Source organism: Pseudomonas sp. VEM90 (assembly GCF_054611535.1).
Window position 1 is genome coordinate 228733 of sequence record NZ_JBTRAR010000001.1, and the last position, 216407, is coordinate 445139.

Genomic DNA, 216407 nt, shown 5'->3' on the forward strand with positions numbered 1-216407 from the left:
CGACAATTTAGAACCAAGTTCAGCTTTTCAGAAGAACAGGTGCAACAGACTGTGCGGTAATCGACCGGAATATCCCCTCAGGCAAACAGCTCGCTGGCGGGACTGGCCGCCGACAGCTCTTCTGCCGCCGCCAGCAATAGCGGTGCCAGCGCTGTAAGGCGGCTCTGTGCCAGCCGCGCGCTGGGCCCGGCGATGCTCAGCACGCCGATCACCTCGTCACTTTGCGGCCGGCGCACCACTGCGGCCAGGGCTGAGGTGCCGATGGCGGAGGTTTCCTCGACCCAGGCATAACCACGCTCGCGGGCGCGGTGCAGGTAGGCGAGCAGCTCGTCGGTGGAGCGTGGCGCGTTGGGGCCGAACTGGTCGGGGTCGGCAATACCCTGGCGCAACACCATCTGCAGCGCCTGCTCATCGTCCAGGCTGGCTAGCCAGGCATGCCCGGAGGCGGTATAGAACAGCGGCGCGTCGCGCCCCATATCCGGGTCATAGCGCAGCCCGGAGCGGGCCCCCTGGGACTTGGCGATCCAGGTTTGCCGGGCACCGTCGATCACCCCAAGGCGAACGAGTTCGCCGCTGTCCTGGGCCAGGCGGTCAAGAATCGGCTGGATGATGTCGGCACCGCTGCTGGCGAGGTAGCGAAAGCCCAGCGCTACCAGCTTGGCCGACAGCTGATAGCGGCTGCTTTCCCGGTTCTGGCGCACGTAGCCCAGCCGCACCAGCTCAGTGAGCATGCGGTGGGCAGCGCTTTTGGGAATGTCCAGGCGCTCGGCCAGGGTTTGTAACGGCAGCCCTTGGGGTTCACCGGTAAGGCTTTCTACAAGACTGAAGGCGCGTTCGATCTGACTACCAGCCATGTCACAGGTCCCTGATTTTTTGCGGATTCTAGAAGATGATTCCACATCGTCGCCAGCCAGCGCAGCTCGGGCCACCTCGAATGTCCGATGATCGCCCAGTTCTTGCCTGACATGCCCGACCTGACCTTGCAGGACCACCCGCTGCCGATAAGAATGTGGAACATTGTTCCAATAAAAACACAGGAAACCCGCAATGTCTTCCGCTCCTCTCGAAACCGCATGCGATGTACTGGTCATAGGTTCTGGCGCCGCCGGGCTGGCGGCGGCCGTCACGGCTGCCTGGCATGGGCAGAAGGTGATCGTGGCGGAGAAAGAACCGGTGTTTGGCGGTGCCACCGCCTGGTCCGGCGGCTGGGCCTGGGTGCCACGCAACCCGCTGGCGCGCAGGGCCGGCATCGAGGAAGACATCGAGCAACCGCGGACTTATCTGCGCCATGAGCTGGGGGCAAATTACAATGCCGAGCGCGTCGATGCCTTCCTCGAGGCGTGCCCGCACATGGTAGCGTTCTTCGAGAAGTACACGGCGTTGCAGTTTGCCGACGGCAACGGCATCCCGGACATGCATGGCGATACGCCGGGGGCAGCCCTTGGCGGCCATCAGGTGATCGCTGCGCCCTACGATGCCCGCGAGGTTGGCGCCCTGCTGCCACGCTTGCGCAAGACCATGCGCGAAACCTCGTTCATGGGCATGCCGATCATGGCCGGTGCCGACCTTGCCGCCTTCCTCAACATGACCCGCTCGCCCAAGGCCCTGCTACACGTGTGCAAGCGCTTTGGCCGCCACCTGTACCACCTGGCCCGCCATGGTCGGGCCATGCACCTGGTCAACGGTGTGGCGCTGGTGGCGCGCCTGGCTAAATCCGCACAGGACCTGGGTGTACACCTGCAGGCGTCGGCGCCGGCCAAACGCCTGCTTATCGAGGGTGGCCAGGTGCGCGGGGCGTGGGTCGCTACGCCACAGGGCGAGCAACTGATCCGCGCCAAGGCCGTGGTGCTGGCGGCAGGTGGTTTCCCCAATGACAACGCCCGGCGCCAGCAACTGTTCCCGCGCGATGCCAGCGGCCACGACAACCTGGCGCTGCCGCCCAAGGGGTGTTCTGGCGATGGCCTGCGGCTGGGTGAGTCCGCCGGCGGCGTGGTTGCCACCGACCTGAAGTCGCCAGTGGCCTGGGCACCGGTTTCACAAGTGCCGTATCGCGACGGCAGCGTCGGCCACTTCCCGCACATTATCGAGCGCGGCAAACCGGGCGTTATCGGCGTGCTGGCCAACGGCAAGCGTTTCGTCAACGAAGCGCATGGCTATTACGACTATGTGTCGGCCATGATCGCTGCAGTGCCGCAGGGTCAGGAGGTGTGCTCGTGGCTGGTTTGCGATCATCGCTTCTTGCGCCGCTATGGCCTGGGGCATGCCCGCCCGGCACCGCTGCCGGTAGGCCCGCATGTGCGCAACGGCTACCTGAAACGCGGCGCCACGCTCGAGCAGCTCGCCCAGGCCTGCGGCATTGACCCGTCCGGGCTGCGCGCCACGGTCACTGACTTCAATACCCATGCCCGTAACGGCCAGGACCCGGCGTTTGGCCGCGGTTCCACGCCGTTCAACCGCAAGCAGGGTGACCCACAGCACAAGGGCCCCAACCCTTGCGTGGCGCCCATCGAGCACGGGCCGTTTTATGCGGTGAAAGTAAAGCCCGGCTGTTTTGGCACCTTTGCCGGGTTGCGCACCGACGGCAATGCCCGTGTACTGAATGAGGCCGCACAACCGATTGCAGGCCTGTACGCAGCAGGTACCGACATGGCCAGCGTGTTGGGTGGCTGGTATCCGTCGGGTGGCATCAACCTGGGGCCGGCGCTGACCTTTGGCTATGTCGCCGGGCGGCATATTGCAGGGGTGCAGGAGTATGAGTGAGCTGATCCACGCTACCTGGGTGGTTGGCGGTCTCCAGGAGGACACTGCGAAAGGCCGTGGCGCTTGAATCGAGCGCCACGCGGCCTGATTTTTCAGCGTTGTCGTCCCTCAGCTCACAGGTCTGGCTGCGCAACGCTCCTGAATCTGCGCCAGCCAGTAGGCCACATCCACCTCGTCGATCTGCTCGGTACGCAGGAAGCGCTCGGCATATTGGCGGTATACCCCGCTGCTGAGGAACAGCTGTAGCAGTTGCCCGTCGACGTGCCCCTCACGGGCCATGGCTACCAGGATCTTCACCGATTCGGACAGCGTTTTCGGGGGTTTGTACGGCCGGTCTGCTGCCGTCAGTGCTTCGAAGATGTCGGCAATCGCCATCACTCGCTCGGCAATGCCCAGGTCCTGCCCGTCCAGACGGCGCGGATAGCCGCTGCCGTTCATCTTTTCGTGGTGGTTGCCGGCGATGTCGGGTACCCGCTTGAGCTGGCGCGGCAGCGGCAGTGCACTGAGCATGATGATGGTCTGCACGATGTGTTCGTTGATCTTGAAGCGTTCTTCGTCAGTCAGCGTGCCACGGCGGATCGACAGGTTGTACAACTCGCCGTAGTTGCTGGCGTGGCCTGGCAGGTGCATATCGAACCCCCAGATATTACGCGGGTCGCCCTTCACCACCGGCGGCGTGCGAGTACCCCAGGGCACGCAGTGCTCGGGGCGGTCGGCCAGCAATGGCTCCTCTGTCGGTAGTTCAGGCTGCGGCACGCCGACAAGGCGTTCCGCCTCGTCTCGGGAGATGCCCAGGCGGTTATCGAAATGGCGCAGCCAGCGTCGCTTGCCGATCACCTGCAAGCGCTGGATATCGGTGTCCTGCATGAACTCGCCGCCGATGTTGGCCTGGGCGACGAAAGCGAAGTCGTCCTGCAGCTCGGCCTGGCTTCGGCTCAGTGCGGCTTTCAGCACCTGCTGGTCGGCGCCGCTGGCCAGGCCTTGCCAGTAAGCCAGCTCCGCATCGCGCCACAGCACTTCGAAACGCATGCGTACTTCGTGGATGCGGTTGTAAAGGGTCTCCAGCTTGGTCGCCTTGTCCACCACGTACTCGGGGCTGGTGACCTTGCCACAATCGTGCAGCCAGGCTGCCACACGGAACTCGTATCGCTCTGCCTCGGTCATGCTGAAGCTGGCGAACGGGCCGCTGTCGGCTGCCACTGCCTGATCCAGCAGCATCTGCGCCAGCTGAGGCACCCGCTCGCAGTGGCCACCGGTATAGGGGCTCTTGGCGTCGATGGCGTCTGCCAGCAGCTTGATCATGGCGTCCAGCAGGCGTTGCTGGGCTTCGACCAACTGGCGGGTCTCGATGGCCACTGCAGCCACACCGGACAACTCCTCGACAAAGCGCCGGAATGCCTCGCCTACCCGCTCATGCGCCTGCTCTTCGTCCATTTGCAGGACCAGTATGCCCAACAGTGCCTGGCTACGGTCATTCAGCACCACGGCCAGGCTGCGCTCGTGCAGGCCGAGGGCCTGGGCCACTGTTGCAGCCAATTGCTGCCGGGCGCCTTCGTCCACTGCCAGCTCGCTTGGGTAATGTTCACCGCGGCACGAGGCGGCCAGGCGCAGCAAAGCCTGTTCAGCGTCGTACAGGTAAACCCCGCCGGCGTCGCCCCCGGCAGCTTCTACCAGATGGCTCAGCACGCCATCGAGCATGCGCTCAAGGTCTCGCTCGCGACTGAGCGCAAGGGTAATCGCCTGGAAGTGGCGAATAGTACCGGACATGCGGCTCAGCACACGGCTCAGCTCACGCACCTCGGAAACCCGCGAGTGCACGCCCACTTCACGACTGAAATCAAAACTGGCCAAACCTTGAACCTGCTCGCGCAACAGCCGCAGCGGGCGACCAATGCGCCGGCCAAGCACACCGCCGAGCACCAGCAACACGGCCATCAGTGCCACGGTCCAGAGCAACTGCTCGAACAAGACTTTGCGTGCCCCCACCAGCAGCTCGTGGCCTGGTACGGCAATCAGCACGTGCAAGTCGTGCCCGGCCAGGGTGGTCAGCTGCACACGAATGCCATACCAGGTCTGGCCGTCCACCTGATAAGGCTGAGGCTGGTTGCCCTTCGGCAGGTCAGCGTATAGCTGCGCCAGGCTGGGAGCGCCCAACTCGGCGACCCGCGACAGGCGCACGCCTTGCCCTTCGTGCACGATTGCCCGCTGCGGGTCCGGATAGGCCACAACGTTGCCCTGGTCATCGACCACAACAATCTCGGTACCAGGGGTCATGCGCAGGTCCTGAGTCTCGCTGGCCAGGTCGTTGACCGAAACGTCCAGGCCGATCACGGCCCCACCGTCGACGCTACGTTGGGCCATGGTCAAGCCAACCTCACGGGTGGTGAAGAACACATAGGGACGAGTCAGTACAGTAGCTGGTTGTACCGTGGCTTGAGCGAACCAGGGACGCAGGCGTGGATCGTAGCGATAGTCAGGTTTGGCCTGGGCCTGCAACAAGTTCAGCGCCCGATCATAAAAGCGCCACTCGCCCTGCACCTTGGCGCCGTCGCCATGGCTGACGCTCTGCACCAGAAAAGCCGTGCCCGGTGGAGCGGCGAAACGCTGCATCAGCTGTGGGTCACGCAGGCGACGCACCAACAGGAACTCGCCGCTGGGGTAACCCAGATAGGCGGCGCTGAGCATGCGGTTGGCGTCCAGCATTTCCACCAGCTGTGGCAGCCGATCCATGCGCTGTGCCTGGGTGTGAAGCGTCGTGTTGTGGGCAAGCAGGCGAATGCTGCTTTGCGCCGGCTCGATCAGGCGCCTGGCGCGCTCGTCGATCGTCTTGGCAACCTGCTGGGCGGCATCGCCAGCGGCGGCCACGAGGGTTTGGCGAATTCCGCGGTAACCCTGCCAGCCCAGGGCGGCGCCGAGCAGCAGCATGCCCAGCACGATAGCCAGCGCCACCAGCCACTGCAGTGAAATACCACGTCCTGTATTGCCAACAAAACGCCCCGTCGACACGCAGCCCATCCCAGGTACTCCATGTGCGGCACATTGCCTTGGCTGATGTCTGCAGCAGTGTAGAGTGCGGGTGAGCGTTCTGCCGGGCCGGAAACAGGTTTATAGACGAGCGTGCAAGACCTTGTACCACGACGCAGGCGCCGCGGACCATGAACAGGACATCAGCCGCGCAACTGGTACCAGGTGGTCTTCAGCTGCGAATATTTGTCGAACGAGTGCAGTGACAGATCGCGGCCAAACCCCGACTGCTTGCCCCCACCGAACGGCACCGTCACATCCAGCGCATCGACCGTGTTCACCGACACAGTACCGGCTTTCAACGCTCGCGCGACCCGGTGCACCTGGTTGAAGTCGTCGCTCCACACCGAGGCTGCCAGGCCATAGATGCTGTCGTTGGCCAGGCGCACGGCTTCTTCTTCCGTGTCGAAGGCGCTGACCGCCAGCACCGGGCCGAACACCTCCTCGCGCGCTAGGCTCATGTGGCCCTCAACACCGGCAAAAATGGTCGGTTCGATGTAGTTGTCCGAACCTTCGATGGTAAGGCGTCGGCCGCCACACACCAATCGCGCGCCCTCTTGCCCGGCACGCACGATGGCGGCCTCGATGCGGCCGGTCTGCTCGGCATCGACGATGGCCCCGGCGCGGCTCGCCGGATCCAGCGGGTTACCGGGCAGCCACTGGCGAGCCTTGGCCTGCAGGCGCTCGATGAACTCATCGTGAATGGCACGCTGCACGTACAGCCGCGAGTTGGCCGAACACACTTCGCCCTGGTTGAAGAAAATGCCGAAGGCGGCTTTTTCCGCCGCCAAGTCCAGGTCCTGGCAGTTGTCGAACACCAGGTTCGGGCTCTTGCCGCCGCACTCCAGCCACACCTGTTTGAGGTTGGACTGCGCCGAGTATTGCATGAAGTACTTGCCCACCTGGGTGGAGCCTGTGAACACCAGGCAGTCCACATCCGGGTGCAGGCCCAGCGCCTGCCCGGCCTGCTCGCCCAGGCCCGGCACCACGTTCAGTACGCCTTCCGGCAACCCCGCTTCCAGCGCCAGTTGGGCCAGGCGCAGGGCGGAGAACGGTGATTGCTCGGCAGGCTTGAGTACCACGCTGTTACCGGCAGCCAGTGCCGGAGCCAGCTTCCAGGCGGCCATGTCGAGGGGGAAGTTCCACGGCACCACGGCCGCGACCACACCGAGTGCTTCGCGGGTGATGGTGGCCAGCGCATTGGCAGCAGTGGGTGCCACCTGGTCATACAGCTTATCCAGCGCCTCGCCGTACCAGGCGAACACATGGGCAGAGCCCGGCACGTCGATGTTGAAGGCATCCATCACCGGCTTGCCCATGTTCAGCGAGTCCAGCAATGCCAGTTCTTCATGATGGGCCATGATCAGCTCGGCCAGGCGCAGCAGCACTTTCTTGCGCTCGCCCGGCGCCATGCGCGGCCAGGGGCCTTGCTCGAAGGCTCGACGGGCGCTGGCGACAGCCAGGTCGACCTCGGCATGGCCGCAGGCGGTAACCTGTGCCATTACGTTGTTGGTGGCGGGGTTGATGGCTGCGAAGGTGGCGCCATCCTGTGCGTTGACGGGTTTGCCGTCGATCAGTGCATGGGCCGGAAGGTAGAGGTCCGAGGCGCGTTGTTGCCAGAATTCGAGCGTGTACATTTGTACTCCAGACGACCGTCGTGGCGGTCCTTCTTGCGCAAGTAACAGGTACCACACAGTCCGCAAGCACGCCGCACTCCCTCTGTGGGAGCGGGCATGCCCGCGAATCAGGCGACACGGTGGATGGCACCGGCTTCGCCGGTGTTCGCGGGCGTGCCCGCTCCCACAGGGAAGCGCGTTACCCTTGTCAGCGGCTTAGAGCTTGCCGACCAGCCGCGCCGTGCGGTCTACGGCTATCCGGGTCTTCTCCACCAGCTCATCCAGCTCGCTGTGGTTGGCGATCAAGGCCGGGGCCATGATCATCCGGCCCAGGGTCGAGCGAATGATCACCCCTTCCTCGAAACCAAAGGTGCGGCACTGCCAGGCCAGGTCGTTCTCGTTGGCAAAGCGTTTGCGCGTCGGCTTGTGCTCGGCGAACTGCAACGCTGCCACCAACCCGGCGCCCTGCACCTGGCCGATCAACGGGTGGTCGGCGAACACCTCGCGCAGAATGCGCTGCAGGTACGGCCCGGTGTCATCCTTCACCTGGGTGACGATGCCTTCGTCACGCAACGCCTTCAGGTTGGCGATGGCCACTGCCGCCGCCACCGGGTGGCCGGAATAGGTCAGACCGTGGGCAAACACCCCGCCACGTTCCACCAACGCCTCGGCAATGCGCTTGCTCAGCACCAGGCCACCCATGGGCACATAGCCGCTGGTCAGGCCCTTGGCGATCGACAGGGTGTCGGGCTCGAAGCCGAAGTATTCATGGGCGAACCACTCGCCGGTGCGGCCAAAGCCACCGATCACCTCATCGGCGCACAGCAGCACGTCGTACTGGCGGCAGATACGCTGGATTTCCGGCCAGTAGCTTTCCGGCGGGAAGATCATGCCGCCGGCCCCCTGGAAGGGTTCGGCAATGAAGCCAGCAACGTTTTCGGCACCCAGCTCGAGGATCTTTTCCTCCAGTTGCAGGGCGCAGCGGCGGCCGAACTCGGCCGGGGTCAGTTCACCGCCCTCGGCGTACCAGTAGGGTTCGTCGATGTGTGCCACATCCGGAATCAACCCGCCCATGTCGTGCATGAACTTCATGCCGCCCAGCGCCGTGGCCGCCAGGGTCGAGCCGTGGTAGCCGTTCCAGCGGCCGATCATGATTTTCTTGGATGGCTGGCCAACCACCTGCCAGTAGCGGCGTACGGTGCGGATCAGTACCTCGTTGGCCTCGGAGCCGGAGTTGGTGTAGATCGCGTGGCTGTAGTGCCCCGGCAGCAGGCTGAACAGCAGTTCGGACAGTTCGATCACCGCCGGGTGGGTGGTGTGGAAGAACATGTTGTAGTAAGCCAGCTGATCCATCTGCGTGGCCGCGGCGGCGGTCAGGTCACGGCGGCCATAACCGAGCTGGGTGCACCACAGGCCGGACATGCCATCCAGGTAGCGCTTGCCCTCGCTGTCCCACAGGTGCAGGCGTTCGCCACCGACGATCACCCGCGGCCCTTCGGCGTTCAGCGCCTTCTGGTCGAGGAAGGCATGAATGTGGTGCGCGGCATCGGCTGCCTGGTAGTCACGGGTCTGGCGTTGCGGGGCGAAAGGCGCGTTCATTGTTGGTTTTCCTTTGCGGTGGGGTTGCAGGGCGGCTGGCGCTCAGCGCAGCTTGCCCATGTAGCTTTCCAGCGGGTCCTTGCCCAGCACGCCCTGGGCATTGGCCAGCGCGTCGATGAACAGGGAAAACAGCTCGGACTGGGTGCCGATGTCGAGCTTGGCGTAGACGTTCTTGCGGTGCGACTTGATGGTGTCTTCCGACACGCCCAGCCGCTCGGCCAGCGACTTGGTCGAGTGGCCACGCAGGATCAACTGGGCGATACGGCACTCACGCTCGGTCAGCAGCGAGCTGCCGAAGTTGTTCAGCGCCGCGTGGATGCGTTGTTCGAGGATGTTCTCGAAGCGCCCGGCGCGGCTGTCCAGCCCGGCGAAGTGCTTGCCCAGCACCGCCAGCGCCCAAGGCGTGATACGCCCGTACAGCTCGCGGGTGTGCGCATCCAGCTTGTCGGTGAATGCCAGCGACACCGCCAGGCTCTGCCCCGGCGCAACCTGCAGGATGTAGTTGAGCTCATCCTCCAGGTGCGAGTGCCGGTAGAACGACTGGTAGTATTCGCTGACCTCGAAATGGTCGGGCGCCACTTCGAACAACCCATAGCAACCCGATTCGACCTGCTCCACACACGCCCCGTAGAACGGGTCGAGCAGGTAGAAGCCCGACAGGTAGCGGCTGACATTGCCCTCGGGCTGCCAAGGCGCCTTGTCATCCTGCTCGAACAGCGCACAGGGCATGCCGTCGTGCGGGTACAGGTACACCGTGGTCGCCTGGATCGGCCGGATCACACCCAGTGCCGCAAACAGGCTGGCGGCAAAGCCCGGCCGGCCGATCGCCTCGGTGACCTTGGCCTGATGCTCGAACCATTGTTCTGAAAGCAGTTGATTAGTCACTGTGGGCCTGCCGTTTCTTTTCAGTGGCACCGCCGCCAGTGCGGTGCGTCGTTGAGCAGATACTCCCACGGCGCTGCTGGCACCGGAATCACCCTTTGGGGTGAGCCGGGCAAGGGCAGTGACCGCTCACCCCAAAGGGTGATTCCGAGTGCCTGCAGGGTGTGGGAGCATCGACCTGCCCCAGCGCTGCGAGCTTTCCGCTCGACCTCCTTGCACAACACCCAACGGTTGCGAGCCCGCTCGCCTGCCGCGGTGTCCTGCATCCCTTTTCAGGAGTTAGCAATGCATACAACAACAAGTACAGCCCATAGCCCCGCCCCGCATGCACCCTCGCAACCCGGCACCAGCACCGGCCGCTTCCGCAAGTCCATGGGCATGACCGCCCTGGTGCTATTTGGCCTGGCCTACATGGTGCCCCTGGCCGTATTCACCACCTACGGGCTGGTCACCCAGATGACCAAAGGGCACCTGCCCACCGCCTACCTGCTCACGCTCGCCGCCATGCTGCTGACCGCCTACAGTTACGGCCGCATGGTCCAGGCCCACCCCTACTCCGGCTCGGTCTACACCTACACGCGCAAGGCCTTTGGCAGCCATATCGGCTTCATCACCGGTTGGACACTGCTGCTCGACTACATCTTCCTGCCGCTGCTCAGCTACCTGCTGATCGGCATCTACATGTCGGAATACTTCCCGGCCATCCATGCCTGGGTGTGGGTCGCGGGCTCCATTGCCCTGGTCACCTTCCTCAACCTGATCGGCATCGAGTCGATCACCCGGGTCAACTGGATACTGGTGGTGGTGCAACTGGTGTTCATCATCGTCTTCGTCGCCCTGTCCATTCTCAAGCTCAGCGGACAGGCGGAGCCGGTGTCGCTGCTGGCCCCCTTCCACCACGAAGGCTTCAGCGTGCCGTTGATCATGACCGGTGCCGCCGTACTGTGCCTGTCGTTCCTCGGTTTCGATGCGGTGTCGACCATGGCTGAGGAAACCAGCAACCCGACCTACCGCATTCCCGTGGCGATTCTTGCGGTGTCGTTGATCGGCGGGCTGCTGTTTCTGGTGGTGTCTTACTGCGCACAGATGGTGTTCCCCGACTGGGGCAGCTTCGCCGACCCGGATTCGGCCTCGGTGGACGTGATGCGCCGGGTGGGCGGCGAGCTGCTGGTAACCGCCTTCACCGCTACCTACGTGGCCGGCTGCTTCGCCTCGGCCATGGTGTCCCAGGCCAGCGTGTCGCGCGTACTGTTCGCCATGGGCCGCGACGGCGCATTGCCGCGGGCATTCGGCCAGCTGGTGACGAAAAAGCGCGTGCCGGCCACTGCCATCCTGGTGGTCAGCCTGCTGTCCCTGATCGCCCTGGTGATCACCCTGGATACCGTGGCCAACATGATCAGCTTTGGTGCACTGTTCGCCTTCTCGGCGGTGAACCTGGCGGTGGTCAAGCACTACCTGGTCGACCAGAAACTGCGCGGTTGCCGCAACGCCCTGCTGTACGGCGTCATTCCCGGGCTGGGCTTTCTCAGCACGCTGTGGCTATGGAGCAGCCTGACCAGCCTGTCGTTTACCATCGGTCTGTGCTGGATGGGCCTGGGCCTGTTGGTGCTAATGGGGCTGACCCGTGCATTCCGCATGAAGCTGCCAGAGCTGCAGATGGCCGAGTGACGCCTGACGACTTGCGCGCCTTTGCCTCGCGGGTACCGGTGCTGGAACGCAAGGCCGGGCGCTGAGGCGGTGCAAGCATTCATGGATATGACCTGTGCGGGCCGCTTCGCGGTCTTACCTGCTGAGGGGCCGGCACTGGCGCTTCGAGCTGTATACAATCACTAAAAAGCTTGCTTACAATACCGAGCGCCTATGACATCGGTAATCGCCGATGCGTATTGCGCAGGCTTGCACCATGTCATCTACAAACCCTGCAAAAACGCTCCTCGTCAAAAACGCCGCACTGCTGGTCACCATGGACGGCGAACGCCGCGAAATCAAGAACGGCGGCCTGTTCATCGAAGACAACCTGATCAGGCAAGTCGGCCCCAGCGAAACCCTCCCTCAGCACGCCGACATGATTCTGGACATGGCCGGCAAGGTGGTCATCCCAGGCCTGGTCAACACCCACCATCACATGTACCAGAGCCTCACCCGCGTGGTACCGGCCGCTCAGGACGGCGAGCTGTTCAACTGGTTGACCAACCTGTACCCGATCTGGGCGCGCCTGACTCCCGAGATGATCGCGGTGTCGACCCAGACCGCCATGGCCGAGCTGATCCTGTCCGGCTGCACCACCTCCAGCGATCACCTGTATATCTACCCCAACGGCTGCAAGCTCGACGACAGCATCCACGCGGCGGCCGAGATCGGCATGCGCTTCCACGCCGCGCGCGGCAGCATGAGCGTGGGCCAGAGCCAAGGCGGCCTGCCACCTGACTCGGTGGTGGAAAAGGAAGCCGACATCCTCAAGGAATCGCAACGCCTGATCGAGGACTACCACGATGCCAGCCACGGCTCGATGCGCCGCATCGTGGTCGCGCCATGCTCGCCGTTCTCGGTCAGCCGCGACCTGATGCGCGAAGCTGCCGTGCTGGCGCGCCAGTATGGGGTGTCGCTGCACACCCACCTGGCCGAGAACGTCAACGACATCGCCTACAGCCGCGAGAAGTTCGGCATGACCCCTGCCGAGTACGCCGAAGACCTTGGCTGGGTCGGCCACGATGTATGGCATGCCCACTGCGTGCAGCTCGACCAGCACGGCATCGAGCTGTTCGCCCGCACCGGCACCGGCGTGGCCCACTGCCCATGCTCGAACATGCGGCTGGCCTCGGGCATCGCCCCGGTGCGCAAGATGCGCGACCACGGCGTACCGGTGGGCCTGGGGGTCGACGGCTCTGCCTCCAACGACGGCGCCAGCATGATCGGTGAAGTGCGCCAAGCGCTGCTGCTGCAACGGGTGGGCTTTGGCCCTGACGCGATGACCGCACGCGAAGCACTGGAGATTGCCACCCTGGGTGGCGCGAAAGTGCTCAACCGCAATGATATCGGTGCACTGGCCCCGGGCATGGTCGCCGATTTCGTCGCCTTCGACCTGGGCCATGTGGCGTATGCCGGCGGCCACCATGACCCATTGGCGGCACTGGTGTTCTGCACCCCGACCCAGGTGCATACCAGCGTGATCAACGGCCGCGTCGTGGTGAAAGACGGCCAGCTGACCACTGTCGACCTGCCGCGCGTACTGGAGCGCCACAACCAGCTGGCACATCAGTTGGTCAGTGGCACTTGATGCCAGGCATCAGCTCGGCATCGCCGGGTTGAATGAAGGTCATGCGCAGCCCTTTGGGCTGCGCTGCCATGTAGAGAAGCTGCGGGTAGCGCACACTACGATGTCATATCCACTCAAAGGGCCATGACCATCTCATGCCAGGCCATGCCGCCGTGGTCCGACGGCGACGGTTTCACGTATCGGTAGCCCAGCTTCTGGTACAGGGCCACATGCTGCTCCTTGCACATCAGGTGAATGGTCTGCTTGCCCGCCGCACGCATGCGTTCGATGAATTCGTTCATCAACACTTTGGCGTAGCCTTTGCCTTGGTGGGCCGGGTCTACAACCACCGACATGATCACCACGTTCGCTGCCGCCGGGTCATGGCCGACCAGCTCTTTGAAGGCCTCGTCGGCCATCACGACCTCGTGGGCGCAACCACTGTTGATGAAACCAACGATCTCGCCGTCACCTTCCAGCACCAGGAAGCCTTGTGGGTACTGCGTGATACGCGTGCGGATTTTCTCCAGCGTGGCTGCCTCATCCCCTTCATAGGCGCCAATTTCGATGGCGTAGCAACGCTCGGCATCTGCGGGGACGGGGGTGCGAAACTGGAGGGCGCTCATGGCAAGTATCCTAGGCAATGGTAAAGGCAGCCGCCATGATAAATGAGCATCGTCCTTGCGCTCCATCATTGCGAACTCGCTCAGGTTGGGCGTGTGATGCTTGCTGCTTGCCAAGGACGGCAAGCATCATGGGAGCCTTGCTCTATTGCCACGGATACGCCGATGAACGCTGTAACTTCCCCCTCCACCGAACAAAGCCGCTGCAAACGCCTGAAAGCGGCCAGCAGCAGGGATCATGACAGCGTTGATCAACTGGTGATGGCAGCGCGGCCTTTCGAGAACCGCGCGCGCTATGGACGCTTCCTGCAGGTGCAGCACCGCTTTCATGGCAGCCTGCTGGCGTTGTATCAGGATGAACAGCTCAACCAGCAACTGCCTGGGCTGGCGGCGCTGTCGCGTTTCGCGGCGGTAGAGGCCGACCTGATCGACCTGGGCCTGCCACTGCCAACGTCCCCCCAACCGGTCTGCGTCAGCTCGGCCCAGGCCCTGGGATGGCTGTATTGCAGTGAAGGTTCGAACCTGGGGGCGGCGTTTTTGTTCAGGCACACACAACGTCTTGGGCTGGATGGCGACAAGGGCGCCCGCCACCTGGCCCCCCATCCGGATGGCCGAGCGCTGCATTGGCGCGAGTTTGTTGCCAGGCTGGACAGCCTGGTGCTGGAGGAACAGGAAGAAGCAGAGGTGGTGGCAGGGGCGATTGCTGCGTTCGACAGTTATCGGGGGCATCTGCGTGAGGTATTTGCAGGCAGTTGACTGAGCGCAATGGCACCTGTTGCGGGTACTGCCCAGCACCAACCACCCCGGCAATGTTCTTCAAGTTGTTGCTGCAGCGAACTTTTTCTTTATTCCCTGTCTATGTGTGAGGCGCAGAAAGGTAGCGGAACGCGAGACAAGGTTCGCCCCACACCTGCTGGCCAGATGGCTCAATTGTTATCAGAGGTTGGCTACGCTCATGAAAATACGTGTCGCAAGGTTGGTGCTGCTCGGCCTGTTCTCGTTCGCGGCGGTGGGCACTGCATCGGCAACACAAATGAAAGCCGTCGAGGCCGTTGCACCGGTCGTTCAATCACCGTTGCAGCCAGCCGGCAACCCTTGGTCAAGGGTGGCCAGTGCGGCCGTTGAGCAGCCGGCCACGCTGCTGGCGCACGATGACAATCGCTGGCACCACCACCGAAGCGACTGGCGCCGCGAACAGTGGCGGCGTGAACAAGCCCGCCGGGACTGGGAGCGGCGGCGCGACTGGGAACGGCGCCGTGATTGGGAGCGCCGCCATGAGCGCGCCATGCGCCAGCGTCATCATGACGCGCATCATTATTACCGCCGTTGAAGCCCATGCGATCGGTTTTAGGGGCAGTGTCAGTCGGCCAGCTGGGGAGCCTCGCCCGCCGCCTCTGCCTCCATCTTCAAGCGGTCCGCCTTGCAGATGTACTTGGGCTTGCGTGGCGCCAGTTTGGCACTGGCCTTTTTGGCATGCGCCTGCAATAGCTGTTTGATCTTTTTACGACGGTTCATGGTCCACGGGGCCTGTCAGTACGGTTTCGCTAACGCCATCATACCCCGGCGGCCGGGAAATGCGGTGAATCATGCCAAGGTTCATGCAGGGCAGCGACCCTGCCGGGCACTCCCCCGCACCGCCTCGGCCAATGTGCGCAGGTTGGCCTGGTGCGCATTCACCAGGCTGGTGATGCTGTTGTCCGCGGCAGTCTGCACGGACGTACGGCAGGTCAGTTCGGCCTGCCCTTCCTGCTTGAGGCGCCACACGGCCTCCAACGAGGCGTAGCGCCCTGGCACCGTGTCGAAGCGTTGCACATCCACCCGCAGCGACGCCTTGCCGCCGCCCGCCGGGCCGCCCAACCGGTCCTGCAAGGCGCTGCGGAATTCATCCACCAGGTTGGCGCCCCACCACTCCGTTTCCAGAATGGCCAGGCCGCTCTGCCCTTGCCGCACGACCAACTGCGGGCGGTCGACCTGGGGCGGCATGGCCACCCTGACCACCTGGATGCGCTGGCCGCTGTCACGCACCGGTTCGCTCGGTACCAGCGTGTGGTAGTTGTTCGGCGTACTGCTGCAGCCCCCGAGCCACACCAGCAGGCTGGCCACACATACATTGCGCAGTCGTTGCATAGGTTGTCTCCTCAGGGTTCAAGGTCTGCGGCCCCGGCCGCTTTTGGCCGGCCACGAATCAGCGACTCGGGGTGGCGGCCAAGATAATCGGCAAGGTCGCGTAGCGAACGCGACATCCGCTCCAGCTCGTCCAGTGCTTCGCCCATTCGCTGGCGCTGCGGCGAGTCTTCGGAAATGGCCGAGTTGGCCGTACGCAGGGTCTTGTGCACCTCGTCCAGCGCCACGTTCACGTCCGGCAGTGTCTGGCCATTGAACTGCCTGAGGCTGGCGCGCAGCTCACGCAGGCTGCCGTCCAGGTTACCAGCGATGCTTTCCAGCGGCAGCTTGGCAATGCGCTCCACTACCCGCTGCAACTGTTCCTGCAACTGCTCAAGGCTGCCGGGCAACGTCGGGATCATGATGGGGTTGGCAGCCATGTCGAAGGTCACCTTGGGGGCATCCGGGTAAAAGTCCAGCGAAATGAACATCTGCCCGGTGATCAGGTTGCCGCTACGTGCCTGGGCCCGCAGCCCATGCTCGACAAAGGAGCCAATCAGTTTCCGCGCACCTTCCATATCGCCCTCGGTGTGCTTGAACACCGCCAGCATCTTGCGGTGCACCGGCCCTAGCCGCTGCGGGTAGATCACCGCATCGACCACGACCGGGAAGCTCTGCCGTGTAGCATCGTAATCGAGCTGGATCGAGGTGACCCGGCCAAACTCCACCCCCTTGAACTCCACTGGCGCGCCCACCGACAGGCCGCGCATGGCTTGGTCGAAGCGCAACTGCAGGTACTGCGCCTGGCCATGCGGAGGCGACAGCGCCCTATCGCGGTCGGCGAATAGCTGGAAGCGGGCCTGGTCGGCAGCAGGCTCGGCTTGCGCGGCGAAATCGGGCGAGCCAAAGGCCAGCCCGCCCACCAGAATCGACGACAGCGATTCGGTATCGACCTTCAGGCCATTGGCACCGATCTGCATGTCGATGCCACTGGCATTCCAGAAACGCGTGTCAGCAGTGACGAACGTGTCGTAGGGCGCCTGCACGAACACGCCAATCTCTACCCCCTTGCCATCGTCCTGGAGGGCAAAGGACACCACCTCGCCCACCGGGATCTTGCGGTAGTAGATCGAAGAGCCGATATCCAGCGAGCCCAGGTCGCTGGCAACCAGAACAAAACGCTTACCCTTTTCGTCATAGGTGATCGGCGGTGGCAGTTCCAATCCGACAAAGGACTTTTCCGGCACGTTCGATTCACCGGAGTCGGCCCCGATGAAACTGCCCGATAGCAGCGTGTCCACCCCGGAAACCCCACCCACGCCGATACGCGGTCGCACCACCCAGAAGCGCGCGCCCCGGGTGGCAAACGATCGGGCATCGTTGGAGAGCTGCACCTTGGCCACCACGCTCTTCTTGTCGTCGGCCAAGTCCACCGTGGTCACTTCGCCAATCACCACGCTGCGGTATTTCACCTGGGTCTTGTGCGCCACCAACCCCTCCCCGCTGTGGAAAGAAATGGTAATCACCGGTCCTTGCTGCATCCAGTTGCGCACCACCAGCGAAGCGCCGATCAGGATTGCCAGGATCGGCACGATCCATACCAGCGACACACTCCAACGCCGGGTGCGCACTTCAACCTGCCCCGCGCCCTCGCGCTTGTCAGTCTGCTGCCCCATCAATGCGGCCTTCCCTCGTTGGCATGGTTATCCCAGATCAGGCGTGGATCAAAACTCATCGCAGAGAACATGGTCAGCACTACCACCATGCCAAAAAACAGAATGCCCACGCGAGGCTCGATGGTGCCCAGCCCGTGCAGTTGCACCAGTGCAGCCACCAGCGCCACTACCATCACATCGAGCATGGACCAATAACCGATCAGCTCGACGAAGCGGTACAACTGCGAACGCTGCCGGCAGGCCCAGGAAGAACCACGCTGGGCAGTGAACAGCAGCAGGCCAAGGGACAAGAACTTGATGGCGGGCACACCCACGCTGGCAATGAAGATGATCAGCGCAATGTCCCAGGCCCCGGCTTCCCAGAACTCCAGCACGCCACCGCCGATGGTGCTGTCTGTACCGCTGCCGAGCATTTCGGTGTGCATCACCGGCAGCAGGTTGGCGGGGATGTAGAAAATCAGTGCTGCCAGCAGAAAAGCCCAGCCACGGCTGATGGCATTGGCCTTGCGCCGGTGAATGACAGCGCCGCAACGGTTGCAGGTGTGCGCGCCACTGCTTGTGTCGCATGCCTGGCCACAGCCATGGCACAGACACAAGCCAAGGTCGTGCGCATTGGCCGGAGTAGTCATACCTGTTCCCACAAGTCGCGGATGTCCTTGCCGGCAATGTGGATGATCAACATGCTCAGTGCGGCCAAGGCCAGCAGGCCGATACCGGGGATCACATCGAGCAGCCCCGCCAGCTTGATCACCGCCACCATCGCTCCCAGCAGACACACCTCCAGCATGCTCCAGGGCCTCAGGCTTTCCAGGCCACGCATGCACAGGGCAAAGCCGGGCGCACGCTGGCCGGCAAGAGCAAAACTCAACACCCAGCACAACAGGGCAATTTGCAGCAGCGGCGCAAAAATGATCGACAGCGCCATCACCAAGGCGATGAAGGTGATACTGCCGTGACTGAGGATCTGCACGGCGTCCCACAATGTGGCCGAGTGGGTCAGCCCCTGCATGCCGATGGTCATCACCGGGTAATAGTTGGCGAACACCAGCAGGACACCGCCCGTCACACTCAATGCCAGCCGCTGCTCGATGGTCAGTGACCTGTGCCGGTACAGCACACCGCCACAGCGCTGGCAAAGGGCACGTTGATGTTTGAGCAGCGGTGCACGGTGGTACACCGTGTCGCAATACTCGCAGATGATCAGATCTTGCGTCTGGCTCATGGTTTGCCCACAGGTAGCCTTGGATCAGGCCAAGAGGCTAATCGGAACGGCGTCTGATATCCGGTGTAGACCATCTGGGCAAAACTTCCATCACAGCGTCAAAGGCGAACTATCCTGTGAGGCGGGCTTTCCGCCCGGTGGAGGTGTGCCATGCGTACGTTCACGTGGAGTTACCTGGTGGTGTTACTGTGCGCAGCATCGACCGCCCAGGCACAGTCGGTGGTGCCGCTCAAGGGCCAGAGCAGCCAGCAGATGCAACTGGATATCAACGATTGCAATACCGTCGCCACCAATGCCGCAAATGGCGTGGCGACGTCCAGCGACCCACATGTCGGTGGCCGCGTTCGCGGTGCGGCTGTGGGTGCCGCCGCCGGTTCTGCAGGCGCGCAAGTGCGCGGCAACCAGCATGACGAGGTGTATGACCGGGTGGGTGACGATGCCAAGCAGCAATACCGGCAGAACCGTGCCGGCGAAGTGGCCGCCGCCGGGGCCGCGGTCGGTGGCATGCGCCAACGTCAGGAGCGGCGCCAGGACCGGAGGGGCCAGGACGAGGCAAAAACCCAGGCCCATGCCAGTGCCTACAGCGGTTGCCTGCAGGGGCGCGGCTATCAGGTCAACCCCTGAGCAATCGCCACGCCATGCCGCTCCTGCCGGGGTGGCATGGCGTGCTCAGTTCAGGAACTTGGCCAGCTCTTCCCGGCAAAACTCCACGAACAACTGCGCCGGCTTGGTCAGCTGGACTCGCTTCAACCGCGCCGCAGCCAGACCCGACAGCGCCACCGGCTCGGCAATGTCGAGCATCGCCAGACGCTGGCCGTCATAGGTGTATTCCGAGTGCGGGCGGGTAACCAGCAACGAAAAGCCAAAACCCTGACCGACCATACCGCGCACCATCTCGATCGACGGCGAACTGAAGACGATGTTCGGTGCCAGGCCCATCTCGTTGAACAAGCTGACGAAGTAGGTGCGGCTAGGGGCCACGTCCAGCAGGATCATCGGCTCCGGGCACAGGTCCCGCAGCGAGACCTGGGCCTGGCCGGCAAAGCGGTGGTTCTCTGGTAACAGCACATAGGGCTTCTGCGGCGGCATCAGCGGTTCGGCCTCGATGGTGCCGTCCAGGTCGTGGTCATAGAGAAACGCCAGGTCGAAGGTACCGGCGGTCAGGCCCTGGATCAGGTCCTGCTGTTCACCGTCGCGCAGGCGAATGTCCACACCCGGGTAGCGCTGGCGAAAGCCGGCGATCAGGCGCGGCAGGTAAAGTGGCGCCACGGTCTCGAAACAGCCAATGTCGATTTGCCCGGCGACGGTATCGTTGTCGGCCAGGGCGTTCTGTTCGAACTCATGGGCCATCTGCAGCAGCGACTTGGTCTTGGCATAGAAGCGTTTGCCGCTGGGCGTCAATGACACGCCTTGGGCGTGGTGGCGGATGAACAACTGCACACCGAAACTTTCCTCCAGGCTTTTGATGGCCGTAGAGATGGAGGGCTGGGCGATGTACAGCTGGCGTGACGCTTCGGCCACACTACCCGCTTCCACGGTGGTGACGAAGTACTTCAGTTGTCGCAAGGTATAGGCAGCCACAGGGTACCTCTCTGACGCTGGTCTGGGCAGGCTGGGTCATGCCTCACACTTTACCCTTGGCTATCGCTGAGCGGGCGCTGAGAGCCAAAGGATTTACCTATGCCTTGAACAGGTTTTTCTTAGGGGCTGCTGGTATCCGGTTAACGGGCCTCAGTGACAATGCAGCCACTGGTCAAAAATGCCCGAACGTCTTTACTGATAGTCATCGGCCTCAGGTAAACGGTGTGCGCTTACAAGATCGTGGTCACCAGTATCCTCGTCGACGATCAAGCCAAGGCTCTGGTGCTCTACCCTTGCGTACCTGATCCAGATTACCCAGAAGCTCTAGCCGGTTGCCCTTACCCCAATGCGCACCCACAAGGAAAACAGATGCGCCACGAATTCAGCGAAGTGCTCAACGACCTGGTCGACTACTTTCTGCTCGGCGATATCCAGTTGCTTGAGCGTTTCAAGCAAGACCATCAACTGCCCGACGACCTGGCGCACGCGTTCACTCACGGTGACAGCGGCGACCAAGCGGTGCGCGAAGGTATTGTGCTGCCGCTGGCCGGTGTCGACAACCTGCCCTACCGCATCCTGTTCACCCTCGACAACCACACACCGGCCCTGCGCGAGGCCGGCAGCCGCCTGAAGCACCGGCGCAATGGCTATGTGCTGCGGATCGAGCACGGTGCACTGATGCTGTACACCTGGCGCATCCTGCAGCACTTCACGCCCAAGACCCTGGGTGACCTGATGGGGCGTTACCAAGTGCCAGGACGGCCGATCATCGAGTTGGACAATGGCTGGTATGACGTGGAGGTGTTGGCGGGGGCACTGGTGCGCGATGGGTTGTACGAGCCGGCGTTCGAGTTCGTGTTGAAGAAGCGCTGGAGCCGGGGTGAGGCGACAGCTGTGGATACCGGGTATGCATTCGGGCTACGTGGCTACTTCGACTGATTGATCGCCTGTGCTGGCCTCTTCGCGGTTGCTTCACAGGCTTCGAAAGCTGTGTAGAAGCGGGTTCACCCGCGAAGAGGCCAGCACAGCCGAACTCGACCTTCAGGTGTGATTGATATCCCCGGTCGCTGCCACCATGGCAAACGCCACTTCACCCGCCAGGCACTACTGGCCCCTTCAACTCGACCTGATTACCATCCGGGTCGTAGCAGTACAGCGAAAGCCCCTCGCCTTCGGCACCATACCGCTTCTCTGCAGGCTCCACCTTTACCCCGGCGGCTTCCAGATAGGCCGTCAACGCGGCCTCGTCGAACGGCTCGATGCGCAGGCAGAAATGGTGCAGGTTGCGCCCTTCCACCCCCGGTGCAGCTCCGCCTGGCTGCCCCAGCGGGCCATCCAGGGTCACCAGGTCGATCATTGCCGTGCCCGTGGCCAGGTGCACCATGCCCAGATCCTCGCGCACGCGGCTGACCGTGCAGCCGAGCAGCTCGGTGTAAAAGGCAACACTGCGCGACAGGTCGCGGACCCGCAACACAAGGTGGTCGATGTGCTTGATGGTGAAAGGTCGCATGCCGGGACTCCTTGTGGCGTGTTTGCGAAAACGTTCGCCACCATAGCGCAGGTTCCCGCGGCGTGACCAGAATCAGCTACTCGTTCACCAAGCGTTGCAGTACGCCCCCTTCATGGCGCGTCAGGATTCGCAGCAGTTGGTCGACCAGCGCCCGGTCCGGCGCATCCAGATGGAAGTGGTGCCCGCCTGGATGCCAGGAGACTTTCGCCTGGCTGGGCAAGGCGGCCTGACGCCGGGTGAAAGCCTCGCCGGTGAATGCTCCCTGGCGGCCGAACAGCAGGTACAACGGGCAGCGGATCTGGCTGAGCAGGTCGCAGGCTTCGCGCTCGGTCAGTGGCATGGGCTCGGGCAACACCAGCCGCGGGTCGTGGCGCCAGCAATAGCCATCGCCCAGTTGAAGCAGGTCGCGCAGCGCCAGCAGCCGAGCGGCATCTTCCGACAGTTCGGTGTCCAGCCGCTCGCGGCGTTGCGCCAGGGCGGTGTCCAGGTCATCGAAGCGACCGACATCCGGCTCGGTAAAACCCGGCAACTGGCTGCGCTGTACCATACGCTTGAGCCGGTAGGCCCGCGCCAGGTGCTGCACGCGGTCATCCTCGGCAACCGTGAACGGTGCACCCATGCCGTCGAGGAAGGTCATGCTGGCAATGCCACTGGTCATGGCCGCCAGCAGCGACGCTATACCGGTACCCATGCCATGGGCCAGCACATGAAATTGCGCCAGGCCCAGGCTGTCGGTCACCGCCAGCATGTCTTCGGCATGCTCCCACAGGTAATAGCCACTGTCGTGGCGACGATGGCCAGAACGGCCATGGCCGATCAGGTCGGGGGCTACCACGAAGCAGCCGTCCAGCATCGGCGCCAGCCGCTCGAACGAGGCCGCGTTATCCAGCCAGCCATGCAAGGCCAATATGGGAATACCGTCTTCTTCCCCCCAGGTACGGACCGCTATTTCAATACCATCGAGGTCTAGCAGGTGGTCTTTCGGGCTGCACAGCGAACGCATTGCAATTCTCCTTGGCTGAGGCCTGCACCATGACCTGCCCCACCCTCTCGCAGATCCTCCCTCGCTGCCAGCCCCTCACCGACCCGCACATGCGCAGGACCGACCGCTGCCAAACAACTATCTACCGCACACCGACGCCTTGATCAGCGTGGACTGTCTCCCCCACAAAAGAGATGGTTACCATGACAACCCCGACACCCTTACATCAAAGCCAGATAACACGATCATTACCGAACTGGAGCAAGGCGCTCCATCCCAGGCATACGCGCAAAGTGGTGCAGGGCCTGCACAAGGAATTTCTGGATGACGATGGCACGCCTTACTCGTGGTATGCCACTGCAGATGAGCCAACGCGTGAGCAATTGCACAACGCGTTGCAAGCGCGCAACAAACGGCTGGCGCAAGTCAAACAGGCGCTGGGCGAGTTCAAGGACATCATTGCGTTCTGCAGCCCTCTGCTGACCGAGCGGTTGAAGGTGAATGTGCCTGTAGACAGGGCGCAGTATGTGTTCCAGCCCTTTGAGTCAGATGCCAACATCTGGGTCGGCGTTCCCGATGTGGAAACACCTTTGGTCCCTAACGTGGAAGCGGATGTGCTGGCTACTCGCCCGGCAGGCCAGCCGCAAACACGCAGCTTGCTGGAAGCTGCCCTGCACAACTTCGAGGGGCTGGACGAAGTCGGCCCCTACAGCAGGCTCACCAACGCCGCAGGCAGCGACACCCCCCTGGCAGGCCTGACGGTGGCGGACTTCGTCAGGCACTGTCGGGCGCTGGACCTTGGCAAACGCTATCAAGACCACCTGCTTGCAACCCATGAAGGCGCCAACCGCGCTGAAATCCAGCGCCTGTCGATTGCTGCAAACCGTGAGGCCTTGAGGGTCCAGGCATTGATCGCCCAGCTCCAAGGCCTGCTGAGCAAGGCCGGGCTCGATGCGCTTGCGCAACTGTGCGACGGCAAGCCTCAGCCCACCTATGAAAACGAGGCGTTGCAGTGCTGGAACTTCAACCTGTTCGATATCCCCGTCCACGAAGTACTGTTCATCGGGCCAGACAACCCTTATCGCAAGAACCCCTGCATCGTGTATATCCCTGGCGACAGCGAGCACCCGGTAAGGGAGTTCGCTTCTCGTCAGGAAGCGGGCAAGCACCTGCGCAGTCGACTATTGCAAAGCGAGTTTCGTCGAGCCTTGGTGCATTTCGCCTACAAGGACAGGCAAAGAGAACTCGCCGGAAAGCTGGAAATCGCGCTGTTCGAAGAGGATGAAGCGGGCATACGCAAACCCCGAATCATGCCAGTGATCCCTTTCACGCTCTCGCCAATCAGAACCGACCCTTGGACGACCTTGTACAACGCACACCTTGCGCGCATGAAGGCCGACGCAAAAACCATTGCTGTGCCTACCGCCGAAGTCGACGCCAACGCCCGCCACGAGCGTCTGAAGTACTGGTTCGACCTGGGGATGAACGTGCTGAATGTCGCCGCGTTCTTCGTGCCGGGGCTGAACACTGTCATGCTAGGCGTTTTTGCTTACGACCTGATGAGCTCTGTTTTCACCGGGTTCGAGGCCTGGGAAGAAGGTGATACCCGGCAGGCACTGGCACAGCTGGAATCGTTGGCCATCAACGCGGGGGTAATTGCCGGCTTTGCAGCAGGCGCCAGGGTTGTCCAGGCCTCTGGCTTTGTAGATGCTTTGAAGAGTGTGTGGCATGAAGACAAGGAAGTGCTCTGGCACCCCGACATGAAACCCTATGCGAGCACGGTGGCTATTCCTGAGGGGGCTCAACCCGATTTGCTCGGCCATATGCACGTCGACGGGAAGACCTACCTGAAGCTGGATGGAACCCTGTACGAGGTGTTTCAGGACGCTGATCAGCAGTGGCGCGTGCGCCACCCCGAGGATGCGCAGGCCTATGCCCCGCGCTTGCTGCATCACGGTGATGCCCGCTGGCAACTGGCCCATGAACAGCCTCTGGAATGGGACCGCGTACAGCTCGCGCGCCGCCTCGGCAGCCATGGCGCAGGCCTGGACGACAGCGAACTGGACCATGCCATGCGCAGTACCGGTACCGATCCAGACGTACTGCGCCGCGCCCAGGCAGCGGGCCTGCGTCCACCCGCCTTGTTGCTCGAAACGCTGCAGCGGTTGCAACTGGACAATCAGACACAACAGATCATCAACTGTGTACGCCATGGGTTGCCGCTGGCTGCGTACAAGAACTTTGCGTTGCCTGAGTTGCTGCGCCTACCGGGGTGGCCCGAGGGGAAGGTGCTGAAGGTTTACCAAGGGCCAGAGCCCTGGGGCGAATCGGTGCGCTACGGCCCTCCTGACACGCTGGGCCAGGTGGAAATCGAAGTTACCCGTACCGATCTGGACAATGGTCAGTTGAGCCAGACCGTGCTGGATCAAATGGATGAAGAAGCCATTGAGCAATTGCTCGGTGACACACCGACCGAGCGCCGAGCGTCCGCACTGAACAACAAGCTCGCGCAACATCTGGAACAGCATCGCGAGGCGCTGTTCGAGAGCCTGCACCAAAGACGCCGTCCCACACGCCCGCCAATCGCACAAACCCTCGCCCGGCAGTTTCCCGGGTTGCCGGACAGCGCGCTTGAAGAATTGCTTGCCAACATCAGCAACGGCGAACGGGAACGCCTGACAAACGGGCGGGTACCGCTTCGCATTGCCGAGGAAGCACGCCTTCTGCAAGCTCGAGCACGGCTTGACCGCGCCCTCCTCGGCCTGTTCAGGCCCAGCCTGGCCAACGACGACAGTCTACGCATCAAACAGGCGCTGCAAGCCGCGCACCCGCAGGCTGACCCGGCCCGGTTGCTGCAACTCGCCCTTGGAGATCGCCAGCACTGTGCCTCACTGCTTGGCCAACAGCCCATCAACCCCAGGTTCCGCTCCCCTTTGCGATTGGCCAACGGCCAGCTGGGCTATCCCCTTAGCGGCCGTGACTTGCAAGGACGAGCCTTGCCAGCTGCACGTCGACTGCGGGCGCTCTACCCCGAACTCAGCAGCGAGCAAATCAGCGGGCTACAAGCCGAACTGACTCAAGGAGGCGACTTGGGTAGCGCCATCAACCAGCTCGAAGTCGAGCAGCGTACCCTCAACCGAGATCTCAACCGCTGGGTAAGCACCGCCCGCACCCTTGAAGAGCGCTTTGACCGCCAGCAATGCACCGAGCGACTGATGAGTGCTTCGCGCCGTGAAGGCGGCGTGCAAGCCGAAACACTGGTACTGGACCGTATGCAACTCGAAGCGCTACCCGCTTTCACTGCACGCATGCCGCATATCCGTAATCTCAGGCTCGAGGGGCTGCAGATGCGGCACCTGGAGGGCAGCTTCCTGACAAACTTCCCTAACCTGGAAACCCTGGAAATCGTCGGCAACCCGGACATCGATGCCGAAACATTGTTCGAGGCGCTCAGGTCTGCACCGCGGCTACGCGAACTGGGCCTGACAGACAATGGCTTGACCACCCTTTCACCCACCGCCCAACAGGCCATCGGGGCAATGCCCGGCCTGCGGCTACTGTGGCTCAGCCGTAACCGGCTGCAACTCGATACCACCAGTTTGGGCTTCTTGACGCGCTTGCCCCTGGATGCCCTCGGCCTGGGCCACAATCAAATCACCCTCGACGAAAGCCTTGCCGCCCAGTTTCAGGACATGATCCACCCCACAGTACTGCACCTGTCAGGTAACCCACTGCAACGGGCGCCCGACCTGCGCTTCATGGCCCGTCTTGTCCACCTGGAGCTTGAGCGTTGCGAACTGCAGCAGTGGCCCGACAGCCTGACAGTCCTGATGAGCCAGCCCCAGTACCAACTGCGCTATCTGAACCTTTCGTCCAACCGCATTCGTACCCTGCCAGACCTGCCTGGCGTGCTGCGTACCCCGTTTGCCCGCGATGTCGCCGCGCACTTGCCGGAGCGCCGCTGGCTGTTCAACTACAACACCCTGGAAGCCCAGACACGTGCACGCTTGGGCAGTAGCGGCGTCAACGTATTCGAGCACGCAGAAGACGTGCCACTGTGGCAAGGCATTTTCCGTGGCGAGGCGAGCAGTGCCGAGGAGCAACTGTGGAGCGACCTGTTCGACCAAGGTGAAAACGCAGCGCTGCTGGGCGTACTCGAACGTCTTGCCCAGTCAGCAGAAGCGCAGCGTGATGGCGAGGCCCTGAGGGCACGCGTCTGGAAGCTGCTGGATGACGCGGCCCACGACACCGCGCTGCGTGAGCGCCTCGCCATCGTGGCCGGCGAATTCCCGCCAACCTGTGGCGACGCAGGTGCCGACGCGTTCAGTGCCTTGGAGTTAGAAGCGCTTGCCCATGAAGCGGCAGCCGTCGCCGGTAGTCGACCGGCTGATCTACTGAGCCTGTATGGCAAGCTGTATCGACGCAGTCAGGTCAATCAACTGGCCGACCGCATCAGTTGGAGAAGGTCCTTGCGCAAACAGGCGCTGCTCGATGGGGTCTTCGATGAAAACCTCCCCCCCTATGATGAGCTCGACGACCCCTCAGCCTTTCCAGACAGCGAACTTCAAACGGGGCTGGTGGACGATGTCGAGGTACGCTTGGCCCTGCGCCAGTCCTTGGCCAGCGCGCTGGACTACCCTGAGCCGAGCCGAGGCATGCTGTACCGCCATACGGCCAGAATCAACGATACAGTCATCGAAAGGGTGCAAGCTGCGGTCCTTTCCCTGGACAGGGATGCCACCGCCCGGGAGCAATGGCTGAACCAGCAGCCGGGCTGGGTCGAGTACTTGAAACGAGAGCATGCGGCACAGTTCAGCCTGATCACCGACTTTTGGCGGCCAGGCCTTGATTATCTCTATTACTGCCTGGATGAAACCGCCGACCCGGTAACGTCCCTGGACAGCTCGGTGCTCCGAGCCTTGGCCAGGGTGATGCCTGAAAGCCCCGTGGATGCTCAAGGCGTTCTGCGTCGCGTCGTAATCAACGAGCAGCAGTATCGCCAGGGCGTGGACGCGCTGACTGCCGAGCAGCAGCAGGTTGAAACCGGTCTGCTGACCAGTCTCACCCGTCAGACGCAAACAATCGGCCGCTAAACCCCACTCACTGCCCGCGCAGGTCTTCGAAGAAGGCCTGCTTGCCATCGACCTGGCTGGACGCCCGTGGAGCCGCTGCGGCGTCACCGCTGGCGGCCTCCACATGCCAGTAGCAGTGCCGCACTGCACGGGTCACCGCCACGTACGCCAAGCGCTGCACTTCTTCCTTCTGTGCCGAATCGAACGGTTGGGCATCACCTGCCTTGCCCAGCCCGGCCTGGCGGTATACCTGGTTCTTGTAGGGTGAGCTGGTCAGGTACTGGCAGTCACCCAGCATGAACACCGCATCGGCCTGCAAACCCTTGGCGCTGTGATAGGTCAGCTGACGCAGCCGGCGCTGCTCGGCCGGTAGCGCCGCGTCGGCGTGCAACACGCTTTGCAGGTGCTCGTTCATCAAGGCCCGGTCACTGCCCTTGCGGTACAGCATCATGACCGTCTCACCCCGCTGGTAGTGCTCGACAAGCGTTTCGCCCAACGCAGCCTCGTCACGGTCGAACACCTTGACCGGCGAGCCGGGCAACTCGGCCGCCGGGCCACTGGCTCGGGCTTTCTTGCCGGCAATCGCCGGGGTGCCTTTGACCAGGTGTTCGGCTGCATCGATCACCTGTTGCTGGCAGCGGTAGTTGTCGACCAGCATCACCCGCGTGTTGGCCGGCGACGGGAACGCCTTGGTGAACTCCATGAAATACTTGGGCGAACTGCCACGCCAGCCGTAGATCGATTGCCAGTCGTCCCCCACGCACAGCAACGACGAATGCTGGGCATGGCGGCCGGTGTGCATGGCCGGGCCGCGGCGTCGTATTTCAGCAAGGCTGGCACGCAACCAGCTGACGATCTGCGGCGACACGTCCTGAAATTCGTCGATCAGCAGGTGCGCCAGCGGCCGCAGCAACGGATCGGGCAGCAGGTGCAGGTTTTCCGGGTTGTTCTCGCCAAACAGGGCGAACATGCGGTTGTAGCTCATCACCGGCGGCGACTGGTCCAGCAGGTGCGCTTCCAGGGCCTTCCAGTACAGCGCCAGGGCCTCGAAGAACAGTGCATCGCTATCGCCAGACGGGAAGCTCATCGCCGCCACCGCATTGTTCACCTCCAACCCAAGGTTTTCGATGAAATTGGCCGCACTGACGAACGCATCCAGCAGCGGCGCCGGGGCCAGTTCGCCCTTGACCTTGTACTCGAAGCCGGGGCCGGCCACGGCATCGCCTGCCAACGATGCCGCCAGGCGCCGGGCCATGGCGTAGTTGTCGAGCCAGATCAGCGGCCTGTCGCAGAACGCCTGCAACAGTGTGCGCTTGACCGCCCACTCGGCACGCACGGTCAGCTTGGCGCCGGGGCGCTGGTACTGCGCGCTTTGTGCGGGGTCGAAGCCCAGCACCACCAAAGGCCCCTGGCCTTCCAGGCGGCCATGCACATAAAAGCGGCTGCCACGGATGTCGACCGTTTCGCGGCAGGGCTCGATACCCTTGATCGGCCAGACGCCAGCGGCGAACCACAGGTCCTCGATCACGTCGCACAGTTCTTCGTCGCGCTGGGCCGCCAATTGGGTCACCTGTGCGCGCTTCTGCACATCGGGGTTGTTCGGGTCCAGCGGCTTCAGTTGCAAGGCTTCGCTGCGCAACTGCCCGACCAGCTCGGCAAAACGCGGGCTTTCACCCAGCAAGCTGCTGTAGCACTGGTTCAACTGCTGGCGCTGGGCATCGTTCAGGCGCAGGTCGAACGGGTTGCTGTCGGCCTCGGCCTCACGCCCGGCAGGCATCTCATGGCCCAGTGTTTCAAATGCACGCACCTGGCCGAAGCCCGGCAGGCTGCGCACCAGCGGCAGGATGCGCGAATGGAACGTGCGCACCAGCTCGCGGGCCTGCGCAGGCTGCAGGTTGATCTGCCACAGGGCGAACACCTGCAGCAGGCGCTTGATGAAGTCCTTGCGCGACTCGCGGGTGAAGGTGACCACGGTCATCGCATCCAGCTCGTAACCCAGGTAATGACGCAGCAAAAGAATGCGCAGCACCAGCGACGTGGACTTGCCTGCGCCGGCGCCTGCCACCACGCAGGTAGACGGGGTGTCACTGAAGATCAGCTTCCATTGCGCGGCGCTGGGCTGGGCTTCGGCGGGCAGGCGCTGGGCGACGTCGGCCTTGAAGCGCTTTTTCAACTCGGCCGTCAACGGCAGGCGCCAGTCGTCGAACAAGTTGTCATCCTGGCCTGGTACGGCGGCGCTGTCTGGGCGCGTATCGCGGATCACCAGCACCTGGCGCCCCGCTTCATAGCCCTCCACCCGACCACGCTCGAACCCTTCACGCACACCATCGGCATGGCCAGTGCGCTGGCCTGTGACGTGGCCGAGGAACCACGAGTCGCGGTGCTGGGCTTGCAGGCGGGTCAGGCCACGCCCCAGCAAGCGGGCGGCCAGGCGACGAAACCAGGGCAACTGGGCAGGAGGGGTAAGGTCGGCGGGGGCCAGGGGTTGCTCGTGGGCCACGGTCACTCCGTTGAAAATCAAAACAGCAGGCATGTTCGCCGCATCGACGAAAAATCGCCAGCGAATGCTTGCAGATCAGTGGATTAGGCGATGAAGCGAATAAAGTGCAGCAGAAAACACATCTACCAAACAGATTGTTTTAAGCCGATATTTACGCTTATTTTCGATGTTTCTTTGGCGCATCATGGCCCCATTCCACTGATTTGAGGAGCACGACCATGCTGCAACTACGACCTTTCGAAAGCCTCGGCCACGCCAACCATGGCTGGCTTGACGCCCACCACCATTTCTCGTTTGCCGAGTACTACGACCCGGCACGCATGCACTGGGGTAACCTGCGGGTTTGGAACGACGACCTGATCGCGGCCGGCAGCGGCTTCCCGCCGCACCCGCACCGCGACATGGAAATCATCACTTATGTGCGTGAAGGCGCTATTACCCACCAGGATAGCCTGGGCAACAAGGGCCGCACCGAGGCCGGTGATGTTCAGGTGATGAGCGCCGGTACCGGCATCGTGCACAGCGAGTACAACCTCGAAGACATCGACACACGTATTTTCCAGATCTGGATCGTGCCGGAGCGCACCGGTGAAGCCCCCCAGTGGGGTAGCCGGCCGTTCCCCAAAGGCGAACGCGGCGAAGGCTTCGTGACCCTGGCCAGCGGCCGCGCGGGTGACGAGGACAGCCTGCAGATCCGTACCGATGCCCGCCTGGTGGCTGCCACCCTGCGGGCGGGTGATACCGCCGAGTACCGCTTCGATGCCGCACGCCGGGGTTACCTGGTGCCGGCCAAGGGGCTGGTAGATGTCAACGGGCTGCGGGCCAAGGCGCGCGATGGCGTGGCGATCGAGCAGGAAGAGGTGCTGCGGGTGACCGCCATCGAGGACAGCGAGATCGTACTTGTGGATGTGGCCTGATAACCCAGCCTGCGACAATCCATGTAGCAGCGAAGGGCTGCCCCCATAGAACAACCCGGTTCAGCAGGGTCTTGTGGGGGCTGGCTTGCGGCCTTGGGCCTCCCCGGCTACCGCAAGGCAGCCATCAAACATTGGCGCCATCAGCCAGCCTGCACTAGCGTTGTGCTACCAGCCAGCCCAACGGTCATGCGGAGCACTCGATCATCATGCCGGACCTGCGCCCGAACCCGACGCTGTGCCTGGAATACCGTGCCGAACAGCCCATTCAGCACGCTTTTATCGAACAGGCCAGCCGTTGCCCGGAGGCCATTGCCATCATTGGCCAGCATATAACCTGCAGCTACTCCCAACTGGAGCAGATCAGCGCGGGCATTGCCGCGTTTCTGGTAAAAAACGCCGCCAGCGGCACCGATCGTGTGGTCATCGTCACCCATCGCAGCCCCGCCCTGGTATACGCCATGCTCGGCTGCCTGCGTGCCGGTCTGGCCTTCACCGTGGCTGACGCCGCTTACCCTGCCGTGCGTATCAAGCAAATCGTCAGCACCCTGAAGCCTGCGGTGATACTGCGCTGCGCCGAGGCAACCGTCGACGTCGGCCAGCCCATGGTCGTCACGGTGCCTGAAGCCCCCGCTGAGGCGCTGCTGGCCTTCCCTGGCCAACCTGTCGCGCTGCCCGCTGTCAGCCCTGAGCAACCGGCCTACATCACCTTCACCTCGGGCAGCACCGGCGAGCCCAAGGGCATCGTCACCCACCACGCACCGCTGGTGCACTTCGTCGACTGGCATGTGCGCCAGCATGGTTTGAGCCGGGCCGACACCTTTTCGCTGCTTTCCGGCCTGGGCCACGACCCGGTATACCGCGACGTGTTCACGCCACTGTCGCTTGGCGCGACCATTGCCTGCCCGGCCCAGTCGACCCTGACCGACCCCTCACGGCTGGCCAGCTGGCTTCACCAGCATGGCGTGAGCGTGATCCACCTCACCCCGCCGCTGGGCAAACTGATCGAAACAGGCGCTCACATGAACCGCCAGGTTCTCGACCAGCTGCGCTACCTGTTCTGGGGTGGCGATGCACTCAGCCCCACGCAGTACCAGCAGGTCCGCGCCATCGCACCGAATGCCGCCAATGTGAACTTCTACGGCACCACCGAAACCCCACAGGCCATGGCTTTCCACACCCTCGACCCGGAAATGGACAATGCCCGGGTGCCCCTGGGCAAAGGCATTGCCGATGCACAATTGCTGGTGATAAACCCGGCCAACCAGCTGGTCAGCGAGGGCGAGACAGGCGAAATCCTGATCCGCAGCCCCTACCTGTCGCGTGGTTACTGGGGCGACCCAGGGCTGACCGAAGCCAGATTCATCGCCAACCCGTTCACCGCCGACGCGGCCGACCGCTGTTACCGCACTGGCGACCTGGGCACCTACCTGGCCAATGGCAGCGCCAGTTTTCTGGGGCGCGCTGACAGCCAGGTGAAAATCCGTGGGCATCGCATCGAGCTGGTGGAGATCGAGAACGCCATCAGCCGTCTCCCGCACATAGGGCAATGCGTGGTCCAAGCCAACCACGACGCTGCATCAACCCGGCTGGTGGCCTATTGCGTCGCGCAGCAGGCCACCCGAACTGACGAACTGCGCCAGGCGCTCGCCGGCCAGTTGCCTGACTACATGGTACCGGCGCTGTTCGTGTTCCTTGATGCCCTGCCGCTCACCCCCAACGGCAAGGTCGACAAACGCGCGCTGCCTGCTGCATTTGACGACAGTATCAACCCACCCTTGTCACCCCTGGCCGAAAAGCTGAGTACAGCCTGGGCCCGCATCCTTCAGGTGCCGCGTCTGGACGCCAGGTTGAGCTTTGTCGAGCTGGGCGGCGACTCGCTGTCGTTCGTGCAGGCCTCGCGCGTGCTGGAGGCGCTCATCGGCCATCTGCCTGAACGTTGGGAAACCCTGCCGGTGTGCCAGTTGGCCGAGCTGAGTGCGCCGCGCAAAGGCGCGTGGCGGGTAATGGAAATGCCGGTGTTCATACGCATGCTCGCCATCATCCTGATTGTGGTCGGCCACCTGGTTGATTTCGACCACTGGCCGATCGTCGGCGAAACCTCGGTGCTGTTCCTGGTCTCCGGTATCGCCTTGGCGCGCTTTCAGCTCAAGGCCATCGAGGCGCGCGGCGATGCACGCACGCTGCTCAGGTCACTGGCAGCCATCGTGATGCCAACATTGCTGTACAGCGCATTGATCCAACTGGTATTCGCCCGGTTGCACTGGCAATCGCTGCTACTGGTTTCCAACTGGTTCCCCGCCAGTCAGGTCAGCCTGTTCAACTACTGGTACATCGAAGTGTTGGTGCAGATGATCGTGATCATCGGCCTGGTGCTGTCGATCAGGCGCGTGCGCCAGGTGCTGCGTGACGACCCGTTTCGCTGGCTGATCATCGCTGCCTGTGCGCTGGTAGCGCTGGATGTACTTCTCAACCAGTTCGTATTCGACGCCAGTGTCCTGCTCAACCGGGTACCCCAGCACTTTCTGGCGGTGATGGTGCTGGGCATGGCCGTCCACCATGCCGACACGCCCTCACGCAAATGGGTGGCCAGTGCGGTGGCCGTGCTGGTGGTTGCCGAGCTGGACCTGATGGCGGTTGCCGGTGTTGGCTGGCAAGCGTTCACACGCTATGTCGACATCGCCCTGCCAGCGATACTGGCACTTGTCTGGTTCCGCTCGGTGCCAGTACCCGCCCTGGTTGCACGGGCAGGTGCGGTGATCGCTTCGTCTACCTTGTATATCTACCTGACGCATTTCCAATTCGAGTCGGTGGCGGAACATGTTTTCAGGCACCCGCTGTTCGAGGTGTCCCTGGCACTCGCTGGAGGGGTACTGGTGAGCTATTGCTGGAATACCCTGTTACGTCTGCTGTTTACCCGCAGGCGCAAGCAGCAGAACCAGGCGCGTGGAGCCGATCCAGCTGAACGCGCCACCTCTGCCTGAACGAAGATGACCCGCCACCGCATGCACTATTCTCGTCCGGCCAGTTCAGCCAGCACCTCGGCCGAGGTGGTGACCTGGCGGAAGTGGTGCTTCCACAGGTCGGTCCCCAGCTTGCCCGAGCGGTCCAGCGATGACCCTATTGTCATGTCTGTCACCAGCGTGGGCATCAGCCCTGCATCGAACAGGGCAAAGCCGGCGGCCAGCACGCAGGTTTCGGTCTGCAACCCGCACACCAGCACCCGCTCTACACCCAGTTGCCGGATGTAGTCGATAGCTTCGGCACTTTGCCCATAGCCATGCTTGACGAACACCTGGTCGGCCTCGACCAGGCTCTCGTCCTCCGCCGCCGGGTGCCAGCCGAGCTGGCGCTCGAACGGCGTAACCTGTTCATCGTGCAATTCGACCGAGGCTATGGTGGGAATGTTCGCTGACAACCGCCGCAAGCCATCGACCAGCCACTCGGGCGGGCTGAAGGTGGACTGAACATCGACGATGAGCAAAACCTGGCGCATAGCGTACTCCGGCCATCATGCAAAATGGCGCGGAGTATACCGCGTGGCGCCGGGGCTTGATGACCAATCGTTGCTCCCCCCACCGACTGCTGGCGCACGCGGCGCCGAATACCTTGACACGCCTGACCATGAAGGCTGCCGTAGCTGCGACGTATTCCTTCAGGCTATGATCGGTCACCCTGCCGCGGACACCCTGAGCCATGCCCGTAGACCTGCAAGCGTTGTACCCCAGGCTGATCCACCTGATGCTGGACACGGTATTCGTGGTCGACAGGGACAACCAGATCGTGTTCGTCAGTGATGCCTGCAAGACGCTGCTGGGCTACGAAGCCTGCGAACTGATCGGCACGCCGATCACCCGCTACATGCACCCTGACGACCTCCCGGCCACGCGCGCCTCGATCATGCGGGTAATGAACGGCCAGCCGCACTACGACTTTTGCAACCGTTACCTTCGCAAGGATGGCAGCGTGGTGCACATACTGTGGGCGGCCTGCTGGTCCGATGAGGCCCAGGCGCGTATCGGCGTGGCGCGGGACGTTACCGCCCAGCGCGAGGCCGAAGACGAACTGCGCTTCCTCGCCCATCATGACCCACTGACCCGGCTGGCCAACCGCGCCATGTTCAATGAACGGCTGGACACCGCCCTGGCAGCGGCCCGGCGTCACAACCGCAGGCTGGCCTTGCTGTTCCTCGATATCAATGACTTCAAGCAGATCAACGACAACCATGGTCACAGCGTGGGCGACCGGGTACTGTGCACACTGGCCCGGCGCCTGGAAAGCTGCGTGGGGGTAGCTGGCACGGTAGCGCGGATGGGCGGTGACGAATTCACCGTGCTGTTGCCCGATTGCCCGTCGCCGGAGGCCATTGCCACGCACGTACAGCACATTCTCGCGGTCATGGCCGAACCGCTCGACGCCGAGTTTGCCGGCATCGATGCACCATCCTGCAGTATTGGCGTGGCCTGCTTTCCCGAAGACGGCAACGATGCCGACATGCTACTGCGCCATGCTGACGGGCACATGTACCAAATCAAGCGCCAACGCGCTGCGACTGGTTGAAGGCAAAGGCACACCGCATGGATGAACACCTGCAAGGTACTGTCGGGCAAGCACCCGCCTCTGTCGGCTTGGCCCAGGCATTGCTGTTCTGGCTGAAGCTGGGGTTCATCAGTTTCGGCGGCCCGGCCGGGCAGATTGCGATCATGCACCAGGAACTGGTGGAGCGGCGCGGCTGGATCAGTGAGCGGCGTTTCCTGCATGCCCTCAACTACTGCATGTTGCTGCCCGGGCCCGAGGCCCAGCAACTGGCCACCTACATCGGCTGGCTGATGCACCGCACCTGGGGCGGGGTGATTGCCGGTGCTCTGTTCGTGCTCCCTTCGCTGTTCATCCTGATCGGCCTGTCGTGGGTGTACCTGACCTGGAGCGAAGTACCGGTGGTCGCCGGGATTTTCGCAGGGATCAAGCCGGCCGTGACCGCCATCGTCGTGCATGCCGCCCACCGCATTGGCACGCGGGCGCTGAAGAACGGCTGGTTATGGGCCATTGCCGCGGCCTCGTTCGTGGCCATTTTCGCGCTTGACGCCCCCTTCCCGCTGATCGTGCTGACGGCCGCACTGCTGGGTTACGTCGGCGGCCGGCTGCTACCGGCACAGTTCACGCCCGGTGGGGGCCACAGCACCGCCAGCACCCGCCAGCGCCCGGCGCTGATCGACGACGATACCCCGATCCCCGCGCACGCCCGCTTCAGTTGGGGCCGCCTGGTGACCTTGCTGCTGGCGGTTGCGGCGCTTTGTCTTCTGCCCATGGGTCTGCTGATGGCGGCCTTTGGCTGGCACGGCACACTCACGCAAATGGGCTGGTTCTTCACCAAGGCAGCGCTGCTGACCTTCGGCGGTGCCTATGCGGTGCTGCCCTATGTCTATCAAGGGGCTGTCGGTCACTATGGCTGGCTGTCGCCCACGCAGATGATCGATGGCCTGGCACTGGGCGAGACCACGCCCGGGCCGCTGATCATGGTGGTGGCCTTCGTCGGTTTCGTCGGTGGCTACCTGCAACCGATGTTCGGCGCCCACCAGGCGTTCCTCGCGGGCGCAGTGGCAGCGGGGCTGGTGACCTGGTTCACCTTCCTGCCCTCGTTCCTGTTCATCCTCGCCGGAGGCCCGCTGGTGGAATCGACCCACAATGAACTGAAGTTCACCGCCCCGTTGACCGGGATAACTGCGGCTGTGGTGGGCGTAATACTCAACCTTGCGCTGTTCTTCGGCTACCACGTGCTGTGGCCGGACGGGTTCGATGGCGCGTTCCACTGGTCCTCGGCTGTGATAGCGCTCGCGGCGGCGGTGGCGCTGTTCCGCTACAAGCGCGGGGTGATACACGTGTTGATCGGCTGCGCCGTTGCCGGGCTCGCCCTTCACCTTTTCCGCTGATGGAGCCGATCATGCGCAACCCTGAAGACGCCTTGCTAGACAGTTGGCACCATAACGCCCAGGCCTGGATCGACGCCGTACGCAACGGCGCCATCGAGAGCCGTCGCCAGGTCACTGACCAGGCCATCCTGCTGGCCATCCTTGGCCGCCAGCCCGAACGGGTGCTCGACCTGGGCTGCGGTGAGGGCTGGCTGCTGCGCGCGCTGGCCGACCGGGGTATCGAGGCGGTGGGTGTCGACGGCGACAGAACGCTGGTGGATGCAGCGCGAGCTGCGGGCGCGTGTGAGGTGCACCTGGCCAGCTATGCGCAGCTGGCTGAGGCGAAGGTGCATGTGGGCAAGGACTATGACCTGATCTGCGCCAACTTCGCGCTGTTGCACCAGGACATCATTGAACTGTTGTCGGCAATGCGGACGTTGCTGGTGCCAGGCGGTGCGCTGGTGATCCAGACCCTGCACCCGTGGAGCATGGCCGGCGGGGATTATCAGGATGGCTGGCGAGAGGAGTCTTTTGCCGGGTTCGCCGGGGAATGGCAACCGATGCCTTGGTATTTCCGCACCCTGGCCAGCTGGCTGAATGCGCTGGACATGGCAGGGTTGCGACTGGTCGGTTTGCAGGAGCCGCAGCACCCGCAAAGCGCGGTGCCGCAGTCATTGTTGATGGTGGCTGAGCGTCACTGAATCGGGCCGTAACAATCCTGTGGGAGCAGGGCTCACCCCGCTCCCACAAGGCAGGCCGGGGCAGGCTACAGCACCGGCTTGCGCGCTGCTCCGCTGCGGGCCTTGGCCATGGCTGCCAGGCGCACCGCTACGTTGGCAGCGCCGTAACCGGCGTATCCCGCCTTGCGCTGGATGATCTCGAAGAAGAAACGCTCCTCGAACGGCTCGGTGTAGACGTGGAACAGCTCGCCACCTTGGGCGTCGCGGTCGTACAGCACGTTGTAGTACGCCAGCTCGCTGAGGAACTCGTCATCGAAATCGAAACGCGCCGCCAGGTCGTCGTAGTAGTTCAGCGGGATTTCCAGCAGCGGCACCCCTGCCAGCTTGGCCCTTGCCACTTCGCGGAAGATGTCATCACAATCGAAGGCGATGTGATGTACGCCGGAACCACGGTAGCTTGAAAGCGCATGGGCGATTGCGGTGTTGCGGTTTTCCGAGATGTTCAGCGGCAGGCGCAAGGTGCCGCACTGGCTGCGCAGGGCGCGACTCTTGACCAGGCCATACGGGTCGGGCAGCACCACTTCGTCGTCGGCGGCGAAGTCGAACAAACTCTTGTAGAACAGCACCCAGCTGTCCAACGACTCGGCCGGCAGGGCCAGGGCCATGTGGTCGATGCGGCGCAGCCCGCCGGTCGCGGCTGCATTGTTGTCCAGGCTGAAGTCGGTGTCGTACAGGGTGTGGCCGGCAGTGCCCTGCTCCACCAGGTACAGCAGGCTGCCATCGGGCGCACGCACCGCCGGCACTTCGCATTCGTTGGGGCCGACCAGACCGCGGAATGGCTGGCCACGGAAAGCGGTGGCCCGCTTCAGGGCCGCTTGCTGGTCCTTGACCCGCAACGCAGTGGCGCACAGCGACGGGCCATGGGCCTCGAAGAAGTTGTGGCCGAAGGAATACGGTTCAGCGTTCAGCACAATGTTGATATCACCCTGGCGCAGCAGTTGCACTTCTTTGCTTCGGTGCTTGCCGGCTTCGGCAAAGCCCAGGCGCTTCAACCAGTTGCCCAGGCGCGCGCCGACGGCTTCGTCGACCGCGAACTCCAGGAACTCCACGCCGTCATAAGCGCTGGCCGGCGGCGGAGCGAACAGTACGCCAGGCTCGATCGGCGTGTTCTCCTGCTCCAGGCGCAAGCGGGTCTGCTCTTCGAGGTACAGCAACGAACGCAAGCCGTCCGCAGCATTCTGCCGGGTCGGTGCGGCGCGGAAACCGTCATTGAAGATTTCCAGCGACAGCGGGCCACGGTAGCCCGTGGCGAGGATCGGTGCCAGGAAACCGGCCATGTCCATTTCGCCCTGCCCCGGGAAGCAGCGAAAGTGCCGGCTCCACTCCAGCACATCCATGGCCAGGATTGGCGCATCGGCCATTTGCACGAAGAAGATCTTGTCGCCGGGGATGTCGCGGATCGCGCTTGGATCACCTTTGAGCGACAAGGTGTGGAAGCTGTCGAGGATCACCCCGAGTGCCGGGTGGTCGGCCTGGCGCACCAGGTTCCACACTTGCTGGTAAGTGTTGACGTGGCGGCCCCAGGCCAGCGCTTCGTAACCAATGCGCAGGCCGCGCTTGCCGGCATGTTCGCCCAGCAGGCGCAGGTCGTCGACCAACAGTTGCTCGTCACCCAGGGCATCGGCCTGGACGTTGCTGCACACCAGCACCAGGTCGGTACCCAGTTCCTGCATCAGGTCGAACTTGCGTTCGGCGCGGTCGAGGTTTTTCTGCAGGCGGTCACGGCGGCAGCCTTCAAAGTCGCGAAAAGGCTGGAACAAGGTGATGGCAATGCCCAGGTCGGCGCACATCTGGCGCACCTGGCGCGGGCTGCCAGCGTAATAGAGCAGGTCGTTTTCGAAGATCTCGACGCCGTCAAAACCGGCGGCGGCGATGGCTTCGAGCTTTTCCGGCAGAGTGCCGCTCAAGGACACGGTAGCGATCGAACGCTGCATGGCGGGAGTTCCTTGTTGTTGGAGGAATACGGTGCCATTCGGGCAAATAACCCCTGTCACAGTCTATGGCACGATCGATTATTCGCAGGTAAAGTCGACGCTTCAATCTCTTTGTACGGAATGGTTAGTTTTGCGTTCGATTATCGCACAAAACCCGTTTTAGCGAATTGCTAGACCGCGGCCCCGTGGTCAACATGGACCACAGACGCAGGCACACCGACCGTTGCCTCCTGCCTTGGCATAACCTCTGGCGGAACCTGCGCAAACAACAATAACAACGGAGACAACGATGGCTCACTCCAGCTCGCAAGCAAAGAAAGCGACCGCCAGTGGATGGATAGGCTCGGCACTCGAGTACTACGACTTCTTCATCTACGCCCAGGCCGCGGCGCTGATTTTCCCGCAGATTTTCTTCCCCAACACCGACCCGAAGATGGCGATCATTGCCTCGTTGGCCACCTATGGCGTGGGCTACCTGGCACGCCCGGTCGGCGCCTTCGTTCTGGGCCACTGGGGTGACACCCGCGGTCGCAAGAACGTCCTGCTGCTGTGCATGTTCCTGATGGGCCTGTCGACCATGGCTGTCGGCCTGCTACCCACCTACCACGACATCGGCTACCTCGCACCGGCCTTGCTGGTTGTGCTGCGACTGATCCAGGGCTTTGCCGTGGCCGGGGAAATTTCCGGTGCCAGTTCCATGATCATGGAGCACGCGCCGTTTGGCCGAAGAGGCTACTACGCCAGTTTCACCCTGCAAGGTGTGCAAGCGGGCCAGGTCCTGGCGGCAGCGGTGTTCCTGCCACTGGCTTACTTCATGCCCAGCGAAGCCTTTACCGAATGGGGCTGGCGCATTCCGTTCCTGATGAGCGCCGTCGTGCTGATTGCCGGCTTCATCATCCGTAAGGAAGTGCACGAGACCCCAGCGTTCGTTCAAGAAGAGAAACAGGACAAGGTTGTCAAATCGCCCATCAGCGAAGCCTTCCGCCACAGCTGGAAGCACATGGTGCTGGTGATGTTCATGGCCCTGATGAACGTGATCCCGGTCGTGGCCACCATCTTCGGTGCGGCCTACGCGGTGCAGCCGGCGTATGGCATCGGCTTCGACAAGAGTGTGTACCTGTGGATTCCGGTGGTCGGTAACATCGTCGCGGTGCTGGTGATCCCGTTCGTGGGCAACCTGTCGGACAAGATCGGCCGTCGCCCGACCATGATCGCTGGCTGTCTGGGCTCAGGCCTGCTGGCCTTCGTCTACCTGTATGCGATCAGCATCCAGAACGTGCCAATGGCGTTCGCCGCCTCGATCGTCATGTGGGGCATGGTTTACCAGGGTTACAACGCGGTATTCCCAAGCTTCTACCCTGAGCTGTTCCACACCCGCTACCGCGTGACGGCCATGGCCATCGCGCAGAACATCGGCACCATGCTCACCGCCATGCTGCCCGCGCTGTTCGCAATGGTCGCCCCACCCGGCTCGGACAACATTCCGCTGGTAGTCGGTGGGCTGGCCTTCTTCATCACCGGCGTGTGCGCCCTGGCGGCCTACATTGCCCCGGAAACCCACCGCCTGGCGATGGAAGACCTGGGCAACCCAGAGGCCAAGCCGATGGAAAAGGCAGCCTATGAAGCCAGCCGTAAAGGTAGCTTTCAGGCGGTGAGTCACTGATAGATTGCAGGGGCTGCTTTGCAGCCCCTTCGCGGTCAAGCCCGCTCACACACGTACCGTACAGGCTTCAGCCTTTGATCACGTCCTGCAGGCGTGCCCACAGCCGCTGCACATCCCCCCGCTCGGTCGGCAGCGCACCAATCGAAACCCGCACCATCCATCGCCCGTCCAGTGTAGCCGGCGTCACATAGGCATCCCCGGACGCATTCAACCGCTCGGCCCAGCCCTTGGTATGCGCATCCAGCGCATCCCCTTCAAGCCCGGCCGGTCGATGGCGAATGCACAAGGTCTGCAGCTGTACTGGCGCCAGCACTTCCCACTCCGCCGCCGCCTCGACCTGCCCCGCCAGCCACTGGGCATTGTCCAGGTCACGCCGCAGCCGCGCCTGCAATGCGTCTACACCCTCGCTGCGCAACATGAACCACAGCTTCAAGGCGCGGAACCGACGACCCAGCGGAATGCCCCAGTCGCGCAGGTTCTTCACCTCGCCATCCACCGCCGACTGCAGGTAGCTGGGATTGGTGCTCATCACCCGGATCAGGTGCTGCGGATCGCGCACGTAGTAGATCGAGCAATCGAAGGCCACACCCAGCCATTTGTGCGCGTTGACCACCACCGAATCGGCCAGCTCGATGCCATCCCACATCCAGCGGCACTCGGGCAGGATCATCGCCGAACCGGCCATGGCCGAGTCAACGTGCAACCACAGCCCATTGGCCTGGGCGATTTCGCCCACCGGGCGCAGCGGGTCGAGGGCAGTGGTCGTCGTGGTGCCGGTGGTGGCAACCACGGCGCAGGGCTGGTTGCCGGCAGCCAGGTCCTGCTCGATCGCCGCCTGCAGTGCCTCTGGGCGTAGGGCGTAGCGTTCGTCGGTGGGGATCAGGCGGATATTGTCGCGACCAAAACCTGCCAGCAGTGCAGCCTTGTCCACCGAGCTGTGGGCATGGGCGCTGACATACACGATCAACGGCTTGGCTTCGGCCTGCAGGCCGCCGCGTACCAAGGCGTAGTCGGTGGCGCGCTCACGGGCACTGATCAGCGCCACCAGGGTGCTGGTCGAGGCGGTGTCCTGGATCACACCACTCCATTGAGCAGAAAGGCCGAGCAACTGGCGCAGCCAGTCAAGGGTGGTTTCTTCCAGTTCGCTCAGGGCCGGGCTGGATTGCCATGACAGGCCCAGCACGCCCAGACCGGTACTGAGGAAGTCCCCCAGCACCGAGGACAGGGTGCCATTGGAAGGGAAATAGCCATAGAAGTCCGGGTGCTGCCAATGGGACAGGCCGGGCATGACCCACTGGTTGACATCATCGAGGATAGCCTCGAAGGGTTCGCCTTGGCGGGGCGCGGTTTGCGGCAAGGCAGCCTTGAGGTAGCCAGGTTCGACCTGAGCCATGACCGGGCGTTCGCCCACGGTCTGGCGGTAGTCGGCAATCAGGTCGATCAGTTGGTGGCCGTACTGGCGAAATTGTTCGGGGGTCACGCTAGCTCTCCTGGGGGTTATCCATTGCCTGTGCTGGCCCTTTCGCGGGTAAACCCGCTCCTACAGCCGCGAAGAAGCCGCACAATCAACACAATGCCCCCAGTCTAGGCACCTATCCCCGGCCGAATAACCCCGCTTCCCGCATAGCTGCTATGGCGAACCTGCATGCCCGCCCTGTACACCAAACTGCGACTGGCGCCACAACTCGAATACCCGGTTACGCAACCAGCGGTGCTCGGCCGAGGCCTGCAGGCGCTGGTGCCACACAACCCAGTACCGCTGGCTGTGGTCGATGAAGCCCAGTGGTCGCCAGGTCAGGTCATGCAAACGGCTCAGCTGCCGGGCGATGTGCTCGGGGACCGTGGCCACGGCCTGACTGTTGGCAATCACTTGTACCGTGGCGCAGAAGAACGGCACTTCGAGGCTGACCCGCCGCTGCAGGCCTTGTGCACGCAAGTGCCGATCGATGAAGCTGTCCTTGTCGCCACCACCCGAAATGCGCACATGCTTGTACGCCAGGTAGTCGGCCTGGCTGAGCGCGGCCTGCGCGGCCAGCGGGTGATCCTGGCGCATCAGGCATACCGCGCGGTCCTCACCCAACAGACGTCCGTGCAGGTTGGGCGGCGACTCGTCGAACAAGGTGGTCGCCAGGTCGATTTCTCCGCTGGCCAGCAAGGCGTACTGGCCGGCCTGCCAGGTGCGGTACTCCAGCGACACACCTGGCGCTTCGCGCTCCAGCGCCGCCACCAGCAGCGGCAGCATGTGCTCGGCCACATAATCCGAAGCAGCCAGGCAGAACCGCCGCTCGCAACGCGCCGGGTCGAAGATGGCGGGCTGGCGCAGCGCGTGCAGTTCTTCGAGCACCTGGCGCAAAGGCTCGACCAGCGCTTCGGCGTGTTCGCTAAGCACGTAACCACGCCCTTGGCGCACCAGCAACGGATCATCGAAGGCTTCGCGCAGGTGGGCCAACTGGCGGCTCAGGGCCGATTGGCTGACACCCAGGCGCTCGGCCGCGTGGCTGAGGTTTTTAAGCTGCAACAGGTGGTCGAGGGTGCGCAGGTGGGCGAGGCTGAGGGAGGCGAAGGTGGGGTTCATGCAGGCTCCCTGCGGTGGAATTCAAGGGCCTTCTCGCGGGCAAGCCCGCTCTCACAGGGTTCTCACATCGTTCGGCATCGTGAAAAACCTGCGGGAGCGGGCTTGCCCGCGAACAGGCCGCAACGCGGCCCCGACGATTACTCGGTCAGGCCAACATAGACGTTCTGCACGTCATCGTGCTCGTCGATCGCCTCGAGAAACGCTTCGACCTCGGCCAACGCCTCAGCACTCAGGCTGGCCGCGCTTACCGGGTTTTTAGGGGTGTAGCCGATTTTCGCCGCGGTCACGGTGAAACCATGCTCCGGCAGGGCCTTCTGTACCGCGTCCAGGTCGGTGGTGTCGGTGATGAACAGGGTCGAGCCCTCTTCTTCACCTTCCTCGAAGTCCTGGGCACCGGCTTCGATCGCGGCCATTTCCGGATCAGCGTCAGCGCTCGCAGGCGTGGCTTCGATCAGGCCTACATGGTTGAAGTCCCACGCTACCGAACCGCTGGCACCCAGCTGGCCCTTGCGGAACAGCACGCGGATTTGCGCGACGGTGCGGTTGATGTTGTCGGTCAGGCACTCGACGATCAGCGGCACCTGGTGCGGGGCGAAACCTTCATAACTCACCGCATGGTACTGCACGGCATCACCGTCCAGGCCTGCGCCCTTGCGGATTGCCCGATCCAGGGTCTCGCGGGTCATCGAAGCCTTCTTGGCTTGCACGATGGCCAGGCGCAGGCGTGGGTTCATGTCGGGATCGGCACCCGACTTGGCCGCGATCTGGATTTCCTTGGACAGCTTGCCCATGATCTTGCCTTTGGCATTGGCCGCTGTTTCTCTATGTTTGGCTTTCCACTGTGCGCCCATGTCGACTCTCTTGTTTCAGCGGCCGGTTCAGGAAGCGACCGGCCAAAAGTGGGTGCATTTTATACGCCCTCGAGCATGGGATCGACAAGAAATCTCATCAGCCTTTATCGGCTTTGCCCGCCGCCGCGGCAAACCGCGCCAACCGCACATCCAGCCTTCGTGGGCGCACACCACGATCTTCGGCCTGCTCCTTGCGGCGGATGGCATTGCGCACCATCAGCGAGCCCAGGTAGCGGATCGGCTCGGGCGGGAACAGCCCCAGCGGCCCTTTGACCAGCGGCGACCGGGTCCACGGGTTGTCCAGCCCCAGCGCCAGCGACGAAAGAATCTGCCCGCCCATGTGGCACGGGCCAACACCGCTGCCGGAATAACCGAAGCCGTAGAACACGTTGCCCTGCCCGTCCAGCCGGCCGAAGAATGGCAGGCCGGTCACCGAGCGATCCGACGGCCCGTTCCAGCTGGCCGCCAGTGGCACCTCGGCCAAGGCCGGGAAAAAGCCGCCAAGGCTTTCGCGCAGCAACCGCCGATACGGCGACGGCTGGTCGAAGACCGGCAACATGCGCCCGCCATAGGCAAACGTGTTGCCGCCCTTGCCGAGCATCAGCCGGCCATCGGAGGTGTTGTGGTAGTAGTGCACGAAAATACGCGAGTCGAGCACGCTGATCCCGCTGTCCAGGCCGATCTGGCGCAGCAGCTCGGGGCACGGTTCGGTAATGACCATGTCGCTGGAAACGATCGCCACACTGCGCTCGAACTGCGGGAAGACGCGCGCCATCCAGGCATTGAGGCCCAGCACTACACGGTCGGCGCGCAGCGTGCCGTGGGCCGTGCGTACCTGCACCGGGGCACCGTGCTCCAGGCCGGTCATGGCGGTGCCTTCGTAGAGGCGCACGCCGCGCTGCAAGGCCACCCGGCGCAGGCCGCGCACCAGTTTGCCCGGCTGCACAGTGGCGGCGGCCGGCGAGAACCAGCCTTCCAGATGCCGTGCCGAACCGGCCAGGCGCTGCACCTGCTCCAGCGGCAAGCGGCGGAACGAGTTGATACCCTTGTGCTCCAGCGCGGCGATCACCGCGTCGGTGGCACCGACCTGGGCTGCGTTGGTGGCCGTGTACAGCGTGCCGTCCAGACGGAAGTCGCAGTCGATGCCATTGGCCGTGCAGAACACACCGATGTCTGCGATGCTGCGCTCCGACTCGCGCACCAGCCGCACCGCCTCCTCCCCCCCGAACAGGCGTTCGAGGGTGAAGTACTTGGCCGACCAGGACAACGCACACCCGCCATTGCGGCCGCTGGCACCGGCACCGCAGATGTCGGCCTCGATCAGCACCACATCCAGGGCCGGTACCGCCTCCTTGAGCATCAGCGCCGTCCACAGGCCGGTGTAGCCGCCGCCGACAATGCACACATCGCAACGGGTATCGCCTTGCAGCGGCGGGCATACCGCCTCCTGCGCCGAATCCAGGGCCTGTTGCAGCCAGAAGGGTCTCATTCGCTCGCTTTCCTTTAAGTACGCATTGGCTTGATTGCCATGCTGGTGTTCGGTACCACGTCGGTGCCTTGCGGGCTGATGGCCGGCCGGCTGTTCCAGTGCGGCAGCAACACCAGCGCCGAGAACAGCGCGCAGCCAGCGAACACGATGAACACCGTGACGCCGTCGAAATAACCCGGCAGCAACCCGCCCAGTACCGCGCCCACCGACCCACAACCGTTGACGAAACCTGCTGCGGTGGCGCCGGCCTTGGCGGTGCCGAAGTCGATGGCTGCAGCGCCGCTGATCATCGAGTCCGGCCCGTACAGGGTCAGGCCCATGACGAACAGCAGGGCCACCACCAGCAGCACGCTGCCGGTGTTCATGGCCGCCATGAACAACGCCAGTGTCACGGTCAGCAGCACCAGGCTGATCACGCAGGCCGGCATGCGCCGGGCGCCAAACAGTTTGTCCGAGGCCAGGCCAATCATGATCGGGCCAAGCAGCCCGGCCAGTTCGAAAGCAGTCGGGATGATTGCCGCGCCCACTTTGCCCACCGAGGGCATCTGCTCGAAGACGATCACAGGGCCCCACAGCAAGATGGCGTAGCGCGCCGGCTTCAGCAGGAAGTACGCCAGGCCCAGGGTCAACACCGTGCGGTTGCGCAGGATTTCCCGCAGTGGCGCCCAAACGCTGCACAGGTTGTCGGCCGGGGCCATGCTTTGCGGCTCGGGCTCAACCGCCGGCAAGCCGACGTCCTCGGGTTTGTTGCGCTGCAGGAAGAAGAACAGCACCGCCACCAGCGCCACCACGACCGCGCTGGAGAAGAACGCCGCATGCCAGGTACCCACCAGGGTGTAGGCCCACCAGCCCGCGAACGGCGAGGCCACCAGGCCGCCGAAGGCATAGCAGGAACTCCACAGGCCCAGCACCCGTCCGCGCTGCGAAGCCGGGAAGAAGCTGCCGATGTTCTTGCACAAGCCGGCCCAGCCGGTGGATTGCGCCAGGCCCTGTACCAGCATGCAGGTAGCGAAGATCGGGAAAGTTGCGTAACTGCCCATCACGACTGCCGCCGCCGCAGAAATCAGCAACCCGCCCAACACGACCACGCGCGGGCCAAAGCGGTCGGCAAGCATGCCCCAGGTGAATTGGCCCACGGCATAGGCGGCCAGGTAGATGGCGTCCAGGTTGGCCATGGCGGCCTTGTCGAGCATGAAGCCTGGGTCTTCGGCGATGCCCAGCTTGGCCACCGAGAAGGCTTTGCGGGTGAAGTAGAAGGCGGCGTAGGCCAGCCAGGTGATGGCGAAAATCTGGATACGCCAGCGTTTGAACGCGGCTAGGGAATGATTCATGTAAGTCTGACCTCTTGCTCAAGTGTGCCGGCAGAATGTGAAGAAACGCCTGTCTTGTTCTTGTGTTACGCACAGCGATGACGAGGCTGTCATCGGGTCAGGTGGCGCCGAGTAGGCACCATCGCCCTGGCGGCATTCGTGGTGCCAGCGTCGGGCTGAAATCCATGGAAACAGTTGCTGTAAGATAAATAAAATCGATTTATCGTATTACACAAATAAGCCCAGCTTGTTACTGAGGTTGTCATGTCGGTTTCCCACGCCCAACTCAAGGCTTTCCACGCGGTGGCCGTCCACGGCAGCTTTACCCGCGCTGCGGAAAAGCTGTTTCTTACCCAGCCTGCGGTGTCCGACCAGGTGCGCAAACTGGAGGAGCGCTTCGGCGTCTTGCTGTTCCACCGCAACAAACGCTCGGTGCAGCTCACCGACCTTGGCGAGCGGCTGCTGGGCATCAGCCAGCGCCTGTTCGCCTGCGAGGCCGAAGCCCAGGAACTGCTGCACGACTCGCGTGCGCTGCAGACCGGCAGCCTGGTGCTGGCAGTGGATGCGCCGGTGCACGTACTGCCGCAGATCGCCCGCTTCTGCCAGCGCTATCCGGGGATCCAGGTGAAGATCGAAACGGGCAATACCGACGAATCGCTGGCGCGGCTGTTCAGCTATCAGGCCGACCTGGCCCTGCTGGGCCGGGATGTCGACGATGAGCGCCTGCATTGCCTGCCGCTGCGTCGTGACCCGATGGTGGCGTTCGTTTCCCACCACCACCCATGGGCTAGCCGCGGCTCGATCAGCCTGGCCGACCTCGATGACACGCCACTGGTGCTGCGCGAGCCCGGCTCGGTGACGCGGCAGACGCTGGAGGAAGAAATGCAACGCGCCGGGTTGCGGATACGCGCAGCGATCCAGGTGGAGGGCCGGGAAGCGGCGCGAGAGGCGGTGGTGGTAGGCATTGGTGTGGGCGTGGTATCGGCGGCAGAGTTTGGTGCCGATGCACGAGTGTGTGCGTTGCCGATAGTGGATTGCCAGCGGCATTTGACCGAGACCCTGGTGTGCCTGAGCGAGCAGCGTACGCGCCGGGTGGTGGCGACTTTCCTGCAGATGGTCGAGGAAGGGGTGTAGCACTGTGCTGGCCTTTTCGCGGGCTCGCCCGCTCCCACAGGTCCTGCACAGCATCCGGAACCTGTGTCGTTTTAGGAGCGGGCGAGCCCGCGAAGGGGCCAGATCAGGCAACCCAACTATGCTGGGATAACCCCAATCCAGGCACCCAACCCATGCTCTACCGCCTTGCCGCCGACACCCTGGTGCTGCTGCACCTGGCCTTCATCCTGCTGGTGCTGTTCGGCGGGCTGCTGGTGCTGCGCTGGCGCCCTGCCCTGTTGCTGCACCTGCCGGTCCTGGCCTGGGGCCTGGCGGTGGAGTGCCTGCACCTGGGCTGCCCGCTGACCACTTGGGAAAACCACATGCGCAATGCCGCCGGTGACGCAGGTTACCAGGGCAGCTTCGTCGAGCACTACGTCTGGCCACTGATCTACCCCGCCGGCCTGACCCCGCAGATCCAGCTGTTGCTGGGCACCCTCGTACTGGCGCTGAACCTCGGCATCTACAGCTACGTGGCCTGGCGCTGGCGCCGCCCTAGCGGGTAGCGATCACGAACAACCGCGGGAAGGGCAACAGGACCTTGCCATCAGAGGCCGGCGGATAATCGCGCTGCATGGCCTGCAGGTACATCTGCAGGAAGTCGGCCTGCTCCTGCTCATCCAGCCTGGCCAGATAAGGCCGCAGCGCCGACCCTTTGAACCATTCCACTACCGCTTCGGCGCCCCCCATCAACGGGTGATGATAGGTGGTACGCCATACGTCCACCCGTGCGCACAGCGGGCTGAGCAAGTCATAGTAGAACGCCGCGTTGTGCCGGGGCGGCAGCTGCAAGTCGGCGAACTTCGCCGCCCAGGGGCCTTGGCTTGCGATCTCGCGCAACTGCCGGTGGGCTGGTTCGTCGAGGTTGTCCGGGGTCTGCACGGCCAGGCTGGCGCCTTCGCTGAGCTGGCGCACCAGGTGCGGATACAGCAAGGCGTGGTCAGGTACCCATTGCAACGAGGCGTTGGCCAGGATCAGGTCCTGCGGCTCGGGGGCAGTCCAGCCAGCAATGTCGGCAATGACCGTGCGCACACGCGGGATGCACAGCCGCTTGCGCTCACGGGCCTTGTCGATCATGTCAGGGTCGCTGTCCAGTGCCGTCACCTGGGCGTCGGGGTAACGTTGCAGCAGCACCTCGGTCGAGTTGCCGGGGCCGCACCCCAAGTCAGTGGCGTGGCGCACCGGCCGTGGCGGGATGGCGGCAATCAGGTCGCGTACGGCGCGCGTGCGTTCGTCTTCGAACAGGGAATACTGGGTGGCAGACCAGGCCATGTGCGGCTCCTTTGGGCAGGCTATGTGCCTAGCATATGCCATCTGTCGCCCAGCGGGACGGTTGCGAAGGGATAACAGCGGAACTGATCACCTATGCTTGAAGTCAGTCCTTCCATGCGCACGCCCATGAAGACCTACATCGCCCTCGCCATCCTGGCCCTGATCGCCGCCGCCGCCCTGCTCGGCTCACCGTGGATGAACCAGCGCTTCCACATGCCCGCAGAAAAAGCCCAGGCCCAACAACGCGAAACGGCCGGGTCCCCAAGGGAGCCGGCCGTTTCCAGACGCGAGTGACGCTTAGTGCTGCTTGCTACCAGAGCGGATCTGGTGCACCACACCCATCGCCACCACGACCGCCGCAGCGATACCGGTGGAAATGACCAGGATCTGGTAGTCAGGCATGAAGGCCATGGTGACCAGGGCAGCCACGATGAACGCGATCACCAGGTAGGTCAGCCATGGGAACAGCCACATCTTCAGGCGTACTTCCTTGCCCTCGGCAATCAGCTTGCGGCGCATGCGCAGTTGCGAGAAGGCGATGACCAGGTACACCAGCAGGGCGATCATGCCGGTGGTGTTCATCAGGGTGTCCAGCACGTCTTTCGGGCGAAGGGTCTCGCTGAAGTTGATCAACGCACACACCACGGCCACGGCGCACGAACCCATGATCGCGTACACCGGTACACCGGTACCGGCGCGGGTGATCTTGAAGAACGACGGCGCGTCACCACGCTGGGCCAGGGAGAACAGCATGCGCGATGCGGTGTAATGGCCAGAGATCAGGCAGCTGCTCACCGAAGTCAGCACCACGAAGTTCATCAGCAGCTCGGCATACGGCACGCCCAGCAGCTCCAGGGTACGGCGGTAAGCACCATAGCCAGAAACACCCAGGTGCGGGTCGTTCCACGGTACCAGGCAGACGATCAGGAAGATCGAGCCGACGTAGAACAGGCACACACGCCAGACCACCGAGTTGGTCGCCTTGACGATCTGCGCGGCCGGGTCCTTGGCTTCGGAAGCGGCGATGGTCACGATTTCGGCGCCGAGGAAGGCGAACATCACCCCGAGCAAGGCACCGATCACGGTGGTGATGCCATTAGGCATGAAGCCTTCGGCAGTGAGGTGGCTGATGCCACGCACTTCACCGAACTGCCAGATGTTCATCACGGCAGCCGTACACACGATCAGGAAGCAGACGATCGCAATCACCTTGATCAAGGCGAACCAGAACTCGAACTCACCGTAGTGCTTGACGTTGAAGAAGTTGACGGTGATCAGCAACAGGGTCGTGGCCAGCACGAACACGTTGACGCTAACGTCGGGGAAGAAGCCATGCAGGATCTTGCCCGCCACATAGGCTTCCCAGGCCATGAGGATGACCCAGTACCACCAGTACAGCCAGCCGATGGTAAAACCGGCCCAACGGCCAATGGCACGGTCGGCGTAGGTCGAGAACGAGCCGGTGTCAGGCGAGGAAGTCGCCATTTCACCCAGCATGCGCATGATCAGCACCACCAGGATGCCGCCTGCCAGGTAGGCCAGGACAGCGGCTGGGCCGGCACTGTGGATCACGCTGCCGGAACCGACAAACAAGGCGCCGCCAATAACCCCGGCGATAGACATCATCGTCAGGTGGCGCGACTTCAGCGAGGCACTGAGCTTGCTCTCATGCCCGCTTTTCGCGGTGGTGGTTGTGGATGTTGCGTCCATCAGTTGTGTACCCCGTGCTTCTTTTTATCCAAGGAAAACTGTGAAACCCCGATGGCTGGCGATTTCACCTGTACATCAGTGCTAATGCGGGCAGGATGGTGTGAACGAACACACGCAGACCTTCCATGGCGGCCTGCTGACGCGCCCCAGGACGACTGCCTGAGGCGAACTGAACATGCTTTATGTGGCGATATCCGACACCTAATGTAAAAATGTCCGACGCAGAGAGCCATGCACAGTGGCATGAATCTCGCACTGCACTGTATAGGTCGCCCATGCAGTACACCCTGCAAACGCCAGGCGATACGCACCCTGAAGGCCCCGAATGTTCGAATTACATCCAGACTCCTCAACCCCGCTGGTCAACCAGATCATCGATGGGCTGCGCGAGCTGATCGACAACCAAACCCTCAAGCCAGGCGCCAAGGTCCCGTCGATCCGCGCATTTGCCGCAAGCTATTCGGTGAGTACCTTCACCGTGGTCGAAGCCTACGACCGCCTTGTTGCCCAAGGGCTGCTGGTGAGCCGTGGCAATGCGGGGTTCTTCGTCAACCGTGCGGCGGGCGACCTGTTGGAGCAGCACAACGCCGAGGCCGACACCAGTCGACCAATGTTCAACTCCGAGTGGTACCTGCAGCAGATCTTCGAAATCCGCCAGTTGCCTTACAAGCCGGGGTGCGGCTGGCTGCCCAACGACTGGATGTACGAAGACGGCCTGCGCCGCGGCCTGCGCCAAGTGGCAGGCAGCCCGCTGGAGTTGTCGGGGTACGGCGACCCCATGGGCCTGATGGAGTTGCGTGCGCTGACCGCCCAGAACCTGCAGCAAGAGCTGTCGATCGTCGCCAACCCGGCACAGCTGATGCTCACCCACGGCGCCAGCCAGGCCCTGGACCTGGCCGCACGCACACTGGTGCGCCCAGGCGATGTGGTGCTGGTGGACGACCCCGGCTACCCGAACCTCATGAGCATCCTGCGGACCCAAGGCGCAACCCTGGTAGGCGTGCCACGTACACCGGCCGGCTACGACCTGAACCAGCTGGAGCAATTGCTCACCCACCACCGCCCGACGGCGTTCTTCACCCAGCCGCACCTGCACAGCCCGACATGCTCGCGCACCCCGCTACCGCAGTTGCACCGCCTGCTGCAGCTTGCCAGCCAGCATGGCTTCCGCCTGGTGGAGAACAACCTGTACGCCGACATGGTCGCCGAGCCGCAGCCATGCCTGGCCAGCCTCGACCATCTGCAGCAGGTGGTGTACGTGGGCAGCTACTCCAAGAGCATTTCGCCCAACGTGCGGGTCGGCTACATGCTGGCCAACCCCGAGCTGATGCAAAAACTGCTGCACCTGAAGATGCGCTCAGGCCTGACCACCTCGCAGGTGATGGAGCGCGTGGTGTATGCGGCGATCATCGACGGGCGCTGGCGCAAGCACCTCAAGCGCCTGCGCCAGCGCCTGGCCGAGGCGCATCAGGAAGTTGGCCGGCACCTGCATCGACTGGGCTTTGAACTGTTCACCGAATCGGATGAAGGCATGTACATCTGGACCCGCCATCCGGCGATTCCCGACAGTGCAGCGTTGCTGGACGATGCGCTGGAGAAAGGCATCATGCTTGGGCCTGGGCAGTTGTTCATGGTCGACGCCAAGGCGACCGGGTGGATGCGGTTCAACGTGGCGTTCAGTACGGACCCGGCGATGTGGGAGTTGTTGGAGAAGGTGCTGGTGAAGCATGTGCGCCGGAGTGGGATGTAAGGCCGCTCCGCATCCGTTTCGGGCCACACCTTCCTGTGGGGGCGCCGCTGTCACGGGGCAGGCCCAACCTGGCTTTTTTACCAGTAGCGCATGACGCTTGAATCAGATAAAGGACTCCATTACTACCGGACAACAAAGGAATGGACCCCTGAAATGTTATATCTATATAGCAATGATGAGATCACCACCACCCTGCAAGACAACGGTGCATCTTCGATTCTGCGAGCTAACGTTCATGCTCTATTCTCTGTACATAAACAATCGGGCAACGAACGTACAGAATTGCTAGCGTGTGACGTGAAAGGCTCGACCTTGATGCTATTGACCATCAACAGCACGGCACCGGTAGCTTTCAATCCATGGGGATATTCTCATGCCGCTGGGGGCATGCTTGCGGGATTCAAGGGAGAGTACTGCGACCCTGTTACCTCATATTACTTATTAGGTAACGGCTATCGCGGCTACAACCCAATGCTGATGAGATTCACAGGCCCTGATTCTGTGAGCCCATTCGGAGCTGGTGGTATCAACTGCTACGCCTACCTGGCGGGGGACCCTGTAAATGCCTCTGATCCGACGGGGCATATGCGAGGCAAGGTTCTGCTGAGGGAGAACAACTTGGCGGTATTTACGTCCAGAAAACGATTCTGGCAAAAGAAAGCGCTCAATATCTATGCGCACGGAAAAAACTCCAAGGTCGCCGGAATGGATGCAGATGCACTCTACGAACACCTGTCCACCCAAAAAATCAGCTTTGAGCGCTACGAAAAAATACACATAATCGCTTGTCACTCTGGAGAACCTGGACCAGACGGGCAACTGTCGTTCGGTCAACGTTTTTCAGACATAACCCGAACAATCGTAAAGCGTATAGGGGAACCGTCAGCACGATACCCAAGCCACAACAAGACAAACAATACACAAGAATCAAAATCTTGCGATAAAACATCTATAAAACCAAAGACTTCAATTACACCCCTGTCAGGTTTCAACCTATGGTTGAACAGGCCTCAGGCATTCGGAGTCGCACGTAATACACCTGCAAGGCGGCCCTTTCTGTCAGGGTAGGTGTGCCCCCCCATGAGGACATCAAAGAAGCGAAGAACTGGACACAATGATGGCCAATTAGTAGCATCCGATCCAACTGAACATTACGGACAATCTCAGTCATGGATCGAACTACCGGGGTCATTCGACGCCCTATTCATCAGCCCATCCGACCCTTGATCACCTGGGAAGAAGCATGGAAAGGGCCCGACGAGGGCTTGATCCGGTGCTGGGAGATTGGCCGGGAGCGGGCCCTGACTCAGCCAGAACTTGCTCGCCACTGTGTCGACGGCGCACTCCCGGTGCTAGGTTGGAAAGGTGGACATGATCGCGCCTTGAAAAAACCGATGAAGTACGGTTCGCTCAAGTATCTGGCGCAATGGCAGGGCCTTCGCGGCGAAGATCTGTTCATCGATACACGAACAGAGCTCACCTTGACCTGCAATCACACCGGCATGCTGACCACCTTCACAGCGGACCAGGAAAAATACGCCAACGCTTTAATCCTGACGGAATAGAAACGAGGGACAGGGAATGGTCGATCTTCACCAGGAATTTCAGAACAGCCGCTTTTTTCACGAAGCGCGGATCACGCAGCGCTCGGTTGATGGGTTGATTGGAATCGCTGCGGGCCTGACCGCCGACAATCAGGTCAATCAACAAGAAGCCGAGTTCCTCAAAGGATGGATGGAGCAGCAACTCGTTCATCTTGAGGATCCGGTCATCAATTTGTTGTACCGGCGCCTGAGCGACATGCTCAAGGACAATATGCTGGATGCTGCTGAGTCGGCTGAGCTGCTTGAGCTATTGCAGCGGCTCACCGGCAAGCCGCGCTGCAGCGACAACCCATTCTCTTCACCCACGTCACTGCCACTCAATAGCCCCGAACCCAAACTGGAGTGGGCAGGCCGCATGTTCCTGTTTACCGGCACAATGGCTTACGGGCCTCGCAAAGCATGCGAAGCACTGGTAGTCGAACGTGGGGGTTCAATCGCCGCGGGGGTGAGCAAGAAGATCCACTATCTGGTCATTGGCAGTATTGGCAACGAGCAGTGGCTGCACAGCAGTTATGGCACGAAGATCAAGAAAGCAGTGGAAATCAGGGAAGCGGGTGCGAACATTGCGATCGTAAGCGAGGCGCATTGGCAGCGCGCGGCGTTTGGTTGATGACCATGATGGCGTTCACCGCTTCTGAGCAGATCGATAGACCTCGCTAAGCTCGCACTTGCCAACCGATACCACCACTACAACGATACGCTCGTCTTCGACGCGATAGACGAGGCCTTTGTGGGACATCGCCCAGCCCCTTTGACTGCGCAGTCGCGCAGAAAACTCAGCGCGCAAGCGGTCCGCGTGCCATGTGGGAGCGGGCCCTTGTGGGATTGGTAGTTGTGGCAAGAGAGTGACACGCCTCGAGCCAAGAGCACGCCCGAGAACTTGGATCCCATTCCGGGAAAAGGTATGCTGGCAATAGCTAAACGCCACTATCCAAGCAGGCTTCGTGCCTGCTCTCAAGGACGAGCCCTTTGCCCAGCCACCCGACCCGCCATACTATCGCCCGCCAGTGGCAACTGCTCAAGTTACTGCCCGGCCGCCACCCGGGAATGAGCTCCACCCAGTTGCAGGCTGCCCTGACAACCGTGGGCCATACCACCAGCAAACGCACCGTCGAGCGCGACCTGGTCGAGCTCGCCGCACTGTTCCCGCTACAGTGCAACAGTAAAGGCATGCCTTATGGCTGGTACTGGCAACCGGGCTTGAGCCTGGGCGAAGCGCAGCAGCTGCAACCCGACGCACTTGCGCCCCCGACACACGTTGTACTGTGTGCCTGGGTCGATGACACGCTGGCTCGCCGCCTGGAACAGTCACCCCTGTCCGACGATATGCAACTGACGCCGCAGGCTAGCGGCGGCGCCGCGCTGGTGGCCACCGTCAACGACAACCGCGCGCTGATGGGCTGGCTGCTGTCCCAGGCGGGGTCGATCCGCATCCAGGCCCCGCAGGCGCTGCGCGGGGCCATGATAGAACAATTGCGCCAGAGCCTGGCGCTGCATGATGGAGAGAGCTGTAAGGAATAGCGCAAACGGCGTCAGTAGGTTCCGGGAAACGCCACGGCATCGCCAAAACGCGACGCCGGAATGGCTCAGGTCGTTTTACCGCGGGTCACGACGTGCCAGGCAGGCATAGGCCAAGCCCAGTACGCTGGCTGCCAGAATGCCAAGCAGTATCATCAGCTCACGGCTGTAACGGGCTACCATGGCCGGGAAACCGATGACCTCGCGGTACACCTGCACATGGGCTTCACCGTCGGCGTGGCTGATACTGACCCCGCCATGGCGGATCTGCGAGTAGTCGGCATCGAAATACACCCACACCTTGCAGGTGCCACCTGGCTCGATGGCCGGGATATCAACCTGGGCGATGGCGGTTTCCAGCAGCGTGTCGTTGCCGGCAGCATCGCGCACCTGCACCAGGCCCTTGGCTGGCAGGCGGATTTTCACCTGCCGGACCTGTGCATCACCACTGTTGTGCAGTTCGATCAGCAGGCCGGTACGGTGGTCGACCAGCCCGGCCTCGAAAGGCTTGGCGAACAAATGAGCATAAGGTGCCTGCGCCATTTCGATGAGCCGCTCGACCTGATCATGGCTCAGCTGGCCTTGAGCGATACCGTTGATTTGCCCCTGCAACTGCTCGTACTTCAGCTGCTCGCTGGCCTTGCTGATTCGCTCGCTGAACTGGCTGGGGTAAGTGAGGTAGGCATAGGTCAGTGACGCCTCAAGGCGTGGATTGCCCCTGAGCAACGCGTAGGCGGCCAACAGGACCATCAGGCCGATCAGCACGGCGACGAGAAGCTTCCCCACCTTGTCCCAGCTCAATGCATGCTTCCTTCTGTCGTGTTGCAGACGATAAAAACCGCCCAAGGGTGCCAAGTTCGCGCCCCCCAAGCAAGCCTGGCTAGGCTTCGCCCTCGCCTTCGCGGGCCTGACGCATCTGCAGCAACTGGCCGTCGATCAGTGACTTGGCCATCCCTGCCAGGTAGTACGTGGCCTTCATCATCACCTGGCGGTCGTCTGGCCTGTCGATGGCCTTGCGGGTGATTTCGGTGATACAGCCCATGATGCCCGATGCCTCCATCAGTGCGGTGCGTATTGGCAGCTGCGGTTTCATTTGCACCAGTTCGGCATCGCTATTGCCAAAGCGGCTCGCTGCACGCACGACAGTGGGCTTGCTGCTGTTTTTCAGCGTTTCGCTGTCCATGTCCATTCCTCAAGGTTAGGCGCGTGCCGAGGCTAGGCCGCTGCCAGCTCCATTTCAACGACAAAGGCGTGGAAAGGGTCACTTTAGGAAATGGACTACAAGAACCCTGCCCTGGGAGCGCCGTGCCGCTGCTCAGCCCCCTTGACCAGCCCCCCGGCAGTGGCGGACGATCAACCTCCCCCACACAAGGACGAACACCATGCTGCGGATACTGGGAAGAGCCTCTTCCATCAATGTGCGAAAAGTCATGTGGGCCTGCGCCGAATTCGAGATCGCGTTCGAGCGCGAAGACTGGGGCTCCGGTTTCAAGGCCACTGACAGCGCCGAGTTTCTCGCGTTGAACCCCAACGCCATGATCCCGGTGATCCAGGACGGTGACTTCACCTTGTGGGAATCCAACAGCATCATCCGCTACCTGGCCAACCGCTACGGCGCCACCGCGTTCTATCCCGGCGAGGCCCAGGCGCGGGCCAGGATCGACCAGTGGATCGACTGGCAGGCCTCGGACCTGAACCGCTCATGGAGCTACGCTTTCATGTCGCTGGTCAGGCATTCGCCCGCTCACCAGGACCCGCAGGCCCTTGCTGCCGGTTGTGCCGAGTGGTCGCGTTACATGCACATCCTCGACCGCCTACTGGCCAGCACCGGTGCCTATGTGGCCGGCAGCCAGTTCACCCTGGCCGACATCCCTATCGGCCTGTCGGTCAACCGCTGGTTCGAAACGCCGTTCGAGCACCCGCACCTGCCGGCGGTGCGCGACTACTACGAGCGCCTGAGCGAGCGCCCTGCCTATCACTTGCATGGCCGAAACGGTACCCCGTAATACCCGCAAGGAGTATCGAGGGGCGCAAAGCGCCCCAAGGTCCCGGCCTGTTACAGCGCAACCTGCTCCCCGGCGACCACCGCTCGCCCACGCCAGGCAAACAGCAGCACCAGCACCAGCCCCAGCGCCGCCATCGCAGCCCCCGCCAGGGAAATCGCCGGGTAGCCCAGCCCCGCGTTGATCACCGCGCCGCCCAGCGCCGCACCGATCGCATTGCCCAGGTTGAACGCGCCAATGTTCACCGCCGAGGCCAGGTTGGGCGCATCCTTGGCCGCTTCCATTACCCGCATTTGCAGCGGCGGCACCAGGGCAAAGCTGGCCGCCCCCCAGACCAGGATCGCCAGAGCGGTCGGCAGCGGCCAGTCCAGTACCAGCGGGAACACCAGCAGCACGGCAATCAGCCCAGCCTGCGACAGGATCAGGGTGCGATCGATCGAGCGGTCCGCCGCCTTGCCGCCCCACATGTTGCCCAAGGTCAGGCCGACACCGAACAGCACCAGCATGGTCGTCACGAAGGGGGTGGACGCCGCCGCTTCATGCTGCAGGATCGGCGCAATGTAGGTGAACACCGTGAACATGGCACTGGAGCCCACCACGGTCAGCAGCAACGCCGCCAACACCGGCCTGCGGGCCAGCACACGGATCTCGGCCATGGCCCCCTCGCCCTTGGGCGACGCTACATTGGGCAGTGCGTACCAGAGTGTGGTCATCGCCACCAGGCCAAGCCCGGCAATACCCCAGAACGCCGTGCGCCAACCCAGCATTTCACCCAACCAGGTCGCCAACGGCACCCCGCCGATGGTGGCCAGGGTCAAACCCATGAACATTGCAGCCACGGCCCCGGCGCGCTTCGCCGGCGGCACCACACTGGCCGCGACGATCGAGCCGATGCCGAAGAAGGCGCCGTGGTTGAGTGAAGTGACCACGCGGGCCACCAGCAGGCTGGCGTAGTCGCTGGCCAGGGCCGACATCAGGTTGCCCAAAGTGAAAATGGCCATCAGCCCGATCAACAGGTAACGGCGCGGGATCTTCACCGTGGCCAGGGTCATCAGCGGCGCGCCGATCAGCACGCCGATGGCATAGGCGCTGACCAGCAGCCCGGCAGCAGGAATGGAAACGCCAAGGTCGGTAGCGATACTGGGCAACATCCCCATGGGGGCGAACTCTGTAACGCCGATGCCGAAGGCACCGATGGCGAGTGCGACAAGCGGTGGATTGATACGCATGGCAAGCTCCTTATCTATGCCGAAAATGCTACGATCCGTTTCAAACGCGCACTAGAGTGCATTTTTGCGAACCACCTTTGCTTGAGAGGCACAAATGGACTTCAGTGGCAGATCCGGAGAGATGGAGATTTTTGCCAAGGTGGCGCAAGAGGGCAGCCTGTCTGCTGCCGCCCGGGCGCTGGGCCTGACTCCCTCGGCGGTCAGCCGCATTCTCGCCCGCACCGAACAGCGCCTGGGTACCCGCCTGCTACTGCGCACGACCCGGGCGCTCACCCTCACCCCCGAGGGAGAGGCCTACCTGCGCGGCGCACGGCGGGTGCTGGCGGACATGCTCGAAGTGGAAGAAGCCATCACTGACCAAGGCGTACCACGCGGGCGCTTGCGGGTCAGCGCTGCGCTGGGCCATGCCCGGTTGACCGTAGTGCCGCTGCTGGCGGCCTTCAGCGCACGCTACCCGCAAGTGCTGGTTGACCTGACCCTCAGTGACGAGGTGGCCGACATTCTCGGCGGCCAGGCCGACGTGGCGCTGCGCTTCGGTCACCTGCCGGACAGCTCGTTGAGCGCCCGCGCCATTGGCGAGACCGGCCAGGTAGTGGTGGCCTCACCCGAATACCTGCAACGCCACGGTACCCCGCTTGAACCTGAAGACCTGGCCCGGCACAACTGCCTGCGCTTCAACTTCCGCCGCGCGATGCCCGACTGGCCGTTTCACCGCGACGGGCATACGTTCTCACTGAAGGTTAAAGGGAATATCGAATGCAGCAGTGGCGAGGCGCTGGCGCAGCTGGCCAGGCTGGGCGCCGGCGTGACGCGTATCGGCACCTTTACCGTGGCCGATGACCTGGCCAACGGGCAACTGGTGCCGTTGCTGGAAGCTTACAACCCTGATGATCGGGAACCGATTCATGCGGTGTTCGTCGGCGGCCCGGCGATGCCGGCGCGGGTGCGGGTGTTTGTGGATTTTCTGGTGGAGCAGCTATCTGGCGGCCTGTAGGGCCGGCCTCATGTCGCGACAGGGCCGCCAATGCGGCCCCAGGTCAATCTCATCACGCTTGCATGCCGGCCAGGATAAAGCCCATGAACCGCCGCACATCCGCCCGGTGTGCCGCCATGTCCAGCGGCTCGCGGCTGCAAAGGCGCAGCAACTGAAGGTGCCCGTAGTCGTTGATCAGGAACGCCGCATAGCCCACGTCCAGCCCAGCCGCCAGCCTGCCGCTGTCGCACAAGTCCTGTAGCAGGCACTTCAACTCATTGACCAACGCGTCGTTGACCCGCCTGTAGGCATCCGGCACGCCCTGCTGCTCAGCCCCCAGCAGCGGCAGCAACGGCGGCAAGATCTCGCGCCAGAGCGGTGCAGGCAGCACCTCGAATGCGTAATCGGTCAAGTGCGCTTCGTAACAGCACAGGGCCTCCAGCGCATCGTCGAATTCCGGCAGGCGCCGCCGGGCTTCGGTCACCGCCCGGTGGTCGGCCTCGCGGAGCTTCTCCAGCAAAATCTCCTGCTTGCTGCCGAAGTAGGCAAACACCGTGGGCACCGACACTGCGGCCAGGCGCGCGATCTGCTCCATGGTGGTGGTCTGGTAACCCTGCGTTTCAAAAAGGCCTAGCGCCGTTCGGCTGATGGTTTCACGACGCATCGCCTTCTGCTGCTCGCGCAATCCGCTCACGTTCACACCTTTTTCGATCCGTACACGTCGGCGTCCAGCATAACGCAAAGCTGAGCCGTAAAAATATTTTATTGACTAAAGGTTTTAATCAACTCAAAACTAATACTCTATTCTGACCCCGGGAGTTGCCATGTCCACCGCCGCAGACCTCATTATCCACAATGCCCGCATCTACACGGTCGACCCGCACAGGCCCTGGGCTGAGGCGGTGGCCATCTGCGGCGAACGCATCGTTTGCGTGGGCGACCGCGGCAGCGTCATGGCGTACGCCGGCCCTGCCACGCGGCTGCTGGATGCCGGCGGCAAACTGGTGCTGCCGGGCTTCGTCGAGTCTCACTGGCACTTTTCCTCTACCGCCTTTGCTTTTCAGGCGCTGGTCAACCATACAGACCCGCAACAGGTGCTGGCCCTGCTCAAGGCCTACGTCGAGGCCAACCCCTCTGAAAAAGCCATTACCGGCATGGGCTGGATCCAGCCGCTGATGCCTGGGCACATGTTGCGCCGCGAAGTACTGGATGCCATCTGTCCGGACAAGCCCGTGTGCCTGCTGTCCACCGACTATCACACCATGTGGGTCAACAGCTTCGCCCTGAACGCTGCCGGCATCGACCGCAACACCCCGGCGGTAGAAGAAGGCGCCAGCTGGTTCGAAAAGGACCCGATCACCGGCGAGCCCACAGGCGTGATCATTGACTGCGCCGCCTATTCGCTACTGATGCAACGCCTGAGCGAAGCCGGCTACCTGCCGACAGGCATCGACCTGTACCTGCGCTCGATCCCCTTCTGGCAAGAGAAACTGGTGGCGGCCGGGATTACCACAGTATTCGATGCCGGTTTCCTCGACCCCGCCGGCGACCAGTCGCTGCTGTATGAAACCCTGCAGCAACTGGAGCGTGAAGAGCGCCTTAAACTGCGGGTGGTCGGCAGCTACATCAACATGGGCACCGAAGACGACCCGGTCACTCGGCTACAAGCCCTGCGCGAACGCTACGACTCGCCTCTGGTCAAGGCGCAGACCCTCAAGCTGATGCTGGACGGGACCGAGCTGAACCACACCGCATTCCTGCTCGAGCCCTATTGCGACAAGCCACATAGCTGCGGTTCGACGACGATGCCCGAGGAAGTGTTCGAGGGCCATGTGCGCAAGGCCGACGCCCTCGGTATCGACGTGATGGTGCATGCAGTGGGCGATGCCGCCGTGCGCATGGCGCTGGACGTGTTCGAGCGCACGTTCTCCAGCAACCCGCCCCGCGACCGTCGCCACGTCATCACTCACGCCTTCCTCACCCACCCCGACGACATCCCGCGCTTTCGCCGCATCGGCGTCATGGCCAACACCCAGTTGCAGTGGGGCGTGGTCGACGCCTACGCCGAGGCCATCCAGCAGGCCTATGGCTACCCACGCTGGGCGTCGATGTACAAATTCCGCAGCTTCATCGACCAGGGTGTGACCGTGTCCATCGGCATGGACGGCCTGGTCTGCCAATGCCGATGCCAGCACAAGCCGGTGGAACACATCGAATCGGGCCACACCCGCCAGCTCAGTGGCGAACCCGACGCCCCTGTAATGCCCGATGCCGACGAGCGCCTGAGTATCCCGCAACTGATCGCCGCCTATACGCTCAACGGTGCCTACCAACTGGGCCTGGAACGGGAAATCGGCTCGATCACCGTTGGCAAGCGTGCCGACATCATCGTGCTGGAGCAGGACCTGTTCGAACTGGACCGCTACCAGATCGGCAATACCGAAGTAGCGCTGACCGTGATGAACGGCCGTATCACCCACGATGCAGGTACCCTGCCCCGCGCCTGACCCCGGACCCGACCATGCACAACAATAACAACACCCTGCTTCTGCGTGCTGCGCTGATCTACATCGCCGCCACGGCACTGATCATCATTGGCGTACAACCCATCTTCATCGGCCTGCTGGCCGAGCGGCTGCATCTGGACCTGAGCCAACAGGGCTGGGTACTTTCCAGTGAAATGAGCGGAACACTGCTCGGTTGCCTGCTGCTGTCGATACCCAGGCGTCACCCGGGTGGCCGTGGGCTGTACCTGGCGGCAGCCTTTGCAGCGCTGATGTTGAACGTCCTCAGCGCTGCGCTGGACACTTTGACGACGTTGATTCTGTGCCGTTTTGCCTGTGGTATCGCTGCGGGTCTGCTGTATGCCGGGTCGATCAGCGGGCTCGGCCGGCTGCCGGGCCAGGATCGCTCGTACGGCCTGTCGCTGCTGATTCAAACCGCTGTCTTTGCCCTGTACGCGACATGCATGCCACAACTGGCAGAGCAGTTCGGTCACCGCACGGCGATTGCATCACTGGGTTTCTGGTTCGTGCTGATCGCTGTGGCTGCGTTGTTCATTCCGGTACGGCTGCAGCATGCAACACCCGTGCGCCTGGCGCAGCCAGGCGGCGGCTCGGCGATTATCGGGCACTACGCCCTGCTGGGGATGCTGTGCCTGCAACTGGCCATCTATTCGTTGTGGGGGTTTGTCGAACAGTTGGCGCGCGAACGTGGTATCGACGCAGTGGATGTGGGCTGGGCGTTCGGGCTGGGAATACTGGGTGGCTTGCCTGGCGGCGCCCTGCCCAGCCTGCTGGGCGCACGGGTGAGCCGTGGCCCGATGATCGGCCTGGGCTCGCTGGTAGTACTGGTGTCAATCACCCTGCTGGCGCGCTATACGCATGATGCCGATCAGCTGTGCATGGCTCTGTTTCTGATGAACTTCGGCTGGGTGCTGGCGCTAACCTACTACATGGGGGCAATTGCCACCAATGACCCACGCGGCACGTTGACGCCCTGGGTCAGTGCGCTGCAACTGGGGGCCGCGGCGGCAGCGCCGGCGTTAGTGGCCTTGCAGCAACAGAGTGCCGGGCGGGAAATGATCTTTGCCAGTGCAGGGGCGGCGGTGGTGTTGGGGTATGTGCTGAAGTGCGTGGCCGGCGTGGTTCATCGGCGGGCAGTTCGCGAACATGGTCGAAGGAGCGCATGAGCCGGTAGTTGTGCGCAACGACTACATCTTGACCTTTAGCTATTCATGCCGGCTCGGCGTCACCTTCAGGTCGCACTATCGCAGCAGGTGCAGCCCCAGCGTAAAGACCGCCACGGCCAAGGCGACCAACGACACGGCATGACGTTCCAGATACGCTGGCCAACCGGGCGCTGACTGCGACGCGCATCCACATTGGTGCTTGGCCAGGCCGGTCAACCGTGCCTCCACACTGTCCATGCGGTCTGCCTGGGCGCTGGTTGCCAGTACGAGCTTCTTCAGCGCCGTGGTCACCGTGATGGACAGCCCCTCCCGAGCCTGGTTGCTGGCGGCCAGTTGCTGCTGGTACTGCTCAAGGCTCTTGTGGATCGCCCCTTCCTTCTGCACACGGGCCAGGGTGCTTGCCACCAGCTTTTTGTTCAGCGCCTCGATACTGGCCTGCAGTGCTTCGTGTTCGGTGGCCCGCAGGGTCGAAGCGTCCGCCTCAAGGTGGGGCTCGTGCATCCTGTTCCCATTCGCCTCGGCAGGCGGAGTCAGGGTGCCGTGTTCATGTAGCTGGTTCATCAATCACTATCCGGATACTGCGGTAAGGGGCGAGAAGCTATCAAAATGACATCATCGAATCCACTGATGAGTCGTGCAATTGACGGCTTTCGTCAGAGCGTGCGCGTACACTTGCCTTCAAGCCACTCGCAGGAGCCGCTTCATGCCCTACCCCATTGAAGAAAAACTGGTCATCGGCGTTGCCTCGAGTGCGCTGTTCGACCTCTCCGTCTCCGATGACATCTACCAGACACAAGGTGTCGAGGCGTACCGCCAACACCAGGAACAGAACCTGGACGAGCCGTTTCCCAGGGGGGTGGCGCTGCCGTTCATTCGCCGCTTCCTGAGCATCAACAAGGCGTTCCCCGACCAGTTGCCGGTGGAAGTGGTGCTGCTTTCGCGCAACTCGCCGGAAACCGGCCTGCGGGTATTCCGCTCCATCAGCCACTATCAGTTGGACATCACCCGTGCGGCATTCATGTCAGGCCGCTCGCCCTACGAGTACATCCCCGCGTTCAATGCTTCGCTGTTCCTCAGTGCCAACGAGGAAGATGTGCAAAAGGCCATCGACGCCAACTACCCTGCCGGGCGTGTGCTGCCTACGCGCATCTACGATGATGAAATCGACACCGAGCTGCGGGTGGCCTTCGACTTCGATGGCGTGATTGCCGACGACGAGGCAGAGAGTGTGTACAAGCGCAATGACAACCTGGACGACTTTCAGGAACACGAGCGCGTGCACAAGGGCACCCCGCATTCGCCCGGGCCACTGGCAGACCTTTACCGCAAGCTTTCGCGGATACGCATGCTGGAGGACCGCAAGCTGGCCGAGGACCCGACGTACCAGCGGATTCTGCGCATTGCGATCGTCACGGCGCGCAACGCGCCTTCGCATGAGCGCGTAGTGACGACCTTGAAGGACTGGGGCGTATCGCCGGATGAGTGCTTTTTTCTAGGCGGTATGGATAAACCCAGGGTGTTGTCGATCTTGAAGCCGCACGTATTTTTCGACGACCAGCGCACGCACTTGCAATCGCCAGCGGGAAACCTGCCGATGGTGCATGTACCGTTCGGGGTGGCGAACAGGGTGCGCTCGCCTCAAGCACCAGACCTGCAGCAGGATCAACTGTCAATTTGCGAATTGTCACGCGAGCCATAAACCGCCAGAGCGACGCCCTTGACCCACGCACGCTCGCCGCCGCATGCTCGAGCGCTTCCACCCACGCTCAAGGAACGATTGCATGAAGCTGGAAACGCTTGCCATCCATGCGGGCTTCAGCCCCGACCCGACCACCAAGGCGGTGGCAGTACCGATCTACCAGACCACCTCCTTCGCCTTCGATGACACCCAGCACGGCGCCGACCTGTTTGACCTGAAGGTTGCCGGCAACATCTACTCGCGCATCATGAACCCCACCAACGACGTGCTCGAGCAGCGCATGGCCGCCCTGGAAGGCGGGGTTGGCGCGCTGGCCGTAGCCTCGGGCATGGCGGCTATCACCTACGCCATCCAGACCGTCGCCGAAGCCGGCGACAATATCGTCTCGGTGGCCAAGCTGTACGGTGGCACCTACAACCTGCTGGCGCACACCCTGCCACGCATGGGTATCCACACCCGCTTCGCGGCCCATGACGATATCGCCGCCCTCGAAGCGCTGATCGACGCGCGTACCAAAGCGGTATTCTGCGAGTCCATCGGCAATCCCGCCGGCAATATCGTTGATATCGCTGCGCTGGCCGAGGCCGCCCACCGCCACGGGGTGCCGCTGATCGTCGACAACACCGTGGCCACCCCGGTGCTGTGCCGGCCGTTCGAGCACGGCGCCGACATCGTCGTGCACTCGCTGACCAAGTACATCGGCGGTCACGGCACCAGCATCGGCGGTATCGTCATCGACTCCGGCAAATTCCCTTGGGCCGAAAACAAGGAACGCTTCGCCCTGCTCAACACCCCCGACCCGTCCTACCACGGCGTCACCTACACCGAAGCCTTCGGCCCTGCCGCCTTCATCGGCCGCTGCCGTGTGGTGCCCTTGCGCAACACCGGCGCCGCGCTGTCGCCGTTCAACGCCTTCCTGATCCTGCAAGGCCTGGAAACCCTGGCCCTGCGCATGGAGCGCCATACCGAGAACGCGCTAAAGGTTGCCCATTACCTGCAAGCCCACGAGCAGGTGGCCTGGGTGAAGTTCGCCGGGCTGCCCGACCACCCCGAACATGCACTGGCCCAGCGCTACACCGGCGGCAAGCCGGCGTCGATCCTGTCGTTCGGTATCAAGGGTGGCCAGGCGGCTGGCGCGCGCTTCATCGACGCGTTGCAGTTGGTGGTACGCCTGGTGAATATCGGCGACGCCAAGTCACTGGCCTGCCACCCCGCTTCCACTACCCATCGTCAGCTCAACGACGAGGAACTGGAGAAGGCCGGCGTGCCACGGGACATGGTGCGCCTGTCAATCGGCATCGAACACAGTGACGACATCATCGCCGACCTGGCCCAGGCCTTGGAGGCCAGCCGCGGCTGATTCACCCGCGCCCGACCCAATGTCGAAGGCGGGCGCACCTTCATCAAGCCTGGATGCACCCGCAATGACCCTGTTTTACCTGAAACTCACCATCACCCCCCTGCTGATGTGGGCCATCTCCCTCGCCTCCCGGCGCTGGGGCGGCCTGCTAGGCGGATTGCTGTCCGGCCTGCCGATCACCTCGGCGCTGGTGATGACCTTCCTGTGCCTGGAACAGGGCACGGCCTTCGCCCTGGGCGCATTGCCCGGCGCACTGGGCGGCCTGGCGGCGGTGCAGGCCACCTACACCATCTACCTGCTGACCACGCGCACACTCGGCATCGCCGTGGCCGTACTGCTGGCGTTGCTGTTCTATGGCCTGGCCGCCTATGCCTTTACCCACTGGGGCAGCCTGTATCTGTCGATTGCAGTGGCATTGGTGCTGATCGGCGTGCTGATCCGCGCCAGCGGCCGCGAGCCCAAGCCTGATACCTTGGCCCGCCCCCGGCACCGGCACTGGGAAATCCCGTTGCGCATGGTATCTGCCACTTCCCTGCTGATGATCACAACGAGCCTGGCCAGCTGGCTGGGCCCGGCCACCAGCGGGATGCTGGCGCCGATTCCGGTGATTGCCTGGCCACTGGTGGTGTTCGCCCATGTGCAGGGCGGGCGAGCCGGAATGGCGGCGATGGTGCGGGGCAATGCGATCGGCGCGGTGGGGGTGATTGCGTTCTATCTGGTCTTGGCGGGGCTGCTGGAAACGTGGGGCGTTGGCGTGACCATCGGGCTGGCCATGCTGTGCGCTGTGGTGCTGACCATTGGACTGGCCGCCGTGTTGCGACGGCGTTGATAGACCATTGGGCTGCTGCGCAGCCCATCGCAGGCACGCCAGCGCCTGCAGGGACCGGGCGGACTGCTCGCACCCGCGGCCTTAGTCGAACGCCCCGTTCAACACCTCATAGATGATCCCGGTCGCCACGGCGACCAGTATCAGGTCTGCGCCTGCCTGCATCCATTCATACCCGTCATAGTGAGGCAACTGCCCCAACAGACGGCCATCCAGCTTCTTGGCGATACCGGGCGGCAGAGGCTTGCCGCGGGCCAGGTTCTTCTGAATGCCGGGAGGCAATGCCGGGCCCGGACTCCAGTAGTTGCGGTGGCCACCGAGGATGCCCAGTACATCGCCACGGTCGATGGACGGGCCGCCGTGCCAGTTATTGCCGCCGGCGCTCTGCTTATGGCCGCCCGGATTGCCCTGGCCCTGGGCATGCTGAGCCTGGCCCTTGCCGTGCCCCTGACCTTGGCCCTGGCCTTTGCCGTTACCCGGGTCGGCGAGCGCCGGGCCAGAGGCCAAGACCACCGCCAATGAGGTGACAATGGCAGTCATGATTGGTGATCTGGCCATGTGAGCATCCTTTGCGCGAGAGGTTGCCCCACACTATAGACGGTGCGCACGCCTGCTTCACTGGCAACAGCCTCAGCAGAGAGGCTGACAAGGCAGGCACGCTTCGGCCACAATCGGTCGCCTGGTCCACGCTGGGAAGCACTGCATGCTCACTACCCTCGCCATCGGCAACTACCGCTCGATCAACCACCTGGTGCTGCCGCTGGGCCAACTCAACCTGGTGACCGGCGCCAATGGCAGCGGCAAATCCAACCTGTACAAGGCACTGCGCCTGCTGGCCGAAACCGCACAGGGCGGTGTGGTCGAAGCCCTCGCCCGTGAAGGCGGGCTGGATTCGACCTGGTGGGCCGGCCCGGAAACCAGCGCACGAATGCGGCGCGGCGAAGTGCCCATCCAAGGCCAGCATCCGAGCGAAGCCAGGCGCCTGCGCTTGGGCTTTGCCACCGAGGACTTCGGGTTTGCCATCACCCTCGGCCTGCCAATTCCCCTGCCGTATCCGACCGCGTTCATGCTCGACCCCGAAATAAAGTGTGAAGCCATCTGGGGCGCTGGCGCCTATCGGCCCTCGTCCTTGCTGGTCGAGCGCAAGAACGCCCTGGTGCGGGCCCGCGAGGGCAACCGCTGGGCGGTGCTCGATCAGCATGCTGACAGCGGCGAGAGCTTCTTCAACATCGTCGGCCGGCCCCGCCAGGCACCGGAAATCGGTGACCTGCGCGCATTCATCAATAGCTGGCGGTTTTATGATCACTTCCGGATTGACCGTGACGCGCCTTGCCGTCAACCCCAACTGGGCACTCGCTCGCCGGTGCTGCATCACGACGGGCGCAACCTTGCCTCGGCGTTGCAGACCATTATCGAAATTGGCGACGTGGAGGATCTGGTGGAAGCGCTGGATGACGCGTTTCCCGGCAGCCGTCTGGAGATCAATGCGCCACCTGGCGGGCTGTTCAGTGTAAGGCTGCACCAGCACGGGCTTTTGCGCCCGCTCGAGGGTGCTGAATTGTCGGACGGCACCCTGCGCTATCTTCTGCTGATGGCCGCCCTGCTCACACCACGGCCGCCATCGCTGATGGTCTTGAACGAACCGGAAACCAGTCTGCACGCGGACCTGCTCCCGGCCTTGGCGCGGCTGATCATTCGTGCATCACGCCGTAGCCAGGTTTGGGTGGTATCGCACAGTGCGCCATTAATCAACGCGCTGGCAGCCTGTGACGGGTGCAATGTGCTAGAGCTGGAAAAAATACAAGGGCAAACCCAGCTGCGGGGGGTTGGGTTGCTGGATGAGCCGCTGTGGCGCTGGGCTGACTGAATTCAAGTGACGGTACGAACCCGGCATGACTAACCTGCCCCGGTAATCTCGTCCATGAACTGAGTAAGAAAGGTTTCAAGCCGGGTATGACGCTCGGCAGCGAGGCGAGCCCCTTCTTGGGTTTTAAAGCCCGAGGCAAGCTTGAGCAGTTTGGTCTGGAAGTGCTCGATGGCATACGCCCCGTCCTGGTACGCCCTCTGCTGCGCGGCAGGATTCTCGAAGTCATAAAGCGCCGACCCCATTCGCCCGGAGACGTAAAAACACCGGGCAATACCCACCGCGCCTATGGCGTCAAGCCGGTCACTGTCCTGAAGGATGCAGGCCTCACGTGTCAGCGGTTCGAACCCCGCCGAGTAACTGTGGGTTTTGATCGCATGCACTACCTGCTCAACACGCCCACTCGGCCAGCCCATCTCTGCAAGGGCTGATGCAGCCTTGTTCGCCGACAACGTCGAGGCCTGCCCACGTAACGGCGAATGCTTTTCCACTGCCACACAGTCGTGCAGCACCGTCGCCGCAAGCAAGATTTCAAGGTCGCCACCCTCTACCTGCTGGATCCGCTGCGCATTGACCCACACGCGATGAATATGGGCCAAGTCGTGGGAGCCATCACTCTGGTCGGACGGCAGATACTTCAGCAAGTCAGTGGCAAGAGACTGATAAGGGGCAAACGCTTCGCGGGTCATCTTCGGTAGGTTCCATTTCCGGTGAATGCACGGGTTCACGGGCGCCGTCCGGACGCTGCCCTGGGCAAGTACCGAGAGCATGCATGTCAATTTCAAAGCCTGTACAGCACTGGCAGGAGCAGCCTTGTGCTGCGATGAGGATGTTACTGCCAAAGTAGATCCTCAGCCCTATCAGCACCTTGCTACTAAGTATTTCCGTCAACAACACGTTTGTTACTGGGAGCACTTGTATTCGATCAGCAAGGAGTCAATGGATGTCCGCTCGCTTTTCCTCCCCCGCCACCCGTATTCGCCAAACCGCACTAGCGGTCAGCTTCGCGGGCTCGCTGCTGGGCACTGCACATGCCTGGGCCGAGCCTGTGGGTTACAGTATCCCGGCAGGGTCATTGGCTCACGCACTCGACCAGTTTGCCGACGCCAGCGGGGCAGTCATCAGTTTCAGCCATGAAGAAGTCGCAGGCTTGCACAGCAAAGGGCTGCACGGCAATTACGCGCTGCATCAGGCGTTGGCAGAACTGCTGCAAGGCAGTGGCTTGCAGGTGCAGGCAGCGGGCGAAAAACGCTTCATGCTGATTAGCGCTGAACAGGATGGCGCCATGGAGCTTGCGGCAACCACCGTCTCCAGCATGGCCCTGGGTGCCACCACCGAAGGCACCGGCAGCTACACCACCGGCTCGGTCAATACCGCAACCGGGCTGCGGCTGTCGGCACGCGAGACACCCCAATCGGTCAGCGTGGTCACCCGCCAGCAGATTGAAGACCAGAACCTGAACGATGTCGCCCAGGTGCTTGAACAGACACCGGGCGTGGTCGTTGACAGCATGGGGCCCGCCGGCAGCGACGCCAACCATATCTACGTGCGCGGCTTCGAGGTCGGCAGCATCCAGGTGGACGGCATCAACCGCCCCGATACCTTTGGCTTCAGGGATGACCTCTCCGACATGGTGTCCTACGACCGGGTAGAGGTAGTGCGCGGTGCCACGGGCCTGATGTCAGGCACTGGCGACCCGGGCGCCACCGTCAACCTGATCCGCAAGAAGCCGACCCTGGAAACACAACGCAAGCTGACCTTGAAAGCGGGCTCGTGGGACAACTACCGCACCGAACTGGACGTTTCTGGCAAGTTGACGCAAAGCGGCAATGTCCGCGGGCGCTTTGTCGCCTCCAATACCGACAGCCAGAGCTACGTCGACCGCCAATCGCTGGAACGGCAGGTGGCCTATGGGGTACTGGAGTGGGACATCACCGACAGCACGATGCTGACAGCAGGTGCGGAATATCAGGAGATGGACAACGACGGGGCAGGCAACCACGGCTTCCCGATGTTCAATTCAGATGGCAGTCACTTCAGCCCCTCCCGCACGTTCAATTCAGCTTCGGACTGGAGCTATCACAAGCGTCGCACCAAGACGGTATTCACTACGCTGGAGCATCAACTGGACAACGGCTGGCAGTTGAAACTGAATGCCGAACACAGCCGTCGCAGCTATGACGACACCTTTGCCACCGCTGCCAGCGGCACCGTCAAGCCCGATGGCAGTGGCATCAGCACCTGGACGGGGCGTTGGGCCGGCGAGCCCCGGCAGACCTCGTTCGACCTGTCGGCGTCGGGCCCGTTCGAGCTGTTTTCACGCGAGCACCAGGCTTACCTCGGGGCCAGTCACTACCGCGCCTACTACCGCAACGACGGTTACCCACTGTGGACGATCCAGACCATCGACAACATTTACACCTGGGACGGTTCGCTGGCGATACCGGACGCCATCCATGCCAAATCCTCGGAAGACGCACTGGATGAAACCCAGGACGGCCTGGTAGCTTCGGTACGCTGGAGCCTGGCGGATGACCTGTCGCTGATTACCGGGGCGCGGCTGATCGACTGGAAACGCGACGAAACCTCTACCACCCTGTCGTCCGGCGCTACAAGCCGCACTTCGCGTAGCGAAACCGGGGTCGTCACGCCCTACCTTGGCCTGGTGTATGACCTCAACGAGAACTGGTCGGCCTATGCCAGTTACACCACCATTTTCAAACCGCAGAGCAACAAGGATATCAACGGGACCTACCTGGACCCGTTGGAAGGCGTTAACTACGAGCTCGGTCTGAAGAGTGAGTTCTGGGACCAGCGCCTGACCACGGCTTTCAGCGTATTCGAGGTACACCAGGACAACCTGGCGGTAGCCGACGGAAGCAACCTGGCGCCAGACGGCAACCAGGCCTACCGTGCCGAATCGGGTACCAAGACACGTGGTTTCGAGATGGAAATGGCGGGCGAGATTTTGCCTGATTGGCAGGTCTCGGCCAGCTACACCTATGCGGTAAGCAAGGATTCGGATGGCGACCGCCTGAACACTGAAATACCGCGAGACACCTTGAAACTGTTCACCAGCTACCGCCTGGCGACCCTGCCACAGTTGAAGGTGGGGGGTGGTGTGCGCTGGCAGGGTACCGAATATTACAAGAGCGCCGGGCCCAACAACGAAACGTTCACCCAGGACCCCTACAGCGTGGTCGACCTGATGGCTCAATATGCCTTCACGCCGCAGACCAGCGTTTCACTGAACCTCAACAACGTGTTTGACAAAACCTACTACACGGCGATTGGCGCGCGCGGCTGGTATGGCAGCCCACGCAGCGCCACGGCCACGTTGGTGTACGCGTTCTGACCCGCCAAGGCGACGCCTGATGGCCCCTGAGTTCGCAGATCAGAACACCGACCATCCGATCCGCGAACTGAGCAGCTCAAGCGCCGCCATCCCGGCCAGGGAGTTGCCCGCCGCATTCAGCTCTGGCGACCACACGCATACGGTAAATTGACCCGGCACGATCGCCACGATCCCGCCACCCACACCACTCTTGCCAGGCAAACCCACCCTGAAGGCGAAATTCCCCGCCTCGTCATATAGCCCGCTGGTGGCCATGATCGAGTTCACTTGTTGGGTCTGGCGCCGTGTCAGGATCTGCTCACCGCTGTGCTTGCAGAACCCATCATTGGCCAGGAAGCAGAATGCCCGCGCCAGGTCCAGGCAGTTCATTTGCAGTGCGCAGTAACTGAAGTAACTGCGCAGCACCGTCTCGACCTCGTTATGGAAGTTGCCAAATGACTGCATCAGGTACGCCATGGCAGCGTTGCGCGCGCGAAACTGATATTCCGAATCAGCGACCCGGGTATTGATCGAGATGTGAGGGTTGCCTGAAAGCCGTCGGACAAAATCGCGCATCGACAACGTGGGGGCCGCGAAGCGCGACTGATTGATATCGCAGATCACCAATGCCCCGGCATTGATGAACGGGTTACGCGGCCGCCCGCGCTCGAACTCCAGCTGCACCAACGAGTTGAACGGCTGCCCCGAAGGCTCATGCCCCAGCCGCTCCCAAATGGCTTCCCCCGAATGGCCAATGGCCTGAACCAGGCTGAACACCTTGGAAATGCTCTGCACCGAGAATGGCACCTGCGCATCACCTGCGCAGTGGTAACTGCCATCGTTGCCATAGACAGCGATACCCAGTTGGTTCGCCGGCACGTCCGCCAGCGCGGGAATGTAGTCAGCGACTTTGCCCTTGCCGATCAAGGGACGTACTTCTTCGAGAATCTCGTTCAACAGCGTTTGCATGGAAGGCCCTGTATCAATCCCCATACGACGGCGAGGGGCACTCTCCTTGACGAAGACCGAGCGGGAGAGATCACACATTCAGAAACAAATCACCGTAAGCGTCGTCATCGCCAGGAAGATCGCCGCGCGTTACGGCCGTGAAGGCAGCTGTAAAAAGCTGCGAGGGCCGGCCACGCGCCGCACCGATGTTGTGGGAATTTCCCCAACGATCCGGCCATCACGCGGCTGGCTGGGTCGATGCTGTTGGAACAGAACGACGAGTGATGCCTGCTCAGACGCTACATGTAGTTGGAGGCTTACGAGGCGGTCAGCGATAATCCACAAGCCTCACATGCCTGTGGAAAGTGAAGAAAAAAACGGCATAATCGCGAATTCTGAAGATTTTGTGAGCCAACTTAAAAAAAGCACAGCGCTCACGCCCAAACTGAAGGAAAGATACATGCGGGCAGCGGGATATTCGCTACTACTCGATAGGCTGCAGATCTCTGCGGTTGCACTCAAGCGCCCTGCAATCGTACAACCGGTCACCCGGATTGAGAAAATCGGGAACACGCTCGCGGTGCCCCATCGAATGGCCCCCTCAGCGGACGATCTGCTTGGAAATGTGCTGTTTGCGCTCAAGCATGAAGGTATCAACCTTTCGATTCTCGCCCAAGCTCTGCCACAAATACCTGCTGAACGTTTTTCACAAGCGCTGGAAGCATTGCCCAATGGCGCCTATATCCGTAAGGCCTGCTATCTCCGGGAAGCCTTCACCGGTGAAGACATTGGGCAGCCTTCACCTGTACGCGGCGCCTTCGTGCAGCTATTCGACCCAGAACAGTACATTACTCGACCAGGTGAGCGGAATTCGAAGTGGCGGGTGGAATTCAACGGACTCGGAGATCTGACTTACTGCGCGACCGTAGAGCGCACTGCGCAAGTTACAGAGCTTCTTGAGCATGACATTCTCGGCAAGGCGAAGAACTTCATCGCTTCACTTCCACCGCTGATGATGGACCGGGCTATCAATTGGGCGTATCTGCACGAGACCCAGGACTCGTTTGCAATAGAGAAAGAAGCCCCCACCGAAGATAAATCCCGCCGCTTCATCAAACTCCTGCGCCAGGCCCATGAGCGCCACCCACTGACTGAGGATTATCTGGTTACTTTACAGAATGCCACTGTGGCAAACCCTCTGGATCTTGCGGCGGCATTTCGACACGAGCAGAACCACCTTAGCAATGGCATGCATGGAGCAGCCGGGGTGACCTATGTCCCCCCTCCCCCAGGCCTGTGCCGCGAGTTGATGGAAAGCCTGATGCGCTTCGCCAATGAAGGCCCTACCCAAATCGATCCGCTTGTGGCGGCAAGCATCATTTCATTCGGGTTCGTGTTCCTCCACCCGTTCATGGATGGGAACGGGCGCTTGTCGCGCTTTTTGATCCACCAAGCTCTTTGCCAGTCCGGGGCGCTTGAAAACGGCCTGTTGCTTCCTGTTTCGGTTGCCATGAAACGCGAAGAACGCCTGTATCTGGAGACACTTCAGGGATATTCCGGGCCCGTGCGAGAATACTGGCAAGTGCAATGGATCGATCACGAGCAGTTTACATTTGAGTTCATCGGAGCTGACGCGATCTACCGATTCTGGGATGCCACGCAGTGCGTTGTATTCACCTGCCTGATGGCAAAGCGGGCGCTGGAGGTCGAGCTGCGCGATGAGACGGCCTTTCTGGAAAACTATGACGCCGTCTACAGGGCCGTTGATGAGCGATTCGATGTTCGCGGCAGCGACCTCGCAAACCTGGTCATGATGTGCCTGAGCAATGGCGGGAGCGTGTCAAACAATCGGCGTAAGCAGTACCTGTACAGGGTCCCTGAGGCGGTGTTCGACTATATCGAGCTGACAGCGCAACAAGTGCTTGCCGCCCAGCGCTCAGCCGCTCAAGCGCATCAGGGAGCAGAGACACAGACGGATGCATAGTGTTGAGTGGGAGAGCGTCTATTCATGGAACGAAAAGCAAGCCGCGCAGCCCCGCGACTGGGTTATCCGTAGCGCTCACCCTGGCAGGGTAGAACGGATCGAAGCGTGGATTGGGGTTTCAAAAATCAATGAATACGGCGAGCGCACTGAGCAGCAAACAGAGGCTCGCGACAGCTGTGAGATGCACGCGCATCGGCAGATACCACCCAGGCATCGCTTGCGCCAGTTTGCGATCCTGCCAAAGATGGCCGACAAAACCAAAGGTCAACACCAGACACCCCAATGGCACAGGCAGCAACGTGCCAACCCAACCGGTCAGGGCCGGTATAACGCTCCACACCAGTCGCTCTTGACGCTGCTTCGCGGGCAAACCCTGCAACGTCATGGCAAACCCCCAGTGCAGGGCACCGACGAAGCTCAATATCACCGCGCCATAGCCAACCAGCATCATCGAGAAAAACGCTCGATATTCAGCCCAAAAAAGGATGAGCAGCGTCACACCAATAAACGGCAGCAGACCGCCGTAACCCAGGACAGCGAAGCGGCTTGGAGATAACGCAGTAGCATCGGTATTCATCTGGGCGCCCCTTCGCGACGGTTCAGGACCGGACGTCAACTGTGTCGTCCAATGAGGTTCAGGAATTCGTGCCGCGTCGAGGGGGCGTCGCGAAATGCACCTAACATCACGGATGAAATCATCACCGAGTTTTGCTTCTCCACACCGCGCATCATCATGCACATATGCTGGGCTTCGATCACGACCGCCACCCCTGCGGCATCCGTGACTTCCTGCACGGCATACGCAATTTGCCGCGTGAGGTTTTCCTGTATCTGTAAACGACGGGCGAACATATCCACCACGCGTGCAACCTTGGAAAGGCCTAACACACGCCCTGTTGGCAGGTACGCGACATGAGCCTTGCCAATGAACGGCAGCATATGGTGTTCGCACAATGAGTAGAGCTCAATGTCACGCACCACTATCATTTCATCGTTTTCGCTCTCGAACAGAGCACCGTTTACGACCTCGTGAAGATCCTGGGCATACCCATTGCACAAGTACTGCATCGCTTTTGCCGCACGCTGGGGTGTGTCCAGGAGCCCTTCGCGCTGCGGGTTTTCACCAATGCCGACGAGGATTTCATGAAAGTGCTCGGCTAACGAATGTGACATTTGGACTCCTCACCGCTACAACGGTGCCCGCCATCGGGATGTGGTAGCCAGGCCAAGTGTGGCCTCAATCGACAGAACAGCCTGTAAAGAACCGAAAACAGGGGACGTAGCGGACGCCAGGCCAGTGGCGCGACCCACAGGCCCACATCCGCAGCACGCCAACTCCACAAGGTGGCGTCCAAGCCTGTAACCCAGTGCCCGCTCGTGAACCTTCCATGCAGGCACGACCTCAGTTGCTCGACTGCCAAGCCCAACGCCCCTGCATCGAAATCATCAGCACTGATGTCAACCAGGATGAGCTTTCCCCCGGTCGATTGCCTGCGCAGGAAGGCGATCTCCCGAGCGCACAAGGGGCAGGCGCCGTCAAAGTACAGCGTAAAGGGCCACTGGCAATACATGTACAAAGCCTCATTCTTGTACAGGTTTTTTGTACAAGTTAGCTGAAACACGGAAATTCGCAATGGGCGTGACAGCTTTCGGCGACGGCAGCCAGGCGGACCGGCATTTTGATACAAACAATGCCTGCCGCGAGTACTGCTCGCCCGGGGGCTGCACATGCAGGCCTTACCACAAAGCCGGAATCGGATTTGCTAAGATCGCGGCATTCCGCTGGGTGAACTGCGTATTCACTCGAGCCCTTTGCAGCCTGCTGGAAGACCTGATGAACAAACTGATTCTGCCTTTCGCTATCTTCGTTAGCGTCATCATCACTGGGAAGATCGCCGAGCATTACGGCCTGGAGGGCAGCTGGAAAGTCGGCCTGCTGTGCCTCGTGGCAGCTATCGTCCAGATCGCGGTTACCCGCTTTCAGCGCCACCAGCGGCAGAAAGCCCAGCTTTAAAGGGCGCGAGGCATTGCTAACGTCAGTGGGTGATCACGTTATGGGGACTTTTCTTTCACCCAATTTTCACAGTGGCTTGGGCAGGATGAAGCTATCCCTACGTGATAGTACTTTGCCCGCCTCGGCGGGCTTTCTTTTGCCCGCCTGTTTCCTGTTTAGGTTTTTGAGGAACGGGAGCGGGTCGAAAAATCAGAAATAACCCCTTCCTTGTAGGCCATTTCCCAAAGATACTCCTCGCGCCTGATTTTCGTTGCACATGGAAATAGTCAGCCCTAGTCTCGGCCTGTCGCTACCCATTGGCGGCACGGTTTTGACAGACCGTGGTTCACTGAGAGCATGTGCAATGCCAGTTATGGCAGCTGTGCGTGGGGCACCTTCGTGTGCGCCGGGATTCTCAGTGCCCCCGGTCTGTCAACCCACAAACAGCTGCCACCCTTCCGTTTGACAGCGGTACTGCGGCAGCCCTGTAAGGCACTGAGAGGGTTTATGCTGAAAATAGTACCTGATCCACCGCACAACGTTCTTTCCCTGGAAGACACCCTGATTCAGGCTACGGACTACGCGTTATGCGCGGCGACCGTCGTGCATCAGGCAATGCTGCTGCAGCCCAAGTCACCCGCGTCGATTCTGATGATGACCTCGATGCATGAACTGGAGACCTTGAGAGCTTTGCTCGAGTCCGCAATAGCCCAAGTGCAGATGCCCAGTGAGCCTCGGACTATGCATTGACGTGTCGCTGATGTACTGCCTGGGCCGGCCTCTCTGCGGATACCCCCTCCCAGGCACTCCCTCAGCCTTGAAGACTGCCGTGCTCCTGTAGGAGCGGTTCACCCGCGAATAGGCCCGTACAGGCTGAAGCAATCTTGGGGAAACTGAACAATGTCCACAGAAGAAACCAAATTCACCGTCGGCAAAACCACCTTCTACCAAGGTGAAAACCAGACCCATCCGCTGTTCCGCATAGAAGCCGGCATCCCTTGTCAGAGTGCGCGGGAACAGGCATCAGAGCTGATGGGTTACGCTCGGGATATGACGTTGGACGGCCTGATGGAAGACAAGCCCCAGCTGATCTGGGCTTCGCACTATCTCTGCGCCTTGGCCAAGGCGCTGATGGATGATGCCGAGTTGGGCATGATGAAAGACTCGGACAACTCACGGTAAAAATTCGCACAATGTGGAAGCCGCCTTGCGTTGCGAAAGGGCCGCGAAGCGGCCCCGTAACCTATTGGGCAAGAGACTGGCCAATTATCAAATTGATTGTTGCATCGAATATTCCAGCGGATAACTAGCACTCCAATGAAAAAATACTTGAGCACCGCACCCCGCAGTTTTGGTCACCAAGTTGCATTCCTTGCCTCACCTCGTCGACAACTCAACAGCTCAGCTCGATAGAGAGTCATGCCGTGTTACGCATAGCCGACACCAGTAATCACAAATCTCGACAGCTATCCAATTCCGCATTATCTATGCTATTGTTTCTCAGTGCCACATCAAGGATTTCAATCTGGTAACGGTAACGGGCTGCAAGATACCCAAGCAATATCGAGCCTATTGAGATACCAAACAGAAATGCTCCAACCCAAAGTAACAGGGTATTGGCAAGGTTATCTAGCTTGAAACCTGCTGAGAGTGTCTGGGCGACCCAATCCAAACCACCAAATTCGCCGACAAACGAGTATGAGGTTGCTAGCAATCCAACAACAGCCGTTTTCTCACCAAAAAATCGCCCTGAACTGGCACTTATTCGATTTACCCTCCGTTCCAACCAAAACCGTGCATCCTTTAACTCGAACATTCCGTAAGCTTCCAATTTACTAGCCAATTTCTGCTCATGCCGGACGTCTTCACACAAACTATCGAGAGCAAGAATCTTCCACTTCACCAGTAGCATTAACGAGGCTATCATTGGAATTAGTAGAGCAGCCAAAGCTAGTACCGTAGTGAATATAAAAAGCACTGTAACTAATATAGTAGCGACTACAGTCGGGGGCTTAACATCATATAAAAGCACGAACAACACGTTTATCGAAAAGCAAAAAAACGAGCAGACCAGGGACCAATTTGCGATTGCTTGAGCCTTAGCCTCCAAATCGGTACGACCAACTTTTCGCGGCTCACAGCCATTTAACAATTCTAAAATTTTTATCGTATGCTCAATCGACACTGCCATTTTCCCTACATGACTTTCGAGATTGGCCTAGGCCAATGCCAATTCACCTGTCGATATCAAATCAGACACACAAGCCCTTCTGACTAGGTAATAAACTTGGCAAGCCCTAGCGAAAGTGCTCGCGAAAGCTCGCCCTGAAATCCAGTGGTTTTAAGTACAACTGGCTCGACAAGTCACCTCGCAAAATAAAAAGCTTTGGCTCGGTACTAAGCTGGAAAACCCTGTAGAGATAAAACTGCCCCCCTGCTTCTCCAGAGAACTCTAGCTCATTGTGACTTACAACAAACGAGGACGCGATCCCTCCATTGGTAGCCTTTACTTCGATATAGCGATGCAGAACATCACTTTCAAACGAAAGAATGTCGTAGCCAGCGCCATCACCCTGAGTGTCCGAGATCCATTCCAGCTTCTGGAAAAGCTCAGGATGACCTATCTCCGTCAGCCGATGCTGCTCATAACCAATCACCCAATCCTCCCCCAATCGCCCAAGTTTACGATTCGCTTCGTCCCGAGCGGCGTAGTCAAGCTTGCGCGGTAGGCGCTCTCGAGAACGAGAAGGTACACCGAGCTTTTGCCGCTCCTCCATAATCGGTGACTCAACTAGCACAGCCGAGTAGGATTTCTGTGTCGGTGTCTTTACCTCCTCCAGCACATCTATGATGTTGCTTACATCTGCGGAATATCGAAGCACATAATCTTGGACAGCCTTGCGCAATAACAGTTGGCTGTTGCCGCGCGGTTTGTAGCCCTGAATGAAAGGCAGGCCCATGCCCGCGAGAACGCCGCTGATGTTCTGATGTTTGAGCTCTACGGAGGCTTTGCTTCGCCCTCTCAACTGCTTTCGCAAGATTTCGTTGTGCCGGGACTTGTTGAAGGCCACGCTATCAGCTTCCAAGCGTAGCATTTCAAAATAGTCCAAGACGGTGGCGTGGACCTCATCTTCCGTCCAATCCTCCCCGATCCGTATAACCTCAAAACCCAAGCTCCGAAGCAACGGAACCACGGTGGTTTCACCGCCAGAGAAATCGCCCGCGCCAAGCACGCCTAGGTTAGGAAACTGCTTACCAAAGGCAACAGCCACGATCGCCTTGGAATCGCATGGTTCGCCAGTTCGAGGGTTGCGGACCATGTAATCTCTGGACTTACCGAAGCCGTATCGCTTGAGAAACGCCGCTCGTCCCAAATGCGAAAATTCGTCCATTGCAGCCTGTACAGCGGCGGGGCTTTTCAGAAGGGAAAGCTGAGTCACTAACTATGCGTCCTTGCGGCAATCTTCTCTGCAACTCTCAGCTTTTTCCTACGCGAAATCAAGCCAGCAAGGCATCGGAGCCCGCACGCCATGATGCGTCCCGACGCCAAAGTCGAAAAAGTCTATCTCTACCCCAAGCCCGTCGACTTCCGAAAATCCTTTGATGGCTTGGCGGCGCTGGTCGAGTTGGACATCAAGGTGGCGGTGTTCGACCCCGTGCTCTTCGTATTTCTCAACAGATCCCGCAACCGTGTGAAGATCTTGTACTGGGAGCGCAACGGCTTCTGTCTTTGGCTCAAGCGCCTGGAATCCGAGCGATTCAAAACATCACCTGACGCCACCGACGAAGCGATTGTCCTCACCGTCCAGGAACTGAACTGGTTACTCGACGGTTTTGACCTCTGGCGCAATCGCCCGCATCAGGTTTTGACGCCGCGATTCGTCGCCTGATTCGGTATAATCCGGGGCATGATTTCCATGCCCGAAGACCTTCCCGATGACCCCGTACTGCTCAAGCAGATGCTTGCGCAGTTATTGATGGAGCGCACGGTCGATAAGGGCCAGATCGTCGATCTCAAAGAGCAGGTCAAGCTACTGCGCGACCGTCTGTTCAGTCGCAAGTCCGAGCAGACCGTTGAAACCAACACGCCGCAACTCGCGTTGTTCAACGAGCCGGAAAGCCTGTCGATACCTCCGGTCGATGACGACGAAGAAGTGGTCGCGCCAACACTGCGTCGTGGCAAGCGCAAACCGCTGTCCGCTACCTGCCGCGCATTGAAGTCATCCACGAACTGCCCGAACACGAGCAGGCCTGTGCCTGTGGTTGCTGCAAACACGTGATCGGTGAAGAAACCAGCGAACAGCTGGATATCGTGCCGATGCAGATCCGGGTGCTCAAACACATCCGTAAAATTTACGGTTGCCGTGGTTGTGAAGCCGCTCCGGTCACCGCTGACAAACCCGCACAGTTGATCGAGAAGAGCATGGCCAGCCCGAGCGTGCTGGCCATGCTGTTGGCCACCAAGTATGTCGATGGCTTGCCGCTGCACCGTTTTGAAACGGTGCTGAGCCGACACGGTATCGAGATTCCGCGTCAGACTTTGGCGCGCTGGGTGATTCAGTGCGGTGAGCACCTGCAACCACTGCTGAATCTGATGCGCGACCGGTTGCTGGAAAGCCCGGTCATCCATTGCGATGAAACCCGCGTCCAAGTTCTTAAAGAACCGGATCGAGACCCGACCAGCCAATCCTGGATGTGGGTGCAAGCCAGTGGGCCACCGGATCGGAAAGTCGTGCTGTTCGACTACACCTCCAGCCGTGCGCAGGAGGTGCCGTTGCGCTTGCTGGAAAGTTATCGCGGCTATGTGATGACGGACGATTACGCCGGCTACAACGCCCTGGCGTTGCAGCCGGGTGTCGAACGATTGGCGTGCATGGCGCATGCGCGTCGCAAGTTTGTTGAAGCTCAGAAAGTGCAGCCCAAGGGCAAAGCCGGACGCGCGGATATGGCGCTGTCATTGATCAATAAGCTATATGGCATCGAGCGTGAACTGAAGGACGCCAGTGATGAGCAGCGATTGACTGGCCGGCAGGAGAAGAGTCTGCCGATCCTGGGGCAGTTGAAAAGTTGGCTGGACAAAACGCAGCCACATGTGACGTCGCAAAGTGTGCTCGGCAAGGCGGTGAATTACCTGGCGAGCAATTGGAGTCGGCTGGAGCGTTATGTGGAGGCTGGGTCTTTGCCGATCGACAATAACCCGGCAGAGCGTGCAATAAAGCCATTTGTGATTGGCCGCAAAGCCTGGCTGTTCAGCGACACGCCCAAGGGTGCCGCCGCCAGTGCTCAGCTCTACAGTTTAGTCGAGACCGCCAAGATCAACGGCCAAGAGCCCTATACGTGGCTGCGCCACGTACTGGAGCGGCTGCCCCATGCGCAGTCGGTGGCAGATTATGAAGCGCTGTTGCCGTGGAACTGTTCACCGGAGATGCCACGGTAAACGATGGCCTCACCTTGCGGTAGGTGGGGTTCATGGATCGCTTACGATTATTTGAGAATATGGCGGGGGCTGTCTCAGCCTGACTTAGAGGGTAATGTTGGGGTGGGAAATGATGGCAAACGTGCGCCGGGCGTTGACTTCATTGACGATTTTGCTGTAGGGCACCACTGGGAATCTCGATCGTGCACGCGGGTATACACGCAGCTGGAAGCCTTTGGCCGATTTCAAAGGCCAACACAGAGAGCCGCGCATTCCACCAAAAAACGCTCATGAACGCCCAAGGCAAAATACCTTTCCGGCGGCCGGCAGGCCAAGGCCTTTCCCGCGCAAGCGCCTCCAGTGCCCGCGCTCAGCTGAACTCCTCCATGAGAAAACCGATGAATGCTTTCAACTTGAACGGCATGTGGGAGTTCTTGCGGTACACCAAGTGCATGGGCCGTGACGGGATCTGGTAGCCCGGCAGCAACGCCACCAACTGGCCCGTCGCCAGGTAACCGCTCACCACCACTTCCGGCAGCAGGGCGATGCCTTGCCCGCTCAACACTATGATGCAGACGCCTTGGGCATCGTTGACCTGCATCTTGGCAGGAACAGACACCTTGATGAACTCGGCATCGTCGCTCAAAAACTCCCAGGTGTTTTGCAAGGTATTCCACGCGGTCTTGTGCTCGTCGAAATAGGTCGCGATACAGTCGTGCAGGATCAACTCCTGCGGCGTCGACGGTGCGCCACGCCTGTCCACATAGCCCGGCGCGGCACACAGGATCAACTTGTAGGGCCGCAGCGGCCGCGCCACCAGTGACGAGTCCGAAAGCGCGCCCAGGCGCACTGCGGCATCGAAGCGATTTTCGGAAAAATCCACCAGGGCGTCGCTGATCGAAACGTCGACCCGAATCTTCGGATGCGCCTGATAAAACTTGTCGAGCGCCGGCAGAAAACCAAAAATGCCGAATGAACGTGGCAGCGATACATTGAGAACACCTTCAGGGTTCTCAATGAAATGGGAAGCAACATCCTCACTTTCGCGCATCAGGTCGAATATATTCCGGCAGGTCTTGTAGTAGTACGCGCCATAATCCGTGATGGATATCTTTCGGGTCGTTCTCAGTAATAATACCGCGCCCAACTCGCCTTCAAGGAACTTCAAATAATTACTGACCATCGCCACTGAAATATTAAGTTTCTGCGCGGCTTTGGTGAGGCTGGCACTGTCAACGACCTGAACAAATGCCTGCATGGCCTTTAATTTATCCATAGCAACCAACTATCCATTTTTTAACCAGGCTAAAAAGTGTTTTAAATTGTAAATGCTTTACGAAATTTTGCAAAGGGCAGACTATCGGCCGGCGTTATGGGAACAGCCCCCGGAGAACACCGATGAAAGTCATTTACGAAAACTGGCAAGGCCTGGAACGGGAAAGAAACATACAAGTGGAGTACCTCCACTTCGGCAGCACTGAGTACCACACCACGGCGCAGTGGCTGCTGCGCTGCACCGACCTCGACAGCAACGAAGTGCATGACTTTGCCTTGATCAAGATCAAGCAGATGGCTGCTCAACAACTCACCTTCAGGAAGAACATATGAAACAGGTAAAACTCGGTTCACAAGGTTTGACGGTGTCGCGTCTGGGCCTGGGCTGCATGGGCATGAGCCAATGGTACGGCGAGCCCGATGATGTCGAGTCCGGCGAAACCCTGCGCAGGGCCCTGGACATCGGTGTGAACTTCTTCGACAGCGCAGAAGCCTACGGGCCCTTCACCAACGAAGTGCTGATCGGCAAGGCACTCAAAGGCGTTCGTGAAAAGGCCGTGATCGCGACCAAGTTCGGCTTCGACCTGCAGGGCTGAGGGTTGCACAATGAATACCTTGCTAAGAAGAAAGCTGAGCCTGGCGTCCGCCTGCCTGGCCTTCGTCATCGTCATTCTCGACGTGAGCGTCGTCAACGTCGCCTTGCAACAGATCTACACGCAGTTCGAGGGCAGCCTCGCGCACCTGGAATGGGTAGTCAACGGCTACACCCTGACCTTCGCCTCCTTCCTGCTGACCACCGGCTCCCTGGGTGACCGCTTCGGCCCCAAGCGCGTGTTCCTGGTCGGGTTCGCCCTGTTCGCCCTGGCCTCCTGGCTGTGCGGCACCGCGGACAGCCTGACCCTGCTGATCGCGTTCCGCCTGCTGCAAGGCATCGGCGCGGCGCTGGTGGTGCCGGCGTCGCTGGCGATCGTCAACCAGACTTTTCCGGACGCCAACGAGCGCAGCCGCGCCATCGGCCTGTGGGCCGCGGCCGGTGGCATGGCCCTGGCGCTGGGACCGGTGTTCGGCGGCGTGCTGATCTCGATGTTCGGCTGGCGCTCGATCTTCTACGTCAACATTCCGATCGCGGCCCTGGGCATCACCATCGCCTACGTGTTCGTGCAGGAGAAAACCACGCTGGTCGAACGCAATATCGACATCGCCGGGCAGGTGCTCGCGGTCGCGGCGCTGGGCTGCCTGACCTATGCGTTGATCCAGGTGAACAGCTATGGCCTGCAGTCCCAGGAGGTTCTGCTCAGCGCCGCGGGCTTCATCGGCGCCAGCGCCCTGTTCATCGTGGTCGAACGCCGCGTCGCGGCGCCGATGCTGCCGTTGTACCTGTTCGCCAACAAGCAGTTCGCCACCTCCGCCGTGATCGGCATTCTGGTCAATTTCGCCTTCTACGGCCTGGTGTTCCTGTTCAGCCTGTACTTCCAGTACAGCTGGCACTACTCGCCGCTGCAGACCGGCCTGGCGCTGCTGCCGATGACCGGCGCTATCATGCTCGCCAACCTCTACTCTGCCAAACTGATGGTGCGCAGCGGCTTTCGCAAGACCCTGCTGATCGGCACCGGCCTGGCGGCGTTGGGATACGCCTGCATCGTGCCGCTGCTGGGCGGTCATGGGTATGGGGCTATGGTCGTGCAGATCGTCGTGGCGGGCTTCGGCATCGGCCTGGCCGTGCCTTCGGTGACCAACGCCATGGTGTCCAGTGCCGACAGCCAGCATATCGGTGTCGCCTCCGGCGTGCTCAACGCCTCGCGGCAGATCGGTGGGCTGATCGGGGTGGCGTTCATGGGCCTGGTACTCGGCGACTTCGCAGCGGAGTCGTTCGACCAGGGTATGGGCCCGGCCTTGATCATCGCTTCGCTGGCGCTGCTGCTGTGTGTCGGCCTGGTGCTAACTGGCTTCAGCAAACCCCAAGTCCTCGTTTCCAAAGCCACCTCCTAAGCAAGGAATCTCAGCATGCCTCACCTGACCCTCGAGTACTCCACCAACGCCGGCCCCGCCCCCGACAGCCAACGGCTGTTCAACGCCCTGCATGTGCAACTGGCCCAGGCCGGTGAGTTTCGCACCCAGGACTTCAAGTCCCGGATCTTCCCGGTCGACACCTTCCATATCGGCCTGGGCGACGGCGACGCCTCGTTCGTGCGGTTGAACATCGAGACGTTCTTCGGCAAGAGCGCACAGCAGAAGAAGGCCATGTCACAGGTCGCCCTGCGGGTGTTGTCCGAGCACTTCCACCAGGCGCTGACCCTTGGTAACTGCGACATAGCCGTGCAGATCACCGAGCTGGAACGGGAAAGCTATGCCCGTGTGCGCTCCAGCGACCTGGTGGAGAACGCCTGATGTTCGACTTCAAAGTAACATCGGTGCTGGTGATCGGCGGTTCGTCCGGCGTCGGCCTTGCCACGGCGAAACTGCTCGACCGCCTGGGCGCCCAGGTGACCATCGCCTCGCGCAACCTGGAAAAACTCCAGGCAGCCCGGCAACAGCTCGGCGCTGGCGCCAGGCACCTGCAACTCGACATCACCGATACCGCGCAGCTCCAGGCCCTGGCTGACGGCCCGCGCTGGGACCATGTGGTGATCAGCGCCGCCGACACGCCCATGGGCAGCATCGCGGCACTGCCCGACGCCGCCGCGCGCCAGGCCATGGACAGCAAGTTCTGAGGCGCCTACAGCGCGGCGAAGTACATCCCGCTGCGCGCCCAGGGCTCGCTCACCTTCGTCGCCGGCTACCTGTCGGTGCGCCCTGGCAAGGCCAGCGCCTTGCAGTCGGCGATCAACGCGGCCCTCGAGGCATTGGGCCGGGCCCTGGCGCTGGAGCTGGCGCCTGTGCGCGTCAATACCGTATCGCCCGGCTTGTTGGCGACCGAGCTGTGGGACGGCCTAGCGCAGGACAAGCGCGCCTCGCTGTTCGACAGCGTGGCCAACCGCCTGCCGGTCGGCCGCATCGGGCTGGCGGAGGATGTCGCCAAGGCTGTCTGCTTCCTCATCGACAACGGCTACACCACCGGTTCGACCCTCTATGTCGATGGCGGCGGCCGCATCGCGTGAAACCCGGGCCGCCTGCGGCCCTTCGCGGGCAACTCTGCACAGGGCCGTAGGGCAGGTTTTTCAACGCCTTCAACGCAGTAAATCGCTATTTTTTTGCGCCGAATTCCGCTAGTGCCAGTGATTAACACTGGCCAAAAGCCGCATCAGATGGGAATCTTTGCCTCCATGGAGACGTCACCCCCTTGCAACCCGCTTTGGTTCAGGGCTGGTTACACCTGCATCTCGGACCTGGCGGGGTTCAGCTCATGGCCTGATTGGCGCCTTTGGCGCGCATCGGGCAGCTACTCGCGTTCACACTGCCCGCCGCCAGGAATGGACAGCCACACGGGAGTGCGAGCGCCGACGGCAAGAAGGAGTCCGCCTGTGGCTGCACGCTACGGAAAAGGGCTGTTGGGATGGGCCGCCGTGCTCGTCATCCTGGGCCTGCTGGTCCACTGGATCGGCATCGATACGATCGCCCGCTACCGCGACGATCTGGCTTTCTACCTGCAAGCGCACCTGGTCCTGGTGCTGGCTTCGATGGCGGCGGCGTTGGCCGTGAGCACCCCCGCCGGCATTGCCCTGAGTCGACAGCCAGTAAACTTGAGGGCTGATGGCAGCTTTGGCGTCAGAAGCGCTCATCACCGATAGCCGGCAAGATCAGCTCCCGTACGAACGAAGCCCCGGACAAGCGCAACAGCGCGTCGACCATGGTGACCACATCATGCACCGGTACCTGGCGCCGCTCGCCACGTGCTGCGGCTTGCGCCAATGGCGTGTTCAGGGAGTCGTCGGTATTGAGATAACCCAGTTGGAGCACGGTCACCGCCAGGTTGTCATCCCTAAAACCTTCGCGCAGCGCATCAGCCATGCCGTTGAGAGCGAACTTTGAGGCGCCGAACGCTACCTCCGGGCGCCCACTCTGGCGAAGAGCTGAGGTCGAACCGGTGAGGATCAACTGCGGTCGGGGCGCGCCAAGCAACTTGGGCACCAGGCGCTTGAGCAGAAGCAGCGTGGCCGTGATATTCACCTCGACCAGCCTGGTGATCGATTCGTCGCTGTCGTCAAGGAATGCATAGTGCTCGCTGAAGGCGTGTTCTTCCCAGATGCCAACGTTGTAGATCAGGACATCCAGATCGGCAGGTGCCCGATCCGCGATCTGTGCCACAGCCGCCGTTGGCTTGGCAAGGTCGGCATCGACCCACTGCAGATCGATGCCCGGGGCAAGGACCAGGTCTGACGGCTGTTTGCGTGATACGCCGATCAGCGTGTCCCCTGGCTTGCCGAGCCCTTCGAGCAAAGCCCGGCCCAACCCTCTGCCAGCGCCTACGATCATCATCTTCATCTGTTGCTCCTTTTAACTGAAATGCTCCAAGCTTTCCTGGGCCGTTCAACTCCAGCGGACATTCAGTACGACGAAGTGCAGCAGGATCCAGACCATCAACAGCAGATGGGTCAGTTGCAACCCTTCCTGGCGGATCCAGTAGCCGAACCATATCCCGCCCAGCAGCATCGCGAACAGGAACCCGAGCGCTGCGCTCAAGGCCAGGTTCAACCAGGGCCTCGCCACCTCCAAGCCGCCGCCAAACAGCAGTTCATAGCAGCCTACCCAAGCCGCGAGAACGGCGGCTGCCTGTGTCAGCACTATGATCGACAAGGCCAAGCGATGGATGGCGTGAGAGGTCATCGCTCGCACCAGCAGAGGGAGGCTGATTCCGGGAGGTTGGGCCAGCGGCGCCATCGACATGGTCTCCCCGATCGCCCCGGCTGAGCTGGCAAAGGCCTGCAGGTTGTTGATCAGGCTGATACTCAGCCACAGGCTCAAGCCAATACAGCAGGTGATCTGGAAAATCAGCAGTGAAGTCGGAGTGTCCATTCCTGGTCCTTTGTGAATTCGTTTCCGAAAGCAGCGAGAGCGTCCGGACGCCACTCTAAAACCTTGACTTAACTCGAGGTCAATACCGGTTTTCCAATAAGGCTGCCTGGGGCGACAACCTCAACCGTTCGTTCAAGCCGTCTGTAGGTCTGAGAAGTTTGTCGAGGTCTTGGGCGACCGACCGAGCCGCGCCGATCATCGCCGCAGGTATACCCACTGGAGGATCCGGGATAGAGCCAACCGGTTTGCTATGCTCTCTATTCCGGCTGACCTGGCCTGAAGGCGCCGAGCGTGTGCGGCATTGGTCAAGATGCTTGAGAGTTTTCTATCCGCGTTTGTGGAAAAAATCGAACCAAGGAGTGGAGTAACAGACATGCCAGCTTGTCCCCTACCCTCTGATGAAGCACTTCGTCAGCGCACACTTGATGACATGGACTTGGTCGATACGCCGGCCGAGCATTATCTTGATACCTTGGTACGACTCACCCAAGAACTAGCCCAGGTGGAGACCGTTCTGATCAGCCTAATCGATCAGGATCGGCAGTGGTTCAAGGCTCGAATCGGTATCGAGGTAAGCGAGACGAAGCGTAATGTGTCTTTTTGCGGCTACGCGATTCTCGGTGAAGATACCTTGATGGTTTCCGACGCCAGGTGCGATACACGCTTCGAGGACAATCCCCTCGTGCTGAACCCACCCTATATCCGGTTCTATGCGGGCCACCCGTTACGTGCCTCAAATGGCAAAGCCATTGGCACCCTGTGCATGTTCGATCCTCGGCCGCGGAAGCTCAGCGAAGCGCAACAGGCTAACTTTCGGGACTTAGCCACGCTCACCGAGGGTTATTTGCAACTGCGGAGCCTAGCTCAGGTCAATCGCGCTCTGCGTGTTGAAATGGATCGCGGGCAGCGCAGGGCTTTGCTTGATCCTTTGACACAACTATGGAACCGCGGGGCCTTGGCAGCATTTCAGAACCGAGAACTTCGTTTGGCTGAGGAGCGAGGTTTACAGCTAGGTGCCGTATACGCAGACCTCGACCGTTTCAAATCCGTCAATGACGAGCATGGCCACGATGCCGGCGATAAAGTGCTCTGCGAGTGCGCCCGCCGACTGCGGGCTACGCTGCGACCAGATGACCTGCTGGTACGCCAGGGCGGAGAGGAGTTCGTGGCCCTGCTACGGGTTAAAGACAGCCAAGAATTAACGCAGATTGCGGAGCGCTTGCGTCAGTCAATCGGCAGCGCGCCATTTTTGTTGCCCGGCGGCCCTCGGAAGATGACCATTAGCATCGGATGCGCCCTGCTCACTAATGGTGAGCAGGTTGATGATGCAATAAAACGCGCTGACGGCGGTCTCTATGCGGCCAAACACGGGGGACGTGACCAGGTTGTCTATGTGCCAGCGTTATCCTGAGGACTTTAAGACTCGGTAACATGGAGCGAGATTCCCCTATACGAGAGCGTCTCATCTGAACCGGCGTTCGCTAAGGGAACTCCGAACAAGTTGCCTTGAACGCGTAATGAGCGGCGTTTTGACGCCGCCCGACCATTTTCAGCCCTCAATCAGCTCAAAGCCAGGGCTTTGCCCTGGCTCTTGCGCGCTACAGGCGTACCTCTCCTGCAGTGGTCAATAATTGCCTGCTGCGGGAGAGGTGGGCCCGTGAGGGCAGAAAACCAAGACCGTGCCTTGGTTATCCAGTAATCAGCGGCTGAAAATCAGGCTTTTCGGCATCCACAATCCGTCCATTTCCGGCTGATGGACAACTTGTTCGGAGTTTCCCTAAATGGGTGTCCGGTTTTATTAGACCACTACATAGCGATAGATTTGTACGCTGCAACCAATGCTCCCTCTATCACTTTCTCCCCGCCTCTCGAACTATATGTTTCAGATAGTTCAAGGCGCCTGAGTTGGCATCAATATCATGTAGACTAACCATCAGCAGTTCACTCGTTGGCGCATCGCTTGGCAATGAGCGAGAAACAACATCCTTGGGCATGAAGTTTTCGGCATAGGCCGGCAGCAACGTATAGCCCAGCCCGGAAGCCACCAGGTTAATGCTCATCAGTGGATTGGACGACGGGTAGACATGCCCCGATGTGACGTCATGGCGAGCTAGGTACTGCGCCAGTGCATCGTGGATCGAACGCCCGTAGCCCGGATCGATGTTGATCGCCGGCAAGTTGTCCAACTGACTGGGCGTGATGCTGGGAGCCGCCACCAGCGGGTGATCGTGTGGCAGGTAGACGCGAAACTGCTCCACCAATACCACTTCGCTGTGCAGGTTGGCGGCGCGTACCGGGCCGCGCATGAAGCCCAGCTCGATTTCACCACGCGCCAGCGCCACCTCCTGCTCTTCGGAAGTCAGGCTGCGCAGGACGATATCCACCTCGGGAAACGACACCCGGAATATCGGCAAAACGCTGGGGAAAATGCGCACTTCGGCGGCCGGCACGAAGCCGATGGTGATGCGCTCGCGCTGGGAAGCGGCCTTGGCGGCACGCGCCACGGCCATCTCGACGTGCCCGAGGATCTGCCGGGCCTCATCCAAGAATACTACCCCGGCCGGCGTCAGCTCGACCTTGCGCCGGGTACGGGTGAGCAAGGCAAAGCCGATCTCCAGCTCCAGGTTGCGAATCTGCTCGCTCAACGACGGCTGCGAGGTAAACAGGCGAGTGGCGGCGCGAGTGAAGCTGAGTTCTTCGGCGACGGCGACGAAGAAGCGCAAGTGGCGCAGTTCCATTTGGTTTTCCTTGGAATCGTTCAGACAGGGCGCAGGGCCGGTCAACCAGTTATAGGTCTAACCGATAAATAGATCCAAAGAAAGTATTTCTGCATTCGCCCTCACTCCCCTAGATTTACCGAATCTGTTGGCGCCAACAGCTCATTCGACAATAAAAACACACCCTTCTTGTAAGCGGTGAGGAGAATAAGAGTGGCTATCACCCCAGAACAATTCGAGGCTTTGGTCGACGCCCGTAACGGACGTATCACCCCTGCTATCTATACCGACCCGCAGATCTATGAGCTCGAGCTCGAACGCATCTTTGGTCGCACCTGGCTGTTCCTCTGCCATGTCAGTCAGATCCCCAAGCCCGGTGACTTTTTCAATACCTACATGGGCGAAGACCCGATCGTGGTCGTGCGTCAGAAAGACCGCTCGATCAATGCCTTCCTCAACCAGTGTCGGCATCGTTCGATGCGCGTGTCCTACGCCGACTCGGGCAACACCAAGGCGTTCACCTGCCCCTACCACGGCTGGAGCTACGGCACCGACGGCGAACTGATCGACGTGCCGCAGGAGCCGCGTGCCTACCCGCAGGGGCTGTGCAAGAAGCAATGGGGCCTGCAGGCGGTGACCCGCGTGCGCGAATACAAGGGCCTGGTATTCGGCAACTGGGACGCCGAGGCACCTGAACTCGAAGACTACATGGGCGACATCGCCTGGTACCTGGACGGCGTGCTCGACCGCCGCGAAGGCGGAACCGAAATCATCGGCGGCGTGCAGAAGTGGACCATCGACTGCAATTGGAAACTGCCCGCCGAACAGTTCGCCTCCGACCAGTACCACGCCCTCTACTCACACGCCTCGGCGGTGCAGGTGCTGGGGCAGGCGCCCGGCAACACGGAAAAGGCCCTGGGCTCTGACCAGACGGCGCGCCCGGTCTGGGAAACCGCCAAGGACGCCGTCCAGTACGGCCAACGCGGTCATGGCAGCGGGTTCTTCTTCACCGAAAAGCCCGACGCCAACGTGTGGGTAGACGGCGAGGTATCGCGCTATTTCCGTGACACCTTCGACGAGGCCAAGGCGCGCCTGGGCGAAATCCGCGCACTGCGCCTGGCCGGCCACAACAACATGTTCCCGACCCTGAGCTGGCTCAACGGCACCGCGACGATCCGCGTGTGGCACCCGCGTGGGCCGAACCAGGTGGAGGTGTGGAACTTCTGCATCGCCGACGCTGCGGCACCGGACGACGTCAAGGCTGCCTTCGAACGCAGCGAAACCCGCGCCTTCGGGCCGGCCGGGTTCCTCGAGCAGGACGATTCGGAGAACTGGACCGAAATCCAGAAGGTCTTGCGTGGTAAACGTGCCCGCAACGCCACCCTGTGCATGGAAATGGGCCTGGGCAACGAGAAGCTGCGCGAAGACATGCCTGGCATCACCAACTACATCTTCAGCGAAACCGCGGCACGCGGCCTCTACCAGTATTGGGTGGACCTGCTGTTGTCGCCGTCCTGGGACGAAGTGAAGCGTCGCACCGAAGCCTATGAACAGGAGCTGGTGAAATGAACGACGCCGCGATCCGCGACCCGCTCGCGCCCAACACGCAACCGATCGTCGATGCCCAGACTCACCATGAAATCGCCGACTTCATCTTCCAGGAGGCCGAGTTGCTGGATGACTGGCGCTTTCGCGACTGGCTGATCGTCGTTGCCCAGGACATCAGCTACACCATGCGCACCGGTGCCAACGCACAAACCCGCGACCGCCGGCGCAAGGTCGGTCCGCCCACCACATGGATCTTCAACGACAACTGGCACCAGCTCGAGCGCCGTGTCGCACGCCTGGAAACCGGCATGGCCTGGGCCGAAGAGCCCCCTAGCCGCACCCGCCACTTCGTCAGCAACCTGCGCATCCGCGCAACCGAAGACGGCAAGGGTTTCGAGGTGCGCAGCAACTACCTCCTGCACCGTTCGCAGAAGGAAAAGGACAATGTCAGCTATCACGGCATGCGCATCGACCGCCTGCGCCGCGCCGACAACAGCTTCGGCTTCGAGATCTACCACCGCGACATCGCCCTCGACCAGGTGGTGATCACCTCGCACAACCTCAGCGTGCTGTTCTGAAACGCGGGGCTCCTGCCCCGCATCCAGACTCTCCCGAATACCGGTACCCCTACCATGACCACTTTCAGCGTCTGTGAAACCCACGCGCTCGCCGATGGCGAAGCCGTGACCGTGCAAGCTGCCGACCGGCTGATCGCCGTGTTCAACGTCGGCGGCGAATTCTATGCCCTGGACGATCGTTGCAGCCACGGCAACGCCTCCATGTCCGAGGGCTACATCGAAGACGATGCTACCGTCGAATGCCCGCTGCATGCTGCGCGGTTCTGCCTCAAGAGCGGTGCGGCCCTGTGCCAGCCCGCCACCGAGCCACTGCGCACCTACCCGGTCAGCATCGTCGACGACATCATCCACGTGGTGCTGGAGGACGCGGCATGAGCGGCTGGTTGCAGGATGAAGTGGTGCTGATCACCGGTGGCGGCTCGGGCCTGGGCCTGGCGCTGGTGGAACGCTTCCTGGCCGAAGGGGCGAAACTCGCGGTGCTGGAGCGTTCCCCAGAAAAATGCGCGATTTTGCAGGCACACTTCGCCGGTGATGTGGTCGTCACCCAGGGCGACGTGTGCAGTAGCGCCGACAACCAGCGTGCGGTGGATGCCGCCGTGGCGCGCTTCGGCAAACTCGATTGCTTCGTCGGCAACGCCGGCGTGTGGGATCACGGCGTGCGCCTGCTCGACACCAATGCGGAGAAACTCGCCCAGGGCTTCGACGAGCTGTTCGCAATCAACGTCAAGGGCTACCTGCTGGGCGCCAAGGCCGCTGCCGCCGAACTGGTCAAGTCGTGCGGCAGCATGATCTTCACCCTCAGCAACTCGGCGTTCTACCCCGAAGGCGGCGGGCCGCTGTACACCGCCAGCAAGCACGCGGCGGTCGGCCTGATCCGCGAGCTGGCCTTCGAGCTGGCGCCCAAGGTACGGGTCAACGGCGTAGGGCCGTGCGGCATGAACACCGACCTGCGTGGCCCCACCGCGCTGGGCCAGCAGGACACCCGCATCATGGATTCGCGCTCGCCGGATACGATCAAAGCGATCCTGCCGCTGCAGTTCTTCCCCGATGCCAGCGAATTCACCGGGCCGTTCGTACTACTGGCCTCGCGGCAGAACAACCAGACCTTGAGCGGCGTGATGATCAACGCCGACGCAGGCCTGGGCATTCGCGGCATCCGTAATGTCGCCGGAGGGCTGGCACTATGAACACGCGCATCGTGATCATCGGTGCCGGCCAGGCCGGCGCCAACGCAGCCATGGCCTTGCGGCGCCAGGGCCATGCCGGGCCCGTGGTGCTGGTCGGCGAGGAAGTGCACCTGCCCTACGAGCGCCCGCCGCTGTCCAAGGACGCCTTGCTGCAGCCGCAGCAAGGCAAACTGGCCCTGTACACGCACGAGCAATTCGCCGAGCAGGACATCACCTTGAAACTCGGCCTGCGCGCCACCGCCATCGACAGCCAGACCGGCACCGTCAGCCTGGCCAACGGCGAGACGCTGGCCTACGACAAGCTGCTGCTGACCATCGGCGCTCAACCCCGGCGTCTGCCGGCACTGGACGCCCTGGGCGAGTGCACCCATGTGCTGCGTACCTTGGAGGATGCCCAGCAGATACGGGCCCAGGCACAGGCCGGCAAGCGAGCCCTGCTGGTCGGCGCTGGGGTGATCGGGCTGGAGCTTGCCTCCAGCCTGAGCGAACTTGGGCTGCAGGTAGCCGTGGTCGACCCGGCGCGGCGTGCCATGCTGCGCAATTCGCCGGAACCGATAGGGGCTTTCCTGCAAGCGACCCATGAGGCTCGCGGCGTGCGCTTTCACTTCGCAACCGGTGTCCGGGCTGCCGAGCGACGCGGCGATGCCATCCATCTCATCCTGGACAATGGCACGCAACTGCAAGGCGACCTATTGGTCTACGGCATCGGCGTGAGCGTGGACACCACCCTGGCCGACAGCGCCGGCCTGCGCTGCGAACAAGGGGCAATCGTGGTCGACGAGCGCTGCCGTACCTCGCAAACCGGTATCTACGCCGCCGGCGATGCCGTGATGCAGATTGACGCCGACGGCCAGCGCTCTCGCATCGAAAGCTGGGAGAATGCCAACCTGCAAGCCGCCGCCGCAGTGTCCGACATGCTCGACCAGGACCTTGCCCCACCCACGGTGCCGTGGTTCTGGACCGACCAGTGCGGCTACAACGTGCAGTTCGCCGGCGATATGGCGGCGCCGCACTGGTTGCTGCGCGGTACCCCGGGCCAGGGGCCCTTCGTGGCGCTCGGCCTGGCCGATGGCGCCATCGTCGGCGCGGTCACGGTCAACGCCGGCAAGGACATGCGCCCGGCGAAGGAACTGATCGCCAGGCGCGCGCAGGTGGATGAGGCGCTGTTGCGCGACCCAACCGTCGCCCTTCGCCAGCTGGCAAAGGCGTCCTGACCCCGGACGTCCGACCGGCACCTACCAGAGCTTGACCGTGTAATCCACATTGACCCGCAACTCGTTGTCGTCCCGGTGCGTGGCGCCGGGCAGGAAGTCGTTGCGGTACCAGGCGTGGCGCAAACGCAGCGCCACGCCCTTGAACGTGCCCTGCTGCACGACATACGACAGCTCGACGTCTTTCTCGCTCTCGCTCAGGCCGCCGCCACCGAAGCGCGCCAGCTCAATGTTGTCGCCACGCACATAGCGCAGCATGCCCTTGAGCCCAGGCACGCCAAATGGGGCGAAGTCCTGGTCGAACTTGACCTGCCAGCTGCGCTCCTTGGGGTTGATGAACTCGGAGCTGAGCGTACCTTCGGTGATCACCAGCGGCTCGGTACCGTACAGGTAGGGCATCGCAGTGTCGCCCTCGAGCTGCATGTAGCCAACGCCCAGGCTGTGGCTGGCCCAGGCGTAGGTGAGCATCAGCGCGGTGTTGCGGTTGTCGACCGGGCCGGCCTTGGCGGTGCCGTCCTCGCCGGTGACGAACAGGCGCAAATCACTCTTCAGGCGGCCCGCGCCGAGCGGGCGATCGTCGACGAACCCGAAGTAGTCCTTGCGGTACAGCTGGTCGAGCTCGGCGTGGTAGTAGCGCAGGGTCAAGGTGTCGGACCAGGCGTAGTCGCCACCGAGGAAGGTGAAGCGATCGGAGGTGGCTGCGCCGTTGAAACGGCCGTTGGGCGCGGCGACGCTCATCTTCTGGTAGTCGGTGGAGTCGCGCAGATTGATGCGGTCGAGCCAACCGGCATGCAGGCTCAGGCGGTCGATGTCGCTGGAGCGCAGGTAGGCGCCGCGGAAGGTCTGCGGCAGCAGCCGGGTCGGGCTGGCGAAGGCGATCGGCAGGAAGGTGCTGATGGTGCCGCCTTGCAGCTCGGTACGCGAGATGCGCATCTTGCCAGTCAGGCCGAGTTCGGAATAGTCGTCGGCAGGCTCTCGGGTGACCGGGTCGTAGGGCAGCAGGCCGGTACCGACGCGATCGGGCGAGGAGTCGAGCTTGACCCCGAGCATGCCCTTGGCGTCCAGGCCGAAGCCCACCGGGCCCTCGGTGAAACCGGAGCTCGCGTTGAGGATCAAGCCCTGGGCCCATTCGCGAGCAGCCGCTTGCGGGGTCTGGCCCACGTAGTTGCGATCGAAGTAGTAGTTACGCAGCACCAGCTCGGCATGGCTGTCATCGACGAAGCCAGCGGCGTGGGAGGGGTTGGCGCAGAGCAGGCCGATGGCCAGGGCCAGGCAGGTTTTTGGGGCCTTGTACATGGTCACTTCACTTTCTTGTAGTTGTAGGGTGCCCTGCCGCGTGAGCAGCAGGGGAGCAAGCAAGGTTGGACGGCGGGCGGGGTCAGGCCGGGCGACGGCCGATCAGGCGGAACAGCGCCAGGCCGGCGATCACCACCCCCGGTGCCGAAGCCATCAGCACCCCGGCCGAACCGGCGCCGAGGGCGAGCATCTGCCCGGCTACCAGCGGGCCGCTCATGGCCCCCAGGCGCCCGACCGCCACCGCTGCACCAACGCCGGTGGCGCGCACGCGGACCGGGTAGAAGTGCGGCGCCAGGGCATACAGCACGCCCTGCCCGCCAGTGGCGAAGAAGCCGGCGAAGAAACCGGCGACCAGCATAGTCGCCAGCACGCTGGCCAACCCCAGGCCCGCCAGGGCGGCGAGCAGGCCGACGTATACCAGGGCGGCGGTTACCCCGGCCGACAGGCGCTCGAGTACCTGGCCGAGGATCAACGTGCCGATGGCCGCGCCGATCTGCAGGGCGAACATCACCCAGCTGGCGTCATGGCTGCTGAAGCCCTGCCCGACCAGCAGGCTCGGCAGCCAGTTGATCAGGATATACACCACCATCAGGGTGAAGAAGTAGCTCAGCCACAGCAGCCAGGTGGCGCGTTGACCGAACAGCTCGCGACGCAGGCTCGGCGTATCCTCGGCCTGGCCGGTGGCGCGGAACTGGCCCGATTCGGGCAGGTAGGCCACCAGCAGCGGCAGGATCAGCAGCGGCCCAGCGCCACCGACATGGAACACCGTTTGCCACTCGCCGCTGTAGCCGGCGATGCCGATGCCGGCAGCCATCGCCGCGCCCAATGGCACGCCGCAGTACATCAGGCTGACCGCGCTGCCACGCAGGCGCTGGCCGGCGGTTTCGCTGCACAGGGCGATCAGGTTGGGCAATGCGGCGCCCAGCCCGACACCGGTGAACAGCCGCGCCAGCAACAGGCTGGGCAGGCTCCAGGCATGGGCCGTGGCCAGCGAGAACAGGCCAAACAGCGCCACCGAGCCGATCAGGATGCGCTTGCGCCCAAAACGGTCGGCCAGCCAGCCGCCGACCAGGGCGCCAGGCAGCAGGCCGAGGATGCCGGCACTGAAAACCCAGCCCATTTTCAGCTTGTCCAAGCCGAAGGCACTGGCCATGCCTGGGGCGGCGATGCCGGCAGCTTGCAGGTCGAGACCTTCGAGCAGGGCGACGAGGAAACACAGGCCGATGGTAAAGGCCACGCGAGGCGGGTTATTGGCAGATGTCATGAATCACCCATGTTGTTTTTGTGTTGGGTTGAGTTGGCAACGGAGCGCTGTGCACCCATTCGCGGGACAAGCCCGCTCCCACAGGCGCTGCATCGTCCTTGTGGAGCGGGCTTGCCTCGCGATGGGCCGTGCAGCAGCCCTGTTTCTCGGGTCAGCGCTTGAGCAAATCCAGCGCCACGTCCACGATCATGTCTTCCTGACCCCCTACCATCCTGCGCTTGCCCAGCTCGACGAGGATGTCCACCGCCTTGATGCCGTAGCGGACAGCGGCCAACTCGGCATGGCGCAGGAAGCTCGAGTAGACCCCGGCATAACCCAACGCCAGGGTTTCGCGGTCGACACGCACCGGGCGGTCCTGCAGCGGGCGCACCAGGTCGTCGGCAGCATCCATCAGCGCATACAGGTCGGTGCCGTGGTTCCAGCCCAGCTTGTCGGCGGCCGCGATGAACACCTCCAGCGGCGCGTTGCCGGCGCCGGCGCCCATGCCGGCAAGGCTGGCGTCGATGCGATCGCAGCCCTCCTCCACCGCGGCTATGGAGTTGGCAACGCCCAGGCTGAGGTTATGGTGGGCATGAATGCCGGTGTGGGTGGCCGGGTCGAGCACGGCCTTCACCGCACGGAAACGCGCACGGATGTCGTCCATGTTCATCGCCCCGCCGGAATCCACCACGTAGATGCAGGTGGCGCCGTAGCCCTCCATCAGCTTGGCCTGTTGCGCCAGCCCTTCAGGCGTTTGCATGTGGCTCATCATCAGGAAGCCGACGGTGTCCATGCCCAGCTCACGGGCATGCTCGATATGCTGGCGCGAGACGTCCGCCTCGGTGCAGTGGGTGGCCACGCGCACGATGCGGGCGCCGGCATCGTAGGCGTTCTTCAGGTCGTGGATAGTGCCGATCCCTGGCAGCAGCAGCGTGGCGATCTTGGCGTGGCTGACCGCGTCGGCGGCTGCTTCGATCCATTCGAGGTCGGTGTGGGCACCGAAGCCGTAGTTGAAACTGGAGCCCTGCAAACCATCGCCATGGGCGACCTCGATGGAGTCCACCTTGGCCCGGTCCAGTGCCGTGGCGATGGCGCGCACGTCATCCAGCGAATACTGGTGGCGGATGGCGTGCATGCCATCGCGCAGGGTCACGTCGGAGATGTAGAGTTTCTTGCCGTTCATGCCGAGGCCTCCATTGCTTGCGCCATACGCTCGGCGGTAGCCAGCGCGGCAGAGGTCATGATGTCGAGATTGCCGGCGTAGGCCGGCAGGTAATGGGCGGCGCCTTCGACTTCGAGGAACACCGAGGTTTTCAACCCGGTGAAGGTCCCCTGCCCCGGCAGCTTGAGGTCGCGCACTTCTTCGAACTGCACCTGCTGCTTGAGGCGGTAGCCCGGTACGTAGGCCTGCACCGCAGCGGCCATTTCCTCGATGCTCGCCGCCACCTGCTGCTGGTCGGCGACCTCGCTCAGTACGTACACCGTGTCGCGCATCATCAACGGCGGCTCGGCGGGGTTCATGATGATGATCGCCTTGCCCTTGGTCGCACCGCCGATCACTTCGATGGCCTTGCTGGTGGTTTCGGTGAATTCGTCGATGTTGGCACGGGTACCGGGGCCTGCAGACTTCGAAGCGATCGAGGCAACGATCTCGGCATAGTGCACCTTGGCCACGCGCGATACCGCCGCGACCATGGGGATGGTGGCCTGGCCGCCGCAGGTGACCATGTTGACGTTGGTCGCCTGCAGATGCTGCTCCAGGTTGACCACGGGCACGCAGTACGGGCCAATGGCCGCCGGAGTCAGGTCGATCATGCGCAGGTCGGCCTTGTGCTGGCGCAGCAAGGCGTCGTTCTTCACGTGGGCACCGGCGCTGGTGGCGTCGAAGACGAAATCGATGTCGTTGAACACCGGCAGGCGAGTCAAGCCTTGCACGCCTTCATGGGTGGTGGCCACGCCCATGCGGGCAGCGCGGGCAAGGCCGTCGGAGGCCGGGTCGATGCCGACCATCGCCGCCATTTCCAGGTGCTTGGCATTGCGCAGGATCTTGATCATGAGGTCGGTGCCGATGTTGCCGGAACCGATGATGGCGACTTTGCGTTTGTGGCTCATGTTGTTCTCCGTCACTCGCCGCTGAAGGTCACGCCGACACGGCCCAGGCCGTCGATTTCGGCTTCGAAGTGGTCGCCCGGTGCCACCGCCACCATCGGCCCTAGGGCGCCGGTGAGGATGATGTCGCCGGCCCGCAGTGGCTCGCCCAGGCGCGCCATGGTACGGGCGAGCCACACAGCGGCGTTGAGCGGGTGGCCCAGGCACTCGGCGCCAGTGCCACTGGACACCAGCTCACCGTTGCGGGTCATGCGCATGGCCGCGCCACGCAGGTCGAGGTCATGCAGTTGGCGCGCCGGGCCACCGAGCACGAAACAGCCACTGGAAGCGTTGTCGGCCACGGTATCGGCGAAGCGGATGTTCCAGCCCTGCACGCGGCTACCGACGATCTCCAACGCCGGCAACACATGGCCGGTTGCCGCGATCACGTCGGCGAAGGTGGTCTGGGCACTGGGCAGGTCGTGGGCGAGCACCAGGGCGATCTCGGCCTCGATCTTCGGCTGCATGACGCTGGCATACGGCACGCTTTCGTTGTCGCCGTAGCACATATCGGCGAACAGGCTGCCGAAGTCCGGCTGGTCGACACCCAGTTGCGCCTGCACCTTGGGGTTGGTCAGGCCGATCTTGCGCCCCACCAGACGGCGGCCTTCGGCCAGGGCGTGGGCAACGTTCAGGCGCTGGATGGCGTAGGCCGCCTCGGCGTTTTCCGCGCCGATGGCATCACGCAACGGGGCGATGGCCTCACCCTGCTGTTGGGCGCGGCGCAGGTCGGCGGCCAGGCGCTCAAGGGTTTGCGAATCGATGGTCATGGGATGTACCTCAAATCAGTGCTGAAGGAAGTCCAGCACCAAGCGGTTGAACGTGTCGGCGTGCTCCCACTGCGCCCAGTGGCCGCAGTTGTTGAACACGTGCAGTTCGGAATTGGCAATACCGGCGATCAGGCGCAGGCCTACATCCATCGGCACGAAGCGGTCGTTGCGGCCCCAGACCACTAGGGTCTTGGCCTTGATTTCGCCCAGGCGCGCACTGAAGTCGGGGAACTGCTTGGGGTTGGCGGCCAGGCTGGCGACGAAGTTCTCCAGGTGGTCGCGGCGGCTGAGCATGTTGTCCAGGCGGGTCTGGAACAGTTCCTCGGTGAGGTCGCTTGGGTCGTAGACGAAGACGTTCATCATCTTCTTCAGGTTGTCGATGGTCGGCTCGCGGTACAGGCCGTTGATTAACTTGATGCCTTCGGTGGGCATCGGCACGAACGGGCTGGCGCCACCGGTGCCTCCGCCCATCAGCACCAGTTTGCCGACGCGCTCGGGGTAGCTCAGGGTGAAGGCCACGGCGCTGTGGCCGCCCATGGAGTTGCCGAGGATGTGCACGCGCTCCAGGCCCAGTACGTCGAGCAGGCCCTTGAGTGCAGTGGCGTTGAGGTCCGAGCGCGAGCCACGGTTGACGATCGGGTCGCTCTTGCTCCAGCCCGGGCAGTCCATCAGCACCACGCGGTAACCGGCAGCTAGCAGCGGCTGGATGTTACGGTTGAAGTTGGCCCAGCCACTGGCACCCGGACCGGAACCGTGCAGCATGACCACGGTCTCGGCGCCTTCGCCGAGGTCGTTGTAGTGCAGTTGCAGGTCGAGATCGCCTTCACGGATGCGGGCGAAACGGCTGCTGGCGTTTTCACTGAGAGAGATGTTGGTCATGATGGATCCTCCGTTCATCAGGTAATGGAATGGGCGCTGAGCGAGCCGAAGCCGGCGATCCACTCCGGGATCGGCCGGTAGTAGCGCTCGCTGGCCTGGTAGTCGCCGAACGCAGAGAGCGCAGCGAAGGCCGCTACCCAGGTCTTGACCTCGTGGGTGGACTTGCCGGCCAGCGCCGACAGCTCGACATTGGCCATGGCGTCGAGCTCGCCGAAACGGCGTTGCTCCAGCAGGTCGAGGAAGTGGTTGTCCCAAGTCGGGTTGAGCGGATGCAACGTGTGCTGATCGCGCACGAAACCTTCGGCGGCGCTGATCACACGCTCCTGCCGGGCCTGGCGTTCGTTGGCCGGCAGGTCGCGGCCGCTGCCCATCAGGCGATCGGCCATGCGCGCATCGACATGGGCCAGCTCCGGCACCGGCGGCTGGTGCGACAGGCCACCGGAGCCGAGGAACAGCACACGTTTGCCGGTGCCCCGGGCGAAGCGGCCGATGGCCTCGCCGAGCAGACGGGCGCGAGCGAAGCCTGGCAGTGGCACTGCGACACTGTTGATGAATACCGGGATCACCGGTTTTTCAGCCAGGCCACCGAGCAGAAACTCCAACGGCTGGGCAAACCCATGGTCGACCTGCATGCAGTAGGACACGGCGGCGTCCACCCCGGCTGCCAACACCGCGTCGGCACAGGCATCGGCGAGGTCGCGCGGTACGTCGAGCGGGCCGGCGGCGCTCTGGAAGTCGCCGATGGCGGTGGCGCCCATACCGATGCAGAAGGCCGGCATGACGTCATAGAAGAAGCCGTTGAAGTGATCCGGGGCGAACAGGAACACCAGTTCCGGGTCGAACGCGGCGATGCGCGCACGGGCGGCGCCGATCACCTCATCCACTTCGGCCAGCACGGCTTGCTCCGGATCGACGTAACCCACCAACGGGGTATGCGACAGGCAATGCAGATAAGCGCTCATCTCAAGCCACCTTGGACGCCAGTGGCGCCTGTTGGCCAGCCTGGGGCTGGGCAGCCAATGCGCGCAGCAACGTGTCGCTGGCCTGGCCGATGGTCTGTGGAATGGCCACCGCACCGACGAAACGGTCCGGGCGCAACAGCGCAATCGATAGCGGGTAGCGGCCGAACCAATCCTTGAGGCGGCCGGTGCAATCACCCACGCGAACGACCCCGTCCGGCACTTCAAGCCCTGCCTTGAGCTGGACTTCCGGTAGCACCTGGATGAAGCAGGCACCCAGTGCACGCCAGGCCTGCACCTGGGCGCTGCTCAAGCCCCATAGCGGATCGTTGCCCCAGGCGATGAAGGCGAAGTTGCTACCGATCACGTCATCCAACAGGCGGATGTCACCCGACTCGGTGAGCACCTTGGGCTGGATGAACATACGCCCCACCGGCGAGGCCTTGCTCTTGTTGTCCGGCTCGGTCACCAGTGCGCCTTTGGTGTACTGCGGCATGGGCTTGAAGCGCATTTCCAGGAAGTACCGCTTGACCGCCGGCAGGTAGTTCAGCATCCAGGAAATACCGTCGCGCAAAGCACCTTGCCAGCGCTTGGGCGGCGCCAGCACGTGGCCAGCCAGCACCGACAAATCGATCATCGCCTTGGCGTGGTCACGGCGTTCCTGCTCGTAGGTGTCAAGCAGCGCTTCGCCAGCCAGGCCCTTGACCACCAGGGCTAGCTTCCAGCCCAGGTTGCTGGCGTCACGCATGCCACTGTTGTAGCCCTGACCCTGCCACACCGGCATGATGTGCGCAGCGTCGCCGGCCAGCAGCACCCGCTTGACTCGGAACTGGCTCGCCAGGCGGGCGTTGTGGGTGTACACGCGCTTGCGGATCAGCTCGACGCGGTCCGGGTCCGGCAGCACCTTGGCCAACAGCTTGCGCATGTTCTCAGGCTTGCCCAGCTGTTCTTCGGTCTCACCCGGCATCACCATGAACTCGAAGCGGCGCACGCCGTGCGGCAGCGCCGCCGACACATACGGCCGCACCGGGTCGCAGCACAGGTAGACGTTGGGGGTGCCCAGCGGATCGTTGGCAATGTCGATGACGATCCACTGATTGGGGGCGGTCTTGCCTTCAAAGGCAATGTCCAGGGTGCGGCGGATCAGGCTGTTGCCACCGTCGCATGCCACCAGGTAGCGGGCACGCACGCTTTCCTGGCAGCCTTCCGGGCCATTCATGCGCAGGCTCACGCCCTGCTCGTCCTGCTGGAACTCCACCACATCGCGTGAAAACAGCGTGCGCACATTGGCAAAACGCGCCAGCCCCCTATGTAGCACAGCATCGACCTGTGGCTGGATGAAGGCATTGCGTCGCGACCAGCCAAATTCGTCGGTGGTTGGCTGGATATCGGCGAAGCAGCGCCCCTTCGGCGTCAGGAAGCGCATCGCGTGCCAAGGTGTGGTGTGCGGCAGTACCTGCTCGACCAGGCCAATGGCCTGCACGGTCCGCAGCGACTCGTCGTCGATGCCGATGGCGCGAGGGTAGTCGATCAGCTGGTCGAGCTTCTCGATCTGCAGCACCTGCACCCCAGCCTGGCCGAGATAGTTGGCGATGGCCAGCCCTACCGGGCCGGCACCGATGATCACTACGTCTGCGGTGTAGTCGGTCTGAAAATGATCTGGATGCGGCTTGTTCATTGGTGTAATCCTCGACACTGCCCCACGGCGTCCCCGGCATATTCCAGGCAAGCCGCGACCGTCCTCGCGCAGGCAGGCGCAAGAGGGATGAAGGGGCGTTTTGACTGGTACGGGGTCTAGCGGAATGTCACCACGCTTCGAAGGAGGAAGGCGCAGGCAATGGATAGGGACGGCAGGCAGGCATGGCGCATGTTGTATTCCCCTGTCAGGGCATTTGTAGTTGTTGCGGCGAGTATAGAAATGATGCCGATTGCCCTACAATGAAAAACCGCCTTGTTGTGCACTAAGTGCACATCATTGTTTTATAAGGATTTTTCTTGAATATTGATCGAGACTCCGAGTACAAGATCGTGCGTGGGCTGAGCCGTGGCCTGGCCCTGCTCAACGCCCTCAACCGTCTGGACGGAGGTGCCAGCCCAACGCGCCTGGCCGAAATCACCGGCCTGCATCGCACGACCGTTCGGCGCCTGCTCGAGACCTTGCAGGACGAAGGCTACGTGCGCCGCAGCGAATCCGACGACAGCTTCCGTCTGGCCCTCAAGGTGCGTGAGTTGAGCGAAGGGTTTCGCGACGAACAGTGGATCTCCGCCATCGCCGCACCGTTGCTCGGCGACCTGTTGCAACGTGTGGTGTGGCCGACCGATATCTGCACGCTGGACGTGGACGAGATGGTGGTGCGCGAGACGACGCACCGCTTCAGCCGCCTGTCGTTCCACCGTTCGATGGTCGGACGTCGCCTACCGGTGTTGCAAACGGCAACCGGCCTGGCCTACCTGGCATTCTGCGGCGAGGCGGAACGTGAGCAGATCCTGGCGCTGCTGGCCACCCGCGACGAGCCCGAATGTCAGCTGGCCCGCGACCGTCTGGCGCTGGACAATATCCTGCGCAAGGCACGCCATCGTGGTTACGGCGAGAACTACATGGGTTGGAACCAGGAAGCCAACATAGCCTCCATTGCGGTGCCCCTGTACGACCATGACAGCCAACGACTACTGGGCTGTGTCAGCCTGATCTACATCGCCAAGGCCATGAGCATCGAACAAGCTGCGCAGCGTTATTTGCCAGCCCTACAATCTTTTTCTGAGCAAATCCGGGAGGGCCTCAATGTTGATCCGAAAGTGAACTAAGAATGTCAAAAAGGAACCAGTATGCTGCTTCAGATATCGGCAAGATTTCCGTCGATCTACAGGGAAAATACCAGAATGGCGAGCGGTTACAGTCTTTACACGCTCACCTAAACATCCTTACCGTTTCCGTTACAATCCAGAGCGCTATCACAAGCTGCACGCCATGGCTGTAGACCTCCGGGGTCGCTCTACAAATGCATCGAGATCACATTTGGCAGTAATTCTCAACAACGATATAGTGCCACGCTTCCTGCCCTTTTTATCGTGGTCGCGAGCGTGATTGTCGTGCCGACACGCAGTCAGAAGCTGAAACTCTACCTCGCCGAGGATATGGTCCAGGAGGCCTGGTTGCGCGCTTCAACGATGCCAACGTCGGCCGCGTCGCGCTGCCACAGCCAGTGGGCTACCTGTACCGCATCGTGCGCAACCTGTCCTTCGACCTGAACCGCCGTTTCACAGCGGAAAATCGTCATCCGGCGAACGAGGAAACGCTGCAGGGGTTGCCTTCTGAAGCACCCTCGCCAGAATGCGAAGCGTTGTACAGCGATGAACTGCAGCGCCTGGAAGCCGCTCTGGCACGCCTGTCAATACGCTCGCGCCACGCCTTCGTCATGCATCGCTTGCACGGAATGACCTTCAAGGATATTGCGCAGCGCCTAGTGTGGTGTTTCGCAAGTAACGCTCATATTTCGATCTAGGCTTTCAGTATCAAAAGTGCCCTGGAGCAACATATGAAAACCGGCCGACCTGCCCCCGATTGAGCTGAGCGACGATGAGTACATCGAACTGATTCGTCGCTCCCGACAGCGTAAAGGCCCTGCTGAATCCCGCATTCGCGCTGAAATCATCTTGGCGTGCGCAGGTAGAGAGTCAGGTACCTCGATCGCCCGCAGGCTCGGCATCGGCGTACACATGGTCTCGCGCTGGCGAGTGCGATTCAGTCGGCTGCGGCTAGATGGTTTAAATGATGAACATCGTTCAGGCCGGCCTCGCAGCATTACCGATGAACAAGTACAGGCCGTGGTCAATCAGGCACTGCAATCCAAACCCGAAGATGCCAGTCACTGGGGCTCTCGCTCGATGAGTCAGGCAACCGGGATTTCTCGCGCCCGCGTCATGCGAATATGACATGCCTTCTGGCTCAAGCCTAACCTGGAAAAGACTTTCAAGCTTTCAACCGATCCGCTGTTCGTCGGCAAGGTCCACGACATTGTCGGGCTCTATCTCAACCCGCCAGATATTGAGTACTACCTGTCCACTCATAACGCCAACCCTCGCCTCTTTCGCTGGCATCGAAAGGCCGATGACATCTTAGCGAGCGTCGGCCGTGCAGCCGAGGCTGCCAGGCCGAAAAATATGAGCGTTACTTGCGAAACACCACACTAGATCGCAGATCTGCGCCACACCGCCTATTCGCTGAGCGAGCTGGATGAGTGGCGCCTCTCGCCGCGCAGCAACTATCACCTTTGCGCCCTCGCCAGCGAACCGCTGGGCGATGGCCCAACCGGTCCCTGCCTCCGCCGAAGCCCCCAACACCACGGCAACCTTGTCTCTCAACTGCATAGAATTTCCTCTTACCAAGTAGTTTCAACAATCGTCCAATGGCGCCATGAAGTTTCCCGACGTCGAGAATGGCCATGTGTGCAATGCATTTGCTGTTTTAACAGCTTGGCCAGGAACCACTTGTCTGCTGACGCAGTTGCCTTTACGGAAACTGGCGCGTCCAACTTACGCCAGACAGCTGCGAGTGCAGCGCGGGACAACCTCACCGAGTGGCGGCTAACTATGCTTCGCCCTCCTCCAACGAAACGCAGAGCATCGCAGCAGAAACCAGCCGTCGCATGCAACAACAGGCCGCAGAGATCGAGCAGATGGCTTCTGCACTTCAGGAAATGTCGGCGACCGCTCAGGCTGCGGCTGAAAGTGCGGCACAAGCGGCAGACGCTGCGCGTTATGCCGAGTGTGCCACTGGTAATGGCGCAGAGGTGATCGAGCAATCGGCGCAGGATATCAATGCGCTGGCCACAGGGATGACCGAAGCCATGCAGCGTTTGCAAAGCTTGGCGGCCAGCAGCGAGCGAATCGGGTCAGTGCTTGAAGTGATTCTGTCAATCGCCCGGCAAACCAATCTGCTCGCGCTGAATGCAGCGATCGAGGCAGCCCGGGCTGGCGATGCCGGACGAGGCTTCGCTGTAGTTGCGGACGAGGTTCGGGCATTGGCCCTGCGCACACAGGCCTCAGTGGGTGAGATTGCTGGGTTTATCGACAACCTCCGCGAAGGTACGCATGACCTGACCCAAGCCATGCAGCAGAGCAATGACCAGCCGCACAGCAATGTCGAACAAACGCTCCAGGCACTCGATGCGCTTGACCAGATTCGCCAGGCAGTCTGTACCATTACCGACATGAATACACAGATCGCCTGCGCCGCTGAGCAACAGAGCAGCGTTGCTGAGGAAATCAGCCGAAATGTCGAAGCAGTCAACCAGGTGGTAAGCGCATTGTCAGACCAAGCCGAGCAATCATCTGCCGTCAGCCAGCAATTAAATCATCTTGCCGTTGGTCAGCAGACACTACTCGGCCGGTTTAAGGTTTGAGCCTGGTAATTATGCCGTTCGGCTTTGCTCACCTGTCATTGAGCGCGCTCTGAGCCACAGATAGCAGAAAACCGAACCCGCCCCTGCCGCTGCAATTACCAAGCACATGGGGCGGGGCGAGCCGTCGGCCAAACTCCCTACCAATGCGCTAAATGCCGCACCGAGTGCAAATTGGCTAGCTACCGCAAGCCCAGCTGCGGCACCAGCGTTGGCTGGGAATAGCTTCAGCAAACTTGCCACACAGTTGGCGCCCGTCAAGCCAGTGACACTGACAAACAGCACGACCAGCAGCACGATTCCGGCCAAACCAGGCGCCTCGGTACTTGACATCACCCCCAGCCCGATAGAAGCGACGCTGACGATCGTTGCACCAACGCCAAGCATTGCCTGCGGGCCGAAACGAGTCACCAGACGCGCGTTAATGAGCGTCACTATGATCACTCCGAAAATGTTAAGCCCGAAGAGCCAGCCGTAGCCTTGAGGGGAGACTTCAAAGTACTCAATATACACATACGGCGACGCAGTGATGAAGGCGAACATACCGCCAAACGACAAGCCCATGCACAGGATGTATGCGAGCGCCTGGGAACTCCGCGCGATCTGCCAATAACCTGCCAGGGCGATACCGAGCGTTCCAGCTCGCCGCTCGGCAGGATGAGTCTCGGTTATATAGCGAAAGCTGGCAAGCAGGCATACGGCGGCAAAAGCGAATAACGCGGCAAAGATGCTCCGCCAGCTGTGCAACTGCATCAATACCCCACCTACCAAGGGTGCGACGAGTGTCGCTAACATTGTTACTAGGTGCATGAGCGATAACGTACGTGCTGCCTGACCGATCGAAAAAACATCACGCACTATCGTTCGGGCCAGTACCGACGCAGCAGCTCCACCCAGTGCCTGCAAAAAGCGCCATCCGACCAGTGCTTCGATATTTTCGGCGAACATACAACCAACTGTTGCCCCCAGATACAGTGCCATCCCCCAAATTAGGACCGGCCGCCGTCCGAAGCGATCCGAACAGGGTCCATGAAACAGCATTCCGATGCACAAGCCGGCGAGAAACGCGCCGATGGTGAGCTGGACGCTACTGGCGCTTGCTCCCAGATCAGCCGCAATGGTCGGCAGACTCGGCAGGTACGTGTCGATTGATAGGGGGGCGAACGCCACAAGGGCTGCGAGCAGGACGATCAGGCGACCAGGGTTACTCAACATCTGTGCTCCGTCAGGTGAGATGAATTCGATAACTTCTTAACATTCTGCCTTCAAAACGGCAGAATAGTTAACAATTTAATGACCTCATGATGAGCAATGCCCGTGACCCTGCTCCTGACTGTAATAGACCAATCACCGGTTCATCAGCACCAGACCCTTGTCACTGCACCTGGGCTGTCGCTGGAACTGGCCATCAAATGCGAGCAGCTCGGGTACCACCGCTACTGGCTGGCAGAGCACCACAACAGTATCCAGTTCAGTGGCACGGCGCCGGAGATCCTCCTCACCCGTATCGCCAGCGCTACTCGCAGCATGCGCGTTGGGAGCGGCGGTGTAATGCTGAGCCATTACAGCCCCTATAAAGTGGCGGAGACCTTTGCATTGCTTGGCGGACTTTTTCCTGGTCGGGTGGATCTTGGCATCGGACGCGCACCTGGCGGCGGCACCATGAGCAGCCACGCGCTGGCCATGCCAGGGCGCGTGCCGGATGTCGATCAGTTCCCTGCTCAGGCTGCCATGCTGTGTGCATTTCTGCGAGGCGGCTTCCCCATTGGGCACGGCTATGACGTCCTTACCTTCGATTTGCCGGTCAAGTCGATGCCTTCACTTTGGATGCTGGGCTCTGGCGAGGGAAGTTCCCAACTGGCCGGTCAACTGGGGATGGGCTTGGCGTTGGCGCAGTTCATCACCCCAAATGCCTGCACTCCGCGAATTTTTGACGATCACAGACGGGCATGGCAACGTGCTGGACTTGCCAGCCCTCCTCCCCGTCTTCTAGCAGTCGCGGCTATCTGCGCGAATACGGATGAAGAAGCGCGCTACATCGCCGGCACTGCGGTGTACCGAAAGCTTGGCGCTGGCAAGGCTCCACGCGAGGTTCTCCTCAGCCCAGCCGAGGTGCAGCGACGCTACAGGCAGATGAGCCCAGTTGAACGTGCCAAGTACGATGAAACCTTGGCTGGTATGGTAGTGGGCTCAGCGCAGACCTGCCGGCGCAGGATTAGCGAATTCGCGCGAGATTTCCAATGCGATGAAATTGGCATCGTCACCGTTACCCACCGCTTCGAAGACCGACTACGCAGTTATCAATTGCTGGCGGGAGACCAGCCCTGAGCTTTTGACTGATGAGCCCAGAGCGTGAGCTCAAGGCTCAATGCGTTTTAGCTCGTTAAGCAGTTGCAGTAGTTGTTTGAGCTTATCTTCACCGAATTGCGCCTGAATTCTGCGGTAGTTGGCTTCCATTCCTTCACGCATGGCTTCGAAACTCGCGCGGCCCGAGTGAGTCAGCGTCACGAATACTCGACGTAGATCCTCGGTGCCCTTACGTCTGCACACCAGTCCGTCCCGCTCCAGGCGGCTGAGAACCCCGGTCATGCTCGGCTTTAGGATACAGGCCAAGTGTGCTAGCTGGTGACTTTCCAGCTCACCCTGTTGGTGCAAGATGCGAATAACCCGCCATTGCTGTTCTGTCAGATCGTGCTCATTGAGCAACGGCCGGAAAAATGCCATTGCGGCTTCACGGGCCTGCAGCAAGCTCAGCGTTAGTGAAGGGCGAATCTCGGTCATGAGTAAAGCCTGTGCCTTTTGATTCAATCAATAAGATTAGGAGAATCTGACGAATGCGACAACTGCTGCACTCTATGAAAAGTGCAATCTGTTCCACGGAAAACCCATTTAAGGCCGCCCTGCAAGCTGCGAGCATCGCTATCAAACAACGACAATTCTTGCAGGTATCGTCACGTGGCTACCTCACTGCAACTCCGCCTGCCGCTGCCGATACTCGCCTGGTGTAAGGCCCGCATACCGATTGAAGAAACGGCTGAAATAGGCCGGATCCTTGAAGCCGAGCTGGTAGCAAATTTCATTCACCGAACTGCCGGAGAAAAGCAGCAAGCGCCTGGCCTCCTGCATCAGCCGCTCCAGCACCAGGCGTTTGGATGGCAGATCGGCGACTCGCCTGCAAATGTCGTTGAGCCGCGCTTCAGTGACCCCGATCTGTGCTGCATAGCTCGCCAGTGGCCAGTGCTCAAGGTAGTGCGCCTCGATCAAAGCGTTGAAGCGGTGAAATATCTTCAAGTCTTCATGACGGGCCGGAGTTGCCTCGCGCGAGTTGGGACAAAGCCGCAACAAGCTGATCATGATCAGCCGCGTGAGCGATTGCAACGCCGCATCGCGTCCCGGACTAGAGCCGGCGAACTCATCGCTGAGAGCCTCCAGCCATATTTCCAGGCGCCGCGCCTCGGCATGATCCGCCGCCGGCACCTTGGTCAGCGCCACGCAAGCAGGCCGCACCTGCATTCCCGCCGGCAACAGGCTGGCATCTGCCTCGATCAATTGCCAAACCAACTGCTGGCGTACCGTGAGTACATGCCCGTCGCTGTCCGGATCGGTGACGAAAGAGTGAGTCACGGTCGGAGGCGTAAGGAAGAACATCGGCCCCGATTCGATGAACTGCTGGTCGTCCAGATACACCCGCACAGTGCCAGACTTTACGTAGTGCACTTGAAAGAAGCGATCGTGGCGGTGCACCGGCATGTTGCGCCCAAAAAATCCGGCGAGGTTGCCAAGCCGGTCGTGATGCACCTCGCTCTCGCTGTAGCGCTGGTCGTAAACCTGACCGATGTTGATGTTCGGAATGGGATGCCGATTGCTCATTGCTGGTTGTCCGCCAATGACTTGACCCGAGTTGCCAAGGCTCATGGTGCACCCGCCAAGCGGGAGCTACAAGGGAAGCCTTGACCATTGTTAACATATTAACTATAACATTAACACATTAACGATATTCGGAGCAGCAGCCTGCTCCACCACTGCCAGGAGAAAAGCATGAGCCATGCGTTGCATGACGTTGCGAACGGCACCGTGTTCGGCGTTGCGCTGAACTACAACGGTCTGCTAGAGCAGCGTCTGGCCGAGTTCGAAAAGCCGCCGTACAAGCAGGCGCCAGTCAAGCCGGTGCTCTTCATCAAGACGCCGAACACCCGCAATGCCCACGGTCGCAATGTGATCCACCCAGCCGGTGAACGCTTGCAACCAGGTCCAGCCCTGGGCGTGGTGATCGGCAAAGACGCCACCCGGGTGAGTGCCGCCGATGCGATGACCCATGTGGCCGGCTTCACCATCGTCAACGAGTACAGCCTGCCGGAAGACAGCTACTACCGTCCGGCGGTCAAGGCCAAGTGCCGCGATGGCTTCTGCGCCATTGGTCCCGACCTGATCCCGGTTTCCGCAGTCACCGACCCGCACCAGCTGACCCTCAAGCTCTATGTGAACGGCGTCGTGATGCAGGAAAACACTACCGCCAACCTGGTGCGCAGCATTCCGCAGTTGATTGCAGAATTGAGCGAGTTCATGACCCTGCACGCTGGGGATGTACTGATTACCGGCACCCCGGAGGGCCGTGTCGACGTCCATCCCGGTGACCTCGTCGAAGTCGAGATCACCGGCCTTGGCCGTCTGGCCAACACCATCGTTGCAGAGCCGGGGGAGCCAGCATGAAACACGCGCGTATCCGTTATGAAGGCAGCGTCCATGCTGTTACCGTCGAAGCCGACACCACCGTTCGCCTGGCCGACGGTCGAATGCTCGATGAAAGCCAGTTCGAGTGGCTGCCACCGGCAAACGGAAGCATGTTCGCCCTCGGCTTGAACTATGCCGACCACGCCAAGGAGCTCGCCTTCGCTCCGCCCACCGAGCCGCTGGCGTTTATCAAGTCCCCCGGCACCTACACCGGACACAACCAGGTCACCTGGCGCCCGGACAACGTCGAGTACATGCACTACGAGTGTGAGCTGGTTGCTGTCATAGGCAAGCCGGCGAAGAACGTCAAGCGCGAGAACGCCTTGGAGTACGTGGCCGGGTACACCGTGTGCAACGACTACGCCATCCGCGACTACCTGGAAAATTACTATCGCCCCAACCTGCGGGTGAAGAACCGCGACGCCACCACGCCCGTTGGCCCGTGGGTCGTCGACGCAGCCGAAGTGCCAGATGTGAGCAACCTGAAACTACGCACCTGGATCAACGGTGAGCTGAAGCAGGAAGGCACCACGGCGGACATGATCTTCGACATTCCATACCTGATCGAATACTTCTCCAGCTTCATGACCCTGCAACCAGGCGACATGATCGCCACTGGCACGCCAGAGGGCTTGGCCGACGTGGTACCGGGCGACGAAGTGGTGGTGGAAGTGGAAGGCGTCGGACGCCTGGTCAACCGCATCGTCAGCGAAGCTGACTTCTTCAAGAACAACAAGGCATGAGCAGCATGATCAAACATTGGATCAACGGCCGTGAGGTCGAAAGCAAAGACACCTTCGTCAACTACAACCCTGCCACGGGCGAAGCCATCTGCGAAGTCGCCAGCGGCGGCGCCGAGGAAGTGGCTCAAGCTGTGGCCGCGGCAAAGGAAGCGTTCCCCAAGTGGGCCAACACCCCCGCCAAGGAACGTGCCCGCCTGATGCGCAAGCTCGGTGAGTTGATCGACCAGAACGTTCCGAAGCTGGCGGAATTGGAGACCCTCGACACCGGCCTGCCGATCCACCAGACCAAGAACGTACTGATCCCGCGTGCCTCGCATAACTTCGACTTCTTCGCCGAAGTCTGCACTCGCATGGACGGCCACACCTACCCGGTGGACGACCAGATGCTCAACTACACCCTGTACCAGCCGGTCGGCGTGTGCGGTCTGGTGTCGCCGTGGAACGTGCCGTTCATGACCGCCACCTGGAAGACCGCGCCGTGCCTGGCTCTGGGCAACACTGCGGTACTGAAGATGAGCGAACTGTCGCCGCTGACTGCCAACGAACTGGGCCGCCTCGCGGTCGAGGCCGGCATCCCGAATGGCGTGCTCAACGTGATCCAGGGCTACGGCGCCACGGCTGGCGACGCCCTGGTGCGTCACCCGGACGTTCGCGCGATCTCCTTCACCGGTGGCACCGCTACCGGGCGCAAGATCATGCAGACCGCGGGCCTGAAAAAATACTCGATGGAACTGGGCGGCAAGTCGCCAGTGGTGATCTTCGAAGACGCCGATCTGGACCGCGCCCTGGACGCCGCTCTGTTCACCATTTTCTCGCTCAATGGTGAGCGCTGCACTGCCGGCAGCCGCATCTTTATCCAGGAAAGCGTGTACCCGCAGTTCGTCGCTGAGTTCGCAGCCCGCGCCAAGCGCCTGATTGTTGGTGACCCAACCGATCCGAAGACCCAAGTCGGCTCGATGATCACTCAGGCGCACTACGACAAGGTGACTGGCTACATCAAGATCGGCATGGAGGAAGGCGCGCGCCTGGTCGCGGGCGGCCTAGAGCGCCCGGCAAACCTGCCGGCACACCTTTCCAAGGGGCAGTTCATTCAGCCTACTGTGTTCGCTGATGTGAACAACAAAATGCGCATTGCCCAAGAAGAAATCTTTGGCCCAGTAGTCTGCCTTATCCCATTTAAAGACGAAGCCGAAGCGTTGCAACTGGCCAACGACACCGAGTACGGCCTGGCCTCCTACATCTGGACCCAGGACATTGGCAAGGCTCATCGCCTGGCCCGCAGCATTGAAGCCGGCATGGTGTTCATCAACAGCCAGAACGTGCGCGATCTCCGTCAGCCGTTCGGTGGTGTGAAGGGCTCGGGCACCGGCCGCGAAGGTGGACAGTACAGCTTCGAAGTGTTCGCCGAAATCAAAAACGTCTGCATTTCCATGGGTAGCCACCACATCCCGCGCTGGGGCGTGTGACTTTTAACCCAACGCGCCGGGCGGGCCAATGTTCTGACGACAACCTGATCCGCTCAGCGCCGCGGGATCTCCAACAATAAGGAGTCTGATCATGGGTAAAGTGGCCCTAGCGGCAAAGATCACTCACGTGCCCAGCATGTACCTGTCGGAAATCCCTGGCCCTCGCCAGGGATTTCGCCAGGCCGCGATCGACGGGCATTACGAGATCAGCCGCCGCTGCCGTGAGCTGGGTGTGGACACCATCGTCGTGTTCGACACCCACTGGCTAGTCAATGCCAACTACCACATTCTGTGTGGCGAGCACTTCCAGGGGGTATACACCTCCAACGAACTGCCTCACTTCATCAGCAACATGGCCTATGAGTTCCCTGGCAACAAGGACCTGGGCCTGATCTTGAGCGAAGCCTGCAATCGCTTCGGCATCGAGACCATGGCCCACCACGCCACTACTTTGGGGCCTGAATATGGCACCCTTGTCCCGATGCGCTACATGAACCAGGACCAGCACTTCAAAGTGATTTCGGTCTCGGCGCTGTGCACATCGCACTACCTGGCCGACAGCGCCCGTCTCGGCTGGGCCATGCGCAAGGCAGTGGAAGACCACTACGACGGCACCGTGGCGTTCTTTGCCAGTGGCTCGCTTTCCCACCGCTTCGCCCAGAACGGCCAGGCGCCAGACTTTGCCACCAAAGTCTGGAGCCCGTTCCTCGAAACTCTGGATCACCGTGTGGTGAAAATGTGGGAGAACGCAGAATGGGAAGCGTTCTGCGGGATGCTTCCTGAGTACGCGGCCAAAGGCCACGGTGAAGGGTTCATGCACGATACGGCGATGCTGCTGGGTGTACTCGGCTGGTCGAAGTACGACGGTAGGGCTGAGGTGGTGACCCCGTACTTCGGTTCATCGGGTACCGGGCAGATCAACGCTATCTTCCCGATCACGCCTCAGGACGGCTCGGCGATACCGCCTGCGCAAGCAGCAAATCCGGCGGGTGTGGTTTCCACCAGCCGACTCTGACCCATTTGCCAGGCCACCGCTTGGCGGCCTGGTGCCCTCGCCACAAGGAAGCACCTCATGCCACACCTGGTTCTGCTCTACACCCCCGACCTGGAAGCCGATGCCGATATCCCCGGCCTGTGCCGCGCCCTCGCCGACTGCATGCTCGAACAGCACGACGAAACCGGCAAGTCGGTCTTCCCAACCGGTGGAACCCGCGTACTTGCCTACCCTGCCGCCCATTGCGCAGTGGCAGACGGTAACGGCGACTACGGGTTCATGTACGCCAACCTGCGCATGGGCAGTGGCCGAAGCCCCGCCGTACATAAAACGGTCGGCGATAGCCTGCTGCAGGTTTTAAAGCAGCGTCTGGATGCACTGCTGCTGCAGCGGCCGATTGGCATCACCCTGCAGATCGACGAAAGCGCTCAGCAAGTCTATGACGCCAAACACAGCACCTTGCACCCGCTATTCAATCGCCCGGCCTGATTTCAGGCCGCCCGTTGCTTCATCACACAACAAGTACAAAAAAATGAGCACACTCGAACATGCCTCTCCGGCCCACACTCAGGCCGAACTGGCCGACGCGACCCACCGCGCGGTCACCTGGCGGCTGATGCCGTTGCTGCTGATCTGCTACCTGTTCGCCCACCTCGACCGCATCAACATCGGCTTTGCCAAGATGCAGATGAGCCAAGACCTGCAGCTGTCCGACACGGTCTACGGGCTGGGCGCCGGGCTGTTTTTCATTGCCTATGCATTATTCGGCGTGCCTAGCAATCTGATGCTCGAGCGCATCGGCCCACGCCGCTGGATCGCCACGCTGATGGTGGTATGGGGGGCGCTGTCGGCCAGTATGCTACTGATCGAGAGCAGCAGCGCTTTCTACCTGCTGCGCTTTGCTCTGGGTGCCGCAGAGGCTGGTTTCTTTCCGGGCATCCTGGTCTACCTCAATCGTTGGTACCCCGCCGGACGCCGAGCCCAGGTCACCGCATTGTTCGCCATCGCCGTGCCGCTTGCCGGGGTGGTTGGCGGGCCGTTGTCAGGGGCGATCCTGTCATTCATGCACGACGCAGCTGGTCTGCGTGGCTGGCAGTGGATGTTCCTACTCGAAGGCGCGCCAGTGATCCTACTGGGCTTGTTGGTGCTGGCTGCACTGCCTGAACGCTTCGAGCTGGTGCACTGGCTCGACGACCGGCAGAAGGCTGCATTGCGCGCCCAGTTCGGCAGCGAAGAGCAGCGCAAAACCGTGACATCCTTGGGCGGCGTCTTTTCCAGCCCGGCGATCTGGCTGCTGGTGGCTGTGTACTGCGCTGTGATGCTGGCAGTCAACACGTTGGCCTTCTGGATGCCCAGCCTTATTCATGGTGCTGGCATCGGCAGCGACGCGAGCGTCGGTATGCTCAGCGCCCTACCTTACCTGGCTGGCTGCGTGTTCATGCTCGCGTGCGGCCGCTCCAGCGACCGCCAGCGCGAGCGCCGCTGGCATCTGTGCGTGCCGCTTCTGATGGCCGCAGCCGGTATCGGCATCACCGGCCTGGCCCCGCAGCAACCTTGGCCAGTATTGGGCGGGTTGGTGTTGGCGGGCATGGGAGCCAGCGCGGCCTTGCCGATGTTCTGGCAGTTACCACCAGCGTTCCTCAATGCTCGCACCCAGGCTGCCGGTATTGCCCTGATCAGTTCACTGGGCAGCATCGCCTCGTTCGCGGCGCCCTATTTCATCGGATGGGTGCGCGACACCACGCAAAGTGCAAGTCTCGCGCTCTACGCGCTCGCCTGCTTCATCACCCTAGGTGGCCTGCTGGTGCTGCGCACCCGGGCCGCCATCGTCAACCCTTGAACACAGAGATTGTCACCATGCTTGATAACGCTTTCATCCAGCAGGCCGCCGAACGCCTCGACCAAGCAGAGCGCTCGCGCGAGCAGATCCGCCAGTTCTCCATTGAGCAGCCAGCGATTACCATCGAAGACGCTTACGCCATCCAACGCGCCTGGGTAGCCAAGAAGATCGCTGCTGGCCGCAAGCTGGTAGGACACAAGATCGGCCTGACCTCACGCGCCATGCAGGTATCTTCGAACATCACCGAACCCGACTATGGCGCCCTGCTCGACGACATGTTGTTCGACGAAGGAAGCGACATCCCCTTTGATCGTTTCATCGTGCCACGGGTAGAGGTAGAGCTGGCGTTCATCTTGGGCAAACCACTCAAGGGCCCCAACGTCACCGTTTTCGATGTAATGGAAGCCACTGAGTGGGTGATCCCGGCACTGGAGATCATCGACGCCCGTATCCAACAAGTCGACCCGCAGACCCAAGTCACCCGCAAGGTGTTCGACACCATCTCCGACAACGCCGCCAATGCTGGTGTGGTCATGGGGGGGCGGGCAGTGCGCCCCACAGACATAGACCTGCGCAAGGTGCCGGCTGTGCTGTACCGCAATGGCGTGATCGAGGAGTCCGGTGTGAGTGCCGCGGTGCTCAACCACCCAGCCAAAGGTGTCGCCTGGCTGGCCAACAAACTGGCGCCGTACGACGTCACCCTGCAGCCTGGCCAGATCATTCTCGGTGGTTCGTTCACTCGCCCTGTAGCCGCTCGTCCTGGAGACACCTTCCACGTCGACTACGACATGCTTGGCTCAATCGCCTGCCGCTTCATCTGAGGACTGACCATGGACATGCCTATCAACCATTTCAAAAAACGCCTGCGCAGCGGCCAGGCTCAGATCGGCCTATGGCTCGGCCTGGCCGATGCCTATTGCGCCGAACTGGCCGCCAATGCCGGCTTCGACTGGCTGCTCATCGATGGTGAACATGCACCCAACGACCTGCGCGGCATGCTCGCGCAGTTACAGGCAGTGGCGCCCTACCCTAGCCAGGCCGTGATACGTCCAGTGGTCGGCGATACCGCATTGATCAAGCAAGTGCTGGATATAGGTGCTCAAACCCTTCTGGTACCGATGGTCGAAAGCGCCGAGCAGGCGCGGCAACTGGTCAAAGCCGTGCACTACCCGCCGACCGGCGTACGAGGCGTGGGCAGTGCATTGGCGCGGGCGTCGCGCTGGAACAGCATCGCCGGCTACTTGGACCACGCGGACGCGCAGATGTGTCTGCTGGTGCAAATAGAGAACAAGGAAGGCCTAGCCAACTTGGACGAAATCGTCGCAGTGGACGGGGTCGATGGCGTGTTCATCGGCCCTGCTGACCTCAGTGCTGCCCTGGGCCACCGTGGTAATCCAGGGCACCCTGAAGTGCAGGCAGCGATCGAAGATGCCATTGTGCGCATCGGTAAGGCCGGCAAAGCGGCAGGCATTCTCAGCGCCGACGAGAAGTTGGCTCGTCGTTATATCGAACTGGGTGCAGCCTTTGTCGCAGTCGGCGTCGATACCACCGTGCTCATGCGCGGACTGCGGGACTTGGCGGGCAAGTTCAAGGATACACCTGCGGTGAACAGTACCGGCGACGGTGTCTACTAAGTCTTCGCTACCACTGAAAACGACAACGGCGCCCGATAGGCGCCGTTGTCGTTCAAGGCCATTCTCACATCTGGATTATGGCTTTGAGGACGGTCTTGAAGGTATCCAACTGCTCTGCACTGAATTGCCCGAACACCTTATCCTGCTGCTCCTGGGCAATGCCCCACAACGCTTCGGTTTCATCCACCCCTTTTTCAGACAGCCGCACACGGCCGTCGTCGTCAGCGATCAACCCCTTGCGCTTGAGGTTGGCTACGGCCTCTTCGATCTCACGCACGGGCATCGCCACTTCGCGCTGCAGGTCGCTCACGCTGAGTCCAGCATCGTTCTCCAGCACCATCAACATGCGCGCTTCGCTAGTGCGCAGGCCGGTGCACAATTGGCGTGGCTGATAGTCGGCTTGGTAGGCACGCAAGGCCTGAGTCATCAGGTAGTACAGGTTGTGCTGCAGACGACCCTGGAAGTGACTGCTCGGCGCCTGCCCTTCGGCCCGTTGGGTCATGCGGGTGTGCGGAAGCACCATCGAGTAAGCACCTTGGTGATACAACAGCGGCGAGCGACCGAAGTCATCGAAGGCCACAACCTTACCGACCAGAATCCAGTGATCGCCGCCGTCCAGTTGCTGAAACTTTTCACACTGGAAGCGCGCCGAACAGTCGGCGAACAGCGGCGCACCACCGGCCCCCTCCTCGTAGTCAATGCCGGCGAAACGATCTTCCTTGGGACGCGCGAAATTGTTGGACAGGTCGATCTGATCAGCCGCGAGGATGTTCACAGCAAAATGTGAAGCTTCCTCGAAAACCTCGTGGCTGGTGGAACGTTTGTCGATGCTCCAGAGAATTAGTGCAGGGTCCAGTGACACCGAGTTAAAGCTGTTAGCTGTGACGCCAACTTTGCGGCCACTCGGCCCGGCTGCGGTGACCACGGTCACGCCAGTAGCAAAATTACCCAAGGCACGGCGGAAGGCACGGGTATCGAAATCGGTCACAGAGGTTGAATTGGACATGCAAGACTCCCGGGCAGGCCGAACGGGCCTGCCACTGTTTGTTGTTGTGGTTGTTGTGGGGGATCAGCCGCTTGGCGATCAAACCATCGCCGGGTCAGGCTCTAGCCCCATCAGTTCGCGGCCAAGGATCTGCGCACAGACGTCATAGTCGGTGTAGGCATGTGCACCGGTCATGTGCGAATCACGGAACAGTCGCTGCAGTTCGTTGGTCTCGAACCAAGCGCCGCCACCGGCTGCTTCCATCAGGCGATCGACCGCCTGGATGCACATTTTCACCGCGTAGCCTTGGTTGGTGCGCCAAAACGCCAAGGTGGCGCGCGATGGGTATTCATGACGTTCGCTGTACTCCGCGATCTCGTCCCAGCTCTTTTCCAGCAACGCCCGTGCGGCAGCAACTTGGTGGGTGGACTCAGCCAGGCGCATCAGGGCTGGCGTGGCTGCACCGACCGCCGCACCGGTGTAGGCACGCACGCGGTTGCGCGTTTTTTCGCGGAACACTTCCAGCATGCGCTCAGCAATGCCCAGGCTGACGGTAGAGAAACCGCTTGCGAAGTAAGGGCGATATGGAGCGAAGAAAATCTTGCTGTCTGGGTACATACCGAAGCCGGCGGACTTGCCTTCCATCATGTCCTTGGCCTTCTGGATACGGTGCTCGGGCACGAAAGCGTCGCGTACGATAAGCGTCTTGCTACCACTGCCACGCATGCCCACCGCATACCAGTCATCACGGATTTCATAATCGCTGCGAGGCAATACAGCGAAGCAGTAATCCTGAGAACCTTCGGCGTTAGGGCGACGGAAGCCCAATATCGCCCACTCGGCGTGATCGCAGCCGGAGCTCCAGCCCATTTCGCCACTGAAAGTCACACCACCTTCCACCTCTTCGGTGCGGCCGAAAGGCGCGATGCTGCTGCTGGCCGTGGCGTCCGGGTTGCTGCCCCATACATCCTGCTGCAACTTTGCCGGGAACATCGCCATCTGGTGGCTATGGGTGCACAGCAGGCTCATAGCCCAAGCGGTGCTGGCGCACGCGCCGGCCAGCAAAGCGATGCACTGGGCGAACTGCGGCAAGGAAATTTCCAAGCCACCGTACTGCTTAGGCAGAAAAGCGCGATGCATGCCGATACTCTTCAGCAAGGCGATGTTCTCTGCTGGAACACTGCGGTCATGCTCAGCCTTAAAGGCATTGGCAGCAATGGCCGGCAGGATGGCTTTGAGGTCTTCCAGCAAAGGATTTGGCTTTTTCATGAACGGTCTCTTTATTATTGGATAACCAGCGTGCAACCCTCTGTGCGGCAGCGGGCAGCCGAATAGTCTCAATGACGCGTTCAGTATGTGGCGGTGGCAGTTGTCGAGAAATGCACGTTACGAGGGGAAAATTGCACTTTCCATGGTATCGCCCCCTGCTTCGCTTCGAAGCGATTGACCCCTGCTCCAGTCGCCACCACAATCCCCTCGAAGCGCGCGTGGCCTACCCGCGCCATTGATGGAGTGACCTCGTTGAAAGCGCTTTCCCCCTCTGCGGCACGTATTTGCGACGCCGCTGTCGGCCACTTCGCGGCATTCGGTTACGACGCCTCCTCGTTGAATGAGATCGCTCAACTGGCAGGCATGCGTAAAGCCTCGCTCTACGCGCACTTCGCTAACAAGGATGCTTTGTTCCTAGAAGCATTTCAGCGGGCACTGGAAGTTGAAACCCGTTTCGTCGAGAGCGCTTTTCGAGAGGAGGCGGCGGGCGCTGTGGCACCTGGGCACTGGCTTGTGCTTCACCTCGCCGAGCGCTACCGAGAGTCGCAGAACCTGCGTTTCATCCTGCGCACAGCGTTTCTGCCTCCGGTCGATATCAAGGTGGCTGTCACCTCAGGGTTCGAGCGATATCTGGACGGCGTACGCGAAGGTTTTTGCCAAGCGCTCCATGCGCGCTACAGCTGGGCTGACTTGGCAAGCACTCGCCTGGAGGTCTATGCCGATGCCTATCTGGGCATCATCGACAGCCTGCATGTGGAACTGATGTACGCCGACCCCGCCGTCTATGCACGACGTGCGGCATCGCTATTGAAAATCCTTGACGACTCATTGTCGCTGAACCACTGAGGCGAGGGCCAGTCACGCGGCTTAAGGCTTGATCCTCTTCATCTCTTCGAGCAGTCGGGTCAGTTGCTGAAGCTTTTCCTCGCCGAACTGACTCAGGATCTTGTCATAGTTGCGGCCCATTTCCTCGCTCATGGCCAAAAACACCTGTTGTCCCTTGACCGTGAGGTTGATGAACACCCTCCGCTGGTCTTCAGAAGACTTGCGCCGTGCGACAATACCGTCGCGCTCAAGGCGCTTGAGCACGCCGCTCATGCTCGGTTTGAGAATACAGGCAAGCTCTGCCAACTGATGGCTTTCCAACTCACCCTGCTGACGCAGGATACGAATGACTCGCCATTGCTGTTCGGTTAGCTCGTGGGCGTTCAGCGCAGGGCGGAAGAACGCCATGGTGGCTTCGCGAGCCTGCAGTAGCGTCAGCGTAAGTGAGGGTCGTGGCGTGGTCATGCGTGCTTCGAGCTCGTCGATAAAAAGCGTGCCGGCGAGTATGCCAGCACGCGCTCATTAATACATTAATCAATTACTCGATAAGCAGGTGGTAATGGCGCTTCTTGCCCAAGCTGACACGCCATTGTTGCTGGCCAGGTGGTAGATCGGCGTCCACTGATTGCACCACCTCACCATCCAGGCGCAAGCCACCGCCCTGCGCCAGACGCCTTGCCGCACCACGCGACGGTTGCAGGCCGGCCTGCACAAGTACCTCAGCCAGGCTCGGGATTTGCAGCGCGCTGCGAGCCACGGTAATGGTGGTCAATCCATTGCCAATACCCTCCCCGTACACGCCGCTGGCAGCCTCTCGCGCAGCATTCGCTGCCTCAGCGCCGTGCGCCAATGCAGTCACCCCATCGGCCAGCAGGGCCTTGGCTTGGTTCAAGGCCGCACCACCCTCGCGCGTGAGTTCGGCGATCCGCTCCAGCGAAAGTTCAGTAAACAGGGCCAGAAAGCGCGGTACGTCCCGATCGTCGCAATTACGCCAGAACTGCCAGAAGTCGAAACTCGGCAAGCGACGCTCGTCAAGCCATATTGCGCCGTTGAGCGACTTGCCCATCTTTTTGCCATCGCTATTGGTCAACAATGGCATGGTCAGACCGAACAACTGACGTTGATCACGGCGCCGGGCCAGCTCGACGCCGTTGATGATGTTGGCCCACTGGTCGGCACCGCCCAGTTGCAGGGTGCAGTCGTGCAGGCGAGCCAGCTCGGTAAAGTCATGGGCCTGCAGCAGGGTATAACCGAACTCTAGAAATGACAGCGAGTGTTCCCGATCCAAGCGTTGCCGCACCGAGTCAAACGTCAACAGACGATTAATCGAGAAGTACCGCCCGACCTGGTCGAGGAATTGCAGATAGCCGATACCATCGAGCCACTGCGCGTTGTCGACCACGAAGCCCGCGCCCTCACCCAAATGCAGGTAGCGCCCGAAAGTCCGCGTGATGCCGGCGATATTGGCCTGAATCTGCGCCTCATCGAGTATCGGTCGGCTCTCGTCCCGGAAGCTTGGGTCACCGATACGCGTTGTCGCGCCACCGATCAGCAGGATCGGACGGTGCCCGGCCTTCTGCAGCCAGCGCATTAGCATCAAACCCTGCAGGTGGCCGACATGCAGGCTGTCGGCTGTGGCATCAAAGCCCAAGTAGAACGTGCGCGGTCCTTCCTGCAAATGTGTGCGCAATCCTTCGAGGTCCGTGCTTTGGTGAATGAAGCCCCTGGCTTGCAGGTGGCCTATCAGATCGTAATGTTGGTCGCTCATGACAACTCCTGGGTGAAGCCCGAGGAGCGAGACACACGTCCAGCCGCCTCGGGCGGATGACGTGCACGCAGCCACGACCGCCTCAGGTTGAGGTGGCGTAACGACGGTAACGTGGTAGATTTATTAACATGTTCATGACATCCATCATCAAGGAGTCTGCGGCAGACGTCAAGCCTCCCCTTACACTGCCAGGTGGCAGGCAGATAAAAGTCCATGGCAGGCTAAGGCAAGACGCCTACCTATCGTTAGGTGCTCAATGGCACCACGTGCACCGCCTCGGCAAAGGCCCTATCACAATTCCAATTCAGCAGGCTGCGTCATGATCAACATCGAGACCCCGACCTACTACACCGCGACCAAAAAATACAACCTTAGCTTCCCCACCCTAGAAAGCGACATCGACGCCGATGTCGTGGTCATCGGTGGCGGCTTCTCGGGTATCAACACAGCACTGGAACTGGCGGAAAAAGGTGTCACCAATGTTGTGGTGCTCGAAGCCCGCTACCTGGGTTTTGGCGGTACCGGGCGCAACGGGGGGCAGATCATGGCCGGCATTGGCCATGACCTGGAAAAGATCAGAAGCAGCGTCGGTGACCAAGGGCTGAAGCAGATTTTCGAGATCAGCGAACTGGGCGCCGGCATCATCAAGGAGCGCATAGCGCGCTACAACATTGATGCCGACTTCTGCCATGGCTATGGCTACATGGGCTTCAACAAACGCCAGGAAAAAACCTTGCGGGCATGGGAGAAAGACTTCAAGTCGATCAACACCCATGACGAGATCCGCTTTTTGGGTGGCGCTGAGGTCAAGCAGATCATCGGCAGCGACGCCTACACTAGCGCCCTGCTGCACATGGGCGGCGGCCATGTTCATTCGCTCAATCTGCTGTTGGGCGAAGCCCAAGCTTTGATAGGCCATGGTGCGCGAATCTTTGAGCATAGCCCGGCGCTGGAAGTGACCTATGGCGAGCGCATCAAGGTGCGCACCGGCCGCGGCTCGGTGCGAGCCAGCAAGCTGCTGTGGGCCTGCGATAGCTTCCTCAACAAAATGGAACCGGAGCTGCACGCGCGCACCATCAACACCTACGCCTTCCAGATGATGACTGAGCCACTGTCGGAAGAACTGATACAGCGTATCAGCCCGATCCGCGGCGCCTACAGCGATATCCGCCCGGTGATCGATTACTACCGCGTCACCCGCGAAAACCGCCTGCTGTTCGGTGCCGCCACGCCGTTCATCGAGCACATCCCGCTGGATCTCAAGGCCTGGAACCGCGCTTTGATGCTGAAGATCTTCCCCTACCTCAAGGATGTGCGGATCGACCTCGCCTGGGGTGGTCCAATGGCCACAAGCGCCAACCTGTTCCCGCAGATCGGCACCCTCAGCAATCGCCCCAACGCATTTTACGTGCAGGGTTATTCCGGCTTCGGGGTCACCCCCAGCCACATCATTTGCAAGATTCTCGCCGAGGGCATGCACGAAGGCTCATCGCGCTACGACCTGATCAGTTCGGTCAAGCATGCACGGATCCTCGGCAAGGACCACTTTCGCCCACTGCTGCTAACCGCCGGCAAGACCGTGCACCAGCTTTCGGGCTATTTCAACGGCCGCCGCTGACCGTATCTTTCACCCACTGGAGAACTGCCATGACCCTCACTGCTGCCAAGCAAGGCATACAACTGTCCGAACTCGATGCCTGGGGCACCGTTGCCGATCTGGGCTCGGAAATCCTGGAAGGCGAAGTCAAAGCCTTTGGCAAAATGACCCACGGAGCGCCCACCGACCCCGTCAGCAGCGCTTACTTTGGCACCACGCGCGGCAAATTCCGCATGGTCTACCCGTTTAACGAGCAGGCGGTAATCGTCACAGGTGAAATCCAACTGACTGACGAGTCCACAGGTAAGGTCACTCGCTACAAAGCCGGTGATGCCTGGTTCGTGACCAAGGGCACGCCAGTGCTGTGGGAGATTTTGACCGAGTCGTTCGTCAAGCACTACTTTGCCGCGGCGTAACGGAAACAGGTAATAAAAACGGCACCAGCGCTACAAGCGCTGGCGCCGTTTAGTTTTTGCGGTGAGTTAGCGCAAGGAGGTCCCCATAGCTGTGGCACGGTAGTCCTTTGGAGATTGGTCATACTGCTTTTTGAACGAACGGCTGAAATGAGCAGAGTCAGTGAAGCCCCACTTGTAGGCGATTGACGTAATCGACTCACTCATGAAGAACGGATTGGCGAGATCTTCGGCACTGCGCTTGAGCCGGGCACGTTGAATGTACCGGCACACGCTGTCACCTTCCTCTTCGAACAAACGATAGAGGTGACGCACTGAAATGTTAAGCCCGCTAGCCAAAGCAGCAGGCGTCAATCCGGGCTGTGACAACGATTTATCAATCACCTTCTGCACATAACTACGCATATTGCCGCCGTTAAGCGCGTCTACGCTGCAAAGGTTTCCTTCTCCAAACTCAAGGCCCGGCTCTAAAAGAGCGGTGAATGCTGCTTCTAACGCAGCGCCCTGGGTACAGTCTTCGCCGGTATTCTCATCCTTGCACATCTGATCCATCAACACATGAAGCATGCGCCCACACGCGTTGCTGGATGAGATCTTTCCTACCAGATTCCCTCTGCCGAGAACCTGTTTACGCACCTGCTCGCGTGATAGCGCCAACGAAACATGCTCAATCAGGCCAACTGGTTTGATTTCGCAGCGCCCCACCGAATCCATGAGCATGAGATCACCGGGCGACAGGTGAATGGTCAAACCGCCCTGCTCGACCGTAGAGCGGCCCGACCGCTGCAGGACAAGAAAACAGTGCTGGTCATCATCCAGGGCCGCATTATCACCCAGCCTCCGAATGACGCCGGCATTCGTGCGCAAAGATGCGACTGGCAAGCCAGCACGCGTATGAGCTGAGACATCTCCAATGAAGAGTGAATGATTACCAGCCAATTCCGTTTCAAAACGGCCGCAAATGCCCTGCATGGCAGCGGTCCAGCGATCAAGTCCCTGATGGTCGGGTTGTTGAGTCTGCATAGTGGCCTCGACGCGAATTGTTGTTATGCGGCTATTGATAACATGTTAACAATGTCCGCACAACTGTCACAGTTAGTCGAGTACACTCAGCAAAGGATATGCCAGTTCGCTTCAGATGCGTTGCAGAATCTCAGTGAAGCTAGACAGGCTGGCGAGCAAATGAGAACGCTGCTGCGGACTTACTTGAATGTAGCGACGAAACGCCGGCATCCGGTTGACCACCTCGCTTCCGCCCATATGCTCCAGGGCAAGTTGCCATTGGCCCTTGCTGCACTCCAGAGTCAGCCGCTTGAAGTCCAGCGGCATCAGCGCCGCCAACAAGGCCGCATCTCTGTCAAAATGATCGCGTATTCGGGCAAAGAAAGCCTGCTCGCCGCCCCGGAACACGCAAGCTATGCCGGTGCGCCGAAATGCCCCGGTATGGCGCAGCTCCAACCGTACTTCGCCCTGCTGCAGGGCAGGCACGCTCAAGCGAAACTCGCAGGTCACCACATGCATTAGCAGGTGCGCCTCTACGTCCTCACGTACCTCGACCTGCCCCCCCCCAGGGCGCAGACGCACCTGCGCGACACCCGCTTCCGTCCGCTGTATTTCCAGCGGCCCAAGATTACGCAGCAAATGCCCCAAGGTGACACCGGGCCTATAACCTGAAGGCGCCTGAGGCACCAGCAGCCTTTCACGCAAATGTCTGATCATGTTGCGGACGCTCCGGAGCGTGGCCTGGTTCGGCGGCGAATTCTTTTTCCAGTACATCCTCAACCCGGGCAGGCCTGAACGGGTTGACCTTCTGCACACACAGAGACCAGAACAGCGCGTAGGCTGCCGTGCCGCCAAGCATGATGGCAAACGGCACGTAAACGTCCGCCGGGTTCATTCCAGGCGGTGTGATAAACAGCATGCCGATGATGATGCCCGCACTTGAAATGATTTGCGGCAACGGGAACAGCGGCGAACGGTAGGCCCGCGGCAGATCTGGGCGACGGATACGCAGGATCACCACCGACAAGGTCACCAGCAAGTAGGCCGTGCTCCAAGCGCATACGGCAGCCAGCACCAAGTGCAGAATATTGTCTGGATTGCCACCCAAGTACCAGGCATGTAGGCACGGGATCAGTGCAACCACCAGAATGCACAGCAATGGCGTCTTGAAGCGCGGATGCAGGTAGGTGAAGACCTTAGGCAACGCTCCGTCTACCGCCATCCCGTAAAGAATGCGCGGCACCCCGGCCATCAGCGTGTTGATGGTTGCCGCACCGGCGAACAAAAAGCCGATACCCAGCCAAACTGGGCCGATGTCACCCATCACCTGCTCGGCAAAGCGCGGAATGGCCATGGGCGTGTCCAGCAAGTGTACGCCGGTGGCGGCATCGAGTACGACGTTTTCCACTTGGCGCTTCATTGCCGCGCCGTAGATGAACATGCAACTGGCCACACCAAACAGGCCCAACGCCATGGCGCGTGGCAATACCCAGGCCGAGCGACGCAGTTCGGGCGCAAGCGGCGTCACGAACTCGCAGCCGACAAACATGAACATGGCCATGCCGATCAGTGAAAGGATGGTCATCACATCAGAGCCTACCAGAGAGGCGCCAAACGGGCCCTCCAGCTCCACCGCAGGGGCGGCGATCAGACCCAGCACACCGAACACCATCAGGGTCGTCCACATGCCGAAGGTGAGGATCACCTCAGCGCGACTGAAAGCGCTGACGCCGAACGCGTTCAGTACCGCAAACGACAGCACAAAACAGACTCCCAACAGCCAAGAACCGCCTGCGGACTCAGCGAGCGTGTTGAGGTGTTCGAAATTCACCAACGCCATCACCCCAGACAGGATGGTCTCGGCAGTGCCAGCGAACACATGCACGATCAAGTAGGCTGAAAGCGTGCCGGTAATGGCAAAGAAGCGGCCCATGCCGCAGTTGATATAGTCGTAAACCGAGCCGGTGGTCGGCAGTATCGAGGCCGCCTCGGCGAAGGTGGTTGACTGCGCCAACATCATCAACGCGGCGATGACCATGGCAATGGCAAACGCGCCGCCACCGATGCCGAAGCCCATGGTCGCAGTGAGTATTACGGGGCTGGCCATGATCAGCCCGACGGTGCTGGCGAGTGCGGTAGGGAAACCGACTGTGCCTTGGTTGAGGTGCTCAGTGAGCTTATTGTTGAATGACATCTTGATCAAGACCCTGGCTTCAGTGTTGGCTGGTAGAGGGTAAGCGGACCATTCCACATGCAGGCCCGACCTACCTCCATGTACCTGCACTGTGCGCCCTGCGTGCCCCGCAGTCTTGCCTTTGCCTGCCTGAACTCTTGTTACAGCCTGCCAGATGGCCAGTTCACCAGAGACCCGCTTATCCCGCATCTGTAGGATGGCACCCACGGCTGCCTGGTCAAATACTGGTAACCAAGCCACTCGACATGAACACATTCGAAGTGCCTGCCAGCAATAATAAAAAATCGCCCGGAGACTCCCCGTATGAGCGATCGCCTCGCCCAAACACTGAGTGCTTTCAGTAGCACCGTGCTAGACATCCAGCGCTTGGCACAGAGCCAGAGCATTGAGCACTTCCATAGCCTGATGATTGAACGTCTAAGTGAACTCATTACGTTCGACAAGGCATGGTGGGGGCTGGCCGCTTTGATCAACGGGGTGCCGGTGGAACGCAGTACGCAGCTTTTCAAGCTTCCAGTTCAGTATCTCCTGGACTGGCAATCAATCAGCCACGACGACGTCACCATCGAGAGTGTGCACAGCCACCCTGGCCACGCTGTGGTCATCGACATGGGCACTACACCTGGCCTGACCTGGCTCGGAGCCAAGCACCACATCGGCCAACTGATGTGCATCATCGTGAGCGATCCGATAACTCGGCTTTCCGAGCATCTGACGTTGTATCGCAGCCCGGACTCTGCATCGTTCAGTCCGCAGGACGGTCTGCTCCTGGAAACCCTCATGCCTCACTTGTCCGCAGCTGTCGCGGCCAACCGCATCCGAACGTTGATTGCTGCCCGCGAAACCCTGAGCAACCCTCAGAACCTTGCACTAGCCGTGTGTGACCGCCACGGTACGCTGCATTGCGCCGAACCTGGCTTCATCGCGCTACTGCTGCAAGGTTGGCCAAAGTGGAGCGGACCTAGTCTGCCTATTGCCATTGAGACTGGTGAAACCGCCATCGACCGAATACACCTAAGCATCTCAAATGCCGGTGACCTTTTCCTGATCGCAGGGCGGCAGCAGAACCCGCTGGAAACGCTCAGCCCACGCGAGCATGAGGTCGCCTCAAGCTTCGGTGAAGGCAGGACATACAAGGAGGTCGCCCGTGACCTAGGACTAGCCCCAAACACCGTGCGCCACCATATTCGCTCCATCTACAGCAAGCTCGGCGTCAAGGACAAGGCCCGTATCGGGCAACTGTTGCGCAATAACTCTGGCTGACAATCGCTAATCCTCCGCCCCCTTTTTTGCTGCTCGTCTTGAGCGGCCCAGGCACGTTCGTGCCTGAAATCTGCCGGGAAGTTCGATCCAATAATCACAAGAGAATGCGTAATGAACAAGCATACGAATTGGCTGGCCGGCGCTCTCCAGCTCACACTGATAACTGGTCTGACAAGCGGCGCGTGCAAGGCTGCTGACCTTAACGCCAGGGATTTCTTCAGCGCCCCGGTTGGCACCACGCTAGGCGTGTTCTACATGCCAATGACTCGCAACAGCGAGTACCACGGGGCGGCAGATAGCAATGGCAAAGCAAACCTCCAGGTAAACGCCTTCGCTTGGCGCCAACTGGTCTTCACCGATGTGTGCGGAACTTTGTGCACGCCACAGTTCATCGTGCCACTGGTAGACATTGACGCTCGCTTGCCAGGCGCCTCGCAGAGTAGTGAGGAAAGCGGGATCGGCGATCCGCAGGTCGGTGGCACGCTGTTTCTAGTGAATGAGCCGGCCACCCGAACTTACACCGGCCTCCTCAGCCTCATCACCTTGCCTGTGGGCGAATACCACAGCCACAACCCTGACGTATCGCCCGGGGCAAATCGCTGGGCGGGACATTTCATCCTCAACCATACCCAAGGCGTGGGTGACAGATGGGTGCTAGAGGCGAACCTGGAAGCCCAAGTGTATGGCAAGAACGATGACTACTTCGGCAGCGATCTCGAACAAGACCCTCTCTATCGCCTACAGGCGTTCGCCTCATATGACTTCAGCCAGAAGACCTACGGCGCGCTGCGGCTGATCCACGCCGACGGTGGTGAATTACGTATCAACGGCCAACGCATCGACAACACCCATAAGCGCGTGACCCAGGTGGGGCTTGAGGTTGGGCATTGGCTTGATCGGCAGAATCAGGCGCTGGTCGCTTTCACCCAGGATGTGGACAGCGATAACAGCTACCACGGCAGCCAGACGCTGTTGCGCCTTGTCCATGTCTTCTGACCCTTTCGGAGCTCCGTCAATGACCCAGCCGATGGAAACACCAGCTACCTCTCCTTTGCGCATAGTCCCGCGATGGAGGCTTTTGAGTGCTATTGTCCTGTTTGCCGCCGTTGTGCCATCCGTCCTGATGACTGCGCCGATCTTGGCCGCTCAGCTAGCCAGTCAATGGGGATTGACGCCCTCGCAGATCGGCAACTTGTTCATGGTCGAGCTTGGTGCCATGAGCCTTGCGACGATCCCTGCAGCCTTTTGGCTCAAGCGTGTCAATCTGCGCCACGCTGCCTTGGTTTCGGCCTTGCTATTTATCATCGGCAACCTGCTATCCGCTCAAGCCGAGCGCTACGCGCCATTGATCATCCTGCGGGGCATGACAGCTCTAGGGGGCGGCTCACTAATGATCCTCTGCATGAGCTGCGCAGCATCACTGCCCAACTCCAGCCGGATCTATGCGCTGTGGGTGCTGGGGCAACTGGTGCTGGGCACCATTGGCCTGCAGGTCCTGCCAGGCTTGTTCACCGTGTACGGACTGGGGGCGTGCTATCTGATTCTGGCAGCGCTGATGCTCTTGCTTCTGCCAATGACATGCGCATTCCCCGGACACCTGTTGCAAAGTGCCCTTGGCAATATTCGACAGCTTCGTACTGGCAAGGCACTGCTTGGGATGGCAGCCATCTTCACCTTCTATCTGAGCCTGAGCGGTGTCTGGACGTTCATAGGCTCACTGGCCGAGTCTGCCTCGATCAGTGCCTACGATAGCGGCCGGATTCTGGCCATAGCCACTGTAATGGGAATTCTAGGGGCAGGCTTGGCGTCGTGGGTTGGTGACCGACTGCCGCGGACGCTCTCCTTACTGGGGGGATATGGCCTGATGATCCTTGCCGTGTTGCTCCTGCAAGGTCAGCCTGAGCCGCAACGGTTCGCGCTCGCCGCGCTGACCTTCAAATTCACCTGGACCTTCGTCCTTCCGATGGTCCTCGCCAGCATAGCTGAACTCGATCCTTCGGGCCGCCTGATGAATCTCTCCAACCTGGTGATCGGCGCCGGCCTGGCGACCGGGCCGGCGGTCGCTGGGCACCTTATACAAAACAGTGGGGGATATCAGTCCACCCTGCTTGGGGCCGCCTTCCTGACGTTGATATCCCTGCTGCTCGCCATGGCCTGCCGCACCCCTACCCCACTTTAATGCTCAATGGAGATCTTATGACTCAAAAGACTGCATTCTTTTTCGACGAATTGAGCCTCTGGCATAGTGCTGGACTACACGCACTTACCATCCCGGTCGGGGGCTGGGTGCAGCCACCTGCTGCTGCAGGGCATGCCGAGTCTCCCGAGACCAAGCGCCGTCTGAAGAATCTCATGGATGTCAGCGGGCTGACTCGTCAACTGGACGTTAGAAGCGCAGCGCCCGCTAGCGAGGAAGACCTGCTGCGAGTACATACCGAACGGTATCTCGAGCAGTTCAAGGCACTGAGCGATGCGGGCGGAGGCACCCTGGGACCTCATGCGCCCATCGGTCCAGGCAGCTACGAGATCGCCAAGCTCTCAGCTGGTCTGGCCATCGCTGCCGTCGAGTGCGTGCTTCTGGGTGAAGCCAGCAATGCCTATTCTCTATCACGACCTCCAGGACATCATTGCCTGGCCGACCAAGCCATGGGCTTCTGCTTCCTTGCCAATATTCCTGTAGCGATCGAAGCTGCAAAAGCCCGATACGGGCTGGGTCGAGTGGTAGTGCTGGATTGGGATGTGCACCATGGCAACGGTACCCAATCGATCTACGAGCAACGTGGCGATGTACTGACCATATCTCTGCACCAGCAGGGCTGCTTTCCGGCGGGGTACAGTGGCGAAACCGACCGGGGTCAAGGCGATGGATGGGGCACCAATCTCAATGTCCCACTGCTGCCGGGAAGCGGTGATGATGCCTACCTGCATGCGATGGATAAGCTGATCATCCCTGCCATCGAACGCTTCGAGCCAGAGCTGATCGTCGTTGCATGTGGGTACGATGCCAATGCCGTTGACCCGCTGGCGCGGATGTTGCTGCACAGCGAGTCCTTCCGGGCCATGACTCAGCGCATGCGCGACCTTGCCGACCGTTTGTGTGGCGGACGTTTGGTGCTGGTGCATGAAGGCGGGTATTCCGAAGCTTATGTGCCCTTCTGCGGACTGGCGACACTCGAAGCGCTCAGCGGAGTTCGCACAGGAGTAATCGACCCCATGCTGGAATTTATCCAGGCTCAACAGCCGAATCCGCAGGCGTGCGCGTTTCAACGCGAGTTGCTGGACACACTGGCCTTGCAACTGGCCTGAGTCAAAGATACGTCGCAAGCTCTGGGTTTGCGACGTATCACGCAGGCAGTCGCCGTCGTTCGGCGTACCAAAACGGACGCCCCCCAAGACGCTGGCACTCAGCGTCATGCGGGTGACAGGCTCAGACAAGATGTCGAGCGGGACAACACGCTAGGCTCCAGCATTCCCTTCTACACTGCCCGGAGTTTGCGCACCATGAGCGATATCAACCTGCTGCCTGCAGTCACCGCCTTCCTGGCGCGTGATCATGGCCTGTACATTCATGGCCAGACTGTCGTCGGCGAGTCCTCAAACCGCTTAGCGATAGTCAACCCAGCCAATGGCCAAACCATCGCTCAAATCGCCGACGCCGACGAAGCCGATGTCGACCGTGCAGTGGACTCGGCGCGCCAGGGTTTCACCAATTGGTCGCATACCAGCCCAGCAGCACGTGCTGGTGTACTCTTCAAGCTCGCCGACCTGCTTGAAGCCAATCGTGAAGAGTTGGCCCAGTTGGAAACCCTGCAATCGGGCAAGCTGATCGGCATTTCGCGCGCATTCGAAGTCGAGCAGGCCGCACACTTCCTACGTTACTACGCTGGCTGGGCGACCAAGATCACTGGCCAGACCATCACCCCATCTCTGCCTTCGTTCGCTGGTGAGCGCTACAGCGCCTACACCCTGCGCGAGCCAATCGGCGTGGTCGTCGGTATCGTGCCATGGAACTTCGCGACCATGATCGCCATCTGGAAGTTGGCCTCGGCGCTGACCACCGGCTGCAGCATCATCATCAAGCCCAGCGAGTTCACGCCCCTGACGCTTTTGCGTATCGCCGAGCTTGCCACTGAAGCAGGCTTACCGGCGGGTGCGTTGAACGTGCTGACTGGCGCTGGCCATGTGGGCAAGGCACTGATCGAGCACCCGGGCACCGACAAGGTATCGTTCACCGGCTCCGTACCTACGGGCATTGCTGTCGGCCAAGCTGCCATGGGCGCGAAGCTCACCCGTGCCACTCTAGAACTGGGCGGCAAGAACGCCGTGGCGTTCCTGCCAGACGTTGGCCCGGACAAAGCCGTCGACGGCACTATCGAGGCCGGCTTCCTGCACTCGGGGCAGATCTGTGCCGCCGGTGAGCGTTTCTATGTGCACCGCTCCCGCATCGACCCACTGCTCGAAGCCCTCTCCCAACGCCTGAGCCAGTTGAAGGTAGGGTCCCCGCTAGACGAAACCACGCAGTTCGGCCCGGTAGCCAACAAGCCGCACCAGCTGAAGCTTGCAGAACTGTTCTCCACGGCTCGCGCAGAGGGTAGCCAGATCATCCACGGTGGGCGCATCGGAGATGGCCCAGGATGCTTCGTCGAGCCGACAGTGATTCTTGCCAAATCCGCCAGCGATACCTTGCTCAATCAGGAAACTTTTGGCCCGGTGGCGACCTTCCTGCCTTATGACACGGAAGAAGAACTGCTTCAATTGATGAACGCGTCGCCGTACGGACTCAGTGCCAGCCTGTGGACCAACGACCTGGGCAAGGCCATGCGCCTTATTCCGCAAATCCAAGCCGGCACACTGTGGGTCAACATGCACACCCTCCTCGACCCAGCTGTACCGTTTGGTGGCATAAAGGCTTCCGGCATCGGCCGTGAGTTTGGTTCGGCGTTCATCGACGATTTTACCGAGCTCAAATCGGTCATGATCCGCTATTGAGGGGGCATGACATGTCGCATTGGCTACGCGAAAAACTCACCCTCACCCTCCCCCTGGCCATGCAGGCGCTACAGGCGGCGCTCGACACAGCCACTCAGCAGCAGGTCAGGGTCAGCCTGGCAATCGTTGATGGTGGTGGCCTGCCGATCCACACTGCGCATATGGACGGTGCACCACTTCCTGCACATGCCATAGCGCTGCGCAAAGCGCTTACCGCTGCAAGTTTCGGCATTGCCACAGCTGACTGGGGGCAACGCTTGGAGCACTGCTCCGAGGCGGTGCGCAATGGTTTACCGCTGCAACCAGGGATGGCCCTGTTCGGTGGCGGTGAACCTTTGCTCCATGCCGGACAGGTCATCGGGGCGATAGGCGTGTCTGGTGCCAGCGAGGCCATCGACACACTCTGCGCCAAGGCCGGCGCCCATCATGTTGCAGCCCTTCTACAAGCCTGATCGAACGCTGTAAATCTGTGCGTGGCCAAGGCGTGCAAGCGTCTTGGCAGCCAGAAACAAGACCTCGACCTGCACCTCACGCACTAATAAGCCGTCGCAGCCAACCGCGACGGCGCCCGCCAATGCGGGTGCCCACGTACAAGAAAGCGTCTTGTCAAAGGCGACTGACAACGAGGGAAGTGCAATGGTCAAACCGCAAACGCTGTCGAGCCTGGCCCTAGCGGCCTTGCTCGCCAGCCAGGTCGCGCCGGCTTACGAACTGTACGCCGACGAGGACAGCCATTTGAATGCTGACATGCTCGCGGTCTGGGGTATGTTCAACAGCCGCAAGAACTATGATGGCACGTCAGGAGGCTCAACCTGGCGGGAGGGCTTCATCAAGTATGGGCTCAGTGGCGACCAGGGCCTCGCTGGCAATGGTACCTTGTATGGAGCATTGAACTGGGTAAGTTCCGCGACGTGGGGTGACGGTGATGCCGTCGGCTACACTGACGGCTCAGAACGCACCACCAAGATCGAGGACGCCTATTTGGGCTGGCGCTCGGGCGACCTGGTGCCGCTACTGGGTAAGGATGGTGTAGATGTTTCCGCCGGCCGCCAGGTGATCCGCCTGGGCAGTGGCTTCCTGATCAACGACGACGGGCCGAACCTGGGCAACGGTGTAGCCGACGGTGCTCTGGATCGGGGGGGCGCCTACTACCTGGCAGCGCGCCATGCTTTCGACCGCACTGCAATACTGCGCCTGGGCGGCCAAGACGGTTTGCACGGCAGCCTGTTGTGGCTCAAATCCGACAACCGTGCCCAGGCCGAAACCGAACTTGCTGCCGGTACGCTGGACTACACCCACGCTCTGGGCACCCTGGGCCTGAACTGGATTCACGGCATCGATGTCACCGACCAGTGGGCCAGCGACTTCCAGAAGGCTCGCGAAGGCATGGATGTATACAGCGTGCGTGGCGAAGGTAGCGCTGGCGTCGAAAACGCTAGCTTCGCCTTTGAATATGCTTGGCAGGATAAACACGGCGGACCAGAAAATGCTTGGTACCTGCAGGCGGGTTACACCTTTACAGACTTGCCTTGGGCTCCGCAGTTGACCTACCGCTACACCCGCTACTCTGCCGAATGGGATCCTCTATTCAGCGGCTTGTCCAGTGGTTACGGCACCTGGTTCCAAGGGGAAGTTGCTGCCAACTATGCCGGTCCGTTCAACAGCAACACTGGCATTCATCATATTGGCCTGAAAGCCAACCCCTTGGAAAACCTCACAGTCGGAGCCCTCTACTTTGATTTTGATACGCTGCGTACCCGCGACAGCTTGAACCTCGATGCCCGCGAACTCGACCTGTACTTGGAGTGGGCCGTCAACGAGCACCTGATCATCAGCCCTCTGGTAGGTCTGTACAAACCGCGCAAGGATCAGGATAACGGTGGTAACCAGGTTGGCGGCAATGGTACCAATGTGTACAGCCAACTGACCGTGGCGGTGCCGTTCTGATCGAGTAGGAGGCGGGCTCACACCCGCCGTCCTCTCATACCACCGTGCGTACGGTTCCGTACACGGCGGTTCAGATCATGCGGCTAAGCCGGTTGATCATATCCAGTATCGAGACAAGCCCGAGTCAATCCCAGAGCTTCTTCGGCAGCGCCTGATTCATATGTGGCGCTCCAGAGTTCCACCATGGGCCGCGGCCATTGAAGGCCGACTTACAGGCACGCTCTTGACCCAGCCCAAGACGCATCAGGTGCGCGCCCTCATGGAGGGCCGCTTCCATTGGCGCCAGATAACGCAGCGAAGTTTGCGCCTGACCCAGCCGTCCAAATCCACAAGAGGCCGCTTGCTCTGGCTGAGCTTGAAGTAGCCAGCCCAGCCTCTCAGGACGGGGTTGATCCGCTCGATGACAGTCGCCATTTTGCGAGCCCGTACGCTGCGCAGCAGCATTCTGAGCCGGTCGCGTAAGCGGTCTAGGCTCATCCTTGCCACGCGCAGCCTTGGCTGCTGGTGCCAGCTCATCCCATAGCCTAGGTAGTCGCACTTCCACGCCCTTGCCACTTGGCTTTTCTTCCTGTTCACCGTCAGCTTCAGACGTTCTCTCAGGAAGCGCTCGACGCTGACCAACACCCGTTCGCCGGCCCGGGGACTGCGTACATAGATGTTCGCATCATCGGCATAACGTACGAAGCGATGGCCCCGTCGCTCCAGCTCGCGGTCGAGTTCGTCGAGCAGGATGTTCGACAGCAACGGCGAAAGCGGGCCGCCTTGCGGCGTCCCCTCCTGCCGTGGGCTGACGACACCGCCCGACATGATCCCGGCTTCAAGGTAGCGACGGATAAGCCTGAGTGCGCACTTGTCTTTGACCCGACGTTCGATGCAGGCCATGAGGATGTCGTGATTGACCCGATCGAAAAACTTCTCCAGATCGAGTTCCACGCCTGATGACCATTGAATGTGTAGCTCCGATCCTCGCGCCAGCTTTGGGCGGCATGATCGACGCGTATTTCGGCTGGCGGGCTGTGATGCTCGTACTGGCCGGCATGGGACTAATGGTATGGATCAACAATCTGTTAAACCTGCCGGAGACCCTGCCACACCACCAGCGTGAAACATTAAGCCTTAGCAGCGCTTGCCGAACCTACCTGACCATCCTCGCTGACCGACTTCTCCTACGCCCAGCCTTGGCGATGGCTGCCGTGTTTTTCTTCCTGCTCGCCTAAATAGGCGACGTAACGCTGGTGTACAGAGCACTTTGGCATGACCGCACAAGTCCTCGGCCTGCTTTTCGGTGCCACCGGCGTGTCAGTGATGCTGGACGCTATGTTTGACAGCCGACTGATCGGCCGCCTTGGCTTGAACAAGCTCAGTACGCTAGGGCGTGCGTTGCATGGTTGCTGGCGCCCTGCTGACCTTGGTTGGTGCAATGGTAGGCCTGGGGTTGCCCGGTGTAGCCGATGGCATGGCGTTAGCTCTGTTCGGATTAGGCATAGCAGAACCGACGCTGATGTCGCTGGCAATGTCATCGCAGGAAAAATCCCTGGGCTCGACCGCCGCCTTGCTCGGCGCCATCCAGCTATCGGTGTCGTCCAGCGCCTCTCCATTGGCTGCGGTAGTGCTGCATCACGGCCCGGTTGCATGGACCGCACTTCTAGCAGTGAGCACACTGCTGGTCTGTGTGTTGACCACCTTGAGCCTACGAGACGTGCCAGCAAGCTATTCATTGGCTGGGCATTGAGGAAGTGCAATGAACAATCACGTCTTGGGCTACTTGATTTGCAGCGGAATTATCTTGCTTGGCGTGGTGTACCACCTAAGCGAATGGATACGTACCGAACGGCCGCGCCCCCCACCTGACGACCTGAATTGAAGACGAACCGACTGAGCTGGCACAGGGGGTCAATTGCTCTGGCAGACACAAACAAGACGACCTACCAGTCGTTAGCGAAACTGCCCATAACCTTGAGATCACCTGTCCGCCCGGTCCAGCCGGGTAACACAACAATAAAACCCAAATACGGCGGCCCCCCAGATACCGTCCGTGCAGTGAGACCCGCTATGACCTTCGACACCCGCATCGATTTCATCTACCTCTCCGAACAGGACATGATCCGCGCAGGCGTGACGGACATGCCCGCCTGCGTCGACACCATGGAAGAAATGTTCGGTTTGCTCTACCACGGCGACTACCGCATGGCCGGTCCGAACAGTGACTCGCACGGCGCGATGATCACCTTCCCCGAGCACTCGCCGTTCCCGAGCATGCCCAAGCCCACCGCCGACCGGCGCATGATGGCCATGCCGGCGTACCTGGGTGGCAGCTTCCAGACGGCAGGCGCCAAGTGGTACGGCTCGAATATCGCCAACCGAGAAAAAGGCCTGCCGCGCTCGATCCTGATGCTCACCCTCAACGACGCCGACACCGGCGCGCCGCTGGCGCACATGTCGGCCAACCTGCTGTCGGCCTACCGCACTGGTGCGATCCCCGGAGTCGGCGCCCGCCACCTGGCGCGCAAGGATGCCAAGATCATCGGCCTGGCCGGCCCGGGCGTGATGGGCAAGACCACCGTCGCGGCTTTCATGGCCGTGTGCCCGCAGGTCGACACCATCAAGATCAAGGGCCGCGGCCAGAAGAACCTAGACGCCTTCGTCAGCTGGTTGAACGCCACCTTCCCGCAAATCACCAATGTGCAGGTGGTGCAGACCCTGGAAGAGGTGGTCCGTGGGTCCGACCTGGTCAGCTACTGCAGCTCCGGCGAAGTCGGCGACCCGTCGCTGTATCCGCTGGTGAAGCGCGAATGGGTCAAGCCCGGCGCCTTCCTCGCCATGCCCGCCCCGTGCAGCATCGACGCGGGCATGGAACAGGCCGACGTGCGCAAGGTGGTTGACAACACCGGCCTCTACGAAGCCTGGTTCGAAGAGCTGCCCAAGCCGGCCCACAACCACGTGCCGCTGGTGGGCGTGCGCTTCATGGACATGATCGCCGAAGGCACCCTGCAGGCCGAGCAGGTCGAGGACATCGGCAAGATCATCGCCGGTGAAGCACCGGGACGCCTGAACGACGAAGAAATCATCCTAATGTCCGTCGGCGGCATGCCGGTGGAGGACGTCGCCTGGGGCACCGTGGTGTACCGCAACGCTATCGCGCAAGGCATCGGCGTCAAGCTCAACCTCTGGGAACAGCCCGTTCTCAACTGATCTCCACTTACCTACCGCCAAGGCTATTTCCATGACCCAAATCACCAAACTCAAGACCGGCTCCAAGTTCGAAGACATGGCCAGCTACTCCCGCCTGGTGGCGGTAGACAACTGGATCCACGTCTCCAACACCGCCGGGCGCAACCCGCAGACGCAGTTGATCGCCGACGACGTCATCGAACAGACCCACCAGGTGTTCGCCAACATCGAAACCGCCCTCGCCGCTGTCGATGCAAGCCTGGCTGACGTCATCAGCTCCCGGGTGTTCATCCAGCAACCAGAAGACGTGCCGGCCGTGATGGAAGTAATTGGCGCCAAGTTCCGCGGCATCGATCCCGCCACCACCGTCACCTGTCCACCGCTGGGTTCGACTGTTTACAAGGTCGAGTTGGAGGTCACCGCCTACCGCGGCGCCTCACGCGCCGACGTCAGGCTGATCCGCCTCGGCCAATAACCGCCACCCACCCTTCTCTCCGCCGAGTAACGCCATGTCCCCCGCCATCGATCCCGTCTTCACCTGCCCCCGCCACCCGGACGCGACTACCGTCGTGATCATCGGCGGCGGCATCATCGGCCTTACCGCCGCGCTGACCCTCGCCGAGCGCAACATTCCGGTGGTGGTGCTGGAAAAGGGCCGCATCGCCGGCGAACAGTCGTCGCGCAACCTCGGCTGGGTACGCAAGACCAACCGCCACGCCGACGACATCCCCCTGGCGCTTGCGGCCGATCGGCTGTGGGCCGAGATGCCGCAGCGGGTCGGCAGCGACGTGGGTTACCGGCAAGCCGGGATCATGTTCATCGGGCGCAATGACGCGCAGATGGACATGCACGAGCGCTGGCTGAAGAGCGTAGCGCACCTGGGGCTGGATTCGCGCTTGCTCAGCAACGGCGAAATCGCCCGTCTTGTGCCGGGCGGCAGCAGCACCTGGGCCGGCGGGCTGTACACCGCCTCCGATGCCCGCGCCGAGCCGACCCTGGCCGCCAGCGCCATTGCCCGCGCGGCGATGGCCAAGGGCGCGCAGATTATCGAGCACTGCGCGGTGCGCACGTTGCAGACCCATGCGGGACGGGTCAGTGGCGTTGTGACCGAACAGGGAGAGATTCGCTGTGACCAGGTGCTGCTGGCGGGCGGGCTGTGGTCGCGCAAGTTTCTTGGCAACTTGAAGATTGACCTGCCGACCTTGCCGCTGACCTGTTCGGTGTTGCGGACCGAGGCCATGGAGGGGCCGACGGATATTGCCGTCGGCGCGCCGGACTTTTCGTTCCGCAAACACAAGGATGGGGGTTTCATCATTACCCAGCGGGGCAAGCTCGATGCCTTCCTGACCTTTGACCATCTGCTGCTGGGTAAACGTTACTTGCCACAGTTGCGGGCACAGCGTGACTTTTTGAAGATCAGCCTGGGCAAGTACTTCTTCAAGGACCTGGCGTTGGCCCGGCGTTGGAAGGCGACAGACGCCAGCCCGTTCGAGCGGGTGCGAGTGCAGGATCCAGCGGCTAACACCGCGCTGAACAATGAGGCGCTGCGCAATCTGAGAAATGCCTGGCCGGTGTTCGAGCAAGCGCGGATTGCTTCGGCCTGGGCGGGGACCATTGATGTGACGCCGGATTCGAACCCAGTGATTGGCGCGGTGCCGAGCTTGCCGGGGTTGACCTTGGCGACCGGGTTTTCCGGACATGGATTTGGCACCTCGCCAGCTGCCGGGCAACTGGCGGCGGACCTGGTGGCGCAGCGGACGCCGTTGATTGACCCACGCCCCTATCGATTCGAACGGTTTAACTAATTTGATGTAAAAGCCGCTCTTGCAGAATGTGAGGAACCTAGTGTTCTGAGCGCTTAATTCATTAGCTTATTTTTCATCAACCTCAGCTTTGCCATGTGTGCCGAGCTGATGATGGCCTCTGCCGGCTTGTTCCATTTGTACGGCTTGGCCGGATGCTCGTTGTGAGTCGTGACCGCCTTGTGCATGAAGCAGCTTCAACCGCACCTGGGCCACCTGCCGCTGACGCACATCGATGACCAGGCGCTGGAGCCTTTTATCAGGGATCGGCAGACAGAAAAGGTTCTGCCAGGTGAGACCATTGCAAATGCCGTAAGCAATCGGACGATCAATATCGCAATTGAGCGCGCTGTTCGGGTGCTGACCCTATGCGCACGGAAGTGGCGAGACGATGACCGCCGGCCATGGCTCGACAGTGTGCTCATGCTGAGAAAGCTCGAAGAGAAGAAGTCGAGCCGCAAGCCCTACCCAATGTCATGGGTAAAGCAGTCGATCCTTTTCAACGAGCTGCCTGGCCACCTGCATACGATGGCACTCTTCAAGGTGAACACGGGCTGCCGGGAGCAAGAGGTGCGTGTGCATCCCTTGGAAGTAATCGATCTGTTCCTGCGTCTGCGGAAGCGGACCTTGTTGCCCTGCTTATCCGTGATGAAGTACAGGTTGTTCAGCCGCCAAAACCGATCCCGGAGCAGTTTCAGGTGCTCGGGCTTCATGGCCAGGCATCCTTCGATAGTTCATCCATCAACTGCGATAGCTCGTCGGCGTCTTTCGACTGCTCCTAGTCGTCCAGGCCGAATGCGGTGCGCTCAAGCACCTGCAGGTTCTTCATGGCCGAGGACAGCTGGAAAAGGGTTGGTGAGCAAGCCATCCATCAGCAGGTTTGCAAGGTTCGCGGCTGTGCGAATGTCGCGGCGGTGACTGCGAACAACCCTCGCGCCCTCTTCTGCCGCCTCCTCGATGATCTCGGCGTCCCGCTCAGGGTTCGCACATTGATCTTCGCGAACCTCGCCGCGAACCAGCGTGTTGCGAACCTCTTTGCGGACCTGCTTGGAAAGGTCCCGCTCCCAGCCTAACGCCTTGGCCTTCTTCCGGATCGCGGTGTCGCTCACCCCGTTGCGGTCAACGATGGTACGGATGGAAAGCGCCCCGGCCCGGTAGGCTCGTTCGATTACCTCCCAGTCGGGTTGCTTCGTTGTCATAAATTGTCTCAAGTAGACCTAAAGGCAGGATTGAAATAGTGGTGTGCTGCCAGTATTGGTTGGAGCCCACACCATCCAAGGAAGCCAAGATGACCAAATTGAGCTATGTGGTAACTCACTCACATATCAGCGAATTTCCAGAGCCCATGACCCTAAAAACCGGAGATCGGATTTTGGTTGGAGAACGATATGAAGGACCCGAAGGCTGGCCCGACTGGTATTTCTGTACTGTTCCTGGCCAACAATCCGGCTTTGTGCCGGGGCAGCTCCTTGACCGCCAGGTGGATGGTTCTGCAAAGATGCTGGAGGACTTCACCAACAGAGAGCTGGATGTTGTCGAGGGGCAAATACTGAAAGGCGAGCGTCAGTTGAACGGCTGGCTTTGGGCGGCAAGGACTTCAGACGGCGCAACTGGATGGGTGCCTTTAGCAAATATACAACCTCAAAATTAGATCGCCTGTCTAGGCAAGTGCTCGCCTTGGACCCAATCCCACACACCAGTGGCCGGGTGCAGCGTGAGCCAGAGTGAATCGAGCAGGTCGTCCTGTGGCATCGGTCTGCTCATACTCACTCCCGCGCCACGAAACGGCGCACGTCTATTTTGTGGCGCGGATCAGCTGAAGGCGTGACCGCGACGGGCCCAGGCATATGCGACCAACCCAGCGTGGAGCATCACGCCGAATGGGTTTACCCAATGGCCTTGCAGGGTGGTGACGAACGCGCCGAACCCGCTGATGGCCACCAGGTAGAAGGCGACACTCAGGTGGTGCTGAACAACGTGGCCAAGTCGATCATTGAAAGGCAGCGCGGGATCAGCAAGGAGTGGGTATTCCCATACAACGGCACCGCGATGCACCGGATGAACGACTCGGCATGGAAGAAGGCACGGGTGAGAGCGGCGAAACTCTGGCAGGAGGAAAACCTTCGCCCCGCTCACCCTGGATATGCCTCGATCAGGATTCACGACTTAAAGCACACCTTCGGTCGACGACTGCGGGCAGCAGGCGTTACTGAAGAGGATCGGAAGTCACTGCTCGGGCACAAGAACGGCAGCATCACCAGCCACTACTCCGGCGCTGAGCTGGACAAGCTGATTGAGGCTGCGAACATGGTATCAACAACTGACTCCCGCGGGCCGGTGTTGACGATCTTGAAGAGGAAAATCGGATGAAGTCCCGAAAAACTCCCCACATGCAAAAACGACAAAGCCACCCGAAGGTGGCTAAGTCGTTGAAATATATGGTCGGGACGGAGTGATTCGAACACTCGACCCCTTGCACCCCATGCGTGGCAGGCAGCCGTAGCTGCTTGAAAGCATTGGTTTTTCCGCCAGACGCTCGCTGCAACGATGTCTAACGATGAAGAACCGAACAGAACAAAGTCACTTCAAAAGTCACTGGCCCAGGCCAGCCCGCCCACGGCGTTCTGCCGACCGTTTCCCTTCCTTTATATAGCTACTCATAGAGCTGCCCCATCAAGCGCCCACAGCCTGGCCGACTCGACGATCTCCAGCATGTCGACCAGGTCGCCCTCATCGACTTCCTGTCTCCGGTGAGCGGCATAGGCCATTTCACTGAGCACAGCCGCACGCCCATCAGGATCAGTTATCAGGGCCGTCTGGTCGTCCAGTTCCGCCACCCAGGCCTGTGGTATTCCCACCATCATTCTGCCCTGCACCACCAAGACTGCGCGTAGAGCACGCCGTCGACCTCCTCCACCCCGTTGATGTTGATCCCGAGCTGGGCCATGCCGTTGACCTTGGCATCGTGCAGCCGCGGGATGATGTCCGGCCCAGGCGACGGGTTGAACACCCAGGCCTGTGTCGAAACCCGGCCCAGCGGCTCGCTGTGGTGATCGCCAATGTGGATGTCGGCCCGGATGGGTGTGATCTTGCCGAGCTGGCTTGTTGGGATTGCCACGCCATTCACGCGACGGCGAACGAGGAGGAAGTACATAGGGCACCAATACTGTATATCGATACAGTATCGTAAGCACATGGGCTCAAGGGAAGCAATCTCCGACGGCTGGCTATGCATAGTCCTAACACCATAGGCCGGCAGTGATGCTAAATTGCCACTCTCATCTTTCGGAGGTGCACATGGAAAACATCGACACTATCTTCGGTATTGCCGCGTCCGCAGCGGCGATCATTGCCTCAATTGTGGCAATCGCTCAGTCCAGGTCTGCCAAGAACCAGGCAGAAGCTAGCGCAATGATCATCACCAAGCTTGAGCAACAAATCGCAGAAATACAGAACCAAGCAGGACGCGATCTCAATCAAGTTCGAGGCGATCTAAACCGACTGGAGCAGAAGGTTGTGGTAATCCAAAACCGACCAATGTCGGGCATCTTCGGGGATGGCATGATTTCGAGTGGTAATGGCGGAGCAGGCTTCGCAGTTATTCATCGCGGACCGAATGAAAACTAGGGCATAAGCCTAGTAAGTACCGCACGATCAGTTGACCAAGGCGTCATATTCGCGCTCGCATTGCTGCCCGGCAATGCGGGCACGGTCATAAGCTTTCGCCAGTTCTCCCGCTCGAGCATCAGCCCGTGCGAGCAGGTCGGAGAGCACCATGGCGGCGCGGGTGGCTGCCTCGCCTCTGGTGACAGCGGCGGTATCCGTGCCGGTGCAACCGACGGTGGCAGCGAGTTGATTGGCGTCGCTGCGCAGCCGCTCGCTAGCAGTATCGGCGTCAGCAGCACCAGCATCAGCAATCGTTCGTTCTTCCTGGGCATGAGCTCTCGCCTCCTCCTGCGCCTCGGCGCGTCGTTGTTCTTCCTCTCGCGCCTGGGTGACGGCGCGTCGGTCGCGCTCCGCCACCTCCAGTCGGTAATCGGATAGCTCCGACCTTGCAGCCGACGCCTCCGTTTTCCCCGCTCCTATGCGTATTTCCTGACCTCCAGCCACCAGCACCAGGGCGATCAGCCCCCAGCACCAGGCAGGAACAGCGCTCAGCCAGTTCATTCCAGAACCCGCAGCGCCAGGCCATACAGAGCCAGGCGTTCGGCGGCACCGTGCGGGGTCTTACCTGGCTGACCAGTGTTGATGATGCTGCCGATGTCGCGGATGCGACCCGCGTCAGCCATTTCGTTTAGGCCTCGCTTCGCCCACCACCATGCGGCGGATTGGGCGGCGTGTTCGGCCTGCTCGAGCAGTTCAGGCTCATCTTCGAGCGGCAGGCTCAGGCCAGCGCCGGTCTCGCGGTAGTTGCTGCGGCCGGTAACCTGCAGCAGGCCGCGCCCACGGAATCGCCAGCCGTCGCCGGTGGACTCCGGGCCATTCCCCATGCGCCCGCCGTACACCTTGTTGGCGATCCTCTCGGGCTGGCGGGCGTATGCGGAGGCGTTCTGTGCGGTGAACCGCGTTGGCCAAGTGCGAACGAGCGCCTCGGCGCTATAGTTCAGGTTCTCGACCAAATTGCGTAGTTGGCCAGACTCGTGCCCGATCTGGGCTAGGAACGCGGCCTGGCGGATTCGGCTGTCGATGCGCCACCTGGTCATAGCCCGGTTAAGTGCTGGCAAAAAAATGCCCGCGACTGGGCGGGCTTTAGGGAGAATCTGCAGCAGCTGCTGCTCGGTAATTTGCATAAGCACCTCTTACATTGCTACCCAGGCGCCACCGGTCCACTTCCACCAGCCGACAGTCCCGGTCTGCAAAAACAGGAATCCCTCAGGCGCGGCAGTGATGGCCGTTCTGGTTGCGATCGGGCCCACGTTGGGGATTGAGCTGTTGACTGCTATCCCTTTCAGACCAAGTGATACGTCTTGCATCACTGTTTGGATGGCTTTGGTGCCGTCAGTGACGGTGATCACCTGGCCCGGGATGAACTGCGAGCTCGACACCTCAGCCGCCGAATAGCACAGATCGACCGGGAACTCGGCCGACGAGTGCGTGGCCACCAGGTACAGATCCGACGTGGCGTGCGATACGCGGAAGTTCGAATAGCTACCATCGAAGCGCGATGCGATCGAGTTGATCGCAATCGTGTTGCCTCGGGTCAGGGTGGTGGTTGATCCGCCGTTCACCAGATACCCGGATTCAGGGCCGTCGGGGCGGTTGAAGATTGCCGAGAACGGTCCTGCAGCTTGGAAATGAACCTCGGTGCCCGCAGGAATCTTGACCGAGTACGGGTAGAACTGCTTCAGGTAGGTGTTCGGCGTTTGCACCACGGTCAGTGGCTTGCCAAGGCTGTGACGCAGGCCGGAAAGGCCGAACGACACATCAATGCCGATAGCGCCCCGGCGGGCCTTGTTGACCTTGAACTTGTCACGCGGTAGGCCGTACTCCTCAACAATCACGTCACACAAGACCTGCGAAATCATCCGAGTAGCCGGTGCTTGGTAATGGACGTTGTCAGGCCAGAAGTAGTAGCTGGGCGTATTGGCTAACAGGTTGTAGAGCGTGACGAACCGGACGCCGTAAAAGTCGCACATCCGCTTCAAGCTGCTGTTCCAGGTAACTGCTTTATCCCGGTTCGCCTGCGTGCCGTGGTACGGGATGGACTGGACGATCGGACGGATGCCACCAACCAAAAGGCGCTCGATCTGCAGCCGCATGTAGTCCAAGTATTGCTCACGAGTGAAGCCTTGGGCGATATCGTTGGTGCCCCACGCCAGAACCATCACCTGCGGCTGAAAGGTGTTGATGGCGTTCTCCAGGCCGTTCCAGCCGAACTGGGCAGTCTCGCCAGGAGAACCATCACCACGTACACGCCCTTCAGCGTAGTAGACGTATTCGCGAAGCTTCATCTCGACGTTAGCAGGTGTTGAGCCCTCGCCCAGCAAGCTGACCCGATTGGCACTGGCATCGCAAAACGCCGTGTTCGAATCCCCCCAGAAGGCGACGACGGGACCGACTTTCCAGAAGTACGAGGCGTCAAACTTCTGAAAAGCCTCCTGAGGCAGAAGGATTCCATCAATGATCTGATCGTGAGCCAGTTGCGGATCACCTCCTGGGAGCATTGCCCTCACGAATCCACGCGTCTCCATGTCCTTGCCTTTGGACGTGACGGTCGTGGAAATTGGGTAAACGCCAGCGTTGATGTCAAACGCCCAGGCTGTGTTGATTCCAGCATTCAAGTTGCCCGCCTGGTCAGCGGTTCCCGTGCCAGTTGCGCCTGAATCACGAGCGTTGGGAACAAGCTTTAGGGACAGCTCCTGACGAAGGTAAGCGTCACCTACCGGAACGAAGCTGCCGCCCTCAGTGGTCCAGTTTCCGGTTGTGGTGTATGGAAGGCTCAGGACGGGGCTTGCCCGGTAAAATTCACCGTCTTTCCGGAAAATCTGGTTATAAGCGGTCAGATTGATGCCAGCGGCATAGTCGCCCATGAAATGGTATGCGCTATCAGCCATGAACTGATCAAACGCTGCCTTACGGTCATCCTGAGCTGCATCAAACAGCTGCTCCATGCCTGCGAAGGACTTCCTTGTCACGCCCAGCCTGTCGATCCAGGTCGGCGCGGTCCCATTGGTTGCGAGGTCCAGATTTCCTGCGTTGTCATATAGATCGAATGGACTGCTGGAACCGTCCGGCTCAACTGGGTTTCCGGTGTTGTATCGCATATTTTCTCCGGGCATGAAAAAGCCCGCACAAGGCGGGCATGCTCGATAAGGTCCGGTCATGCCGGTGGGAATTGGTCGTCGTAGGTGTAAACCCGGGCGTCGTAGGGCATGCCCTTCATCGCCGTATTGCCGTTGGCTGGGTCGGAACTGGTGACCAGCACCGGGTAGGCCCAGCGCGAGGCCGGTCCGAACAGGATGTGAGGCGGCTCAAGCGGGCCATCCACTTCTGGGGTGAAGTCGAGCGCATCGACGCGGATGGTGTAGGTATCGATCTGAGTGGCGGTCCATGGTCCTGAAAGCGTGCCGTCCAGCTTGCGCACGCCGATCCGGTGCTCGCCGCCGGCGCTGAAGTCCAGCGGCTCAGACGAGGTCAGCAGCGTTCCCGATCCGGTCACCTCGAAGGCAAGCAGAATCGCGCTCTGGCACCGCTTGGGCGCGTCATCAGCAACGGCCGCGAAGCTCAGATAGCCGCTGTTGCTGCCGTCCATCTCGGTTTCCCAGGTATAGATGTCGGTCCGGAACTTCTGGTGGCCACGCCGGCGCATGCCGATACGCCAGGCCCGGGTCTCATCGCTGATGCCCGGCATCTTTATCTTCTCGACCTTGGTGCCAAGGTCCCCTGGCCAACGGCACTCGACCGTTTCCCACGCCCAGGTGGTGCGCGAGAAGTACTCCACATCCACGCCGTCGAAGTCGTTGATCGACGGCATGGCGCCGCTGATCTTGAGCATCTTGGTCATGTTCTGCGGCGAGTAGGTCTGAGTTTTCGGGCCGTAGGTCACGTCGAACGCGGCCCTGGCACCGTCCCGAACCGGGCGCAGCAGGCCCCGGAAGGTCACCAGCTCACCGAAACCGCACGCCAGCGCGTTGTTGATCATGTCCTTGACGGTGATCGTCGAATCCAGCGTTTCGTCGTAGGTGTCGCCGCGGGCAACGCAGATGTTGTTGAAGGCCTGCCACTCGGGCAGATCCAGGTCATCGTCCGTGTAACCGCGCTGCTTCAGCTGGTAGATGCACCAAGGCACGATGTCGCGGCTTGGTCCGGTACCACCCTCCATCAGCGGGAGAATGCGAGTCGCCTCAACGCTGACCTGGCTCTCCGACTGTGCAGACAGCCGGTCACCGCCACGGATGTTGCAGGTCATCACAGTGAGGCCTGGATAGCTGGTGGGCGAGTTCTGCATCCGCCCGCGCAGGTCCGTCCAGGTGGCGTCATCCCGCGCTTCATCGTTGATACGGCCGGGCCGGTCCACGTACTGCTTGCGAATACGGGCCTCGGCTCGCATAGCGTATGGCAGCGTGATGCTCTCAGTGAAGCCTTGGGCATCAAGCGACCCCCCCACGTTCATGTACTGGATCTGCGTCCAGGCGCCGGCCGCGTCCATGTCGCGGTATTCGAACACGTAATAGGTCGGGATCTCGTAGATCTGGCCTTCCCGACCGATGCCGCACAAGCCATTGGCGTAGGTTACCGACCATTCCAGCTCGGTGACCTTCTCGTTGTCCGGGCAGCAGGCGAATGGCCCACGGTAGCCACCCTGTAGGTTCGAGGCGTCAAGCGTGATCAGACCGTTCACCGTCTGCATGGCGTTGAAGCCAGGCCAGCCTGCGTCAGTCGAGCCGGACGAGGTCAGGCGCTCAACCTCGAGCAGGCTTGTGCTGAAGGCCGTGATCCGGTACCGGAGACCACGGGGCCCTATGGTTGCGAGGCCCTGGCCCAGCGCAAGCCCCACAACCGGCGCCCCGCCATCGTAGTCCAGCGTCATTTCCGCTGGCTGCTCAGGAATGGCACTGGTCGTTGCAGTGCCGGTCACTCCAACCGGAGACGATCCGAGGATGGTGGATGCACCGGTCGCTGTGATGGCCTGGCCGGCAAACGGGGTAAGTTCAACGAAGCGCAACAGACCGCTGCTCTGCTGCGCCTGGAATGGCGTACCGCTGAGCAGGGTATTCAGAGCAGACACCAGACCGGCGAGGTCGGTCGTTGCCGTGTTGAGCGTGATCGGATACGTGGACGCGCCGCGGACTAGGCTGAAGCTCAGCGGCGTGACGTCGAAGTCGTACCTACTGGGCGCAGCAGAACCGGTCAGCGTCGACGCGGTGCCGGGGTTGGCTGGCACGCCAGGGCTGTATGGCGTGTAGCTGTTGACCACGTACAGGCCAGCGTTCGCCCCGGCTACCTCAATGAGCATCCCAGCCGTGGGATTCAGCATTTCCAGCGGGCCACGGATGATGTCGCGCCCGGCGCCACCGTCGATCACCGTGTAGGTGTACGGTGCAAGCACGCGGATGATGATCCCGTTCGACCAGTCGGCCGGGAACTGGCCGGATCCGGACGGCACGCTGATCGTATCGTCAACGAACTGGTACGCCGAAGCCACTGCCGACCTGGTGAGGTCGGTGGCCATGGTCAGCTCAAGGCCGGCCGAGCCGCTGGAGCTTGCCCCTACCTCAGGAACGTTGAACCAGTTGATGTGGGCTGGGTCGCCCGACAGATCAGCGCCTGGCGGGTAAATCGTGAACGTTGCATCGGATCCCAGAGAGATCAGCGGGGTTTCGCCGACCTTGACCTTGGCCAGCGGTACGTCGTACTCGCCCTCGCCGATGTACAGCAGCATTTCAACGCGCTGGTCACGCGGAGCGACATGCGCCCGGCGGGGCTGGGTCAGATATGACGGATATACCCGCTGGTGGCCCGCGATCTGGCGCACCGGCTCGCCAAGCTTGACCTTGTTGCCCTTGGCGCTGGCTTCGGTCAGGGGGTCACCCTGCTGGGTGCCGGCGCTGGATGGCATGCCGGGCATCTTGGGCATGATGGACTTCAGCACCGCCTTGGCGCCTTTGAACAGCGCGAAGGTGATGGAAAACGGGTCTGTGCCCTTGGGCTCGCGGTAGATCTGCAGAAGGTCGGCAGGCTTGAACTTCACCTTGTGCCACAGGTGCTGGTCGATCAACTCGTCATTTAGCACAACGCTGATCGGCGGGCTTTCCCGGCGCTCATAGGACGGCGCCAGCGACTTCAACCACTCCTCGATGGACATGCGGCGGTCGGTCTTCCAGGTGCCGAGCGGCGCCGTGTCACTCAGCTTGTTCGGATAGAACTCGATCATCGGTAGTACACCACTTTCGGGTGAGCGGCCTCGAACTCGCCAGTCGTCCGGAGGCAAGCGCCGCCGGGGTTTGTGTCCAGAACCTTCAGGCGCCCTTCGCTTTCCACGACCACGCCGACATGCAGGCACAGCGCGCCGCGGAACGCGGCGGCAATGGCTCCAGGCTCAGGGGCGCACTCCTCCATGCCTTGGCGCAGGTCGTGATATGCGGCGGTATTGGCCCTGAGCTTGTCCTTGCCCACGGCGCCCAAGCTGGGCAGCAGCGGCAGGCCGAACACCTGGTGGCGAACGGCGATGCACATCCCCCAGCAATCGAAGGCAATAGGCCCCCGTGCACCCTCGCGATACGGGGCGCGCATGAATTTCTCGATCATGGTTAGAGGTACTTCAGGCCAGGTGCCAAGGTGGTGGTCAGGATGGTGCGCAGACCATTGGTGTTAAGCAGGTCGAAGAAGCCGGCGGTGAGCTTGGCTACATCGTCCTCATACTCGCGACTGAGCAGCGTCATGCGGTACCGCTCTTGCGGGAACGACAGGTCTTCGGCTAGGTAAATTCGGACCGTGGTGATGAACCTATTGCCCGCCGTCTTGGCTGCCTCGACGACCTCCTGCACCTCGCCAGTGACGTTATCCAGGCCGAGCACCAGGTTCTGAAAAGCGCTGTTGTCGTTCTTGGGAAGGGCCACATCCATGGCCATTGCCACGAAGTTGAGCGTACGCCCGTCTTCGGTGGTGCAGACCCGATCCTCGTAGCCCGAGCAGTAGAGATGGGTGGCTGGGCTTCCCTCCTCTCTGCCCTCAACCGTGAGGACCAACTCACCTCGGCCGGAGGCATAGCACTCTTCGATCAGGCTCATGCTTCAGGCCACTCCTTGTTCATGGCGAGGTCGATGACGTTCTTGTTCAGCCAGTACTGCGGGAACTGTTCCCAGCCATCCGGGATCAGTGGCCGCTCTTTGAGCTGCACTACCGCCGAGTACCGCCACCGGGTTATCTGCGTCAGGTCGGGTCCTGCAGGAATGCTCTTGAAGTGGGCCTCGTAGGTCGTGAACCCGGCCGGCGTCTGCAGCTGGATCTCGAACCACTCCATCCCGTTGTTGATGGTCCGCGCATACCACGCCTCAAATAGGCCTGCCTCGGCCTGGCTGAAGTTGAAGTTGAACCGCACTTCGGTCGGGACGTAGCGGTGTCGAATCCGGTATCGCGACCGGCCGGTGACCATCTGCGTAGCCCGCATAGGATCAACCGTGCTCAGCCCATACCCCTCCTGCAGAGGAAGTGGCAATTCTGCCGGGTATTGAATCATTGCCATTCCTCGTCAAGGGCATGGCCTAGATAGCAATGTGATGGCTATCTGACCTATGCTCGACCGCCTCCGCTTCCTGGGCGTGAGGGCCCAGCAAGGGAAGTGGGGTTTCATAGGTGAATAAGGAGAGAAACATGACCGGACGACACAACGTCGCCAGAGACGAACTGAACAAGTTCAAAGCGCTACTTGGCCAATACGGGGAGCTTGATTCTAAGGATGAGCGGTGCAACGCATTCCTTCATCAAGCCCTAGGCCGCCTAGGATCTTCGATCGATCTCATCCTGAAGGACATCGAGCGCATCAATGACGAGCGGTCGAGCGCACAATCAGGAGGTCAGGAGGGCTGACAAATCTCGGCGCTTGGCCCCGCCTTGCGCCGAACCTTGATGGACGCGTCATCTCGCACGTCACGGCTTTCCTGAATCGACTTGCGAGCACGAACGTGCACGAGGCCCTTGCTTTCTACCTGAATCCCGTGCTCGCTGGTATCAAGAGACTGCTGAGTCCACGAGCCCTTGAACGCTGGCGCCCAATCAGAACCGTTCTGCGACGTTTCCACTTCGAGCTCGGACGTGGCAGGCAAGATCTCGCCATCTCGGGTGATGGTTGCTAGCCCGCACTGGAAGCACACGCCCAAATCGAAGTCAGCCAAGTCGACCGGCTCACCGCGGGTTATTTCGACCCAGTCATGATCCAAGAGGAATGACTTCGCCCGACCAACTGGGAATTTGGTTGCTACAACTGCTTGCTGTTCCATGTGTAACTCCTGATTTTTATGTGAGAGGGCTGAGGCCCAGCGCTTCCTCGATGCGGGCCATTCGCCTTTGCTGCAGAAGCTCTTTCTCGTCGGGCTGAGCAGGCTCAGGGTCGGGCACAGTCGCGCCCGGCCCGCTCTCGGCCTCTTCGGTTTCGGTAGTCATGGTCTGCTCTTAGGCTGGGTTTCGAGAGAATGCGGTATGAGTTGCACAGCGCCCATAAAAAAGCCCCGATCTTCGGGGCTTTCTAATCTTTACTCTGCTTTTTCTAGCTGGCCAAGGCTGAACCCTGTTACTTGGCTCAGCCTTCCACGCCAAACCATCCCTGCCCCCTTGCTCGAAGGTATTGATCCACTCGGAGTCCAGAACTGAGCATTGATCAGATGGATGAAGATGGTGTTGTTGGCATCAGGGGATTCATCTTCTTCGTAGTACCTGCTACCAATACTGCGAAGAGTTTTACGTGTCCCCTCTGCTGCCTCGGGAGTGAAGCGGGACACGAACTGCTCGGTATAAGCATCAAAGTACTCTTTCCCTGAAACCAGCACCCCCGAGATCATGCCGCCGGCCATCCAAAGGGTGATCGGCTGGTGGAAGTCCTTTGCTAGATTCGCATGAGTAACGAGGTGCTGCAGCAGCCAATCCCTGTCCACCTTGTCATTTACCTTGGCCGCTTCAGCGGCCAGATTTACTGCATTTTCCATGAAACATCCTCCGTGAGTGGAAAGGCATTCTATGCACCAAGCGTGGCCATATGCCACCCACGTTACCCGCCCTGCCGCTTCCATCCATAGGCGCCCTCTCCAGCATCCACAACATCGCCGTAGCCTGCTGCAAACTGCCCGGCGACTTCCTGAACGGCCCGGTCGGTTGCCTCTCGGATAACAAACTCAAGATCTCCGTTCGGCATACGACGCTGCTCCACCTGGGCGGTGGTGTGGTTCTGAATGTAGATATTCTGCTGAATGCTGGATGCCCCGGACGACCCGGCCTGCGTTGAAACTACAGAACCTCCGCCACCAGCTACCGATACCCTCTCATTCGAGTTGATAGCCTCCAGCAGAGCCCGGTTACGCTTGGTGGCCGCGGCATTCACCACGAACTCGCCGTCGCTCAGGCGGGCCATGATGCTGTCGGAGGTTCCGGTACCGGCGCCGGACACGTACCCACCGGTGGCGAAGCCCGGGATCACGGCCAGGCTGGACGCCAGAGCCGTGGTCGAGGTCAGCGCGGCCGCTGCAGGAACGGAGTTGGCGCCCAGAGTTGCCAGGGATGCCATTGCCGCCGCCGGCGCCCAGGCCGTGGCCGTGGTACCCGCCAGGATCATGCTCTGACCAGCCGCGGCCGTCCCCAGGGTTGCGTTCAGCGCCGCATTCAGCGCCATCTGCACGCCCATCTTCACGAAGCCCGCGATGATGTCGCGCACCACGTTCGAAGCGATGTCGCCCAACGTGCTGAATGACAGCTGCCCATCCATGATCGCGTCAGTGATGTCGGTGGAGATGTTGTTGAACGCGCTGGAGAAGATGTACTCCGTCTGCCCGGCTATGTCCCGCGCCTGGTTGCCGAAGTTCTGCACCGCTGCCGTCCACCCGTTGATAGGGTTGAGCATGGCCTGGTCCATCTGCGCCCAGCCGGCCTGCATCGCTGCAAGCTGCTGAGGCAGGAACTCGTTGATGGCGTCGATCTGGCCTTGGAGAGCCTGGCGCTGCTTCTCGTCCGTGGCGTTGGCCAGTTCGGTCTGCAGTTGCAGCAGGCGGTCGTTGGTCTGCATCTCCAGATTCAGGCGCTGCTGCATGCGCGAGGCCTGGAGGTCGCCCATGCCGATGCTGGCTGCATCAAGCGCGTACTGGTCACGCTCGTTGGCCAGCTGCTTCTGCAACTGGGCGCGGTACTGCTCGACGGCTGTCAGGCCCTGGGCGCCCTTGATGGCTGCTGCGTAGTTGATCGACGCCTGGGCCAGCGCCTTGCTGTATTCCTCCTGGGTGATCTTGCCCTTGCTCAGGGCCAGGTCGAGTTGGCCCTGTTCCTTGGTCAGCGCCCGAGCAGCCTGCGCAGCCGGGTCGTACTGGCCATACAGGCGAGCGAAGGTGTTTTCCGCCTCGGCAACGCCGCGATTTACGTTCTTCGGCGCGTTTTTCTTCGCCTCGCGGGTTTTAATGTCCGCGATTTCCTGCTCGATGTTCTTGCGCGACTGGGCGTACTTCGCCTCCTCGGCAGAGGTGAACACCCCGGCAGCAACAGCCTTTGCGCGAGCCTTGTCGAGGTCGGTCAGTTCCTTGTTCAGCCGCTGAGTCTGCGTCAGCGAGCTTTTGTAGGTCGTATCCAGGTCCTGCAGGCCTTTACGACCCTCTTCCTGAATACGGCGCCGCTTCTCTTCCTCTTCCAAGGTTTTCGCGTTGGTCTGCTGAATTCCCTGACGCTGCTTCAGCTCAGCCTGAAGATCTGCGATCCTCTCCTTGGCATCGTTGTCCTCTATCTCGGTGCCGAGAGTGCTCTGAAGGTAGGCAATCTTCTGCTGCAGCCTGGTGATGGCTTTGTCTTCGCTCTCTACACTCTTGCGCCCAATGCTGGCAAAGGCATCCAGCACCTCATTGGTGGCATCTTTGATATTGAGCCATCCGCGCTCGATAGATCCGAGGTTCTCGCGAATCTTAGAAGTGCGCTGACCCATTGCCTCGGCATAGGTGCGCTCCGCCAGGTCGGCGGCTGCCACGGCATTACCCTGATCCGACAAGGCCTTGATCTGGGCGTAAACCGATGCCGTCAGAAATCGGTATTTCTCATCCAGCTCGACGATGCCGGCGACCGGGTCTTTGCCGAGCTTGATGAACTCGGCGACTGTGTCCTCTACAGCCTTTCCTGTCACGCGCTGCATCTCGACAGCGGTGGTGGTGATCAGCTTCAGGTTGCCGGTGGTGTTCGCGCCAGCGGCCGTCAACTGCGCCAGTGCGCCTGCGGCCTGACCGAACGTTCCGGTTACCTGATCAGCCGAATCGGCCAGACTGATGAGCTGCGCCTCGGATGCCTTCGAGAAGTTACCGGTCAGGATCAGGCTGTCGCGCAAAGCGTCAGATTGCTCAGATCCTTTGTAATACGCCAGCCCAAGTGCACCTGCCGCAGCGGCCGCCACAGTGAATGGGTTGACCAAACCAAGGATGTAACCACCTAGCGCTTGGGCAGCCGGGCCGATTCCGCCGAACATATCCTTGAGTTGGCCGCCCTGCTGGAGGAGAACCGTAAGCGGGGCCTGGCCGCCTTGCAGACTGACCGCAATGTCGGTGAACTGGGCTGGAACCCCACGCAGCGCGGCCTGATAAGCCTTGGCCGACATTCCGGCCTTGTTCATTCCTTCCGAAGTTTCGCCAAGTGCATCCCGCATCGTATTGATGCGTTGCGTGTACTCGACGAAGGTGTCGCTTTCGACGATGCCAGCCTTCTTGAACTTGGCCAGCCTCTCCTGCATGTCGTCAAGCCGGCCAAGAGCGGCCGTGGTCGGATTGATCTGCCCAAGCAGCTGCGTGAGAGCCTTGCGCTGATCGTCGAGGCTCTCAGAAACCCCTTCTGCCGAAGCTGCAGCCGCGTCACCGGCGCGCTCCATCTGTTGAAGTGATCCAGTCAGGTCATCGGCGTTACGCCTGGCGCCTCGGGAATCGATCGTCACCGCAAGGCGGGATTCTTGCGCCATGTCATTCTCCGGGCATAAAAAAACCCGCACAAGGCGGGCATTCTGTGAATCGATACTTCAGTTATACGCTTCGTAGCACTCTCGGTAGGCGGCGTTCTGGAATTCAGATATTGCGGTGGCCCGCTCCTTCGAATCCTCAAAAACGCGAACCTGGTAGGCCTTCAGTACCATCGCGTCAGAAAATTTGCTTTGGTCGCCTACGGATGCCATGGCGTCCTCAAGAAGATCGCCATCTTGGCGTGCCTCCATTGCCTTTCCGGCCATTGCCGATATTTTTTTGCAGGTCTCGACCCCGCTCGCGGCGAGGGCCGGAAAAGGCATGCAGACAAGGGCGGCGATCAGTAGCGTTCGATTCATGGCTTCCTCCATAAAGATGGCCAGAATCTAACACACGTGCTCACCCATCAGCGCTTCCTTGGCCTTCCATTTCCTTCGGATTCAGCCTGCGCTTTCTCCTGCTGCTCATCCCAACGCCGGCGAAACTCGTCGTCCAGGGCGAAGATGGCGGCATCGAACTCTTCGCGGCATATCACCGAGGGGTAGCGATCGAGGTATTCGGCAATCGCGACCGGTGCAATCGGGGCCGGCGCGCCCATCATGCCGACGTACTGCCGGGACCGACCGATGTGACCGTAGGCTTCAAGGATCTCGGCCACCACATCGTCGATGTCTGGCGGCTCTTGGGCCTTCAGCCCGAGGCGCTCATGCTTCCAGCGCTTTTTCTCGTTTTCCGGCCCGGCCCAGTCCCTACCCCAGCGATATGCCGCTACTGCTTTTCCGCAGTGGCCTGGGCCTGCTCCTCGATGCGCTTGGCGATGTCCAGGGCGGTGCGCAAGGCCAGGAAGTAGATGCTGGGCAGCTGCTCGATCAAGGCCTTGCACAGCTGCGGGGTGTACTTAGCGGGCTCGCCCGGGCGCTCTTCGACGTCGATGCCCTGCCAGTCCTTGATCAGGTGCTTGGCAGCCAGGTCGATGAACAGGTCGTCGTCGGTTTCGAGTTCGACGTCGGGGATGGAGTCGATGGTGAAACCGGCAGTGCCCACCCCGGCCTGCTGGTTCAGCGCGGCGAGGTGCCGGCGGATCACGGCCTGGTGAGACTTGTAGATCGGGTTGGCGATGGATGCGACCAGAATCGAGGCGGTATCCGGCCCCTTGTCGCATTTCACGGCCAGGCCGTCCGGGCCAACCTTGAAGTGCACCCAACGCTCGCCGTTGATGTCCAGCTCAGGCTTCTTTGCAATGGTGATGCCCATGGTATTCCTCTGCGGTAAAAGGCCCGACGCACACCGCAGGGCGCGCCGGGCAAAGGGTTAAGCGGTGACGGTGACAGCGCAGGTGTCGGTCTTGGTGCCGTCTGCAGCGCTGGTCGCGGTGATGGTGGCGGTGCCCACGGCCAGGCCGGTGACAAGGCCGGTCTCGCTCACGCTGGCGATGGCCGGGGCGGAACTGGTCCAGGTGACCTGCTGGCTGGCACCGGCCGGAGTGACCACAACTTCGAGGTCGCCGGTGTCGGCCACTGCAACGCTCAGGGTGGCCGGAGTGACATCCACGGCAGCCACAACGATCGGCGCCGGCAGGCGGGTGATGGTCGGAGCCACGCGGCGGGCGGTGTAGTTCAGTTCCACCTGGATGATGTCGGTCGAGCCGCCATCAGGCCAATCGGCTGTCACTTCCATCTCAGGTATCAGGAACTTGTATCCGCCGTCGGCGTTGCCGATGGTGAATTCCAAGCTGATCGCGTCGCTGCCCTTCTGGGCCTTCCACAGCTCGTAGGCCATCTTCGACCAGCTGATGGTGATCGCGCCGGACGGGGTGAAGGTGGTGGCAATGATGTTGCCCGGGTACGGGTTGCCGTTGCCGATGCAACGCTGGGTCTGCACGTTGTTGTCGAACTGCAGGTTGAAGCTGTCGACGCAGGCGTTACCCTCGCCAACCTGGACCCCGTTGATACGCAGGCCGCTGATGTCTTTGAAGCTGAACCGTCGCTGGCTGGACTCGGGCTGGGCGTTGACGATGAACGACGTGTTGTCGCCCTTGTCGTCCCAGGAGCGCGCCGCCATGGTCATGGTGACCGTGACTTCGTTGTCGCCTGGGAAATCGAAGTTCATGTTTGCGACTTGCACGCCACGAGCAATGGCCGACACACCGATGTCGGTCGCGTAGGAGGCGATCGAGAAGGTGATGCGGTCGTCGCCCATGGTGAGCTGGTTGCTGGCCCAGGCCTTGCCGAAGCAGGAGGCCATGAACTCGTCCAACGCGCCGAAGCGCCACTTGGTTTCGATATCGCCACCCACATCCACAGTGGTCTGGGCCGTGCCCTGCGACATCCGGGTGAAGCCGATTTCGTTGTTCTCTTCCGAGTTGAAGGTCGGCATCAGGCCGTTGCTGATTCGCGTCAGCACGTTCCAGTCGCCGGCCGGGGTCACGCCGGGGGTTACTTCTTTGATCCAGGCCAGCTGGACCTTAGCGCCCGAACTCATCGGTGCCTCCTTAGATCGTAGTGATCCGGGGAGGCGTGGCGACCAGAGGGGCCTTTCGGCGTGTCTGGTCAGCGTGCCCGGTGGTTCAGGTTGTTCAGATATTCAGTTCGACCTCGACGGAGGTCAGGATTTGCCGGCTGACCTCGCCGAAGGTGGTGAGGTCGGTGTACTGGAGATTGACGTACTCGACGCTGAGCCCGGTCTTCTCGTTGAATGCCTTGATCGCGCCATGAATCTGCTCGACCAGGATGCGGCGCTCTTCGCGCACCTGGTCAATGGTCATGCTTTCACTCATGGCTGCTCACCTTGATGATTGTTGGGATTGGGTCGCCAAGCGCCCACACAACCTGCTCCCCATCAAGCAGATCGGGCTCCTCGCGTGTTGCGCTGCCGAACGGGCCGCGCTGATCGTCGCGGATGAAGTAGCTGGAGCGCTCGACGACCTTTCCGTCAATTCGAACTTGCATCGCCCCCCTCCTTTGCCGAGAGCCAGCGTTCCCAGGCGGCAAGCGCAGCCTTAGCCGCGCGGATCAAGCTGCGGTGCAGCTCCACGGTTGTTTTGGACATGCTTGCCTCTCAGTAGGCTCGATATGGAACGCGAACGTTGACCTGGTACCATCCGTTCCCGTCATCGCCGACGCCCTGCGGGGACGCCTCGAAGAAGTCGAATGGCCCTTCCGGCGCGCTGTAGTACTGGAACTGGGTAACCAGCGTGTCCACGGCCCTGGTGATGACCAGGGTGCCGCTGTAGCTGGGCACGAACAGTTGGATGACGACGATGCCGGTCTGGCGCACACAGGGGCCGATTCCGACCTCTGGCGTGCTGCTCAGGCCGGGGATGTCCACCAGGCGGGCCCAGATACTTCGGCCGGCAGGATCAAATGGCTTCGGCGGGTTCGGGTAATCCACTGCATCAGCAGGGATCCCGGTCCATTGCGCCATGCGCCCGATGACGATGGCTCGAATCTGTTCGAAGGTCATGAGTAGGCCTGCGAGACGCCATTGAACGACACCGCATAGACGCCTCCAGGCGCCTGGGTCGAATGGCCGTCCTCTAGTTTCTCGGCATAGGGCAAGTTCGTCTGGATGTAGATGACCGTGAAAGGCTCAAGACCGGATAGCTGACGCTGCCCTTCTGCGATCGTTTCCGATCCAACCTTGTCGATTTTGGTCGTCTGGGTGTAGACAGGCGCCCCGATACTGACGATGTGACTACCCCTGAATCTTCCTCCCGAGTAGCCGGGCGGTGGCGGGCTCTTCCAGAGATCAGGATTCCCTACAGGCGAACGCAGAACGATCTCCCCAAGCATCGCCATGGCTATCGCCCTGGATCGCTGTGTCAGCGCATCCTCAACTACGCCGGCAAACGCACTTGGTGGCGTGCTCCACCCTCTCCCCTTGGCCATGAGTCACTTCCTCAGCTGGATCTCGTAATGCGCCTTGGCCGGGTCTATGCCTGGGCTGACGATGCGATACGTGGCCGGCTCGCCAGTGATGAGGTCGGGCGCCGTGATCTGGTGCCCCACAGCCGGCTTGTCGGTGACCTCGTTGGCCAGGCAGATCAGCAGCACGTCGCCCACCAGGATGTTCAGGCCGTCGATGCGCCGGCTGTCGTAGCTGTCGAGCACGCCACGGCCTGTGTAGGTCACCGGCTGGGCGGTGGTGGTCTCGCTTACCGGGTCCCGGACGCCTGGCCCCATGTAGGTGCCGGTGAATGCGGATACCGCATCAGCAAGATCATCGTCGAAGGCCTCGGCTAGGTCGGCCTGGATCTCGTCACGGATGCCCATGCCCTACCCCCTCGAAACGCGGAACGCGAATGGATTGCTGCGCCAAGGAGTGAGCAGGGACAGCGCCAACTGAACGCAAGCGGGCTGCGCAGTCTGGCTGGTCTTGTCGATCGAGCCGAAGGTCTTGCTGGTCGTTACCGACCCGGCCTTGACCGTCTTGGCCTCGAGCGAGCCCTCAGTCTGCTGCACGTACAGCTTTCCTTGGGAAGCGCACTTAGCCAGCCTGGCGCCGGCTTGCTTCACGTCGCCCGGGATGTCGTCCATGTCGATGCCGACCAGGTTGAGCGACGTCAGGTAGGCATTCGCCTCGAAGACCGCTTCTTCCTTGTCGGCGTCAGGCGCCCAGCCAGTCCCGAGGATTGAATCCACGTCGGCCACGGTGATGTAGGTAGCCATCAGGCCTCCGCTTGAATGAGTGGGGCCGCAGCCCCGGTGTTACTTCTTGTCGAGCTCGTCGACCAGCTTCTGTAGCGACTCTTTCGAGGCGTTGGCGCGGTAGGTGACACCGGCCTTGTCCAGCGCAGCCTTCAAAGCCTCGACCTCGGGATCGGCAGCCGCAGCCTTGAGGGCTTCGATCTGCTTGATCAGCTCGGCCTTCTCTTGCTCCAGCGCGATGACCTTCTGCACTTCACCGTCGCGCTCACGTTGCAGGCTGGAGACCCCGGCATTAACTGCTTCGAACACTTCGAAGAGGCGCGATGCGGTTTTGCCCAGGTCGCCCTCCGGGCGCTCAAGGCTCTGGACGGCGAACGATTCGACGATCACGCCGATGGATTCCAGCTCAGCGGTCAAGAGGTCGAAATGGTCCGGGCTCAGGCCGCCAGCCTCGACAACCACAGCCGAAACCAGCAGTTCCGGGCGGATGGTCACCTCGGGAACATCCTTTGCCTCACCCTTACGACTCGAAGCAGAGTTGGCATCGACGATGACCAGTCCGTGCTCCTTGGCCAGAGCCTTGATGTCTTCCTGGTACTGGTGGAACGGGCCGGCCAGATACCAGATGTTGTTCTTGCTCATGCGCAGATCCTCAGCAGGCCAGGCCAAAGGCCCAGCCCGCCACCAGTGGTTACTTGGAGGCATCACCAATCAGAGCCACACCGGCGGTGTGCTTGATGCTGGTAGCGGTCTTGTCCCAGTTGGTGCCGGTGGCGATCTCGGCATCGGTCGGGGACTTGCCGCCGTTGACGGTGTCCCAGGTGTAACCCTTGAGGCCAACGCCGAAGGTGTAATCCACCTGCAGAGTGGTCTCGATGCGCTCCTTGCCGTTGGTGGTGCTGACGTTGCTGATCAGATCGCGACCGTCGTGCACCAGAGCAGCGCCCTGAGCCAGGGAGAGGATGATTTCCTTGTTCGGGGTGCCGGTCTGCATCAGCGCCGGGGCATCGGTGACCACCGAGACTTTGCCCAGGATGTCGACAACGAGAACATTGCCGGCCTGGAACAGTTGCTCGGAGTTGGCCAGGGCCTGACCGATTAGCTTGTGGTAGGTGGTGCCCTGCATGACCTGGGTGATCAGGTTCTGGCTGGCATCGCCGAACTTGGCGTGAGCGTTGTTCAGGGCGGCCTGCGAGATACCGGCGGTTGCCGACACGTCGTTGACGGCCGAGGCTTGGGCGGTAATCGCGGCGACCAGGGCGGCGATGGCGGTGTTCAGCTGGTCCTTCAGCAGGATCTCAGCGAACGCGCGGGACGCGACCTCGATGCCTTGGGCGGTCGGGCGCTCCAGCCAGGTCATCTGCGAAGGCTCGTAGCGAACCGGGCCGAAGCCGCCAGCGACCTTCACCGAGGAGTTTTTCAGTTCGGTCAGGTCGGTGATCGGCGCAGCACCGTTGGCGGCGTAGCGATCCACGCGGCGCTGAGCAGCGGCCAGAGTCTGGAAGAACGACTCTTGGAGGAAGTCGCCGGTGAAGCCGTCCGGGGACAGCACGATGGCGCCACGGCTGGCGGCGTTGAACGCAACGAGCATCTGATCCAGCGTCTCGATGGTCGCCGGCATGATGTACTCGTTGAAAACCTGCATTTGCGACAGGGACATAGGTGTTTTTCCTTACGATTGAGGGAGGTCTGGGAACCGGCTGGCGATTGCCGCCGTGCGTTCCGCTTTGGTACCGCCGAAATTGCCTTTTGCGGCCCCGCCGCCCTTTCCAGCACCTCCGGCCCCGCCGCCAGATGCCTTGCTGCCAGCGATCAGCGGGCCGAAGGCCGGATCGTTGGTGAATTCTGCTTTCAGCTCGTCCAGCGTTGCCGCCGAGAGCTTGCCGGCCGCGTCCAGCACGACAACGGTGGGTTTACCGTCGCGCTGCTCGACGCTCAGCCGGCGTTCGATGTGGGGAAGCAATGCCTTGGCGCTGCCTGGCACGGCCAGAGCAGTCGCGATCTCGGTAGCGGTGCGGCCCACGGTCAGATCCCGGATCTGGCCTTGCAGGGTGTTCCGCTCGCTTTCCAGCGCCGAGCTCAACTCAGCCTCGCGGCGGTTGTACTTCTCGGACCAGGACTTCTCGAGCTCCTCGACGTTGCCCGACTTGCGGGCAGCCTCTTCGGCCTCGGCACGCGCCTTTTCTTCGGTCTCACGGCGGGCTTTCTCGGCAGCCTTCTTCTCGCCCAAGAGCTCCTCCACCTTGGCCTTCAGGCCGGTGACATCCTCTTGCTGCGGCAGCCCCTCGATGCCCAGGACGAACTTGCCGTCCTTCTCGACGTACAGGCCCTGGATGGATTCTTCGACGCCTTCGAGGCTGTCCAGTTGGAATTTCAAGGTCATTGCTGTCTCCCTGAGACGTTGAGCAGGCCCTGCCTGCAAGAAAAAAGCTTGAAATAAATCTACGTCGTAGCTATATTGCATCCACGACAAAGCAAAATGGAGTCACCCAATGAGTTCTGTACAGTTCATTCATGGCGATAATGGCGAGGCTGTTTTTGCTGTGTTGCCTATCGAGATGTACCGCTCTCTCCTCGCAGGCGGCGCTGGATCAGAGGCCTCTGCCTCATCACATCCGCTTTTGAATGAGGATCAAACGATGATCAAACTGCCTTACGGTGGCCCTAATGCTTATCTCCACATCCCGGACCTTCTGAAGTACTTGAAGGACAATGGAATCAAGCACCTCGCTATCAACCAGCGCGCTCAGATTTTGGATAACTTTCCGCCTGAGCAAGCGATGACGCTCGACCCAATCATCCGCCGCGAGTTTCTTGGCGACCTTCGGTACAGAAACACGATGCAGGCAACCACCGAGGTGGTAGATGCTCTAGTCGCATCGGGGCACTTCCGGCGCGTTAAGAAGCGCTACGAAGGCGTGTTTGGCCGTTCTGTGAATGCACTGGAAGTAGTCGAGTAAGAAGTACGTACGCCGGCCTCAATCGAGGCCGGCTCTTTGGAATGCCATCGGCTCCCGCTCTCGCAGCTGCTTGAGGGTCAGGGTCCGGCCGTCGTCATCGACAAACCGGTCGATGGTGAGCTCGCCCTTGCTGAACAGCTTGTAACGAGCCGGGCCGAGCACATCCTCTTGGAACGCTGCCGGCTGGCGTGCAAGCCATTCGCCGTAGGTGGTCTTGCTGCTGACCTGTTCGGCGCCCTCAGGGCCTACCGCTGGGCGAGTCGAGCCGGGTATCTCCCGGGCAAACTCGTCCTTGAGCACCGGTATCTCGGTGGTCCGGCAGTTCCAGTGGAATGGCGGCGACGGCGCTGTCATTGGCACCACCGTGCCATCCAGCGCACGGCAGAGCGGCGTGGTCCTGCCGTCCAGCGTGGCGACCCGGCGCTTACCCTTCAGGATGTCGTCGTTGTCGGCCATGACCTGCGACCTCGCCGAACTGGCGATATGGTTGGTCATGGTCCGAACCAGCGCCCCGGCCTGGTCGCGCTGCTGCACACCGAGCGATGTGAGCCGGCGGGTGATCTGGCCAGTTGTCTCGCCCAGCGCCGAGCCCATGCGAATCTCGCTGATGATCTCGGCGCTCTTCTTGGTGCCGTACTGGTCGAGCGCGCCATTGATGCTGATGCGCTGGCGACCCTTACCGACCTCCAGGTCGAGGGGGTCGGCTAGTGCCGCCGCGGCGACCTGCTCGATGCTTGGCCTGTTCAGCTGGACGACTGCTTTCACGACCTTGCCCAGCAGGGCCATGTTGAATTCAGCCTCGTAGCCGCCGAATTCGGTCAGGTCTAGTACGGCTTGCTGCTTCATCTCGCCGTAGACGCCCGCCAGCTCGCCCTGTAGCTCTTGGATCTGCTTCTCGTACCGCTGGGTGCCGTACCGGCTCAATCCTTCTGATACGCGTGATTTGGCGGTGCCAATGGCCTTGGTGATGAACTTGGCCAGGCGCTTGAGGCTTCCCCCGGCGTAGCGCTGCACGTGCACCTGGTGGCGAGTCGCTGCGTCGGACAGGTAGCCGTCACTGCTCATCCTCCCCGCCTCCGGTGTCGTTGCCGGTCACCGGCGGCTGTTGGGCGATCTCTTCGTCGATCTTCTCGTCGCTACGGTCTGCCTCGAGCACACCGCCCTGGCGAAGGTTGGTGCGCAGGTCCGACTTGGCGATCAGGCCCTGCTGCCAGAGCTGAACCTGGGCCAGGATGTCCTGGGCGGTCATCGTCTCGTCGAAGAACGATTGGTTGAGCCAGAAGACCGTGCCTTCATCGTCCGGCTCGCCCATCATGAAGCGCTCGGCGTCGAGAATGGCCCGCTTCAGGGCCTCCGAAACGTTGCCGGCAATGGTGCCCAGCACGCTGTTGTCCGAGCTGTAGCGAATGCGCACCGCCTCAGCCGTCTCGGCGCCGCCCGCCTTCTGGACGATTCGCGCGCCGATCATCAGCATCTGCTCTTCCTTGTCCTTCAGCAGCGTGCGAGCCAGTTGGCTTTCGGTTGCCTGGACGAGGGTCGCAGTACCGCTCTTGCCGAGGTTGTAGCCGCGGGTAGAGCCGATGTGCATGCCGTTCGGGTTCACCTTGGCGAACTCGTCAGCGCTGATGTCGGTGGTGATGAACAGCGTGGGCTGGCTGCTGATGAAGCCGCTCTCCTCCACCGTGGCGCTGTTGCCGTAGTGCAGGATGTTCACATCGGCCAGGTCTTCCAGTGGGGACTTGTCGACGCTGGCGTCGTTGTTCTGGGCGCCGTAGAAGCTGAAGAGGATGTGATCGAACGGGCGGCCATTCTTGTCGAGCGGCGCGACCTCGGTGTAGGTGTTGCCGTCTTCGGCGTAGACGCGCTGGACGTAGCGGCCATCAACCAGCAGCAGCACGCGATATTGGGTGCTCGTTGTGCGCTCCAGGCTGTCCGGACTGAACACGGACACGCACTCCAACAGGCAGACATAGACCAGGCGCTTCACGCCATCGACCACCTGCTCGTCCCAGTCGATGATCGACTCGGCGCCGTAGTGGTGAATCAGCGCGCTGCGGCCCTGCATGTCAGCCATCGAGGACACGCCCTCAACCGCAGGGAAGTCCACGAGGAAGCCGCCCCGGCCAGCGTCCAGGCATTCGCCCACGGCGTCCTTGGACAGCTGCTCCAGGCTCGTACCGTCGCCGCTGGCGTTCTCCTTGAGGTACTCGACCCCGGCGGGCAACTCCAGCTCCGCAGTCTTGCGGAACACAGCGCCCAGCAGGCCAGTGCGCGTGCGCCCGGTGATGTTCAGGAACATCGCCCGCTTCTTGTACTGCTTGTAACGCGCCTGGTTCTCGGGAGACTTGTTCTCCGGGTCTGGCATCGGCAGGTAGATATCGTGCTTGCGCACCTCGCGGGCGCCCGCCACGCAGCGCTTGACCAGCTGCCAGCCGGGCAAGGCCTCCGAGTACTCTGCCCGGGGGAGGAAGTTAGGCATGGATGGCCTCAGAAAGTGAACGAGATTGGAACGTGCTTGACCACGGAGCGCTTGGTCTTGGCCACGGCGAAGTAGCGGAAGGCGTCGGCCGGGTGGGAAGACCAGTCGTGCAGGGGCTTGTCCTTCCAGCACCCGCGCTTGTCGTCCCACTCCTTGCGGTAGCTCTCCAGAGCGGTGATGCCTTCCTCGCACTTGGCTTCGTCAAAGGCGCAGTTGGGCAGAATCTCGCGCGCCTGCTCGATGCCTTCGTCAACACCAAGCTTCGGCACCACCTGGAAGGTCATCCGATACACCTGGCCGTCGATCTCGTAGCCCTCTCGCGCGAGTTCGCGTCGAGTCTTGCCGTCGCTACCAAATTCTCGGTTGTCGATGTCGTGGGGGCCCCAGTGCTCGGCGTACTCGTATCCGCGATCCTTCAGCACCTTCATGTAGTGCCGTAGGCCTTCACCGCTGTTCTGGTAGAAGTCGACAACGTGGTACTCCTCACCGACGATCCGGACGAACCAGATGGCCGTGGAGTCGCCCACACCGATGTCCCAGAAGGTGTGCACCGGCAGGTGGCTGTTGTCGGGCAACTTGCCAATGCGCTGGGCGGCGTAGAGCTTGGTGAACTGCTTGGCGTAGTACGCGCCCTCGATCGTCTGCTGGAATGCCTCGGCAGGGATCGACGGGTACTCCCGCTTCATGTCGTCGCCGAGGGTCTTTTCCTTGGCGGCGTACCAGGCGCGCTGGCCTGGGTTGGTGACGATCCCGTGCTTGGCGGCCAGGTCGTCGAAGTACTTGGCCAGCCGGTCTGGGATAACTACATCGGTCGGGTCAAGCCAGTAGAGCGGGTTCCGCCACCAGCTGAAGAAGAAGAACTTCCAGTCCAGCAGGCCCAGGGGAACGCCGGCCAGCTGTTGCTTCTCGGCAGACTGGCTATAGTCGAAGAAGTACCCGGCCCGGCCCTCTGCCGTCGATTCGATGGTGACGAAACACTCAGCGGCCACGGCCTCGAACGCACCGGTCACGATCTCCCGCGCCTTGTGCGGGAACTTGGCGCAGATCTTCCCGAACTCGGAAACGTGCAGGTAGCGCAGCGTGCCGCCCCGGAAGGAGGTGGACACGTACAGCGACCCGCCCTTGCTGAACACCAGTTCGCCCGCGGCGTCGTTACGCGCCGGGTTGGCCGCCTTGATCTCTTTGGGCAGGTGATCGTAGGCGTACTTCACCTTCTCCCGGAACAAGCGCTTGGCGTCGTTCAGGGTGTGGGCGATCAGGGCGCACTTGGCGGCCTCGAACAGCGCGGCATCCAGCTGGACGATGCAGACCAGCGTGGTGAAGCCCAGCTGGCGGGCCTTGAGGATGATGTTGCGGGTGTGCATCCCCTGGAAGTAATCGACCTGCTCCTGGGTCATGCGAAAGCGGACCTTCTTGCCCTGCTTGTCCGTGATGAAGTACAGGTTGTTCAGTCGCCAGAACCGATCCCGGAGCAGTTTCATGTGCTCGGGCTTCATGGTCAGGCATCCTTCGAGAGTTCATCCATCAGCTGCGACAGCTCGTCGGCGTCTTTCGACTGCTCCTTGTCGTCCAGGCCGAATGCAGTGCGCTCAAGCACCTGCAGGTTCTTCATGGCCGAGGACAGCTGGAAAAGGGTCTTGGCGTTGCTAGGAAGGCTCACCGCCCCAAGCATCGCGCTACGGCGGAAGCCACTCTGATCATCAGCAGTATCGCGCTCGATCTCTTCTTCGATCTCTTCGCGATGCTTGATGGTCGTCATCAGATCGTCCATCAGCAGGTTCGCGAGGTTCGTGGCCTTGCGAATGTCGCGGCGGTGGCTGCGAACAACCGTCGCGCCCTCTTCTGCCGCCTCTTCGATGATCTCGGCGTCCCGCTCAGGGTTCGCGCATTGGTCTTCGCGAACCTCGCCGCGAACCAGCTTATTGCGAACCTCTTTTCGGACCTGCTCAGAAAGGTCCCGCTCCCATCCTAAGGCCTTGGCCTTCTTCCGGATTGCGGTGTCACTCACTCCATGGCGATCTGCGATGGTTCGGATGGAAAGCGCCCCGGCCCGAAAGGCTCGTTCGATCGCCTCCCAGTCGGGTTGCTTGGTTGTCATAAATTGTCTCAGGTAGAGGCGGGTACAGGATTGAAATAGTGGCTTGTTGCCGCTATTGGTATGGCTCAACAAAACCGAAGGTCATACGCATGCCAACAGCAATCGATAAACTCGCAGAGCTCGGCGGTCACCGCTACAGCGCCTTACCCGATGAACAGAAACGCGCACTAGCAGTAGCCGCGGCGTTGGAAGTCATTTCTAGCAAGGCCTCAGGCGCCGACGCTACAAGCCTCAAAACTGAATTCGGCCACCTTTCTACGTACGCCGACCAGATTCAAGAGGCCATGAAAGCGAAGTAAGACGACCGTGCCGCACTCACCTGCGGCACACCTCATATGAAATGGTACCGATATGGAAATTGATCTTCAGGAATCCATGGCAATTTCAGCCGAGCTTCAACGCTGGCACGACGAGGCCCGCAGCTTGATTGATGACGCCGCTGACAAATCCAGGCTTTCCCCCACTAGTATCGACTCACTGAAAATCCGTCTCTCCAATCTCAAGAACGAGATCAAAGAAGCGGCCAAGCACGAAACCTTATCTGGGCGGAAAACGGCGAAGACCGAACTTGAACGGTGCTTCTTCGCCCCCGCCGTCAGAAGCACGGCTGCCAACTTCCGCTTGCGCACCGATACAAGCCCCAAAAGCGAGCTCTGGGCCCGGGGGCTGGGCGAGGTGGAGTTCGAGCTCTCATACGCAATTGATGGCCTTAAGCGCTTCGTAGCCGAGAACTCGTAGTGATTCGCGCCACAGATCGACGCATCTCGAATTTGTGGCGCCCTACGCCGGCTGAAACACATGGCGGCGCCTGGCTACCGCATACAGGACGATCCCCAGCTTGAGGATTACGCCGTACAGGGTGGGCACATGACCGTTCATGGCCAGGACGAAGGCGCCGAACGCGCCGATGGCGACTAGGTAGAACGCGACGGCAAGCAAAGGCTCATCCATCGGACGGATTCGGCGCAGGTAGTCGCACGCGGCGATCACCACCATCACGCTCAGGAACGCATTGGCGCCGATCAGCATTGAAATCAGGGTCGAGCTCATCAGGTAGCTCCCTTGGCTCCGAACTGACTCACCACCGACTTCAAAACTGGGATGATGTTCATTGCCAGAAGGCCTATCAGAAAGGCCACGCCATATTGGGTTTCTCCGCTGGTGCCAAGGTTGAAGTAACTGATGGCAAGCGGGGTGCAGAACACTGCAGAAGCGAAGCCGGTGAAAAAGGCGGCGACCGCCTGGCCCCGAGTGAGACCGCGCAGGAAGGTCAGCGAGAGGATCGCTCCTGCGAAGCCACCAATGATCACGCCGTACTTCACCAGCAGGACGCCGGCAGTCGTGCTTGCTGGTTCGGCCATGAGTGGTTCCTAGAAGAAAAGGCCAGATTGAGGCCTGCAAATTCCTAGTCGAGTTATTCGACGCAGGCCGAAGATGTTCTTGCGCCTAGCTGCGCATAAAGGCAGCTAGTGAGGATATTTTTTGTAGCCAGCGATAGGGGCTAATAAAGGCCGGCATCAAGGCCATGGCTTTGCTGCCGATATCATTGCAACACAACACCAGGTAGCGATCCGGCCCCGTAGCCCGCAACCTCGTCAATCGAATTGGAGTGTTACTGTGCTTGACACCATTCACATCATCGATGAGTACCTAGCCAAACCAAAGCAGAAGGAGGATCAGTCCACCGGTCAAAACTTCACTATGCCGGGGCGTGGTTCCGCTGGAAACCCGGTGGGGGCTATAGCAGTCGCTGCCACAGAGGAAGCTCTTTGGTTTTTACCACCCCCCCTTGTCCAGGCCGCTATCACCAACATCCCTTCCTTGGCTAGCTTAGTAACCGGTGAAAGTGGAGAAGATCAGAATGATCGAGCTGATAAAGAACGACTGCTTGCCGCTTTTGTAGAACGTGCGACTTTCTCGCCGAAGCAGGCCAAAGATTCTGGATATCGATTCCAACCTGGGCATCCGATGGCGGGAAAGTCGTACAGACGCCACCCCCTCGCCGACTTTCAGATCACGGAAACGGAAAATCTCTACATACCAAGCGAAAGCTATGACTCACATGTCATGGAAGAGCGCGAATCGGAGCTGATCAGGCTTCTGGTCTCCCTCGGCGCGACTCGGATCAGCATCACCAAAATGACCTCCGGTAGCCAAGGAACTCGCTCTGAGGCAGGCGGCTCCCTGAACGTGGGTCCGATAGCATCTGCTGAAGCAAGCTACAAAGCCAATTCCCAACTGACAGCTGCAACTACCGACACAAGAGTATTCACTCTTAGCGGATGCCCTTGGAATTCTTCACAGCAAGTTGATCGCAAGGCATTTTTCTGGCTAGCGTTTGAGCCTTCCTGGCGAGCAGTCGTGTTTGCGAGAGAGCACGGTGGATGCACCGAGGCATCGATTGAGCTCAAGGAAAATACCTCCTTCTCCGAAGACAAAACAGTCGAGCTCTCGATCAAAGCCAAAAAAATGGGTGGAGGTGCTTCAGTTGCCTTGGCCGATAGGAACGATGAGGAGCGGACGCATTTGATTAGTGTGCAGTTCAGTCCGATCTCCACAAATGAGCAGTAGCAACTACCTCAGCGATTGCCTTCTCAAAAGCGTGCACAAAAAAGCCCAGCACAATGCCGGGCTTTTTGGCGATGTTTGCCATAGGCAAAACTCTAACAATGGACAAATAGTGCCATCACGCGTGCGGGAACGCAATAGGCCCTCAAGCGGCCTCTTTCATTTCGTAGATTGCGGCTGCCACCGGCGACAGTGCGCGCTTGTCCAAGTCCTCGCAGACCTCGAAGCAAATCTGCACGAATGGCTCCCAGTCCCTGGCCCAAGCGCATGAAGGGAGCGTCACGCCGTACACCTCGTCGATCCAGCGCTTGAACCACTCCGGGCTTTCAAACGGGTCCTGCGCCGATGACTGCCCGCCCTGGTGCATGCGGCGGTACCGGAACATCACGCCCTTGGCCACATACTCACAGCGCTCGCGCTTGGCCGCGGTCATACGGCCCGACCTGGCCATTGCCAGCGAGAACACGCACTCCTCGGCCACCTCGCGCTCGTTGTCACCGCTCTGCGGGGCGTACATGAAGTTGCCGAAGGCGCGTAGACTGCCGGGCAGCTTGAAGATTGCCGCCTGCACACCACCGGCCAACGCCTGGTGCACGGCATGACTCGCCTTCCGCTGCTTCTCTGTGGTCTGGACCATGGCGCCCAGCAGGCCGAGCTGCTCGATGAATGAACCCTGGCTGTCCCAGGCCGTGTACAGGCAGTCATGCCAGGCTTGCCGTGCACTGTTCAGCTGCATTGGCCGTTCTCCTTCTTGCGGCGGCTCGCAATGGCCTTGGCGCGGACGACGCACCAGGTGGAAGCGATGGTCATGGCCAGCAGCAGGGCACCGGCGGTATCTGCGATTGTCCAGGTCATGCTGCTTGCTCCCGTGGCTGGATACGGACGCGCACGGCGCCGCCCTTGATCGTTTCCTTGCTCACACTGATCTGGGTGGCAAACACGTTGTCGTCGATGCCCAGGGCATCTGCCAGGCCGTCACGACCCGCCTTAAACATCGCCAGCAGGTTGTCGTCGTCGCGCCGACGCCGATCGGGCGGCATGAACTCGAGCATGAGCAGCGCGTCGCCCCGCGGCGCCTTGATACCGGCCTGCTTCGCCAGCAGGTGGCAGGCTGCCCGGTAGGACTTGGCCGCCCTGCTCTTCTTGCTCCAGTGCCCGCGCGAGTTCGGGCTGCATGCGGCCGGCGGCCACGGTAGTGTCAGGTCAGTCATGCAGCCCCCTTGATGGTCAGAATGCCGGCCCGGATCAGGGCCTCATGAGTCTCAGCAATCGCCCGGGGCATGTCGGACCAGTCAACTTCTCCTTTCCCGCGACCGTCGAGCACGTCATGACAAGCGCTGCAGGCGTAAACCGCCACGGTGTCGAAGCCCTTCATACCCATACCCTTCTGCCCGCACGGCAGGTGGGCCAGCACGGTGGTTTCGGGGTTGAAGTTGCAGGCGCCAGGGATGCGGACGGTGCAGTCCTGGCCACGGGCGCTCTCGCGCACCTTCTTGCTGACTACGCGCATGGCTCGGCCTCCTTGGCTTTCTGCTGCTCTGGCTCGAAGTCGCCTCGCAGCGGCGATAGGCGCTCAGGGAGTATCAGGTCTATGCCGCCAGCATCCAGTTCGCCGAGCAGCAGGCCAGGGGCGTAGCACATCCACGCAGCCCGATCGCTGACGTTCCGGAGCCCGCGACCACATGGCATTGGTACTGTTTCGCCAGGCATTACAAGTCGCAGAAGCTCGACGCACCGACCTACGTTTGGGTTGTTTTTGCGCGGTGAAGCAATGATCAGCGCCAGGTCACCTGGCTTGAATTGATGGCTCATCAGTACTGCCCTCCCCACCGATCCGGCTCAGTCCAGCGCACACCATGCTCGGCGCCGAAGGCATGCATCACCTCGAACAGGTCGCTGAACCACTTCTGCGACTGCTTGCGGGTCGAGACGCCCAGGACTACGAAGCCACCGTCTATGCCCGGCACAGCGTCCTGCTTCTGCACCGCGGCGCTGAAGATGTGCTTCCAGTCCTCGTCGGTGAGCTTGCGGCCGTACCACTCCACCTGCTGGGAGACGTCGCGAAGCATGGCCCACATCTTCCGGTTGCAGACGTCAGGGCGCTTCTCGTCCTTGATGACCACCACCTTCGGCTTGGTCAGGTCGATGGCGTGCAGGGCGCCGTAAAGGCGGTTGAGGTCCTGGCTGCTGCGGATGGCGAACTCGGTCATGGCCGCACCCCCGCCTTCTTGCTCACCTTCCCTTCGGCTTCCAGCTGACGCATGGTCTTGCGCAGCGTGTTCAGGTCGTAGGCGCGCATCATGGCCTTGATCCACTTGTTCACGATCGTGACGCAGGCGTAGGACAGGGCGAAGAGCACCAGGGCGACCAAGGCAGTCCCGGAGCACGCCATGACCGCGTAGCCAAGCCACATGGCAAAGGCATTCATGACGCCACCTTCAGGCCGCGGTCCTCGATCGCCTTGCGCACGTCGCGGATGTAGGCCGCCTCGTTGAAGCTGCCGCCTTCCACATCGTCGAACTCTTCGCGGTAGGCCTCAGCTGCTCGGTTCGGCAGCTCAACCACGACGGCCTCGCGGGAGGCCTGCCAGGCCCACCATGCCGAACGCACGTTGACGGTGTTCTGCTCGACCATGTGAAGGGCTGAACTGCGGAACCCTTCGCCAAGCAGGCGAACCTCCTCCTCGACGAATGCCGCCTCGAACTGCTCGCGCATCTTGTTGGTGTCCATCAGTGCTTCTCCTCGAGCTTGCTCATCAGCCAGGCGGTGGGGATGGCGGCCAGCAGGATCGACGGGCCTGCCATGATCGCCAGCTTCGCGGGCCACGACAGATCCAGTGACACGGCAAACCTGACCCACAGGGTGAAGGCCGCAGATGCCGCGATGATCACGGTCGGTGCCAGCACGATCATCAGCACGGCTTTGAGGTAGGTACGCATCACACCCCATCCCCGGCCGGCTGCCCGGCGCGCTTGATGTTCAACTGAGCAATGGCGATGCGCGTCTGCCGCTTGCGTAGGTAAGTGTCGACCCGGCGGCGCTGGGATTCCTTGGCGCGCTCGCGGTCTTTCTTGGCTTTCGAGGCGGTCAGGATGCAGCGCACCTCCGCCAGCTTTTCGCGGACCTTGGGGCTGACCTTGGCGCGTACTTCACCGGTGATCAGGCCGGCAATCGCCAGGCCGTCATCGGTGGTCGGCGCGATCCGAAGATGCGCCAGATGCCTTGCGCCAGCCTCTTGACTGATCAGCTTCGAGCGCACGGCTGATTCGATGGCAGTGACGCGGCGAGCCGGATCGTAGCCAAGGGAAACCTCCCACTTGGCAGGCAGTGCTTCCGCCCTGGCGACGACGACCAGGCGCTCGTAGGCGCTCATGAAGGCCATACGGGCGCCGACCTTGTCGCCAGCCTCAAGCACTGGGCCTGAGGCGGTCATCGCCTGGCGTATCTCGGCTGTCATCACCACGGTTTCGCTTTCGTCGCTGGCCGAAAGAGCAATGGCCCAGGCCTCGTCCTTGCCTGGGTGGCCGTCAGCGGCCTGGGCGTGCTTGAGGATCGCGGCCACGGTAAGTCGGCCACCTTCACGGCGACAGGTGCGCAGCGCGCCGCTCAGCGCAGCCTCGCTGTACTCGCGCAGATCCTCGACCATGAGGAGTGCAGCGCCTTGCGTAAGCTGCTGGCCCATGATCTCGGCGGTGGCAAACAGTGACAGCAGCAATTGGTCTTGCTGGGCGTCATTCAGCATGGGTTGCAGCCCTCTTGGCTCGTTGAGCTTCCAACGCCTGCTCGGCGGCGCTGTAGTTGGCTTGGGTTTGCTCGATCTGGCGGGCAGTGGTCCCGGTCATCTGGCGATTGGTGACCCACTGGGTGTGGTAGGCCTCAGCGTTCTGGAGCAGGTCGCCCAGGCTGTGCATGCGGTTGACCAGCTTGCTGTCGTTGATCCGGACGAAGTAGGCGGCGACATGGTGAGCAACTTCGACGCCCAGGCGGTCGACCAGCTGGGCGATCTGGCCACCGGCTTTGGCGTTCCATACCGGCCATGCCCCATAACGATTGCGGTAGGCCATGGCGTAGTTGGCCCAGGCCTTGAAGGTTTTGCAGGAAGGGTCTTTCGGCCCCGGCATGTCGGCTGGGATTTCGCAGCGCGGCGCAGCGGACGAAACCAGAGTCAGCCCGGCAGGTTGCGACGGCGCAGCCGGGGCTTCCTGCACACTGTGACTGGTACCCTGATTGGTATCCTGATTACTGGTATCCTGATTTGTCGGAGATTTTTCCGACCCAAGCTCGGATTTTTTTCCGACCTTGCCCGGAGATTTTTCCGACCCTGATCGGATTTTTTTCCGACCCTGATCGGATTTTTTTCCGACCTTCTCTTTACTGGTCGGATATTTTTCCGACCCATCGAGTTTCTTGTTCCATTCCTTGCCCTTGGCAGTGAGCTGCACCAGCGTGATGTTGTTGGTGCTGGAAAGGTTGATCAGGCCGGCCCCTGCAATCGCCTTCAGCAGGCGGTAAGCTGTGTCCGGCTTGTCGGTGAGCAGCGGCAGCTCTTCGACGATCTTTGCCTTGCTCAGGGCGTAGAAATCGCCCTTGTCCGTCTTGACCAACTTGGCCCAGCTTGGGCACTCGTAGACGAACGCGAACAGTAGCGCCTGTTGGGCATTCAGCCCCCAGTCGAGCGCCTTCGCCTGGTTGATCGTGACGGTGAATTGCATGTCAGTCCCACCCCAGCGGGCCAGGCCGCTTCTTCTCAGCCTTCAGCCCGATCCTGGCCATGGTTTCCAATGCGGACAGGTACTCTGCCGTTACGACTACGGCAGTCTGCGGAACAACACGAAGCCCGAGCATCGCCAGGACTTTCGCCCAGCGCTGGTACTCGCCGTCATTCCAGCGAGAAACCGTCGATTCACTGCAACCCGTTTCCAGGGCAATGCGCTTTTGGCTGACCTGTGCAACCCGCTGCAAGATCAGGGTCTCGATCTCTCGGGCGATGTCGCCTTCGCTGAGGCTTAATTGGCTCTCAGACATGATCAGGCCACCCACTGCAACTCAGGCCAGATCACGTCCCAATCCTCTGGGCGCAGAGATTTACGGGTCAGAAACCCATCACTCACGCGCTCAAGGGAGGAGGCCAGCATCGCCGAGGCCTGCTTGTTGCCATACGCAATCTGCTTCAGGTAGCCGCGGCTGGTGCCTGTCTTCTCAACGTCCGCGTCCGAGGCGGTTTTCAGCCACTCCAACAACTTGGTGTGCTTGGTTCGCATCACGAATCTCCTCTGTGATGCGCCAATTCTTACCCATAGGTAAGTACAAAGCAATACCCACAGGCCATTTACCCACAAGTAACGGGAAAGCATATTTGCTCGATGGATATCAACCTAGTAAGAAAGGCCAACCTTCAGCTTCTCATCGACCGCCAATTCGGCCCTGGCAAGCATGGCGCCAAGGCCGAGTTTGCCAGGCGGCTAGATAAGCAAGCTGACTACATCTCGCGCTGCCTTTATCCGCCTGGCAAGAAGGGCGGAAAAGGGGTGGGTGAGGATTTCGCCCGAGAGATCGAGAAGGAATTTCAGATTCCGCAGTACTCGATGGACAAGCCAGGGCTAGGCCTGGATGAATCAGAAACGATCAACATCGAAGGCCTGCCCGCCCCGCTTGCACAGAAGATCAAAAGCTACCGCAAGCTGGTGGACGTGCCCCGCTACGAGGTAGAGGGCTCGATGGGCCCAGGCTCGGAGCCGCCTGACATCAACATGGTCGTTGAACACATGAGCCTGGATGCGAATTGGGTGCGCCAGAACCTTAGCTACACAAATCTGGAGAACCTAAAGCTTATCTCTGGGCGTGGCGACAGCATGGCGCCTACGATCCGCAGCGGGGATGCGGTTCTGGTTGACGCCGGGATCACTTCGGTTGAGGACGACGCGATCTACTTCTTCCTCATGCGCGGGAAGCTTCAGATCAAGCGGATTCAACGCGGCCTGGATGGGCTGACGATCATATCGGACAACGGGCAGTACCCGCCGATTGAGGTGCCTGGGGATCGTGAAGCTGACATCACCGTGCTGGCCCAGATCATCTACTGGTGGACCGGCAGGAGCTTCTAGCCATGCCCCTAACCAAGCCCAACCAACAGCTGCGCCGAGACCTGAAGGATGCAGCCTTCGCCTTAGAGACCGCTGCGCGAGACATTTTCTACAAGGCTCAAGGCGGTGAGGAAGCCCAGTTCCTGGAGGCGATGAAGCGCGTTGGCGAGCTGCATGAGCTGGCAGATCGGTTGGTGGGGTATGGGGATGAGGTGAAGGCGGGAAGGATTGAACGTAAGCCATAGGCCTGCATGACAGACGCGATTTGAGGCCTCAGTGAAAGGAGTTAACAAAGCCCAATGACCGGAAACATCAATCATAAGTATGGAAGCATAAGGAAACCTAGCGATCTTTTAAAGGTGCCAGGATACAACCCGAAGGTCGATTTCTCTGAAGGATCAGGGCGAAGGGTTGTCGAAATGCTTGATGGGTACGAGTTTTCGAAGGAAGATGAGTACCCATGCGGAATTAAGGCATGCGCAACCAAGCATCAGTTTGGCTACCTGATAAAGACGTCAGATGGAATTTATACAAACATCGGAAACAGGTGCGGAAAAAAACATCTAGACCTAGACTTCGATAGGGTCAAGAAGGAATACAAGTCTAAGCGAAAAGCTTTCGATAATGCCAATGCCCTTGCAGATCTAAGAGCTTCCTTCGATCAGATCGAATCGCGCATAAAGGCGCTTGAGCTTGCAGCGGTGACGTTCAAGAGATTCAGATCGTACCTGTACGAAGACGTGAGGTCTCAGCTTCTTGAAGCTACTTCGCTAGCAAAGGCAGGCCAGAGAGAGGTGTTTCGCACCAGGAGGATGAGCAAGCGCGAAGCAGCCATTCATTACGAGATCACAAAAACCTCTAGCAAGGACTATGATAAGCGACGACCTACAGTCGAGGAAGTAGTATGCCGCATATCAGGTGGGAGGATACTTAAGGAGTCTTTAGAAGATATTGTCAAGCTTGAGATAAGGGATCCGCTCAAAAAACTCATGGACCTTTCTGATTTCAGCTTTTCTGTGCTTTCCGAGAAAGAGCTAGAATCCTTGTCTCTTTCATCTAACAAGGCGGTTAGAGCAATATCAACAGCAGAACAATTGATGAATGACGGACTCGCATTCTACGGAAAAGAGAACCTTTCCAACTTTTCGATTATGGGCGCAGACGAGAATACTCTGTCATCCATTTCCTCTAAAATATCTACCGAGATGCGAGAGATCTTCAGCATAGCTGGGTGACCGAAACGCAATTTATCATATTGCTGAGATTTTCATCCATTCCTGGCAGCTCCATCCAAAGGGCTGCTAGGGGCGCGCTGACTTCAACGTCGCGGCACATAAAGCACTCCCCAGCGGCACACCATTCCGCGATTCTGAATCCGTCACATTCGTTAAAAATAAGGCATTCCTGGCCGTCATCCGGGGTGACCAGGTCGGTCCTTTTGAAGTAAACGCTGATCAGCTTCCTCAAGTTAAATTCCTCAAATTCATGCATGGCAGCATACCTATTCCAAATGAGAATACAGCATATCCTGATGATTTCTAGCTGACTCGCTCATGCCTTTGAGCTCCACTACGTAGAGCCCGCCTCCCCGCGAGCTTTTCTTTGCCCGCACACCAAAAGAGCACAAATGTGCTCCATCCAGTATTGCCAGCTACCTCCAGATAAATTACTGTTCATACATACAGTAGATGGAGCGTTACGCCATGGCCAAGCAGCAATCGAAATCCAAAGCCCCTACCCCACCCACGCCCTACGAAATGATGGGATCCCGCATTCAGAAGGTCATCAACTCACCGACTGCGCAGAAGGCGAAGTCGGCGGTGATAGCCAAGGAATCCCACGAGTCGACTCACGACTGGGAGCGCTTCCTGGATGAGGTGGTCGAGAACGACAACGTGACGCTCCGTCACCGCGACGACGGATCGGTTCTGCTGACCTGGACCGTGCCCGCCGAAGACTAATTTCACCCCCCCTCCCTTGCCCGCCTTGTGCGGGTTTTTTGTGGGCGCGAGAAATTATTTACCCAGGGGTATTGACTGAATGTTTTACCTGCGGGTATCTTTTGTCCATCGAGACGGCAGACACACAGCCCCTCGGGAGGCCCTCAAGCCTCACCGCTCTTTCACATTGATGGGAACCTCGCGGATCGATCCCGGCAACGGCACAGCGCGAGCAATAAATTCGATCCCCATGCCAGCTCTGGAACTGGCTATTGCGAAGTGAACCTTCGCCTGCTCAACGTCACGACGAACGCCAGTCAGCCAGGAACACAGGGTTGGCCGCGCAAGACGGACCGAGGGTTGCTCTCCAAACCGCCTCCCTGAAAGGTCCAGCAAAAAGGGCATCTATAGGCGCTTGGAGTGACCGCAACACCAGATTTTCTCGGTGCCCTTCTTGCGAGGGGCATCCGGAAAATCAATCGGAGGGATTCACGATGTTCAACATGGCAACCATGGCGGCTGATGAATGCCGCATCGACGCTGAAGAGCGCGCCTACTACCGCTGGATCGACAAGGCTTCCGAGTTGCTTGGTCACCAAGTCGCCCTTGGCTCGCGGGAAGAAAGCGACCTGCACGACCTGTACGCCGACGGCTGCACCCCGGCCGAGGCCGTGACTGAACTGCTGGCCCAGCAGGCTTTGGTAGCGGCATGAACAAGGTCCTTCGCATCACCCTGCGCGGCGAGCTGCAGGTGTTCACCGACAACGACCTAAGCGCCTGCATCCGCGAGGCGAACCGGCTCAACACGGAGCGCGGGTATCGCAACGGCGTGTGCGTGGTCGAGCTGGAAGACGGTCAGCGCATGACTGCGGCCGACTGCAAAGCTTCCGCATGACAGACGATTCCCCGGTGCGCCTCAAGCGGGGCGCATCAGGGGGAATCCACTGAATCAACCGCCCTGGAGGGCATGGGAATGCTGAACATCAACGAAGAATCTCTGAAGGTCGCGATCGTCTCCCAGGTTGCAGACCAGCTGCTGAGCGAAGACGCCGACCTGTCGAGCCTGGTCGACAAGGAAGTCAAGAAGCGCATCGACAAGATCTTCGACGAGCGCGTCACCGCGCAGATCCAGAAGGCAATCGACGAGACCATCAACGGTTCGTTCGAGCGTGAATACCGCCGCGTTAATCAGTGGGGCGACCAAGAAGGCCCGTCCACCACTCTGCGCAAGGAGCTGGAGAAAACGGTTACTGCCTACTGGAACGGCAAGGTCAACCCTGGCGATGGAAAGCCAGCCACCAGCGATTACAACTCGGTTACACGGGCGCAGTGGCTGATGACCAAGATCTGCGCTGAAGACTTCAGCAAGGAAATGCAGCAAAGCGTGGCCAACGTAACCGGCGCCCTTAAAGACGGCCTGCGCAAGCAGATAGCCAACCAGATGGACGCCCTGCTCAACGACCTCTTCAAGGTCCGGAGCCTGCAGGACCAGGGCAAAGTCGAAAAGCCCTACTGATTCCCTGACAGCCGGAAAGACGGCCCGATGCCCTGCTCCCCATCGCAGGCTGCACCGGGGTGTGAACTGAATCCTGCCGCCAAGCAGCACAGCTTCTATCCAGCGAGATCGGGAGGAACGAACACCGGTCGATGCAGAGATTGGCTCCTGCCAGTTCACACCCCGATGCTGCTTGCATCGATTTAAAGCGCATCACCGTGACCCTTACGCAAGTTAAGGCTCACCGAAGCAAACATTAATCGACGTTCGCGCAGGCGAATCCGGGGCCTACCCGGCCAGACCAGATGCATGTGAGGTAGCGCTCACCGCCTGCACCCTTCCCTTCACTTCGACCGCATTGGCGGGTGCCAGGCTGGCTTTTCACGCCCAGTTTGGTCACTGCGCCTGGTGCCCGACCAATGCGGTTGGCGAGGAATAAAAATGAGCCAATACACGGAGGCGGTCATGAGTGCCGCACAAGCGCTGGATAAGGCCGAGGCCGCCCATAAGCTCGCGAAAGAGCGGCTCGCTGCTGTTCGCGGACACTGCGGGCAGCGTGGCTATTCGGTAACGGTCAACGGCGTGACGGTCGCGGTTTCAGAGTGCGACAGCCGCACCTATCAAGGAACGCTAATCCGGGGTCGGGAAATGATCCACCTCGGCGCGCTCAAGGCCCTTGGCGCTGAGCTTGATGCTGCTGAAAAGCGTGTCCTTGAGTGGCGCGCCTACCTGGCATCAATCGTTATCAAGTAACCCACCACCTGGAGGCGATCATGGCCTACGAAGTAATCGTGGAGGAGTGCGTCCTCCAGTGCGAAATCACCCATTCCATTTCGGTAAAAGGCGACCCTGGCTCCTGGGCAAGTCCAGAAGACTTCTACGGCTACCGCGAAATGGAATTTGAGATCGTGTCGGGCAACACCTGCGACGCGGACGGCAATCCGGTCGGTCTCGGCAAGAACGGCTGCGCTGCGGTTGCTGATAAGTATGCCGAGGAAATCGAAGAGATTCTTTGGGAATACCTGGAAGACAAGGCCGCTGCCGAAGCAGAAGACTGGCATGACGATCTGCGCCATAGCGGCTGGGAGGCAGCATGAACAAGAAAACAAAGCAGGACGTTATCGACATCATCGACTCGCGCTTTGAGGCGATATGTTCATGCTTTAGCGACAGTCTTCGAGCCGAACTGACGATGGCCATTGACCTGGCCGGCCTGACTGGCGCTATCGATATCCCGTCCCAGCGCTGCTATGTCGAGCGACTTAATAAGATCGTCATTAGAGAACACCAGCAGTGGACAGATTCATTAAGGAGGTCTGCATGACAACTCCATTAGTCAAAACGCTCATTGACGAACAGGTCGAAGGCCTGGGGGACGTTCTCAAGCTACCGCGCGAAACCCTCGTGTGCGAGTTGGAATGCCCCGTCAAAGGCAGCTGGCGACAACCACCTCGAGACACTAGCGCGTTCATGGAGGGCGACTGGGGAGTTGATCCTCGCGGCAGGCTGGTGGAGCTATGACTTCCTACCAGCGAGCACGCCGTATCGCCACCTGGCGCGGCTCCTTCATCGCCCTCACCTTCTGCACCGGCTGGCTCCTCCTGAGCGCTCTGGCCGGCACCATCACCCAGTAACCACTTAATCAGCGTCCACCGCATGGATGGCGCGGGAGATTCGCATGTCCGCAGAGAAAGAACTGATAGTCGCTCCTCCGCAGGAAACAGCCCTGGCGGTGTATAGCGCTGAAAAGGGCCTTGAGCCTTGGCTGCAGCAGATCCGCGTCAAGATCGACGAGTTCTTGGCAGTTGTGCCGGACCTGAAAACGGTCAAAGGCCGCAAAGAAATCGCGTCGATGGCCTATGAGGTTGCACGCACCAAGACGGCAATCGAAAACAAGGGCAAGGAGCTGTCTGCCGAGCAGAAGAAGGTGCCAGCCCGCATCGATGCTGAGCGCAAGCGGGTTTGGGACATTCTTGAATCCTGGCAGAAGGAGGTGCGCAAACCTCTGGATGACTGGCAGGCCGCCGAGGATGCGCGGATCGACCGCCACAACGACGCAATCAACCGTATGAAGGACCTGGCCGCCGAGCTGGGCACCTTGGATGCCGAGCAGCTGCAGGCGCGCCTCAGCGAGCTCTCCGCGTTCCAGTTGGGCGAAGCGTGGGAGGAATTCGAGGCTGAGGCAGCTCGGACCAAAGAGGCTTCGCTGAATGCAGTGCAGGCCGCCCTGGTCGCCCGCCAGAAGTACGACGCCGAACAGGCCGAACTGGCCCGCCTGCGCCGCGAAGCAGAAGAGCGCGCCGAGCAAGACCGAATCCGGCTCGCACAGGAGGCTGCCGTCGAGGCCGAACGCCAGCGCGTCGCCCAGCAGCAACAAGCAGAGCGCGAAGCGGCAGCACGCCGCGAGCAGGAACTGCTTGACCAGGCTGCCGCACAAGAGCGCGAAGCCGAGAACCAGCGTCTTCAGCTCAAGTTGCAGGCCGAGCAAGCCGAGCGGGCCCGCATTCAGGCCGAGGCCGACCGCGTTGCCACCGAGCAACGGATGGAGCAGGAGCGCCAAGACGCCGCGCGCCGGCAAGAGGAAGCAGCAGAGCAGGCCCGCCAGGAAGAACGTCGCCGGGCCGATGCCGCGGCTGCCGAGATTCTGCGCCAGCAAGAGGCTCGCGAAGCCGACAAGGCGCACCGGGCCAGCATAAACCGCGCCGCCCTGGAGGCCTTCATTGCCGAGGGCATGCCAGAAGCCTGCGCCAAGCAAGCGGTCACCCTGATCGCCCAGCGCAAGATCCCGAACATCGCCATTTCCTACTGAGGTTGCCATGAGCCAAGCAGTAGCCATCATCTCGCAGGACATTTACGCGCAGCGGAACCAGTTCGCCAATGTGCTGACTGACCGCTCGCTGAACTTCGAGCGCGAGGCCGAATTCGCCATCCAGGTGATCACCTCGAGCGAGTACTCCACCAAGGTGGCCATGCAGAACCGGCAGTCGGTGGCCAATGCGATCACCAACATCGCCGCCATCGGCATCAGCCTGAACCCGGCCAAGAAACAGGCCTACCTGGTCCCGCGAGACGGCCGCATCTGCTTGGACATCAGCTACATCGGATTGATGGACCTGGCTATGTCGACTGGCGCCATCCGCTGGGCTCAGGCCGAACTGGTCTACGCCGCAGACGCTTTCAGCCTGAATGGCTTCGACAAGCCGCCAACCCATTCCTACAACCCGTTCGCCAAGGATCGCGGCGAGGTGATCGGCGTCTATGTGGTGGTTAAGACCGCCGACGGCGACTACCTGACCGAGACCATGAGCATCGAGGATGTGAACGCCATCCGTGACAGGTCAAGCGCCTGGAAGGCCTGGGTCAGCAAGAACAAATCCTGCCCATGGGTCACCGACCCGGGCGAGATGGCCAAGAAGACCGTGGTGAAGCGCGGTTACAAGTACTGGCCGAAGACTGAGCGCCTGGAGCAGGCGATTCACCACTTGAACACGGACGGGGGCGAGGGTCTGGCCAGCCTGGCTGGCTCTGCACCAACCGACCCCGAGATGGTGAACAACTGGATTGCACTGGCACAGAAGGCCGGCAGCCTGGAAGCATTGACCGATGTGTACCAGCAGGCAACCGCAGCCATGAAACAGGCAAAGGATGCGACCGGCCATGCCCGCTTCAAGGCCGAGGTCACCAAGCGCGCCGACGCCATCAAGGCAGAAGCGGCGCCAATCGAAGGCGAATCTGAGGAGGTGTTAGATGGAGCAGCGTAGCGCTGAATGGTTCGCGGCACGCCTTGGCTGCGTCACCGCGAGTCGAGTGAAGGATGTGATGGCCAGCGGCCGGGGCGGCGCACCATCTGCCACCCGCAAAAACTACATGATGGAGCTTCTGTGCGAGCGCCTCACCGGCCAGTCTGGCGGCGCCGACCTTTCCCGCAATGCTGCCGTGCAGCGCGGCGTCGAGCTTGAACCGTTTGCCTGCATGGCCTACGAGGCCGACAAAGGCCTGATGGTGGTCGAAACCGGGCTGGTCATGCACCCGACAATTTCTGGCTTTGGTGCGTCACCGGATGGCCTGGTAGGCGACGATGGCGTGCTGGAGATCAAGTGCCCAAACACTGCGACCCACATAGCCACCATGCAGTCTGAGCGCCACGACCCACAGTACGAGTGGCAGATGCTGGCCCAGATGGCCTGTACCGGCAGGGCCTGGGCAGACTTCGTCAGCTACGACGACCGCCTGCCAGAGCCGCTTCAGTACGTGTGCCACCGCTTCGAGCGCGACTTCAAGCGCATCCGCGAGATGGAGTCAGAGATCAAGGCGTTTCTGGAAGAGCTCAGCGACCTGGAGAAGGAGATGCGCGAGCGAATGAAGGAGGCAGCATGAACCCATCAATCGACCTAGAGGCCGCAAAAGCGGCCTTCCTTGCCTCTGGAGGCAGCATCATTGTGCTCGACGGTTTTCAGTACGTTCCGCACCGGCCGCACCGCGACATTGAGCAGGTGCGCGCCGTGCAGCCGAAGCCGCTTGGAGTGAAAGCTCAGAAGCGTCAGCAGCAGCTGGCCGAACTGCGCGAACTGGCCAAGACCATGACCTACGCCCAAGCTATGGAGCGAACCGGTCTGGCACAAACCACGCTGTACCGCGCCGCCCAGGACGGAGGGTTTGCGTTCCAGCCCGACCCTCGCCGTTTCCGTGGCGAAAAGAACAGGGCCTATGCAGACCCCGCCGAGGACAAAGCTCTTGCCACCAAGATCGCCGAGCTTCGTGATGCAGGCCTAAACCGAGCCCAGGCCAAGGCCAAGCTGGGCATCTCTGACCGCAAATTCTGCCGGGTCATCCACCTATTCGGCGTCGAATACCCGAAGGTTGAGGGGAAGCGATGCGACGGGCCAGTTTGAAAAATCAGGTCCGCCAGCGCCGCCGGCAAGACCAGTTCCACCTGCCGCCCAGCGGCCTCACGGAGCACAGACATGCAGAAAGCACCCTCTGGAGTGGTAACCCTACCGGCCTGGATGAATCGGCCGGTGAAGAAGCTGTACAACACCCGCAGCGGCGGCCATTACCGGCCTGATGATGTGGCCATGGCCTTCGCGCTGAGCCTGCGCTTCCACGACAGCGCCGACCACCTGCGCAGGCTTGCTCGGCGCCTGGTCGACAAAGTCTGCCTGGAGCACCAGCCAAACATGAAGCGCCTGGCCCGCGAGCCGGACGACGCCAAGGTGTTCGACGCAGCGCTGAAGATCATCAACCGGGTGTGCGACCTGCTCGACATCGGGCCGGGCGCCACCTTCGTGCGCAATGGAGGCGATGATGGCTCTGACGCCGAAGCAGCGTGATCAACGCAGGCGAGAGAAGCAGGAGCGTCTGGGCGAGCAAGATTTGCGTTTGAAGGTGACAACCACCCATGCCAGCCAGCTTGCTGAGCTGATGTCCTGGGATGAGATCGAAGAAAGCGGCGAAGCGCTTACCCTGCTGATCTACAACGCCCACAAGCTTGGTCGCGCGAAGTTCCCGTTTTTCGCCGCCGGCGCCCACCTCGAAATTGAAAGCGATCAGCACTTCAAGGCAGATCGAACTGAAATCAGACTCATGGCAAGGCGCGGCACCACCCAGCAGCTCGATGAAATGGGCGAGTGGATCAATGCCACCGACCGAAGCTTCATCGTCCGCCTGCTGATAGAGCGCGCCCATGCACTAGGGCCGATTCAGGCCCTAACGCTGCTCTCTTTGCCGCCGCGCCACAAATTTGAAGTCAGCAGTTCCGTGGCGCGCACCCTGTACGAGTGGCGCATGCAACGCCAACTGCGAGCGAAAGAAATACCGCTGGAAGACGACCCAGACGACAAAGGCTTGCTGCTGCTCGGCAGCGTTTAACAAGCCATGCTTGGAGAAAGCCATGAGCGATAACCAGACGCCGATGGGCCGCATGGACCACGGAAAAACAGCGTGCGGACGCATCGTCATGAGCCGCTGGGATCAGCCTGAGCGGTCGGATAACGAGGCTGACCGCCGTAGATTCATCAGGGGCGTGCATCGAAGCGGGTTCATCCACTCCACGCAGGTTCGATATGAAGGCGACCAGATGCCTGACTGGGTTGGCCAGAGCCATTGCCAGGACCTCAACTGCAGGTGCCAGGAGTTCCTGAATCGAGCCTGACCCTCCCGCGCTACCCGCCAGCGCCTTCCCCTATTCAACGATAACGCCTCCCCGGCGAGGGCGGCGCCTGCACGCAAGGACCACATGATGGCCGAATACAACATCGTCAGCATGAGCGGCGGTAAAGACAGCACGGCCACCCTTCTGGTCGCCCGCGAGCTGGAGGTGCCGAACCTCAGCGCTGTTTTCGCAGACACTGGGCACGAACACCCGGCCACCTATGACTACGTGCAGTACCTGGCCGAAGCCGTTGGCGTGCCGATACGCTGGGTCAAAGCCGACTTTGCCAGGCAGATCGCCGGGAAACGCAAGTTCATCGAGACGAAGTGGCGCGAGAAGGAAGTGCCCGAGTCAGTGGTACTGGCCGCCTTGGAGGTACTGCATCCAACCGGCAACCCCTTCCTCGACATGTGCCTCTGGAAGGGCCGCTTCCCCAGCACCAAGGCGCGCTTCTGCACTGATGAGCTGAAGCGAAACCCGATCATCGAAGACGTGTTCCTGCCGCTGATGACCGGCGAGAACTTGGTGCTGTCTTGGCAGGGCGTGCGAGCTGATGAGTCGCTAAGCAGGAGATACCTGCCTGAGTGCGATGAGGTCGGCGGCGGCCTGTTCAACTACCGCCCCATTCTGAAATGGCCGGTGGAAGCAGTATTCGAGGCGCACCGTGCAGCCGGCATCAAGCCAAATCCGCTTTATCTACAGGGCTGCAATCGAGTCGGCTGCATGCCCTGCATCATGTGCGCGAAGGATGAGCTGCGCGAGATTGCCACTAGGTGGCCGGAGGAAGTGTCCAGAGTGCGGGAATGGGAGCGCTTGGTGAGCATCGCCAGCAAGCGCGGTGCCGCCACGTTTTTCGCCACCGTCACCGACCCCACCGTCCGATCCGACGACAAGGTCAGCGCCGAAACCCATGGCATTGACCGCATGGTGGACTGGGCGAACACATCACGCGGCGGGCGCCAGTTCGACATGGTCGACCTGTTAGCGCGCACCGACAGCAAACAGAAATGCTCTTCGGCCTATGGCCTCTGCGAATAACCACACTCCAACGACACTTTCAGGCCGCCCAGGCGGATGCGCTGCCGGCAATTCATTTTCCTACACCCTGCCCTTATAAACTTCTGAGCGGTGGTGGCTCAGGTAGCTTCGCTGCTCCAGTGTGAAGCTGCCGACATTCAAGCTAGATGTCAGCCCCCAGGCAGACACGATTTCCTTAGCAGCGTCGGCAACCAACAAATCCCCGTTGTCCTGGAAAGTTATCCAGCCACGGTCGAAAAGCTTGTCCACGTGAGGGGCCAACATCAAACCATTGCTCCCATCCAATCGCTCTGCATTCGAGCAATCCTTCCAAGGCTTGATGTGGCTAGCGATCAGGAAGCGCTTATCGGAAACTCCGGTCAGACGGCACGACTTCTCAAGGTCCAGCACCTGAAGGCGGAATGTTCCCTGGCCGACACGCGAGCGGACCAACTGCTCCCGCTCAGTAGAAGCCAGTTCCTGATTCAACTGGATTTCACGTTCGGCTTCGTCCGCTCTCACCTGGTCTTCCAGCTCATGAACCCGCTCGATAATGGCGCTCCCAGCACTATTGGATAGGCGGAGAACAAAAGAGCCAAGTTCGGGCGAGATACTAGCGAGGTAACATCCCTGATTGCCGTTGCCATTAGCTTGTAAAGGGGAGTTTTTCGCGGGTAAGAGGCTTGTGATAGCAGTAATGTGGTCCTTAGGTGAAACAGCCTTGTCCAACACGGTCCACTCGATAGGAACTAGCCATCCCGTATCCGACCAGTTCAGACCGGCTTGACCAAAATCTTCCGGCTTCGCCTGTTCGGTATAAACTGAAGTCGCAACACCGATCGCCCGAATCTGACCTCCAGCGTAGGAGATAACTACGTCACCGGCCCTAACCAACGTCAGGTTGATGTAGGTCTGGTTTCGAGCGCCATTTTTATTTTTTGTGGGTGACCAGATATAACCCCCTTCAAGTTCGGCTTGGTAAGTCTGCTTATGGTTGACCCACCAAAAGCGCGAAGTTTCTTGCTCGGGTGAATGCCGCTCGAAAACTACAACCTCTGCACTCAGGTCCAGGGACTTACGTTCCCAGCCAGCTTCGATCCAAAGATGGGCCCAGGTATGTGAATCATCAGTCCTTGAATTTGCCCACCAAGCGTTGTGATTTCTCGCGACCGGTGGCAGCCCGCCCACTAGCTCATCAATTTGAGCGAAGGTCAACACAACGGAGTTAACAGTCTGGGACCGAAGAAAATCGGCCAGGGGCATGTACTTACTCACCGGTCACCTCTGAGCGCAAAAACAGTAATCATATTGCCATCATGCACTAGCAGCAATCCTTCCATTCATACAGACCCGCCTCTCCACTCATTGCCACGATATAGCTCGAGGTATCCCCATGCCCACAGAAAACCGATCCAGCAACACAGAAATGGTCAGCGTGCCCGAAGGGTTCATGCTGGTTGAGCGCAGCATCTGGACAGAGCAGCAGGTCGAGGCCGCTACAGCGTGCATCACGCGCCTGAAGGGCGTGCACGGCATGCGCGACCGCGACTTGGCTATGGCTGCCATAGACGCCGCCCAGTGCAAAGCGCCCGATATCTCCCTGGCCGATGTACTTCCAGCCCCGCAGCCCCACCCCGAGCCTATAGCCTGGATGGTTGGTACTGCCTTCTGGTGGACCAATGAAGAGGCAGAGAGGGATGCGGCGGCGACTGGACTGCCTATTGTCCCCATTGGGCCGTTGGTATCCATCCCCGACGAGTACTGCCTGATGCCCAAGCGGCTCACGGCGGAGAACGGCGCCAAGGCACTGCTGCTCGGTGAGTTCAAGCTGGAGGTCACCCAGGAATGCCCGGAATGTCGCGAACTGGATGAGCCGGTGGAAGGCTGCGAGATATGCGATGGCGAGGGTGAGTACGGCCAGCGCCACACGCTCCCATGGGACATGATCAAGTTCATCTACAGCACGGCCGTGAAGGGCCTTACGTTCAAACCGAGCGCAGCCCTAGAGCGCCAGCCATGAAAATCCACTGGGCAGCCCACATCGACTACGACCACGACGGCAACGACGACGAGCACTTCTCAGCCTGCGGCGTTGGCCGTGGCCACCGTGACGGCGAAGAGTGGGAGTCGGACAGGTTCAAGTCCGAAGTCACCTGCAAGACCTGCCTGAAGGTCATAGCCAAGCAAGAGAACATCTGTACTCCACCGCTGTAACCCCTCTCCCCTCTATTCACTGCCGCGATATGGCGGCCAAGGAACGACTGTGCCTGTAGAAAAAACTGCTCTCGACTCCATCGATCTGGACGCCCTGCATGTCGCCGCCAAGGCCGCTGCCGAGGATGTGATCCGCTCCCACGGCTGGAAGGGAATGGTCGAAGACGCCGACCTGCTGGGAACCGATGAGCGTTACCTGGTTCTGGCTGACCCAGCCGTGGTTGCCGGGCTCATCACGGAAATCAAGGCCCTTCGGCGAGCTCTGGGCGGCATGCTGTTCGCCTTCGACGACGGCGTAGGCGAGGACTGGTCGCAAAGCGTGCTCGACTTCGCCCGTCAGGTCACCCCAGCAGTCGAGTTCAAGCCATGACCCGCCTCGCCCTCTGCCTCCTGCTGCTGGCCACCGGCGCCAGCGCCACCGAGAACGTCATCGACGTGCAGCACGACAGCCAGCGCGGCGTCACCTGCTACCTGCTCAACGGGGTCGGCATCAGCTGCATCCCCGACAGCCAGCTGCAGGCCGGCAACGAACGCCAGCTCTCCCCGCACGAAACCCAACCCGAACCTACACCCGCTCTGGCGCCTGGGCGCTGGATTGATGAGAGGTATGAGCTGTGAGCCAATCGAACGTAACCAGCGCCGAGCGCGCAGTGCTTCTAACCGACGACCGCGCCAACCGCGTCTACATCGCAGGCCCTATGACTGGGCTGCCTGATTTCAACTTTCCGGCATTTCACGCCATGGCGACGGCGATGCGCGCCGAAGGGTGGCACGTTGAAAACCCCGCCGAGCACGGCCACGTTGAAGGCGCTGAGTGGGAGGACTACCTGCGGTTCGATATCGGACGCCTGTCGACCTGCGAGGCTATGATGCTTCTGCCCGGCTGGTCGCGGTCACGTGGCGCTCGCCTGGAGGTGCACATTGCCAAGGAGATCGGCATGCGCATGCTTCTTGCCGATGGTGCTGAGCCGGTCGGCATTCAGGAGGCAGCATGATCGCCCTCGCCTACATGGCCTACCTGATCTACCGGGGGCCGCGATGAGCGAAGTCGGTCTGTACCACGGCGAGTGCTTGGAGGTGATGAAGTCGATCCCGGATGCCAGCGTCGACATGGTGCTGGCTGACCTGCCCTACGGGACTACGCAATGCGCTTGGGACGTGGTGATCCCTTTCGCCCCTCTGTGGGAGCAGTACTTGAGAATCGCCAAGCCCGAAGCAGCCATCGTTCTCTGCGCGGCTCAGCCGTTCAGTTCGCTGGTGGTGGCCAGCAACCCGCGGGATTACCGCTACGAGTGGATTTGGGAAAAAGGCAACGCAACCGGCTTCCTCAACGCCAAGAAGCAGCCACTGCGGGCCCATGAAAGCGCCCAGGTCTTCTACCGGCGACAGCCTGTGTACAACCCACAGATGACCAGCGGCCACGAGCGGCGCACAGCCAAGCGCAAGACGGTCAACTCGGAGTGCTACGGCAAGGCCCTGTCGCTCACCGAGTACGACTCCACGGACAGGTACCCGCGCTCGGTGCAGTTCTTCTCGAGCGATAAGCAGACCGCCAGCTTCCATCCGACTCAAAAGCCAGTCAGCTGGATGCGGTTCCTGATCGCTACCTACACCAACCCCGGGCAGGTAGTACTCGATAACACGATGGGCAGCGGCACGACCGGCGTCGCCTGCATCCAGCTGGGCCGGCGCTTCATCGGCATCGAGCAGGACGAGGCGCACTTCGGTACCGCCCAGCAGCGCATTGCCGATGCCATCACCATCCGCGATACCCCGGCGGCGCAGATCGACCTGTTCGAAGCGCGCGCCTGACCCCTCCCCCTACAACTCAAGCCCGCCGACATGCGCGGGCGTGGAGAGCTATTGCCATGACGAATCACAAGTACACGCCCGGCCCATGGGAAGTCCTGAACGAAACCGAGGTATTCACCGGCCTCGGCGCCGACAGTGGCGATGGCGTGAAGGCGCTTCCCTCTGACGGCTGGATGATCGCTGATTGCGGCGACTGCGTGACCTTCACCGAGATCGGACCTGCCGAACTCAGCCGGGATCTGCGCCGGGCCAACGCCAAGCTGATCGCCGCGGCGCCCCTGCTTTTGGCTGACCTGGCCGAGGCCGCTGCCCAGCTGCGCAAGTACGAAGCCCTGCACCGCGCCAAGGGCACCGCCGACAGCCTGGCAAAGGCCGAGGTCAACGCCGAACTGGCTTCGCGCTTCGAGCGGACCATCACTGCGGCCACGGCCTGACCACCAACCTGCCGCCACCGGCGGCGCGGAGCCATCCATGAACCTGATCGACTGCTACGTGACGAAGATCCTCGGCGAGCCGTACCGCAAGTTCGGACACTGGTGGGTTGAGGCAGAGTACGAATCGGAAGGCCGCCCAGGCAAAACCCAGCTCATGTTCCGCACCGAGGAAGCCGCCCGCGCGGCGAAGGTCGGGCACCACTTCACGGCCTGAGGAGGCCCACATGGCAAACGCCACTGCTGCAGTGCAGCCAGGCTTGCTGCCGAGAATCATCCGGGCCGGTGATGCGCCCGGATATCTCGGCATGTGCAGAGACGAATTCAAGAACACCGTCCGCCCATTCGTGCGCGAATTTCCGATTGGAAAGCAAGGCATTGGGTTTGATCGACTTGAGCTGGACGCCTGGGTCGACGCGTACATCGAGGCGATGGCCGTTGAAAAGGCCGCCGATCAAGACAACAATCGGCCTCGCAGCGAGAGTCTGGCCGTGACCTCCAAGGAGAATCCATGGCCAAAAAGGCAATCACAGGCCTCCAGAAAATGCCGAGCGGCATCTGGAAAATCGACAAAATCTACAGGGGAGAGCGAATTCAAGAGAGCACTGGCACTTGTGACCGGGAAGAGGCAGAGCAATACCTGATCCATTTATTGGAGAAGATGCGCCTGCGCAAAGTCTACGGTGTGCGCGAGATCAAGACGTTCAGCGCCGCAGCGGCCAAATACTTGGTCGAGCACAAGGATCAGCCCTCATTCAGGATCACTGCGCTGTACCTGAACCAGCTGGACGACTATATCGGCCACCTGCCGCTGACGCATATCGATGATGAGGCCCTGGCCCCGTTCATTCGCGACAGGAAGGCCGATGTAGTGCTGCCGGACGGGAAGGTGAAAAAAGGAGTGAGCAACAGGACAGTCAACATCGCAATCGAACGAGCGATCCGTGTTCTATCGCTGGCGTGCAGGAAATGGCGGGACGAGGAGCGCCGGCCGTGGCTGGACAGCGTGCCGCTGCTAACCAAGCTGGAAGAGAAGAAGGCGAGCCGAAAGCCCTACCCCATGTCATGGGAGGAGCAATCGGTTCTCTTCGGGGAATTGCCAGACCATTTGCAGCGGATGGCCCTGTTCAAGGTAAACACGGGCTGCCGTGAGCAGGAGGTCTGCAAACTGAGGTGGGATTGGGAGATCTCTGTGCCAGAGCTTGGCACCAGCGTGTTTCTCATACCGGCCGAGTTCGGCGGCAGGCATGAGAACTCTGGGGTCAAGAACCGGGACGAGCGTCTGGTAGTGCTGAACGATGTGGCCAGATCGATCATAGAGAAGCAGCGCGGGCTTTCACGGGAATGGGTGTTCCCCTACAACGGCACCGCGATGCACCGGATGAACGATTCGGCCTGGAAGAAAGCGCGGGTTCGCGCGGCAAAGCTCTGGCAGGAGCAGCATCTACGGCCGGCACACCCTGGGTTCGCTTCTATCAGGATTCACGACCTTAAGCATACCTTCGGCAGGCGCCTGAAGGCAGCCGGTGTTTCAGAAGAAGATCGCAAGTCGCTTCTGGGTCACAAGAACGGCAGCGTGACCAGTCACTACTCCGGCGCTGAGATCGGTCAACTGATCGAGGCAGCAAACAAGGTATCGGCCACAGATTCACGCGGACCTGTGCTGACAATACTGAAGAGGAGAATTGGGTGATGAAAAGGCGAAGTCACTCGAAAAGTCACTATGCCCAGAAACGAAAAAGCCACCCGGAGGTGGCTAAGTCGTTGAAATATATGGTCGGGACGGAGTGATTCGAACACTCGACCCCTTGCACCCCATGCAAGTGCGCTACCGGGCTGCGCTACGCCCCGACTGGGCTTTGAAGCATGTTCTCAATCTTGCCGAGAACGTTGAAGAATGTACCCTAACCCTCTGATAAATGAAAGCTTTTTCTCAAAAAATTTTCCATCCATCAGAAACCCGGCTTACTTCTTCAACACCACCAACACATCCTCCAATTCAACAATCATCTGCCGAATCAGCTGCTTGTACTGGCTGGATTCATCTTTAGCCTCATCACTAGAGAGCCTCAACCGCGCCCCGCCAATGGTGAACCCCTGATCATACAGCAGCGCACGAATCTGGCGGATCATCAGCACATCCTGGCGCTGGTAATACCGCCGGTTCCCCCGCCGCTTCACAGGGTTCAGCTGGTCGAACTCCTGCTCCCAATACCGCAGCACGTGTGGCTTTACGGCACACAACTCGCTTACTTCACCAATGGTGAAGTAGCGTTTGCCCGGTATGGGGGGCAGTTCGTCGTTATGGCTTGGTTCCAGCATAGGCCTCAACCCGGGCCTTCAACTTCTGCCCTGGACGAAAGGTGACGACGCGCCGTGCGGTGATCGGGATTTCTTCCCCTGTCTTGGGGTTACGGCCCGGCCGCTGGCGTTTGTCGCGAAGGTCGAAGTTGCCGAAACCGGACAGCTTGACCTGCTCGTTCTCTTCAAGTGCGTGCCGAATTTCTTCAAAAAACAGCTCGACCAGCTCCTTGGCCTCACGCTTGTTAAGCCCCAGCTCCTCGTACAGCCTTTCGGCCATCTCAGCTTTCGTCAGAGCACCCATGCCGTTATTTCCTTAACGTGGTGTTCAACCTTTGTTCGAGCGAGGTGAGGATATTTTGCAGGGTAGTGTTCACCTCATCGTCGTTAAGAGTGCGCGATGGATGCTGCCAGGTCAAGCCGACGGCAAGGCTTTTTCTATCAGGATCAATGCCTTTACCTTGGTACACATCAAACAGCCTGAGGTCTGTGAGCCATTCGCCTGCATTGTCACGAATTAATTCAAGCACCGCGCTAGAAGCCACATCACGTCCTGCGATCAAAGCCAGGTCACGACGGGTTTCCGGGAACTTGGACAGCTCGCTGAATTTCGGCAGGCGGCCTTCGACCACGTCGCCCAGCACCAGCTCGAACAGGAATACCGGGCGGTCCAGGCCCAGGGCCTTGGCCAGCTCTGGGTGGATGGCGCCGAGGTAGCCGACCAGTTTGCCGTCGCGCTCGATGGCAGCGGTCTGGCCTGGGTGCAGGGCTGGGTGTTTGCCGGCACTGAAGGTGAAGTCGCTCAGGGCGCCGGAGTAACCCAGCAAGGCTTCCACGTCGGCTTTAACGTCGAAGAAGTCGACACCGTCGCGGCCGTTGGCCCAGCCTTCTGGCAGGCGGCTGCCGGTGATGACGCCGGCAATCATTGGCTGCTGCTGCAAGTCACCCAGTTGGCCGACAAAGCGCAGGCCGCTTTCGAACAGGCGCACGCGGTCTTGCTGGCGGTTCAGGTTGTGCTGCAGTGCCTTGACCAGGCCCGGCCACAGCGAGGCGCGCATGGCGGCCATGTCGCTGGAGATGGGGTTGGCCAGCAGCAGCGGCTCTACGCCCGGGCTGAACAGTTCGAACAGTTTCGGGTCGATGAAGCTGTAGGTGATGGCTTCCTGGTAGCCGCGGGCAACCAGCAGGCGGCGCAGGGTCGGCAGGTCACCGCGGGTTTCCGGCTTACCCTGTGGGGCCAGGCGGGCTTGCGGGTAACGAACCGGCAGGTTGTTGTAGCCGTACAGGCGGGCCAGCTCTTCGATCAGGTCCACTTCCAGGCTGATGTCGAAGCGGTGGCTTGGTACGCTGACGGTCCACTGCCCTTCCCCGCTCTTGGTCGTGGTCAGCTCGAGGGCGTTGAGCAACTGCTCGACCTGGGCTGGGTCCATTTCCATGCCAAGCATCTGAGTGATGCGTTCGGCGCGCAGGGTGACCGGGGCTACTTGTGGCAGGTGCTGTTCGCTGACCGCTTCGACCACAGGGCCGGCTTCGCCGCCAACGATGTCCAGCAGCAACTGCGTGGCGCGCTCCATGGCTTCGCGGGCCAGTTGCGAGTCGACGCCGCGCTCGTAGCGGTGCGAGGCATCGGTGTGCAGGCCGTAGGAACGGGCTTTACCGGCGACGGAAATCGGCTCGAAGAAGGCGCTTTCCAGGAACAGGTCGCGGGTTTTTTCGGTGTTCACACCGCTGTGCTCGCCACCCATGACGCCGGCGATGGCCAAGGCGCGGGTGTGGTCGGCGATGACCAGGGTGTCGGCACGCAGGGCAACTTCCTGGCCGTCGAGCAGGACGAGCTTTTCGCCCTCTTCGGCCATGCGCACGCGGATGCCGCCGTTGATTTCTGCCAGGTCGAAGGCGTGCATCGGCTGGCCGAGTTCGAGCATCACGTAGTTGGTGATGTCGACGGCGGCGTCGATGCTGCGAACGTCGCTGCGGCGCAGGCGCTCCACCATCCACAGTGGGGTTGGTTTGCTCAGGTCGACGTTACGGATAACGCGGCCCAGGTAGCGCGGGCAGGCAGCCGGGGCGCTGACTTCGACCGGGCGCACTTCGTCATGGGCGGCCGCTACGGCTGGCACCACCGGGCGGGTGACCGGGGTGTCGTACAGGGCGCTGACGTCGCGGGCCAGGCCGGCGATGGACAGGCAGTCGCCGCGGTTCGGGGTCAGGCCGATTTCGATGCTGGCATCATCCAGGCTCAGGTACGTGCGAATGTCTTCGCCAACCGGAGCGTCGGCAGCCAGCTCCAGCAGGCCGTCGTTTTCTTCGCTGATCTGCAGTTCGGCAGCCGAGCACAGCATGCCGAAGGACTCGACACCGCGCAGCTTGGCCTTCTTGATCTTGAAGTCGCCTGGCAGTTCGGCACCGATCATGGCGAACGGGATCTTGATGCCTGGGCGGGCGTTAGGGGCGCCGCACACAACCTGGAAGGTTTCCTGGCCGCTGCTTACCTGGCACACGCGCAGCTTGTCGGCGTCCGGGTGTTGCTCGGTGGCGAGAATTTCGCCCACGACGATGCCGCTGAACTGGCCGGCAGCGGGGGTAACGCTGTCAACTTCGAGGCCGGCCATGGACAGGCGGGCGACCAGTTCGTCACGGGAGACTTGCGGGTTGACCCAACCGCGCAGCCACTGTTCACTGAATTTCATGCTGTTCTCCTGAAAGTTGCGTCGATTGGGCCTAGCGGAATTGGGCTAGGAACCGCAGGTCGTTGTCGAAGAACAGACGCAAATCGTTGACGCCATAACGCAGCATGGCCAGGCGCTCGGCACCCATGCCGAAGGCGAAGCCCTGGAACTCTTCTGGGTCGATGCCGGACATGCGCAACACATTCGGGTGCACCATGCCGCAGCCCATCACTTCCAGCCAGCCGGTTTGCTTGCACACGCGGCAGCCGTTGCCGGAACACATCACGCACTGGATGTCGACTTCTGCAGACGGCTCGGTGAAGGGGAAGAACGATGGGCGGAAACGGACCGCCAGTTCTTTCTCGAAGAATACGCGCAGGAATTCTTCGATGGTGCCCTTGAGGTCGGCGAAGTTGATATCGCGATCGATCAGCAGGCCTTCGACCTGGTGGAACATCGGCGAGTGGGTGATATCCGAGTCGCAGCGGTATACGCGGCCCGGGCACACAATGCGGATGGGCGGCTGGGTGGACTCCATGGTCCGCACCTGCACCGGCGAGGTGTGGGTGCGCAGCAGCATGTTGGCATTGAAGTAGAAGGTGTCGTGCATCGCCCGCGCCGGGTGGTGGCCAGGGATGTTGAGCGCTTCGAAGTTGTGGTAGTCGTCTTCCACCTCTGGGCCTTCGGCAATGCCGTAGCCAATGTGGGTGAAGAACTGCTCGATGCGCTCGAGTGTACGGGTGATCGGGTGCAGGCCACCGGTGGCCTGGCCGCGGCCTGGCAGGGTGACGTCAATGCATTCGGCAGCCAGGCGAGCACTGAGCTCGGCTTCTTCAAAGGCAGCCTTGCGGGCATTGAGCACAACGGTGACGCGCTCTTTGGCGTCGTTGATCAGCGCGCCGACTTTCGGCCGCTCTTCGGCTGGCAGGTTGCCCAGGGTCTTCATCACCTGGGTCAGTTCGCCCTTCTTGCCGAGATAATTAACCCGGATCTGTTCCAGGGCGTTGATGTCTTCAGCGCGTTCCACGGCCTCTAGGGCTTGGGAGACCAGCGCATCCAGGTTTTCCATGTACAGACTCCAGATACGAAAATAGGGGAAGAGCTTTGAAGGCTCTTCCCCTATCGATGACGTTCAATGCCCGGCAGCGCTAGCACCGCCGGGTGATTGTCGCGGGTACTTAAGCCAGAACGGCTTTAGCTTTCTCGACAATCGCAGCAAACGCCGCTTTTTCGTTCACTGCCAGATCAGCCAGAACCTTACGGTCGATTTCGATCGAAGCCTTTTTCAGGCCAGCAATCAGACGGCTGTAGGACAGACCGTTGGTGCGGGCACCGGCGTTGATACGAGCGATCCACAGTGCGCGGAACTGACGCTTCTTCTGGCGACGGTCGCGGTAGGCGTATTGGCCTGCCTTGATGACCGCTTGCTTGGCTACACGGAATACGCGCGAACGTGCACCGTAGTAACCTTTAGCCAGTTTCAGAATTTTTTTGTGACGCTTACGAGCGATAACGCCGCGCTTAACACGAGCCATGAGTAACTTCCTCTATCTTAACCAGAATTAACGAACGCGCAGCATGCGCTCGACTTTTGCGACGTCGGACGGGTGCAGCAAGCTGGCACCGCGCAGTTGACGCTTACGCTTGGTCGACATTTTGGTCAGGATGTGGCTCTTGAAAGCGTGCTTGTGCTTGAAGCCCGAAGCTGTCTTCAGGAAGCGCTTCGCAGCACCGCTCTTGGTTTTCATTTTTGGCATGTTGGAACTCCGCATTCGATAAAATTACACATAATCATCAGGCCTGCCGTGCCCGGGAGATTACTTCTTTTTCTTGGGGGCGATGACCATCATAAGCTGGCGTCCTTCCATCTTCGGATGCTGCTCAACGGTGCCGTATTCGGCGAGGTCGGCTTCGACCCGCTTCAACAGCTCCATGCCCAGCTCCTGGTGGGCCATCTCACGACCACGGAATCTCAGAGAGATCTTGGCCTTGTCCCCATCGGTAAGGAAACGTACCAGGTTGCGTAGTTTTACCTGGTAATCCCCATCCTCCGTCCCTGGACGAAACTTGATTTCTTTGATCTGGATCTGCTTCTGGTTTTTCTTGGCTTCGTTAGCCTGCTTCTTCTTCTCGAAGAGGTGCTTGCCGTAGTCCATGACCTTGCAGACGGGCGGTACCGCGTCTGCAGAGATTTCTACCAGGTCCAGCTTCGCTTCATCAGCGATACGCAGCGCTTCATCAATCGAGACGATGCCAACCTGCTCGCCGTCTGCGCCAATTAACCGAACCTCGCGGGCCGAGATATTCTCGTTGATCGGGGCCTTCGGTACAGCACGCTTATCGTTTCTCATTTCACGCTTAATAGTCATTACTCCGATTCTTGGCGACCACGCCGGGAAACCGCTTGTGTCAGCAGCTCAGCGAATTGGGCGACGGGCATGGAGCCCAGGTCTGCACCTTCGCGAGTACGCACAGCGACGGTTTGCGTTTCGACTTCGCGGTCCCCTATAACCAAAAGGTACGGGACCTTGAGCAAAGTATGCTCGCGGATTTTAAAGCCGATCTTCTCATTTCTCAAGTCCGACTTGGCACGGAAACCGCTTCCGTTCAGAGATTTCTCAACCTCGAGGGCAAAATCGGCCTGTTTGTCGGTGATATTCATGATCACCGCCTGGGTTGGGGCCAGCCACGCCGGGAACACGCCAGCGTAGTGCTCGATCAGCATGCCGATGAAGCGCTCGAACGAACCGAGGATGGCGCGGTGCAGCATGACCGGGCGTACTCGGCTGTTATCTTCGGCAATATAGCTGGCATCCAGACGCTCTGGCAGGTTCGGGTCGTACTGCAGGGTACCGCACTGCCAGTTACGGCCGAGGCAGTCGCGCAGGGTGAACTCGATTTTCGGGCCGTAGAAGGCGCCCTCGCCAGGCTGGTATTCCCACTCAAGGCCGGATTCGTTCAGGGCGTCGGCCAGCGCGGTTTCAGCACGGTCCCACAACTCTTCGGAACCGACACGCTTGGCCGGGCGAGTGGACAGTTTCATGGCGATGTCGCTGAAACCGAAGTCCTTGTACACGTCCAGGGTCAGCTTGATGAAGTCGGCGGCTTCTTTCTTCACCTGATCTTCGGTGCAGAAAATGTGCGCATCGTCCTGTACGAAGCCACGCACGCGCATGATGCCGTGCAGTGCGCCGGACGGCTCGTTACGGTGGCAGGCACCGAACTCGGCCAGACGCAGCGGCAGGTCGCGGTAGCTTTTCAGGCCCTGGTTGAACACCTGCACGTGGCACGGGCAGTTCATCGGTTTTACCGCGTAGTCACGGCTTTCCGACGAAGTGGTGAACATGTTTTCGGCATAGTTGGACCAGTGGCCGGAACGCTCCCACAGGATGCGGTCGACAACCTGCGGGGTCTTGATTTCCTGGTAGCCGTTTTCGCGCTGCACGCCACGCATGTACTGCTCGAGTACCTGGTAGACGGTCCAGCCGTTGGCGTGCCAGAACACCATGCCCGGGGCTTCTTCCTGCAGGTGGAACAGGTCGAGTTGCTTGCCGATCTTGCGGTGATCGCGTTTTTCGGCTTCTTCGATGCGCTGGATGTACGCAGCCAGCTGCTTTTTGTCAGCCCAGGCCGTGCCGTACACGCGCTGCAGTTGCTCGTTCTTGGCATCGCCACGCCAGTAGGCGCCGGACAGCTTGGTCAGTTTGAATGCCTTGAGGAAGCGGGTGTTCGGAACATGCGGGCCACGGCACATGTCGACGTATTCTTCGTGGTAGTACAGACCCATGGCCTGTTCATCCGGCATATCTTCGACCAGACGCAGTTTGTAGTCTTCACCACGGGCCTTGAACACATCGATGACTTCGGCGCGCGGGGTCATTTTCTTGACCACGTCGTAGTCTTTTTCGATCAGCGCCATCATGCGCTTTTCGATGGCGGCCATGTCTTCTGGAGTGAAGGGGCGCTCGTAGGCGATGTCGTAATAGAAGCCTTCGTCAATGACCGGGCCGATCACCATCCTGGCGGTCGGGTACAGCTGCTTCACGGCGTGGCCAACCAAGTGGGCGCACGAGTGACGGATGATCTCCAGTCCCTCTTCATCTTTAGGGGTGATGATCTGCAGGGTGGCGTCGTTGCTGATCAGGTCACACGCATCGACCAGCTTGCCGTCGACCTTGCCGGCAACGGTGGCCTTGGCCAGGCCAGCGCCGATGGAAGCGGCTACTTCGGCTACGGATACGGCGTGATCGAACGAACGTTGACTGCCATCGGGAAGAGTAATAACGGGCATGGCGCCTCCTCTCCTAGTGGTGACCCCTACCAAAGGTCACGTGGGTTGGGATGAGCCAGTACAAGATCCGACCTGCCTTCCGGTAAAAGGAAGCCTGCCCCACAGTGGCAGAAGCCTTTCGGCTTGTCAGGGACGAACCAGAGTGACTGGAAAGAAAAAAGATAGCTGCAGCCGGCAACAGCGCGACCGCAAGCCGAGCATGCTAGCACGGGGGTTGCACCCCAGGCAGAAATATTTGGAAATTGCATCGCAGCGGTGAACTAACGCGGAAAAATACCGCTCAGACTTTGGGAAGCAACCTACTCTTGATGAGACCTTAACCCAAGGAGTAACTGGTGATGCGAGTTCCGTCTCTTCTGGCCCTGGCGGCCGCTGGCGCCCTGCTACTGCCCGTGGCCGCGAACGCCGGCAACTTCCCCCCCGGGAAGGAGGCCGGCTACATGACCCAGTGCACGCAAGTGGCCAGCGGCCAGGGCGTTGACGCTGCCACCGCGAAAAAGCACTGCGACTGCGGCGCGCAAGCCATCAAAAAGAACTTTACCGACGCCGAGATTGCCGACCTCGACAGCAAAGACGGCGTTGACGCCAAGCTGATGCAGAGGGCGCAGATGGTGGTAAAACAGGCCTGCGCACCGAAGAGCTGAAACCTTAAAGCCAGCGACGACCAGCCATTCTTTGAGCTGGATCAATATCCTGCGAAGGTAAAAGGCGCTAGATGCGCAGAATTAGACTATGATGTATCCCGTGCTCCGTAGCCTCGGCCGCATTGCACCAATGAAAAAACTAAATGTTCTGGAGATTCACCCATGTCCAATCGCCAACAAGGCACCGTCAAATGGTTCAATGATGAGAAAGGCTACGGCTTCATCACCCCAGCAGGCGGCGGCGACGACCTGTTCGTACACTTCAAAGCCATCGAATCTGACGGCTTCAAGAGCCTGAAAGAAGGCCAGACTGTTTCCTTCGTCGCCGAGCGCGGCCAGAAGGGCATGCAGGCTGCACAGGTTCGTCCGGAGTAATTCGGATAGCTGTAAAAAAACCCGCCCTTGTGGCGGGTTTTTTTATGGGCGATTGCATCATCTGAGTGGGGCGGGATTGCCTGCGAAACAGACTTTAGGGTGAATGGCACGGGCTTCGCCCGTGTTCGCGGGTGAACCCGCTCCTACAGGCGACTGCGCAGGCTTTTCACATTTTGCGCAAGGCAGTTGCCCCCGCGTGCATCAACCGCAGTTGGCGCGGGTTACCCTGCCTTGCTCATCCACATTCAGGTTCAGGCGCTCGGAGCGGTACTCCAGGGTCACTACGTCGTGCGGCTTGAGAATGCGCGCCATCTGCGAGCCGCTGGCCTTGCGTGCCTGCTCCAGCAATTCGGCACTGGCCTGTTTGCCAATGGCAAAGTCGGCACCACTGGCCTGGCAGCGGCCATCGTTGCCAGCTGGGGCGGCCGGCGCAGCCCCACCATCAGCGTTGCCACCAGTGCTGCAACCCGCCAGGACAGCAGCCACAGCCAAAGTTGCCAGGTAAGCACGGGTACGGAACATGAAGCCTCCTAAATCGGTCCGGGAACTGCCTGATCCGACAGCTCCGCTCATCATTTGTTGCAAAACCTGTCAAGTCTGCCTGAACTGTAGCAGGGAGGCGAAAAGCAATCGTGACCGGATTTTGCACAACGTGCTGTGTTTGCCATATGCTTAGCCCGCACGGTCACCGGCGCAAAGCCATGATTTGCTGCAAGAAGTGGAGCGCATCCCGCCTCCATCGAACACCAGGGTCAGGTGTTCTTCCTTCGTTCCGGGCCCCCAGCGAGAGCTTTTCATGAGCACCCACAGCATCGATGCCGATATCAAGGTCAAATGGGCCGAGGGCCAGAGCGCGTACAGCCCTGGCACTCCGGAAGAGTTGCTGTTGATCGCCATCGACCTGTTGGTGCGCGACAACGGTGCCGAGGCGGCACGCAGCTTCATCGACCAGGTGTTCGAGCGCTACGCGCCGCACGCAGCTATTCCAATCGCGCCAGGCGGGCACTGAGCAGGTCGAACAGCCCCTGGGCATCACCCTGCTCCACCCACAGCACATTCGCTGGCTGCTTGAGCACGCCGTACCAGTCCGCAATTGTCTGGCCGAAAGTGGGCCCTTCGCGGCTGTCGATGCTCATGTGGATGCGCCGGCCACTGAACAGCTCGGGCTTTAACAGGTAGGCGATGACACTGGCGTCATGCACAGAGCCACCGGGCATGCCGTACAGGTCCATGTCGTGGGTGATGTAGGCATTGAGGATGTCCACCACGCGCTTGCTGGCCTGGTTGTTCACGGCTGCCAGTTGCGTCAGGCGGGCGTTGCTGGTCAGCAGCTTGTGGGTGACGTCCAGAGGCAGGTAGGTCAGCTGCACGCCGCTGGCCAGCACCACTTCGGCGGCGTGCGGGTCGGCATAGAGGTTGAACTCCGCCACCGGGGTGATGTTGCCGCCGTTGAAATGCGCTCCCCCCATGACCACCACCTCTTTGATGCCTTTGACGATGCCTGGGCGCTGGATCAGCGCCAGGGCCAGGTTGGTCTGCGGGCCGAGCATGGCGACGGTGATGCTGTGCGGTTTGGCTGCGCCGAGGGTATCGACCAGGTATTGCACGGCATTGCCCTGGGCCAAGGGCGCTTTCGGCTCGTGCACCTGGACACCGGTGAGGCCTTCTTCGCCATGAACGTCGGCGGCGTAGATAGGCGTGCGCACCAATGGGCGGCCGGCACCGGCGTACACCGGGATGTCTTCGCGCCCGGCCCATTCGCGGGCCAGACGGGCATTGCGCGAGGTCTTGTCCAGGCGCACGTTGCCGGCCACGGTGGTGATGGCGCGGATATTGAGCTCTTTGGGCGAAGCCATGGCCAGAAACAGCGCAACCACATCGTCGGCGCCGGGATCGGTGTCAATGATCAGGTCGATGGGTGCGGCCTGGAGGGTCGAGGCTGTGGCCATGAAGACGATTCCTTGTAGCAGGGACTTGAGCATGGGTGGCACTCCTGTTGCCTATGAATCATTCGTTTGCCCCCCGGTGTCTTTTGTGGAAACGGCTAAAAGGTGACGCCGGAGATGAGTGCAATGTTGCTGTAGGGCTGGCACTCGCCTGTACGCACCACCGCACGGGCACTGCGCGAAAGCACTTTGAAATCCTCATGGGCCAGCCATTCGCGCTTGCCCAGCTTGCCCTTCAATCGCTCGATTTCGACCAGCGCGGGTGGCACCACTTTTTGCATTTCTTCAGCCAGCACGTGCCGCTCAACCTGCAATTCGCTCAGCACCACTCGCAGCACGCTGGCGAAGTCCGGCAGGCCAGGCGTAATGGCCAGGTCGATAAATTCCACCCCCGGCGGCACCGGCAGCCCGGCATCGCCGATCACCAGGATATCGCCATGCCCCATGCCGGCAATGACCCGCGACAGGGCAACGTTCAACAGTGGGGTTTTCTTCATGGCGTCAGCTCCGCCAGGTAGGGAATCGACGGTTGGGCACCGGCACGGGTAACCGACAATGCTGCGGCACGCTGACCAAAGATGATCGCCTCACCCTCCTCCAACCCACGTACCAGGCCGGCAGCAAAGCCACCAATGAAGGTATCGCCGGCAGCGGTAGTGTCCAGCGGTTGCACGTGCGGCGCAGGATAGTGCTGATGGCCTTGGGCGGTAACCAGCAAGGCACCTTGCGCACCCAAGGTAATGATCACTTTGCCTGCCCCCAGCTGCAGCAAGCACTCGCCGGCGCGCCGGGCACTGTCCTGATCGGTCACCGCCACACCGGTCAAGGCTTCGGCCTCGCTTTCGTTAGGGGTAAGGTAATCGATATGCGCAAACCAGTCCGCTGGCAAGGGGCCGGTAGCAGGCGCCGGGTTCAGGATGACCTGCTTGCCCAGTTCACGCGCCCTGGCCAGCGTGCAAGCCACAGTGTCAGTCGGCACTTCCAGTTGGCAGATGACCACCTCGGCGGCCTGCAGCAGCGCATCGAAGCGCAGCACCGACTGCGGCGTCAGCAGGCCGTTGGCGCCGGGAATGATGACAATACAGTTCTGGCTGGCAGCATCCACCGTGATCAGCGCCACACCGCTGGACACACCTGGGCAGGTGCTGACGCCCTGACAGTCGATCCCCTCGACATACAAGGCCCGGTGCAGTTGCCGACCGTAATCATCATCCCCAACATTGCCGATCATCGCCACGCTGCCGCCCAGCCGCGCAGCCGCCACGGCCTGGTTGGCACCCTTGCCGCCCGGTACCGTGAAAAAGCTATCGCCGGGGAGTGTTTCGCCGGCCCGAGGCAGGCGCTGGGCGCGAGCCACCAAGTCCATATTGAGGCTGCCGACCACCACAACCTTGGCATTCATGACGTTTCCTTAGCGTTAGCGGTAATCATTGAACAGGTCCGGGCGCGGCCCGGTGGACTCACGCAAGACGATACGCGGGGCGACAATGCGCTGCTCCGCTGCGCCTTGCCGGGGCGTAGCGATACGCGTCAGCAGCAACGAGGCAGCGCTTTCGCCCAGCTCGCGGATCGACTGGCCCACCGTGGTCAGTGGCGGGTACACGTAGCGGCTGAGCTCGATGTCGTCGAAGCCGATCACCGACAGCGCGCCGGGTACGCTGATATTGCGTTCGGCTGCAGCCCGCAGCACACCAAAGCCGATCATGTCGTTGCCGGCAAAAATCGCCGAGGGCCGCTTGCCTTCCAGCACCTGCGCCGCCGCCGCATGGCCACCCGGGCTGGTGAAGTCGCAGTGCAGTACACGGCTGCCCGGCACAGGCGCCCCGGCTTCGGCCATGGCACGGCGGAAGCCGCTCAGGCGCAGCTGGGTAACCCCGGTTTCGGCGGGACCGCCGATATAGGCGACGTCGCGATGGCCAAGTTCCAGCAAATGCCGGGTGGCCAGGTATGCCCCCTGCTCGTGGTCAATACGCACCAGGTCGGCATCGACGCCTTCCAGCTCACGGTCGACGATGACCATTGGCGTGCGCACACTGGCCAGGCTTTGCAGCAGGTCGTCGTCCTGGCCCACCGAGGCCACTACCAGCCCGTCGATGCGCTTTTCCAGCAGCACGCGCAGGTAGCTGCGCTGCTTCTGCGGGTTGTCGTCGGAATTGCACAGAATCACGCAATAGCCGTTGCGCTCGCAGGCGTCTTCGATACCCCGCGCCAGCTCGGCAAAGTACGGGTTGACGCTGTTGGGCACCAACAGCCCGATGGTGGCCGTGCTGCGCGCCTTCAGCGAGCGCGCCACCGCACTGGGCACGTAATCCAGTTCGATGATGGCGGCTTCCACTTTCAGCCGCACCTGCTCGCTGACCGGACGGGTCTTGTTGAGTACATGGGACACAGTGGTATAAGAAATACCCGCCAGTGCCGCGACGTCTTTGATGGTTGCCATGTTGTCAGTTCCGCCGGCCCGCGCGCCGGCTACGGTAAGTGTCGAGCACCACGGCGATGACGATCACCGCCCCGGTGATGATACGTTTGGTCGGCTCGCTGGCGCCGATCTGCGCCAGCCCGGCGGCCAATACGGAAATGATCAGTACGCCAAAGAAGGTGCTGATGACCGAGCCACGCCCACCCATCAGGCTGGTGCCGCCGATCACGACGGCGGCAATGACCTGCAGCTCCAGGCCAGAGCCGGCATTGGGGTCGGCCGCTTCCAGCCGCGAGATCTGGAACAGCGCGGCCAGGCCGGCGAGCAGGCCCATCAGGGCGAACACCAGCACTTTGTAGGGGCGCGGATCGATACCGGCCAGGCGCACGGCCTCTTCGTTGGTGCCGATACCGATCAGGTAACGACCGAATACCGTGCGCGTCAGGACCAACTGGGCGAGCACGATCACCAACAAGGCGATGATGAACGCTGGCGAAACACCAAAGGCGACCGGGTTGGAGAACCAGGCATAGGCATCGCCGATATAGGCGGTGCGCGAGTCGGTGAACTGGTAGGCCAGGCCACGGGCCATCTCCAGCACACCAAGCGAAACGATGAACGACGGGATGCGCCAGGCCACGGTGACGCTACCGGTAATGCTGCCGGCCAGCGCGGCCACGGCCATGCCCAGCAGCGCCGAGGGCAGCACGCCCCAGCCCCAGCCGAGTATCGCCACGCTCACCGTCGAGGCGGCCAGCGCCAGCACCGAACCCACCGACAGGTCGATGCCGCCGATGATCAGCACGAAGGTCATGCCCACCGCCAGCACCATCAGGTCCGGGATCTGGTTGGCCAGCGTGCTGAAGGTGCCATACGACCAGAAGTGGCTGCTGAGGAACGAGAACAGCACAATCATCGCCAGCAAGGCGCCAGCCAGGCCCAGGTAGGTGCCCAGGCCAAAGTACGTACCGCTGCGGCGCACGGGGGCGGCGCCCGGGTTGTTTAGCGGGGTGGTTTTCATGCATCCATCCTGGGGGCTGCATCATGCAGCAGCGCGTCACGTTTCTGATAACCGGCGAAGGCGGCGGCAAGCAACTGGTCCTGGCTCCAATGATCACGCGCGAAGGTGTCGATCAGGCGGCCGGCGGACAGCACGGCGATGCGGTCGCAAATCAGCATCAGTTCGCGCAGGTCACTGGACACCACCACCAAGGCCTTGCCTTGACGCGCCAGCTCGGCCAACAGGCCATAGATGTCGAACTTGGCGCCCACATCGATGCCACGCGTGGGTTCGTCGAACAGCAGCACCTGGCAATCGCGCTCCAGCCAGCGGCCAATCACCACCTTCTGCTGGTTACCGCCAGACAGCTCACCCACCACTTGCTGCGCGCCAGCACTGCGAATGCGCATGGCCTGGATCTGGCGTTCGGCCAAGGCCTTTTCCGCCTCGCCATCGAGCACGCCGGCCCGCGATACCGCGCCCAGGTTGCCCAACGCAATGTTGGCGCTGATCGACTGCGTCAACAGCAGGCCCTCGCCCTTGCGGTCTTCGGTTATCAGCGCGATACCGGCCCGCACTGCAGCCTTGGGCGAGTCGATGTTTACCGCCTGCGGCGGCTGGCCCAGCGCGATACCGCCGCTGTCGGCGCGATCGGCACCGTAGATCAGGCGCAGCAGCTCGGTACGGCCGGCGCCGATCAGGCCGGAGATGCCAAAAATCTCCCCTGCCCTGACTTCGAACGACACCTCGCGCACTTTGTCGCCGCGGCACAACTTGTCGACCTTGAGCAGCGGTGCCCCCATCTGCCGTCGGCCCAGGTCAATATGCTCGCCCAGCTCGCGGCCGACCATCAGGTTCACCAGCTCGGCGCTGCTGTAGCGCTGGATCGGCTCGTCGCACACCAGCTTGCCATCGCGCAGTACAACGATGCGTTGGGCCACACGCTGCAACTCTTCCAGGCGATGCGAGATATAGACGATGGCCACGCCGCGGGCGCGCAGACGCTCGATCTGGGTGAACAGCAACGCCACCTCGCGCGCAGTGAGCATGGCAGTGGGCTCGTCCAGGATCAGCACATGGCAGTCACCGATCAGGTTGCGGGCAATCTCGACCATCTGCTGATGGCCGATGCCCAGCTCGCCGACCGGGGTGTCCGGGTCGATGGCGTCGAGCCCGACCCGGGCCATGGCGGCCATTGCCAGTTGGCGCAGGCGCTTGTGGCTGATCCAGCCGAAACGGCTGGGCAGGTTGTCGAGAAACAGGTTTTCCGCCACGGTCAGCGTCGGCAGCAGGTTCAACTCCTGCATGACCATGCGCACCCCAAGGCGTTCGGCCTCGCCGCGACTGCCGGGCGCGTAGGCCTGGCCGCGGTAGGTCATGTGCCCGGTGGTGGGCACCTCCAGGCCACTGATGAGCTTGGACAACGTGCTCTTGCCAGCGCCGTTCTCGCCGGTCAGGGCCAGCACTTCACCGGCGCGCAGGTTCAGGCTGACCTCGCCGAGCACGGGCTGGGCATAGGTCTTGCCCAGGCCGCTGGCGGCAAGCACCACTTCATTGGCCGATGCAGGCATGGCCGATTCTCCTGGCGGCATCAGGGCTTCTTGGTGATGAGTTCGACCGGGGTCTGGATGACATTGTCGGCATCCACATCAGGTTTTTCGCCCTTGACCATTTTCAGCGCCGCCTGAATGCCGTACACCGCCTGCTGGCTGGCGGCCTGGTCGAGGGTGGCAAGCACGCGACCGTCTGCAAGCATTGGCTTGATGGCATTGATGTTGTCATAGCCCACCACTTGCACCTGGCCTGTCTTGCCAGCGGCACGCACGGCGGACACAGCGCCCAGCGCCATGCTGTCGTTGCCAGCCAGCAAGGCCTTCAGGTCGGGGTATTCGTTGAGCATGGAGGCAGCGACGGCGTTGCCTTTGTCGATCTCCCAATTGCCGCTTTGTACCGAGACGATGTTCATCTGCGCGGCATTCATGGCGTCCTTGAAGCCGGCGGTGCGCTGCTGGGCATTGGTGGTGGTCGGCACCCCTTCGATAATACCCACCTGGTCGCCGGCCTTGAGTTTCTGGCTGGCCAGGTAATCGCCAACCAGACGCGCGCCCTTGCGGTTGTCGGGGCCGACGAAGGGAACGCTGATGCCTTTGCTCTTGAGCAGATCAGGGTCAAGACGATTGTCGATATTGATCACCACCACGCCCTGGTCCATGGCCTTCTTCACCGCCGACACAAGTGCCTTCGAGTCAGCCGGCGCAATGACCAGGGCCTTGGCGCCGGCATTGACCATCTGCTCGACGATGCGGATCTGCTCGCCAGTGTCGGTTTCGTTCTTGATGCCGTTGGCGATCAGGTCGAACTCGTCGGCGTGGGTTTTCTGGTAATCCTTGGCGCCGTCTTCCATGGTGCGGAAGAACTCGTTGGCCAGCGACTTCATGACAAGGGCGACCTTGGGCTTGTCTTCGGCGTGAGCAGCAGACAATGGCAAGACGAGGCTAAGCGAGGAAATGACAGCGAAGGCCAGCAGACGACCGGGGAACGGCAGCTTCATGGACGATGACTCCGAATCTTGTGTTTTTTATCGGATCGCAAACGTTTGCGTTGACCAACTATGGTAACAGGACCGTTGTTTGTCAAATCCGTTTGGCTATCGGAGGCCAGAGTGCTGCTGGGACCGATTATGCAGATTTTCCGAAAAACCGAACACCTTTACCTTTTTTTGTTCGGAATTGCGAATGCAGCCCCCCTTTTTTCAGGTGCGGTCTCGCGTCACGAATGCGTCGCGCGGCGCCCCCGACCCGGTGCAACACCGCGCATTGCCGGGGCTGCTACACAGCCCATTGCAACGCACGGCCGTCCCAACCCTGGCGCACGTGGCGCCTTGGTACGAAAAATGCCTGTAGCCCCGCGCGACTCAATAACTAACTCACTAGGAAGCGAGAACAATAACGATGAATGCCGCACTGAAAACCTTCGCCCCCAGCGCACTCGCCCTGCTGCTGATCCTGCCAACCAGTGCCTCGGCCAAAGAAGCCGAAACCCAACAGAAGCTGGCCAACGTGGTCATCCTCGCCACCGGCGGCACCATTGCCGGCGCCGGCGCCAGCGCTGCCAACAGCGCCACTTACCAGGCTGCCAAGCTGGGCGTCGACAAGCTCATCGCCGGCGTGCCGGAACTGGCCGACATCGCCAACGTACGCGGCGAACAAGTCATGCAGATCGCCTCCGAGAGCATCAGCAATGACGACCTGCTGAAACTGGGCAAGCGCGTCGCCGAGCTGGCCGAAAGCAAGGACGTCGACGGTATCGTCATCACCCACGGCACCGACACTCTCGAAGAAACCGCCTACTTCCTCAACCTGGTAGAGAAGACCGACAAGCCAATCGTGGTGGTCGGCTCGATGCGCCCGGGCACCGCCATGTCCGCCGACGGCATGCTCAACCTGTACAACGCCGTGGCCGTAGCCAGCGACAAGCAGTCGCGCGGCAAGGGCGTGCTGGTGACCATGAACGACGAGATCCAGTCCGGCCGCGACGTGAGCAAGACGGTCAACATCAAGACTGAAGCCTTCAAGAGCACCTGGGGCCCGATGGGCATGGTAGTGGAAGGCAAATCGTACTGGTTCCGCCTGCCGGCCAAGCGCCATACGGTCAATTCCGAGTTCGACATCAAGCAGATCAGCAGCCTGCCACAGGTGGACATTGCCTATGGCTATGGCAACGTCACCGACACCGCCTACAAGGCCCTGGCACAGAACGGCGCCAAGGCGCTGATCCATGCCGGTACCGGCAACGGTTCGGTATCGTCGCGAGTTGTCCCGGCGCTGCAGGAACTGCGCAAGAACGGCGTGCAGATCATCCGCTCGTCGCATGTCAACCAGGGTGGTTTCGTACTGCGTAACGCCGAACAGCCGGATGACAAGAACGACTGGGTCGTGGCTCACGACCTGAACCCGCAGAAGGCGCGGATCCTGGCGATGGTGGCAATGACCAAGACCCAGGACAGCAAGGAGCTGCAGCGCATCTTCTGGGAGTACTGAGTGCTCCTCCCTCAGAGCCGGCTCTCCGGCTCTGAGGGCCTCACTGCCCTCTCCTGAACCGCACAGATACTGAGGGTACAAACCGGCGACATCGCTTACCTTTCTGACCGGCCTCATGGTTTACAGGCCAACCCTGGATTTCTCCTGACAAGCAGTTGCGAAATTACTTACAGTGAAATACTGTACGTGCATACAGCAAAAACAAGGGAATTCCTGTGTCCAGCACCGCCTCCGCCACCCCGAGCAGCTATGAACAGCTGGGTGTACGCATCCAGAAGATCATCAACAGCCC

235 protein-coding genes, 1 tRNA gene and 10 pseudogenes (1 of these 246 running past the window's edge) are annotated in these 216407 nt (G+C 61.0%); 119 read left to right on the plus strand and 127 right to left on the minus strand.

Annotated features, from left to right (window positions below):
• Positions 1-77: 77 nt before the first annotated feature.
• Entirely contained in the window at positions 78-854 is a 777-nt protein-coding gene (locus ACYCCG_RS01070; RefSeq protein ID WP_020190769.1) for an IclR family transcriptional regulator, read from the minus strand.
• A 193-nt stretch (positions 855-1047) separates the two neighbouring features.
• Here ACYCCG_RS01070 and ACYCCG_RS01075 point away from each other — a divergent pair, with 193 nt between their 5' ends.
• Positions 1048-2760: an FAD-dependent oxidoreductase gene (locus tag ACYCCG_RS01075; protein ID WP_209965334.1), complete on the plus strand. Its 1713-nt coding sequence runs from the start codon at positions 1048-1050 to the stop codon at positions 2758-2760.
• Between the two features lie 108 nt (positions 2761-2868).
• On the opposite strand, the gene ACYCCG_RS01080 is transcribed toward ACYCCG_RS01075, so the two are convergent.
• The 4 genes from ACYCCG_RS01080 to ACYCCG_RS01095 all read right to left on the minus strand — a co-directional run bounded on the left by ACYCCG_RS01080 (position 2869) and on the right by ACYCCG_RS01095 (position 9884).
• Positions 2869-5775, minus strand: coding sequence for an HD domain-containing phosphohydrolase (locus tag ACYCCG_RS01080; protein ID WP_459669196.1), 2907 nt, complete (start codon positions 5773-5775; stop codon positions 2869-2871).
• Between the two features lie 152 nt (positions 5776-5927).
• A complete protein-coding gene (locus tag ACYCCG_RS01085) occupies positions 5928-7421 on the minus strand; it encodes an aldehyde dehydrogenase (RefSeq protein WP_339535040.1) in 1494 nt (497 codons plus the stop codon).
• Between the two features lie 195 nt (positions 7422-7616).
• Entirely contained in the window at positions 7617-8999 is a 1383-nt protein-coding gene (locus ACYCCG_RS01090; RefSeq protein ID WP_209965328.1) for an aspartate aminotransferase family protein, read from the minus strand.
• 42 nt (positions 9000-9041) lie between these two features.
• Complete coding sequence (locus tag ACYCCG_RS01095; protein WP_209965326.1) at positions 9042-9884, minus strand: helix-turn-helix domain-containing protein; 843 nt, start codon at positions 9882-9884, stop codon at positions 9042-9044.
• A gap of 282 nt (positions 9885-10166) precedes the next feature.
• On the opposite strand from ACYCCG_RS01095, the gene ACYCCG_RS01100 reads away from it, so the two are divergent.
• Complete coding sequence (locus ACYCCG_RS01100) at positions 10167-11549, plus strand: APC family permease (protein ID WP_209965324.1); 1383 nt, start codon at positions 10167-10169, stop codon at positions 11547-11549.
• Positions 11550-11784: 235 nt separating this feature from the next.
• On the plus strand, positions 11785-13158 hold the full coding sequence (locus ACYCCG_RS01105; protein WP_459669197.1) for an 8-oxoguanine deaminase: 1374 nt from the start codon (positions 11785-11787) through the stop codon (positions 13156-13158).
• A gap of 113 nt (positions 13159-13271) precedes the next feature.
• Here the strand turns inward: ACYCCG_RS01105 and ACYCCG_RS01110 are convergent, their stop codons facing one another.
• Positions 13272-13763: a GNAT family N-acetyltransferase gene (locus ACYCCG_RS01110; RefSeq protein WP_209965320.1), complete on the minus strand. Its 492-nt coding sequence runs from the start codon at positions 13761-13763 to the stop codon at positions 13272-13274.
• Positions 13764-13925: 162 nt separating this feature from the next.
• On the opposite strand from ACYCCG_RS01110, the gene ACYCCG_RS01115 reads away from it, so the two are divergent.
• Together ACYCCG_RS01115 and ACYCCG_RS01120 are read left to right on the plus strand one after the other, a co-directional pair.
• The gene (locus ACYCCG_RS01115) at positions 13926-14516 is read left to right on the plus strand and encodes a biliverdin-producing heme oxygenase (RefSeq protein ID WP_209965317.1); all 591 of its coding nucleotides are present in this window, start codon (positions 13926-13928) and stop codon (positions 14514-14516) included.
• A 199-nt stretch (positions 14517-14715) separates the two neighbouring features.
• The gene (locus tag ACYCCG_RS01120) at positions 14716-15090 is read left to right on the plus strand and encodes a hypothetical protein (protein ID WP_209965315.1); all 375 of its coding nucleotides are present in this window, start codon (positions 14716-14718) and stop codon (positions 15088-15090) included.
• 29 nt (positions 15091-15119) lie between these two features.
• On the opposite strand, the gene ACYCCG_RS01125 is transcribed toward ACYCCG_RS01120, so the two are convergent.
• The 5 genes from ACYCCG_RS01125 to ACYCCG_RS01145 form a co-directional block, all read right to left on the minus strand.
• Positions 15120-15275 carry a DUF2986 domain-containing protein gene (locus ACYCCG_RS01125; protein WP_003250831.1) on the minus strand — a complete coding sequence of 52 codons (156 nt, stop codon included), beginning with the start codon at positions 15273-15275 and terminating at the stop codon, positions 15120-15122.
• An 81-nt stretch (positions 15276-15356) separates the two neighbouring features.
• Positions 15357-15887, minus strand: coding sequence for a PqiC family protein (locus ACYCCG_RS01130; protein WP_176684658.1), 531 nt, complete (start codon positions 15885-15887; stop codon positions 15357-15359).
• A gap of 11 nt (positions 15888-15898) precedes the next feature.
• The gene (locus tag ACYCCG_RS01135; RefSeq protein ID WP_176684659.1) at positions 15899-17539 is read right to left on the minus strand and encodes a PqiB family protein; all 1641 of its coding nucleotides are present in this window, start codon (positions 17537-17539) and stop codon (positions 15899-15901) included.
• A complete protein-coding gene (locus ACYCCG_RS01140) occupies positions 17539-18168 on the minus strand; it encodes a paraquat-inducible protein A (RefSeq protein ID WP_209965313.1) in 630 nt (209 codons plus the stop codon). Before ACYCCG_RS01140 ends, ACYCCG_RS01135 begins: the two co-directional genes overlap by 1 nt.
• Complete coding sequence (locus tag ACYCCG_RS01145) at positions 18165-18761, minus strand: paraquat-inducible protein A (RefSeq protein WP_014860839.1); 597 nt, start codon at positions 18759-18761, stop codon at positions 18165-18167. The genes ACYCCG_RS01140 and ACYCCG_RS01145 overlap by 4 nt, the downstream gene beginning before the upstream one ends.
• Before the next feature lie 150 nt (positions 18762-18911).
• Here ACYCCG_RS01145 and ACYCCG_RS01150 point away from each other — a divergent pair, with 150 nt between their 5' ends.
• Positions 18912-19385 carry a hypothetical protein gene (locus ACYCCG_RS01150; RefSeq protein ID WP_459669198.1) on the plus strand — a complete coding sequence of 158 codons (474 nt, stop codon included), beginning with the start codon at positions 18912-18914 and terminating at the stop codon, positions 19383-19385.
• Positions 19386-19430: 45 nt separating this feature from the next.
• Here the strand turns inward: ACYCCG_RS01150 and ACYCCG_RS01155 are convergent, their stop codons facing one another.
• Positions 19431-20342 (minus strand): LysR family transcriptional regulator, encoded by a 912-nt coding sequence (locus ACYCCG_RS01155; protein ID WP_176684662.1) that lies wholly within the window; start codon positions 20340-20342, stop codon positions 19431-19433.
• 369 nt (positions 20343-20711) lie between these two features.
• On the opposite strand from ACYCCG_RS01155, the gene ACYCCG_RS01160 reads away from it, so the two are divergent.
• Entirely contained in the window at positions 20712-21281 is a 570-nt protein-coding gene (locus ACYCCG_RS01160; protein ID WP_176684663.1) for a hypothetical protein, read from the plus strand.
• A gap of 151 nt (positions 21282-21432) precedes the next feature.
• Here ACYCCG_RS01160 and ACYCCG_RS01165 read toward each other — a convergent pair whose 3' ends face one another.
• Positions 21433-21852 carry a VOC family protein gene (locus ACYCCG_RS01165; RefSeq protein WP_176684664.1) on the minus strand — a complete coding sequence of 140 codons (420 nt, stop codon included), beginning with the start codon at positions 21850-21852 and terminating at the stop codon, positions 21433-21435.
• Between the two features lie 76 nt (positions 21853-21928).
• On the minus strand, positions 21929-22855 hold the full coding sequence (locus ACYCCG_RS01170; RefSeq protein WP_176684665.1) for an alpha/beta fold hydrolase: 927 nt from the start codon (positions 22853-22855) through the stop codon (positions 21929-21931).
• 182 nt (positions 22856-23037) lie between these two features.
• Here ACYCCG_RS01170 and ACYCCG_RS01175 point away from each other — a divergent pair, with 182 nt between their 5' ends.
• Entirely contained in the window at positions 23038-27927 is a 4890-nt protein-coding gene (locus tag ACYCCG_RS01175) for an NEL-type E3 ubiquitin ligase domain-containing protein (RefSeq protein WP_459669199.1), read from the plus strand.
• A gap of 7 nt (positions 27928-27934) precedes the next feature.
• Here ACYCCG_RS01175 and ACYCCG_RS01180 read toward each other — a convergent pair whose 3' ends face one another.
• Positions 27935-30439 (minus strand): UvrD-helicase domain-containing protein, encoded by a 2505-nt coding sequence (locus ACYCCG_RS01180; protein ID WP_339443994.1) that lies wholly within the window; start codon positions 30437-30439, stop codon positions 27935-27937.
• 185 nt (positions 30440-30624) lie between these two features.
• On the opposite strand from ACYCCG_RS01180, the gene ACYCCG_RS01185 reads away from it, so the two are divergent.
• Positions 30625-31323: a pirin family protein gene (locus ACYCCG_RS01185; RefSeq protein WP_339443995.1), complete on the plus strand. Its 699-nt coding sequence runs from the start codon at positions 30625-30627 to the stop codon at positions 31321-31323.
• A gap of 206 nt (positions 31324-31529) precedes the next feature.
• Positions 31530-34304: an amino acid adenylation domain-containing protein gene (locus ACYCCG_RS01190; RefSeq protein ID WP_459669200.1), complete on the plus strand. Its 2775-nt coding sequence runs from the start codon at positions 31530-31532 to the stop codon at positions 34302-34304.
• Positions 34305-34330: 26 nt separating this feature from the next.
• Here ACYCCG_RS01190 and ACYCCG_RS01195 read toward each other — a convergent pair whose 3' ends face one another.
• Positions 34331-34816 (minus strand): isochorismatase family protein, encoded by a 486-nt coding sequence (locus ACYCCG_RS01195; protein WP_064490781.1) that lies wholly within the window; start codon positions 34814-34816, stop codon positions 34331-34333.
• Between the two features lie 200 nt (positions 34817-35016).
• On the opposite strand from ACYCCG_RS01195, the gene ACYCCG_RS01200 reads away from it, so the two are divergent.
• The 3 genes from ACYCCG_RS01200 to ACYCCG_RS01210 are packed head-to-tail and all read left to right on the plus strand — an operon-like array spanning position 35017 to position 37930.
• Positions 35017-35880 carry a sensor domain-containing diguanylate cyclase gene (locus tag ACYCCG_RS01200; RefSeq protein WP_176684668.1) on the plus strand — a complete coding sequence of 288 codons (864 nt, stop codon included), beginning with the start codon at positions 35017-35019 and terminating at the stop codon, positions 35878-35880.
• A gap of 17 nt (positions 35881-35897) precedes the next feature.
• Positions 35898-37250, plus strand: a complete 1353-nt coding sequence (gene chrA, locus ACYCCG_RS01205; protein ID WP_459669201.1) for a chromate efflux transporter — start codon at positions 35898-35900, stop codon at positions 37248-37250.
• Positions 37251-37261: 11 nt separating this feature from the next.
• Entirely contained in the window at positions 37262-37930 is a 669-nt protein-coding gene (locus ACYCCG_RS01210) for a class I SAM-dependent methyltransferase (RefSeq protein WP_176684670.1), read from the plus strand.
• Between the two features lie 65 nt (positions 37931-37995).
• Here ACYCCG_RS01210 and quiC read toward each other — a convergent pair whose 3' ends face one another.
• Positions 37996-39903 (minus strand): 3-dehydroshikimate dehydratase QuiC, encoded by a 1908-nt coding sequence (gene quiC / locus ACYCCG_RS01215; protein WP_176684671.1) that lies wholly within the window; start codon positions 39901-39903, stop codon positions 37996-37998.
• Positions 39904-40192: 289 nt separating this feature from the next.
• Here quiC and ACYCCG_RS01220 point away from each other — a divergent pair, with 289 nt between their 5' ends.
• The gene (locus ACYCCG_RS01220) at positions 40193-41566 is read left to right on the plus strand and encodes an MFS transporter (protein WP_176684672.1); all 1374 of its coding nucleotides are present in this window, start codon (positions 40193-40195) and stop codon (positions 41564-41566) included.
• 67 nt (positions 41567-41633) lie between these two features.
• Here ACYCCG_RS01220 and ACYCCG_RS01225 read toward each other — a convergent pair whose 3' ends face one another.
• From ACYCCG_RS01225 to ACYCCG_RS01245, 5 genes are all read right to left on the minus strand, one after another.
• Complete coding sequence (locus tag ACYCCG_RS01225; protein WP_459669202.1) at positions 41634-43046, minus strand: DOPA decarboxylase; 1413 nt, start codon at positions 43044-43046, stop codon at positions 41634-41636.
• 150 nt (positions 43047-43196) lie between these two features.
• The gene (locus tag ACYCCG_RS01230) at positions 43197-44141 is read right to left on the minus strand and encodes a LysR family transcriptional regulator (RefSeq protein ID WP_209965295.1); all 945 of its coding nucleotides are present in this window, start codon (positions 44139-44141) and stop codon (positions 43197-43199) included.
• A gap of 137 nt (positions 44142-44278) precedes the next feature.
• Positions 44279-44992 carry a YebC/PmpR family DNA-binding transcriptional regulator gene (locus ACYCCG_RS01235; protein ID WP_004575404.1) on the minus strand — a complete coding sequence of 238 codons (714 nt, stop codon included), beginning with the start codon at positions 44990-44992 and terminating at the stop codon, positions 44279-44281.
• A gap of 97 nt (positions 44993-45089) precedes the next feature.
• Positions 45090-46481: an FAD-dependent oxidoreductase gene (locus ACYCCG_RS01240; RefSeq protein ID WP_176684674.1), complete on the minus strand. Its 1392-nt coding sequence runs from the start codon at positions 46479-46481 to the stop codon at positions 45090-45092.
• Between the two features lie 14 nt (positions 46482-46495).
• Positions 46496-47812 carry an MFS transporter gene (locus tag ACYCCG_RS01245; protein ID WP_459669203.1) on the minus strand — a complete coding sequence of 439 codons (1317 nt, stop codon included), beginning with the start codon at positions 47810-47812 and terminating at the stop codon, positions 46496-46498.
• A gap of 243 nt (positions 47813-48055) precedes the next feature.
• On the opposite strand from ACYCCG_RS01245, the gene ACYCCG_RS01250 reads away from it, so the two are divergent.
• Positions 48056-48925 (plus strand): LysR substrate-binding domain-containing protein, encoded by an 870-nt coding sequence (locus tag ACYCCG_RS01250; protein ID WP_020193277.1) that lies wholly within the window; start codon positions 48056-48058, stop codon positions 48923-48925.
• A 152-nt stretch (positions 48926-49077) separates the two neighbouring features.
• Positions 49078-49449 carry a DUF2784 domain-containing protein gene (locus ACYCCG_RS01255; RefSeq protein ID WP_209965292.1) on the plus strand — a complete coding sequence of 124 codons (372 nt, stop codon included), beginning with the start codon at positions 49078-49080 and terminating at the stop codon, positions 49447-49449.
• On the opposite strand, the gene tam is transcribed toward ACYCCG_RS01255, so the two are convergent.
• Positions 49439-50215, minus strand: a complete 777-nt coding sequence (gene tam, locus ACYCCG_RS01260; RefSeq protein WP_021783153.1) for a trans-aconitate 2-methyltransferase — start codon at positions 50213-50215, stop codon at positions 49439-49441. The two genes, ACYCCG_RS01255 and tam, sit on opposite strands and share 11 nt — an antisense overlap.
• Before the next feature lie 114 nt (positions 50216-50329).
• Here tam and ACYCCG_RS01265 point away from each other — a divergent pair, with 114 nt between their 5' ends.
• Positions 50330-50509, plus strand: coding sequence for a hypothetical protein (locus ACYCCG_RS01265; protein WP_028698076.1), 180 nt, complete (start codon positions 50330-50332; stop codon positions 50507-50509).
• Between the two features lie 3 nt (positions 50510-50512).
• On the opposite strand, the gene ACYCCG_RS01270 is transcribed toward ACYCCG_RS01265, so the two are convergent.
• Entirely contained in the window at positions 50513-51925 is a 1413-nt protein-coding gene (locus ACYCCG_RS01270; RefSeq protein WP_004575400.1) for an amino acid permease, read from the minus strand.
• A gap of 325 nt (positions 51926-52250) precedes the next feature.
• Here ACYCCG_RS01270 and ACYCCG_RS01275 point away from each other — a divergent pair, with 325 nt between their 5' ends.
• From ACYCCG_RS01275 to ACYCCG_RS01295, 5 genes are all read left to right on the plus strand, one after another.
• The gene (locus tag ACYCCG_RS01275) at positions 52251-53675 is read left to right on the plus strand and encodes an aminotransferase-like domain-containing protein (RefSeq protein ID WP_176684677.1); all 1425 of its coding nucleotides are present in this window, start codon (positions 52251-52253) and stop codon (positions 53673-53675) included.
• A 90-nt stretch (positions 53676-53765) separates the two neighbouring features.
• Entirely contained in the window at positions 53766-54743 is a 978-nt protein-coding gene (locus ACYCCG_RS01280) for an RHS repeat-associated core domain-containing protein (protein WP_339444003.1), read from the plus strand.
• A 101-nt stretch (positions 54744-54844) separates the two neighbouring features.
• Positions 54845-55240, plus strand: a complete 396-nt coding sequence (locus ACYCCG_RS01285) for a hypothetical protein (RefSeq protein ID WP_176684678.1) — start codon at positions 54845-54847, stop codon at positions 55238-55240.
• A 16-nt stretch (positions 55241-55256) separates the two neighbouring features.
• Entirely contained in the window at positions 55257-55889 is a 633-nt protein-coding gene (locus ACYCCG_RS01290) for a BRCT domain-containing protein (protein ID WP_209965287.1), read from the plus strand.
• A 359-nt stretch (positions 55890-56248) separates the two neighbouring features.
• Entirely contained in the window at positions 56249-56800 is a 552-nt protein-coding gene (locus ACYCCG_RS01295; RefSeq protein ID WP_209965285.1) for a WYL domain-containing transcriptional regulator, read from the plus strand.
• A 75-nt stretch (positions 56801-56875) separates the two neighbouring features.
• Here the strand turns inward: ACYCCG_RS01295 and ACYCCG_RS01300 are convergent, their stop codons facing one another.
• A complete protein-coding gene (locus ACYCCG_RS01300) occupies positions 56876-57598 on the minus strand; it encodes a hypothetical protein (RefSeq protein ID WP_209965283.1) in 723 nt (240 codons plus the stop codon).
• Between the two features lie 79 nt (positions 57599-57677).
• The gene (locus ACYCCG_RS01305; protein ID WP_176684682.1) at positions 57678-57980 is read right to left on the minus strand and encodes a DUF3077 domain-containing protein; all 303 of its coding nucleotides are present in this window, start codon (positions 57978-57980) and stop codon (positions 57678-57680) included.
• Positions 57981-58179: 199 nt separating this feature from the next.
• Here ACYCCG_RS01305 and ACYCCG_RS01310 point away from each other — a divergent pair, with 199 nt between their 5' ends.
• A complete protein-coding gene (locus ACYCCG_RS01310) occupies positions 58180-58803 on the plus strand; it encodes a glutathione S-transferase family protein (protein WP_209965281.1) in 624 nt (207 codons plus the stop codon).
• Between the two features lie 50 nt (positions 58804-58853).
• Here ACYCCG_RS01310 and ACYCCG_RS01315 read toward each other — a convergent pair whose 3' ends face one another.
• Positions 58854-60029 (minus strand): MFS transporter, encoded by a 1176-nt coding sequence (locus tag ACYCCG_RS01315; RefSeq protein ID WP_459669207.1) that lies wholly within the window; start codon positions 60027-60029, stop codon positions 58854-58856.
• A 94-nt stretch (positions 60030-60123) separates the two neighbouring features.
• Between ACYCCG_RS01315 and ACYCCG_RS01320 the strand changes: the two genes are divergently transcribed.
• Complete coding sequence (locus ACYCCG_RS01320; protein ID WP_401101019.1) at positions 60124-61023, plus strand: LysR family transcriptional regulator; 900 nt, start codon at positions 60124-60126, stop codon at positions 61021-61023.
• A 52-nt stretch (positions 61024-61075) separates the two neighbouring features.
• Here the strand turns inward: ACYCCG_RS01320 and ACYCCG_RS01325 are convergent, their stop codons facing one another.
• Positions 61076-61696, minus strand: a complete 621-nt coding sequence (locus tag ACYCCG_RS01325) for a TetR/AcrR family transcriptional regulator (protein ID WP_019438822.1) — start codon at positions 61694-61696, stop codon at positions 61076-61078.
• Between the two features lie 130 nt (positions 61697-61826).
• Here ACYCCG_RS01325 and ACYCCG_RS01330 point away from each other — a divergent pair, with 130 nt between their 5' ends.
• Positions 61827-63509 (plus strand): amidohydrolase, encoded by a 1683-nt coding sequence (locus tag ACYCCG_RS01330; protein WP_209965275.1) that lies wholly within the window; start codon positions 61827-61829, stop codon positions 63507-63509.
• 14 nt (positions 63510-63523) lie between these two features.
• A complete protein-coding gene (locus tag ACYCCG_RS01335) occupies positions 63524-64693 on the plus strand; it encodes an MFS transporter (protein WP_209965273.1) in 1170 nt (389 codons plus the stop codon).
• 75 nt (positions 64694-64768) lie between these two features.
• Here the strand turns inward: ACYCCG_RS01335 and ACYCCG_RS01340 are convergent, their stop codons facing one another.
• On the minus strand, positions 64769-65254 hold the full coding sequence (locus tag ACYCCG_RS01340) for a hypothetical protein (RefSeq protein WP_209965271.1): 486 nt from the start codon (positions 65252-65254) through the stop codon (positions 64769-64771).
• A 142-nt stretch (positions 65255-65396) separates the two neighbouring features.
• On the opposite strand from ACYCCG_RS01340, the gene ACYCCG_RS01345 reads away from it, so the two are divergent.
• The 3 genes from ACYCCG_RS01345 to ACYCCG_RS01355 all read left to right on the plus strand — a co-directional run bounded on the left by ACYCCG_RS01345 (position 65397) and on the right by ACYCCG_RS01355 (position 68581).
• Positions 65397-66392 (plus strand): 5'-nucleotidase, encoded by a 996-nt coding sequence (locus ACYCCG_RS01345; RefSeq protein WP_209965269.1) that lies wholly within the window; start codon positions 65397-65399, stop codon positions 66390-66392.
• An 82-nt stretch (positions 66393-66474) separates the two neighbouring features.
• Entirely contained in the window at positions 66475-67752 is a 1278-nt protein-coding gene (locus tag ACYCCG_RS01350; RefSeq protein ID WP_020189925.1) for a bifunctional O-acetylhomoserine aminocarboxypropyltransferase/cysteine synthase, read from the plus strand.
• 64 nt (positions 67753-67816) lie between these two features.
• Positions 67817-68581 (plus strand): hypothetical protein, encoded by a 765-nt coding sequence (locus ACYCCG_RS01355; protein WP_209965267.1) that lies wholly within the window; start codon positions 67817-67819, stop codon positions 68579-68581.
• A gap of 81 nt (positions 68582-68662) precedes the next feature.
• On the opposite strand, the gene ACYCCG_RS01360 is transcribed toward ACYCCG_RS01355, so the two are convergent.
• Positions 68663-69136 (minus strand): anti-virulence regulator CigR family protein, encoded by a 474-nt coding sequence (locus ACYCCG_RS01360; RefSeq protein WP_459669212.1) that lies wholly within the window; start codon positions 69134-69136, stop codon positions 68663-68665.
• A 145-nt stretch (positions 69137-69281) separates the two neighbouring features.
• On the opposite strand from ACYCCG_RS01360, the gene ACYCCG_RS01365 reads away from it, so the two are divergent.
• Positions 69282-70445: an AAA family ATPase gene (locus ACYCCG_RS01365; RefSeq protein ID WP_209965265.1), complete on the plus strand. Its 1164-nt coding sequence runs from the start codon at positions 69282-69284 to the stop codon at positions 70443-70445.
• A gap of 29 nt (positions 70446-70474) precedes the next feature.
• On the opposite strand, the gene ACYCCG_RS01370 is transcribed toward ACYCCG_RS01365, so the two are convergent.
• Complete coding sequence (locus ACYCCG_RS01370; RefSeq protein WP_339535066.1) at positions 70475-71131, minus strand: HD domain-containing protein; 657 nt, start codon at positions 71129-71131, stop codon at positions 70475-70477.
• Positions 71132-71385: 254 nt separating this feature from the next.
• On the opposite strand from ACYCCG_RS01370, the gene ACYCCG_RS01375 reads away from it, so the two are divergent.
• Positions 71386-73797, plus strand: coding sequence for a TonB-dependent siderophore receptor (locus ACYCCG_RS01375; RefSeq protein WP_339444009.1), 2412 nt, complete (start codon positions 71386-71388; stop codon positions 73795-73797).
• 39 nt (positions 73798-73836) lie between these two features.
• On the opposite strand, the gene glsB is transcribed toward ACYCCG_RS01375, so the two are convergent.
• On the minus strand, positions 73837-74745 hold the full coding sequence (gene glsB, locus ACYCCG_RS01380; protein ID WP_014591518.1) for a glutaminase B: 909 nt from the start codon (positions 74743-74745) through the stop codon (positions 73837-73839).
• Positions 74746-75184: 439 nt separating this feature from the next.
• Here glsB and ACYCCG_RS01385 point away from each other — a divergent pair, with 439 nt between their 5' ends.
• Positions 75185-76708: a Fic family protein gene (locus ACYCCG_RS01385; RefSeq protein WP_209969784.1), complete on the plus strand. Its 1524-nt coding sequence runs from the start codon at positions 75185-75187 to the stop codon at positions 76706-76708.
• Between the two features lie 118 nt (positions 76709-76826).
• On the opposite strand, the gene ACYCCG_RS01390 is transcribed toward ACYCCG_RS01385, so the two are convergent.
• From ACYCCG_RS01390 to ACYCCG_RS01400, 3 genes are read right to left on the minus strand one after another with little or no spacing between them, the layout of a single operon-like run.
• On the minus strand, positions 76827-77285 hold the full coding sequence (locus tag ACYCCG_RS01390) for a DUF3429 domain-containing protein (protein ID WP_209965259.1): 459 nt from the start codon (positions 77283-77285) through the stop codon (positions 76827-76829).
• A gap of 35 nt (positions 77286-77320) precedes the next feature.
• Positions 77321-77881 carry a GTP cyclohydrolase I FolE gene (folE, locus tag ACYCCG_RS01395; RefSeq protein WP_209965257.1) on the minus strand — a complete coding sequence of 187 codons (561 nt, stop codon included), beginning with the start codon at positions 77879-77881 and terminating at the stop codon, positions 77321-77323.
• Complete coding sequence (locus ACYCCG_RS01400; RefSeq protein WP_209965254.1) at positions 77866-78279, minus strand: thiol-disulfide oxidoreductase DCC family protein; 414 nt, start codon at positions 78277-78279, stop codon at positions 77866-77868. The genes folE and ACYCCG_RS01400 overlap by 16 nt, the downstream gene beginning before the upstream one ends.
• 263 nt (positions 78280-78542) lie before the next feature.
• On the opposite strand from ACYCCG_RS01400, the gene ACYCCG_RS01405 reads away from it, so the two are divergent.
• The 3 genes from ACYCCG_RS01405 (at position 78543) to ACYCCG_RS01415 (ending at position 79883) form a co-directional block, all read left to right on the plus strand.
• Entirely contained in the window at positions 78543-78722 is a 180-nt protein-coding gene (locus tag ACYCCG_RS01405; RefSeq protein ID WP_209969782.1) for a hypothetical protein, read from the plus strand.
• A gap of 486 nt (positions 78723-79208) precedes the next feature.
• Entirely contained in the window at positions 79209-79451 is a 243-nt protein-coding gene (locus ACYCCG_RS01410) for a hypothetical protein (RefSeq protein WP_041167026.1), read from the plus strand.
• Positions 79452-79601: 150 nt separating this feature from the next.
• Entirely contained in the window at positions 79602-79883 is a 282-nt protein-coding gene (locus tag ACYCCG_RS01415) for a DUF3077 domain-containing protein (RefSeq protein WP_209965252.1), read from the plus strand.
• A gap of 268 nt (positions 79884-80151) precedes the next feature.
• On the opposite strand, the gene ACYCCG_RS01420 is transcribed toward ACYCCG_RS01415, so the two are convergent.
• Together ACYCCG_RS01420 and ACYCCG_RS01425 are read right to left on the minus strand one after the other, a co-directional pair.
• A complete protein-coding gene (locus ACYCCG_RS01420) occupies positions 80152-80892 on the minus strand; it encodes a hypothetical protein (protein ID WP_209965250.1) in 741 nt (246 codons plus the stop codon).
• Between the two features lie 106 nt (positions 80893-80998).
• On the minus strand, positions 80999-82141 hold the full coding sequence (locus ACYCCG_RS01425; RefSeq protein WP_209965248.1) for a protein NO VEIN domain-containing protein: 1143 nt from the start codon (positions 82139-82141) through the stop codon (positions 80999-81001).
• Positions 82142-82231: 90 nt separating this feature from the next.
• On the opposite strand from ACYCCG_RS01425, the gene tnpB reads away from it, so the two are divergent.
• Positions 82232-82591, plus strand: coding sequence for an IS66 family insertion sequence element accessory protein TnpB (gene tnpB / locus ACYCCG_RS01430; protein WP_459669213.1), 360 nt, complete (start codon positions 82232-82234; stop codon positions 82589-82591).
• A gap of 18 nt (positions 82592-82609) precedes the next feature.
• Positions 82610-84138, plus strand: a pseudogene (tnpC, locus tag ACYCCG_RS01435) (IS66 family transposase).
• A gap of 349 nt (positions 84139-84487) precedes the next feature.
• Here the strand turns inward: tnpC and ACYCCG_RS01440 are convergent.
• Positions 84488-85393, minus strand: coding sequence for a LysR family transcriptional regulator (locus ACYCCG_RS01440; RefSeq protein ID WP_459669215.1), 906 nt, complete (start codon positions 85391-85393; stop codon positions 84488-84490).
• Positions 85394-85515: 122 nt separating this feature from the next.
• On the opposite strand from ACYCCG_RS01440, the gene ACYCCG_RS01445 reads away from it, so the two are divergent.
• The 6 genes and pseudogenes from ACYCCG_RS01445 to ACYCCG_RS01470 form a co-directional block, all read left to right on the plus strand.
• Positions 85516-85725: a hypothetical protein gene (locus tag ACYCCG_RS01445; RefSeq protein WP_209965241.1), complete on the plus strand. Its 210-nt coding sequence runs from the start codon at positions 85516-85518 to the stop codon at positions 85723-85725.
• Complete coding sequence (locus ACYCCG_RS01450; protein WP_245355189.1) at positions 85722-85988, plus strand: aldo/keto reductase; 267 nt, start codon at positions 85722-85724, stop codon at positions 85986-85988. Before ACYCCG_RS01445 ends, ACYCCG_RS01450 begins: the two co-directional genes overlap by 4 nt.
• 10 nt (positions 85989-85998) lie before the next feature.
• Positions 85999-87381 carry an MFS transporter gene (locus ACYCCG_RS01455; RefSeq protein ID WP_209965239.1) on the plus strand — a complete coding sequence of 461 codons (1383 nt, stop codon included), beginning with the start codon at positions 85999-86001 and terminating at the stop codon, positions 87379-87381.
• Positions 87382-87396: 15 nt separating this feature from the next.
• A complete protein-coding gene (locus ACYCCG_RS01460; RefSeq protein WP_209965237.1) occupies positions 87397-87780 on the plus strand; it encodes a 5-carboxymethyl-2-hydroxymuconate Delta-isomerase in 384 nt (127 codons plus the stop codon).
• Positions 87780-88490: pseudogene (locus tag ACYCCG_RS01465) on the plus strand (SDR family oxidoreductase). Before ACYCCG_RS01460 ends, ACYCCG_RS01465 begins: the two are co-directional and overlap by 1 nt.
• A 363-nt stretch (positions 88491-88853) precedes the next feature.
• A pseudogene (locus ACYCCG_RS01470) lies at positions 88854-89060 on the plus strand (ABC transporter permease); the annotation flags it as partial.
• Between the two features lie 37 nt (positions 89061-89097).
• On the opposite strand, the gene ACYCCG_RS01475 reads toward ACYCCG_RS01470, so the two are convergent.
• Together ACYCCG_RS01475 and ACYCCG_RS01480 are read right to left on the minus strand one after the other, a co-directional pair.
• Positions 89098-89814: an SDR family NAD(P)-dependent oxidoreductase gene (locus ACYCCG_RS01475; RefSeq protein WP_459669216.1), complete on the minus strand. Its 717-nt coding sequence runs from the start codon at positions 89812-89814 to the stop codon at positions 89098-89100.
• Between the two features lie 45 nt (positions 89815-89859).
• Positions 89860-90345 (minus strand): DUF2165 domain-containing protein, encoded by a 486-nt coding sequence (locus tag ACYCCG_RS01480; protein ID WP_459669217.1) that lies wholly within the window; start codon positions 90343-90345, stop codon positions 89860-89862.
• Between the two features lie 373 nt (positions 90346-90718).
• Here ACYCCG_RS01480 and ACYCCG_RS01485 point away from each other — a divergent pair, with 373 nt between their 5' ends.
• Positions 90719-91756, plus strand: coding sequence for a sensor domain-containing diguanylate cyclase (locus tag ACYCCG_RS01485; protein ID WP_209965231.1), 1038 nt, complete (start codon positions 90719-90721; stop codon positions 91754-91756).
• Positions 91757-92195: 439 nt separating this feature from the next.
• Here ACYCCG_RS01485 and ACYCCG_RS01490 read toward each other — a convergent pair whose 3' ends face one another.
• Positions 92196-93083, minus strand: coding sequence for a LysR substrate-binding domain-containing protein (locus ACYCCG_RS01490; protein WP_459669218.1), 888 nt, complete (start codon positions 93081-93083; stop codon positions 92196-92198).
• Positions 93084-93275: 192 nt separating this feature from the next.
• Here ACYCCG_RS01490 and hcaE point away from each other — a divergent pair, with 192 nt between their 5' ends.
• The 5 genes from hcaE to hcaD are packed head-to-tail and all read left to right on the plus strand — an operon-like array spanning position 93276 to position 97589.
• A complete protein-coding gene (gene hcaE / locus ACYCCG_RS01495; RefSeq protein ID WP_176684703.1) occupies positions 93276-94631 on the plus strand; it encodes a 3-phenylpropionate/cinnamic acid dioxygenase subunit alpha in 1356 nt (451 codons plus the stop codon).
• On the plus strand, positions 94628-95188 hold the full coding sequence (gene hcaF, locus ACYCCG_RS01500) for a 3-phenylpropionate/cinnamic acid dioxygenase subunit beta (protein WP_209965225.1): 561 nt from the start codon (positions 94628-94630) through the stop codon (positions 95186-95188). The genes hcaE and hcaF overlap by 4 nt, the downstream gene beginning before the upstream one ends.
• A gap of 54 nt (positions 95189-95242) precedes the next feature.
• The gene (gene hcaC, locus ACYCCG_RS01505; RefSeq protein WP_209965223.1) at positions 95243-95563 is read left to right on the plus strand and encodes a 3-phenylpropionate/cinnamic acid dioxygenase ferredoxin subunit; all 321 of its coding nucleotides are present in this window, start codon (positions 95243-95245) and stop codon (positions 95561-95563) included.
• Entirely contained in the window at positions 95560-96375 is an 816-nt protein-coding gene (hcaB, locus tag ACYCCG_RS01510; protein ID WP_176684706.1) for a 3-phenylpropionate-dihydrodiol/cinnamic acid-dihydrodiol dehydrogenase, read from the plus strand. Before hcaC ends, hcaB begins: the two co-directional genes overlap by 4 nt.
• Positions 96372-97589, plus strand: coding sequence for a 3-phenylpropionate/cinnamic acid dioxygenase ferredoxin--NAD(+) reductase subunit (gene hcaD, locus ACYCCG_RS01515; RefSeq protein ID WP_176684707.1), 1218 nt, complete (start codon positions 96372-96374; stop codon positions 97587-97589). The genes hcaB and hcaD overlap by 4 nt, the downstream gene beginning before the upstream one ends.
• Before the next feature lie 21 nt (positions 97590-97610).
• Here the strand turns inward: hcaD and ACYCCG_RS01520 are convergent, their stop codons facing one another.
• From ACYCCG_RS01520 to ACYCCG_RS01555, 8 genes are all read right to left on the minus strand, one after another.
• Positions 97611-98882 carry an OprD family porin gene (locus ACYCCG_RS01520; protein WP_209965221.1) on the minus strand — a complete coding sequence of 424 codons (1272 nt, stop codon included), beginning with the start codon at positions 98880-98882 and terminating at the stop codon, positions 97611-97613.
• Between the two features lie 82 nt (positions 98883-98964).
• The gene (gene mhpT, locus ACYCCG_RS01525) at positions 98965-100146 is read right to left on the minus strand and encodes a 3-(3-hydroxy-phenyl)propionate transporter MhpT (RefSeq protein WP_176684709.1); all 1182 of its coding nucleotides are present in this window, start codon (positions 100144-100146) and stop codon (positions 98965-98967) included.
• Between the two features lie 151 nt (positions 100147-100297).
• Entirely contained in the window at positions 100298-101308 is a 1011-nt protein-coding gene (gene mhpE, locus ACYCCG_RS01530) for a 4-hydroxy-2-oxovalerate aldolase (protein ID WP_209965219.1), read from the minus strand.
• The gene (locus tag ACYCCG_RS01535) at positions 101305-102237 is read right to left on the minus strand and encodes an acetaldehyde dehydrogenase (acetylating) (protein ID WP_209965216.1); all 933 of its coding nucleotides are present in this window, start codon (positions 102235-102237) and stop codon (positions 101305-101307) included. The genes mhpE and ACYCCG_RS01535 overlap by 4 nt, the downstream gene beginning before the upstream one ends.
• Positions 102238-102248: 11 nt before the next feature.
• On the minus strand, positions 102249-103043 hold the full coding sequence (mhpD, locus tag ACYCCG_RS01540; protein WP_209965214.1) for a 2-keto-4-pentenoate hydratase: 795 nt from the start codon (positions 103041-103043) through the stop codon (positions 102249-102251).
• 15 nt (positions 103044-103058) lie between these two features.
• On the minus strand, positions 103059-103922 hold the full coding sequence (locus ACYCCG_RS01545) for an alpha/beta fold hydrolase (protein ID WP_176684713.1): 864 nt from the start codon (positions 103920-103922) through the stop codon (positions 103059-103061).
• A gap of 17 nt (positions 103923-103939) precedes the next feature.
• On the minus strand, positions 103940-104884 hold the full coding sequence (gene mhpB / locus ACYCCG_RS01550) for a 3-carboxyethylcatechol 2,3-dioxygenase (protein WP_209965213.1): 945 nt from the start codon (positions 104882-104884) through the stop codon (positions 103940-103942).
• 1 nt (position 104885) lies between these two features.
• Entirely contained in the window at positions 104886-106559 is a 1674-nt protein-coding gene (locus ACYCCG_RS01555; protein ID WP_176684715.1) for a bifunctional 3-(3-hydroxy-phenyl)propionate/3-hydroxycinnamic acid hydroxylase, read from the minus strand.
• Positions 106560-106876: 317 nt separating this feature from the next.
• Between ACYCCG_RS01555 and ACYCCG_RS01560 the strand changes: the two genes are divergently transcribed.
• The 3 genes and pseudogenes from ACYCCG_RS01560 to ACYCCG_RS01570 form a co-directional block, all read left to right on the plus strand.
• Complete coding sequence (locus tag ACYCCG_RS01560; protein WP_339442953.1) at positions 106877-107686, plus strand: DNA-binding transcriptional regulator; 810 nt, start codon at positions 106877-106879, stop codon at positions 107684-107686.
• A 419-nt stretch (positions 107687-108105) separates the two neighbouring features.
• Positions 108106-108384: a sigma factor-like helix-turn-helix DNA-binding protein gene (locus ACYCCG_RS01565; protein WP_348635614.1), complete on the plus strand. Its 279-nt coding sequence runs from the start codon at positions 108106-108108 to the stop codon at positions 108382-108384.
• Between the two features lie 33 nt (positions 108385-108417).
• Positions 108418-108925 (plus strand): annotated as a pseudogene (locus tag ACYCCG_RS01570) (helix-turn-helix domain-containing protein); the annotation flags it as partial.
• A 72-nt stretch (positions 108926-108997) separates the two neighbouring features.
• Here the strand turns inward: ACYCCG_RS01570 and ACYCCG_RS01575 are convergent.
• Positions 108998-109249: an SDR family NAD(P)-dependent oxidoreductase gene (locus ACYCCG_RS01575; protein ID WP_459669220.1), complete on the minus strand. Its 252-nt coding sequence runs from the start codon at positions 109247-109249 to the stop codon at positions 108998-109000.
• Positions 109250-109716: 467 nt separating this feature from the next.
• On the opposite strand from ACYCCG_RS01575, the gene ACYCCG_RS01580 reads away from it, so the two are divergent.
• On the plus strand, positions 109717-110283 hold the full coding sequence (locus ACYCCG_RS01580) for a methyl-accepting chemotaxis protein (protein WP_459669319.1): 567 nt from the start codon (positions 109717-109719) through the stop codon (positions 110281-110283).
• Between the two features lie 9 nt (positions 110284-110292).
• Here the strand turns inward: ACYCCG_RS01580 and ACYCCG_RS01585 are convergent, their stop codons facing one another.
• Positions 110293-111495 (minus strand): Bcr/CflA family multidrug efflux MFS transporter, encoded by a 1203-nt coding sequence (locus ACYCCG_RS01585; RefSeq protein ID WP_459669221.1) that lies wholly within the window; start codon positions 111493-111495, stop codon positions 110293-110295.
• 102 nt (positions 111496-111597) lie between these two features.
• On the opposite strand from ACYCCG_RS01585, the gene ACYCCG_RS01590 reads away from it, so the two are divergent.
• The gene (locus ACYCCG_RS01590) at positions 111598-112608 is read left to right on the plus strand and encodes an MsnO8 family LLM class oxidoreductase (RefSeq protein WP_459669222.1); all 1011 of its coding nucleotides are present in this window, start codon (positions 111598-111600) and stop codon (positions 112606-112608) included.
• Positions 112609-112638: 30 nt separating this feature from the next.
• On the opposite strand, the gene hpaR (ACYCCG_RS01595) is transcribed toward ACYCCG_RS01590, so the two are convergent.
• Together hpaR (ACYCCG_RS01595) and hpaA are read right to left on the minus strand one after the other, a co-directional pair.
• Positions 112639-113061: a homoprotocatechuate degradation operon regulator HpaR gene (gene hpaR, locus ACYCCG_RS01595; RefSeq protein WP_176684719.1), complete on the minus strand. Its 423-nt coding sequence runs from the start codon at positions 113059-113061 to the stop codon at positions 112639-112641.
• A gap of 183 nt (positions 113062-113244) precedes the next feature.
• Entirely contained in the window at positions 113245-114150 is a 906-nt protein-coding gene (hpaA, locus tag ACYCCG_RS01600; RefSeq protein WP_209969769.1) for a 4-hydroxyphenylacetate catabolism regulatory protein HpaA, read from the minus strand.
• A gap of 168 nt (positions 114151-114318) precedes the next feature.
• Between hpaA and ACYCCG_RS01605 the strand changes: the two genes are divergently transcribed.
• The 8 genes from ACYCCG_RS01605 to hpaI all read left to right on the plus strand — a co-directional run bounded on the left by ACYCCG_RS01605 (position 114319) and on the right by hpaI (position 121688).
• Entirely contained in the window at positions 114319-114990 is a 672-nt protein-coding gene (locus tag ACYCCG_RS01605) for a fumarylacetoacetate hydrolase family protein (RefSeq protein WP_176684720.1), read from the plus strand.
• Positions 114987-115754 carry a fumarylacetoacetate hydrolase family protein gene (locus ACYCCG_RS01610; protein ID WP_209965201.1) on the plus strand — a complete coding sequence of 256 codons (768 nt, stop codon included), beginning with the start codon at positions 114987-114989 and terminating at the stop codon, positions 115752-115754. Before ACYCCG_RS01605 ends, ACYCCG_RS01610 begins: the two co-directional genes overlap by 4 nt.
• Before the next feature lie 5 nt (positions 115755-115759).
• Positions 115760-117220: a 5-carboxymethyl-2-hydroxymuconate semialdehyde dehydrogenase gene (hpaE, locus tag ACYCCG_RS01615; protein ID WP_176684752.1), complete on the plus strand. Its 1461-nt coding sequence runs from the start codon at positions 115760-115762 to the stop codon at positions 117218-117220.
• Positions 117221-117311: 91 nt separating this feature from the next.
• Positions 117312-118235, plus strand: coding sequence for a 3,4-dihydroxyphenylacetate 2,3-dioxygenase (hpaD, locus tag ACYCCG_RS01620; protein WP_176684722.1), 924 nt, complete (start codon positions 117312-117314; stop codon positions 118233-118235).
• A 57-nt stretch (positions 118236-118292) separates the two neighbouring features.
• Entirely contained in the window at positions 118293-118703 is a 411-nt protein-coding gene (locus tag ACYCCG_RS01625; protein WP_176684723.1) for a 5-carboxymethyl-2-hydroxymuconate isomerase, read from the plus strand.
• A 43-nt stretch (positions 118704-118746) separates the two neighbouring features.
• Positions 118747-120054 carry an MFS transporter gene (locus ACYCCG_RS01630; RefSeq protein ID WP_176684724.1) on the plus strand — a complete coding sequence of 436 codons (1308 nt, stop codon included), beginning with the start codon at positions 118747-118749 and terminating at the stop codon, positions 120052-120054.
• A 17-nt stretch (positions 120055-120071) separates the two neighbouring features.
• On the plus strand, positions 120072-120875 hold the full coding sequence (gene hpaH, locus ACYCCG_RS01635; RefSeq protein WP_176684725.1) for a 2-oxo-hept-4-ene-1,7-dioate hydratase: 804 nt from the start codon (positions 120072-120074) through the stop codon (positions 120873-120875).
• Positions 120876-120884: 9 nt separating this feature from the next.
• Entirely contained in the window at positions 120885-121688 is an 804-nt protein-coding gene (gene hpaI / locus ACYCCG_RS01640; RefSeq protein ID WP_209965200.1) for a 4-hydroxy-2-oxoheptanedioate aldolase, read from the plus strand.
• A gap of 64 nt (positions 121689-121752) precedes the next feature.
• On the opposite strand, the gene ACYCCG_RS01645 is transcribed toward hpaI, so the two are convergent.
• Together ACYCCG_RS01645 and ACYCCG_RS01650 are read right to left on the minus strand one after the other, a co-directional pair.
• On the minus strand, positions 121753-122694 hold the full coding sequence (locus tag ACYCCG_RS01645; RefSeq protein WP_176684727.1) for a p-hydroxyphenylacetate 3-hydroxylase reductase component: 942 nt from the start codon (positions 122692-122694) through the stop codon (positions 121753-121755).
• Positions 122695-122772: 78 nt separating this feature from the next.
• Positions 122773-123942: a p-hydroxyphenylacetate 3-hydroxylase oxygenase component gene (locus ACYCCG_RS01650; RefSeq protein ID WP_176684728.1), complete on the minus strand. Its 1170-nt coding sequence runs from the start codon at positions 123940-123942 to the stop codon at positions 122773-122775.
• Between the two features lie 252 nt (positions 123943-124194).
• Between ACYCCG_RS01650 and ACYCCG_RS01655 the strand changes: the two genes are divergently transcribed.
• Positions 124195-124788: a TetR/AcrR family transcriptional regulator gene (locus ACYCCG_RS01655; RefSeq protein WP_176684729.1), complete on the plus strand. Its 594-nt coding sequence runs from the start codon at positions 124195-124197 to the stop codon at positions 124786-124788.
• A gap of 21 nt (positions 124789-124809) precedes the next feature.
• On the opposite strand, the gene hpaR (ACYCCG_RS01660) is transcribed toward ACYCCG_RS01655, so the two are convergent.
• Together hpaR (ACYCCG_RS01660) and tyrS are read right to left on the minus strand one after the other, a co-directional pair.
• The gene (gene hpaR / locus ACYCCG_RS01660; RefSeq protein WP_176684730.1) at positions 124810-125232 is read right to left on the minus strand and encodes a homoprotocatechuate degradation operon regulator HpaR; all 423 of its coding nucleotides are present in this window, start codon (positions 125230-125232) and stop codon (positions 124810-124812) included.
• A 73-nt stretch (positions 125233-125305) separates the two neighbouring features.
• Positions 125306-126535 carry a tyrosine--tRNA ligase gene (tyrS, locus tag ACYCCG_RS01665; protein WP_209965197.1) on the minus strand — a complete coding sequence of 410 codons (1230 nt, stop codon included), beginning with the start codon at positions 126533-126535 and terminating at the stop codon, positions 125306-125308.
• 319 nt (positions 126536-126854) lie between these two features.
• Here tyrS and ACYCCG_RS01670 point away from each other — a divergent pair, with 319 nt between their 5' ends.
• The gene (locus ACYCCG_RS01670; RefSeq protein ID WP_176684732.1) at positions 126855-128153 is read left to right on the plus strand and encodes an NAD(P)/FAD-dependent oxidoreductase; all 1299 of its coding nucleotides are present in this window, start codon (positions 126855-126857) and stop codon (positions 128151-128153) included.
• Between the two features lie 29 nt (positions 128154-128182).
• Complete coding sequence (locus ACYCCG_RS01675) at positions 128183-128548, plus strand: cupin domain-containing protein (protein WP_459669223.1); 366 nt, start codon at positions 128183-128185, stop codon at positions 128546-128548.
• Positions 128549-128614: 66 nt separating this feature from the next.
• Here the strand turns inward: ACYCCG_RS01675 and feaR are convergent, their stop codons facing one another.
• The 3 genes from feaR to ACYCCG_RS01690 all read right to left on the minus strand — a co-directional run bounded on the left by feaR (position 128615) and on the right by ACYCCG_RS01690 (position 131741).
• The gene (feaR, locus tag ACYCCG_RS01680) at positions 128615-129568 is read right to left on the minus strand and encodes a transcriptional regulator FeaR (RefSeq protein WP_176684734.1); all 954 of its coding nucleotides are present in this window, start codon (positions 129566-129568) and stop codon (positions 128615-128617) included.
• Between the two features lie 111 nt (positions 129569-129679).
• Positions 129680-130195, minus strand: a complete 516-nt coding sequence (locus tag ACYCCG_RS01685; RefSeq protein WP_370844351.1) for a DUF3156 family protein — start codon at positions 130193-130195, stop codon at positions 129680-129682.
• Positions 130196-130244: 49 nt separating this feature from the next.
• On the minus strand, positions 130245-131741 hold the full coding sequence (locus tag ACYCCG_RS01690) for an APC family permease (protein ID WP_209965195.1): 1497 nt from the start codon (positions 131739-131741) through the stop codon (positions 130245-130247).
• 303 nt (positions 131742-132044) lie between these two features.
• Here ACYCCG_RS01690 and ACYCCG_RS01695 point away from each other — a divergent pair, with 303 nt between their 5' ends.
• From ACYCCG_RS01695 to ACYCCG_RS01725, 7 genes are all read left to right on the plus strand, one after another.
• Entirely contained in the window at positions 132045-133004 is a 960-nt protein-coding gene (locus ACYCCG_RS01695; RefSeq protein WP_176684737.1) for a helix-turn-helix transcriptional regulator, read from the plus strand.
• 111 nt (positions 133005-133115) lie between these two features.
• Positions 133116-134000, plus strand: a complete 885-nt coding sequence (locus ACYCCG_RS01700; RefSeq protein WP_176684738.1) for a transporter — start codon at positions 133116-133118, stop codon at positions 133998-134000.
• 31 nt (positions 134001-134031) lie between these two features.
• On the plus strand, positions 134032-135183 hold the full coding sequence (locus tag ACYCCG_RS01705) for an MFS transporter (protein ID WP_209969766.1): 1152 nt from the start codon (positions 134032-134034) through the stop codon (positions 135181-135183).
• Positions 135184-135200: 17 nt separating this feature from the next.
• Positions 135201-136310 carry a class II histone deacetylase gene (locus ACYCCG_RS01710; protein WP_176684740.1) on the plus strand — a complete coding sequence of 370 codons (1110 nt, stop codon included), beginning with the start codon at positions 135201-135203 and terminating at the stop codon, positions 136308-136310.
• A gap of 195 nt (positions 136311-136505) precedes the next feature.
• Positions 136506-137993 carry an aldehyde dehydrogenase family protein gene (locus ACYCCG_RS01715; protein ID WP_459669225.1) on the plus strand — a complete coding sequence of 496 codons (1488 nt, stop codon included), beginning with the start codon at positions 136506-136508 and terminating at the stop codon, positions 137991-137993.
• An 11-nt stretch (positions 137994-138004) separates the two neighbouring features.
• Entirely contained in the window at positions 138005-138445 is a 441-nt protein-coding gene (locus ACYCCG_RS01720; RefSeq protein ID WP_176684742.1) for a GlcG/HbpS family heme-binding protein, read from the plus strand.
• Between the two features lie 184 nt (positions 138446-138629).
• On the plus strand, positions 138630-139940 hold the full coding sequence (locus ACYCCG_RS01725) for an alginate export family protein (RefSeq protein ID WP_209965186.1): 1311 nt from the start codon (positions 138630-138632) through the stop codon (positions 139938-139940).
• Between the two features lie 124 nt (positions 139941-140064).
• Here the strand turns inward: ACYCCG_RS01725 and ACYCCG_RS01730 are convergent.
• Positions 140065-140873 (minus strand): annotated as a pseudogene (locus tag ACYCCG_RS01730) (reverse transcriptase domain-containing protein); the annotation flags it as partial.
• 5 nt (positions 140874-140878) lie between these two features.
• On the opposite strand from ACYCCG_RS01730, the gene ACYCCG_RS01735 reads away from it, so the two are divergent.
• The 5 genes from ACYCCG_RS01735 to ACYCCG_RS01755 all read left to right on the plus strand — a co-directional run bounded on the left by ACYCCG_RS01735 (position 140879) and on the right by ACYCCG_RS01755 (position 144916).
• Positions 140879-141157 (plus strand): MFS transporter, encoded by a 279-nt coding sequence (locus tag ACYCCG_RS01735; RefSeq protein ID WP_245355191.1) that lies wholly within the window; start codon positions 140879-140881, stop codon positions 141155-141157.
• A 167-nt stretch (positions 141158-141324) separates the two neighbouring features.
• Complete coding sequence (locus ACYCCG_RS01740; RefSeq protein ID WP_245355193.1) at positions 141325-141672, plus strand: MFS transporter; 348 nt, start codon at positions 141325-141327, stop codon at positions 141670-141672.
• Positions 141673-141992: 320 nt separating this feature from the next.
• Positions 141993-143132 (plus strand): tyramine oxidase subunit B, encoded by a 1140-nt coding sequence (locus ACYCCG_RS01745; RefSeq protein ID WP_209965184.1) that lies wholly within the window; start codon positions 141993-141995, stop codon positions 143130-143132.
• 31 nt (positions 143133-143163) lie between these two features.
• A complete protein-coding gene (locus ACYCCG_RS01750; RefSeq protein WP_176684745.1) occupies positions 143164-143586 on the plus strand; it encodes a RidA family protein in 423 nt (140 codons plus the stop codon).
• 34 nt (positions 143587-143620) lie between these two features.
• Complete coding sequence (locus tag ACYCCG_RS01755; protein ID WP_176684746.1) at positions 143621-144916, plus strand: NAD(P)/FAD-dependent oxidoreductase; 1296 nt, start codon at positions 143621-143623, stop codon at positions 144914-144916.
• Between the two features lie 53 nt (positions 144917-144969).
• Here ACYCCG_RS01755 and ACYCCG_RS01760 read toward each other — a convergent pair.
• Positions 144970-145089 (minus strand): annotated as a pseudogene (locus tag ACYCCG_RS01760) (IS630 family transposase); the annotation flags it as partial.
• On the opposite strand from ACYCCG_RS01760, the pseudogene ACYCCG_RS01765 reads away from it, so the two are divergent.
• Positions 145085-145486: pseudogene (locus ACYCCG_RS01765) on the plus strand (tyrosine-type recombinase/integrase); the annotation flags it as partial. The pseudogenes ACYCCG_RS01760 and ACYCCG_RS01765 overlap by 5 nt on opposite strands.
• Here ACYCCG_RS01765 and ACYCCG_RS01770 read toward each other — a convergent pair.
• Together ACYCCG_RS01770 and ACYCCG_RS01775 are read right to left on the minus strand one after the other, a co-directional pair.
• Positions 145463-145626, minus strand: a pseudogene (locus ACYCCG_RS01770) (terminase); the annotation flags it as partial. The pseudogenes ACYCCG_RS01765 and ACYCCG_RS01770 sit on opposite strands and share 24 nt — an antisense overlap.
• Positions 145623-146112: pseudogene (locus ACYCCG_RS01775) on the minus strand (hypothetical protein). The pseudogenes ACYCCG_RS01770 and ACYCCG_RS01775, both read right to left, overlap by 4 nt.
• A gap of 89 nt (positions 146113-146201) precedes the next feature.
• Here ACYCCG_RS01775 and ACYCCG_RS01780 point away from each other — a divergent pair.
• Together ACYCCG_RS01780 and ACYCCG_RS01785 are read left to right on the plus strand one after the other, a co-directional pair.
• Positions 146202-146564, plus strand: coding sequence for an SH3 domain-containing protein (locus ACYCCG_RS01780; protein WP_209965182.1), 363 nt, complete (start codon positions 146202-146204; stop codon positions 146562-146564).
• 311 nt (positions 146565-146875) lie between these two features.
• Positions 146876-147283, plus strand: a pseudogene (locus ACYCCG_RS01785) (tyrosine-type recombinase/integrase); the annotation flags it as partial.
• Between the two features lie 287 nt (positions 147284-147570).
• Here the strand turns inward: ACYCCG_RS01785 and ACYCCG_RS01790 are convergent.
• Together ACYCCG_RS01790 and ACYCCG_RS01795 are read right to left on the minus strand one after the other, a co-directional pair.
• A complete protein-coding gene (locus ACYCCG_RS01790; RefSeq protein WP_275967042.1) occupies positions 147571-147777 on the minus strand; it encodes a hypothetical protein in 207 nt (68 codons plus the stop codon).
• A complete protein-coding gene (locus ACYCCG_RS01795; RefSeq protein ID WP_392524866.1) occupies positions 147774-148067 on the minus strand; it encodes a hypothetical protein in 294 nt (97 codons plus the stop codon). Before ACYCCG_RS01795 ends, ACYCCG_RS01790 begins: the two co-directional genes overlap by 4 nt.
• A 143-nt stretch (positions 148068-148210) precedes the next feature.
• Between ACYCCG_RS01795 and ACYCCG_RS01800 the strand changes: the two genes are divergently transcribed.
• Entirely contained in the window at positions 148211-148540 is a 330-nt protein-coding gene (locus tag ACYCCG_RS01800) for a hypothetical protein (RefSeq protein WP_459669226.1), read from the plus strand.
• A 27-nt stretch (positions 148541-148567) separates the two neighbouring features.
• Here the strand turns inward: ACYCCG_RS01800 and ACYCCG_RS01805 are convergent, their stop codons facing one another.
• The 7 genes from ACYCCG_RS01805 to ACYCCG_RS01835 are packed head-to-tail and all read right to left on the minus strand — an operon-like array spanning position 148568 to position 156092.
• The gene (locus tag ACYCCG_RS01805; RefSeq protein WP_459669227.1) at positions 148568-149080 is read right to left on the minus strand and encodes a DUF2514 domain-containing protein; all 513 of its coding nucleotides are present in this window, start codon (positions 149078-149080) and stop codon (positions 148568-148570) included.
• Positions 149077-149703, minus strand: coding sequence for a glycoside hydrolase family 19 protein (locus tag ACYCCG_RS01810; protein WP_459669228.1), 627 nt, complete (start codon positions 149701-149703; stop codon positions 149077-149079). Before ACYCCG_RS01810 ends, ACYCCG_RS01805 begins: the two co-directional genes overlap by 4 nt.
• A 9-nt stretch (positions 149704-149712) precedes the next feature.
• The gene (locus ACYCCG_RS01815) at positions 149713-151677 is read right to left on the minus strand and encodes an SGNH/GDSL hydrolase family protein (protein ID WP_459669229.1); all 1965 of its coding nucleotides are present in this window, start codon (positions 151675-151677) and stop codon (positions 149713-149715) included.
• A 56-nt stretch (positions 151678-151733) separates the two neighbouring features.
• Positions 151734-154787: a host specificity factor TipJ family phage tail protein gene (locus ACYCCG_RS01820; protein ID WP_459669230.1), complete on the minus strand. Its 3054-nt coding sequence runs from the start codon at positions 154785-154787 to the stop codon at positions 151734-151736.
• Positions 154784-155161, minus strand: a complete 378-nt coding sequence (locus ACYCCG_RS01825) for a hypothetical protein (RefSeq protein ID WP_459669231.1) — start codon at positions 155159-155161, stop codon at positions 154784-154786. Before ACYCCG_RS01825 ends, ACYCCG_RS01820 begins: the two co-directional genes overlap by 4 nt.
• A gap of 2 nt (positions 155162-155163) precedes the next feature.
• Positions 155164-155643, minus strand: a complete 480-nt coding sequence (locus ACYCCG_RS01830; protein ID WP_459669232.1) for a DUF1833 family protein — start codon at positions 155641-155643, stop codon at positions 155164-155166.
• On the minus strand, positions 155640-156092 hold the full coding sequence (locus ACYCCG_RS01835; RefSeq protein ID WP_459669233.1) for a transposase: 453 nt from the start codon (positions 156090-156092) through the stop codon (positions 155640-155642). The genes ACYCCG_RS01830 and ACYCCG_RS01835 overlap by 4 nt, the downstream gene beginning before the upstream one ends.
• A 134-nt stretch (positions 156093-156226) precedes the next feature.
• Here ACYCCG_RS01835 and ACYCCG_RS01840 point away from each other — a divergent pair, with 134 nt between their 5' ends.
• Positions 156227-156442 carry a hypothetical protein gene (locus ACYCCG_RS01840; RefSeq protein ID WP_459669235.1) on the plus strand — a complete coding sequence of 72 codons (216 nt, stop codon included), beginning with the start codon at positions 156227-156229 and terminating at the stop codon, positions 156440-156442.
• On the opposite strand, the gene ACYCCG_RS01845 is transcribed toward ACYCCG_RS01840, so the two are convergent.
• From ACYCCG_RS01845 to ACYCCG_RS01925, 17 genes are all read right to left on the minus strand, one after another.
• Complete coding sequence (locus ACYCCG_RS01845; protein WP_459669237.1) at positions 156430-156852, minus strand: hypothetical protein; 423 nt, start codon at positions 156850-156852, stop codon at positions 156430-156432. The two genes, ACYCCG_RS01840 and ACYCCG_RS01845, sit on opposite strands and share 13 nt — an antisense overlap.
• Positions 156853-156868: 16 nt before the next feature.
• A complete protein-coding gene (locus ACYCCG_RS01850; RefSeq protein WP_459669239.1) occupies positions 156869-157015 on the minus strand; it encodes a hypothetical protein in 147 nt (48 codons plus the stop codon).
• An 89-nt stretch (positions 157016-157104) separates the two neighbouring features.
• Positions 157105-157554, minus strand: a complete 450-nt coding sequence (gene gvpU, locus ACYCCG_RS01855; RefSeq protein WP_459669240.1) for a gas vesicle accessory protein GvpU — start codon at positions 157552-157554, stop codon at positions 157105-157107.
• Between the two features lie 62 nt (positions 157555-157616).
• Positions 157617-160538: a phage tail tape measure protein gene (locus ACYCCG_RS01860; RefSeq protein WP_459669242.1), complete on the minus strand. Its 2922-nt coding sequence runs from the start codon at positions 160536-160538 to the stop codon at positions 157617-157619.
• 57 nt (positions 160539-160595) lie between these two features.
• Positions 160596-160895, minus strand: a complete 300-nt coding sequence (locus tag ACYCCG_RS01865; protein ID WP_459669244.1) for a hypothetical protein — start codon at positions 160893-160895, stop codon at positions 160596-160598.
• A gap of 47 nt (positions 160896-160942) precedes the next feature.
• The gene (locus ACYCCG_RS01870; RefSeq protein ID WP_459669245.1) at positions 160943-161194 is read right to left on the minus strand and encodes a hypothetical protein; all 252 of its coding nucleotides are present in this window, start codon (positions 161192-161194) and stop codon (positions 160943-160945) included.
• Positions 161195-161304: 110 nt separating this feature from the next.
• A complete protein-coding gene (locus ACYCCG_RS01875) occupies positions 161305-161790 on the minus strand; it encodes a hypothetical protein (RefSeq protein ID WP_459669247.1) in 486 nt (161 codons plus the stop codon).
• A 57-nt stretch (positions 161791-161847) separates the two neighbouring features.
• Positions 161848-163017: a phage tail tube protein gene (locus ACYCCG_RS01880; protein WP_459669249.1), complete on the minus strand. Its 1170-nt coding sequence runs from the start codon at positions 163015-163017 to the stop codon at positions 161848-161850.
• Positions 163018-163111: 94 nt separating this feature from the next.
• Positions 163112-163312, minus strand: a complete 201-nt coding sequence (locus ACYCCG_RS01885; RefSeq protein WP_459669250.1) for a hypothetical protein — start codon at positions 163310-163312, stop codon at positions 163112-163114.
• Positions 163305-163484, minus strand: coding sequence for a hypothetical protein (locus ACYCCG_RS01890; protein ID WP_459669251.1), 180 nt, complete (start codon positions 163482-163484; stop codon positions 163305-163307). The genes ACYCCG_RS01885 and ACYCCG_RS01890 overlap by 8 nt, the downstream gene beginning before the upstream one ends.
• Before the next feature lie 109 nt (positions 163485-163593).
• Positions 163594-163998: a phage tail terminator-like protein gene (locus ACYCCG_RS01895; protein ID WP_459669252.1), complete on the minus strand. Its 405-nt coding sequence runs from the start codon at positions 163996-163998 to the stop codon at positions 163594-163596.
• The gene (locus ACYCCG_RS01900; RefSeq protein ID WP_061203083.1) at positions 163995-164423 is read right to left on the minus strand and encodes a hypothetical protein; all 429 of its coding nucleotides are present in this window, start codon (positions 164421-164423) and stop codon (positions 163995-163997) included. Before ACYCCG_RS01900 ends, ACYCCG_RS01895 begins: the two co-directional genes overlap by 4 nt.
• Before the next feature lie 3 nt (positions 164424-164426).
• Complete coding sequence (locus ACYCCG_RS01905) at positions 164427-164807, minus strand: glutamate 5-kinase (protein ID WP_459669254.1); 381 nt, start codon at positions 164805-164807, stop codon at positions 164427-164429.
• Between the two features lie 3 nt (positions 164808-164810).
• Positions 164811-165203, minus strand: coding sequence for a protein singed (locus ACYCCG_RS01910; RefSeq protein ID WP_459669255.1), 393 nt, complete (start codon positions 165201-165203; stop codon positions 164811-164813).
• Positions 165204-165242: 39 nt separating this feature from the next.
• A complete protein-coding gene (locus ACYCCG_RS01915) occupies positions 165243-165824 on the minus strand; it encodes a hypothetical protein (RefSeq protein WP_121161729.1) in 582 nt (193 codons plus the stop codon).
• Between the two features lie 49 nt (positions 165825-165873).
• Positions 165874-166842 carry a major capsid protein gene (locus ACYCCG_RS01920; RefSeq protein WP_016711278.1) on the minus strand — a complete coding sequence of 323 codons (969 nt, stop codon included), beginning with the start codon at positions 166840-166842 and terminating at the stop codon, positions 165874-165876.
• Positions 166843-166854: 12 nt separating this feature from the next.
• Complete coding sequence (locus tag ACYCCG_RS01925) at positions 166855-167565, minus strand: hypothetical protein (RefSeq protein WP_459669256.1); 711 nt, start codon at positions 167563-167565, stop codon at positions 166855-166857.
• Between the two features lie 109 nt (positions 167566-167674).
• Here ACYCCG_RS01925 and ACYCCG_RS01930 point away from each other — a divergent pair, with 109 nt between their 5' ends.
• Complete coding sequence (locus tag ACYCCG_RS01930; protein ID WP_459669258.1) at positions 167675-168142, plus strand: hypothetical protein; 468 nt, start codon at positions 167675-167677, stop codon at positions 168140-168142.
• Positions 168143-168160: 18 nt separating this feature from the next.
• On the opposite strand, the gene ACYCCG_RS01935 is transcribed toward ACYCCG_RS01930, so the two are convergent.
• From ACYCCG_RS01935 to ACYCCG_RS01950, 4 genes are read right to left on the minus strand one after another with little or no spacing between them, the layout of a single operon-like run.
• Positions 168161-169207 (minus strand): minor capsid protein, encoded by a 1047-nt coding sequence (locus ACYCCG_RS01935; RefSeq protein ID WP_459669259.1) that lies wholly within the window; start codon positions 169205-169207, stop codon positions 168161-168163.
• Complete coding sequence (locus tag ACYCCG_RS01940) at positions 169197-170621, minus strand: DUF4055 domain-containing protein (protein ID WP_459669261.1); 1425 nt, start codon at positions 170619-170621, stop codon at positions 169197-169199. The genes ACYCCG_RS01935 and ACYCCG_RS01940 overlap by 11 nt, the downstream gene beginning before the upstream one ends.
• 8 nt (positions 170622-170629) lie before the next feature.
• Entirely contained in the window at positions 170630-172117 is a 1488-nt protein-coding gene (locus tag ACYCCG_RS01945; protein WP_459669262.1) for a terminase, read from the minus strand.
• A 2-nt stretch (positions 172118-172119) separates the two neighbouring features.
• Entirely contained in the window at positions 172120-172719 is a 600-nt protein-coding gene (locus tag ACYCCG_RS01950; RefSeq protein WP_459669263.1) for a hypothetical protein, read from the minus strand.
• A gap of 89 nt (positions 172720-172808) precedes the next feature.
• Here ACYCCG_RS01950 and ACYCCG_RS01955 point away from each other — a divergent pair, with 89 nt between their 5' ends.
• Together ACYCCG_RS01955 and ACYCCG_RS01960 are read left to right on the plus strand one after the other, a co-directional pair.
• The gene (locus ACYCCG_RS01955) at positions 172809-173018 is read left to right on the plus strand and encodes a hypothetical protein (protein WP_459669264.1); all 210 of its coding nucleotides are present in this window, start codon (positions 172809-172811) and stop codon (positions 173016-173018) included.
• Between the two features lie 52 nt (positions 173019-173070).
• Complete coding sequence (locus ACYCCG_RS01960; protein WP_459669266.1) at positions 173071-173457, plus strand: hypothetical protein; 387 nt, start codon at positions 173071-173073, stop codon at positions 173455-173457.
• 42 nt (positions 173458-173499) lie between these two features.
• On the opposite strand, the gene ACYCCG_RS01965 is transcribed toward ACYCCG_RS01960, so the two are convergent.
• A complete protein-coding gene (locus tag ACYCCG_RS01965) occupies positions 173500-173769 on the minus strand; it encodes a hypothetical protein (RefSeq protein ID WP_459669267.1) in 270 nt (89 codons plus the stop codon).
• The gene (locus ACYCCG_RS01970; protein ID WP_250034722.1) at positions 173769-174080 is read right to left on the minus strand and encodes a peptidase M48, Ste24p; all 312 of its coding nucleotides are present in this window, start codon (positions 174078-174080) and stop codon (positions 173769-173771) included. Before ACYCCG_RS01970 ends, ACYCCG_RS01965 begins: the two co-directional genes overlap by 1 nt.
• Positions 174081-174336: 256 nt before the next feature.
• Here ACYCCG_RS01970 and ACYCCG_RS01975 point away from each other — a divergent pair, with 256 nt between their 5' ends.
• Positions 174337-175290, plus strand: a complete 954-nt coding sequence (locus ACYCCG_RS01975; RefSeq protein ID WP_459669268.1) for a hypothetical protein — start codon at positions 174337-174339, stop codon at positions 175288-175290.
• A 142-nt stretch (positions 175291-175432) separates the two neighbouring features.
• Here the strand turns inward: ACYCCG_RS01975 and ACYCCG_RS01980 are convergent, their stop codons facing one another.
• The 13 genes from ACYCCG_RS01980 to ACYCCG_RS02040 all read right to left on the minus strand — a co-directional run bounded on the left by ACYCCG_RS01980 (position 175433) and on the right by ACYCCG_RS02040 (position 180548).
• Positions 175433-176023, minus strand: a complete 591-nt coding sequence (locus ACYCCG_RS01980) for a hypothetical protein (RefSeq protein ID WP_459669270.1) — start codon at positions 176021-176023, stop codon at positions 175433-175435.
• Positions 176014-176142, minus strand: a complete 129-nt coding sequence (locus tag ACYCCG_RS01985) for a hypothetical protein (protein WP_269806302.1) — start codon at positions 176140-176142, stop codon at positions 176014-176016. Before ACYCCG_RS01985 ends, ACYCCG_RS01980 begins: the two co-directional genes overlap by 10 nt.
• Positions 176139-176498 carry a RusA family crossover junction endodeoxyribonuclease gene (locus tag ACYCCG_RS01990; RefSeq protein ID WP_459669272.1) on the minus strand — a complete coding sequence of 120 codons (360 nt, stop codon included), beginning with the start codon at positions 176496-176498 and terminating at the stop codon, positions 176139-176141. The genes ACYCCG_RS01985 and ACYCCG_RS01990 overlap by 4 nt, the downstream gene beginning before the upstream one ends.
• Positions 176495-176797, minus strand: a complete 303-nt coding sequence (locus tag ACYCCG_RS01995) for a nuclease domain-containing protein (protein ID WP_459669273.1) — start codon at positions 176795-176797, stop codon at positions 176495-176497. The genes ACYCCG_RS01990 and ACYCCG_RS01995 overlap by 4 nt, the downstream gene beginning before the upstream one ends.
• Positions 176788-176928 (minus strand): hypothetical protein, encoded by a 141-nt coding sequence (locus tag ACYCCG_RS02000; protein WP_459669274.1) that lies wholly within the window; start codon positions 176926-176928, stop codon positions 176788-176790. The genes ACYCCG_RS01995 and ACYCCG_RS02000 overlap by 10 nt, the downstream gene beginning before the upstream one ends.
• A gap of 170 nt (positions 176929-177098) precedes the next feature.
• Positions 177099-177497 (minus strand): recombination protein NinB, encoded by a 399-nt coding sequence (locus ACYCCG_RS02005; protein WP_060537476.1) that lies wholly within the window; start codon positions 177495-177497, stop codon positions 177099-177101.
• A complete protein-coding gene (locus ACYCCG_RS02010; RefSeq protein WP_459669275.1) occupies positions 177494-177715 on the minus strand; it encodes a hypothetical protein in 222 nt (73 codons plus the stop codon). The genes ACYCCG_RS02005 and ACYCCG_RS02010 overlap by 4 nt, the downstream gene beginning before the upstream one ends.
• Positions 177712-178017 (minus strand): hypothetical protein, encoded by a 306-nt coding sequence (locus tag ACYCCG_RS02015; protein ID WP_459669276.1) that lies wholly within the window; start codon positions 178015-178017, stop codon positions 177712-177714. The genes ACYCCG_RS02010 and ACYCCG_RS02015 overlap by 4 nt, the downstream gene beginning before the upstream one ends.
• On the minus strand, positions 178017-178226 hold the full coding sequence (locus ACYCCG_RS02020) for a hypothetical protein (RefSeq protein WP_459669277.1): 210 nt from the start codon (positions 178224-178226) through the stop codon (positions 178017-178019). The genes ACYCCG_RS02015 and ACYCCG_RS02020 overlap by 1 nt, the downstream gene beginning before the upstream one ends.
• Positions 178226-179029 (minus strand): hypothetical protein, encoded by an 804-nt coding sequence (locus tag ACYCCG_RS02025; protein ID WP_459669278.1) that lies wholly within the window; start codon positions 179027-179029, stop codon positions 178226-178228. The genes ACYCCG_RS02020 and ACYCCG_RS02025 overlap by 1 nt, the downstream gene beginning before the upstream one ends.
• A complete protein-coding gene (locus tag ACYCCG_RS02030) occupies positions 179019-179999 on the minus strand; it encodes a phage replication protein (protein ID WP_459669279.1) in 981 nt (326 codons plus the stop codon). The genes ACYCCG_RS02025 and ACYCCG_RS02030 overlap by 11 nt, the downstream gene beginning before the upstream one ends.
• 1 nt (position 180000) lies before the next feature.
• Entirely contained in the window at positions 180001-180327 is a 327-nt protein-coding gene (locus ACYCCG_RS02035) for a CII family transcriptional regulator (protein WP_459669280.1), read from the minus strand.
• Positions 180315-180548, minus strand: a complete 234-nt coding sequence (locus ACYCCG_RS02040; protein ID WP_209965086.1) for a helix-turn-helix domain-containing protein — start codon at positions 180546-180548, stop codon at positions 180315-180317. The genes ACYCCG_RS02035 and ACYCCG_RS02040 overlap by 13 nt, the downstream gene beginning before the upstream one ends.
• A gap of 102 nt (positions 180549-180650) precedes the next feature.
• Between ACYCCG_RS02040 and ACYCCG_RS02045 the strand changes: the two genes are divergently transcribed.
• From ACYCCG_RS02045 to ACYCCG_RS02130, 18 genes are all read left to right on the plus strand, one after another.
• Positions 180651-181391 (plus strand): S24 family peptidase, encoded by a 741-nt coding sequence (locus ACYCCG_RS02045; RefSeq protein ID WP_459669281.1) that lies wholly within the window; start codon positions 180651-180653, stop codon positions 181389-181391.
• Between the two features lie 2 nt (positions 181392-181393).
• On the plus strand, positions 181394-181615 hold the full coding sequence (locus tag ACYCCG_RS02050; protein ID WP_459669282.1) for a hypothetical protein: 222 nt from the start codon (positions 181394-181396) through the stop codon (positions 181613-181615).
• 54 nt (positions 181616-181669) lie between these two features.
• On the plus strand, positions 181670-182605 hold the full coding sequence (locus ACYCCG_RS02055; protein ID WP_459669283.1) for a hypothetical protein: 936 nt from the start codon (positions 181670-181672) through the stop codon (positions 182603-182605).
• A gap of 468 nt (positions 182606-183073) precedes the next feature.
• The gene (locus ACYCCG_RS02060) at positions 183074-183331 is read left to right on the plus strand and encodes a DUF1654 domain-containing protein (RefSeq protein ID WP_459669284.1); all 258 of its coding nucleotides are present in this window, start codon (positions 183074-183076) and stop codon (positions 183329-183331) included.
• A gap of 473 nt (positions 183332-183804) precedes the next feature.
• The gene (locus ACYCCG_RS02065) at positions 183805-184023 is read left to right on the plus strand and encodes a hypothetical protein (protein ID WP_459669285.1); all 219 of its coding nucleotides are present in this window, start codon (positions 183805-183807) and stop codon (positions 184021-184023) included.
• Positions 184020-184205 (plus strand): hypothetical protein, encoded by a 186-nt coding sequence (locus ACYCCG_RS02070; RefSeq protein WP_151883367.1) that lies wholly within the window; start codon positions 184020-184022, stop codon positions 184203-184205. The genes ACYCCG_RS02065 and ACYCCG_RS02070 overlap by 4 nt, the downstream gene beginning before the upstream one ends.
• Positions 184206-184283: 78 nt before the next feature.
• Positions 184284-184826 (plus strand): hypothetical protein, encoded by a 543-nt coding sequence (locus tag ACYCCG_RS02075; protein WP_459669286.1) that lies wholly within the window; start codon positions 184284-184286, stop codon positions 184824-184826.
• 444 nt (positions 184827-185270) lie between these two features.
• Positions 185271-185558, plus strand: coding sequence for a hypothetical protein (locus ACYCCG_RS02080; protein WP_459669287.1), 288 nt, complete (start codon positions 185271-185273; stop codon positions 185556-185558).
• Positions 185559-185578: 20 nt separating this feature from the next.
• On the plus strand, positions 185579-185902 hold the full coding sequence (locus ACYCCG_RS02085; protein ID WP_459669288.1) for a hypothetical protein: 324 nt from the start codon (positions 185579-185581) through the stop codon (positions 185900-185902).
• Positions 185899-186129: a hypothetical protein gene (locus ACYCCG_RS02090; protein WP_103462665.1), complete on the plus strand. Its 231-nt coding sequence runs from the start codon at positions 185899-185901 to the stop codon at positions 186127-186129. The genes ACYCCG_RS02085 and ACYCCG_RS02090 overlap by 4 nt, the downstream gene beginning before the upstream one ends.
• A gap of 354 nt (positions 186130-186483) precedes the next feature.
• Entirely contained in the window at positions 186484-187614 is a 1131-nt protein-coding gene (locus tag ACYCCG_RS02095; protein ID WP_459669289.1) for a hypothetical protein, read from the plus strand.
• Positions 187615-187621: 7 nt separating this feature from the next.
• Positions 187622-188566, plus strand: a complete 945-nt coding sequence (locus ACYCCG_RS02100; RefSeq protein ID WP_459669290.1) for a recombinase RecT — start codon at positions 187622-187624, stop codon at positions 188564-188566.
• Positions 188553-189182, plus strand: coding sequence for a lambda exonuclease family protein (locus tag ACYCCG_RS02105; protein WP_318076146.1), 630 nt, complete (start codon positions 188553-188555; stop codon positions 189180-189182). Before ACYCCG_RS02100 ends, ACYCCG_RS02105 begins: the two co-directional genes overlap by 14 nt.
• Complete coding sequence (locus tag ACYCCG_RS02110; protein ID WP_459669291.1) at positions 189179-189697, plus strand: hypothetical protein; 519 nt, start codon at positions 189179-189181, stop codon at positions 189695-189697. The genes ACYCCG_RS02105 and ACYCCG_RS02110 overlap by 4 nt, the downstream gene beginning before the upstream one ends.
• Positions 189698-189769: 72 nt before the next feature.
• Positions 189770-190135, plus strand: coding sequence for a DUF7740 domain-containing protein (locus ACYCCG_RS02115; protein ID WP_459669292.1), 366 nt, complete (start codon positions 189770-189772; stop codon positions 190133-190135).
• Positions 190110-190673: a hypothetical protein gene (locus tag ACYCCG_RS02120; protein WP_459669293.1), complete on the plus strand. Its 564-nt coding sequence runs from the start codon at positions 190110-190112 to the stop codon at positions 190671-190673. Before ACYCCG_RS02115 ends, ACYCCG_RS02120 begins: the two co-directional genes overlap by 26 nt.
• 22 nt (positions 190674-190695) lie before the next feature.
• Positions 190696-190956, plus strand: coding sequence for a hypothetical protein (locus ACYCCG_RS02125; RefSeq protein WP_459669294.1), 261 nt, complete (start codon positions 190696-190698; stop codon positions 190954-190956).
• Positions 190957-191043: 87 nt separating this feature from the next.
• A complete protein-coding gene (locus ACYCCG_RS02130; protein WP_459669295.1) occupies positions 191044-191994 on the plus strand; it encodes a phosphoadenosine phosphosulfate reductase domain-containing protein in 951 nt (316 codons plus the stop codon).
• A 60-nt stretch (positions 191995-192054) separates the two neighbouring features.
• Here ACYCCG_RS02130 and ACYCCG_RS02135 read toward each other — a convergent pair whose 3' ends face one another.
• A complete protein-coding gene (locus ACYCCG_RS02135; RefSeq protein ID WP_179052950.1) occupies positions 192055-193236 on the minus strand; it encodes an HNH endonuclease in 1182 nt (393 codons plus the stop codon).
• 130 nt (positions 193237-193366) lie between these two features.
• On the opposite strand from ACYCCG_RS02135, the gene ACYCCG_RS02140 reads away from it, so the two are divergent.
• From ACYCCG_RS02140 to ACYCCG_RS02185, 10 genes are read left to right on the plus strand one after another with little or no spacing between them, the layout of a single operon-like run.
• Positions 193367-193993, plus strand: a complete 627-nt coding sequence (locus tag ACYCCG_RS02140) for a hypothetical protein (RefSeq protein WP_459669296.1) — start codon at positions 193367-193369, stop codon at positions 193991-193993.
• The gene (locus ACYCCG_RS02145; RefSeq protein ID WP_459669297.1) at positions 193990-194187 is read left to right on the plus strand and encodes a hypothetical protein; all 198 of its coding nucleotides are present in this window, start codon (positions 193990-193992) and stop codon (positions 194185-194187) included. The genes ACYCCG_RS02140 and ACYCCG_RS02145 overlap by 4 nt, the downstream gene beginning before the upstream one ends.
• A 49-nt stretch (positions 194188-194236) precedes the next feature.
• Positions 194237-194557, plus strand: coding sequence for a hypothetical protein (locus ACYCCG_RS02150; RefSeq protein ID WP_459669298.1), 321 nt, complete (start codon positions 194237-194239; stop codon positions 194555-194557).
• Entirely contained in the window at positions 194554-194805 is a 252-nt protein-coding gene (locus ACYCCG_RS02155) for a hypothetical protein (protein ID WP_023379810.1), read from the plus strand. Before ACYCCG_RS02150 ends, ACYCCG_RS02155 begins: the two co-directional genes overlap by 4 nt.
• On the plus strand, positions 194802-195182 hold the full coding sequence (locus ACYCCG_RS02160; RefSeq protein ID WP_459669300.1) for a DUF4406 domain-containing protein: 381 nt from the start codon (positions 194802-194804) through the stop codon (positions 195180-195182). Before ACYCCG_RS02155 ends, ACYCCG_RS02160 begins: the two co-directional genes overlap by 4 nt.
• A gap of 43 nt (positions 195183-195225) precedes the next feature.
• Positions 195226-195999 carry a DNA-methyltransferase gene (locus ACYCCG_RS02165; RefSeq protein ID WP_459669301.1) on the plus strand — a complete coding sequence of 258 codons (774 nt, stop codon included), beginning with the start codon at positions 195226-195228 and terminating at the stop codon, positions 195997-195999.
• Between the two features lie 56 nt (positions 196000-196055).
• Positions 196056-196433, plus strand: coding sequence for a hypothetical protein (locus tag ACYCCG_RS02170; RefSeq protein ID WP_459669302.1), 378 nt, complete (start codon positions 196056-196058; stop codon positions 196431-196433).
• Positions 196434-196470: 37 nt separating this feature from the next.
• Positions 196471-196647, plus strand: a complete 177-nt coding sequence (locus tag ACYCCG_RS02175) for a hypothetical protein (protein WP_177337093.1) — start codon at positions 196471-196473, stop codon at positions 196645-196647.
• Between the two features lie 10 nt (positions 196648-196657).
• Positions 196658-197074 carry a hypothetical protein gene (locus tag ACYCCG_RS02180; RefSeq protein WP_459669303.1) on the plus strand — a complete coding sequence of 139 codons (417 nt, stop codon included), beginning with the start codon at positions 196658-196660 and terminating at the stop codon, positions 197072-197074.
• Positions 196975-198123, plus strand: coding sequence for a tyrosine-type recombinase/integrase (locus ACYCCG_RS02185; RefSeq protein ID WP_230685727.1), 1149 nt, complete (start codon positions 196975-196977; stop codon positions 198121-198123). Before ACYCCG_RS02180 ends, ACYCCG_RS02185 begins: the two co-directional genes overlap by 100 nt.
• An 81-nt stretch (positions 198124-198204) precedes the next feature.
• Here ACYCCG_RS02185 and ACYCCG_RS02190 read toward each other — a convergent pair.
• From ACYCCG_RS02190 to thrS, 9 genes are all read right to left on the minus strand, one after another.
• Positions 198205-198281, minus strand: a tRNA-Pro gene (locus tag ACYCCG_RS02190).
• Between the two features lie 114 nt (positions 198282-198395).
• The gene (locus tag ACYCCG_RS02195) at positions 198396-198752 is read right to left on the minus strand and encodes a MerR family transcriptional regulator (RefSeq protein ID WP_003250681.1); all 357 of its coding nucleotides are present in this window, start codon (positions 198750-198752) and stop codon (positions 198396-198398) included.
• Entirely contained in the window at positions 198733-199035 is a 303-nt protein-coding gene (ihfA, locus tag ACYCCG_RS02200; RefSeq protein WP_003250679.1) for an integration host factor subunit alpha, read from the minus strand. Before ihfA ends, ACYCCG_RS02195 begins: the two co-directional genes overlap by 20 nt.
• A 4-nt stretch (positions 199036-199039) precedes the next feature.
• The gene (pheT, locus tag ACYCCG_RS02205) at positions 199040-201421 is read right to left on the minus strand and encodes a phenylalanine--tRNA ligase subunit beta (RefSeq protein WP_004574323.1); all 2382 of its coding nucleotides are present in this window, start codon (positions 201419-201421) and stop codon (positions 199040-199042) included.
• Between the two features lie 31 nt (positions 201422-201452).
• Entirely contained in the window at positions 201453-202469 is a 1017-nt protein-coding gene (gene pheS / locus ACYCCG_RS02210) for a phenylalanine--tRNA ligase subunit alpha (protein ID WP_003250674.1), read from the minus strand.
• A gap of 109 nt (positions 202470-202578) precedes the next feature.
• Positions 202579-202935 carry a 50S ribosomal protein L20 gene (gene rplT / locus ACYCCG_RS02215; protein ID WP_003250671.1) on the minus strand — a complete coding sequence of 119 codons (357 nt, stop codon included), beginning with the start codon at positions 202933-202935 and terminating at the stop codon, positions 202579-202581.
• Between the two features lie 27 nt (positions 202936-202962).
• Positions 202963-203157 (minus strand): 50S ribosomal protein L35, encoded by a 195-nt coding sequence (rpmI, locus tag ACYCCG_RS02220; RefSeq protein WP_003250667.1) that lies wholly within the window; start codon positions 203155-203157, stop codon positions 202963-202965.
• Between the two features lie 60 nt (positions 203158-203217).
• Complete coding sequence (infC, locus tag ACYCCG_RS02225; protein WP_012052879.1) at positions 203218-203769, minus strand: translation initiation factor IF-3; 552 nt, start codon at positions 203767-203769, stop codon at positions 203218-203220.
• Complete coding sequence (thrS, locus tag ACYCCG_RS02230; protein WP_459669304.1) at positions 203769-205691, minus strand: threonine--tRNA ligase; 1923 nt, start codon at positions 205689-205691, stop codon at positions 203769-203771. The genes infC and thrS overlap by 1 nt, the downstream gene beginning before the upstream one ends.
• Positions 205692-206029: 338 nt before the next feature.
• Between thrS and ACYCCG_RS02235 the strand changes: the two genes are divergently transcribed.
• On the plus strand, positions 206030-206335 hold the full coding sequence (locus ACYCCG_RS02235) for a hypothetical protein (RefSeq protein WP_176683836.1): 306 nt from the start codon (positions 206030-206032) through the stop codon (positions 206333-206335).
• A gap of 162 nt (positions 206336-206497) precedes the next feature.
• Positions 206498-206710: a cold-shock protein gene (locus tag ACYCCG_RS02240; RefSeq protein ID WP_003250656.1), complete on the plus strand. Its 213-nt coding sequence runs from the start codon at positions 206498-206500 to the stop codon at positions 206708-206710.
• 201 nt (positions 206711-206911) lie between these two features.
• Here ACYCCG_RS02240 and ACYCCG_RS02245 read toward each other — a convergent pair whose 3' ends face one another.
• Positions 206912-207232, minus strand: a complete 321-nt coding sequence (locus tag ACYCCG_RS02245) for an I78 family peptidase inhibitor (RefSeq protein ID WP_459669305.1) — start codon at positions 207230-207232, stop codon at positions 206912-206914.
• 274 nt (positions 207233-207506) lie between these two features.
• Here ACYCCG_RS02245 and ACYCCG_RS02250 point away from each other — a divergent pair, with 274 nt between their 5' ends.
• Positions 207507-207719: a hypothetical protein gene (locus ACYCCG_RS02250; RefSeq protein ID WP_021782772.1), complete on the plus strand. Its 213-nt coding sequence runs from the start codon at positions 207507-207509 to the stop codon at positions 207717-207719.
• Here the strand turns inward: ACYCCG_RS02250 and ACYCCG_RS02255 are convergent.
• From ACYCCG_RS02255 to ACYCCG_RS02285, 7 genes are all read right to left on the minus strand, one after another.
• Positions 207691-208692, minus strand: a complete 1002-nt coding sequence (locus ACYCCG_RS02255; RefSeq protein WP_459669308.1) for a nucleoside hydrolase — start codon at positions 208690-208692, stop codon at positions 207691-207693. The two genes, ACYCCG_RS02250 and ACYCCG_RS02255, sit on opposite strands and share 29 nt — an antisense overlap.
• Positions 208693-208754: 62 nt before the next feature.
• A complete protein-coding gene (gene rbsD / locus ACYCCG_RS02260) occupies positions 208755-209153 on the minus strand; it encodes a D-ribose pyranase (RefSeq protein WP_021782774.1) in 399 nt (132 codons plus the stop codon).
• Positions 209150-210058, minus strand: a complete 909-nt coding sequence (rbsK, locus tag ACYCCG_RS02265; protein WP_209965033.1) for a ribokinase — start codon at positions 210056-210058, stop codon at positions 209150-209152. Before rbsK ends, rbsD begins: the two co-directional genes overlap by 4 nt.
• A 15-nt stretch (positions 210059-210073) precedes the next feature.
• The gene (locus ACYCCG_RS02270) at positions 210074-211096 is read right to left on the minus strand and encodes a LacI family DNA-binding transcriptional regulator (RefSeq protein WP_209965031.1); all 1023 of its coding nucleotides are present in this window, start codon (positions 211094-211096) and stop codon (positions 210074-210076) included.
• 4 nt (positions 211097-211100) lie between these two features.
• On the minus strand, positions 211101-212096 hold the full coding sequence (locus ACYCCG_RS02275) for an ABC transporter permease (protein WP_176683841.1): 996 nt from the start codon (positions 212094-212096) through the stop codon (positions 211101-211103).
• A complete protein-coding gene (locus ACYCCG_RS02280; RefSeq protein WP_339535284.1) occupies positions 212093-213646 on the minus strand; it encodes a sugar ABC transporter ATP-binding protein in 1554 nt (517 codons plus the stop codon). Before ACYCCG_RS02280 ends, ACYCCG_RS02275 begins: the two co-directional genes overlap by 4 nt.
• Before the next feature lie 20 nt (positions 213647-213666).
• A complete protein-coding gene (locus ACYCCG_RS02285) occupies positions 213667-214626 on the minus strand; it encodes a sugar ABC transporter substrate-binding protein (RefSeq protein ID WP_176683843.1) in 960 nt (319 codons plus the stop codon).
• 400 nt (positions 214627-215026) lie between these two features.
• Here ACYCCG_RS02285 and ACYCCG_RS02290 point away from each other — a divergent pair, with 400 nt between their 5' ends.
• Together ACYCCG_RS02290 and ACYCCG_RS02295 are read left to right on the plus strand one after the other, a co-directional pair.
• Positions 215027-216115, plus strand: a complete 1089-nt coding sequence (locus ACYCCG_RS02290; RefSeq protein ID WP_339442857.1) for an asparaginase — start codon at positions 215027-215029, stop codon at positions 216113-216115.
• Positions 216116-216330: 215 nt separating this feature from the next.
• A protein-coding gene (locus ACYCCG_RS02295; protein ID WP_004574330.1) for a DUF1654 domain-containing protein crosses the window boundary here: on the plus strand, positions 216331-216407 show its 5' end (the start). The gene runs 166 nt beyond the window's last position; only the first 77 of its 243 coding nucleotides appear in the window; the start codon lies at positions 216331-216333; its stop codon lies off the right edge, out of view.

What these genes read in the sequence shown, in the direction of transcription:
- ACYCCG_RS01070 (WP_020190769.1), bottom strand. Translation starts at nt 854, where the DNA reads ATGGCTGGTAGTCAGATCGAACGCGCCTTCAGTCTTGTAGAAAGCCTT.
- ACYCCG_RS01075 (WP_209965334.1), top strand. Translation starts at nt 1,048, where the DNA reads ATGTCTTCCGCTCCTCTCGAAACCGCATGCGATGTACTGGTCATAGGT.
- ACYCCG_RS01080 (WP_459669196.1), bottom strand. Translation starts at nt 5,775, where the DNA reads ATGGGCTGCGTGTCGACGGGGCGTTTTGTTGGCAATACAGGACGTGGT.
- ACYCCG_RS01085 (WP_339535040.1), bottom strand. Translation starts at nt 7,421, where the DNA reads ATGTACACGCTCGAATTCTGGCAACAACGCGCCTCGGACCTCTACCTT.
- ACYCCG_RS01090 (WP_209965328.1), bottom strand. Translation starts at nt 8,999, where the DNA reads ATGAACGCGCCTTTCGCCCCGCAACGCCAGACCCGTGACTACCAGGCA.
- ACYCCG_RS01100 (WP_209965324.1), top strand. Translation starts at nt 10,167, where the DNA reads ATGCATACAACAACAAGTACAGCCCATAGCCCCGCCCCGCATGCACCC.
- ACYCCG_RS01105 (WP_459669197.1), top strand. Translation starts at nt 11,785, where the DNA reads ATGTCATCTACAAACCCTGCAAAAACGCTCCTCGTCAAAAACGCCGCA.
- ACYCCG_RS01110 (WP_209965320.1), bottom strand. Translation starts at nt 13,763, where the DNA reads ATGAGCGCCCTCCAGTTTCGCACCCCCGTCCCCGCAGATGCCGAGCGT.
- ACYCCG_RS01115 (WP_209965317.1), top strand. Translation starts at nt 13,926, where the DNA reads ATGAACGCTGTAACTTCCCCCTCCACCGAACAAAGCCGCTGCAAACGC.
- ACYCCG_RS01120 (WP_209965315.1), top strand. Translation starts at nt 14,716, where the DNA reads ATGAAAATACGTGTCGCAAGGTTGGTGCTGCTCGGCCTGTTCTCGTTC.
- ACYCCG_RS01125 (WP_003250831.1), bottom strand. Translation starts at nt 15,275, where the DNA reads ATGAACCGTCGTAAAAAGATCAAACAGCTATTGCAGGCGCATGCCAAA.
- ACYCCG_RS01130 (WP_176684658.1), bottom strand. Translation starts at nt 15,887, where the DNA reads ATGCAACGACTGCGCAATGTATGTGTGGCCAGCCTGCTGGTGTGGCTC.
- ACYCCG_RS01135 (WP_176684659.1), bottom strand. Translation starts at nt 17,539, where the DNA reads ATGGGGCAGCAGACTGACAAGCGCGAGGGCGCGGGGCAGGTTGAAGTG.
- ACYCCG_RS01140 (WP_209965313.1), bottom strand. Translation starts at nt 18,168, where the DNA reads ATGACTACTCCGGCCAATGCGCACGACCTTGGCTTGTGTCTGTGCCAT.
- ACYCCG_RS01145 (WP_014860839.1), bottom strand. Translation starts at nt 18,761, where the DNA reads ATGAGCCAGACGCAAGATCTGATCATCTGCGAGTATTGCGACACGGTG.
- ACYCCG_RS01150 (WP_459669198.1), top strand. Translation starts at nt 18,912, where the DNA reads ATGCGTACGTTCACGTGGAGTTACCTGGTGGTGTTACTGTGCGCAGCA.
- ACYCCG_RS01160 (WP_176684663.1), top strand. Translation starts at nt 20,712, where the DNA reads ATGCGCCACGAATTCAGCGAAGTGCTCAACGACCTGGTCGACTACTTT.
- ACYCCG_RS01165 (WP_176684664.1), bottom strand. Translation starts at nt 21,852, where the DNA reads ATGCGACCTTTCACCATCAAGCACATCGACCACCTTGTGTTGCGGGTC.
- ACYCCG_RS01170 (WP_176684665.1), bottom strand. Translation starts at nt 22,855, where the DNA reads ATGCGTTCGCTGTGCAGCCCGAAAGACCACCTGCTAGACCTCGATGGT.
- ACYCCG_RS01175 (WP_459669199.1), top strand. Translation starts at nt 23,038, where the DNA reads ATGACAACCCCGACACCCTTACATCAAAGCCAGATAACACGATCATTA.
- ACYCCG_RS01180 (WP_339443994.1), bottom strand. Translation starts at nt 30,439, where the DNA reads ATGCCTGCTGTTTTGATTTTCAACGGAGTGACCGTGGCCCACGAGCAA.
- ACYCCG_RS01185 (WP_339443995.1), top strand. Translation starts at nt 30,625, where the DNA reads ATGCTGCAACTACGACCTTTCGAAAGCCTCGGCCACGCCAACCATGGC.
- ACYCCG_RS01190 (WP_459669200.1), top strand. Translation starts at nt 31,530, where the DNA reads ATGCCGGACCTGCGCCCGAACCCGACGCTGTGCCTGGAATACCGTGCC.
- ACYCCG_RS01195 (WP_064490781.1), bottom strand. Translation starts at nt 34,816, where the DNA reads ATGCGCCAGGTTTTGCTCATCGTCGATGTTCAGTCCACCTTCAGCCCG.
- ACYCCG_RS01200 (WP_176684668.1), top strand. Translation starts at nt 35,017, where the DNA reads ATGCCCGTAGACCTGCAAGCGTTGTACCCCAGGCTGATCCACCTGATG.
- chrA (WP_459669201.1), top strand. Translation starts at nt 35,898, where the DNA reads ATGGATGAACACCTGCAAGGTACTGTCGGGCAAGCACCCGCCTCTGTC.
- ACYCCG_RS01210 (WP_176684670.1), top strand. Translation starts at nt 37,262, where the DNA reads ATGCGCAACCCTGAAGACGCCTTGCTAGACAGTTGGCACCATAACGCC.
- quiC (WP_176684671.1), bottom strand. Translation starts at nt 39,903, where the DNA reads ATGCAGCGTTCGATCGCTACCGTGTCCTTGAGCGGCACTCTGCCGGAA.
- ACYCCG_RS01220 (WP_176684672.1), top strand. Translation starts at nt 40,193, where the DNA reads ATGGCTCACTCCAGCTCGCAAGCAAAGAAAGCGACCGCCAGTGGATGG.
- ACYCCG_RS01230 (WP_209965295.1), bottom strand. Translation starts at nt 44,141, where the DNA reads ATGAACCCCACCTTCGCCTCCCTCAGCCTCGCCCACCTGCGCACCCTC.
- ACYCCG_RS01235 (WP_004575404.1), bottom strand. Translation starts at nt 44,992, where the DNA reads ATGGGCGCACAGTGGAAAGCCAAACATAGAGAAACAGCGGCCAATGCC.
- ACYCCG_RS01240 (WP_176684674.1), bottom strand. Translation starts at nt 46,481, where the DNA reads ATGAGACCCTTCTGGCTGCAACAGGCCCTGGATTCGGCGCAGGAGGCG.
- ACYCCG_RS01245 (WP_459669203.1), bottom strand. Translation starts at nt 47,812, where the DNA reads ATGAATCATTCCCTAGCCGCGTTCAAACGCTGGCGTATCCAGATTTTC.
- ACYCCG_RS01250 (WP_020193277.1), top strand. Translation starts at nt 48,056, where the DNA reads ATGTCGGTTTCCCACGCCCAACTCAAGGCTTTCCACGCGGTGGCCGTC.
- ACYCCG_RS01255 (WP_209965292.1), top strand. Translation starts at nt 49,078, where the DNA reads ATGCTCTACCGCCTTGCCGCCGACACCCTGGTGCTGCTGCACCTGGCC.
- tam (WP_021783153.1), bottom strand. Translation starts at nt 50,215, where the DNA reads ATGGCCTGGTCTGCCACCCAGTATTCCCTGTTCGAAGACGAACGCACG.
- ACYCCG_RS01265 (WP_028698076.1), top strand. Translation starts at nt 50,330, where the DNA reads ATGCGCACGCCCATGAAGACCTACATCGCCCTCGCCATCCTGGCCCTG.
- ACYCCG_RS01270 (WP_004575400.1), bottom strand. Translation starts at nt 51,925, where the DNA reads ATGGACGCAACATCCACAACCACCACCGCGAAAAGCGGGCATGAGAGC.
- ACYCCG_RS01275 (WP_176684677.1), top strand. Translation starts at nt 52,251, where the DNA reads ATGTTCGAATTACATCCAGACTCCTCAACCCCGCTGGTCAACCAGATC.
- ACYCCG_RS01280 (WP_339444003.1), top strand. Translation starts at nt 53,766, where the DNA reads ATGACGCTTGAATCAGATAAAGGACTCCATTACTACCGGACAACAAAG.
- ACYCCG_RS01285 (WP_176684678.1), top strand. Translation starts at nt 54,845, where the DNA reads ATGGATCGAACTACCGGGGTCATTCGACGCCCTATTCATCAGCCCATC.
- ACYCCG_RS01290 (WP_209965287.1), top strand. Translation starts at nt 55,257, where the DNA reads ATGGTCGATCTTCACCAGGAATTTCAGAACAGCCGCTTTTTTCACGAA.
- ACYCCG_RS01305 (WP_176684682.1), bottom strand. Translation starts at nt 57,980, where the DNA reads ATGGACAGCGAAACGCTGAAAAACAGCAGCAAGCCCACTGTCGTGCGT.
- ACYCCG_RS01310 (WP_209965281.1), top strand. Translation starts at nt 58,180, where the DNA reads ATGCTGCGGATACTGGGAAGAGCCTCTTCCATCAATGTGCGAAAAGTC.
- ACYCCG_RS01315 (WP_459669207.1), bottom strand. Translation starts at nt 60,029, where the DNA reads ATGCGTATCAATCCACCGCTTGTCGCACTCGCCATCGGTGCCTTCGGC.
- ACYCCG_RS01320 (WP_401101019.1), top strand. Translation starts at nt 60,124, where the DNA reads ATGGACTTCAGTGGCAGATCCGGAGAGATGGAGATTTTTGCCAAGGTG.
- ACYCCG_RS01330 (WP_209965275.1), top strand. Translation starts at nt 61,827, where the DNA reads ATGTCCACCGCCGCAGACCTCATTATCCACAATGCCCGCATCTACACG.
- ACYCCG_RS01335 (WP_209965273.1), top strand. Translation starts at nt 63,524, where the DNA reads ATGCACAACAATAACAACACCCTGCTTCTGCGTGCTGCGCTGATCTAC.
- ACYCCG_RS01340 (WP_209965271.1), bottom strand. Translation starts at nt 65,254, where the DNA reads ATGAACCAGCTACATGAACACGGCACCCTGACTCCGCCTGCCGAGGCG.
- ACYCCG_RS01345 (WP_209965269.1), top strand. Translation starts at nt 65,397, where the DNA reads ATGCCCTACCCCATTGAAGAAAAACTGGTCATCGGCGTTGCCTCGAGT.
- ACYCCG_RS01350 (WP_020189925.1), top strand. Translation starts at nt 66,475, where the DNA reads ATGAAGCTGGAAACGCTTGCCATCCATGCGGGCTTCAGCCCCGACCCG.
- ACYCCG_RS01355 (WP_209965267.1), top strand. Translation starts at nt 67,817, where the DNA reads ATGACCCTGTTTTACCTGAAACTCACCATCACCCCCCTGCTGATGTGG.
- ACYCCG_RS01360 (WP_459669212.1), bottom strand. Translation starts at nt 69,136, where the DNA reads ATGGCCAGATCACCAATCATGACTGCCATTGTCACCTCATTGGCGGTG.
- ACYCCG_RS01365 (WP_209965265.1), top strand. Translation starts at nt 69,282, where the DNA reads ATGCTCACTACCCTCGCCATCGGCAACTACCGCTCGATCAACCACCTG.
- ACYCCG_RS01370 (WP_339535066.1), bottom strand. Translation starts at nt 71,131, where the DNA reads ATGACCCGCGAAGCGTTTGCCCCTTATCAGTCTCTTGCCACTGACTTG.
- ACYCCG_RS01375 (WP_339444009.1), top strand. Translation starts at nt 71,386, where the DNA reads ATGTCCGCTCGCTTTTCCTCCCCCGCCACCCGTATTCGCCAAACCGCA.
- glsB (WP_014591518.1), bottom strand. Translation starts at nt 74,745, where the DNA reads ATGCAAACGCTGTTGAACGAGATTCTCGAAGAAGTACGTCCCTTGATC.
- ACYCCG_RS01385 (WP_209969784.1), top strand. Translation starts at nt 75,185, where the DNA reads ATGCGGGCAGCGGGATATTCGCTACTACTCGATAGGCTGCAGATCTCT.
- ACYCCG_RS01390 (WP_209965259.1), bottom strand. Translation starts at nt 77,285, where the DNA reads ATGAATACCGATGCTACTGCGTTATCTCCAAGCCGCTTCGCTGTCCTG.
- folE (WP_209965257.1), bottom strand. Translation starts at nt 77,881, where the DNA reads ATGTCACATTCGTTAGCCGAGCACTTTCATGAAATCCTCGTCGGCATT.
- ACYCCG_RS01400 (WP_209965254.1), bottom strand. Translation starts at nt 78,279, where the DNA reads ATGTATTGCCAGTGGCCCTTTACGCTGTACTTTGACGGCGCCTGCCCC.
- ACYCCG_RS01405 (WP_209969782.1), top strand. Translation starts at nt 78,543, where the DNA reads ATGAACAAACTGATTCTGCCTTTCGCTATCTTCGTTAGCGTCATCATC.
- ACYCCG_RS01410 (WP_041167026.1), top strand. Translation starts at nt 79,209, where the DNA reads ATGCTGAAAATAGTACCTGATCCACCGCACAACGTTCTTTCCCTGGAA.
- ACYCCG_RS01415 (WP_209965252.1), top strand. Translation starts at nt 79,602, where the DNA reads ATGTCCACAGAAGAAACCAAATTCACCGTCGGCAAAACCACCTTCTAC.
- ACYCCG_RS01420 (WP_209965250.1), bottom strand. Translation starts at nt 80,892, where the DNA reads ATGGCAGTGTCGATTGAGCATACGATAAAAATTTTAGAATTGTTAAAT.
- tnpB (WP_459669213.1), top strand. Translation starts at nt 82,232, where the DNA reads ATGATGCGTCCCGACGCCAAAGTCGAAAAAGTCTATCTCTACCCCAAG.
- ACYCCG_RS01440 (WP_459669215.1), bottom strand. Translation starts at nt 85,393, where the DNA reads ATGGATAAATTAAAGGCCATGCAGGCATTTGTTCAGGTCGTTGACAGT.
- ACYCCG_RS01445 (WP_209965241.1), top strand. Translation starts at nt 85,516, where the DNA reads ATGAAAGTCATTTACGAAAACTGGCAAGGCCTGGAACGGGAAAGAAAC.
- ACYCCG_RS01450 (WP_245355189.1), top strand. Translation starts at nt 85,722, where the DNA reads ATGAAACAGGTAAAACTCGGTTCACAAGGTTTGACGGTGTCGCGTCTG.
- ACYCCG_RS01455 (WP_209965239.1), top strand. Translation starts at nt 85,999, where the DNA reads ATGAATACCTTGCTAAGAAGAAAGCTGAGCCTGGCGTCCGCCTGCCTG.
- ACYCCG_RS01460 (WP_209965237.1), top strand. Translation starts at nt 87,397, where the DNA reads ATGCCTCACCTGACCCTCGAGTACTCCACCAACGCCGGCCCCGCCCCC.
- ACYCCG_RS01475 (WP_459669216.1), bottom strand. Translation starts at nt 89,814, where the DNA reads ATGAAGATGATGATCGTAGGCGCTGGCAGAGGGTTGGGCCGGGCTTTG.
- ACYCCG_RS01480 (WP_459669217.1), bottom strand. Translation starts at nt 90,345, where the DNA reads ATGGACACTCCGACTTCACTGCTGATTTTCCAGATCACCTGCTGTATT.
- ACYCCG_RS01485 (WP_209965231.1), top strand. Translation starts at nt 90,719, where the DNA reads ATGCCAGCTTGTCCCCTACCCTCTGATGAAGCACTTCGTCAGCGCACA.
- ACYCCG_RS01490 (WP_459669218.1), bottom strand. Translation starts at nt 93,083, where the DNA reads ATGGAACTGCGCCACTTGCGCTTCTTCGTCGCCGTCGCCGAAGAACTC.
- hcaF (WP_209965225.1), top strand. Translation starts at nt 94,628, where the DNA reads ATGAACGACGCCGCGATCCGCGACCCGCTCGCGCCCAACACGCAACCG.
- hcaC (WP_209965223.1), top strand. Translation starts at nt 95,243, where the DNA reads ATGACCACTTTCAGCGTCTGTGAAACCCACGCGCTCGCCGATGGCGAA.
- hcaB (WP_176684706.1), top strand. Translation starts at nt 95,560, where the DNA reads ATGAGCGGCTGGTTGCAGGATGAAGTGGTGCTGATCACCGGTGGCGGC.
- hcaD (WP_176684707.1), top strand. Translation starts at nt 96,372, where the DNA reads ATGAACACGCGCATCGTGATCATCGGTGCCGGCCAGGCCGGCGCCAAC.
- ACYCCG_RS01520 (WP_209965221.1), bottom strand. Translation starts at nt 98,882, where the DNA reads ATGTACAAGGCCCCAAAAACCTGCCTGGCCCTGGCCATCGGCCTGCTC.
- mhpT (WP_176684709.1), bottom strand. Translation starts at nt 100,146, where the DNA reads ATGACATCTGCCAATAACCCGCCTCGCGTGGCCTTTACCATCGGCCTG.
- mhpE (WP_209965219.1), bottom strand. Translation starts at nt 101,308, where the DNA reads ATGAACGGCAAGAAACTCTACATCTCCGACGTGACCCTGCGCGATGGC.
- ACYCCG_RS01535 (WP_209965216.1), bottom strand. Translation starts at nt 102,237, where the DNA reads ATGAGCCACAAACGCAAAGTCGCCATCATCGGTTCCGGCAACATCGGC.
- mhpD (WP_209965214.1), bottom strand. Translation starts at nt 103,043, where the DNA reads ATGACCATCGATTCGCAAACCCTTGAGCGCCTGGCCGCCGACCTGCGC.
- ACYCCG_RS01545 (WP_176684713.1), bottom strand. Translation starts at nt 103,922, where the DNA reads ATGACCAACATCTCTCTCAGTGAAAACGCCAGCAGCCGTTTCGCCCGC.
- mhpB (WP_209965213.1), bottom strand. Translation starts at nt 104,884, where the DNA reads ATGAGCGCTTATCTGCATTGCCTGTCGCATACCCCGTTGGTGGGTTAC.
- ACYCCG_RS01555 (WP_176684715.1), bottom strand. Translation starts at nt 106,559, where the DNA reads ATGAACAAGCCGCATCCAGATCATTTTCAGACCGACTACACCGCAGAC.
- ACYCCG_RS01575 (WP_459669220.1), bottom strand. Translation starts at nt 109,249, where the DNA reads ATGCAGTTGAGAGACAAGGTTGCCGTGGTGTTGGGGGCTTCGGCGGAG.
- ACYCCG_RS01580 (WP_459669319.1), top strand. Translation starts at nt 109,717, where the DNA reads ATGACCGAAGCCATGCAGCGTTTGCAAAGCTTGGCGGCCAGCAGCGAG.
- ACYCCG_RS01585 (WP_459669221.1), bottom strand. Translation starts at nt 111,495, where the DNA reads ATGTTGAGTAACCCTGGTCGCCTGATCGTCCTGCTCGCAGCCCTTGTG.
- hpaR (WP_176684719.1), bottom strand. Translation starts at nt 113,061, where the DNA reads ATGACCGAGATTCGCCCTTCACTAACGCTGAGCTTGCTGCAGGCCCGT.
- hpaA (WP_209969769.1), bottom strand. Translation starts at nt 114,150, where the DNA reads ATGAGCAATCGGCATCCCATTCCGAACATCAACATCGGTCAGGTTTAC.
- ACYCCG_RS01605 (WP_176684720.1), top strand. Translation starts at nt 114,319, where the DNA reads ATGAGCCATGCGTTGCATGACGTTGCGAACGGCACCGTGTTCGGCGTT.
- ACYCCG_RS01610 (WP_209965201.1), top strand. Translation starts at nt 114,987, where the DNA reads ATGAAACACGCGCGTATCCGTTATGAAGGCAGCGTCCATGCTGTTACC.
- hpaE (WP_176684752.1), top strand. Translation starts at nt 115,760, where the DNA reads ATGATCAAACATTGGATCAACGGCCGTGAGGTCGAAAGCAAAGACACC.
- hpaD (WP_176684722.1), top strand. Translation starts at nt 117,312, where the DNA reads ATGGGTAAAGTGGCCCTAGCGGCAAAGATCACTCACGTGCCCAGCATG.
- ACYCCG_RS01625 (WP_176684723.1), top strand. Translation starts at nt 118,293, where the DNA reads ATGCCACACCTGGTTCTGCTCTACACCCCCGACCTGGAAGCCGATGCC.
- ACYCCG_RS01630 (WP_176684724.1), top strand. Translation starts at nt 118,747, where the DNA reads ATGAGCACACTCGAACATGCCTCTCCGGCCCACACTCAGGCCGAACTG.
- hpaH (WP_176684725.1), top strand. Translation starts at nt 120,072, where the DNA reads ATGCTTGATAACGCTTTCATCCAGCAGGCCGCCGAACGCCTCGACCAA.
- hpaI (WP_209965200.1), top strand. Translation starts at nt 120,885, where the DNA reads ATGGACATGCCTATCAACCATTTCAAAAAACGCCTGCGCAGCGGCCAG.
- ACYCCG_RS01645 (WP_176684727.1), bottom strand. Translation starts at nt 122,694, where the DNA reads ATGTCCAATTCAACCTCTGTGACCGATTTCGATACCCGTGCCTTCCGC.
- ACYCCG_RS01650 (WP_176684728.1), bottom strand. Translation starts at nt 123,942, where the DNA reads ATGAAAAAGCCAAATCCTTTGCTGGAAGACCTCAAAGCCATCCTGCCG.
- hpaR (WP_176684730.1), bottom strand. Translation starts at nt 125,232, where the DNA reads ATGACCACGCCACGACCCTCACTTACGCTGACGCTACTGCAGGCTCGC.
- tyrS (WP_209965197.1), bottom strand. Translation starts at nt 126,535, where the DNA reads ATGAGCGACCAACATTACGATCTGATAGGCCACCTGCAAGCCAGGGGC.
- ACYCCG_RS01670 (WP_176684732.1), top strand. Translation starts at nt 126,855, where the DNA reads ATGATCAACATCGAGACCCCGACCTACTACACCGCGACCAAAAAATAC.
- ACYCCG_RS01675 (WP_459669223.1), top strand. Translation starts at nt 128,183, where the DNA reads ATGACCCTCACTGCTGCCAAGCAAGGCATACAACTGTCCGAACTCGAT.
- feaR (WP_176684734.1), bottom strand. Translation starts at nt 129,568, where the DNA reads ATGCAGACTCAACAACCCGACCATCAGGGACTTGATCGCTGGACCGCT.
- ACYCCG_RS01690 (WP_209965195.1), bottom strand. Translation starts at nt 131,741, where the DNA reads ATGTCATTCAACAATAAGCTCACTGAGCACCTCAACCAAGGCACAGTC.
- ACYCCG_RS01695 (WP_176684737.1), top strand. Translation starts at nt 132,045, where the DNA reads ATGAGCGATCGCCTCGCCCAAACACTGAGTGCTTTCAGTAGCACCGTG.
- ACYCCG_RS01700 (WP_176684738.1), top strand. Translation starts at nt 133,116, where the DNA reads ATGAACAAGCATACGAATTGGCTGGCCGGCGCTCTCCAGCTCACACTG.
- ACYCCG_RS01705 (WP_209969766.1), top strand. Translation starts at nt 134,032, where the DNA reads ATGGAAACACCAGCTACCTCTCCTTTGCGCATAGTCCCGCGATGGAGG.
- ACYCCG_RS01710 (WP_176684740.1), top strand. Translation starts at nt 135,201, where the DNA reads ATGACTCAAAAGACTGCATTCTTTTTCGACGAATTGAGCCTCTGGCAT.
- ACYCCG_RS01715 (WP_459669225.1), top strand. Translation starts at nt 136,506, where the DNA reads ATGAGCGATATCAACCTGCTGCCTGCAGTCACCGCCTTCCTGGCGCGT.
- ACYCCG_RS01720 (WP_176684742.1), top strand. Translation starts at nt 138,005, where the DNA reads ATGTCGCATTGGCTACGCGAAAAACTCACCCTCACCCTCCCCCTGGCC.
- ACYCCG_RS01725 (WP_209965186.1), top strand. Translation starts at nt 138,630, where the DNA reads ATGGTCAAACCGCAAACGCTGTCGAGCCTGGCCCTAGCGGCCTTGCTC.
- ACYCCG_RS01735 (WP_245355191.1), top strand. Translation starts at nt 140,879, where the DNA reads ATGACCATTGAATGTGTAGCTCCGATCCTCGCGCCAGCTTTGGGCGGC.
- ACYCCG_RS01740 (WP_245355193.1), top strand. Translation starts at nt 141,325, where the DNA reads ATGGTTGCTGGCGCCCTGCTGACCTTGGTTGGTGCAATGGTAGGCCTG.
- ACYCCG_RS01745 (WP_209965184.1), top strand. Translation starts at nt 141,993, where the DNA reads ATGACCTTCGACACCCGCATCGATTTCATCTACCTCTCCGAACAGGAC.
- ACYCCG_RS01750 (WP_176684745.1), top strand. Translation starts at nt 143,164, where the DNA reads ATGACCCAAATCACCAAACTCAAGACCGGCTCCAAGTTCGAAGACATG.
- ACYCCG_RS01755 (WP_176684746.1), top strand. Translation starts at nt 143,621, where the DNA reads ATGTCCCCCGCCATCGATCCCGTCTTCACCTGCCCCCGCCACCCGGAC.
- ACYCCG_RS01780 (WP_209965182.1), top strand. Translation starts at nt 146,202, where the DNA reads ATGACCAAATTGAGCTATGTGGTAACTCACTCACATATCAGCGAATTT.
- ACYCCG_RS01790 (WP_275967042.1), bottom strand. Translation starts at nt 147,777, where the DNA reads ATGATGGTGGGAATACCACAGGCCTGGGTGGCGGAACTGGACGACCAG.
- ACYCCG_RS01795 (WP_392524866.1), bottom strand. Translation starts at nt 148,067, where the DNA reads ATGTACTTCCTCCTCGTTCGCCGTCGCGTGAATGGCGTGGCAATCCCA.
- ACYCCG_RS01800 (WP_459669226.1), top strand. Translation starts at nt 148,211, where the DNA reads ATGGAAAACATCGACACTATCTTCGGTATTGCCGCGTCCGCAGCGGCG.
- ACYCCG_RS01805 (WP_459669227.1), bottom strand. Translation starts at nt 149,080, where the DNA reads ATGAACTGGCTGAGCGCTGTTCCTGCCTGGTGCTGGGGGCTGATCGCC.
- ACYCCG_RS01810 (WP_459669228.1), bottom strand. Translation starts at nt 149,703, where the DNA reads ATGCAAATTACCGAGCAGCAGCTGCTGCAGATTCTCCCTAAAGCCCGC.
- ACYCCG_RS01815 (WP_459669229.1), bottom strand. Translation starts at nt 151,677, where the DNA reads ATGCGATACAACACCGGAAACCCAGTTGAGCCGGACGGTTCCAGCAGT.
- ACYCCG_RS01820 (WP_459669230.1), bottom strand. Translation starts at nt 154,787, where the DNA reads ATGATCGAGTTCTATCCGAACAAGCTGAGTGACACGGCGCCGCTCGGC.
- ACYCCG_RS01825 (WP_459669231.1), bottom strand. Translation starts at nt 155,161, where the DNA reads ATGATCGAGAAATTCATGCGCGCCCCGTATCGCGAGGGTGCACGGGGG.
- ACYCCG_RS01830 (WP_459669232.1), bottom strand. Translation starts at nt 155,643, where the DNA reads ATGAGCCTGATCGAAGAGTGCTATGCCTCCGGCCGAGGTGAGTTGGTC.
- ACYCCG_RS01835 (WP_459669233.1), bottom strand. Translation starts at nt 156,092, where the DNA reads ATGATTCAATACCCGGCAGAATTGCCACTTCCTCTGCAGGAGGGGTAT.
- ACYCCG_RS01840 (WP_459669235.1), top strand. Translation starts at nt 156,227, where the DNA reads ATGACCGGACGACACAACGTCGCCAGAGACGAACTGAACAAGTTCAAA.
- ACYCCG_RS01845 (WP_459669237.1), bottom strand. Translation starts at nt 156,852, where the DNA reads ATGGAACAGCAAGCAGTTGTAGCAACCAAATTCCCAGTTGGTCGGGCG.
- ACYCCG_RS01850 (WP_459669239.1), bottom strand. Translation starts at nt 157,015, where the DNA reads ATGACTACCGAAACCGAAGAGGCCGAGAGCGGGCCGGGCGCGACTGTG.
- gvpU (WP_459669240.1), bottom strand. Translation starts at nt 157,554, where the DNA reads ATGGAAAATGCAGTAAATCTGGCCGCTGAAGCGGCCAAGGTAAATGAC.
- ACYCCG_RS01860 (WP_459669242.1), bottom strand. Translation starts at nt 160,538, where the DNA reads ATGGCGCAAGAATCCCGCCTTGCGGTGACGATCGATTCCCGAGGCGCC.
- ACYCCG_RS01865 (WP_459669244.1), bottom strand. Translation starts at nt 160,895, where the DNA reads ATGAATCGAACGCTACTGATCGCCGCCCTTGTCTGCATGCCTTTTCCG.
- ACYCCG_RS01875 (WP_459669247.1), bottom strand. Translation starts at nt 161,790, where the DNA reads ATGGGCATCACCATTGCAAAGAAGCCTGAGCTGGACATCAACGGCGAG.
- ACYCCG_RS01880 (WP_459669249.1), bottom strand. Translation starts at nt 163,017, where the DNA reads ATGAGTTCGGGCGCTAAGGTCCAGCTGGCCTGGATCAAAGAAGTAACC.
- ACYCCG_RS01885 (WP_459669250.1), bottom strand. Translation starts at nt 163,312, where the DNA reads ATGAGTGAAAGCATGACCATTGACCAGGTGCGCGAAGAGCGCCGCATC.
- ACYCCG_RS01890 (WP_459669251.1), bottom strand. Translation starts at nt 163,484, where the DNA reads ATGCAAGTTCGAATTGACGGAAAGGTCGTCGAGCGCTCCAGCTACTTC.
- ACYCCG_RS01895 (WP_459669252.1), bottom strand. Translation starts at nt 163,998, where the DNA reads ATGACCTTCGAACAGATTCGAGCCATCGTCATCGGGCGCATGGCGCAA.
- ACYCCG_RS01900 (WP_061203083.1), bottom strand. Translation starts at nt 164,423, where the DNA reads ATGGCCAAGGGGAGAGGGTGGAGCACGCCACCAAGTGCGTTTGCCGGC.
- ACYCCG_RS01905 (WP_459669254.1), bottom strand. Translation starts at nt 164,807, where the DNA reads ATGGGCATCCGTGACGAGATCCAGGCCGACCTAGCCGAGGCCTTCGAC.
- ACYCCG_RS01910 (WP_459669255.1), bottom strand. Translation starts at nt 165,203, where the DNA reads ATGGCTACCTACATCACCGTGGCCGACGTGGATTCAATCCTCGGGACT.
- ACYCCG_RS01915 (WP_121161729.1), bottom strand. Translation starts at nt 165,824, where the DNA reads ATGAGCAAGAACAACATCTGGTATCTGGCCGGCCCGTTCCACCAGTAC.
- ACYCCG_RS01920 (WP_016711278.1), bottom strand. Translation starts at nt 166,842, where the DNA reads ATGTCCCTGTCGCAAATGCAGGTTTTCAACGAGTACATCATGCCGGCG.
- ACYCCG_RS01925 (WP_459669256.1), bottom strand. Translation starts at nt 167,565, where the DNA reads ATGACCTTGAAATTCCAACTGGACAGCCTCGAAGGCGTCGAAGAATCC.
- ACYCCG_RS01930 (WP_459669258.1), top strand. Translation starts at nt 167,675, where the DNA reads ATGAGTTCTGTACAGTTCATTCATGGCGATAATGGCGAGGCTGTTTTT.
- ACYCCG_RS01935 (WP_459669259.1), bottom strand. Translation starts at nt 169,207, where the DNA reads ATGAGCAGTGACGGCTACCTGTCCGACGCAGCGACTCGCCACCAGGTG.
- ACYCCG_RS01940 (WP_459669261.1), bottom strand. Translation starts at nt 170,621, where the DNA reads ATGCCTAACTTCCTCCCCCGGGCAGAGTACTCGGAGGCCTTGCCCGGC.
- ACYCCG_RS01945 (WP_459669262.1), bottom strand. Translation starts at nt 172,117, where the DNA reads ATGAAGCCCGAGCACATGAAACTGCTCCGGGATCGGTTCTGGCGACTG.
- ACYCCG_RS01950 (WP_459669263.1), bottom strand. Translation starts at nt 172,719, where the DNA reads ATGACAACCAAGCAACCCGACTGGGAGGCGATCGAACGAGCCTTTCGG.
- ACYCCG_RS01955 (WP_459669264.1), top strand. Translation starts at nt 172,809, where the DNA reads ATGCCAACAGCAATCGATAAACTCGCAGAGCTCGGCGGTCACCGCTAC.
- ACYCCG_RS01960 (WP_459669266.1), top strand. Translation starts at nt 173,071, where the DNA reads ATGGAAATTGATCTTCAGGAATCCATGGCAATTTCAGCCGAGCTTCAA.
- ACYCCG_RS01965 (WP_459669267.1), bottom strand. Translation starts at nt 173,769, where the DNA reads ATGAGCTCGACCCTGATTTCAATGCTGATCGGCGCCAATGCGTTCCTG.
- ACYCCG_RS01970 (WP_250034722.1), bottom strand. Translation starts at nt 174,080, where the DNA reads ATGGCCGAACCAGCAAGCACGACTGCCGGCGTCCTGCTGGTGAAGTAC.
- ACYCCG_RS01980 (WP_459669270.1), bottom strand. Translation starts at nt 176,023, where the DNA reads ATGCAGCTGAACAGTGCACGGCAAGCCTGGCATGACTGCCTGTACACG.
- ACYCCG_RS01985 (WP_269806302.1), bottom strand. Translation starts at nt 176,142, where the DNA reads ATGACCTGGACAATCGCAGATACCGCCGGTGCCCTGCTGCTGGCCATG.
- ACYCCG_RS01990 (WP_459669272.1), bottom strand. Translation starts at nt 176,498, where the DNA reads ATGACTGACCTGACACTACCGTGGCCGCCGGCCGCATGCAGCCCGAAC.
- ACYCCG_RS01995 (WP_459669273.1), bottom strand. Translation starts at nt 176,797, where the DNA reads ATGCGCGTAGTCAGCAAGAAGGTGCGCGAGAGCGCCCGTGGCCAGGAC.
- ACYCCG_RS02000 (WP_459669274.1), bottom strand. Translation starts at nt 176,928, where the DNA reads ATGTGCTACGCCCCTGGCCTGCTGCTCGGCGAACTGGATGCTGGCGGC.
- ACYCCG_RS02005 (WP_060537476.1), bottom strand. Translation starts at nt 177,497, where the DNA reads ATGACCGAGTTCGCCATCCGCAGCAGCCAGGACCTCAACCGCCTTTAC.
- ACYCCG_RS02010 (WP_459669275.1), bottom strand. Translation starts at nt 177,715, where the DNA reads ATGAATGCCTTTGCCATGTGGCTTGGCTACGCGGTCATGGCGTGCTCC.
- ACYCCG_RS02015 (WP_459669276.1), bottom strand. Translation starts at nt 178,017, where the DNA reads ATGGACACCAACAAGATGCGCGAGCAGTTCGAGGCGGCATTCGTCGAG.
- ACYCCG_RS02020 (WP_459669277.1), bottom strand. Translation starts at nt 178,226, where the DNA reads ATGCGTACCTACCTCAAAGCCGTGCTGATGATCGTGCTGGCACCGACC.
- ACYCCG_RS02025 (WP_459669278.1), bottom strand. Translation starts at nt 179,029, where the DNA reads ATGCTGAATGACGCCCAGCAAGACCAATTGCTGCTGTCACTGTTTGCC.
- ACYCCG_RS02030 (WP_459669279.1), bottom strand. Translation starts at nt 179,999, where the DNA reads ATGCAATTCACCGTCACGATCAACCAGGCGAAGGCGCTCGACTGGGGG.
- ACYCCG_RS02040 (WP_209965086.1), bottom strand. Translation starts at nt 180,548, where the DNA reads ATGCGAACCAAGCACACCAAGTTGTTGGAGTGGCTGAAAACCGCCTCG.
- ACYCCG_RS02045 (WP_459669281.1), top strand. Translation starts at nt 180,651, where the DNA reads ATGGATATCAACCTAGTAAGAAAGGCCAACCTTCAGCTTCTCATCGAC.
- ACYCCG_RS02050 (WP_459669282.1), top strand. Translation starts at nt 181,394, where the DNA reads ATGCCCCTAACCAAGCCCAACCAACAGCTGCGCCGAGACCTGAAGGAT.
- ACYCCG_RS02055 (WP_459669283.1), top strand. Translation starts at nt 181,670, where the DNA reads ATGACCGGAAACATCAATCATAAGTATGGAAGCATAAGGAAACCTAGC.
- ACYCCG_RS02060 (WP_459669284.1), top strand. Translation starts at nt 183,074, where the DNA reads ATGGCCAAGCAGCAATCGAAATCCAAAGCCCCTACCCCACCCACGCCC.
- ACYCCG_RS02065 (WP_459669285.1), top strand. Translation starts at nt 183,805, where the DNA reads ATGTTCAACATGGCAACCATGGCGGCTGATGAATGCCGCATCGACGCT.
- ACYCCG_RS02070 (WP_151883367.1), top strand. Translation starts at nt 184,020, where the DNA reads ATGAACAAGGTCCTTCGCATCACCCTGCGCGGCGAGCTGCAGGTGTTC.
- ACYCCG_RS02075 (WP_459669286.1), top strand. Translation starts at nt 184,284, where the DNA reads ATGCTGAACATCAACGAAGAATCTCTGAAGGTCGCGATCGTCTCCCAG.
- ACYCCG_RS02080 (WP_459669287.1), top strand. Translation starts at nt 185,271, where the DNA reads ATGAGTGCCGCACAAGCGCTGGATAAGGCCGAGGCCGCCCATAAGCTC.
- ACYCCG_RS02085 (WP_459669288.1), top strand. Translation starts at nt 185,579, where the DNA reads ATGGCCTACGAAGTAATCGTGGAGGAGTGCGTCCTCCAGTGCGAAATC.
- ACYCCG_RS02090 (WP_103462665.1), top strand. Translation starts at nt 185,899, where the DNA reads ATGAACAAGAAAACAAAGCAGGACGTTATCGACATCATCGACTCGCGC.
- ACYCCG_RS02095 (WP_459669289.1), top strand. Translation starts at nt 186,484, where the DNA reads ATGTCCGCAGAGAAAGAACTGATAGTCGCTCCTCCGCAGGAAACAGCC.
- ACYCCG_RS02100 (WP_459669290.1), top strand. Translation starts at nt 187,622, where the DNA reads ATGAGCCAAGCAGTAGCCATCATCTCGCAGGACATTTACGCGCAGCGG.
- ACYCCG_RS02105 (WP_318076146.1), top strand. Translation starts at nt 188,553, where the DNA reads ATGGAGCAGCGTAGCGCTGAATGGTTCGCGGCACGCCTTGGCTGCGTC.
- ACYCCG_RS02110 (WP_459669291.1), top strand. Translation starts at nt 189,179, where the DNA reads ATGAACCCATCAATCGACCTAGAGGCCGCAAAAGCGGCCTTCCTTGCC.
- ACYCCG_RS02115 (WP_459669292.1), top strand. Translation starts at nt 189,770, where the DNA reads ATGCAGAAAGCACCCTCTGGAGTGGTAACCCTACCGGCCTGGATGAAT.
- ACYCCG_RS02120 (WP_459669293.1), top strand. Translation starts at nt 190,110, where the DNA reads ATGGCTCTGACGCCGAAGCAGCGTGATCAACGCAGGCGAGAGAAGCAG.
- ACYCCG_RS02125 (WP_459669294.1), top strand. Translation starts at nt 190,696, where the DNA reads ATGAGCGATAACCAGACGCCGATGGGCCGCATGGACCACGGAAAAACA.
- ACYCCG_RS02130 (WP_459669295.1), top strand. Translation starts at nt 191,044, where the DNA reads ATGGCCGAATACAACATCGTCAGCATGAGCGGCGGTAAAGACAGCACG.
- ACYCCG_RS02135 (WP_179052950.1), bottom strand. Translation starts at nt 193,236, where the DNA reads ATGCCCCTGGCCGATTTTCTTCGGTCCCAGACTGTTAACTCCGTTGTG.
- ACYCCG_RS02140 (WP_459669296.1), top strand. Translation starts at nt 193,367, where the DNA reads ATGCCCACAGAAAACCGATCCAGCAACACAGAAATGGTCAGCGTGCCC.
- ACYCCG_RS02145 (WP_459669297.1), top strand. Translation starts at nt 193,990, where the DNA reads ATGAAAATCCACTGGGCAGCCCACATCGACTACGACCACGACGGCAAC.
- ACYCCG_RS02155 (WP_023379810.1), top strand. Translation starts at nt 194,554, where the DNA reads ATGACCCGCCTCGCCCTCTGCCTCCTGCTGCTGGCCACCGGCGCCAGC.
- ACYCCG_RS02165 (WP_459669301.1), top strand. Translation starts at nt 195,226, where the DNA reads ATGAGCGAAGTCGGTCTGTACCACGGCGAGTGCTTGGAGGTGATGAAG.
- ACYCCG_RS02170 (WP_459669302.1), top strand. Translation starts at nt 196,056, where the DNA reads ATGACGAATCACAAGTACACGCCCGGCCCATGGGAAGTCCTGAACGAA.
- ACYCCG_RS02175 (WP_177337093.1), top strand. Translation starts at nt 196,471, where the DNA reads ATGAACCTGATCGACTGCTACGTGACGAAGATCCTCGGCGAGCCGTAC.
- ACYCCG_RS02180 (WP_459669303.1), top strand. Translation starts at nt 196,658, where the DNA reads ATGGCAAACGCCACTGCTGCAGTGCAGCCAGGCTTGCTGCCGAGAATC.
- ACYCCG_RS02185 (WP_230685727.1), top strand. Translation starts at nt 196,975, where the DNA reads ATGCCGAGCGGCATCTGGAAAATCGACAAAATCTACAGGGGAGAGCGA.
- ACYCCG_RS02195 (WP_003250681.1), bottom strand. Translation starts at nt 198,752, where the DNA reads ATGCTGGAACCAAGCCATAACGACGAACTGCCCCCCATACCGGGCAAA.
- ihfA (WP_003250679.1), bottom strand. Translation starts at nt 199,035, where the DNA reads ATGGGTGCTCTGACGAAAGCTGAGATGGCCGAAAGGCTGTACGAGGAG.
- pheT (WP_004574323.1), bottom strand. Translation starts at nt 201,421, where the DNA reads ATGAAATTCAGTGAACAGTGGCTGCGCGGTTGGGTCAACCCGCAAGTC.
- pheS (WP_003250674.1), bottom strand. Translation starts at nt 202,469, where the DNA reads ATGGAAAACCTGGATGCGCTGGTCTCCCAAGCCCTAGAGGCCGTGGAA.
- rplT (WP_003250671.1), bottom strand. Translation starts at nt 202,935, where the DNA reads ATGGCTCGTGTTAAGCGCGGCGTTATCGCTCGTAAGCGTCACAAAAAA.
- rpmI (WP_003250667.1), bottom strand. Translation starts at nt 203,157, where the DNA reads ATGCCAAAAATGAAAACCAAGAGCGGTGCTGCGAAGCGCTTCCTGAAG.
- infC (WP_012052879.1), bottom strand. Translation starts at nt 203,769, where the DNA reads ATGACTATTAAGCGTGAAATGAGAAACGATAAGCGTGCTGTACCGAAG.
- thrS (WP_459669304.1), bottom strand. Translation starts at nt 205,691, where the DNA reads ATGCCCGTTATTACTCTTCCCGATGGCAGTCAACGTTCGTTCGATCAC.
- ACYCCG_RS02235 (WP_176683836.1), top strand. Translation starts at nt 206,030, where the DNA reads ATGCGAGTTCCGTCTCTTCTGGCCCTGGCGGCCGCTGGCGCCCTGCTA.
- ACYCCG_RS02240 (WP_003250656.1), top strand. Translation starts at nt 206,498, where the DNA reads ATGTCCAATCGCCAACAAGGCACCGTCAAATGGTTCAATGATGAGAAA.
- ACYCCG_RS02245 (WP_459669305.1), bottom strand. Translation starts at nt 207,232, where the DNA reads ATGTTCCGTACCCGTGCTTACCTGGCAACTTTGGCTGTGGCTGCTGTC.
- ACYCCG_RS02250 (WP_021782772.1), top strand. Translation starts at nt 207,507, where the DNA reads ATGAGCACCCACAGCATCGATGCCGATATCAAGGTCAAATGGGCCGAG.
- ACYCCG_RS02255 (WP_459669308.1), bottom strand. Translation starts at nt 208,692, where the DNA reads ATGCTCAAGTCCCTGCTACAAGGAATCGTCTTCATGGCCACAGCCTCG.
- rbsD (WP_021782774.1), bottom strand. Translation starts at nt 209,153, where the DNA reads ATGAAGAAAACCCCACTGTTGAACGTTGCCCTGTCGCGGGTCATTGCC.
- rbsK (WP_209965033.1), bottom strand. Translation starts at nt 210,058, where the DNA reads ATGAATGCCAAGGTTGTGGTGGTCGGCAGCCTCAATATGGACTTGGTG.
- ACYCCG_RS02270 (WP_209965031.1), bottom strand. Translation starts at nt 211,096, where the DNA reads ATGGCAACCATCAAAGACGTCGCGGCACTGGCGGGTATTTCTTATACC.
- ACYCCG_RS02275 (WP_176683841.1), bottom strand. Translation starts at nt 212,096, where the DNA reads ATGAAAACCACCCCGCTAAACAACCCGGGCGCCGCCCCCGTGCGCCGC.
- ACYCCG_RS02280 (WP_339535284.1), bottom strand. Translation starts at nt 213,646, where the DNA reads ATGCCTGCATCGGCCAATGAAGTGGTGCTTGCCGCCAGCGGCCTGGGC.
- ACYCCG_RS02285 (WP_176683843.1), bottom strand. Translation starts at nt 214,626, where the DNA reads ATGAAGCTGCCGTTCCCCGGTCGTCTGCTGGCCTTCGCTGTCATTTCC.
- ACYCCG_RS02290 (WP_339442857.1), top strand. Translation starts at nt 215,027, where the DNA reads ATGAATGCCGCACTGAAAACCTTCGCCCCCAGCGCACTCGCCCTGCTG.